This window comes from Paeniglutamicibacter sp. GQ140 (genome assembly GCF_059759235.1).
On record NZ_JCAXDW010000009.1, the window covers coordinates 1 to 173,596 of the forward strand.

The 173,596-nt window shown below is 66.7% G+C and carries 162 protein-coding genes, 4 tRNA genes, 1 other RNA gene and 3 pseudogenes; 97 read left to right on the plus strand and 73 right to left on the minus strand.

Features of this window, described 5'->3' with window-relative positions; translation table 11 throughout:
• Positions 1–439 (plus strand): annotated as a pseudogene (locus AC6CHY_RS13155) (hypothetical protein); the annotation flags it as partial.
• A gap of 50 nt (positions 440–489) precedes the next feature.
• On the opposite strand, the gene AC6CHY_RS13160 reads toward AC6CHY_RS13155, so the two are convergent.
• On the minus strand, positions 490–1,140 hold the full coding sequence (locus tag AC6CHY_RS13160) for a hypothetical protein (RefSeq protein WP_498227001.1): 651 nt from the start codon (positions 1,138–1,140) through the stop codon (positions 490–492).
• A gap of 12 nt (positions 1,141–1,152) precedes the next feature.
• Entirely contained in the window at positions 1,153–1,893 is a 741-nt protein-coding gene (locus AC6CHY_RS13165; RefSeq protein ID WP_498227003.1) for a TRADD-N-associated membrane domain-containing protein, read from the minus strand.
• Between the two features lie 256 nt (positions 1,894–2,149).
• Between AC6CHY_RS13165 and AC6CHY_RS13170 the strand changes: the two genes are divergently transcribed.
• Complete coding sequence (locus tag AC6CHY_RS13170; protein WP_498227005.1) at positions 2,150–2,656, plus strand: hypothetical protein; 507 nt, start codon at positions 2,150–2,152, stop codon at positions 2,654–2,656.
• Positions 2,657–2,844: 188 nt separating this feature from the next.
• Here AC6CHY_RS13170 and AC6CHY_RS13175 read toward each other — a convergent pair whose 3' ends face one another.
• The 4 genes from AC6CHY_RS13175 to AC6CHY_RS13190 form a co-directional block, all read right to left on the minus strand.
• Positions 2,845–3,507 (minus strand): ABC transporter permease, encoded by a 663-nt coding sequence (locus tag AC6CHY_RS13175; protein ID WP_498227007.1) that lies wholly within the window; start codon positions 3,505–3,507, stop codon positions 2,845–2,847.
• Positions 3,504–4,241, minus strand: coding sequence for an ABC transporter permease (locus AC6CHY_RS13180; protein ID WP_498227008.1), 738 nt, complete (start codon positions 4,239–4,241; stop codon positions 3,504–3,506). Before AC6CHY_RS13180 ends, AC6CHY_RS13175 begins: the two co-directional genes overlap by 4 nt.
• Positions 4,238–5,305, minus strand: a complete 1,068-nt coding sequence (locus AC6CHY_RS13185) for an ABC transporter ATP-binding protein (RefSeq protein ID WP_498227010.1) — start codon at positions 5,303–5,305, stop codon at positions 4,238–4,240. The genes AC6CHY_RS13180 and AC6CHY_RS13185 overlap by 4 nt, the downstream gene beginning before the upstream one ends.
• Positions 5,306–5,446: 141 nt before the next feature.
• Positions 5,447–6,382 (minus strand): ABC transporter substrate-binding protein, encoded by a 936-nt coding sequence (locus AC6CHY_RS13190; protein WP_217388109.1) that lies wholly within the window; start codon positions 6,380–6,382, stop codon positions 5,447–5,449.
• A gap of 414 nt (positions 6,383–6,796) precedes the next feature.
• Here AC6CHY_RS13190 and AC6CHY_RS13195 point away from each other — a divergent pair, with 414 nt between their 5' ends.
• The 3 genes from AC6CHY_RS13195 to AC6CHY_RS13205 all read left to right on the plus strand — a co-directional run bounded on the left by AC6CHY_RS13195 (position 6,797) and on the right by AC6CHY_RS13205 (position 9,785).
• Positions 6,797–8,095 carry a DNA-processing protein DprA gene (locus AC6CHY_RS13195; RefSeq protein WP_498227012.1) on the plus strand — a complete coding sequence of 433 codons (1,299 nt, stop codon included), beginning with the start codon at positions 6,797–6,799 and terminating at the stop codon, positions 8,093–8,095.
• Positions 8,096–8,204: 109 nt separating this feature from the next.
• On the plus strand, positions 8,205–9,149 hold the full coding sequence (locus AC6CHY_RS13200; RefSeq protein ID WP_498227014.1) for a tyrosine recombinase XerC: 945 nt from the start codon (positions 8,205–8,207) through the stop codon (positions 9,147–9,149).
• A gap of 132 nt (positions 9,150–9,281) precedes the next feature.
• Positions 9,282–9,785 (plus strand): DUF3145 domain-containing protein, encoded by a 504-nt coding sequence (locus AC6CHY_RS13205; RefSeq protein ID WP_217388106.1) that lies wholly within the window; start codon positions 9,282–9,284, stop codon positions 9,783–9,785.
• Positions 9,786–10,028: 243 nt separating this feature from the next.
• Here AC6CHY_RS13205 and fabF read toward each other — a convergent pair whose 3' ends face one another.
• The 6 genes from fabF to aceE form a co-directional block, all read right to left on the minus strand.
• Positions 10,029–11,267, minus strand: coding sequence for a beta-ketoacyl-ACP synthase II (fabF, locus tag AC6CHY_RS13210; RefSeq protein ID WP_498227016.1), 1,239 nt, complete (start codon positions 11,265–11,267; stop codon positions 10,029–10,031).
• A gap of 248 nt (positions 11,268–11,515) precedes the next feature.
• Complete coding sequence (locus AC6CHY_RS13215) at positions 11,516–11,761, minus strand: acyl carrier protein (protein WP_217388104.1); 246 nt, start codon at positions 11,759–11,761, stop codon at positions 11,516–11,518.
• 98 nt (positions 11,762–11,859) lie between these two features.
• Positions 11,860–12,915, minus strand: a complete 1,056-nt coding sequence (locus tag AC6CHY_RS13220; RefSeq protein WP_217388103.1) for a beta-ketoacyl-ACP synthase III — start codon at positions 12,913–12,915, stop codon at positions 11,860–11,862.
• Between the two features lie 14 nt (positions 12,916–12,929).
• Complete coding sequence (locus AC6CHY_RS13225; RefSeq protein ID WP_498227018.1) at positions 12,930–13,853, minus strand: ACP S-malonyltransferase; 924 nt, start codon at positions 13,851–13,853, stop codon at positions 12,930–12,932.
• A gap of 77 nt (positions 13,854–13,930) precedes the next feature.
• Positions 13,931–15,196 carry a PucR family transcriptional regulator gene (locus AC6CHY_RS13230; RefSeq protein ID WP_217388101.1) on the minus strand — a complete coding sequence of 422 codons (1,266 nt, stop codon included), beginning with the start codon at positions 15,194–15,196 and terminating at the stop codon, positions 13,931–13,933.
• Positions 15,197–15,406: 210 nt separating this feature from the next.
• A complete protein-coding gene (gene aceE, locus AC6CHY_RS13235; RefSeq protein ID WP_498227019.1) occupies positions 15,407–18,154 on the minus strand; it encodes a pyruvate dehydrogenase (acetyl-transferring), homodimeric type in 2,748 nt (915 codons plus the stop codon).
• 332 nt (positions 18,155–18,486) lie between these two features.
• Here aceE and AC6CHY_RS13240 point away from each other — a divergent pair, with 332 nt between their 5' ends.
• The 6 genes from AC6CHY_RS13240 to AC6CHY_RS13265 all read left to right on the plus strand — a co-directional run bounded on the left by AC6CHY_RS13240 (position 18,487) and on the right by AC6CHY_RS13265 (position 22,834).
• Positions 18,487–18,903: a DUF3052 domain-containing protein gene (locus AC6CHY_RS13240; protein WP_372342892.1), complete on the plus strand. Its 417-nt coding sequence runs from the start codon at positions 18,487–18,489 to the stop codon at positions 18,901–18,903.
• A gap of 42 nt (positions 18,904–18,945) precedes the next feature.
• On the plus strand, positions 18,946–19,401 hold the full coding sequence (locus AC6CHY_RS13245; protein ID WP_217388300.1) for a redoxin domain-containing protein: 456 nt from the start codon (positions 18,946–18,948) through the stop codon (positions 19,399–19,401).
• 115 nt (positions 19,402–19,516) lie between these two features.
• Positions 19,517–19,592 (plus strand) — tRNA-Val (locus AC6CHY_RS13250).
• A gap of 522 nt (positions 19,593–20,114) precedes the next feature.
• Entirely contained in the window at positions 20,115–21,287 is a 1,173-nt protein-coding gene (gene argE, locus AC6CHY_RS13255) for an acetylornithine deacetylase (RefSeq protein WP_254455857.1), read from the plus strand.
• Between the two features lie 51 nt (positions 21,288–21,338).
• On the plus strand, positions 21,339–22,613 hold the full coding sequence (locus AC6CHY_RS13260; RefSeq protein ID WP_498227021.1) for an MFS transporter: 1,275 nt from the start codon (positions 21,339–21,341) through the stop codon (positions 22,611–22,613).
• 148 nt (positions 22,614–22,761) lie between these two features.
• Positions 22,762–22,834, plus strand: a tRNA-Val gene (locus tag AC6CHY_RS13265).
• Positions 22,835–22,949: 115 nt separating this feature from the next.
• Here AC6CHY_RS13265 and AC6CHY_RS13270 read toward each other — a convergent pair.
• Positions 22,950–23,135: a CsbD family protein gene (locus AC6CHY_RS13270; protein ID WP_217388098.1), complete on the minus strand. Its 186-nt coding sequence runs from the start codon at positions 23,133–23,135 to the stop codon at positions 22,950–22,952.
• Positions 23,136–23,431: 296 nt separating this feature from the next.
• Here AC6CHY_RS13270 and AC6CHY_RS13275 point away from each other — a divergent pair, with 296 nt between their 5' ends.
• The 4 genes from AC6CHY_RS13275 to AC6CHY_RS13290 all read left to right on the plus strand — a co-directional run bounded on the left by AC6CHY_RS13275 (position 23,432) and on the right by AC6CHY_RS13290 (position 27,257).
• Positions 23,432–23,947 carry a gluconokinase gene (locus AC6CHY_RS13275; RefSeq protein ID WP_498227022.1) on the plus strand — a complete coding sequence of 172 codons (516 nt, stop codon included), beginning with the start codon at positions 23,432–23,434 and terminating at the stop codon, positions 23,945–23,947.
• Between the two features lie 62 nt (positions 23,948–24,009).
• Positions 24,010–25,413: a GntP family permease gene (locus tag AC6CHY_RS13280; protein WP_217388096.1), complete on the plus strand. Its 1,404-nt coding sequence runs from the start codon at positions 24,010–24,012 to the stop codon at positions 25,411–25,413.
• Between the two features lie 40 nt (positions 25,414–25,453).
• On the plus strand, positions 25,454–26,227 hold the full coding sequence (locus tag AC6CHY_RS13285) for an SDR family oxidoreductase (protein ID WP_498227024.1): 774 nt from the start codon (positions 25,454–25,456) through the stop codon (positions 26,225–26,227).
• The gene (locus AC6CHY_RS13290; protein ID WP_498227025.1) at positions 26,217–27,257 is read left to right on the plus strand and encodes an L-idonate 5-dehydrogenase; all 1,041 of its coding nucleotides are present in this window, start codon (positions 26,217–26,219) and stop codon (positions 27,255–27,257) included. Before AC6CHY_RS13285 ends, AC6CHY_RS13290 begins: the two co-directional genes overlap by 11 nt.
• Before the next feature lie 150 nt (positions 27,258–27,407).
• On the opposite strand, the gene AC6CHY_RS13295 is transcribed toward AC6CHY_RS13290, so the two are convergent.
• The 3 genes from AC6CHY_RS13295 to AC6CHY_RS13305 form a co-directional block, all read right to left on the minus strand.
• On the minus strand, positions 27,408–27,689 hold the full coding sequence (locus tag AC6CHY_RS13295; RefSeq protein ID WP_498227027.1) for a hypothetical protein: 282 nt from the start codon (positions 27,687–27,689) through the stop codon (positions 27,408–27,410).
• Between the two features lie 72 nt (positions 27,690–27,761).
• On the minus strand, positions 27,762–27,983 hold the full coding sequence (locus tag AC6CHY_RS13300) for a hypothetical protein (RefSeq protein WP_498227028.1): 222 nt from the start codon (positions 27,981–27,983) through the stop codon (positions 27,762–27,764).
• A gap of 78 nt (positions 27,984–28,061) precedes the next feature.
• Positions 28,062–28,787: a FadR/GntR family transcriptional regulator gene (locus AC6CHY_RS13305; protein WP_498227029.1), complete on the minus strand. Its 726-nt coding sequence runs from the start codon at positions 28,785–28,787 to the stop codon at positions 28,062–28,064.
• A 212-nt stretch (positions 28,788–28,999) separates the two neighbouring features.
• Between AC6CHY_RS13305 and gnd the strand changes: the two genes are divergently transcribed.
• From gnd to AC6CHY_RS13325, 4 genes are all read left to right on the plus strand, one after another.
• Positions 29,000–30,439 (plus strand): NADP-dependent phosphogluconate dehydrogenase, encoded by a 1,440-nt coding sequence (gene gnd, locus AC6CHY_RS13310; protein ID WP_498227031.1) that lies wholly within the window; start codon positions 29,000–29,002, stop codon positions 30,437–30,439.
• Positions 30,440–30,643: 204 nt separating this feature from the next.
• The gene (locus AC6CHY_RS13315) at positions 30,644–30,919 is read left to right on the plus strand and encodes a helix-turn-helix domain-containing protein (RefSeq protein WP_209911882.1); all 276 of its coding nucleotides are present in this window, start codon (positions 30,644–30,646) and stop codon (positions 30,917–30,919) included.
• On the plus strand, positions 30,919–32,325 hold the full coding sequence (locus tag AC6CHY_RS13320) for a type II toxin-antitoxin system HipA family toxin (RefSeq protein ID WP_498227033.1): 1,407 nt from the start codon (positions 30,919–30,921) through the stop codon (positions 32,323–32,325). The genes AC6CHY_RS13315 and AC6CHY_RS13320 overlap by 1 nt, the downstream gene beginning before the upstream one ends.
• A 424-nt stretch (positions 32,326–32,749) precedes the next feature.
• Positions 32,750–34,393, plus strand: a complete 1,644-nt coding sequence (locus tag AC6CHY_RS13325; protein ID WP_498227034.1) for an FAD-dependent oxidoreductase — start codon at positions 32,750–32,752, stop codon at positions 34,391–34,393.
• A 223-nt stretch (positions 34,394–34,616) separates the two neighbouring features.
• Here the strand turns inward: AC6CHY_RS13325 and AC6CHY_RS13330 are convergent, their stop codons facing one another.
• From AC6CHY_RS13330 to msrA, 5 genes and pseudogenes are all read right to left on the minus strand, one after another.
• Positions 34,617–35,327, minus strand: a complete 711-nt coding sequence (locus AC6CHY_RS13330) for a tetratricopeptide repeat protein (RefSeq protein WP_498227106.1) — start codon at positions 35,325–35,327, stop codon at positions 34,617–34,619.
• 159 nt (positions 35,328–35,486) lie between these two features.
• Positions 35,487–35,639: pseudogene (locus tag AC6CHY_RS13335) on the minus strand (DUF4236 domain-containing protein); the annotation flags it as partial.
• A gap of 222 nt (positions 35,640–35,861) precedes the next feature.
• A complete protein-coding gene (gene epsC / locus AC6CHY_RS13340; RefSeq protein WP_217388088.1) occupies positions 35,862–36,446 on the minus strand; it encodes a serine O-acetyltransferase EpsC in 585 nt (194 codons plus the stop codon).
• A 126-nt stretch (positions 36,447–36,572) separates the two neighbouring features.
• Positions 36,573–37,508: a cysteine synthase A gene (gene cysK / locus AC6CHY_RS13345; protein WP_217388086.1), complete on the minus strand. Its 936-nt coding sequence runs from the start codon at positions 37,506–37,508 to the stop codon at positions 36,573–36,575.
• A gap of 96 nt (positions 37,509–37,604) precedes the next feature.
• A complete protein-coding gene (msrA, locus tag AC6CHY_RS13350) occupies positions 37,605–38,147 on the minus strand; it encodes a peptide-methionine (S)-S-oxide reductase MsrA (protein WP_217388297.1) in 543 nt (180 codons plus the stop codon).
• 200 nt (positions 38,148–38,347) lie between these two features.
• On the opposite strand from msrA, the gene AC6CHY_RS13355 reads away from it, so the two are divergent.
• Positions 38,348–39,400 (plus strand): Nif3-like dinuclear metal center hexameric protein, encoded by a 1,053-nt coding sequence (locus AC6CHY_RS13355; protein ID WP_498227036.1) that lies wholly within the window; start codon positions 38,348–38,350, stop codon positions 39,398–39,400.
• A 20-nt stretch (positions 39,401–39,420) separates the two neighbouring features.
• On the opposite strand, the gene AC6CHY_RS13360 is transcribed toward AC6CHY_RS13355, so the two are convergent.
• Together AC6CHY_RS13360 and AC6CHY_RS13365 are read right to left on the minus strand one after the other, a co-directional pair.
• The gene (locus AC6CHY_RS13360) at positions 39,421–40,377 is read right to left on the minus strand and encodes a hypothetical protein (protein ID WP_498227038.1); all 957 of its coding nucleotides are present in this window, start codon (positions 40,375–40,377) and stop codon (positions 39,421–39,423) included.
• 134 nt (positions 40,378–40,511) lie between these two features.
• Complete coding sequence (locus tag AC6CHY_RS13365) at positions 40,512–40,745, minus strand: hypothetical protein (protein WP_498227039.1); 234 nt, start codon at positions 40,743–40,745, stop codon at positions 40,512–40,514.
• Between the two features lie 213 nt (positions 40,746–40,958).
• On the opposite strand from AC6CHY_RS13365, the gene AC6CHY_RS13370 reads away from it, so the two are divergent.
• The 3 genes from AC6CHY_RS13370 (at position 40,959) to AC6CHY_RS13380 (ending at position 42,593) form a co-directional block, all read left to right on the plus strand.
• Complete coding sequence (locus tag AC6CHY_RS13370; protein WP_498227041.1) at positions 40,959–41,192, plus strand: HNH endonuclease; 234 nt, start codon at positions 40,959–40,961, stop codon at positions 41,190–41,192.
• 193 nt (positions 41,193–41,385) lie between these two features.
• Entirely contained in the window at positions 41,386–42,126 is a 741-nt protein-coding gene (locus AC6CHY_RS13375) for a zinc ribbon domain-containing protein (RefSeq protein WP_498227043.1), read from the plus strand.
• Positions 42,114–42,593, plus strand: a complete 480-nt coding sequence (locus AC6CHY_RS13380) for a VOC family protein (RefSeq protein WP_498227045.1) — start codon at positions 42,114–42,116, stop codon at positions 42,591–42,593. The genes AC6CHY_RS13375 and AC6CHY_RS13380 overlap by 13 nt, the downstream gene beginning before the upstream one ends.
• Positions 42,594–42,668: 75 nt before the next feature.
• Here AC6CHY_RS13380 and AC6CHY_RS13385 read toward each other — a convergent pair whose 3' ends face one another.
• A complete protein-coding gene (locus tag AC6CHY_RS13385) occupies positions 42,669–43,457 on the minus strand; it encodes a YaaA family protein (RefSeq protein ID WP_498227046.1) in 789 nt (262 codons plus the stop codon).
• Between the two features lie 124 nt (positions 43,458–43,581).
• Here AC6CHY_RS13385 and rnpB point away from each other — a divergent pair.
• The 5 genes from rnpB (at position 43,582) to AC6CHY_RS13410 (ending at position 47,335) form a co-directional block, all read left to right on the plus strand.
• An RNA gene (rnpB, locus tag AC6CHY_RS13390) (RNase P RNA component class A) lies at positions 43,582–43,947 on the plus strand.
• Between the two features lie 146 nt (positions 43,948–44,093).
• Positions 44,094–44,324 carry a hypothetical protein gene (locus AC6CHY_RS13395; RefSeq protein WP_498227048.1) on the plus strand — a complete coding sequence of 77 codons (231 nt, stop codon included), beginning with the start codon at positions 44,094–44,096 and terminating at the stop codon, positions 44,322–44,324.
• Between the two features lie 65 nt (positions 44,325–44,389).
• Positions 44,390–44,704 carry a hypothetical protein gene (locus AC6CHY_RS13400; RefSeq protein WP_217388080.1) on the plus strand — a complete coding sequence of 105 codons (315 nt, stop codon included), beginning with the start codon at positions 44,390–44,392 and terminating at the stop codon, positions 44,702–44,704.
• Positions 44,689–45,696: an alpha/beta hydrolase family protein gene (locus AC6CHY_RS13405; protein ID WP_498227050.1), complete on the plus strand. Its 1,008-nt coding sequence runs from the start codon at positions 44,689–44,691 to the stop codon at positions 45,694–45,696. Before AC6CHY_RS13400 ends, AC6CHY_RS13405 begins: the two co-directional genes overlap by 16 nt.
• Positions 45,697–45,874: 178 nt before the next feature.
• A complete protein-coding gene (locus AC6CHY_RS13410; RefSeq protein ID WP_217388078.1) occupies positions 45,875–47,335 on the plus strand; it encodes a glyceraldehyde-3-phosphate dehydrogenase in 1,461 nt (486 codons plus the stop codon).
• A gap of 127 nt (positions 47,336–47,462) precedes the next feature.
• Here AC6CHY_RS13410 and def read toward each other — a convergent pair whose 3' ends face one another.
• From def to AC6CHY_RS13430, 4 genes are all read right to left on the minus strand, one after another.
• A complete protein-coding gene (gene def, locus AC6CHY_RS13415; RefSeq protein WP_217388077.1) occupies positions 47,463–48,035 on the minus strand; it encodes a peptide deformylase in 573 nt (190 codons plus the stop codon).
• Positions 48,036–48,408: 373 nt separating this feature from the next.
• Positions 48,409–48,484: transfer RNA gene (locus AC6CHY_RS13420), tRNA-His, on the minus strand.
• Between the two features lie 140 nt (positions 48,485–48,624).
• The gene (gene orn / locus AC6CHY_RS13425) at positions 48,625–49,242 is read right to left on the minus strand and encodes an oligoribonuclease (protein ID WP_217388076.1); all 618 of its coding nucleotides are present in this window, start codon (positions 49,240–49,242) and stop codon (positions 48,625–48,627) included.
• Between the two features lie 145 nt (positions 49,243–49,387).
• Entirely contained in the window at positions 49,388–49,561 is a 174-nt protein-coding gene (locus AC6CHY_RS13430) for a hypothetical protein (RefSeq protein ID WP_217388075.1), read from the minus strand.
• Between the two features lie 408 nt (positions 49,562–49,969).
• Between AC6CHY_RS13430 and mptB (AC6CHY_RS13435) the strand changes: the two genes are divergently transcribed.
• The 3 genes from mptB (AC6CHY_RS13435) to AC6CHY_RS13445 are packed head-to-tail and all read left to right on the plus strand — an operon-like array spanning position 49,970 to position 54,560.
• On the plus strand, positions 49,970–51,568 hold the full coding sequence (gene mptB, locus AC6CHY_RS13435; RefSeq protein WP_498227053.1) for a polyprenol phosphomannose-dependent alpha 1,6 mannosyltransferase MptB: 1,599 nt from the start codon (positions 49,970–49,972) through the stop codon (positions 51,566–51,568).
• Positions 51,565–53,175 (plus strand): polyprenol phosphomannose-dependent alpha 1,6 mannosyltransferase MptB, encoded by a 1,611-nt coding sequence (gene mptB, locus AC6CHY_RS13440; RefSeq protein ID WP_217388073.1) that lies wholly within the window; start codon positions 51,565–51,567, stop codon positions 53,173–53,175. The genes mptB (AC6CHY_RS13435) and mptB (AC6CHY_RS13440) overlap by 4 nt, the downstream gene beginning before the upstream one ends.
• 59 nt (positions 53,176–53,234) lie before the next feature.
• On the plus strand, positions 53,235–54,560 hold the full coding sequence (locus tag AC6CHY_RS13445) for a glycosyltransferase family 87 protein (protein WP_498227103.1): 1,326 nt from the start codon (positions 53,235–53,237) through the stop codon (positions 54,558–54,560).
• A 93-nt stretch (positions 54,561–54,653) separates the two neighbouring features.
• On the opposite strand, the gene AC6CHY_RS13450 is transcribed toward AC6CHY_RS13445, so the two are convergent.
• The 6 genes from AC6CHY_RS13450 to AC6CHY_RS13475 form a co-directional block, all read right to left on the minus strand.
• A complete protein-coding gene (locus AC6CHY_RS13450; protein WP_498227055.1) occupies positions 54,654–55,214 on the minus strand; it encodes a nucleoside/nucleotide kinase family protein in 561 nt (186 codons plus the stop codon).
• Positions 55,205–55,513, minus strand: coding sequence for an AbrB/MazE/SpoVT family DNA-binding domain-containing protein (locus AC6CHY_RS13455; protein WP_217388071.1), 309 nt, complete (start codon positions 55,511–55,513; stop codon positions 55,205–55,207). Before AC6CHY_RS13455 ends, AC6CHY_RS13450 begins: the two co-directional genes overlap by 10 nt.
• 2 nt (positions 55,514–55,515) lie before the next feature.
• The gene (locus AC6CHY_RS13460) at positions 55,516–56,526 is read right to left on the minus strand and encodes a phosphoribosylaminoimidazolesuccinocarboxamide synthase (RefSeq protein WP_217388070.1); all 1,011 of its coding nucleotides are present in this window, start codon (positions 56,524–56,526) and stop codon (positions 55,516–55,518) included.
• 15 nt (positions 56,527–56,541) lie between these two features.
• Positions 56,542–57,870 carry a hypothetical protein gene (locus AC6CHY_RS13465; RefSeq protein WP_498227057.1) on the minus strand — a complete coding sequence of 443 codons (1,329 nt, stop codon included), beginning with the start codon at positions 57,868–57,870 and terminating at the stop codon, positions 56,542–56,544.
• Positions 57,871–58,088: 218 nt separating this feature from the next.
• Positions 58,089–59,555, minus strand: a complete 1,467-nt coding sequence (locus tag AC6CHY_RS13470; RefSeq protein WP_498227059.1) for a DUF2079 domain-containing protein — start codon at positions 59,553–59,555, stop codon at positions 58,089–58,091.
• Positions 59,556–59,601: 46 nt separating this feature from the next.
• The gene (locus AC6CHY_RS13475; protein WP_217388294.1) at positions 59,602–60,234 is read right to left on the minus strand and encodes a uracil-DNA glycosylase family protein; all 633 of its coding nucleotides are present in this window, start codon (positions 60,232–60,234) and stop codon (positions 59,602–59,604) included.
• 605 nt (positions 60,235–60,839) lie between these two features.
• Here AC6CHY_RS13475 and AC6CHY_RS13480 point away from each other — a divergent pair.
• The 4 genes from AC6CHY_RS13480 (at position 60,840) to AC6CHY_RS13495 (ending at position 65,752) form a co-directional block, all read left to right on the plus strand.
• A complete protein-coding gene (locus tag AC6CHY_RS13480) occupies positions 60,840–61,652 on the plus strand; it encodes a DUF2637 domain-containing protein (RefSeq protein WP_498227061.1) in 813 nt (270 codons plus the stop codon).
• Positions 61,653–61,951: 299 nt separating this feature from the next.
• Positions 61,952–63,247, plus strand: a complete 1,296-nt coding sequence (locus AC6CHY_RS13485; RefSeq protein WP_498227062.1) for a GTP pyrophosphokinase — start codon at positions 61,952–61,954, stop codon at positions 63,245–63,247.
• A gap of 181 nt (positions 63,248–63,428) precedes the next feature.
• On the plus strand, positions 63,429–65,030 hold the full coding sequence (locus AC6CHY_RS13490; protein ID WP_217388066.1) for an ABC-F family ATP-binding cassette domain-containing protein: 1,602 nt from the start codon (positions 63,429–63,431) through the stop codon (positions 65,028–65,030).
• Positions 65,031–65,248: 218 nt separating this feature from the next.
• The gene (locus AC6CHY_RS13495; RefSeq protein WP_498227063.1) at positions 65,249–65,752 is read left to right on the plus strand and encodes a GNAT family N-acetyltransferase; all 504 of its coding nucleotides are present in this window, start codon (positions 65,249–65,251) and stop codon (positions 65,750–65,752) included.
• Here the strand turns inward: AC6CHY_RS13495 and AC6CHY_RS13500 are convergent, their stop codons facing one another.
• Genes AC6CHY_RS13500 through AC6CHY_RS13510 form a run of 3 tightly spaced genes read right to left on the minus strand, consistent with a single transcriptional unit; the run spans position 65,753 to position 67,599 of the window.
• Positions 65,753–66,682 carry an SURF1 family cytochrome oxidase biogenesis protein gene (locus AC6CHY_RS13500; protein WP_498227064.1) on the minus strand — a complete coding sequence of 310 codons (930 nt, stop codon included), beginning with the start codon at positions 66,680–66,682 and terminating at the stop codon, positions 65,753–65,755.
• Between the two features lie 6 nt (positions 66,683–66,688).
• Positions 66,689–66,952 carry an acetone carboxylase gene (locus AC6CHY_RS13505; protein WP_498227065.1) on the minus strand — a complete coding sequence of 88 codons (264 nt, stop codon included), beginning with the start codon at positions 66,950–66,952 and terminating at the stop codon, positions 66,689–66,691.
• Positions 66,949–67,599, minus strand: a complete 651-nt coding sequence (locus AC6CHY_RS13510) for a DUF3099 domain-containing protein (RefSeq protein WP_498227066.1) — start codon at positions 67,597–67,599, stop codon at positions 66,949–66,951. Before AC6CHY_RS13510 ends, AC6CHY_RS13505 begins: the two co-directional genes overlap by 4 nt.
• 291 nt (positions 67,600–67,890) lie before the next feature.
• Between AC6CHY_RS13510 and AC6CHY_RS13515 the strand changes: the two genes are divergently transcribed.
• From AC6CHY_RS13515 to AC6CHY_RS13530, 4 genes are all read left to right on the plus strand, one after another.
• Positions 67,891–68,610 (plus strand): beta-ketoacyl-ACP reductase, encoded by a 720-nt coding sequence (locus AC6CHY_RS13515; RefSeq protein WP_498227067.1) that lies wholly within the window; start codon positions 67,891–67,893, stop codon positions 68,608–68,610.
• Between the two features lie 512 nt (positions 68,611–69,122).
• Entirely contained in the window at positions 69,123–69,587 is a 465-nt protein-coding gene (locus AC6CHY_RS13520) for a GatB/YqeY domain-containing protein (protein WP_498227068.1), read from the plus strand.
• A gap of 147 nt (positions 69,588–69,734) precedes the next feature.
• Entirely contained in the window at positions 69,735–71,759 is a 2,025-nt protein-coding gene (locus AC6CHY_RS13525) for a hypothetical protein (protein ID WP_498227069.1), read from the plus strand.
• 148 nt (positions 71,760–71,907) lie between these two features.
• A complete protein-coding gene (locus AC6CHY_RS13530) occupies positions 71,908–72,654 on the plus strand; it encodes an SDR family oxidoreductase (protein ID WP_217388058.1) in 747 nt (248 codons plus the stop codon).
• Between the two features lie 110 nt (positions 72,655–72,764).
• Here AC6CHY_RS13530 and AC6CHY_RS13535 read toward each other — a convergent pair whose 3' ends face one another.
• From AC6CHY_RS13535 to serB, 3 genes are all read right to left on the minus strand, one after another.
• Positions 72,765–74,768, minus strand: a complete 2,004-nt coding sequence (locus tag AC6CHY_RS13535; protein ID WP_498227070.1) for an ABC1 kinase family protein — start codon at positions 74,766–74,768, stop codon at positions 72,765–72,767.
• A gap of 221 nt (positions 74,769–74,989) precedes the next feature.
• The gene (locus AC6CHY_RS13540) at positions 74,990–76,687 is read right to left on the minus strand and encodes a VanW family protein (protein ID WP_498227071.1); all 1,698 of its coding nucleotides are present in this window, start codon (positions 76,685–76,687) and stop codon (positions 74,990–74,992) included.
• A gap of 159 nt (positions 76,688–76,846) precedes the next feature.
• On the minus strand, positions 76,847–77,755 hold the full coding sequence (gene serB / locus AC6CHY_RS13545) for a phosphoserine phosphatase SerB (RefSeq protein ID WP_217388055.1): 909 nt from the start codon (positions 77,753–77,755) through the stop codon (positions 76,847–76,849).
• Positions 77,756–77,969: 214 nt separating this feature from the next.
• Between serB and AC6CHY_RS13550 the strand changes: the two genes are divergently transcribed.
• The 5 genes from AC6CHY_RS13550 to lplAB all read left to right on the plus strand — a co-directional run bounded on the left by AC6CHY_RS13550 (position 77,970) and on the right by lplAB (position 82,172).
• On the plus strand, positions 77,970–78,755 hold the full coding sequence (locus tag AC6CHY_RS13550) for an ABC transporter ATP-binding protein (RefSeq protein ID WP_217388054.1): 786 nt from the start codon (positions 77,970–77,972) through the stop codon (positions 78,753–78,755).
• 84 nt (positions 78,756–78,839) lie between these two features.
• A complete protein-coding gene (locus AC6CHY_RS13555) occupies positions 78,840–79,643 on the plus strand; it encodes a sulfite exporter TauE/SafE family protein (RefSeq protein WP_217388053.1) in 804 nt (267 codons plus the stop codon).
• On the plus strand, positions 79,643–80,536 hold the full coding sequence (locus AC6CHY_RS13560; RefSeq protein WP_498227072.1) for a TrmH family RNA methyltransferase: 894 nt from the start codon (positions 79,643–79,645) through the stop codon (positions 80,534–80,536). Before AC6CHY_RS13555 ends, AC6CHY_RS13560 begins: the two co-directional genes overlap by 1 nt.
• Positions 80,537–80,671: 135 nt before the next feature.
• Positions 80,672–80,929 carry a type B 50S ribosomal protein L31 gene (locus tag AC6CHY_RS13565; protein ID WP_217388051.1) on the plus strand — a complete coding sequence of 86 codons (258 nt, stop codon included), beginning with the start codon at positions 80,672–80,674 and terminating at the stop codon, positions 80,927–80,929.
• 175 nt (positions 80,930–81,104) lie between these two features.
• On the plus strand, positions 81,105–82,172 hold the full coding sequence (gene lplAB, locus AC6CHY_RS13570; RefSeq protein WP_217388050.1) for a lipoate-protein ligase LplAB: 1,068 nt from the start codon (positions 81,105–81,107) through the stop codon (positions 82,170–82,172).
• A gap of 84 nt (positions 82,173–82,256) precedes the next feature.
• Here the strand turns inward: lplAB and mtnN are convergent, their stop codons facing one another.
• The 5 genes from mtnN to AC6CHY_RS13595 form a co-directional block, all read right to left on the minus strand.
• Positions 82,257–83,027 carry a 5'-methylthioadenosine/S-adenosylhomocysteine nucleosidase gene (gene mtnN / locus AC6CHY_RS13575; RefSeq protein ID WP_217388049.1) on the minus strand — a complete coding sequence of 257 codons (771 nt, stop codon included), beginning with the start codon at positions 83,025–83,027 and terminating at the stop codon, positions 82,257–82,259.
• On the minus strand, positions 83,024–83,491 hold the full coding sequence (locus AC6CHY_RS13580; protein WP_217388048.1) for an S-ribosylhomocysteine lyase: 468 nt from the start codon (positions 83,489–83,491) through the stop codon (positions 83,024–83,026). Before AC6CHY_RS13580 ends, mtnN begins: the two co-directional genes overlap by 4 nt.
• A gap of 196 nt (positions 83,492–83,687) precedes the next feature.
• Entirely contained in the window at positions 83,688–85,061 is a 1,374-nt protein-coding gene (locus AC6CHY_RS13585) for an NAD-dependent succinate-semialdehyde dehydrogenase (RefSeq protein ID WP_217388047.1), read from the minus strand.
• Between the two features lie 108 nt (positions 85,062–85,169).
• Positions 85,170–85,883, minus strand: a complete 714-nt coding sequence (locus AC6CHY_RS13590) for a VOC family protein (protein ID WP_498227073.1) — start codon at positions 85,881–85,883, stop codon at positions 85,170–85,172.
• A gap of 56 nt (positions 85,884–85,939) precedes the next feature.
• On the minus strand, positions 85,940–86,602 hold the full coding sequence (locus AC6CHY_RS13595) for a dihydrofolate reductase family protein (RefSeq protein ID WP_498227074.1): 663 nt from the start codon (positions 86,600–86,602) through the stop codon (positions 85,940–85,942).
• A gap of 247 nt (positions 86,603–86,849) precedes the next feature.
• On the opposite strand from AC6CHY_RS13595, the gene AC6CHY_RS13600 reads away from it, so the two are divergent.
• The gene (locus AC6CHY_RS13600) at positions 86,850–87,281 is read left to right on the plus strand and encodes a VOC family protein (RefSeq protein WP_217388044.1); all 432 of its coding nucleotides are present in this window, start codon (positions 86,850–86,852) and stop codon (positions 87,279–87,281) included.
• 105 nt (positions 87,282–87,386) lie between these two features.
• On the opposite strand, the gene pepN is transcribed toward AC6CHY_RS13600, so the two are convergent.
• On the minus strand, positions 87,387–90,026 hold the full coding sequence (pepN, locus tag AC6CHY_RS13605) for an aminopeptidase N (protein ID WP_498227075.1): 2,640 nt from the start codon (positions 90,024–90,026) through the stop codon (positions 87,387–87,389).
• Between the two features lie 277 nt (positions 90,027–90,303).
• On the opposite strand from pepN, the pseudogene AC6CHY_RS13610 reads away from it, so the two are divergent.
• Positions 90,304–90,441: pseudogene (locus AC6CHY_RS13610) on the plus strand (PEP-utilizing enzyme); the annotation flags it as partial.
• Between the two features lie 67 nt (positions 90,442–90,508).
• Here the strand turns inward: AC6CHY_RS13610 and AC6CHY_RS13615 are convergent.
• On the minus strand, positions 90,509–92,023 hold the full coding sequence (locus AC6CHY_RS13615; protein ID WP_498227076.1) for an SDR family NAD(P)-dependent oxidoreductase: 1,515 nt from the start codon (positions 92,021–92,023) through the stop codon (positions 90,509–90,511).
• A gap of 296 nt (positions 92,024–92,319) precedes the next feature.
• Here AC6CHY_RS13615 and trpS point away from each other — a divergent pair, with 296 nt between their 5' ends.
• A complete protein-coding gene (trpS, locus tag AC6CHY_RS13620; protein WP_498227077.1) occupies positions 92,320–93,402 on the plus strand; it encodes a tryptophan--tRNA ligase in 1,083 nt (360 codons plus the stop codon).
• 220 nt (positions 93,403–93,622) lie between these two features.
• Here trpS and AC6CHY_RS13625 read toward each other — a convergent pair whose 3' ends face one another.
• Positions 93,623–94,435 (minus strand): PspA/IM30 family protein, encoded by an 813-nt coding sequence (locus AC6CHY_RS13625; protein WP_217388039.1) that lies wholly within the window; start codon positions 94,433–94,435, stop codon positions 93,623–93,625.
• Positions 94,436–94,654: 219 nt separating this feature from the next.
• On the opposite strand from AC6CHY_RS13625, the gene AC6CHY_RS13630 reads away from it, so the two are divergent.
• Positions 94,655–95,299, plus strand: coding sequence for a maleylpyruvate isomerase family mycothiol-dependent enzyme (locus AC6CHY_RS13630; RefSeq protein ID WP_498227078.1), 645 nt, complete (start codon positions 94,655–94,657; stop codon positions 95,297–95,299).
• A 96-nt stretch (positions 95,300–95,395) separates the two neighbouring features.
• Here AC6CHY_RS13630 and AC6CHY_RS13635 read toward each other — a convergent pair whose 3' ends face one another.
• Together AC6CHY_RS13635 and AC6CHY_RS13640 are read right to left on the minus strand one after the other, a co-directional pair.
• The gene (locus AC6CHY_RS13635; RefSeq protein ID WP_498227079.1) at positions 95,396–97,477 is read right to left on the minus strand and encodes an acyl-CoA dehydrogenase family protein; all 2,082 of its coding nucleotides are present in this window, start codon (positions 97,475–97,477) and stop codon (positions 95,396–95,398) included.
• Complete coding sequence (locus AC6CHY_RS13640; protein ID WP_336245041.1) at positions 97,474–98,250, minus strand: TetR/AcrR family transcriptional regulator; 777 nt, start codon at positions 98,248–98,250, stop codon at positions 97,474–97,476. The genes AC6CHY_RS13635 and AC6CHY_RS13640 overlap by 4 nt, the downstream gene beginning before the upstream one ends.
• Before the next feature lie 69 nt (positions 98,251–98,319).
• Between AC6CHY_RS13640 and AC6CHY_RS13645 the strand changes: the two genes are divergently transcribed.
• Genes AC6CHY_RS13645 through AC6CHY_RS13655 form a run of 3 tightly spaced genes read left to right on the plus strand, consistent with a single transcriptional unit; the run spans position 98,320 to position 101,839 of the window.
• The gene (locus AC6CHY_RS13645) at positions 98,320–99,618 is read left to right on the plus strand and encodes an acetyl-CoA C-acetyltransferase (RefSeq protein ID WP_498227080.1); all 1,299 of its coding nucleotides are present in this window, start codon (positions 98,320–98,322) and stop codon (positions 99,616–99,618) included.
• 2 nt (positions 99,619–99,620) lie between these two features.
• Positions 99,621–100,958: a 3-oxoacyl-ACP reductase gene (locus AC6CHY_RS13650; RefSeq protein WP_498227081.1), complete on the plus strand. Its 1,338-nt coding sequence runs from the start codon at positions 99,621–99,623 to the stop codon at positions 100,956–100,958.
• On the plus strand, positions 100,955–101,839 hold the full coding sequence (locus tag AC6CHY_RS13655) for a MaoC family dehydratase (RefSeq protein ID WP_498227082.1): 885 nt from the start codon (positions 100,955–100,957) through the stop codon (positions 101,837–101,839). Before AC6CHY_RS13650 ends, AC6CHY_RS13655 begins: the two co-directional genes overlap by 4 nt.
• Positions 101,840–101,940: 101 nt before the next feature.
• On the opposite strand, the gene AC6CHY_RS13660 is transcribed toward AC6CHY_RS13655, so the two are convergent.
• Positions 101,941–103,182, minus strand: coding sequence for a glycosyltransferase (locus tag AC6CHY_RS13660; RefSeq protein ID WP_498227083.1), 1,242 nt, complete (start codon positions 103,180–103,182; stop codon positions 101,941–101,943).
• 354 nt (positions 103,183–103,536) lie between these two features.
• Here AC6CHY_RS13660 and AC6CHY_RS13665 point away from each other — a divergent pair.
• From AC6CHY_RS13665 to AC6CHY_RS13675, 3 genes are all read left to right on the plus strand, one after another.
• A tRNA-Leu gene (locus AC6CHY_RS13665) sits at positions 103,537–103,619 on the plus strand.
• 163 nt (positions 103,620–103,782) lie between these two features.
• Complete coding sequence (locus tag AC6CHY_RS13670; protein WP_498227084.1) at positions 103,783–105,108, plus strand: M20/M25/M40 family metallo-hydrolase; 1,326 nt, start codon at positions 103,783–103,785, stop codon at positions 105,106–105,108.
• A gap of 67 nt (positions 105,109–105,175) precedes the next feature.
• Positions 105,176–106,333 carry an acyl-CoA dehydrogenase family protein gene (locus tag AC6CHY_RS13675; protein WP_217388032.1) on the plus strand — a complete coding sequence of 386 codons (1,158 nt, stop codon included), beginning with the start codon at positions 105,176–105,178 and terminating at the stop codon, positions 106,331–106,333.
• A 21-nt stretch (positions 106,334–106,354) separates the two neighbouring features.
• On the opposite strand, the gene AC6CHY_RS13680 is transcribed toward AC6CHY_RS13675, so the two are convergent.
• Entirely contained in the window at positions 106,355–106,567 is a 213-nt protein-coding gene (locus tag AC6CHY_RS13680; RefSeq protein ID WP_217388291.1) for a DUF5703 family protein, read from the minus strand.
• An 84-nt stretch (positions 106,568–106,651) separates the two neighbouring features.
• Here AC6CHY_RS13680 and AC6CHY_RS13685 point away from each other — a divergent pair, with 84 nt between their 5' ends.
• From AC6CHY_RS13685 to mshC, 3 genes are all read left to right on the plus strand, one after another.
• Positions 106,652–106,909, plus strand: coding sequence for a hypothetical protein (locus AC6CHY_RS13685; protein ID WP_217388031.1), 258 nt, complete (start codon positions 106,652–106,654; stop codon positions 106,907–106,909).
• Positions 106,910–107,049: 140 nt separating this feature from the next.
• Positions 107,050–107,874 (plus strand): undecaprenyl-diphosphate phosphatase, encoded by an 825-nt coding sequence (locus tag AC6CHY_RS13690; protein WP_498227085.1) that lies wholly within the window; start codon positions 107,050–107,052, stop codon positions 107,872–107,874.
• 111 nt (positions 107,875–107,985) lie between these two features.
• A complete protein-coding gene (gene mshC, locus AC6CHY_RS13695) occupies positions 107,986–109,263 on the plus strand; it encodes a cysteine--1-D-myo-inosityl 2-amino-2-deoxy-alpha-D-glucopyranoside ligase (protein WP_217388029.1) in 1,278 nt (425 codons plus the stop codon).
• 96 nt (positions 109,264–109,359) lie between these two features.
• Here the strand turns inward: mshC and AC6CHY_RS13700 are convergent, their stop codons facing one another.
• The gene (locus AC6CHY_RS13700) at positions 109,360–110,343 is read right to left on the minus strand and encodes a PAC2 family protein (RefSeq protein ID WP_217388290.1); all 984 of its coding nucleotides are present in this window, start codon (positions 110,341–110,343) and stop codon (positions 109,360–109,362) included.
• 73 nt (positions 110,344–110,416) lie between these two features.
• On the opposite strand from AC6CHY_RS13700, the gene AC6CHY_RS13705 reads away from it, so the two are divergent.
• The 18 genes from AC6CHY_RS13705 to AC6CHY_RS13790 all read left to right on the plus strand — a co-directional run bounded on the left by AC6CHY_RS13705 (position 110,417) and on the right by AC6CHY_RS13790 (position 130,952).
• Complete coding sequence (locus AC6CHY_RS13705) at positions 110,417–111,136, plus strand: HAD family hydrolase (RefSeq protein ID WP_217388028.1); 720 nt, start codon at positions 110,417–110,419, stop codon at positions 111,134–111,136.
• Positions 111,133–112,260 carry a site-2 protease family protein gene (locus tag AC6CHY_RS13710; RefSeq protein WP_217388027.1) on the plus strand — a complete coding sequence of 376 codons (1,128 nt, stop codon included), beginning with the start codon at positions 111,133–111,135 and terminating at the stop codon, positions 112,258–112,260. Before AC6CHY_RS13705 ends, AC6CHY_RS13710 begins: the two co-directional genes overlap by 4 nt.
• A gap of 83 nt (positions 112,261–112,343) precedes the next feature.
• Positions 112,344–113,426 (plus strand): tRNA (adenine-N1)-methyltransferase, encoded by a 1,083-nt coding sequence (locus AC6CHY_RS13715; protein WP_217388026.1) that lies wholly within the window; start codon positions 112,344–112,346, stop codon positions 113,424–113,426.
• Between the two features lie 135 nt (positions 113,427–113,561).
• On the plus strand, positions 113,562–115,295 hold the full coding sequence (gene arc, locus AC6CHY_RS13720; RefSeq protein WP_217388025.1) for a proteasome ATPase: 1,734 nt from the start codon (positions 113,562–113,564) through the stop codon (positions 115,293–115,295).
• 14 nt (positions 115,296–115,309) lie between these two features.
• The gene (gene dop, locus AC6CHY_RS13725) at positions 115,310–116,890 is read left to right on the plus strand and encodes a depupylase/deamidase Dop (RefSeq protein ID WP_498227104.1); all 1,581 of its coding nucleotides are present in this window, start codon (positions 115,310–115,312) and stop codon (positions 116,888–116,890) included.
• Positions 116,891–116,992: 102 nt separating this feature from the next.
• Positions 116,993–117,178 (plus strand): ubiquitin-like protein Pup, encoded by a 186-nt coding sequence (locus AC6CHY_RS13730; protein WP_217388024.1) that lies wholly within the window; start codon positions 116,993–116,995, stop codon positions 117,176–117,178.
• 26 nt (positions 117,179–117,204) lie between these two features.
• Positions 117,205–117,966: a proteasome subunit beta gene (prcB, locus tag AC6CHY_RS13735; protein WP_498227105.1), complete on the plus strand. Its 762-nt coding sequence runs from the start codon at positions 117,205–117,207 to the stop codon at positions 117,964–117,966.
• Positions 117,967–118,677, plus strand: a complete 711-nt coding sequence (gene prcA / locus AC6CHY_RS13740) for a proteasome subunit alpha (protein WP_498227086.1) — start codon at positions 117,967–117,969, stop codon at positions 118,675–118,677.
• 6 nt (positions 118,678–118,683) lie between these two features.
• A complete protein-coding gene (gene pafA / locus AC6CHY_RS13745; protein WP_498227087.1) occupies positions 118,684–120,057 on the plus strand; it encodes a Pup--protein ligase in 1,374 nt (457 codons plus the stop codon).
• A 143-nt stretch (positions 120,058–120,200) separates the two neighbouring features.
• Positions 120,201–121,139: an FKBP-type peptidyl-prolyl cis-trans isomerase gene (locus tag AC6CHY_RS13750; RefSeq protein ID WP_498227088.1), complete on the plus strand. Its 939-nt coding sequence runs from the start codon at positions 120,201–120,203 to the stop codon at positions 121,137–121,139.
• Between the two features lie 37 nt (positions 121,140–121,176).
• A complete protein-coding gene (locus AC6CHY_RS13755; protein ID WP_217388020.1) occupies positions 121,177–121,572 on the plus strand; it encodes an FKBP-type peptidyl-prolyl cis-trans isomerase in 396 nt (131 codons plus the stop codon).
• A 118-nt stretch (positions 121,573–121,690) separates the two neighbouring features.
• On the plus strand, positions 121,691–123,646 hold the full coding sequence (locus AC6CHY_RS13760) for a helix-turn-helix transcriptional regulator (protein WP_217388019.1): 1,956 nt from the start codon (positions 121,691–121,693) through the stop codon (positions 123,644–123,646).
• A 2-nt stretch (positions 123,647–123,648) separates the two neighbouring features.
• Positions 123,649–124,008, plus strand: a complete 360-nt coding sequence (locus tag AC6CHY_RS13765; protein ID WP_217388018.1) for a hypothetical protein — start codon at positions 123,649–123,651, stop codon at positions 124,006–124,008.
• A 35-nt stretch (positions 124,009–124,043) separates the two neighbouring features.
• Positions 124,044–124,268: a Sec-independent protein translocase subunit TatA gene (gene tatA, locus AC6CHY_RS13770; RefSeq protein ID WP_217388017.1), complete on the plus strand. Its 225-nt coding sequence runs from the start codon at positions 124,044–124,046 to the stop codon at positions 124,266–124,268.
• 6 nt (positions 124,269–124,274) lie between these two features.
• Positions 124,275–125,111, plus strand: coding sequence for a twin-arginine translocase subunit TatC (gene tatC / locus AC6CHY_RS13775; protein WP_498227089.1), 837 nt, complete (start codon positions 124,275–124,277; stop codon positions 125,109–125,111).
• A gap of 69 nt (positions 125,112–125,180) precedes the next feature.
• On the plus strand, positions 125,181–127,982 hold the full coding sequence (locus AC6CHY_RS13780) for a DEAD/DEAH box helicase (RefSeq protein ID WP_217388286.1): 2,802 nt from the start codon (positions 125,181–125,183) through the stop codon (positions 127,980–127,982).
• 90 nt (positions 127,983–128,072) lie between these two features.
• Positions 128,073–129,692 (plus strand): amidohydrolase, encoded by a 1,620-nt coding sequence (locus AC6CHY_RS13785; RefSeq protein WP_498227090.1) that lies wholly within the window; start codon positions 128,073–128,075, stop codon positions 129,690–129,692.
• Positions 129,693–130,223: 531 nt separating this feature from the next.
• Positions 130,224–130,952, plus strand: a complete 729-nt coding sequence (locus AC6CHY_RS13790; RefSeq protein ID WP_498227091.1) for a polyprenol monophosphomannose synthase — start codon at positions 130,224–130,226, stop codon at positions 130,950–130,952.
• 92 nt (positions 130,953–131,044) lie between these two features.
• Here the strand turns inward: AC6CHY_RS13790 and AC6CHY_RS13795 are convergent, their stop codons facing one another.
• The 9 genes from AC6CHY_RS13795 to AC6CHY_RS13835 all read right to left on the minus strand — a co-directional run bounded on the left by AC6CHY_RS13795 (position 131,045) and on the right by AC6CHY_RS13835 (position 139,556).
• Positions 131,045–131,404 carry an RNA polymerase-binding protein RbpA gene (locus AC6CHY_RS13795; RefSeq protein ID WP_217388015.1) on the minus strand — a complete coding sequence of 120 codons (360 nt, stop codon included), beginning with the start codon at positions 131,402–131,404 and terminating at the stop codon, positions 131,045–131,047.
• A gap of 180 nt (positions 131,405–131,584) precedes the next feature.
• Positions 131,585–132,517, minus strand: coding sequence for an SPFH domain-containing protein (locus AC6CHY_RS13800; protein WP_217388014.1), 933 nt, complete (start codon positions 132,515–132,517; stop codon positions 131,585–131,587).
• Between the two features lie 59 nt (positions 132,518–132,576).
• Positions 132,577–133,014 carry an NfeD family protein gene (locus tag AC6CHY_RS13805; protein WP_418888829.1) on the minus strand — a complete coding sequence of 146 codons (438 nt, stop codon included), beginning with the start codon at positions 133,012–133,014 and terminating at the stop codon, positions 132,577–132,579.
• Between the two features lie 190 nt (positions 133,015–133,204).
• Complete coding sequence (locus AC6CHY_RS13810; RefSeq protein ID WP_498227092.1) at positions 133,205–134,065, minus strand: methyltransferase domain-containing protein; 861 nt, start codon at positions 134,063–134,065, stop codon at positions 133,205–133,207.
• 178 nt (positions 134,066–134,243) lie between these two features.
• Entirely contained in the window at positions 134,244–134,909 is a 666-nt protein-coding gene (locus AC6CHY_RS13815; protein WP_498227093.1) for a peptide deformylase, read from the minus strand.
• The gene (gene zapE, locus AC6CHY_RS13820; protein ID WP_498227094.1) at positions 134,906–136,114 is read right to left on the minus strand and encodes a cell division protein ZapE; all 1,209 of its coding nucleotides are present in this window, start codon (positions 136,112–136,114) and stop codon (positions 134,906–134,908) included. The genes AC6CHY_RS13815 and zapE overlap by 4 nt, the downstream gene beginning before the upstream one ends.
• Before the next feature lie 1,121 nt (positions 136,115–137,235).
• On the minus strand, positions 137,236–137,397 hold the full coding sequence (locus AC6CHY_RS13825) for a hypothetical protein (protein WP_217388009.1): 162 nt from the start codon (positions 137,395–137,397) through the stop codon (positions 137,236–137,238).
• A gap of 664 nt (positions 137,398–138,061) precedes the next feature.
• Positions 138,062–138,625: a GNAT family N-acetyltransferase gene (locus tag AC6CHY_RS13830; RefSeq protein ID WP_217388008.1), complete on the minus strand. Its 564-nt coding sequence runs from the start codon at positions 138,623–138,625 to the stop codon at positions 138,062–138,064.
• 124 nt (positions 138,626–138,749) lie between these two features.
• On the minus strand, positions 138,750–139,556 hold the full coding sequence (locus AC6CHY_RS13835) for an NAD(P)H-binding protein (RefSeq protein ID WP_217388007.1): 807 nt from the start codon (positions 139,554–139,556) through the stop codon (positions 138,750–138,752).
• A gap of 96 nt (positions 139,557–139,652) precedes the next feature.
• On the opposite strand from AC6CHY_RS13835, the gene AC6CHY_RS13840 reads away from it, so the two are divergent.
• The gene (locus AC6CHY_RS13840) at positions 139,653–140,051 is read left to right on the plus strand and encodes a winged helix-turn-helix transcriptional regulator (RefSeq protein ID WP_217388284.1); all 399 of its coding nucleotides are present in this window, start codon (positions 139,653–139,655) and stop codon (positions 140,049–140,051) included.
• 339 nt (positions 140,052–140,390) lie between these two features.
• Here the strand turns inward: AC6CHY_RS13840 and AC6CHY_RS13845 are convergent, their stop codons facing one another.
• From AC6CHY_RS13845 to merA, 3 genes are all read right to left on the minus strand, one after another.
• A complete protein-coding gene (locus tag AC6CHY_RS13845; RefSeq protein ID WP_217388006.1) occupies positions 140,391–140,963 on the minus strand; it encodes a hypothetical protein in 573 nt (190 codons plus the stop codon).
• A 250-nt stretch (positions 140,964–141,213) separates the two neighbouring features.
• On the minus strand, positions 141,214–141,807 hold the full coding sequence (locus AC6CHY_RS13850) for a recombinase family protein (protein ID WP_047118360.1): 594 nt from the start codon (positions 141,805–141,807) through the stop codon (positions 141,214–141,216).
• Between the two features lie 256 nt (positions 141,808–142,063).
• Positions 142,064–143,494, minus strand: coding sequence for a mercury(II) reductase (merA, locus tag AC6CHY_RS13855; RefSeq protein WP_217388005.1), 1,431 nt, complete (start codon positions 143,492–143,494; stop codon positions 142,064–142,066).
• Between the two features lie 106 nt (positions 143,495–143,600).
• On the opposite strand from merA, the gene AC6CHY_RS13860 reads away from it, so the two are divergent.
• The 6 genes from AC6CHY_RS13860 to AC6CHY_RS13885 all read left to right on the plus strand — a co-directional run bounded on the left by AC6CHY_RS13860 (position 143,601) and on the right by AC6CHY_RS13885 (position 149,783).
• Positions 143,601–143,990 carry a heavy metal-responsive transcriptional regulator gene (locus AC6CHY_RS13860; RefSeq protein ID WP_047118362.1) on the plus strand — a complete coding sequence of 130 codons (390 nt, stop codon included), beginning with the start codon at positions 143,601–143,603 and terminating at the stop codon, positions 143,988–143,990.
• 674 nt (positions 143,991–144,664) lie between these two features.
• Positions 144,665–146,803 carry a heavy metal translocating P-type ATPase gene (locus AC6CHY_RS13865; protein ID WP_254455849.1) on the plus strand — a complete coding sequence of 713 codons (2,139 nt, stop codon included), beginning with the start codon at positions 144,665–144,667 and terminating at the stop codon, positions 146,801–146,803.
• Positions 146,804–146,892: 89 nt separating this feature from the next.
• Positions 146,893–147,351, plus strand: a complete 459-nt coding sequence (locus AC6CHY_RS13870) for a hypothetical protein (protein WP_217388004.1) — start codon at positions 146,893–146,895, stop codon at positions 147,349–147,351.
• 98 nt (positions 147,352–147,449) lie between these two features.
• Positions 147,450–148,058 carry a DUF305 domain-containing protein gene (locus AC6CHY_RS13875; protein WP_217388003.1) on the plus strand — a complete coding sequence of 203 codons (609 nt, stop codon included), beginning with the start codon at positions 147,450–147,452 and terminating at the stop codon, positions 148,056–148,058.
• Between the two features lie 94 nt (positions 148,059–148,152).
• The gene (locus tag AC6CHY_RS13880; RefSeq protein WP_217388002.1) at positions 148,153–149,016 is read left to right on the plus strand and encodes a F510_1955 family glycosylhydrolase; all 864 of its coding nucleotides are present in this window, start codon (positions 148,153–148,155) and stop codon (positions 149,014–149,016) included.
• A 38-nt stretch (positions 149,017–149,054) separates the two neighbouring features.
• Positions 149,055–149,783, plus strand: coding sequence for a GNAT family N-acetyltransferase (locus AC6CHY_RS13885; RefSeq protein ID WP_217388001.1), 729 nt, complete (start codon positions 149,055–149,057; stop codon positions 149,781–149,783).
• 434 nt (positions 149,784–150,217) lie between these two features.
• Here the strand turns inward: AC6CHY_RS13885 and AC6CHY_RS13890 are convergent, their stop codons facing one another.
• From AC6CHY_RS13890 to AC6CHY_RS13905, 4 genes are all read right to left on the minus strand, one after another.
• Positions 150,218–153,232, minus strand: a complete 3,015-nt coding sequence (locus AC6CHY_RS13890) for a Tn3 family transposase (protein ID WP_217388000.1) — start codon at positions 153,230–153,232, stop codon at positions 150,218–150,220.
• Positions 153,233–153,515: 283 nt separating this feature from the next.
• Entirely contained in the window at positions 153,516–153,917 is a 402-nt protein-coding gene (locus AC6CHY_RS13895; protein ID WP_217387999.1) for a hypothetical protein, read from the minus strand.
• Positions 153,918–153,983: 66 nt separating this feature from the next.
• Complete coding sequence (locus tag AC6CHY_RS13900; protein WP_217387998.1) at positions 153,984–154,667, minus strand: hypothetical protein; 684 nt, start codon at positions 154,665–154,667, stop codon at positions 153,984–153,986.
• Positions 154,668–155,202: 535 nt separating this feature from the next.
• Positions 155,203–156,546: a DUF4240 domain-containing protein gene (locus tag AC6CHY_RS13905; protein WP_217387997.1), complete on the minus strand. Its 1,344-nt coding sequence runs from the start codon at positions 156,544–156,546 to the stop codon at positions 155,203–155,205.
• 263 nt (positions 156,547–156,809) lie between these two features.
• Here AC6CHY_RS13905 and AC6CHY_RS13910 point away from each other — a divergent pair, with 263 nt between their 5' ends.
• On the plus strand, positions 156,810–157,394 hold the full coding sequence (locus AC6CHY_RS13910; RefSeq protein ID WP_498227095.1) for a hypothetical protein: 585 nt from the start codon (positions 156,810–156,812) through the stop codon (positions 157,392–157,394).
• A 182-nt stretch (positions 157,395–157,576) separates the two neighbouring features.
• Here AC6CHY_RS13910 and AC6CHY_RS13915 read toward each other — a convergent pair whose 3' ends face one another.
• The 3 genes from AC6CHY_RS13915 to AC6CHY_RS13925 form a co-directional block, all read right to left on the minus strand.
• Positions 157,577–157,915, minus strand: a complete 339-nt coding sequence (locus AC6CHY_RS13915; RefSeq protein ID WP_498227096.1) for a hypothetical protein — start codon at positions 157,913–157,915, stop codon at positions 157,577–157,579.
• Positions 157,916–158,108: 193 nt separating this feature from the next.
• A complete protein-coding gene (locus AC6CHY_RS13920; protein ID WP_498227097.1) occupies positions 158,109–158,465 on the minus strand; it encodes a hypothetical protein in 357 nt (118 codons plus the stop codon).
• 160 nt (positions 158,466–158,625) lie between these two features.
• Complete coding sequence (locus AC6CHY_RS13925) at positions 158,626–159,036, minus strand: hypothetical protein (protein WP_498227098.1); 411 nt, start codon at positions 159,034–159,036, stop codon at positions 158,626–158,628.
• A 223-nt stretch (positions 159,037–159,259) separates the two neighbouring features.
• On the opposite strand from AC6CHY_RS13925, the gene AC6CHY_RS13930 reads away from it, so the two are divergent.
• From AC6CHY_RS13930 to AC6CHY_RS13955, 6 genes are all read left to right on the plus strand, one after another.
• Entirely contained in the window at positions 159,260–159,781 is a 522-nt protein-coding gene (locus AC6CHY_RS13930) for a tetratricopeptide repeat protein (RefSeq protein WP_498227099.1), read from the plus strand.
• 180 nt (positions 159,782–159,961) lie between these two features.
• Positions 159,962–160,648 (plus strand): alpha/beta fold hydrolase, encoded by a 687-nt coding sequence (locus AC6CHY_RS13935; RefSeq protein ID WP_498227100.1) that lies wholly within the window; start codon positions 159,962–159,964, stop codon positions 160,646–160,648.
• A gap of 289 nt (positions 160,649–160,937) precedes the next feature.
• Positions 160,938–161,537, plus strand: coding sequence for a class I SAM-dependent methyltransferase (locus tag AC6CHY_RS13940; RefSeq protein ID WP_217387996.1), 600 nt, complete (start codon positions 160,938–160,940; stop codon positions 161,535–161,537).
• A gap of 393 nt (positions 161,538–161,930) precedes the next feature.
• Positions 161,931–162,293, plus strand: a complete 363-nt coding sequence (locus tag AC6CHY_RS13945; protein ID WP_217387995.1) for an iron chaperone — start codon at positions 161,931–161,933, stop codon at positions 162,291–162,293.
• Between the two features lie 145 nt (positions 162,294–162,438).
• Complete coding sequence (locus AC6CHY_RS13950) at positions 162,439–163,584, plus strand: glycosyltransferase family 4 protein (protein WP_217387994.1); 1,146 nt, start codon at positions 162,439–162,441, stop codon at positions 163,582–163,584.
• A gap of 368 nt (positions 163,585–163,952) precedes the next feature.
• Positions 163,953–164,750, plus strand: a complete 798-nt coding sequence (locus tag AC6CHY_RS13955; RefSeq protein ID WP_498227101.1) for an SGNH/GDSL hydrolase family protein — start codon at positions 163,953–163,955, stop codon at positions 164,748–164,750.
• A 179-nt stretch (positions 164,751–164,929) separates the two neighbouring features.
• On the opposite strand, the gene AC6CHY_RS13960 is transcribed toward AC6CHY_RS13955, so the two are convergent.
• Entirely contained in the window at positions 164,930–165,448 is a 519-nt protein-coding gene (locus AC6CHY_RS13960) for a GNAT family N-acetyltransferase (protein ID WP_498227102.1), read from the minus strand.
• A 518-nt stretch (positions 165,449–165,966) separates the two neighbouring features.
• On the opposite strand from AC6CHY_RS13960, the gene AC6CHY_RS13965 reads away from it, so the two are divergent.
• The 8 genes from AC6CHY_RS13965 to AC6CHY_RS14000 form a co-directional block, all read left to right on the plus strand.
• Positions 165,967–166,596 (plus strand): biotin transporter BioY, encoded by a 630-nt coding sequence (locus AC6CHY_RS13965; RefSeq protein ID WP_217387991.1) that lies wholly within the window; start codon positions 165,967–165,969, stop codon positions 166,594–166,596.
• On the plus strand, positions 166,593–167,678 hold the full coding sequence (locus AC6CHY_RS13970; RefSeq protein ID WP_217387990.1) for a class I adenylate-forming enzyme family protein: 1,086 nt from the start codon (positions 166,593–166,595) through the stop codon (positions 167,676–167,678). The genes AC6CHY_RS13965 and AC6CHY_RS13970 overlap by 4 nt, the downstream gene beginning before the upstream one ends.
• Positions 167,668–168,792 (plus strand): thiolase family protein, encoded by a 1,125-nt coding sequence (locus tag AC6CHY_RS13975; protein ID WP_254455848.1) that lies wholly within the window; start codon positions 167,668–167,670, stop codon positions 168,790–168,792. The genes AC6CHY_RS13970 and AC6CHY_RS13975 overlap by 11 nt, the downstream gene beginning before the upstream one ends.
• Positions 168,789–169,481: an energy-coupling factor ABC transporter ATP-binding protein gene (locus tag AC6CHY_RS13980; RefSeq protein ID WP_217387989.1), complete on the plus strand. Its 693-nt coding sequence runs from the start codon at positions 168,789–168,791 to the stop codon at positions 169,479–169,481. The genes AC6CHY_RS13975 and AC6CHY_RS13980 overlap by 4 nt, the downstream gene beginning before the upstream one ends.
• Positions 169,475–170,086 carry an energy-coupling factor transporter transmembrane component T family protein gene (locus AC6CHY_RS13985; RefSeq protein WP_217387988.1) on the plus strand — a complete coding sequence of 204 codons (612 nt, stop codon included), beginning with the start codon at positions 169,475–169,477 and terminating at the stop codon, positions 170,084–170,086. The genes AC6CHY_RS13980 and AC6CHY_RS13985 overlap by 7 nt, the downstream gene beginning before the upstream one ends.
• Positions 170,083–170,409, plus strand: a complete 327-nt coding sequence (locus tag AC6CHY_RS13990) for a CHY zinc finger protein (protein ID WP_217387987.1) — start codon at positions 170,083–170,085, stop codon at positions 170,407–170,409. The genes AC6CHY_RS13985 and AC6CHY_RS13990 overlap by 4 nt, the downstream gene beginning before the upstream one ends.
• A 99-nt stretch (positions 170,410–170,508) precedes the next feature.
• Complete coding sequence (locus tag AC6CHY_RS13995; RefSeq protein ID WP_217387986.1) at positions 170,509–171,066, plus strand: dihydrofolate reductase family protein; 558 nt, start codon at positions 170,509–170,511, stop codon at positions 171,064–171,066.
• Positions 171,067–171,245: 179 nt separating this feature from the next.
• On the plus strand, positions 171,246–173,596 hold a 2,351-nt coding region (locus tag AC6CHY_RS14000), incomplete at its 3' end, for a hypothetical protein (RefSeq protein WP_217387985.1).

Sequence of the window (173,596 nt, forward strand, 5' to 3'; positions counted from 1 at the left end):
CAACGGCGTGCTCTACAAGAAGGGCGAATGCCTGGAAGCTCCTAAGGAAACGATTGCTCGATTGATTCGCGTCGGTGTTGTCCAGGATCCAGCAGTAAAGGCAGCAGCTGATAAAGAAGCGAACGCCGGAACTGCCGCAGCTGAAGCGAAAGCTCAGACGATCATCGACGCGGCTAAAGTCGAAGCAGCGCAAATGGCTGATGACGCGAAGTCAGCAGCCGACAAGGTAGCCGAAGAAGCTGCCGTGAAAGCTAAGGAAGTCACAGAGACTGCCGCAGCTAAAGCGGAGGGGAAAGTCAAGACGGTTACTGAAGAAGCAATCGCGGAAGCCGACAAGCTAGTTGACGACGCTAAAGCGGAAGCAGCGAAGATCGTCAAAGACGCGCAGGACGCCGCTAAAGCGCCACAAACAACCAAGACAGCTACTACATCAAAGTAGAAGCTGCAACGCAACACAGCTAATGAGAGCGCCTACGACGGGCGCTCTTACTATTTGTTGGAGCCCGGACCGTAGTTCTTAGTGATGTCATTTACGACGCCGTCAATTATTTTTTCTCCATCAGCCTTCAGCTTCGCCAAGGTTTCGGGATCGGGTTGATCAAGATTGATCTCACCGACGCCGCTAGCTACTCGGATTGTATTCATGAATGTGTATTTGGCCCGTTCAAATTCTCGGAGACTCTCGGCTGGATATTCTTTGCGAAAAGCCATCATCGCAAGAACTGAGGATGCAACACTGAGTTGCTTACCCGTGGCTAATGCATCGTCGTGGGCAAAGAGCTCGAACTTCCCCCACTTTGCGTTTGCCGTGATTAGCGCCGATTGTATGGCTGGTGGGTAATCCGTCACAGACAGTGCTCTACTGGGATCAAGCTGAGTTCTAATCCGATCAGCTAGTGCATTTGCGGCATCGAGATACTCCAAGCCCACGGACCGCGTGTCGATCATGATGCGTTCGTCTCTATCGCGCGACGCTTTCCTGGAATCAGCGTGCCAAGTTGAGAAATAGGCAATGCCAGCACCGAGAAGCACAAACAGACCTGGTAGTAAGACATCGACCCATGAAGTGCCACCTGGTTCGGGCAGGTTGACGACTACCTCTGGATGCGTCGGCGAGGGCAGCGGGAGCATCGAAAACATGGGCAGTTCCGCCTACTTGGATTCTGGAGGCGTTGGTGACTGCATCGATGACGTGATGATGGCCTTGATTGCTTCCGATTTTTGTTCGGGTTCAAGGTGCTCTAACAGTCGTTCAGCGCCCAGTAACTGGGAAAACGCCACGGGCTGCATGAAGAAACTTCCAAGTTGCTTGGTGGCCTCAGACTGGGACTTCATGAATGTGGCCCCAATGTACGCACTGAGTCCTCCACCGACTACGCCAACTGATCCAGTGGCAATAGCTGCGGCGGTAGTGTCGGCACTGGCTGCTACGAATCCCATGACCACAACCAGGATGAAGCCAGCAACAGTCGCGATCTGTGTACTAATAAAACTTCGACGTGCCTGCTTTGTCGCGATTGAGTGATAGTAGTCTATTCGCTTCTGAGTGACCGCCCAGAGTGATCCAAAATCAGTATTTTTGTCCAGCGACTCAGAAAGCGTGCTTTCTTCCGATTGGAGATTTATGAGAATCGTATGATTTTGACTATCGTCTCTTTTCGCTCTGAAACTCGAATATGAGAACAGTCCGATGATCGTCGCAATTAGTGCTCCAAAAGTGCTGGCTAACGCGCTCAGGGCATCAGGATCCAGGATACTTGTAGATAAACTCTCAATTACTATCGGGCCGAAGATAAAGACTGCCATAAGTATCAATACTGCCGGAGTGAGGAATTTATTGAACGTTTGAAGTGTCGCCTTGATCCATAGCTTGGCGTCTTGTCTGTCCGACATATATTCCCTCGTCCATTAATTGGTTGATATAACTTGAAGTTTGTTACATACTCAAGATATATGGCAGTAACACTTATGATCGATTCGTTTAGCGAAGCAAACCTAGAAGAGCGCAGTGAGCTCAGCTTTGACTATATCGCTGAGTCTCTGATGCTAAAGGTACGCAGCACCGAAGGTTACTCGGACGGCCAGACGATCTACGTTGGCCAACTATCACGCAAAGGCTGTGAGAGCGCAGTCATTGCGTCCGTCGTCGATGAGACGACCATCAACCTGGTTTCTCCACTCAAGCTGCCACGCGCGCTATGAGCCTTTCACAGCAGTATTTGGCGGCTCGATTCATATCTACCGAGCGCCAAACACGACGGGCAATGTTCCGTCCGACGATCAGTTCACGGTCCTGACTACTCGAACCATCGACCCAGACCTGCTGTCCACCTATTACCGGGATTCAACCGGCTCTAGTGACTTCTGGTATTCGTATGCTTACTTCAATCCAGTGACGAAGGAAGAGACGGAACGCTCCACGCCATTCCGCGGTGACGACTTCGAACACTATGCATCCATTACCGAGATCCGAAAAGCAGCTGGCTTTGAAAAGGACTACAACCTTCCAGATAGCGACATCGAGCTGCAGCGACGCATGGCGGAGTCTGAGATCAACGCATCCTTGAGCGGCGCCTATACCGTGCCCTTCAATCCCGTCCTCGTTCCGCAAAGTCTGCAGTATACGAATCCGGTCAGCTGGTGCTTGCGTGCATAGGTGCGCTTGCCATGGAGGGAGTGCCCACGCTTGATAGCCACATACAGTGCCTCCCACGTCTCCCTGCTGATAAGCGGCGGCCATTGGGCCGGGTATTCATCGTTGTTGTGAACACGGGAGGCGCCATCCAGCTGCGCCAGCACGGCAAGGGGGACGTGGGCTGATTGCGCTCGCCGACGGGTGGGTGCCTACCTCGCGATGGCACGCCTGGCCGGGGAGAGCGCCTTGACCAGCAGGGCCAGCAGGCCGTCGAGCACCAGTGCAAGGGCAGTGACCAGGGCGGCGCCAACCAGCACCTCGCCATAGTCGTAGAGGGCAAGCCCGTCGAAGATGTAGCGGCCCAGCCCGCCCAGGTTCACGTAGGCGGCAATCGTCGCGGTGGCCACGACCTGCAGGATCGCCCCGCGCAGCCCGCCCAGAATCAACGGCAGCGCCAGCGGAAGCTCGACCTGCAGGATGATGCGCGAGTCCTTCATGCCGATCGCCCGGGCTGCATCCACCACCGAGGGCTCGACATTGGCAACGCCCGCATACACCCCGGCCAGGATCGGCGGGATCGCGATCAGCACCAAGGCCGCCAGCGGCGGCAACAGGCCGATTCCCATCAGGAGCACCAGCAACGTCATGATGCCCAGTGAGGGCAGTGCCCGCAGGACGTTGGAGGCCGACACCAGGAACACCCTGCCGGTGCCGGTGTGGCCGATGAACACGCCCACCGGGAAGGCGATCACAGCCGCTGCCAGCACCGCAAGCAGCGAATACCAGAGGTGTTCGCCCAGCCGGGCCGGGATCCCCGCGGATCCGCTCCAATTGGCCGCGTCGGCAAAGTAGGCGAGCATCTCGTTGATCACTTGGGCTCCTCCCGGTTCGCGGTGTCCTGCACTGGAATGGTGGCGACCTTGGCGCGCCCGATCGCGGGGCGCCGCCTGCCGGGCGCTTGGGTCGGGGCTGCCCCGTGGTGCAGCCAGGGTGTCAGTACGCGGGCGGCGCCGGCAATGAGCCGGTCAAGGACCAGGGCGAGGACCAGGATGACGATGATGCCCGCTAGGATCTGGTCGGGGTAGTTGCGCTGGTAGCCGGCCACGAAGAGTTGGCCCAGGCCACCTACCCCGATCACGGCGCCCACCGACACCAGCGACACGTTGGTGACCGCCGCGACCCGGGTTCCGGCCGCAAGCGGCGCCACGGCCAGCGGCAGGTCAACGAACACCCTGCGCCGGGCGCGGGAGTAGCCCAGCGCCTCGGCGGCGTTCAGCACCTCGGGCGCCACGGCATCCAGCGCGTCAAACACCGTGCGCACCAGCAGCGAGGTCGCATACAGGCTCAGCGCGATGACCACGTTCAGCGGGTCAAGGATCTGCGTGCCGATGATCGAGGGAATCACCACGAACAGTGCCAGCGAGGGGATGGTGAAGATCGCGCTGGCCACCCCGGTGATCACGGCCCGCGCGCGCGGCCGGTTGCCGAAAACCAGGCCGAGCACCAGCGCCAGCACCACGCCCACCACGGTGGGGACGATGCTGAGGAACAGGTGTTCGAGTGTCAGGGCCCAGGCCTGCCCGGGATTGTCCAGCAGCCACCTCATGCCGGGTCCCGGACGCCGTGGCGCAGGTAGGGCGCCAGGTCGTCGATGGTGACGCAGGCGCTTGGCACGGAGTCACCGTTCAGCAATAGCGCCGCCGAGACCGGGGAGGCCAACACGGCATCGAGAGCCGAGCGCACCGTGTCCCCGCGCCGGACCGCGGGCCCGGCCGCAAACTCCACGCCGGAGGGGTCCAGCCACACCGCCCTGAGGTCCGCGGGGTCAAGCCGAAGCTTCCAGCCAGGTGCCAGCGCCCCCAGCTCGATCAGCCCGTCGGCGCCGGGGGCGGGAAGGGCGGTGGCCCGGACGTCCTCAAGGGTGGCGAAGGAGAGCTGGCGGAAGCCACGGTCCTTGGACACCATGGAGGTGACGAACTCGGTGGCCGGGCGGGTGAGGATCTCCAGCGGCGATGCATATTGGTGCAGCACGCCGCCGGGGGCCAGCACGGCGATCCTGTCGCCCAGGGTGAGCGCCTCGTCGATGTCGTGGGTGACCATCACGATGGTCTTCTTGATCACGGATTGCAGGTGCTGGACTTCCTGCTGCAGCTCGAGGCGCACGATCGGGTCAACCGCGGAAAAGGGCTCGTCCATGAGCAGGATTGGCGGATCGGCGGCCAGGGCGCGGGCGACACCGACGCGTTGCTGCTGCCCGCCGGAAAGCTGTGCCGGATACCGCGTGGCCATGGAGGCATCGAGTCCCACCCGTTCCATCGCCTCGTACGCCTTGGTGCGCGCCTGCGCCTTGGAAAGGCCCAGCAGGCGCTGGACGGTGGCGACGTTGTCCAGCACCGTGCGGTGCGGGAACAGGCCGGCGTTTTGCAGCACGTAGCCGATGCCCAGGCGCAGGGTGACCGCACGGATGTCGGCGACGTCCTGCCCGTCGATGCGGACGCAACCGCTGCTGGGGGCAACCATGCGGTTGATCATGCGCATCGAGGTGGTCTTGCCGCAACCGCTGGGCCCGACCAGGACGGTGAATGAGCCGGTGGGGATCTCCAGGTCAAGGTCGGTGACCGCCCGGGTGCCGCCTGGATATGACTTGGACACTGATTCGAAGGTGATCATCGCGGGTTCTTGGGTCCTATCGGTGGCGGTTCGGGGGGAAAAGCGAGCGGAAAATGGGTGGCTCCCACCGGCGGGTGAGAGCACGCGCCCCCGAATCGAACAAGTTTTCTAATCTTGTCGATCCGGGGGCGGAATCCTGCGCTAGTTGCCCAGCAGGCCCTGCTCCGTGAGCCAGGTGATCGCCGCCTGTTTCGGTTCGACCTTGGCGCTGCCGGAGACCTGCTCGTTGAGCTTGATCAGCTCCTCGGTGCTCAACTTCGCGGAAATGGCATCAAGAGCCTGTACTGCATTCGCGTCGAGCTTGTCGGCGGCGGCCACCGGAACCACCTGTTGCGCCGGGAAATTGTTCTTGGGATCCTCCAGCACCACCAGGTCGTTGGCGGGGATGGCCGTGCTCGTGGTGAAGATGTTCGCGGCGGTGACCTTGCCGTCCAGCAGCGCCTTCACGGTTGCAGGGCCGCCGCCATCGGAAATTGGCTCGAATTTGGAGGGCACGAATCCGTAGTTCTTCTCCAACCCCGGCAGGCCCACCGGGCGCTTGTTGAATTCGGGGGGACCGGCCATGACCACCTCGTCGTTGTGTGCCGCCAGATCCTCGATGGACTTCAGCGACCACTTGTCCGCGGTGGCCCGGGTGACCACCACCGCATCCTTGTCCTCGGCCGCGGCCGGGGTGAGCATGGTCAACTTCTTGGACTCCAGCGCCGCCGGCAGCGCCGAGACGATTGATTCGGGCGAGCTGACATCGGCTTTCGCGTCCAGGGCCAGCAGCAGGTTGCCGGTGTAGTCGGGGATCAGGTCGATGGACCCGTCCGCCAGCGCCGGAATGTAGGCCTCGCGACTGCCAATGCGGAACTTCGTCTCAACCGTGTACCCCTTGTCCTTCAACGCCTCGGCGTAGAGGTTGCCGATGATCTCGGATTCGGTGAAATCCGCCGAAGATACGGTCACGGTTCCGCCGGCCGCGGACGATGCACCAGGCGCCGGAGCCGCTGTGGGGTTGGAGCATCCGCTCAGGATCAACGAACCGGCCACCACGGAGAGGGCTGCGATAAAAGGAAGCTTCATTTTATTCATGTGTGATGCCTAGTTTCGTGTCAGTTGTTCCCACCGGCGAAACGCTCCGGATGCTCGTTGCCGTCGGCAGGCGGGCTGAATCCATCGTTGCCTATTTGGAGCCCCACAAGCAACATACATAAGCGCCCGACATGCGGTGTTGCACCCGAGGAGTTCCCGCAAGGTCCACGCGCCGACCGTTTCCACCGGCATCGGCACCACTTGCCCACACAACAGAACCCGCAGGGCCCACGTTTGCCGCGGGTGTCCCCAGCGCGTGGATCCGCTCCTTCCGGCGTCGTGGGCGAAAGGCACGATGAGGGGAGCATCAGGAGCACTCCCACCGGTACCGGCACAACTTACGCAGGCGCGGCACCGGGGAACCGACCCAAGCGCCGGTACCACGGAACCAAACCAGCCGGAAGCGACAGACACATGAGCAACGCAGACCCCGAGGTCCTGGCACGCGCAGGCCTCACCCACATCATCGAACCCAACGACCAAACCGGGTCTGCACTCGTGAAGGTCGCCGGGGCGGTGGAAGCCTACCGCCTTATCCGCGAGCACAACGGACCAGCGCCGGCACACGAACAGCAACAGGTCGCCGAACTGCTCGATGCCCTCGGCGCCAGCCGCGCGAGCCTGCGCCTGGACGCCGGACTTGAACGCTGGCGCCCCCGGGCGGCGCTCGCCGACCCGGAATCCGACCTCAAGCTCATGGCAGCACTCGGGGGAGGGGTCATCCACCCGGCAGACCGGAACTGGCCGCAGGGCTTCGACGCCCTCGGGCTGGCCGCACCCCTCGCCCTCTGGTACCGCGGCACCGCCGACCGGGGCATCCTGCGCGACCCGGCAAACCTCGCAGCCATCGTCGGATCACGCGACGCCACCGAATACGGGCGCACCATAACCGCCGAACTGGTTCACGGCCTGCGGGCACGGGGAATCTGCATCGTCTCCGGGGGAGCCTACGGCATTGACGCCCAGGCCCACCAGGCCGCGCTCGCCGAAGACCCGCCCACCGGCGGCCGCCCGGGAGTACCCCCGCCGCCTGCCACAATTGCCGTCATGGCAGGGGGACTAAACCGCTTCTACCCCGTCGGCAACGACGACCTGCTCAAGGCCGTCCACCGACAGGGACTCCTCATCGCCGAAGTAGCCCCCGGGGCGACGCCCACCCGATGGCGCTTCCTCCAACGCAACAGGTTGATAGCCGCCCTATGTGCAGCAACCATCGTCGCCGAGGCGCGCTGGCGCTCCGGCGCCCTGAGCACCGCACGCCACGCCGCGGAAATAGGCCGTGAGGTAGGCGCGGTCCCGGGGTCAGTCTTCTCCGCCAACTCCGCGGGCTGCCATCGGCTCATCCGTGAGGGAGCGGCAACACTCGTGACCGATGCCCCCGAGGTGCTCGAACTGCTCAAGATCACCGAACACCCGCCCGGAGCCCCCTCTGGCCCGCAACCCGCACAGGCCGACACTGCCGAGAAGGCGGAAGAACCACGCGACTACGATGGACTGGCTATCCAGGACCTGTTGCTCCTCGACGCCCTCCCCGTGCGCTCCCCGCGGACCCCGGACCAACTTGCCGCGCTCGCGGGACTGGGCATGGGCTCCATCCTCGGCGGACTCTCGCGCCTGGCCGCCCGGGGACTTGCCGAACGCACGGGCAACGGATGGATACGCCGTTTCCCCAACGGCAGGGAACAGCAGCGCGGTGCCCCAAACCTGCACTGAAGGACGCCGGGTGCGCATCAACCGGCGTGGCACCGTTGCCCCAAGCCGCGACACGGGAGACAGTAGAGACGTGTCAGCGCCAATCGAACAAAGAACCGAACCCCCGTCCGTGCCCGTCGAGCTACAAAAAGCCCACGACGGCTTCCTGCGATACATGGGGCTGGAACGCGAACGCAGTGAACACACCCTGCGCGCCTACGGCAGCGACATCACGAACCTGTATGCCTACGCCATCCCGCGCGGCGCCACCACCCTTGCAGGACTCGACCTCACCCTCCTGCGCGCCTGGCTCATGACCCTGCAGGAATCGGGACTCGCCCGCGCCACCCTGGCGCGCCGATCTGCAACCATACGCAGTTTCTTGACGTGGGCGGTACGCGAAAACCTCATCGCCGCCAATCCCGCCATCCGGCTAAAGTCTCCCAAGCGCGAACAACGCCTCCCGCACATCCTGCAAAACAACCAAATCGAACGAATCTTCCAACCCCTGCCCGCCCCCGCGGGAACGCCCGATGCCAAGACACCCGAGCCGACCCGCGAACAGCTCGCGCTCGCCGACCGCGACAGGCTCATCCTGGAATTGCTGTACGCCACCGCCATCCGCGTTGGGGAGCTGGTGTCGCTGGACATCAACGACATTGACCTGGACCGGCGCACCCTTCGGGTCATCGGCAAGGGCAACAAGGAGCGCACGGTGCCATTCGGCCAGCCCGCACTGAACGCGGTCGATGACTGGCTGCGCCGTGCGCGTCCGGTATTGCGCACCGACGACTCCGGACGGGCTCTGCTCCTGGGCCGCCGCGGGAAGAGACTCGATGCCCGCCAGGCGCGCCAGGTCGTCTCAGACGCCCTGGCGGCTCTGGGGGACACCGCGGCCCGCGGGCCCCACGCGCTGCGCCACAGTGCGGCGACCCACCTGCTGGACCGCGGCGCAGACTTGCGCGCCGTGCAGGAGATCCTGGGGCATTCCTCCCTGGCGACCACGCAGCTCTACACCCACGTCTCGGTCGAACGGCTCAAGGACAGCTACCAAAATGCCCATCCCCGCGCATAATCCGAGGTCATGGTCGAAAGACGCTGGCCGAACGCCGTATAATCGTGCACAATACTAATCAGGACCTACTGGACTTCGAATCAGGGCTGTTGACGTTGGGGAAGACGTTCCAACAGCACATCGGAGGAAAGCATGTCTGACGCACTGACGAGGGGCGTACTTTTCGTACACTCAGCCCCTTCAGCGCTGTGCCCGCACATCGAGTGGGCGATCGGTTCCGTTGTCGACCAGCGGACCGAATTGCACTGGACCGAACAGAGCGCCGCCCCGGGCATGTCCCGGGCCGAAGTGAACTGGACCGGCAAGCCCGGCACCGGTGCTCTTTTGGCGTCCGCTCTTCGCGGCTGGGCGCACCTGCGCTACGAGGTCACCGAGGAAGCCAGCCCCGGTGTCGACTCGAGCCGCTGGTCCCACACCCCGGAACTGGGTATCTTCCACGCCACCACGGATGCCGCCGGCAACATCATGGTCAGCGAGGAACGCATCCGCTGGGCATACGAAAAGGGTGCCGGCGATCCTGCCATCGTGTACCAGGAACTCTCCATCGCGCTGGGCGAAGCCTGGGACGAGGAACTCGAACCCTTCCGCTACGCCGCCGAGGGTGCCCCCGTGCGCTGGCTGCACCAAGTCATCTAACCGCTGCCGGCGCCTCTTGCGCGATGGCAGCGTCTCGTGTGGGCCGGTTGGCTGACCATTCCTCCTGGTCGATGAGCCGACCGGTGCACACTTCAACCTGTAGAGAAAACAACTCGTAGGAGTGTCGACCGGCTGCGTACCCTCCGCGGAACATTGACGCAGACATGACACCAAAGAGCCCGGGCCCGAAGTTTCACTTCGGGCCCGGGCTCTTTGGTGCTGCAGGCGGCGCCTGCCGGCAGACTAGACGCTGCGAATGGCAACCACGGCGTTGTGCCCGCCGAAGCCGAACGAGTTGTTCAGCGCAACGATGGAGCCCTCGGGAAGTTCGCGGGGGCTGCCAACAACGACATCCAGCGGAATTTCCGGATCCTGGTTCTCCAGGTTGATCGTCACCGGTGCCTTGCGGTGGTAGACCGCCAGCACCGAGAGCACCGACTCGACGGCGCCCGAGGCACCCAGCAGGTGGCCCATCTGCGACTTGGTGGCGGATACGCAGACATTGTCCAGGTGGTTTCCCAGGGCCGCGCGCAGTGCCGTGTACTCCGGCTTGTCGCCGACGGGGGTCGACGTTGCGTGGGCGTTGACGTGGACAACGTCCTCGGGCTGGATGCGGCCGTCGAACATGGCAGCCTTCAACGCACGGGTGGCGCCGAGGCCTTCCGGGTCCGGAGCCGTGATGTGGTAAGCATCCGCGGTGACCGACGTTCCGGCAAGCTCGGCGTAGATCGTGGCCCCGCGGGCAATGGCGTGCTCCTCGGCCTCGAGGACCAGGGCGCCTGCGCCCTCTCCCATGACGAAGCCGTCACGGTCGACATCGTACGGACGCGATGCGTGCTCAGGGTCGTCGTTGCGCTTGGACAGCGCCTGCATGGCGGCAAAGGAGGCCATCGGCATCGGGTGGATTGCGGCTTCGGCACCGCCACACACCACGACGTCCGCCTTGCCCGAACGAATCAGCTCCAGGCCGATGTGCATGGCCTCGGTGCCCGAGGCGCAGGCCGACACGGGGGTGTGGGCACCGGCGCGGGCGCCAAGGTCCAGGGAGACTGCGGCGGCCGGGCCATTGGGCATCAGCATGGGAACGGTCATCGGCAGCACGCGGCGCGGACCCTTTTCCTTCAGCGTGTCCCAGGCGTCAAGCAGGGTCCACACGCCGCCGATGCCGGTGGCGAAGGCGACGGCAAGGCGGTCGTGATCGACCGTTTCAATTTCGGAGTCCTTCCAGGCTTCGCGCGCGGCAACCACGGCGAACTGGGTGGAGGGGTCCATGCGCTTCATTTCGATGCGGGAGAGGACCTCGGAGGCCGGGGTGGAGGCCTTGGCGGCAAACTTCACCGGCAGGTTGTAGGTTTCAACCCACTCGTCGGTCAGGGTATGTGCCCCGGAGACGCCCTTGAGGGCATTGGCCCACAGGGTCGGGACGTCGCCGCCGATGGGGGTGGTGGCACCAAGGCCGGTGATAACAACTTTGCGAGCCATGTTGAAACTCTCTACTGGTTGGGGCGAAACGGCTAGCGAAGCTAGCACGCGATCCAAGCGTCGGGCCGTGGCCAAATGGACGGGATCCGGATTGAATCGAAAATCTGGGGATCGGTTACGAAACCGGCAAAGCGGGTCGGCTGGCGCGTGGGTGACAGCCGGTAAACATGAAAGGGGGGGAATCGATGCTCCCCTTGAAACGCGAACCCGTGAGGGAACCCGCTTCAAGGGGATGCATCATTGCCAGGCTAGACCTGTGCGCCGGCGATGAAGTTCACTGCATCGGCAACGGTCTTGAGGTTCTTGACCTCTTCGTCCGGGATCTTCACGTCGAACTTCTCTTCGGCGTTGACGACAATGGTCATCATCGAGATGGAGTCGATGTCCAGGTCCTCGGTGAAGGACTTGTCCATTTCGACTGCCTCGGTCTCCAGGCCGGTCTCTTCGTTGACGATCTCGGCCAAGCCGGCCAGAATCTCTTCGTTGCTAGCCATGATGGCTCCTTTTCTGTGTTTGCCGGTATCAAGCCCGACGACTATGCAGACCACAGGTGTGCGGTCCGAATGATGGGTTGTATCCCTGGGAGTAAAGCCTAGGGCAGGACAACGACCTGTGCGCCAAAGACAAGCCCGGCGCCAAACCCAATTTGCAGCGCGAGGCCGCCGGAAAGCTCGGGGTTGTCCTTGAGCATCCGGTCCATGGCCATCGGGATCGAGGCCGCGGAGGTGTTTCCGGCATTGGCGATGTCGCGGGCGACGACCACGGTTTCCGGAAGCTTGAGCTGCTTGACCATCTCGTCGATGATTCGCATGTTGGCCTGGTGGGGAATGAACGCGACCAAATCCTCCGAGGTGATCCCTGCCTTCTCCAGCGCGAGCTTGGCCATCTTGGCCATTTCCCAGACGGCCCAGCGGAAAACGGTCTGGCCGTCCTGGCGCAGGGTCGGCCACAGCTGTGCCTCGGTGGCTGCCATCAACGAGGCGCCTTCGGGGGAGGACTCGGCCTGCAGGACCGCATCGCGCAGGTCAAGCTGGGAGTGGGTCATGCTGATGGCGCCCCACTTCGAGCCGTCCGAACCCCAGACCGAGGGAGAAATGCCGGGGATGTCGCTCGGGCCGATGACCACGGCGCCGGCGCCGTCGCCCAGCAGGAAGGAGATCGTGCGCTCGTGGTTGTCGATGTAGTCCGACAGCTTCTCGGCACCGATGACCAACACGTACTCGGCCATGCCGGAGCGAACCAGTGCGTCGCCCTGGGCCACGCCGTAGCAGTAGCCGGCGCAGGCGGCGGAAATGTCAAACGCCGGGGCCGGGGTGGCGCCGATGCGGTCGGCCAACGCGGCGGCTGCCGACGGGGTGGCATGCGGGAAGGTCACGGTGGAGACGATGACCGCGCCAAGCTGGCTGGCCTCGATGCCTGCCGACTTCAGGGCTTCGCGCGCAGCCCCTTCGGCCATGTCCAGCAGCGAGGTGTCCGCTCCGGCGCGGGCGCGGGTCACGATGCCGGTGCGCTGCTGGATCCACTCGTCCGAGGAGTCGATCCACTGGCAGACATCTTCGTTGGTGACGATGACGTCGGGGCGGAATGAGCCCACGCCATGGATGCGGCTGAATTCGCGCGCGGTGGTTTGGTTCATCACTGCAGTCATGATTCGGGAACTTCCTATGCTTGGGTGTGTTCAAGTACGAAGGCGCGTGCCGCTTCGAGGTCTTCGGGGGACCTCAATGCCAGGGTCGGGATGCCCTTGAGGCCACGGCGGGCCAGGCCCACCAGCGTTCCCGCCGGCGGAAGCTCGATGATCCCGGTGACTCCCTGCGCGGCAAGCTGCTCCATGCACAGGTCCCAGCGAACCGGGCGGGAAACCTGGGCAACCAGCGAGGCCAGGTTCTCTTCGCCTCCGGCCACGGACTGGCCGTCGTAGTTGGACAACAGCGGGGTGGCCGGGTCCTTGGCTTCCAGCGTCGCGGAGAGCTCCTGGAGCACGTTCACGGCCGGGGCCATGTGGTGGGTGTGGAAGGCTCCGGCGACCTTGAGCGGAATCACGCGGGCCTTGGCCGGGGGATTGGCGGCGAAGCCCTCGATCTGCTCCAGGGTGCCCGCGGCAACGATCTGGCCGCCGCCGTTGGCGTTGGCCGGGCTCAGCCCGGCGGCGAGGATTGCGGCGTTGACTTCGTCGGCGTCCCCGCCCAGGACAGCGGCCATGCCGGTCGGGGTGGCCGCGGCCGCCAGTGCCATGGCGTTTGCGCGCTCACGCACGAAAACCATGGCGTCCTGCTCCGAGAGGGCACCCGCCAGCGCGGTGGCGGTGATTTCGCCGACGGAGTGCCCGGCCAGGATCGCGTTCGCCGGGAGCGTGTCGCCGAAGAGCGCGCGTGCGGCAATGAGGCCGGCCGCCACGATCAGCGGCTGGGCCACCGCGGTGTCCTTGATGGTTTCTTCGTCCGACACCGTCCCGTGGGCGGTGAGGTCGCGTTCCGTGATGGCTGAAAGTTCGGCGAGGTGTTCGGAAACACCCGGAACCTCGAGCCACGGGGAAAGGAATCCGGGGGTCTGGGAGCCCTGTCCAGGGCACACGATTGCTAGCACTACTCCAGCTTTCCAAAGAAGTCGATCACGACGGCTGTTTTCGCACACCGACTTGTCGGCATGCTTTTGTATGAATCCTACAAGGCCGCAGGGCCCTTGCGCGGCACCGGTTGCCGTGTTTCGGGCAAGTTTTCCGTAGTTTCGGCGTCCAGCCTACCCACCACCAGCGCGGTTTGCAGCACGAACGCCTCGCGGGGAACCAGCGGATCCCACCCCGTCACGTCGCACACCCTTTTAAGTCTATAGCGCACCGTGTTTGCATGAACGAACAGCTCCCGGGCCGTTCCTTCCAGCGAATGCCCCAGCGAGAGGTAGCTCGATAGCGTCTCAATCAGCCCGTTTCCTGCCTTAATCAGCGGGTTGTAGATCCCGGACACCAGCGCCTCGCGGGCCTCGGAGTCGTTGTTCATGACCCGCTCTGGCCACAGGTCATCGGCGTCCACCGGCCGCGGGGCCAACGGCCAGGCGCGGGCCGCGGCGATGGCTGCAAAGGCGGCCTTGGCGCTGGCTGACGCCTCCTTGAGCGTGGGGGCCAGGGGGCTGTAGACCACCGGGCCGTCGCCGAAGAAGGAGGCCAGCCGGTCCAGTCCGGTTCGATCGGCCTCAACGCCCCCGAGCATCAGGATAGCCCGTTCCCCGTGGACGCCGACCAGCGAGTCGCGGGCGTAGCGGGCGGCCGCACGCCGGAGTTCGCTGACGAACCCGACCTGGGAGGATTCAGGGGTCGCGCCGATCATCACCAAGATGTTCTCGTGCGATTTCCATCCCACCGCGGCAATCCTGGAGCGGAGGGAGTCCTGGGACTCCCCGCGCATCACCGCGTCCACGACCAGGGCCTCGAGCCGCGAATCCCAGGCACCGCGGGTCTCCGCCGCCCGGGCGTACACGTCGGCCGCGGCGAAGGCGACCTCCCGCGAATAGCGCAGGACCGCCTCGCGCAATTGGGTATGTTCGGATTCCGGGGCAATGTCCGGCACCTGGGACTCGACGACCTCCACGATGGTGCGGATCAGTTGGAGGGCCTTTTGCAGGCTGATGGATCGCGTCAATTCGGTGGGTGCCGCGCCAAAGACGTCGTTGAGCACCCACTGGGGCGAGGTGGTGGGCCGCTCATACCAGGAGACGAAGGAGGCGATGCCCTTTTGCGCAACCAGGCCCAGGGCCGCACGTTCCTCGGGACGCAGGCCGCGATACCAGGGAAGAGATTGGTCAAGGTGCTTCAGTGCCACGGTGGACAGCACGCCCAGGTGCTGCTTGAGCCGTTTGAGGGTTTCCGGGCTGGCCTTGGCTTGCCGGAAGGGCCGGATCCGCTGCGCCGGATTCGACGTTTGCTCATCACTCATAGAACGAGCATACGCATCATCATGCCCGTGAACTATTTTGTATGTTTCTCACAACGACATCCGCTGTGCGCGGCAGGGCGACGATCCGCAGCGGAGGGCGAGGTGCGGCACCCGTGGCGATCACAATTCGAGCCGCCCAACGCAAAACAGCGGTGGCGCGGACCCCCTGGGGGGAATCCGCGCCACCGCTGTCAGCCGGTGCTCAACCGGTTAGGCGTCTCCACCTGCGTTGCCGCTGGTGCCGGCGGTGACGTCGTCGAGCTTGTACTTGGCGAAGGCGGCGGCCGGTGCCGAGGCGTCGACCTCTCCGCGCTTTGCCAGCATCTGCAGGGTGCGGACCACCACCGAGTGCGCGTCGATCTTGTAGAAGCGACGTGCGGCGGCGCGGGTGTCGGAGAACCCGAACCCGTCGGCGCCCAGGGTGGCGAACTCGTTGGGCACGAACTGGCGGATCTGGTCCGGCACGGCCTTCATGTAGTCGGTCACCGCAACGATCGGGCCGGTGGCACCGGCCAGCTGCTGGGCAACGAACGGTACGCGCGGCTCGGCGGTCGGATCGAGGAACGTCTGCTCCTCGCACTCCAGGCCGTCGCGTCGCAGCTCATTCCAGGAAGTCACCGACCAGACGTCGGCCGACACCCCCCAGTCCTCGGCAAGGATGCGCTGGGCATCGATGGCCCACGGCACCGCGACGCCGGAAGCGAGCAGCTGGGCCCGCGGTCCGTCGACGGTGGCCGGGGAGACCTGGTAGATGCCGCCGAGGATGCCGGGAACATCGAGGTTCTCCGGCTCCTTGGGCTGCTGGTACGGCTCGTTGTAGATCGTGATGTAGTACATCACGTTCGGGTCCTCGTGCTTGCCGCCGTACATGCGCTCCAGGCCGGCCTTCATGATGTGGCCGATCTCGTATCCGTAGGCCGGGTCATAGGTGATGACCGCCGGATTGGTGGAGGCGAGGATCGGGGAGTGCCCGTCGGCGTGCTGCAGGCCCTCGCCGGTCAGCGTGGTGCGACCTGCCGTGGCGCCCATGATGAACCCGCGGGCCATCTGGTCACCTGCCGCCCAGAAGGCGTCGCCGGTGCGCTGGAAGCCGAACATCGAGTAGAACACGTAGATCGGGATCAACGGTTCGTCGTGCGTGGCGTAAGAGGTTCCCGCGGCGGTGAATGCCGCAACGGCGCCGGCCTCATTGATGCCCGGGTGGATCAGCTGTCCAACCGGGGACTCCTTGTAGGCAAGGACCAGTTCGCGGTCCACCGACAGGTAGTTCTGGCCATCCGGGTTGTAGATCTTCGCGGTCGGGAAGAACGAGTCCATGCCGAAGGTGCGGGACTCGTCGGGAACGATCGGGACCACGCGCTTGCCGAAGTCCTTGTCGCGCATCAGGTCCTTGAGCAGGCGGACGAAGGCCATTGTGGTGGCCGCCTGCTGCTTGCCCGAGCCGCGGGCAGCGACCTCGTAGGCCTTGTCCTCCGGCAGATGGATTTCCTTGGATTCGGTCCGGCGCGAAGGCACCGCACCGCCCAGGGCCTCGCGGCGCTCCATCATGTACTTGTACTCGGCGGAGTCCTGCTCCGGACGGTAGTACGGCGGCAGGTACGGATCGGCTTCGAGCTGCTCGTCGGTGATCGGGATGCGCAGGTGGTCGCGGAAGGCCTTGAGGTCCCCGAGCGTCATCTTCTTCATCTGGTGCGTGGCGTTGCGCGCCTCGAAGTGCGGGCCCAGTCCGTAGCCCTTGACGGTCTTGGTCAGGATGACCGTCGGCTTGCCCTTGAACTCGGTGGCTGCCTTGTAGGCCGCATAGACCTTGTGGTAATCGTGGCCACCTCGCTTGAGGTTCCAGATTTCCTCGTCCGTCAGGTTGGCAACCAGTTCCTTGGTCTGCGGGGACTTTCCGAAGAAGTGCTCGCGGACGAAGGCGCCGTTTTCGGCCTTGTAGGTCTGGTAGTCGCCGTCCGGGGTCTGGTTCATGATGTCGACCAGCGAGTTGTCGGTATCGGAATCGAGCAGGGCATCCCACTCGCGGCCCCAAACGACCTTGATGACGTTCCAGCCCGCGCCGCGGAAGAATGCCTCAAGTTCCTGCATGATCTTGCCGTTGCCGCGAACCGGGCCGTCGAGGCGCTGCAGGTTGCAGTTGACCACGAAGGTGAGGTTGTCGAGCTTCTCGTTGGCAGCAAGCTGCAACAGGCCGCGCGATTCCGGCTCATCCATTTCGCCGTCGCCGAGGAATGCCCACACGTGCTGGTCCGAGGTGTCCTTGATGCCGCGGTTCTGCAGGTAGCGGTTTGACTGCGCCTGGTAGATCGCGTTCATCGGGCCGATGCCCATGGACACCGTCGGGAATTCCCAGAAGTCCGGCAGCGAGCGCGGGTGCGGGTAGGACGGAAGTGCGTGTCCCTCGCGGGACTTTTCCTGGCGGAAGCCGTCCATGTCATCTTCGCTCAAGCGGCCCTCGAGGAAGGCGCGAGCGTACATGCCGGGGGAGGCGTGGCCCTGGAAAAAGACCTGGTCTCCGCCACCCGGGTGGGACTTGCCGCGGAAGAAGTGGTTGAAGCCCACTTCATAAAGGGTCGCTGCGCCGGCGTAGGTGGAAATGTGTCCACCGACTCCGACTCCGGGGCGTTGGCCGCGGTGCACCATGACCGCCGCGTTCCAGCGCATGTAGGCACGGTAACGACGTTCAACCTGCTCGTCGCCCGGGAATTCTGGTTCCTGATCCACCGGAATGGTGTTCACGTAGTCGGTCGTGGTGACCATGGGGACGCCCACGCTCTTGGCGCCGGCGCGCTGGAGCAATGAACGAACAATGTACTGGGCACGCTCGGTGCCCTGGGTTTCGACCAGATCATCGAAGGACTCAATCCATTCGGCGGTCTCCTCCGGATCCCGGTCCGGCAACTGGCTAGTCAAGCCGCTACGGATGTGAGAAATGTGTTCCTCTACAGCCACGTCCATCTTCTCCTCGTTATGGGGTACAGCGGGGACTGCGGGGCGAGCGCTATTTTGCATGCCTCGAACCGCAGTGGCGGTGCAAGCGCCAAAGTTGTGGCCCGTTCCCCAAGGGTGGTTGGTCGCGGACCGCCGATTACACTCTAATGCGCATGGGGACCCAAAACGTATCTGGGCCCTACACATGCAATGATTTGGAGTTAACAGGCAATGCGCCGAGAGCCGAAAGTAGGTCGAAGTCGTCACTATTTCGGCGTGTTGGAGCCTCTGCGCTTGATGGGAGCGCAAAAAGGGTGTTTGGTTGTAACCAGACGCTTTACAGCAGCAGGAGGAGTGACGTGAGCGACGCCGCACCGGCAAAGCACGAAGCCGCACACAAAATGGGCTTCAAAGACGGGGACCTGATCCAGGAACTCGGGTACGACGACGATGTGGACTTTGATCTGCGCGATTCCCTTGAGGAAGCAGTGGGTTCCGAACTATTGACAGAGGAAGACCACGAGGTTGTGGACGGAATCGTCTATTGGTGGCGCGCCGACGACGGGGATCTCATTGATGCCCTGGTCGATTCGCTGGTTAATCTGGATGAAAAGGGGGTCGTATGGCTATTGACCCCGAAACCGGGACGAGACGGCCATGTGTCGCCCGCCTCAATCCAGGCCGATGCGCCCACCGCAGGCCTCCATGTCACAAACACCGAGGGTGTTTCGGAGGATTGGTCGGCCACTCGACTTGTTGCGCGCCGCAAGAACTAGCGCGTGGAATCATCACATTCGGCAGCGGGGAGCACATCCCCGGTGCCTCGGGCCGGTCAAACGGCTCCGGGCTTCGCCCTTCCCAACCAGCACGGTGAACTCATTGAGTCCCGGGCCTTGGGGGAGCAGGCCTACTTCCTGGTTTTCTACCCGTTCGCGTTTTCCGCGGTCTGCGGGTCGGAGCTTGAAGAGTTGGAAAAGGTTCGCGAGGAATTTGCAGCACTGGATACCCGCATCATGGGTGTTTCGGTGGATCACAAATACGCACTGCGCACCTACGCGGACCAGGCCCATTTCGGGTTTGATCTGCTGGCCGATTTCTGGCCGCACGGTGCCGTAGCGAAGAGCTATGGCGCATTCAATAGCGAGTCCGGCGCGGCAACGCGGCACACGTTCCTCATCCAAAAGGGACATGTGGTGGATTCGTTTAGTTCACCCATCCATCAGGCGCGCGCCATCGCGCGCTACCGAGAGGCGATGGACCTACTCACTTCATAGCTGTCGAAGAATCTTTGCGTCTATTCGACAGCTCGGGCGGGTACGTTGCCACAGCCACATTCTTGTCACGAACACTTCCGGCGGATTTCCAACCAAACGAATTCAGTAGTGCCAAGGGCCTTTAGCTCAGCTGGTAGAGCGTCACGTTTACACCGTGAATGTCATCGGTTCGATCCCGGTAGGGCCCACCAACACCTCATCAGGCCGCGCACGCCTGGTGCCCGGTCCGCCAAATCGCGGATCACCTGTACCGACGGCGCCGTCCGCAGTCCCCGGCGCCAACGCCCGGGTCCCTTCGCGTGGCTTCGGCAAGCCGCGAGCCCCGACAGGGCACTAGGCCGTGCGCCGCATCGCGGCCGAAGTGAATTCGCGATCAAGTGATGGCTTCCCACACGCAGTTCCCCCTGCCCGTCAAGCGCGCGCCCATCGCCCGTGGAAATGGCCGAGTCAAGGACGGTCCCCATCACCCCGGCGCCGCACTGCCGGACGGTGCCGTCGGCGTTCTTGCCGCCATGGGCCTGCACCGAACCCCCCGGGTGGACTCCCAGTGATGCACGTAACAAATTTTTGCAGATTCCCGTCAAATCGGGCCGCTGTGTTACGAGATCCATTCATCCTCGGTGCCACCGGACCCCGGCGATGAGAGACTCATCGCGGCCCTTTTCAGATTTGATAGTGGGAATACGGCCGCCCCATGACCACGAGGAGTAGCAATGTCACACGCCCCCAGCGAAGCGACCATGGCTGAAATCACGAAGCTGATTGGCTTCGACACCACAAGCCGGGACAGCAACCTGCCCTTGATTGACTACGTCGTTGGCAGGGTGGAGGCACTCGGCATTGCATCGACCCTGATCCACAACGCCGAGGGAACCAAGGCCAACCTCTTGGCAACGATCCCGGCCGCCGACGGCACGCGCACCGGCGGCATTGTGCTGTCCGGACATACCGACGTGGTCCCGGTTGACGGCCAGGTGTGGAGCAGCGACCCGTTCATCCCCGAGATCCGCGACGGGAAGCTGTACGCCCGCGGCACCAGCGACATGAAGTCCTTCATTGCCGTGATCATGGCCAAGCTGGAGACGATCGCCGAGGCCAAGCTGGGCGAACCGATCCACCTGGCGTTCTCCTACGACGAGGAAGTCGGGTGCATTGGCGCCGTGGACCTCGTCACTGCCATCACCGAGGCGGGACTGGAGCCGCGCGGCTGCATCGTGGGGGAGCCCACCAGCATGCGCGTCGTGCGCGGACACAAGTCGGTCAACGTCATCCGCGTCGACTTCCACGGGGTTGCCGCCCACTCGTCGCTGACCACGCAGGGCGTCAACGCGATCTCGGCCGCGGCCGAGTTCACCGCATTCGTCGACTCCGCGGCCCGCGGGTTCACCCAGGACGGCCCGTTCGACGAGGCGTTCATTGTTCCGCACACCACCACCACGGTGAACAAGATCGAGGGCGGGATCGCGGTCAACACGATCCCGGCCGACTGCACCTTGCACTTCGAGTTCCGCTCGATCGCCGAAGACGATCCGGCGGCCCTGATTGAACGCTTCCGCGCCGAGGCACAGCGCATTGAATCCCTGATGAAGCAGCGCAATGCCGACGCCCAGGTCACGTTCGAGGTCCTGGCCAAGACGCCGGGCCTGGACACCCCCGAAGACGCCGGCATCGTGGCACTGGCCGCGGAACTGGGCGGCACTCCCAGCCCGGACAAGGCCACCTACGGCACCGAGGCGGGGCTGTTCTTCAATGCGGGAATCCCCACCGTGGTCTGCGGCCCCGGCGACATCGCGCAGGCCCACGCACCCGACGAGTTCATCGAGCTGGACCAGATCGTCCAGTGCGAGGACTTCATCGACAACCTGATCGCGGCCCTGCGCGCCTGAGTGCGCCGCAGCACCACGACCCACCCATCCACCTTCCCCAAGGAGAGAATCATGGCCAGCACCCAAGCGGTCACCCCGGCGCAGCTCTTGGCCGCCAGAAAGGCAGTGGTCAGTAGCTCGATCGGTGCCGCCCTGGAGTGGTTCGACATCATCGTCTACGCCACCTTCGCGGTGGTCATCGCCGAGAACTTCTACCCGGAGTCAAACGGCACCTTCGGTCTCGTGCTCACCTTCGCGACCTTCGCGCTTTCCTACGTGATCCGTCCGCTCGGCGGAGTGATCCTGGGCAGCTACGCCGACCGCAAGGGCCGGAAGAACGCCCTGACCCTGACCCTGATGCTGATGATGGTCGGTACGCTCATCATGGCGTTGGCGCCGACCTATGCCCAGGTCGGCGTCTGGGGAGCGGTGATCATCCTGCTCTCGCGCTTGATCCAGGGGTTCTCCGCCGGCGGCGAGTTCGGCACCGCGACGGCCTTCCTGATCGAGACCGCGCCGCACAAGAAGGCCTTCTACTCCTCGTGGCAGGTTGCCAGCCAGGGTGCGTCCATGCTGCTGGCCTCGGCCTTCGGCTACGGGCTGACCCAGTGGCTCTCCGAGGAGGACCTGTACAGCTGGGGTTGGCGCGTGCCGTTCTTTGTCGGCCTGCTCATCGGCCCGGTCGGCCTGTACATCCGTGCCAAGCTCGACGAGACCGAGGAGTTCATCCAGAGCGAGAAGGAGAAGGCGCCGCTGAAGGCCTTGGTGGTCCACCACTACGGGCGGCTGCTGGCTGGCGCGGCGGTCATCGGCGTTGCCACCATCTCGGTCTACATGATCCTGTACATGCCGACCTTTGCCGTGACGAACCTGGGCATCCCGGCGACCGCGGCATTCCTCGGCGGCGTCGTTGCAGGCTTGATCGTGCTGGTCGGTGTTCCGTTCGTCGGCCACCTGGCCGACCGCGTCGGCCCGGCCAAGGTCATGACCTATGCGGCCGTCGGCGCCTTGCTCTTGGCCTGGCCGTTGTTCCAGCTCATGGTGAGCACGCCGACGGTGCCGGTGATGGTGGTCGTCATTGCGCTGCTCGGCGTCATCATGGCGTTCTACTTCGGCCCGATGCCCGCACTGCTCTCGTCCCTGTTCCCGGCCGCCATCCGCGGGACCGGACTTGCCGTCACCTACAACGTCGGCGTCACCCTGCTTGGCGGCATCGCCCCGCTGGTACTGACGTGGCTCCTGAGCGTTACCGGGTCGTTGAACGCGCCCAGCCTGTACTACATGGCCATCGCGGTCATCTCGCTGGTGGGACTGTACTTCGTGCGGAAGCGCTACCTGCTGCCCTAGGAAGTATCTCGGCCCTCGAGGGCGGTGTGGACCGGATCGGACGGACCGCCCTCGAGGGCGATTTGCCAAGTCAGTGAAGTCTGTATTAGATTATCTTCTTGTTGCAACGCACTGGATCGGAATTCTTCCAGGAAAGACGTTGTTTCAGGGGCCTTTAGCTCAGCTGGTAGAGCGTCACGTTTACACCGTGAATGTCATCGGTTCGATCCCGGTAGGGCCCACATGCAAGATCCCTCGGGATAGTCGACAAAAGTCGATTATCCCGAGGGATCTTTTCGTTAAGCCGTGGGCCGCGAACGGGGGCCGGAGCGCTGAGCGGTCCTTTGGCGGTGGCGGCTAGTTGCCGGTAATGTCCTTGGCCGCGTCCTTCACGTGTTCACCGGCCTGCTTCGCCTTTGCCTCCGCCTGCTCCTTGAGGCCCTCGGCCTGAAGTTGTTCGTTGTTCGTGGCGTCGCCGAGCCTTTCCTTGGCCTCGCCGGATACTTCCTGTGCCTTGTTGCTGATCTTGTCTCCGAGTCCCATGGCGGGTTTTCCCTTCGTTGATCTTGCATGAACGATTCCCACGCTAGGAACAGAACCTTGGCACTAGCTGGGAGCCGCGGCAAAACCGCCGGAGGGGCCGCTGGGATTTCCGCAAGGGAGGCGGCTGGATCCGCATGCCGACGGCGATCCCGACGTTGCCGAACCCGTCCAAAAGATCCTGGTGAAAGGTCGTGTTGACACTTCGTCTGCGCAGATCTAGTCTGTATAAATCAGATTTATGTTGGACATCACGTTGTTATGTCGGACATTACTTTCGGATCCACGATGGAGTGACGATGAACAGCCTTGCCAACCCGCCTATGGTCGTTATGGGCGTTTCCGGATGCGGGAAATCCACGGTGGGCAATATGCTGGCCCTGGAGCTGGGCTCGACGTTCATCGACGGCGACGATCTCCATCCGGTGTCCAACAAGGAAAAGATGGCAGCCGGCCAGCCGCTGGACGACACCGACCGCGAGCCATGGCTGGCCACCATTGGAGAGGCGCTGCACAGGAGCACGGAAAGCGGCACTCCGGCGGTCATCGCGTGTTCCGCACTCAAGCGCAATTACCGTGACGCGCTGCGCGCGCACGAACCGGCGACCCTCTTCATTCACCTCCGCGGTGCTGCAGACCTCATCCAGCACCGCCTCGACGAGCGCAACCACGAATACATGCCCTCGACCCTGCTCGCCTCGCAGCTGAACACGCTCGAGGCCATCGAGGAGGACGAACCCGCCATCGAGGTGGACGTCAGCCAGAGCCCCGCAGACATTGTGGCCATCGTGGCCACGACCCTGAAAAACCGCTAGCACCCGGAACCATCAGGTTCCATCCCCACCACCCGACATCCTTACACCTCCGAAGGACAATGATGACCGAAGAGCTAGTCATGAACTGGACGCTGGGCACACCCGCGCTCCTTTCCATTGCCGTGGGCGCGATCCTGCTGCTGCTCCTGTTCATAATCAAATGGCGCATCCACGCATTCGTGGCCCTGGTCGTCATCTCCCTGCTGACCGCGGTCGCCACGGGCATTCCGGTGGCGTCGGTGATCCCGACCCTCACCGGCGGCTTCGGCGGCACGCTGGCCTCCGTTGCTCTGCTGGTCGGCCTGGGCGCCATGCTCGGGCGCATGCTCGAAACCAGTGGCGGGGCAGAGGTGCTCACCAATGCGTTGATCAACAAGTTCGGCGAGAAGCGCGCACCGCTGGCGCTGTCCATCGCGTCGCTGCTCTTCGGCTTCCCGATCTTCTTCGACGCAGGCCTGGTCGTCATGCTGCCGATCATCTTCACCGTCGCACGCCGCCTGGGCGGATCGTTCCTGGGCTACGCCTTCCCGGCGGCCACCGCCTTCTCCGTCATGCACATCTTTGTCCCGCCGCACCCCGGACCGGTTGCCGCCTCCGGCCTGCTCGAGGCGAACGTCGGCCTGGTCCTGCTGCTGGGCCTCGTCGTGGCCCTTCCGACCTGGTTCTTCGCCGGCCACCTCTACGGCAAGTACGTGGGCCGCAAGTTCAACATCGCCATCCCCGACATCCTGGCCGGCACCGAGGCCGAAAAGCACGACTTCGCCTCCAAGCCCAAGCTGGGCACCGTCGTGACGCTGCTGCTGCTGCCGCTGGTCCTGATCTTCATGAACACCGGCCTGAACACCCTGGCCTCCGCCGGGATCGTTGACAAGCAGGCCCAGTGGGTCCAGATCCTGCGCCTGGTCGGGGAAACCCCCGTCGCCCTGCTGATCACCGTGCTGCTGGGCATGTACCTGCTGGGCTACAAGCAGAACAAGGACAAGACGCTCATCGAGACAGTGGTCGACTCGGCCCTGGGCCCGGTCTGCTCGATCATCCTGATCACCGGCGCCGGCGGAATGTTCGGTGCGGTGCTGCGCGCCAGCGGCATCGGCGACGCCGTGGCCGACTCCCTGGACACCCTCGGCCTGCCGGTCATCGTCGCGGGCTTCATCATCGCCGCCGTGGTGCGCGTCGCCCAGGGTTCGGCCACCGTCGCCCTGACCACCGCGGCCGCCATCATCCAGCCCGTCGTGGTGGGCAACGCCGACCTGAACCAGATCGAGGTCGTGGCCATCGTGCTCGCCCTGGCCGCCGGCTCCGTCTTCGCCGGCCACGTCAACGACTCCGGCTTCTGGCTGGTCAGCCGGTTCTTCGGCATGGACGTCAAGACCACGCTGAAGGTCTGGACCGTGGGACAGGCACTGGTCGGCGTCATCGGCTTCGCCATCGCGTACCTGATCTACGCCGTCGCCGCGGCGTTCTAGCCAGCAACCCCCACGAACAACACCAAGGTTAGGACAGCCCATGGGCAGCAACCTCTTTGACCTCACCGGGCGCATTGCGCTGGTCACCGGATCCTCGCGCGGCATCGGGCGGGAACTTGCCGCCGGCCTGGCCGACGCCGGGGCCACGATCGTGCTCCACGGCCGCAATGCCGAGACCCTGGCGGCCACGGCCGCCGAGTTCGAGGCCCGCTACGGGGCGGAGCGCATTTTCTCCTACGCGTTCGACGTGACCGACGCGGACGCGGTGGCCGGAAACATCGCCGCCATCGAGGCCGAGGTCGGCCCGCTGCGCATCCTGGTGAACAACGCCGGGATCCAGCACCGCGTCCCCTTGCTGGAACTGGAGGTCGCGGACTGGCAGCGCGTGCTGGACACCAACCTGACCAGCGCCTTCCTGATGGGCCGCGAGGCCGCCAGGGGCATGCTGGAGCGCGGGGAAGGCAAGATCATCAACATCTGCTCCGTGCAGACCGACCTGGCCCGGCCCACCATCGCCGCCTACACCGCGGCCAAAGGCGGGTTGCGCAACCTGACCCGGGCCATGACCGCCGAGTGGGCCTCCGGCGGGCTGCAGGTCAACGGCATCGCCCCGGGCTACATCCACACCGAAATGACCCAGAACCTGGTGGACGACCAGAAGTTCAACTCCTGGATCCTGGGCCGGACCCCGGCCGGGCGCTGGGGCACCGTGGCCGACCTGGCCGGACCTGCAGTCTGGCTGGCCTCCGACGGCTCGAACTACGTCAACGGCCAGACCATCTTCATCGACGGGGGAATGACAGTTGTCGTCTAACACCAGCACCGCGACCGCCGTCGTCGCCCACGCGGCAAACGACCTGCGCGTAGAGACCATCCCGGTGGCCGCCCCGGCTTCGGACGAGGCCCAGGTCGCCATCGCCTACGGCGGCATCTGCGGTTCGGACCTGCACTACTGGAGCCACGGCGCCGCGGGGGAGTCAATCCTCAAGGCACCCATGGTGCTGGGCCACGAGATCGTCGGCACCGTCACGGTGGCCGCGGCCGATGGCAGCGGCCCGGCGGCCGGCACCTCCGTCGCCGTGCACCCGGCCACCCCCGGCGGCACCGGCGCACGCTACCCGCAGGACCGGCCCAACCTGTCCCCGGGCTGCACCTACCTGGGCTCGGCGGCGCGCTTCCCGCACACCGAGGGCGCATTTGCCAGCACCGTGAACCTGCCGGGGCGCATGCTGCGCGAGCTGCCCGAGGGACTCTCGCTGCGCGATGCGGCCCTGGCCGAACCCGCGGCTGTCGCCTGGCACGCGGTCTCCCGGGCCGGCGAGGTCGCCGGCAAGCGCGTCATGGTCATCGGCGCCGGCCCCATCGGCGCCCTGGCGGTCGCCGTGCTCAGGCGCGCCGGCGCCGCCGAGATCATCGCGGTCGACATGTTCGACCGTCCGCTGGAAATCGCCGCGGCCGCCGGGGCGACCGAGACCCTGAAGGCCGACGACGTGGAGGCCATCGCCGCCGTCGAGGCCGACGTGGTCATCGAGGCCAGCGGCAATTACCGAGGCCTGGCCTCGGCGGTCCGCGGCGCGGTGCGCGGCGGGCGCATCGTCATGGTCGGGCTCTTGCCCTCGGGCGAGCAGCCCGCGCTGATCTCCCTGGCGATCACCCGGGAACTGGAGCTGGTCGGTTCCTTCCGCTTCAACGACGAGATCGATGACGTGCTCTGGGCCCTCGCCGACGGCACGCTCGATGTCTCGGCCATCGTCACCCACGAATTCGGCGTCGATGATGCGCTGGAGGCCTTCGCCGTGGCGAAGAACTCCGCGGAATCGGGCAAGGTCCTGCTGAGGTTCTAGGCGCAGGAATCCGGGCGACAAGAAATCGCACAACACCCGCAAGAAGCCAAGGCGCTGCCCAGGTCCCCGAAAGGGGGTCCGGGGCAGCGCCTTGGCTTTTCCCCTCGTGATGTCCGGGCCCGGCGGGTGCCGGCCCGGGCCGTTCGACGCCTACTGCCAGAGACCGCGCAGATACGGGATGGTTCGTACATTGCCGGCCACGAAGCGCGACCCGAAGTAGCCCAACTCCATGACCACGCCAAGCTCCAAGTCGATCAGTGCATGCCCACGCTGGCTGGCCTCGCGCGGTGCATCCTTGTTGCCGAATTCCAGGCGGATCACCCCGGCCGAGGCAGCTGCGGATTCAGTAACCCGTGCCCCGTCGTACTGTCCGCCCCAAATCGGCAGGTCCAACGGGCTGAGCATGCCCAGCACCGGAGGACTCGAGGGCAAGCGGAAGACATTCCTGCGGCGGTGCGGTGCGCCCATTGCCTCGGTGACGACCAACGTTGACTCGCCAGGGGATTATACAAAGGAAAACTTGTCCGAGGGGCGCCGGCCAGTACAGTCGAACTCGTGGGTGCCGCGCTCGGTCCTGGCCCTCACCTCGTAGCTGCGCATGCTGCGGCCTTCGGCATCAAGCTCCTCCACCGTTGCGTGCAGGCTTGAATCCGTCCTGGTTGAGCGCAAGGCACCTATCAAATCGACAAGATGCGCGAGCCCATCCCCTTCCGGGGAGTTCTGCATGGTTCCCTCCACGACATTGCCTCCGCGATGAGTCGGACCCTTGAGACCCGGATCCTATCGGTCGATGGCACGCTTCGGCTAGGGGCGCGGCGGCGGGAAGAGCCGCGGCCGATCGGCCCAGACGCCGCAGATTTCCTGGTTGGTGCGGCGCATGATCAGTTCCATGGATTCCCGCGCCCGGTGTGGCTCGTGGGCGGAAATCGCGTCGGCGACGGCCTGGTGCCAGGTGAGCGCCTCCTCGTGGGGGTGCTCGGGCATCAAGCCGAGTTCGGTGCGGCCGCGCAGCGTCTCGCCGATCGGGTTGGCCAGGTTCGCAAACATCTCGTTGCCCGAGGCGGCAAGCACCAGGGCGTGGAAGCGGATGTCCAGTTCCAGGAACGCCTCCAGGTCCCCGGAGCGGCCGGCATGGCGCATCCGGGCGGCCACATTCAGCAGCTCTCCGCAGAATTCCGGCGGCGCGTGCTCGGCCGCCAGTTCGGCGGCCATGGGCTCGACGGCGACGCGCAGCTCGGTGAGGGAACGCAATTGCGCGCCCTGCCCGTCGCCGGCCAGGCGCCAGCGGATCACCAGGGGGTCAAAGGGGTTCCAATGCTCCGCGGCCAACACCCGGATCCCGACGCGCTTGGTGGATACCACCAGTCCGGCCGAGGCCAGCACCCGGACGGCCTCGCGGACCACCGAGCGGGAGACACCCAGTTCGCCCTCCAGCTCGGAGGCCAGGATCACTTCCCCGGCGGGCAGGGATCCGTCGACAATCCGGCTTCCGAGATGGTCGACGGCTTGTTGGTGCAGGCTATTGGGCATGAGGCAATCCTATCGGCAATCGAGTGCGCAAATTCCCCAGTGAACACGCAAAAAGGCACGTGTTTCCGGGGCAACTTATGGCAACGAAGCGTGTTCTTCTGGCAATGGGCACGCCTGACAAACTAAAGTGGGTAGAAGTCACGGAGCCGTGCCCGGCGCTCCTTCGTGCCGGTATCCGCCCGGCCCAGCAAAATCGCAACGATGGAGACTTCATGCCTGCACAGATTGGCGTCACCGGCCTAGCCGTCATGGGCGCAAACCTCGCCCGGAACTTCGCCCGCAACGGATACACCGTCGCGCTGCACAACCGCTCGGTTGCCAAGACCGACGCACTGCTGGCGGCGCACGGCGAGGAAGGCGACTTCATCCGGACCGAGACCCTGGAAGAACTGGTCCAGAACCTTGAGACCCCGCGCCGCGTGCTGATCATGGTCAAGGCCGGCGACCCCGTCGACTCGGTCATCGACTCCTTGGTCCCGCTGCTCGATGAGGGCGACATCATCATCGACGGCGGCAACTCGAACTTCGTTGACACCCGCCGCCGCGAGGCGGACCTGGCGGCCAAGGGCCTGCACTTCGTGGGCGTCGGCGTTTCCGGCGGCGAGGAGGGCGCACTGCTCGGCCCCTCGATCATGCCCGGCGGCTCCAGGGAGTCCTACGACGCCCTGGGCCCGATGCTCGAGAAGATCTCCGCCAAGGCCATCGACGGCGCGCCCTGCTGTGCCTGGATCTCCACCGACGGTGCCGGCCACTTCGTGAAGATGGTCCACAACGGCATCGAGTACGCGGACATGCAGGTCATCGGCGAGGCCTACGACCTGCTGCGCACCGGCGCCGGCATCGAGCCGGCCGCCCAGGCGCAGATCTTCGAGGAATGGAACAAGGGCGAGCTCGCCTCCTTCCTCATCGAGATCACCGCCGAGGTGCTGGCACACGTTGACGCGAAGACCGGCAAGCCGCTGGTCGATGTCATCGTCGACTCCGCTGGCCAGAAGGGCACCGGCCGCTGGACCGTGCAGTCCGCCCTTGACCTCGGATCCCCGACCTCGGCCATCGCCGAGTCCGTCTTCGCCCGCGGCCTGTCCTCGCAGCGCGATCAGCGTGCCATCGGCCAGGAGGTCCTGGCCGGCCACGAGGTCGCCGTCGAGCTCGGCGAGAACTTCGTCGAGGACGTGCGCCAGGCGCTCTTCGCCTCCAAGCTGGTCTCCTACGCCCAGGGCCTGGACATGCTCACCAGCGCCGGCAAGGAATACAACTGGGAGCTGAAGCTCGACGAGATCGCCTCGCTGTGGCGCGAGGGCTGCATCATCCGCGCCGCGCTGCTGGCCGACATCACCAAGGCCTACGCGGCCGAGGAAAAGCCGGCCAACCTGCTCTTCGCCCCGGCATTCTCCGAGGCCATCGCCGCCGCGCTTCCGGCCTGGCGCCGCGTGGTCTCCACCGCCGTCCAGCTCGGCGTGCCGGTTCCGGTGTTCTCCTCCTCGCTGGCTTACTACGACGGCCTGCGCCGCAAGCGCCTGCCGGCAGCGCTGACCCAGGGCCTGCGCGACCTCTTCGGTGCGCACACCTACAACCGCGTTGACACCGAGGGCTCGTTCCACACCCAGTGGAGCGGCGACAAGACCGAAATCGAAGCCGAAGACACCCACTAGTCTTCGGTTCCCATCCCACAGGGGCGGCGCCTCCGGTATTTCCGGAAGCTCCGCCCCTTCTGGTTTCCCAGTCCGCACGGCGTCTTGAAGGAAACACGGTTCTGCACTGCATCCCTGTAGGGCAGTTGAATTGACGCAATAATGTAGCTATATGTAGACGCTATCAATGCTAGAGTTGGTAAATAGCTACGTTAGGTGGACAAGATGATGGAAATGGAACGGCTCGGTGTGCATCTGCGCGATTGGCGCATCATCCTTGGTCTTTCCCAGGAGCTGGTCGCCGAACGGGCCAACATCTCCCGCTCCACCTTGATCAAGCTGGAGCAGGGCACGGGCGGCAAGTTGGAAAACTTTCTGACGGTGGCCAAGGTGCTTGGTGTCAATGACCGGATCGATGCGGCGGTCGACCCGCTGAATACGGATCTGGGCCGCGCGCGGGCCTACATGCTCAGCCGTCAACGAGCTCCTAGGAGAAACTGATGGCCAGTCGTTCCCGAAGGGAAATCCGAACCATCGATGTCCTTGTCAACGACACCAAGGCCGGCTCCATGGTGGTGGAATCCGATCTCCATTCGCCGCTGGAACACATAGCGTTCAGCTACGCCGATGCATGGCTCGGAGAGGGGTCCTCCTTCGAAATCTCTCCGGAATTGCCGTTGCTCCGAGGCGAACAGCGGCCCACCATGGGGCGGGAGATCTTTGGTTCGTTCATGGACGCCGCCCCGGATGCATGGGGGCAGCGGCTACTCCATGAACAGGCCAGGCTTCGGGCAAGAGCCACGAAAACCCCCATGCCAAGCAACACCGCGGTCTCAAGGCTGCTCATGGTCAACGACAAGACCAGACAGGGGGCACTGCGGTTTCGCGAGAACGGAAAGTTCCTTTCCACCTGGGGTGAATCGGCGGGGATCCGTGATGTCACGGAATTGGCTGCCGAAGCAACAACCTACGAAGAGACCGGCGTCATTGACGAGCGAAACAGTTTGCTCATCGGTGCCGGTTCCTCTCCTGGAGGTGCCCAGCCAAAGGCCTGGATTCGTGATGATGACGGAACGATGCTGCTGGCCAAGTTTCCCAAGACATCGGACCGTGGCAATGTCCAACTCTGGGAAATGGTTGCCATGGTGCTGCAGCAACGAGCCGGCATCCGGGTACAGCCATCCCGGCTGATGCGGCTGAATTCCCACAGCCAGATATTCCTCACCGAGCGGTTCGACCGAGTGGGGGAAACCAGGATCCCCTACATGAGTGCCAGGACAGCGCTTCAACTGGATACCTATGAGCACCCCAACTATGTCAAGCTGGCACGGGAAATCACCCTGATATCCGCGTCGCCGACCGAGGATGCCAACGAAATGTTCAGCAGGGCCGCATTCGGGGCCATGGTGAACAACATCGACGACCACATGCGCAACCATGGCCTGCTGCGGCACAAGAGCGGTTGGCGCCTGTCTCCCTCATTCGACGTCAACCCCACCAGAAGCGGGACATCGGAAACGCCGTTGGTTCCCGACGGGGATGTGTCTGACCGAAATGTCCTGGAGCTCCTTGATCACCTGGACTCTTTTCGGCTCACGCGTGCCGCGGCCGTGGACCGGCTTCGTGCAATCAACGCAGCCGTTTCACACTGGGCACAGGACGCATTGGAGCTCGGCGCCGAACCGGATGAGATCGAATCGATGAAGCTGGCGTTCGAAGGCGCAAACCGGGGACGGGTCCATGAGCTTGAGGCTGGTGCGGAACCGACCGTGATCGACCTCGCCCCGGGGAAAGGGACTCGGTCCGTGACGGGCCCGACCACCGGCGAGCGAATCTGGATTGGCCCGCACTACCGGGGCGAAAGACTCGTGCCCGGTCACTTCCGCACCAAGCCCCAACGGAGCTGACCCTTCATCCCGCTGATCGCGATTCGACCGTCACCGGCCAACCGTCCTCGGTGGGCGCTTCTTCCGCTTCGATGTGGCTTCAGCGCGGTGTGCCTGCGGAGAACCGCCCGGGGCACATTTGCCAACCCCGATATCAGGCCAGTCGCCGGTCTGCCGAAATTCCCGGCATCCACGGCACGACACAATGCTCGCGGCCACGTTTCGATTGCCGACGATCCCCGACTCGGGGGATGTATCCCTCTGCCGCACCTAGGACCGGGCCCCCCCGCACGCAGGCAGCTGGTCTCCAAGGGTGGATCGGGTGCTAAAGGCACCCGGCAGGAAGCGACGCCCACCCATTCATTGACCCCGCTCCTCGGCGGGCATAGATTCGGGGCATGCGCCGAAGCCGGCAACACGCAACACCCGCAATGACCGCACCCGCATGCGTTCCCTGGGCCGGTTCCCGATGATCGGCATCGAGGAGCTGCGCACCGTCAAGACCTTTGCCGCGCTGGGCCCCGAGGTGCTCGGGTACCTGGCTGGCGCCGTGGAGGACATCCACCTGCTGGACGGTGAATACTTCCTGCACGAGGGCGACGAACGCGCCCTGATCGTGGTCATCGAGGGCCTGGTGGAAGTCACCAAGGTCGTCGCCGGCATCGAACGGGTCATCGGCACCCGCAAGCCCGGCCAGTTCTTCGGCGAAGTCCCGCTGACCCTGAGCACCAACTTCCCTGCCAGCGGTCGCGCCGCGGGGCCCACGCGCATTATCAGGCTCGACGTGGCCGGCTACTACACCCTGGCCGCGATGGCACCGGCGGTCCCGGAGAAGATCGGCTCGCTGGCCCGGCGTTACCTCGACTCGCTGCAGCAGCTGGCCGCCGAGAAACCCGATGCGGTGGCCCGCGTGATTGGCCCGCGGCGCCATGCAAAGGTGCGCGAGCTGTCCACGTTCCTGACCCGCAACCACGTCGCCTACGAGACCACCACGCTCGAGGCGCCCGAGGACGGGCAGGCCTATCCGGTGCTCGAGCTGCGCGACGGCACCAGCTACGTGGATCCGGCGATGCGCGTCGCGGCCCGGGCGGTCGGGCTTGACGTGGTTCCTGCGGCGAGCGACTACGACGTGGTGATCCTCGGCGGGGGTCCGGCGGGGCTGACCGCCGCCGTCAACGCCGCGGCCGAGGGCCTGCGAACCGTGGTGATTGAGCAGCTGGCCCCCGGCGGTCAGGCCGGGACCTCCACCCGGATCGAGAACTACACCGGCTTCCCCTACGGGATCTCCGGGGACGACCTGGCCTCGCGCGCGCTGACCCAGGCCACCCGGCTGGGTGCCGAGATCGTGGTCACCCGCACCGCCTGCGGCATCGACGCGGAGTCCCGCCGGGTCGAGCTCGACGGGGGCGACGTGCTGGCCGCCCGGGCGCTCATCGTCGCCACCGGCGTGGCCTGGCGGACCCTGGAGCTTCCCGGTGCCGAGCGCTTCCTGGGCAACGGGCTGTACTACGGGGCCGCGCACAGCGATGCGCCGCTGGCCCAGGGGCAGGACATCTGCATCGTCGGGGCGGGAAACTCGGCCGGGCAGGCGGCGATCTTCTTCTCCCGGTACGCCCGCACCGTCACCATGCTGCTGCGCGGTCCCTCGCTGGCCGCCCGGATGTCCAGCTATCTGATCGAGCAGATTGAGGTCACCGCCGCCATCCACGTTCAGCCCAATTGCCGGATCACCGCGCTGCAGGGGGAGAAGTCCCTGCATTCGATCGTGGTCTTGGATTCCGCCACCGGCACCAGCACGATGCGCCAGGCCCCGGCGGTGTTCGTGATGATCGGGGCCGACGCCGTGACCGGGTGGATGCCGGCGCGCCTCGCGCGCGACCGCCACGGCTTCCTACTCACCGGTCCCGACGCCGCCGACGCCCCGGGCTGGGATCAGGCGCGGCGCCCGTTCGCGCTGGAGACCAGCGTTCCGGGGATCTTCGCGATCGGCGATGTGCGTTCCGGCTCCGTGAAGCGCGTGACCGCAGGGGTCGGGGAGGGCGGCATGGCCATCGCCTACACCCACCAGTACCTTGCCCTGGCCGGCTGATCATTCGGTGCCGCGGATCCATGGAAGTCCGAGCCACGATGTATTGGCCCGTGGGACCCAGGGGCACAACAACACCGGTGGCTCGCAAGCATAATCTGGAAGACGCCAAGGGCGTGCTTCGGCACCTGCAATTGGACTCTGTCGGCCCTGCCCGGTGATCGGACGCCGGCTGCAGGAATTGATGCCGGGATGGAGGCTCCTTGCCTTCTCCCTTGTGGCTGAATCAGCTGTCCAGCTCCGCCAACCGCTCAACCAGTCCCGGGTATCTGCTGTCCTCGGCAAGAACGCGTTCCAGGTCCTTGCGGGCCATGGCGCGTTTGCCCGCTGTGAGCTGCAATTGGGCACGTTCAACCAAGGCCCTGTGCCGCAGACCCGCCGGACGTGAACGCATGCGTAGCGCCTCCTTGAATGCCTCACGGGATGCATCCACATACCCCAGATGGCGCAAGGCAATTCCGCGCTGGATCAGTAGATAGGTGGATGCCTCGTCAAGATTGGTCACGCCGTCAGTCAGCTCGACTACTTGGTCCCAGCTTCCCAACTCAATGTACAACTCGGCGAGCGAGACCGCTGCGATGGTGCTTGGAACGAGTCCTTCGACAACGTTGACGGCCCGCTGGAGCATACCTTGCAGCTGTAGTGTCTCGGCGAGCAACAGTCCGATGAACTCCGAATTGGTGGGCAGTTCAACAGTGATGCCTTCTGCGATCGCGATCTCGGAGTGGGTCCTCCCCGGAAGGTACTTGGTAATGAACGGGTCGGACGTGGCATCGTAGTTTCCGGCCAGCAGCAGTCCGAGAAGTTCCGAAGAGCGCTCAATGTCGCCAGCAGGCCAAGCCAAGTCGAGCACTTCAAAGAATGCGGCAGTGTGGCGGGCCCGCTCGAATTCGGTGCCGATGTCTGGAAGACGGCCAGGATCCGGCCGCGAAGCCACGGCCCTGAAAAGCAGCTTCTCCCATTTAGGTGCGAAGAGCCCAGGTGCTGGAGGACGGGCGGGCTCGGGCGAGGTGTTGCTGCGGCCTGACGTAGAGCCCGGTGCGGCGCGCCTACGACCTGCGGCGGTCGAAGAAGAGCTCACATGAGAAAGCCCGGATCCGGGGATCCCCACTGTGCGAGTGACACGCCCCGAGGAGTTCGCGGAGATTCGAGCCCCTCGCACCCCAGCACTGAGCCCGAGACTCTTGGGCGTGACGGTCATCCTGACCCCTGGCGCAATCTTGAACGATTTGCGCATCCTGAAACCCATCGTGCTTCCTTCCCCCCAAGGCCCGTAGAGCGATCTTCCGGAACCGACTAGTCACTTGTTGTTTTGGCCCAGTATAGGCACAGGCGACTGGGACGGCAGACTTGCCTCTTCCTGAACAAATCTCCGGAAGCGGAAACACGTCGGGGCCTTCCACGAAAAGCGTCGGTCCTGTCCCCGCAATCGGGAACGGGACCGACGCCGCAAGCTGCTGGTCGGAACGACCTAGATCCACATGGCCGGGTCGATGTACTCGGCCGGGTCCACCGCGGGCTTGTGCTCCTCGGCGGTGCGCGGGCGGTTCTTCGCCGGGATCCCGGTGATGATCGAATCCGCCGGCGCGTCCTTGACCACCACGGCGTTCGCGCCGATGGCCGAGTCGGCACCGATCACGATCGGGCCCAGCACCTTCGCCCCAGCACCGATGACCACGCGGTCACCGATGGTCGGGTGTCGCTTGACCTTGGCCAGCGAGCGCCCGCCCAGGGTCACCCCGTGGTAGATCATCACGTCGTCGCCGATCTCGGCGGTTTCCCCGATGACCACGCCCATGCCGTGGTCGATGAAGAAGCGCCGGCCGATGGTCGCCCCCGGGTGGATTTCGATCCCGGTCAGGAAACGCCCGGCCTGGGAGATCAGGCGCGCCGGGAAGCGCGTCCTGGGGTTCTGCCAGAGCCGGTGGGTCAGCCGGTGGATCCAGATCGCATGCAGGCCGGAGTACGCCAGAAAGTTCTCGGCCTGGCCGCGGGCTGCGGGGTCATGTGCACTGGCCCCGCGCAGGTCTTCGGCTAGTCGGGAAAGGAATCTCAAACCTTGGCCTTTGTTTGTGCGGCATTCCGGCGCCTGGCCGGTGTGCCGCGGGTGAAGCCCGCCTCGGTGCCGGCGGGCGGGGCGGTTTCCCGCGCGCCGCGCCCGGCACCGAACGGATCTGCTGTCTTAGCCACGGATGTCGTCGAAGAGCAGCGTGGAGATGTAGCGTTCGCCGAAGTCGGGGATCACGGCGACGATGAGCTTGCCGGCGTTCTCCTCGCGCTTGGCGACTTCCAGCGCGCCCCAGACGGCGGCGCCGCCGGAGATGCCGCCGAGGATGCCTTCCTGCGTCCCCAGCGCGCGGGCGATGGCGACCGAGTCGTCGATCGAGGCGTCAAGCACCTCGTCGTAGAGCTCGGTGTCCAGCACCTCGGGGATGAAGTTCGCACCCAGGCCCTGGATCTTGTGCGGGCCGGGCTTGCCGCCGTTGAGGATCGCCGAGTCCTTCGGCTCCACCGCGATGACCTGCAGGCCCGCCTTCTGCTCCTTGAGGTAGCGGCCGGCGCCGGTGATGGTGCCGCCGGTGCCGATGCCGGCGACGAAGATGTCGATCTCGCCCTCGGTGTCGTTCCAGATCTCCGGGCCGGTGGTCGCGGCGTGCACCTCGGGGTTCGCGACGTTGGCGAACTGCTGGGCCCAGATGGCGTTGTCGGTGGTGGCGACGATTTCCTTGGCCTTCTCCACCGCGCCGCGCATGCCCTCGGAGCCCGGGGTCAGCACGATCTCGGCGCCGAAGGCGCGCAGCATCACGCGGCGCTCGGTGCTCATGGTCTCTGGCATGGTCAGCACGACCTTGTAGCCGCGCGCGGCCCCCACCATGGCCAGCGCGATGCCGGTGTTGCCGGAGGTGCCCTCGACGATGGTGCCGCCCGGACGCAGGTCCCCGGAGGCCTCGGCGGCGTCAACGATGGCCACGCCGATGCGGTCCTTGACCGAATTGGCCGGGTTGTAGAACTCCAGCTTCACCGCGATGTTGCCCGGCAGTCCGGCACCCAGTCGGTTCAGGCGCACCAGCGGGGTGCGGCCAACAATTTGCGTGACGTCGTTGTAGATCTTCGACATGGTGTCCTTTGTCCTTGGGTGTGGGAGCGGGATGGGGCCGTTTCGGCGCTCTCCCGGCAGGCCATGGCGCGCCGGAAGCTTCGTGTACAAGCCTAGTCAGGACCGCTCGGCGGCGGGTTCCTCGAGCCATGTTGCGTAATATTTCCTGGCCTTGGCCAGTTTCGGGTCGATGATGACCCGGCAGTAGCCCTCGTCCGGGAAGCGGTTGTAGTAGTCCTGGTGGATTCCCTCGGCCACGAAGAAGTCGCCCGGGGCCTCGAAGGAGGTCACCAGCGGATCGGGGTACAGCTCGCCGAACTTCCGCGCGCTTTCGCGGAAAAGCGCCTCCTGCGCGGCATCCAGGGGGAAGAACGCGGAGCGGTACTGGGTGCCCACGTCGTAGCCCTGGCGGTTGAGCGTGGTGGGGTCGTGGGTGGTGAAGAACATGTCGAGTATGACCTCGGCCGGGACGACTGCGGGGTCGAATGTTACGGCAACCGCCTCGGCATGTCCGGTATTGCCGCCGCACACGCTGCGGTAGTTCGGTGCCGGATCTGTGCCGCCGGTGTAGCCCGAGACCACCGCATGGACCCCGCGCGTGCGCTGGTAGACCGCATCAAGGCACCAAAAACAGCCGCCGGCCAGCACAAACGTGCTCAGCTCCTGGCCCTCGGGCCCCTGGGCGGTGGGCGAAAAGCGGATCGGGGTGCTGGAAATTGAGAAGTCGTTCACATCTACACTCAAGCACGCCCGCCTCCATTTCATTCCCGCGCGCCGCGCCGGACCTGCCGGCGGCACGCGCGCGCAATCCATCTCCCGCGCATGCGGGCATTCCCCGCCGCTGCGGATACGGTAGATGCATGCAGAGCAACAAGCAGCAGCCCCACGGCATGCGTATCGTCTCCGGGCCGGGCTCGGCCGACCAGGACTCCGCCGACACAGCAACCGCGGCGGCAACCCCCGCCGCACCTGACGCGGGGGCCGCTTCCGGCGCCCCGGGCGCGGCCGCCGACACCGCCTCGCTAGCTGTCCCGTCCGGTTCCGTGGATCCCGAAGCGGACCAGGCCGATGCCGCGCTTTCGACTCCCACCCTCGGCCAGGTGCTGGTTGCCGTCGAGGAACTCTGGCCCGCCTCGCTGGCCGAGGAATGGGACACCGTGGGACCGGTGGTCGGCCGGCCCCAGCGCGAGGTCAAGCGCATCATGTTCGCCGTCGACCCCACCCTGGAGGTGGTCGCCGACGCCGTGGCCCGCGGCACCGACCTGCTGATCACCCACCACCCGCTGCTGCTGCGACCGGTGAACTCCGTGGCAGCCACCGGATTCAAGGGCGAGGCCGTGCACCTGCTCATCGAATCCGGCTGCGCGCTGGTCACCGCCCACACCAACGCCGACTCGGCCATCGGCGGGGTCTCCGACGTGCTGGCGGACATCTTCGGGCTCACCGAGACGCAGCCGCTTGCCCCCTCGCGGGACGGGCTGCCCGAGGAAGGCATCGGCCGGGTCGGCATGCTGCCCGAGCCGCTGCAGCTGCACGAGTTCGCCTCCCGCGTCTTCTCCGCAATGCCCGCCGTGGCCGGGGGAGTGCGCGTGGCGGGGGACCGCGCCGGGATCGTGCGCAAGGTCGCCGTCTGCGGCGGGGCAGGGGATTCGCTCTTCGACGCGGTCCGCGCCTCCGAGGCCGACGTCTATGTCACCGCCGACCTGCGCCACCATCCCGCCTCCGAGGCCCGCGAGGCGGCGCTGAACGGCAAGCCGTACCTCATTGACGTCTCCCACTTCGCCTCCGAGTGGCTGTGGCTGCCCACCGCCGCCGATGCGCTGAAGAACGTGCTGCATGATCTGGGGCACGACGTCGAGGTCGCCGTCTCGGCGATCAACACCGACCCCTGGGACTTCATTCTCACCCCCTAGTTCCGCCGGCGCCAGGCCAATCAAACGCGGTGCGTGCAGCTTCTCCCCGATCCACCGGGGCGGGGGCCGCGCACCGCGTTTTTTGTCTGTCCCGGCGTTGTCCACAGGTATGCGGCAGAAGGTCGCGGGCCGGGTCCGGTTCGGCGCACCATGGTGGCATGGACACGGCAGAGGGCATCATCGACACGGTTCTCCGCGCGGTTGGCGGGACACCGGCGGAAGCTTCCGGGGGCACCCCGGGCAGGCAACCGCATGTTGATCCGCTGCGCCTGCTGGCCGCCCTGGAAATGGCCACGCGGAAGGCGGTCGACGATGCCGCGGCCTCGGTGGGCAATTCCCCGGTGCGCGCCGCCGCGTTGGCGCACCTCTCCGAACGGATTTACCGCACCGGTTCCTACGCCCAGGTCCTGGCGGCCGGTTCCTGCGTGGACACCGAGGCCCACACCCTTACCGAGGCGCCGCTGGCCGCACTCAACCAGCTGCTGGCGGATCCCGGGGACTTTGCCGCGGGCGCCGCAAACCTGCCTGCCGACCAGGTCACCGGACCGGACCGCAAGCCCCTGCACCACGATCCGGCTGAATTCCTGAAGTCCCAGCTGCACCTGGGCTATTTCCAGGCCCGGCACCGCATCACCACCAACCAACGGCTCATGGACCACCGAGGGCCCGACGGAACCGCGCTCCCGCCCCGTTTCCCGCATCTTGCCGCCGTCCTGACCGGTGGCACCGCGGATCCCCGGCTGCTGGCCAACGCGGCGGCCAAGCTTGAGGCCCTGCAACCTGATTTGGACGCCCTGCCGGACCCCAAGGCTGCACGCGAACTGCTGGAAGAGCGGGTCGCCCAAACCTCGCAGACGGGCGACGAGGCCACGCTGGGCAAGTTCCTCAAGCAGGCCGCCATCGAGTTGGAGGCCACCGTCGTCGAGCGCGAGGAGGCCGAGACGGCCCGGTACATGGGCCTGCGCTTCCAGGGCCACAAGCCCAAGGGCTATGTGTGGGAGTTGACCACCGATGCCGAGGGCCACGAAATGCTCAGCACCCTGGCCGATGACCTGAACAATCCCCGCACATCCGCCGGTAGCCCCGCGATATCGGCCATCGGCAATCCCGTTCAATCGCCCGAGGACACGTCGGCCGGATACGAGGCGCCGCCGATCCCCGACTGGGCGGTCAGCCCGGACACGCCGCCGGAGCAGCGCCCGCGGGCCGGGTTCACGGATCCGAGGATCGAAGCCGACGGAATCGACTTCGGGTTCCCAGGCGTCCAGTACCCGGGGGAGTCCGTCTCCGAAGCCAACGCCCGTCGCCGCGCGCAGCGGCTGTCCCAGGCACTGATGGATGCCATCCGCATCTGGCAGGATCCCGCGGCCCCGGCAGGCCCGGACATGCCGATGGCCTCGCGCATCGAACTGCTGGTGATGATCGACTACGCATCGCTCACCGGAGCTGTGGCAAGGGCCAGCCCCTGGACCTGGGCCGGAGGCGCCGTTTCTTCACGAAGGGGCAGAAGCGTGCCATCGCGGCACGCGACCGCGGGTGCGCCAACCCTGGCTGTTCAATGCCCACCCACCGCTGCGAGGTCCACCACGTGGTGCCGTTTTCCCTCGGCGGAAAGACCGACGTCAGCCAGGGGCTGCTGCTCTGCGTTCGCTGCCACACCGCCCTGCACGCGGGTCACTTCACCATTCGCGTCTTGGACGGGATTCCACAGGTTGTGCTACCCAAGTCACGTGATCCACTGCAAAGACCCAGGCGGAACTGGGTCTTCCATCCGGAAGCCGCAGCCGCGTAGCACCAGAAACTGCATCCCGCCTGGCACCCGTGACGCTGCGGGAGGCGTGGCCTTTCCGCAGCGCCGGCCGATTCCGGCGGGTCACATTCACCGCACCGTTCCGCCACTGACTACTGTTGTGGCTAGGCGATCACTGATCGCCGAAAATGACATTGGGAACGGCCGCGCCACGGCGCGCACAGCGGAGGTCAGCATGGCAAAGGCAGCACCGGCGGAACAACTTCGACTCTTGGAATTGGCCGCGCTCGATTCGGAGATCACCAAACTCACCCGCCAGGTCTCCGAGGCCACCGCCGACGCCCAGCTTGCCGCCGCCGAGGCCGCCCTGCAGGAGGCCCGTGCGGCGCAGGCCCAGATCCAGCAGGAGGTCGAGGCTGCCGCCGCGGCGCTGAAGGAATCGGAACTCGCCGTGGAAAAGGTCGCCGCCCACATCGCCAAGGACCAGGCCCGCATCAACGCCAATGCCGGCACGGCCAGCGACATGATGGCCTTGTCCCACGAGATCGATTCGCTCACCGTGCGACGCAACGGCCTCGAAGACGCCGAGCTGGAGCTGATGGGCACGCTGGAGGAACTCCAGACCCAGGCCGAAGCCGCCGGGGAGCTCACAGCCACCCGAACCGGGGAACACGGCGAGCACCTGGCCCGGCGCGATGCCGCGGTCGCCGAGCTCCAGGAGCAACTGGCCGGCACCCGCAGCGCCCGCGCCGAACTGGCCGCGACATTCGACGAACCGCTCATCTCCACCTACGAGCGCCTGCGCACGCGCCACGGCATCGGTGCCGCCCGCCTCTTCCACGGCACCTCGGAAGCCAGCGGCATGGCACTGGCAGCCGGGGACCTCGCTGAAATAAAGGCGGCCCCGGCCGATGAAATCGTCTTCTGCCCCGATACCGGCGCCATCCTGGTGCGCAGCGCCGAATGGGGATCCTAGTCCCCGAGAGCGTTCCCGACGTGGTGACAGACCCGCGTTCCGGCCGCCTTCACCATGTGGAGATCTGGGTTCGGGACCTTGCCGCATCCAGGGAGACGCTCGGCTGGCTGTTCCAGGAACTTGGCTACACGGCGGGTGAATCCTGGCCGCAGGGCACCAGCTACGTCGGGGCACACGACTACATCGTCATCGAGTCCGGTCCGGACGTACTCGCCGTTGCGCACCGGCGCCGCGCACCGGGAATGAATCATCTGGCGTTCGTCGCGGGTTCGCGAACACGCGTCGATGAGCTCACGGCCGCCGCCGTGGACCGTGGCTTCACCCTGCTCTTCACCGATGCCCACCCCCATGCCGGGGGCCCGGATCACTACGCCTACTACCTCGAGGACGACGCCGGGTTTGAAATCGAGCTGGTGGCGGACGACGCTGGGCACTCCGACGAGGGGGCGCCCAGCGCCCCCGTCTAGGCAGCGCGGGTCAACCGCCCACGGTCCATCCGCGGCCCGTGGGACCCCATGCGCCCGGCAAGTGCCGGTAACGGGCTAGCTGCCCACGGCCCGGAACGCGTGGTCCTCGGGCAGGATAATGTTCAACTGGTGCGGCTTCTTCGCGGTGCCCGCCACCAGCTCGGCTTCCCAACGTTCCCGTGCAGCCTCGAGCAGTTCGGCAGGTGTCGCCACCGCGGAACCACGGGTCAGCAGGTGCGCTGCCAACTCCCCGCGGGTGTGCTTGGCAAAGTGCGAAACAACCTTGCGCACGCCGCCGCGCAGCTGGAACACCGAGACACTGACCGTGTTCGTGGCAGGTGGGACCCAGGCCGCGGCATAGGTGCTGGAACGGCAGTCCACCACCAATGCATCACCGGCCCGCGCATTGAGCACCGGCGTCAGCTTCGGCTTCCACCAGCTGGCAAGTTTTCCGATCGCGGGCAATTTCACCGACATGGACAGTCGGTATGCGGGGATCCTATCGGCAAAGCCCACGGCCCCCCACAGCGCGGAGATCACCAGGATGCTTGCATCCGCGCGCACACGGGCAGCGGCACCTAGTCGTTCATAGCCCAGCGCCTCAAAAAGCACGCCGGTGTAGACGGTGTGCGCGGCGGCCGCGGGTTCCGTATGCAATTCGATATTGCGCGTCACCTCGGCAACCAATGACTTGCCCACGCCGAGCACCTCGAGCGCGTCCTCGCCGCTGGAAACTTGCGCCAGCGTCTCCAGCAATTGGTGGCGATGCACATTCAGCTCAGGGAACTGCAGCGCGTCGGCGTCGAAGGGGTCGCCATTGCCGGCGGGTTCTTTGCCCTCGGAGGGCGGAAGCAAAATCAGCACCGGTTTAGCCTAGTCTTCCTGCGGGCCATTCCGTGATTCGACTACGCCACCGTCCATCAGCCGGCACTTCACTGCCTGTCAGGTGCAAAGCACGGTTCAATAGCGACTAGACTTGAATGCTGGACGGGATGGCCAGACGATCGCGTGCCACGCAAGTGGCCCGAGGAACGTCCGGGCTCCACAGAACAGGGTGGTGGGTAACGCCCACTCGGGGTAACCCGCAGGCCAGTGCCACAGAAAATAGACCGCCCGCACTTGTGCGGGTAAGGGTGAAACGGTGGTGTAAGAGACCACCAGCGCTCCGGGTGACCGGAGCGGCTAGGTAAACCCCACCCGGAGCAAGGTCAGACAGACTACTGGGTTGTTCGCTCAATGTAGTCGGGTGGACCGCTTGAGGGTGTCGGCAACGGCACTCCTAGATAGATGATCGTCACCGCGATTCGGGTAACCGACCGCGGCACAAAACCCGGCGTACCGGCTGTCCCGTCCTCCACAAGCCGCAGCTTCCCTTGCCACCACAGGGAACTAGCGGCTTTTTCGCGTCGTGCCCCCAGCTGTAAAAGGGCCATGTCACCCGCCTGTCGGGTTGATCGCGAGAAACGGGCTGGGTACACTCATTCCTGCAGAATTCGACGCGTGCGAAAGGAAACCGCCATGCACCAGCTGGACTTGATTCGTGCCGCCGCAGAAGATGTGGCTTCGGCCCGCATTCTCTTGAAGGAGCGAATCGAGGCGCTCGACGCCATCGTCGCAACCGCACTGGACCATGACATCCCCGCTGCCAAGGTGGCCGAGGCAGCCGAGGCTGCAATGCCGTCCGAAACCGAGGAAGCGACGGTGTCGGCCGGCGGACTGCTCGTCGCCTGACCAGCCCGTAGTTGCGTGGGTCCTCGCGTCGCCGCGAGGATGGCCCCCACGGCTAGACTGTGGGCATGGAGTGGCTTTTCTGGCTGATCGGGATTCCGGTGTTGGGCATCGGCTTGCTGTGGGCCGCCTCGAAGTTCAGCTTCCCCACCGAAGGCGGCGGCGGAGCCTCGGGAGTCTTTGACGCCTTGAACTCCTTCTACCAGCCATCCGGCACGGCCGCCCAACAGGCCCGGGAGGAACAAAAACGTCAGGTCCACGAATCCGCCCAGGGTCAAGACGAGGATCCGCTCGCAGGATTCCCACACCACGCGCCCGACCCCCGTACCGAAGCGCCCGACGGATCCGATGACGCGCCCGAGGAACCATGGACCCCGCGCTAGAACCGGGCCGGAATCGAACGTCGACGTCGCCGGTCACCCCCATCCAGTTCACCTGCAGTGACGGGCAGGTGCTGCACGGAAACCTATTCGAAGCGAACGAGCCCCTCGATGGCACGCCCAAGGCCATGGTGGTCATTGCCTGCGCCACGGGTGTTCGCGCGAGCTACTATCGGCGATACGCCGCATTTCTGGCCGGGCACGGTTTGAACGCCGTCACCTTTGACTACCGCGGCATCGGCGCCTCCGCCCCCGAGTCGCTGCGGGGCTTTCGGGCACGGTGGCACGACTGGGGCCAGCTGGATATCGAGGCGGCGCTGGCCTGGGCACGCGAACGCCACGCCGACCTCCCGCTGCACTTCGTCGGCCACAGCTTCGGCGGATTCGGCGTTGGCCTTGCCGCCGAATCCCGCCACCTCACCCGCATCCTGACCGTCGGTGCGCAGCATGCGCATTGGCGCGACTACGCGAAGGGCCACCGCACCCGGTTCGTTGCCCGATGGCATGTGGCCATGCCCCTGCTGACGCTGGGCCGCGGATTCTTCGCGGGCAAGACCCGGCGCTGGCTTGAGGACTTGCCCCGGGGCGTCGCCCTTGATTGGGCGCGCGGTCGCAAGGACTTCACGATGAACGCCCCGCCATCCCAACGGGACCAGATGCGCGCCGCGCAGCGCGGATTGCGGGCGCCCATCCTAGCGGTAGCGCCGACCGACGACCCCTTTGCCTCCCCGCGGGCGGTTGCCCGGTCCCTGGCCTACACGCCGAATGCGCCGATGACCGTCCGTTTCCTGGAACCCCATACCTACGGGAAAATAGGCATCGGCCATTTCGGCCTCTTTCACGAGAGGCACCGGGACGACTTCTGGCGGCAGACCCTGACGTGGCTCGAACATGGCGTTGACCCCTGGGATGGTGGCGCGAGGCCCTTTGAAGGCAATACAAGCGTGCCGGCAGCGTCCCCGGTCCCCGATGGGGCGCCGGGCGGCGGGGTGTGAGGGACCTCACCGGCCTGCGCCGCGGATCCCAGCGGACGCATACTAGAATGGGATGCGGGCACTAGTGCTCCACGGGGGAAAGATCCTGGTACCCCCTGAACAACCGTTTCTGCAAAGGTGCTTTTACGGTAACAACCGGCTTGAGGATCACCAGCCGGCTGATTTGGAAGGATTTTCAGTGACCCAGCAGTCTGTCGAAGCCCTACAGGAATGGAGCGGGCGCGAAGAGCTCGCCGAGGCCATGATCCCGTTGATCGGGCGCCTGTACCGCAACAACAACGTGGTGACCTCCATCTATGGCCGCAAGCTGATCAACCAGTCGGCCATCAACATCCTCAAGGCCCACCGCGTGGTGCGCCGCATTGAGGGCGCGGAGCTGCCGCTGGAGCAGACCATGCCGCTGCTTCAGGCCATTGAGGCCCTGGACCTCGGGGCCGTCGCCATCGACCTGGGCCGCCTGAACAAGAAGTTCACCGAATCCGGCTCCACCGACCTCACCGCCTTCCTCACCGGGGAACTGGGCGAGAAGGTCGGCAAGGCCGGCGCCACCGACGCGGAGCCGACCGACGTGGTCCTCTACGGTTTCGGTCGCATCGGACGCCTGTTGGCCCGCATCCTCATCGAACGCGGCGGCTACGGCCTGCGCCTGCGCGCCATCGTTGTCCGCAAGGGCTCTGACGACGACATCGTCAAGCGCGCCTCCCTGTTGCGCCGAGACTCGGTCCACGGCAAGTTCGACGGCTCGATCACCGTCGACGAGGAAAACAACACGATCCTCGCCAATGGCACGCTGATCCAGGTCATCTACTCCAACGACCCGACCACCGTCGACTACACCGCCTTCGGCATCAACAACGCCATCGTGGTGGACAACACCGGCCGCTGGCGCGACGAGGCAGGGCTGTCCCAGCACCTGCAGGCCAAGGGCGTCTCCCGCGTGCTGCTCACCGCACCGGGCAAGGGCGACCTGAAGAACGTGGTTCACGGCATCAACCACAAGGACATCACGGCCGAGGACAAGATCGTCACCGCCGCATCCTGCACCACCAACGCCATCACCCCGGTGCTCAAGGCCCTGAACGACCGCTTCGGCGTCATCCACGGCCACGTCGAGACGGTCCACTCGTTCACCAACGACCAGAACCTCATCGACAACTTCCACAAGGGAGAGCGCCGCGGGCGTTCGGCTGCGCTGAACATGGTCATCACCGAGACCGGTGCCGCCAAGGCAGTCGCCAAGGCGCTCCCGGAACTCGAGGGCAAGCTGACCGGCAACGCCATCCGCGTTCCAACCCCGGACGTCTCCATGGCGATCCTGAACCTGAACCTGGAAACGGCGACCACCAAGGAAGAGCTGAACGACTTCCTGCGTGAGACCTCGCTGGGTTCGGAACTGCACAAGCAGATCGACTACATCGATTCGCCCGAGGTGGTCTCGTCCGACTTCGTCGGCTCGCGCCGTGCCGGCATCGTTGACGGCCTGGCCACCATCGTCACGGGCAAGAACGCCGTCGTCTACGTTTGGTACGACAACGAATTCGGCTACTCCTGCCAGGTGGTGCGTGTCATCGAAACCATGGCCGGCACCCACCCGCTGGCAGTTCCGGCGATCGCCGTGACCGAGCCTGCCTCCGTCTAATACGGAACCCCCGCCAGGGGAACCACAATGCGTGCCCTGCCCTCCGGATTTCCGGAAGGCAGGGCACGCTTTTTTGGTGCGTGGCTCCCGCTTCCCCGGGTGCGCCGAGGAAGCGGGAGCCGGCGCGTCAGTGGCCGAACGGGTCTTCGTCGGTGCCGGGCATCCAGGTCAGCCCCGGGACTCCCCATTCGAGGGACTTCTTGGCCTTCTTCCAGCGCCTGGCCCACTTGTCGTTGAGCTTGTCGACGTAGAGGTAGCCGTCCAGGTGGTCGTATTCGTGCTGCATGATCCGCGCGAACCAGCCGGTCGCGTCGAAGGAGACGGCGTTTCCGTCACCGTCGAAACCGTCTACTCGGGCGAACTCGGCGCGCTTGAGCGGGAAGTTCAGGGCGGGGGCCGAGAGGCAGCCCTCGATGTCATCGTCCGGGTCCGGATTGGACTGCGACACCTTGGACAGCGTCAGGCGCGGGTTGACGACGACCCCGCGTGGCGCCACGCCGTCCTCATTCTCGTACTCGTACGTGAAGATGCGCAGGCCCACGCCTATCTGCGGGGCAGCCAGCCCCACGCCGTGGGCGGCATCCATGGTGTCGTACATGTCGGCGATCAGTTCGCGCAACTCGTCGTTGAACTCGGTGACTTCCTTCGCGCGAGTATGCAGCACGGGTTCGCCGTATATGGTGACCGGACGAATGCTCAAGACTTCTCCTAGGGCTTTCAGGTGGGAGTTGTTGGGTGGGGGAGCGGGACGGCCCGGGAGGGGCCCTGTCAGGCGCTGGCCGGCAGCGACGAGGTGATGCCTTCACATCTGGTCCAGCCGGTTCCGCCGAAGACCGGCGGGGGATGCGTGGCCGGGATCGGCTGCGCAACTCCATGCTCCAAAATGTAGCCGCACCCGCCGTGGATTTGCAGTGCCCGGTCGCCGAAATCCACGGCCGTTTTGCGGAAATGACCGTGTTCTGCGTCCGGGATCCTGCGCTCCATCCGCCGGTACGGTCCTCTCTGCGTGCAACGACGTGGTCTGTCGTGGAATGACAAAAGCCGCTCCGGAATCTCTTCCGGAGCGGCTTCATTGGGGTGAGTAACGGGGATTGAACCCGCGACCTTCTGGACCACAACCAGACGCTCTGCCGACTGAGCTATACCCACCAAGTTCGCCCTAAGGCTAGCTGTCCCGCCGCTCCGAATCACTTCCGAACTGCTGGGCAACGAGAACTATCTTACACATACTTTGAGGTCCAACGCCAACTCGAAAGCGTCCCTTTTGCATGTGTTGTGCACCACAGTGCCTAATCAGCTGGCCTTTGCGCGACGATTCGGGCCGCGGTGGCCTTCGCTGATGCGGAATCCGGGCCCGGGGCGGGGACCATGACGGTGGCCCGGTAGTACTTCAGTTCGTCGATGGAATCGCGGATGTCTCCCAGCGCGCGGTGGTTGCCGGTCTTCGCGGGGGCCTGGAAGAAGGCGCGCGGGTACCAGCGGCGGGCCAGCTCCTTGATGGTGGACACGTCCAGGATGCGGTAGTGCAGGTGCTCGGTGACCTCGGGCATGTCCCGGGCCAGGAAGTTCTTGTCGGTGCCCACGGAGTTTCCGGCGAGCAGCGCCTTGTTGGGTTCCGGGGCGTGGGAGCGGATGTAGTCCATGACGAGCTTTTGCGCGTCGGCCATCTCCAGCCCGGCGTCAAGCTCGGTGATCAGCCCGCTGGCGGTGTGCATGGTGCGCACGAAGTCGCCCATTTGCTCCAGGGCGGCGGCCGGCGGCTTGATCACCACGTCGACCCCGTCGCCCAGGATGTTGAGCTCGGCGTCCGTCACCAGGACCGCAACTTCGATCAACGCGTCGTGTTCCAGGCTCAGGCCCGTCATCTCGCAGTCGATCCACACAATTTTTTCAGCTGAAATAGGCACGGACCCCAATTTACCCGATGGCGCCCGGCCCGACCGCGGCTCCGCCGCCGGGCACGGCCCAATGCAGCGCCTGGAGACCGCGGGAATTGTTCTCGGGTTCACCGCGTCGTGCGGTGCGACGCCAGGGGGCGACGGGTGGGGCGGATCAGGTCCGGGAGGAGTCCCGGGACGAGCTGAGCAGCCACAACATCACGAAGACGACCAGCCCGGTCCCGGCCAAGGCGACCGAGGCGACGGTGCTCATGCCCATTAACGGGCAGGCCACCCCCAACAGGAGGGAAAGGAACACGCCCCAGCCCAGCAGGGAATGGTTGCGCACCGGATTCCGGACACTTTTTGCACGCCTGCCCACGGGTGTTGCCTCACTTCTGGATTCGTTCGATGTACCGGCTCCCAGCCTATGCAAGTTCCGGGCGCGGCGACCCGTTAGCCACGCCCGGTGCGAAGGCGGCTACAGCGTCCTGCCCCATGGTGCCGGCTCGCGGCACGCGGCATGTCCGGGGGGACCGGTCTCCCGGTTGGGGCCTGCCTTGCATGTGAGCTCGCGCGCACCAGGGCCCGCCTCCCGGGCAAACCCAGCGTGCGGTGTTAGGATCGGACTTGATTTTTACGCGCATGGCCGCGCCTGCGGGCGCCGCCGGTGCGCGGCCGCACGGCCGGCGCAGATGCCGAAAACACACACCTGGTGGATCCAGCCAAGGTACGACGAATCAGGAGCGGGGCGCAGATGAAAGCAGTGCGATCCTCGGCCGGAGCCACAAGCCGGGCGGGCCGCGGGCCGCACCTGTCCCCGTTGATCCAGGGCACCGTCGGATCGATCATGATCCTGCTGGGATCCTTTGGCGTCGGCTGGCTTGCCAGCGTCTCCCCGCTGAACCGGTACCCGCTGCTGATCGCCATCCGCACCGACTACTGGGGCGTGGTTGCCGGGACCGTGGTGCTGACCCTGGGCTGCTGGATCCTGTTCCGCGCCTGGCTGCGCCTGGGCCAGCAGCTGGCCGGCTGGCCCGAGGGATCGCTGCGGACGGTAAAGAAGGCAGTGTGGGCCTGGAGCGTCCCGATGCTGCTGGCCCTGCCGATCTTCTCCCGCGACGTCTTCGCCTACATCGGGCAGGGCCGGCTGGTGGCCGCCGGGCAGGATCCCTATGTCGACGGCATCTCCACCCTGAACAACTGGTTCCAGCTGGGGGCCGACATCACCTGGGCCGAATCCGAGACGCCCTACGGCCCGCTCTACCTGAACGTCGAGTACTGGGTGAACCGGCTGGTGGGCACCAGCCCCGATGCCTCGGTGCTGCTCTTCCGCCTGGTCGCGTTCGCCGGAGTGATCCTGTGCATGGTCTACGTGCCGAAGCTCGCCGCGCTGCACAAGGTCTCCGGCGCCAAGGCCACCTGGATCTCGGTGGCGAACCCGCTGTTCCTGATCAGCTTCGTGGCCTCCGCACACAACGACTCGCTGATGATCGGCCTGGCCCTGGCCGGCACCTACTACGCGGCCACGCGCCGTGGCGTGCTCGGCGTGGTGCTGATTGCCGCGTCCATCGGCGTCAAGCCCATCACCATTGTCCTGCTGCCGTTCATCGGCCTGCTCTGGGCGGGGCCGGATGCCGGCTGGGGACGCAAGATCCGCTACTGGGCGTACACGGCCTCGCTGGTCGCCGTCATCATGGCGATCATCGGCTGGGCCAACGGTTATGGTTTCGGCTGGCTCTCGGTCATGCTGGGCACCGGCACCGGCGCCGTCATCTTCGCGCCGGTGGGGGCGCTGAACGCCCTGCTTTCCGGGGCATTGTCGACCATCGGGCTGCCCACGGACTGGCTGCTGCCGGCCCTCAAGCTCATCGGCCGGCTCTCCTCGGTGGCGCTGGTGCTGCTGTTGATCTTCAAGGGCAAGCCCTCGCACCTGATCCAGCGCATGGCCCTTGCCTTCTCCGCGCTGGTGGTGCTCTCGCCGATCATCCAGCCCTGGTACATCCTGTGGCTGCTGCCCTTCTTCGCCATCACCGGCATCCGGGACGACTGGCAGCTGTTGTGGGTGTACGTGACCACGGCCTTCTTCATCGCCTTCGGGGCCGCGGACCAGATCTTCATCTGGCAGTTCCTCTCCGACCTGGACCCGTGGGTCAAGCACCTGTCCACCGGGATCTCCTGGGTGGCGATGGCCTATCTGGCGTTCCTTGACCCGCGGACCAGGAAACTCTTCGTCGCGACGCTGCCGACGCGGCTGGGAGGCGGCGCCGGTCCGCTGCGGACCAGGCCCGGCACCCCTGGCAAGCCGAGGCCCAAGCCCGGTCAGCGGGCCGACCCCGAGGTGCCCGGCCCGTGAGCAACGCCCCCGGACACCCGGATTCCCCCGACGCCGCGGTGGGCCGCCGCTTTGCCGGCACCACCCGCGCACTGGAGGCCCTGCGCCAGCGCGGCGCCCGCGTCCCGTTCCTGCGCCACCTCACCGGCGGCGGGGAGAACACCCCCGACATCGCCATCGCCCAGGGGCTGATGGCCTCGCTGATGGTCATGGCCGGGTCCTGGGGGGTGGGGTGGATCCCCAGTTCGCAGGAATCACTGCTGGCCCGCTCGAAGTACCTGCTGCCGCTGCGCGTGGAGATGCTCGGGGTGATCATCTGCACGCTCCTGCTGGCCCTGGGCTCGATGCTGCTCTTCCGCGCCTGGCTTCGGCTGCGCCAGCGCACCGCGGAGCCGGGCACCGACCCGGTGGCCTCGATCGCCAAGGCCATCTGGGTCTGGTCCATCCCGCTGCTCTTTTCCTTCCCGATCCTCTCCAAGGACGTCTACTCCTACCTGGGCCAGGGCCGGCTGATGCATGCGGGGCTCTCGCCCTACACCGACTGGGTCTCCCAGCTCCCGGGATGGTTCGCGCAGGGCTCGGACTCCCTGTGGGCCGAATCCACCTCCCCCTACGGCCCGCTCTTCCTGATGTACGCGCGGTTCGTCTACTTCGTCTCCGGCGGCGTGCCCGAATACGGGGTCATGCTCATGCGCCTGGTGGCGGTGGCCGGGGTCGCGCTGTGCGCCTACGCGGTGGTGGCCCTGGCCAGGCTCGGCGGTCGGGATGCGGCGTGGCCGCTGTGGATCTCCGTGGCCAACCCGTTGTTCCTGCTGAACATGGTGGGCGGGGTGCACAACGACGGGCTGATGGTCGGCGGGGTCCTGCTGGCCTTCGTGCTGGTGGCCCGCAAGCGCCACCTGGCCGGCATCCTCGCGGCCACCGCGGCCATCGCCATCAAGCCCATCGTGGTGCTGGTCCTGCCCTTCCTGGGCCTGGCGATGGTGGCGCGCAACGCGCGGACGGGCAGCAAGATCCGCGCCTGGGCCTACACCGGGGCCGTGGCCACCGCGGTGATGGCGCTGCTGGGGGCGGCCTCCGGGCTCTGGTTCGGCTGGATCCCGGCGATGGCCGGCGCCGGATCAGCGGCGTTCCCCTACGCCCCGGTCGGGTTGCTGGGCATGCTCGCCGGCTGGCTCGGCTCGCTGGTGGGCGGGGACCTGGACTTCATTGCCGGCATCGTGTTCTCGGTCTTCCGCCTCGCCTCCCTGGCCATCGTGTTCTGGCTGGCGGTCCGCCGCCCGGCCGGGCCCCCGCTGCTCTACGCCGGCTACGGGCTGGGCGCCGCCGTCGTGCTCGCGCCCATCATCCAGCCCTGGTACCTGCTCTGGTTGATTCCGTTCTTCGCCCTGAGCCGGCGCTACCCGGTGAACTGGGAACGGGCCCTGTACATCCTGTGCCTGCTGGTGCTGCTCTCCGGGGTGGTGGACCAGCTGTCCATCGGCCAGTGGTTCTCCCTGCTCTGGGTGCGGCTCTTCGCCGCGGCCATCGGCCTGGCCTACATGGGCTACCTGGTGTTCATCGACCCCAAGACCGCGTCGATCTTCGGCGCTGACCGCCGCCGGCCGCTGCTGCCGGGCAAGAAATAGCCCCCCCTCCTCCCTCCAAGACCCCCGAAGACCCCTAGAAATGAGGCAACCGGATCGTGATGCAACCGGTCAAGAACCTGTTCAACGCCCGTGAGGCCACGCGCCCGATCATCATCGGGCTGCTGGTGCTGACCGCGATCGGCGCATCCATCGCCGTGCTGACCAAGCAGTGGTGCAGGAGCAATGGGTGGCCCGACGCCGAACAGCACCTGCACCTGTGCTATTCGGACTTCACCCAGCTCTTCGGCACCCGCGGGATGGCCGACAAGCTCTTCCCGTACTTCACCGGTCTGCCGGCCGAGCAGGCGCTGGAATACCCCGTGCTGCTGGCCATCATGGCGGGGCTCACCGCCCTGGTGATCCCCGGCATCGGCTTTTCCCCCGAGCGCCAGCTGGCCTACTTCGACGTGAACTCGGCGGTGTCCTTCGTCTGCTGGGCGGCCGTGGTGGTGGCCGTGGCCTATGCGGCGCGGCACCGCAGCCGGGACGCGATCATGGTGGCGCTGGCCCCGGGCATCATCCTCACCAGCCAGCTGAACTGGGACCTGCTGGCGGTGATGCTGGCAATGACCGGTCTGCTGGCCTTCTCCCGCAAGCACATCGTGCTGGCCGGGGTGCTGCTGGGCCTGGGAGCCGCCGCGAAGCTCTACCCGTTCTTCCTCTTCGGGGCGATCCTGGTGCTGTGCCTGCGCACCGGGCGCATGCGCCACTTTTGGGTGTCGCTGGCCTCCGGCGCAGCGGCCTGGCTGGCCGTCAACGTTCCCTTCATGCTCACCGCGTTCGACGAGTGGAGCCGTTTCTACACCTTCTCCGGGGACCGCCCGGCAGGCAACTCCTCGATGTGGCTGGCGTTCGTGTGGACCGGGATGGATGGCTCGACCATGTCCTACCTGTCCAACGGCCTCTTCGGGTTGGCCTGCCTGGGCATCGCCTGGCTGGGGCTCACCTCCACGCGCCGCCCGCGCATGGCGCAGCTCGCGTTCCTGATCGTCGCCGCGTTCCTGCTGCTGGGCAAGGTCTACTCGCCGCAGTTCGTGATGTGGCTGATCCCGCTCTATGTGCTGGCCCGCCCGAAGTGGCGCGAGTTCCTCATCTGGCAGGGCATCGAGGTGTTCCACTGGGTGTTCGTGTGGCTCTGGAGTGCCAAGTGGGTCTCCGGGCTGAAGTACTTCGGGGACAGCTGGGCGATCGAGATCCTCTACGGGATCGGCATCGTCGCGCACATGGGCATGCTTGTCTACCTTTGCGTGAGGATCATCGGGGACATCCGGAACCCGGATCGCGACGTGGTGCGCGCCGAGGGGGTCGACGACCCGCTGGCCGGGCCGCTGGAGGGTCTGGGGGATTCCTTCGTGCTGGGGAACAACGCCAGGACCAAGTCCTAGCTGCGGCGGCGCAGGCCGGGGACTGACACCTCAACGGCCGGATGGGGCGCCGGGAAACCGGGTTCCATCCGGCCGTTGCGCGTCAGGCGGCCGCTAGCTTCCGGGCAGGCCGAGCATTTCGAGCACCAGGCGTTCCGTCTGGTCCGTCGAGGCATCCTCGCCCTGGCGGGAGGTGTCAACGACGGGGCATCCGAGCAGCTGGGCAATGTCCCTGTACCTCTGGATGTAATGGAGATGGTATCCGGTCGACTCCTCCGGCTCGTCGCGCTGTCCCAGCCGGTCCAGCGTCGTGGGGAGGTCTGCCCAGCACAGGATCGTCGGGATCCACAGGGTCCAGTGCTCGCGGAATTCCTCGTCGTCCAGTAGCGAGGCAACCGTCATCCAGGACCTGTCCAAAACGATCGGGGCGTTCTTCCCTGCGCCCTCCATCGCCTGGGCCAGGAACCGGGCACCTAGCCCGAGCACCAGTTCCGTGTTCCCTGATGCGGCCGCCCGCGCCAGCTCCGGGCCTCGTTCCGCGCCGAACGGGCGCCGGTAGGCGTATCCCAGGCGCAGGGCGACGTTCTTGGCGATGGTGGTCTTTCCGGTTCCGTCGTGGCCGTCGATGCCCACGACGTGGGGCACCGACGACCACAGGCCTGCATTCAGTCCCATGGACGCAGAATCACGGTCTGCTTCTCGTCATCGATTTCCATGAAGAAGTGCCGGGACTTACCCGCCTCGAGAACGCGCAGCGCGTCGCCGCGGACCTCCATTTGGCCTTGTGCCGAAACCCGGAACCCGCCGTCCTTGGATGCCGGGTGCAAGGCGACTGCCTTTCCCTCGATGGCCACGGTGACGCGGGCGCCGGCTTTCGGCTTCATGCCAAGGGCCCTGCGCGCGGATACGGGCAGGGTGATGACGCCGCCGGGGGATACCTTGGTTCGAGTGTTCTTTACGGTCAACGTGCCCATGATCATTTCTCCTTTGCGATGTGGGCGGGTTGGGTTTGGTGCTGATCAAATAGCGTGGAGTACAACCTGGCGTAACGTTCCAGGACATCGTCCGGACCGCCGCCGCTGCGCCATTGGTCCTTGTCCAGGGCGTCCGCGTCATCGGATGCCTCGGTCCTCACGCGCATGCAGTCGGGGCTGATTTCGCCGAAAACCGTTCCTCCGCCTTGATCGATGAAGAAGCAGATGTCGATCAGCTTCAGACTGCCGGTCCGGAAAAAGTCCTCCAACCAGCCAAAGGTCTCGCGGGCCAGGTACTTTGCCCGCTGCACATCGGCAATCCACAATGCCGCATAGTCGTCCGGCAGGGGTTCGTCCGCCAGCCGGTTTCCCTCCCGGTCGGTGAGAGGGTGCCGCCAGTCGAAGCAGACGACCGGTTCGGCAAACCGTTCCCAGCGCTGCAGCGCCGGGCCGGCAACCGTCGGATGCTCCTCGGTGAAAAGGTACCTGTGGATGGGCGAACCGATGTGGTAGCGCTTGACCCTGGTCTCCAGGTTGCAGACGTCGACGCGGCGTTCGGCCAACAGCGGCCCTTCGGGCGACTCCACCAGGCCCAGAAAGGCCGACGAGAGGCGGTAGGGGCCCGGCGAGAGGGCCATCCTCCGGAAGATCTCCGCTGAGAACCGCGCACGAATTTCCTCCGTGCCCTTGACCTCTCCATATCTGTTGTACGTGAAGGAGTACAACGTCGGGAGCAGCCGCGCGAGGGCGATCTTGGGGGTCAGGAGACGAATCTCCTTGCTGTCCCCCAGGACCAGCAGCGGCAGCCGCTTGAAATCGAACTCGACCTGTCGCAGTACCTGCTCTACGAACGAATAGCGGGGGTGCGCGAGGTCGACGACGATGTCTTCCCCGTGCTGTCCCTTCAAGACGACGTGGCTTGGCGTTGTTGCCACCAGTTCCACCTCGAGTTCCACGTCCAGGCACTGGTCGAGGATCAGGCTTGCTGCGGTGCTGCGGGTTGTTGCTGTCATGGTTGGAGAGGTCTCCTAACTGGATGCCCGGAGCGGGCGGACTATGTTGAAGCGCTCGTTCAGGGCACGGAGCACCGCACCCGTCGCGACCGCGGATTCGGCCAGCGCACGTCCGGGTTCACCCGTGCCCGCCAGCTGTTGCATTCGAGGGGTCTGGAAACCGCAGACCGACTCGATCCATTGGTGGGCCTCTTCCTTGGTAAGGCGCTGGCCCGCGGCACCGAAGGTTCCCTTGGCGATGTTGGCCGGAATCTTCGCGAAGTACTCGTACAGGTTCCGGCGGTCGTCCGCCGGATCCGGGGTGTCGCCCAGTGCGGCGGCGATCATTCCCAATTGCTGGCGCTGGCGCACGATCCCGAAACTCAGGTTCCGCAAGAGCAGGTCGTCCACGGGCTTGGCCGGAACGCGGGCTTCCCCGTAGATGCACAGCCCGTAGCCGGCCAGGTTGTCGCCCGAGAGGCACTGCATCCGCCACAGCTCGTCGGGCGAATAGACCCCGACGTTCAGTTCCTTGCCGCGGAAAACTGGCGAGGACGCGTACAGCCTGCGCAGGACGGCTTCCGGATCCTCGACCACGAGCACCAGGTCGTAGTCGGCAAAGTGGCGGCTGTTGACGCTGGATCCGTAGACGATGACGCACACCAGCTTGCCGCCGATGCGCTCCTTCAGCTCATCGACGAAGGCGAAGCGGGCTCGCATCCCGGCCGGCAGCGCGGTCTGCGCCATGTTGACCCCGGTCACCGGGGCCGGATGCTCAAAACAGGCAATGACCTCTTCGAAGCGCCGCCGGATGGCCAGCAGTCGCTCGAGGTCCGGGATTCCGGGGGCGCTGGCCATCGCCTCCACGTCCTGCATCAGGCGTTCGCCCTGCAGGCCGGGAACCAGCCCCCGCGTTGCCAGCCTCCCGGCCTGCCACAGCCTGTCGTACTTGCTGGCCAGGGTGCCCTCGCTGAACCTGGATTGGACGATGGCTGCCGAGAGGGTGACAGCCGAGAGAAAGAGCACGGATTCCAGCCAGAGACGCTGCAGTCCGGCGTCCCGGGCGTTGACCGCCACCGGTTCCCAGGCTCCCTGCGCGGCTAGGCCCGCCTGGGCGGCGGCGCGGTAGAAACGCGGGTGGAAGACCGACGACCATTCAAGGGTGAAGGGTGAGATGACCCGGGGGTTCTCCAGTTTGGCCCGGGAGGCCCAGCGATGGATCTCCAGCAGCTCGGTTCCCGACACCTCGCGATCGAGGTGGACATAGGAGAGTGAAAAAGGTGTTCCCCGCCATGTCGGCGGCCGCTCAACGACCGTGACCTCACGGACCATGCCCGGTGCCACGTCAGTAACACGCGCCGACATCGTTTCCCCCCTGTCAGGCCGAGTCGCACGAGGGGTGGTGGCCCGCGGAGCGGCTCATTGCTCCCCAGTTTCCGCTCCCCAAGGGGTGCTGTCAACGCCAAGCGGGTCAGTTTCTGCGCAGCGGACCCCGGGGCCCGCATCCGGCGGCCGGGCAGGTGGCTTCCGGGTCGTTGCCGGGCAGCGTCGGCGGCTGCGGCGGCCTTGGGCGGAGGCGCCAGCTAGCGCTGCAGGTAGCCGGAGCAGACGGGGTCGACGGGTATGTCGCGGTGCAGCACCAGGATGCCGTCGTCGATCGGCGCCACCTCATCGAAGCCCAGGGCGTGGGCGCGTTCCAGCGCCTGCGGCGGGTTCAGCGGATCCCAGCCGCCGAGCTCCTGCTCGTTGAAGTCGATGACCATCCAGCTGGACAGCTCGGTGCCGATGTCGCCGTGCAGGCCCACGTAGGTCCGCTTGGTCAGGTGCGGCACCAGGGTGTCGGCAGCCTCGACGCACACGCCGTCGGGGATCATCGCCACGGCCCGCTCCTTGGCGGCGACCAGCGTGCCGGGCGCCCAATTCGCCCCGGTGAGCGTGCGCCCCAGCGGGAACACCGAATGGAAGAACAGTGTGCCGATGAGTGCGAATGCCAGCAGCCAGGCCGGGCCGATGATGCGGATTTTTTCCCAGCCGAAGCGGTCCATCAGCTTGCCCAGCACGTGCACGGCGGAGAGAATGAGGATCGGGGCCATGATGGCGTCGTACTGGTAGACCGGTGCCCAAGTGTTCAGCCGGTCGTTGAAGAGCCGGCTCAGCAGCATCGGCGCGCCGAGGATCATGTACGGCGAGGCCAGCGGCAGCAGCGCCAGCGGCACGAAGCTCAGCAGCCACAGTGCCACCTTGAGCTGGTGGTCGAAGAGGATCGCGATCGACTGGAACGGGTGGGTGAGCAGGAAGACGATGGCCGCCCCCGCACTTGCGCCCAGGGCGGTGTACTGCCAATAGGTGAATTCGCCGGCGGGGGAGAAGAGCGGGATCAGGTAGCTGGTGACCACGACGTAGCCGCCCAGGCCCAGGGCCGCCAGCAGCGCGGCCTTGGCCCACTGCCTGTGGAAGAGCATCACGATGCCCACCGCCACGAGGGTGATGCCCATGTCCTCGCGGACCAGCAGGAGCACCGCCGAGAGCCCGACGACCAGCCAGTGGCGGGAGCGGTCAAACGCCCAGATGATCCACGCCATGATCGGCACGCCGAAGGCCACCTCGTGGAATTCCCAGTTGACGATCGCCTGGAAGGGCCACCACAGCAGCATCGCGCCGGCGGTGAGCAGGGCGCCGAGGTGCCCGAAGCGCGTGCGGGTGAACAGGTAGACGGGGATCGCGGCGGACACCAGCAGCAGCGTCAGGACGATGCCCAGCATCCGCGGGTCGTTCCAGATCCAGTAGAACGGGGCCAGCAACACCAGGATGGGGTGGAAGTGGTCGCCCAGCAGGTTGAAGTCCACGCCCTTGATCGGCACGATCGGCGCCTTGAACATGGCGTACTGCCGGGCCGCCTGGTCGAAGATCCCCAGGTCGTAGCCGCGGGATTCGAAGTTGGCGAAGCGCAGGAAGGAGTGCGCAACGTACAACACCCCCGCCAGGGCCATTGCCAGTCCCAGTTGGAGTTTCTGGGCGCGGCTCACGGGAGCGGGGGTGTTGTGGGGCATGGACTCGAGTTTATCCGCAAGTCGCTGCGTGGAAAATTCGATGGTGTTACTTGGCGGGGGCCAGACCGGTGCGGGCCATCGCGTCGGCGTATGCCGCGTAGATTTCCTCGAGGTGGGCCTGCTGGCGTTCCGGGGAACCGGCGAAGGCGCGTCCGTCGAGCGACTTGACCTTGTAGGTCTTGAACCCACGGCGCCACAGCAGCGGGTTCTGGGTCTTGACCAGTTGCTCGGAGAGGCGGTGCGCCTCGGTGCCGTGGGCGATCAGGACCGAGGCGCGCGGCACGACCTTGAGCAGTCGCAGCAGCGGCTTGAGGCCCGAGGTGATTTGCGGCGGGGTGAACTTGCCGTTGGCCTCGCCCGGGGTGTGCCACGGGTGCACGTTCCACGGCAGGATGTACTCGGGGCGCAGCCCCAGCTGCCATTGCATGCCCAGCATGCGGGTCGCGGCTTCCTGCGAGCCGGCGTCGATGAATCCGCTCTCATGGGCCACACCGATGTTGGAGTACAACGAGATGATCCGCGCCTCCTCGATGTTGTGCATCGGGTCCACGTAGGAAACGGAGGTGGCGGGTCGAAGCGCGCGGGTCTCGTCCAGAAGACGGTTCACGGGTTCGATCTGCTCCTCGTAGCGGCGTTCCATGAGGGAGTGTTCGACGTGGTCCGGGGCAATGGCTGTCATGAAGGTGAGGTTCTCCTGCTGGTGGTACGGAGACATGGGGCGTCGTTGCGGGCGCGCGTCATCCAAGTGGCGACGCACGTCCATAACCATGTCAATGCTGCTAGAGCGGGGGGAGTGGGATCGAAGTGGTTCCGGTGGCTGTCATGCCCCAAGGTGAACGCAGGGTTGATCCACGCTTAACAATAGCCGCTCCGGGCCCGTTTGGGCAGGCGCGCCCGCCACCAACCGGTGGTGATGATTGGCACAGCAGCCCGCGAAGGACGAACAATTGATGGGCTTAACCGATGCTGTGCCCGCCCGCAGCGCCGGGCGCCGCCCGCCCCGGGATCTCGCGCCCACGGCCGCGTCGAGGCTGCTCGCCGGTGCGGCCGGCGGGCAGCGAAGCGTCGGCCACACCGGCACGCGGCACCGGCGGTTCGGCGCCGGCAGGGTGCGCCAAACGCCACGGCGCGCCTGTCGGGGAGGGGATGGAGCGGTCCGGCGGGCCGTGGAGCAGCGCATAGAATTGTCGACGGACCGCCGTTGGGGGACCATGCCACGCGCATGTCCGGCGGGCCACCGTTAGCGCAACACCAGACCCACAAATGATTGAGGCATCCAGCCAAATGACTGAAAAGATCCCGAACGAGCCCCACAAGGCCGTCTTGCGCACCGCGGTGGCCGCCACCGTCCTGATCGCCGTCGGCGCCTTCGTGCTTTCCTTCGCCGCCCTGACCGACCTCGCCCAGCGCTCGGGCATCGACGCGAACCTTGCCTGGATCTGGCCGATCATCGTCGACGGCATGATCGTTGCCTCCACTGTCGCCATCGTCGCGCTGAACGGACACAGCCGCCGCGCGATGATCTACCCCTGGACGCTGCTCTTCTTCGGCGCCTTCGTCTCCACCGCGGCGAACTCCGTGCACGCGATCCTGACCGTGGGCGCCATGCAGTCGGACATTCCCCCGGTGGTCTCGGCGCTGGTCGCCGCCATGCCGCCGGTGGTCCTGCTGGCCATCACCCACCTGACGGTGCACATGTACCAAAAGAAGTCGGAGGCCGCAGAGCGTCGCGCGGCGGCGGAGTACGACGAGCAGGCCGTGGAGAACGAGAAGTACGGACTGGCCTACGACGATGGTTTCCAGGCGGCGATGAGCGACGCGCAGGCAGCCGAGGCCGAACGCCTGGTGGCGGCCAAGGACCAGCTGGCCGAGGCCACCGCAAGGGCACGGGCCGAGGGCCGCGCCGACGCCATCAAGTCCGAGCCCGGGGCGAAGGGGACCGCCGGCACCGCGAAGCCGGCTGCCGCCAAGGACCCGGCGGCCGGGAACCCCAAGGGTGCCAAGGCCTTTCCCGCGGGCAAGGTCCAGCTCATGGATCCCAACGCACCCTCCCCGCTTTACGACGAGGTAGCCCAGTCGCTGGACTCCAAGAACTGACCCGGGCGCCATCCGGGGCAACCCCGGAGCAACGCGCTCACCCGTACGCCCGGCCAGGCGGCCGGGCGTGCACGCCCCGAACCCCGCGGTGAACGGCGGCAGGGAGATCCTCCCCGCCGCGGCGCACCGCGGGGTTTGTCGTCCGCTACCGAGGCGAACCGCCCGTGCGATGCCGGCCGCGATCCTTGCAGGGACAAACTTCCCGCCCGCTTTCCGCGCCGCCCCATTCGGTGGCATCTGGCAGTTGATAAGCTGGGCAAAGAGCACCCCAACCAGCCATTTGTTCGTAGGAGGCACGTGTGGGCACCCCTTGGGAAACCCTTGATGAATCGTTGCGCGACCAGGTTCGCGCCAGCGTTGAGCGCTATGCCGCGGCCCGCCCGATGCTGGAACACGTTGCCGAAGCCATGCGCACCCGCATCGAGTCGCTTTTCGACGAAACCGAGAACACGCCGCTGTTCGTCGTCAGCCGGGTCAAGACCGTCGAGTCCTTCAGGGACAAGGCCTCCCGCATGCTGGTGGGGGAGGAGGGGGAGGACGCAGCCGTGGAGTTCCCCAATCCCCTGCGCGAGATCCACGACCTGGTGGGCGTGCGGGTGATCGTGAAGCTGCCCCACGAGATCCGCGAGGCGGCGAACCTGATCAAGCGCCGGCGGTCCGACTTCGACTGCCGCTCGGACCGGGAGAAGGACATCGGCTCGGTGGAGTCGGGGACCTACGGCTATTCCTCCCGCCACCTGATCCTCAAGACCCGCGGCGAGGAGGTCGTCCGGGACTTCCAGGCCAAGCTGGGCGGGGACGTGAAGATCACCGGGAACTTCGTCTTCGAGGTGCAGATCCGCACGATCCTGTCCCACGCGTGGAGCGAGATCGAGCACGACATCCGCTTCAAGAACGCCGAGCCGCGCGCCTGGAGCCCGCACATTGACCGGCAGTTCACCGCCACCGCCGCGATGCTCGAGGCCGTGGAGGACCAGTTCTCCGAGCTGCACGAACGCTTCGAGACCGTCACCGGCTTCTGGGATGCCGAGGGCGAGGGAGCGGTGCCGCTGGGCGCGGCGCGCATCCAGTTCATCTGGCAGACCCTGCTGCCGCACGTGGACAGGAAATCCGACGACGACTGGGGGTGGGCCGCTGAACTCCTCGCCGCCCACGGACTCTCCCGCACCCGCGAATTCGCCGCCCTGCTGCAGCCCAACGTGATCACCTCGGTGCGCGCCGCCCTTGACCACCGCTACTCCCCGGGCCCCGACCGCCTGTTGGACGACGTGCTGCTGTGGCACTTCGGCACCGCCCACATCGAGGCCACCAGCGGCGGGGATGCCCACCGGGCCGATTCGCTGCGCCGCCGCCTGGTCCAGATGGATTCCTACCGGACCAAGCAGGCCCAGGACAAGCCGGTGCCCGCACCCGCCGCGGGACCCCAGGCCGCCGCCGCGGCCGCCGTGACCGGCCCCGCGGCGGCGGGCAACGCGGCCGGTTCCCCGGGGGACGGGCCCAAGCCGGATCCGAAGGCGGACGGCAAGGGTCAGGCACGGTCCGCAGGGGCGAAGGCCGACGCACAACCGGCCAAGGGCGCAAACGCCAAGCCCTGACCGCCGGACGCCCCGCCGCCGGGTACATCGTGCGTCGTCGGGCGCGGAAACGGCCCGGCCCGGGCACCTTCACCCGGGCCGGCGTGAGATTGAACGCATCATCATGCCAAAGGGCTTCCGACCCGCGTAGACTGGGTAGGTTGCCCAGCAGGGCCCCAAAACTTTACCGAAAGGTCTCACCGTGATTTCCGTTGCCGATTTGGAGCTGCGCGCCGGCGCACGCCTTCTCATGGAGGGCGTCTCGTTCCGCATCGACAAGGGCGACAAGATCGGCCTGGTCGGGCGCAATGGCGCCGGCAAGACCACCATGACGCGCGTGCTGGCCGGGGAGTCGCTGCCCGCCGGCGGCTCGGTCACCACCACGGGAACCATCGGCTACCTGCCGCAGGACCCGCGCACCCCCAACATGGAGCAGCTGGCACGGGACCGCATCCTCTCGGCCCGCGGCCTGGACGAGATCGTCGGCAAGCTCAAGAAGTGCCAGGACGACATGGCCTCGGAAGACGAGGCGGTGGCGGCCAAGGCGATGCGCCAATACGACCGCATCGAGGCCGAGTTCATCGCCGGCGGCGGCTATGCAGCCGAGTCCGAGGCCGCGGCGATCTCCAACAACCTGGCCCTGCCCGAGCGCCTGCTCAACCAGCCGCTTTCCACCCTCTCCGGCGGCCAGCGCCGCCGCGTCGAGTTGGCCCGGATCCTGTACGCCGACGCGGAGACGCTGCTGCTCGATGAGCCCACCAACCACCTCGATGCCGACTCGGTCACCTGGCTGCGCGGCTTCCTGGCCAACCACCAGGGCGGGCTGCTGGTGATCTCGCACGACACCTCGCTGCTCGAGGCCACCGTGAACAAGGTCATCCACCTGGACGCCAACCGCGCCACCATGGACGTCTACAACCTGGGCTGGAAGCGCTACCTGGCCCAGCGCGAGACCGACGAGCGTGCCCGCAAGCGCGAGCGCGCCAACACCGAGAAGAAGGCCACCACGCTGCTGGCCCAGGCCAACAAGATGAAGGCGCGCGCCTCGGGCGCCTCCGCCGCACAGTCCATGCTCAAGCGCGTGGACCGGCTCATGGGCGGGCTGGACGATGTCCGCGTGGCCGACCGCGTCGCCGCCCTGCGCTTCCCGGATCCGGCCCCCTGCGGCAAGACCCCGCTGATGGCCGAGGGGCTCTCCAAGTCCTACGGCTCGCTGGAGATCTTCACCGATGTCTCCCTCGCCATCGACCGCGGCTCCAAGGTCGTCATCCTGGGCCTGAACGGCGCCGGCAAGACCACGCTGCTGCGCATGCTCGCCGGCGTGTCCAACCCCGACACCGGGGACCTGATCGCGGGCCACGGCCTGAAGATCGGCTACTTCGCCCAGGAGCACGACACCCTGGACGTGGACCGCTCGGTGCTGGAAAACATGCGCTCGGCGGCCCCGAGCCACATGGGAGACGCGGAGGTGCGCGGCATCCTGGGTTCCTTCATGTTCTCCGGCGACGACGTCTCCAAGCCGGCCGGCGTGCTTTCGGGTGGCGAGAAGACCCGTCTGGCCCTGGCCACCATCGTGGCCTCCAGCGCGAACGTGCTGCTGCTCGATGAGCCCACCAACAACCTGGACCCGGCCTCGCGGGCCGAGATCCTCTCCGCGCTGTCCAACTTCTCCGGCGCAGTGGTCATGGTCTCGCACGACGAGGGCGCGGTTGCAGCGTTGAACCCCGACCGCGTGGTGCTGCTGCCCGACGGCGACGAGGACCTCTGGAACGATTCCTACCTGGAACTGGTCACCCTGGCCTAGCAACGACCCGGCCCGTCCTCCGCGCTGCACTGCCCCCGGCAGGGCGACGCAGGAGGGCGGGCCTTTTCGTGCCCCGGGGACGCCCGGGCCCCGGCGCTCGTGTGTCCGCCGGCAGGCGGTGCCTTGTGCGCGGCACGCTCCGGCGGTAGCTTCATCCGTACCCGCACCGGGCGACCGGGCGGGCACGGACGGGACCCCGCGACGGGAGGGAGCCAGGGATGGACGCCACGGAATGGAACATCGGCCCGGCGGCCTCGGCTGCCGAGCTGGTCGCCGCCTCGGAGCTCTTCGACTCTCCCGTCACCCCGGACGGCGCCCGGGCATTCCTGGCCATGCCGGGGCACCACCTGCTGCTGGCGCGCGGCCACGACGGCACCGCGGTCGGCTTCGTGTCGGAGGTGCTGATGCGGCACCCGGACAAGGAACCGGAGATGTTCGTCTACGAACTGGGCGTCGGGGAGGCCCACAGGCGCCGTGGCATCGCCGCCGCGTTGTTGCGCGCCCTGGCGCGGACCGCCCTGTCACTGGGCTGCACGGGCATGTGGACGGGGACCGAGGGCGCAAACGTCGCGGCCCTGGCCGCCTACAGGTCCCTGGGCGCGACGGTTGACACCGACTCGGTGTTCATCGTGTGGGAAGAACTGGCCCGGGAGTTCGGCCCGGAAGCAGGGCACGGATCGCGCGGTGACGGCGATTCCGGCCCGGCGCATCGGGGTCCGTGATCAGTTCGCCCCGGGGACCCCGGCATCCCGTGCGGCGGCGGCCTTGCGCTCCAGCTCGTCGAGATATGCGTCCTCGGTGGCCTCGTCGGTGGGGCTGCCGTCGCGCCGGACCAACTTCTTGGGCCTCTTGCGCAGCCGGTGCGCCTGGTGCAGCACCGGCTCCTCGCCGCGCAGCGCCGCCGCCGCCCGCTCCTCGCGGTCCTCGCGGTTGATGCGCGCCTGCTGCCTGGCCGCGTAGCCGAAGCCGATGAACACCAGCACGCCGAAGGCGAACCACTGGAAGGAGTAGGACAGGTGCGGCCCCTCGTCCTCCTCGGGACGTTGCAGCTGCGTCGGTGCCGTGGCCGGTGCCGGGTCCTCCAGGTACATCAGCCCGTAGCTGCCGGTGGACACCGGGTAGCCCAGCTGCTGCGCATAGGTGGACAGGTCGATGGAGGCCAGCTGGCCCTCCGGTGCCCCGCGGTCCAGCTTCGGCTCTGCGGCCTTGAGCCGGACCTCGACCTCGACGGTCCCGGTGGGAGGCGCGGGGACGGCATCAGGGCGCCCGGCGTTGTCGTTGCCGATCGGCAGGAAGCCGCGGTCAACGATGACGGTGGCCCCCTCGAGGGTGCGGAAGGGAACCAACACCTCGTAGCCGGGGCGCGACCCGGAAATGCGGTTGCGCACCACGACCTGGTCCTCGGCCACGTAGCTGCCGCGCAGCCGAACCGGCGTCCACTTGCCCTCGGTGGGCAGTTCCTCGAAGAGGCGTTCCGCCTGGGCGAAGGGGATGGGCTCGGCGTCGTAGTTGCGCTGCACATGGGAGATCTCGGTCAGGGCGCCTTCACGGCGGTCCATCTGCCATTTGCCCAGGAAGGTGAAGGCGGTGGCGAAGAGGCACACCAGGAGCAACCAGCCGATCCAGCGGGTGCTGGCGAGGAATCGATACACGCTTCTTTATTCTCCTTGGGCGCCGGCGGCCGCGTCCCGAAGCGGCAGGCGCTCCTTGAACAGCAGGCGCTCGGACAGGTAGTTCTCGAGCCAGTCGGCGTGGTCGGCACAGGCCAACCAGGTTTTTCGTCGTTCTGGGGTGTGGATCTTCGGGTTGTTCCACAGCAGGGCCACGCTGGCGTCGTCCCGGCAGCCCTTCCGCGAACATTTGGGCGGCCCGGTGGGCCCCTGCGGTCCGGTGCCGCCGCCGAGCGAGTCGAAGATGCTCATCGGTTGCCCCCGTGCCGGTGGTGTCCGCCGGCGGGCTGCCCGGGTTCCCCGGGCTCCTCCACGAAGGAACCGTCGATGGTGCTCGGCGCCTCGGCGGCGTAGGTGGACGCCGGGTCAACCCAGTACTCCCTGGACGCATCCTGCGGGGTGCGTCCAGAGTGGGCCTGCGTGGCGGCGGGCTCGGTGACGGTTTCGTCGAACTCTTCGAACACGTAGCTTTCTCCTCCTACCCAGGAATCGGTGGCGCGTGCTTCCGCGCCCGGTTGCCCCGCTTCGGTGTGGTTGCCGTCGGGTTCCGGCACCGCGGATGCGGGTGCGGTGCCCGTGGTGCCGCCCGAGGCGAGCGGGCGCGGGCCGTCGCCGGCGAAGTATTCGGCCGGTGGCTGGCGCTTGGTCACATCTGCACCGCCGTTGGCGATGACGACGGCAACGTAGGGCAGCACGATGGCCGCAGCAAGGAATGTCCACTGCAGCCAGCCGTGCACGAAGAAGGCGGCGATGAAACAGGCCAGGCGCACCGACATCGAGATGGTGTATTTGAGCACACGGGAGTGCTGCTCCACGGTGTGGGACTCTTGCGCCTCGGTGATCCGGTGGACCGGTTGACCCTGGTCATGGTGGTGATGGGTGTTGTTTGGCTCGCTCATGGTTCTTCCGTCGATCCGTCACCTACCATTCTCTCACCGACCCGCACCGCGATACGAATCCGTTCGATGTGCGTGCGGCGAAATGCCGGCGGGGTCGCCGGTCCGGGATTCCCGCAGGTCATCGGGATCCCTCAGGCACGCCGGATCCACCTACGCGGCGGCCCTGTACAGGCCCGCCGCGTGGCGCGGAAGGGCGCGCCGACCAGTGGCGCAGGATCCGGCCGGCGGCGCTCGGGCTAGAATTGGATCCGCAGACCCCCACCCACCCCAGAACTTCTTTATGGAGGATCCATGTCCGAAACCCCCACCGGCCGCAGCGTACTGGTCACCGGAGGCAACCGCGGAATCGGCCTGGCCATTGCCCGCGCCTTCGAAGCCAACGGCGACAAGGTCGCCATCACCTACCGCAGCGGGGAGGTTCCGGAGGGGTTGTTCGGCGTGAAGGCCGATGTCACCGACACCTCGTCGATCGATGCCGCATTCACCGAGGTCGAGGCCGCCCACGGACCCGTCGAGGTGCTCGTGGCCAACGCCGGGGTCACCCGCGACATGCTGCTGCTGCGCATGAACGAGGAAGATTTCACTTCCGTGATCGACACCAACCTCACCGGTGCGTTCCGCGTCATCAAGCGCGCCTCCAAGGGCATGATCAAGATGCGCAAGGGCCGTGTGGTGCTGATTTCCTCGGTCGTGGGCCTCTACGGCTCCCCGGGCCAGATCAACTATGCGGCCTCCAAGGCCGGTCTGGTCGGCATCGCCCGCTCGCTCACCCGCGAACTGGGGTCGCGCGGCATCACCGCCAACGTCGTGGCCCCCGGATTCATCAACACCGACATGACCGGGGCCCTGCCCGAGGCCACGCAGAAGGATTACCTGGCCTCCATCCCGGCGAACCGCTTCGCCGAGCCCGAGGAAGTGGCCAACGTGGTCCGCTGGGTAGCCAGCGACGAGGCCGCCTACATCTCCGGTGCCGTCATCCCGGTCGATGGCGGCCTGGGCATGGGGCACTAGGTCCTCCCGGCGCCACCTGGACTCACATAATCGGGACCACGCACGCCGGGGGAGTGGGGCATGCACCTGTGCCCCACTCCCGCCTGCCCGTTTGGGCGCCTCTCCCTCAACCCACGCCGCGGGGAGGCGAGGCGCCCCAAAGGCGGACCCCGTACGACGCGCAGGCCGCGACAGCCGGGCCGCCTTGGCCGCGTGGGTAGGGCGGCCAAGGCAACACAACCGAGGATTGGTCCAGTTCGCTCCTCGGTTGGGGAAATCCATGGGTATTTTATTTATCTAGATAAATTTTTGACTTAGTCCGACTCTTACCGCGGCAACCTCTCGCGCGGACCCGGCCCCCAAAACAAGCCCAGACACCCCCGGAGCCGGCACCCGGGGGACGGCAAGGCCCACGGACCGGCCCGATGCGACGTGATCCCCGGCCACGCAATAAACTGGTGGTGAAACCGGCAACGGTACGGGTGCAGCCGCACAGCGTATCTGCCGGGCTACGACGGGAAGAAGACGCCATCATGGAAACCCTTAAGGACCGCCTTCGCGCGGACATGACCGCCCACCTCAAGGCCGGTAACAAGGTGGAGCTCACCACCGTGCGCAACCTGCTCGGAGAAATCAACACCCGCGAAAAGGGCGGCAAGACCCCGCTTGAACTCGACGATGCAGCGGTGATTTCGCTCCTCCAGAAGGAAGCCGCGCGCCGCCGCGAAACCGCGACCACCTACACCGAGGCCGGCCAAGCAGATCGGGCCGCCGCCGAGGAGCAGGAAGCCGCCATCATCGAGGCCTACCTGCCGGCAGCCCTGACCGAGGACGAGGCGAAGGCCATCGTCGCCGAGGTCGTGGCCGAGTTGCGGGCCGACGGCTCGGAACTGGGCATGCGACAGATGGGCACCGTCATGAAGCAGGTCACCGAAAAGGTAGCCGGCCGCTTTGACGGCAAGGCCCTGAGCAACATGGTGCGGGCGGAATTGGCCTAGGCGGCTTCCCGGAAGCCGGGTTTCCGGTCGGCGGCGGTTCGCACCTCCGGCGGCGTGCCGGAGGCACCGGGCCCACCGTGTCGATAGCATGGTGTTGCCGTTGCGGTCCACGCGGCGGGCGCCAACGCGAGACGATGTGGGATCTGGATGACTGGCTGGGCCGGAATCAACTGGCAGTTTTTTGACGACGAGGACTCCCAGACCAGGATCGGTGTCACCTTCGGCCTCGGGCTGCTCGACGAGGAACTTGCGGCCACCGGTTCCCTGTCGATTGCCCTGGCGGCGCTGCGCGCCGAATTGGCCCGGCCGGTGGAGCTGGGTGCCGGACGCACCGGCTTTCCCGAGGTGCTCGTCGAACTCGGCAGCGACACATCGACCGTGACGATCCGCGGTGCCACCGATACCGTCGGGGCGGCCTGGCGTCGGCTGCCGGGGCTTTTCGCCGGTTGGATAGTCACCGACCAGATAGACCCTGCCCGCCCGGAACATCCGGTCTGGCCCGCCGACCTGGTGCAGCGAACCGGCCGCAACGCGGCCGCGCTGGCCGGGTTCCAGGTCTCGGCGACCGACGCGCGTGAACGGGCCCGTGTGTTGCTGTCACGGCTGGACCCGGCCTCCGGACGCACCAGAGCCGTCTTCTTCACCACCGCCGAATCCCTGATCGGGTCGGGCTTCGCGGTCCAGGAAGCAGACAAGGGTCCCGCACCCGAACTCCAGTGGGCCGACGGCACCCACAGGCGGACGGCCACCGGGGCCGACGGCGTCCTTCCCGAGGGCCTCGATGCGCTTGCGAAGCCCGCCACGGGCAATGGACCCGGGTCGCTCCCCGTGAGCGAGGAGACGATCTTGCTCTCCACGCTGGTGCCCCGCTCGGCGTCCGGATTGGCCGCCGCCGAATTGCTCCGCGCGAAGCTGGCGGAAACCGCAACCCATGCGGGGCTTGACCCTGATGCCATCGGCATCGGCATGCTCGGGCTTGGCGCTGAATTCTGCGTCTTCCTGCGCACCGAAGGCAAACTGGCGCAGGCCACCCGGCAGCGCGTGCTCAAGGACTTCGGCCGGAGCATGGCACTGGTTCCCGATCCGTGGGTGGAGGATGCGGTGCGGCACACCGACCACCGACTCTCCCCGCGCCTCGCACGGGAACGCAGGGTACTGGGGCTCGTGGACGATGCCGGTGCGGACACCGGCCGGGTGCGCCAGGTACTCATCGAGGCAACCCGGTTCCTGCACCTGGCATTGGATCCGGGCACCCATGACCCGCGGTCCGCGGACCGGCCGAAGCGCTCCGGGAGCGAGGCCTCGGGGCGCGAACGCACCTTCCGTTCCCTTCCCACCGGAGACGTGTCCACGGGACGACCCGTGACCCTGGTCGTGGGGCAGGGCGCGCTGGCCCTCCGCACCAGGGTGGCGGAACATGGCGGAGGCACGATGCTCGAGACCCGCATCGCTGTCCGTGACGCCCTGGCGGTTCTCGAAGACCCGGCCGGAACGCTCGCGGTAGTCGACCGGAACCAGCAGGTGCTCACCTTCCACCCCCGGCTCTTCAAGCACCACCGGTCACTGCAGCAGCTCCTGGACCCGCTGCTCGACGGGCTGCCCCGGCTGGGGATCAACAACGACGCCGACCCCGCGGGTATTGCCCTCCGCCTGCGGCGGGCAAAGCGGCCACCTGCCTGGCTGCTGGCCGGTGCCGTGGCACTTGCCGGATTCCTGGTGATCCCCATGGTGGCGTCCAGCCTCGATGAACCGCAGGTCACGGCGCGGATCACGATCGGCGAGACGGCGCAGCTGGGCAACGGGACGACCATCACCGCCACCGGCTTCGACAGGATCCCGGCGGCCGCGGGGGAGCGCGAGACGCAGGTGGCGGTGCAGGTGCGCTTCTGCGCGGGCGGCGACACCGGGACCGGGGAGTTTCCGCCGGAAACCCAGCGGAGCGTGGCGCCCGCGGACTTCGTGATGCTCAACGAGCAATATGTCTCCGCGCGGCTCGTGGACAGCGATTCGCAGCTGCGCCGCGACACCCTGCAGGAGGGCCAATGCGCCGTCGGGGACCTGGTCTTCCAGGGTGAGGGCCTCTCGGTTCCGCGCCTGGCCTACAAGAACCCCTTCGGCGACGACGTCGTCTGGTATACCCACGGGAAGGTCCCGCCGGCCCCGGTGGACTAGACTCGTTTGGAGGATTCCTACAAGTCTCCTCCCCATGGAATGCTGGCAGGATTGATACCAGCGTCCGGTATTTTGTACGGACACCCCAAGTTCCCCAGCACCGTCGGGGGACCGAAACCTTTCAAGCAGTGCTGCACAAGGAGTGTAAATGACCGATCTCACGGGCAAGTCCGCGATCGTCACCGGGTCGTCCCGGGGCATCGGCGCCGAAGTTGCAAAGATCCTCGCCGCGCAGGGTGCCGGCGTCGTAATCAACTACCGCCAGAAGGCGCCGCGCGCCAACAAGATCGTTGCCGGCATCACCGAGGCCGGCGGCCGCGCCGTGGCCGTGGGCGCCGACCTGACCACCCCCGAGGGACCTGCCGCACTGGTGGATGCGGCCACCGAGAACTTCGGCTCGGTCGACGTGCTGGTGCTCAACGCCTCCGGCGGCATGGAATCGGGCCTCGGCGAGGACTACGCGCTGCGCCTGAACCGCGACGCCCAGGTCGCCATGCTCGAGGCGGCCACCGCGAAGATGGCCCCGGGCTCCCGCGTCGTCTTTGTCACCAGCCACCAGGCACACTTCATCGACCAGGTCGAGACCATGGACGCCTACGAGCCGGTGGCCCGCTCCAAGCGCGCCGGCGAACTGGCACTGCGCGAATTCATCCCGGCACTCGAGGCCAAGGGCATCGGCTTCGTGGTCGTCTCCGGCGACATGATCGAGGGCACCATCACCGCGACGCTGCTGGACCGCGCCGAGCCCGGCGCCATCGAGGCCCGCCGCGCCGCCGCCGGCAAGCTCTACTCCGTTCAGGAGTTCGGCGCCGAGGTCGCGGCCATGGTCACCGCCGACGTCCCCACCGGGCACACCGAGTACGTGGGCGGGGCGGGCGACTTCCTGAAGAAGTAGCCGGGCCTCCCGGATCCGGGCACCTTGCAGGCAACCGTGCATTTCCACCTTCCCTGGGGGAGGCGCGAAATGCACGGTTTTCCTGTACCCGGGACCTGGTCCTGCACGGCTCATTTCCGCGGTATCAGGATGCGCAGCAGCGAGCGCAGCCCGAACACGAATCCGCCCAGGGCCAGCGTGTAGCCGAGGAACTCGTAGAGGCGCAGGTTTTGCGCCAGCATGGGCCCGGAGTCGGAAACCATCAACAGGATGCTGCCGATGATGGCGGCAATGGAGATCCCGGCGATGATGCCCTCGTGGACCAGCCCCGTGAGGAAGCCGCGGTCCGTGGGGGAGGCGAATTGCCGGACATTGACCTGCAGGTTCCCGCTCTCGATCTTTTCGTTCAGCATGGACAGGTTCCGCGGCATGCGCTGCAGCGTCGAGACGAAGCCGATGGCGTTGGAGGCCAGCAGGTTCCTGAGGGCCTCGGGCGTGGTCGTGGCGGAGATCCAGGCCAGGGACCGCTGCTGGGCCTCGCCGATGACGTCGAACCCCGGATCCAGCAGCCTGATGGTCCCTTCAAGGGAACCAATGGCGCGCAGGGCGCCGGCAAGTTGCGGCGGGACGCCGAGTCCATGGCGTTGGAGCAGTTGGAAGAGCTTGGTGAAGAGCACCTGCGGGGAGCCGTCCAGGTGCGTGAGCAGGATCCCCATGCCGCGCTCCAGGGCCCGCCGGTCCAGTGCGGGAGCCCGGTCCACCATTTCCAGCAGGCGGTCGGTGGCCGCGACGTTGTCGTCGGCCTGCACGGCCACGAGGAACCCGGCCAGCGACATCCGGGTGTCGCGCCCGAGGCGTCCCACGGAGCCGAAGTCCAGCAGCGCCAGGGCGGGGCCCGCGGGCGCGCCGGCTCCGGTTCCGGCGCCGCGCAGCACCAGGATGTTTCCGGGATGCAGGTCGGAGTGGAAGACGCCCGAGACGATCACCTGCTGCAGGATCCCGTCGAAGAGTTCCACCGCCAGCGTCCTGCGCAATTCGGGGGTCGCGGCGTCCAGGCAGGCCTCGCCCAGCGGATCGCCGTCCAGGTGTTCCATGACCAGCACCTTGTTCGAGGAGAACTCCGGATACACCCGCGGGATCTTCAGCGCGGGGTTCCCCGCCGCCACGGCACGCATGTTCGCCATTTCGACGGTGTAGTCCAATTCCTCGCGCAGCGAGGCCCCGAATCCCGCCGCGAGCGACTCGAGGCCGAGTGCCCGGCCCCACGCGGTGCGGCGCTCGAGCATTCCGGCGAACCGCTCGATGATGTCCAGGTCGACCTTGACCTGCGTGCGGGCCGTCGGCCGCTGGATCTTCACCACCACCGCCTGCCCGGTTTTCAGCACCGCCGCGTGCACCTGGGCCACCGATGCGGAGGCCAGCGGCTCGGTGTCGATCGAGGAGAACACCTCGTCCAGCTCCCGGCCCAGCGCGGCCTCCAGCATCGGGCGCAGGGCGCTGAATGGTTCCGGCTCGGCGCGCGTCTGGAGCAGGGAAAGCTCGGAAATGTACTCCGCGGGCAGCGTGTCGGCCCTGGTGGAAAGCATCTGCCCGAGCTTGATGAAAGTGACCCCGGACTTGCCCAGCGTGGCGGCCAGGGAGCGCGCCGTCCGGGCGGCCTCGGTGGTTCCGCCCTGCATGGAGCGTGCACTGACCGGACGCAGCAGTCCCTCACGGAAGGCGGTGCGGGTGACCTGCAGGTAGCGCCTGCGCCGCGCGCCGGAGGCCCGCAGCGAGCGCAGCACGCCCCACGGCGTGCCCAGGCTGCCGGTGGGCCACAGCACCTCCACCGCCACCAGCAACCCGGTGCCCAGCGCGAAGGCCCAGGCAATCGAGAGAGCGAAGAGCAGCAGCGTGGGGACCACCGCCAGCGCGGCGTCCTCGGCGTCGTGGATCCCGGAATTGGCCAGGAACACCGTGGTCAGCGGGGTGCCGCCGAAACAGACGACGAGGCCGACCGCGAACGAGCGCGGCCACCCGACCGGGACCCCCAGGATGCGTCGCACCGCGAAGGCCGCGGCCAGCGCGAAGAGCGCGGTCAGGACGACGGAAAGCAGCAGGAGGGGGAGAAACGCTGGGGTGCCGGTCGGATCCAATCTCGGGCTCCAGGTGGGTAGGGAACAGGAATAGAACCGGGCCTGGCAGGTTCACTCGTGCGGCCCACGGCTCCAGACTACGTGAAAGGACCCCCGGCCGACATGGGAGGGCGTGAACGCGACTGCGCTTGGGCGGGGCGGGGGCCGACGCGACGGAGGCGCCGTCCCTCCCGGTGTCGGGTGGGGCGGCGCCTCCGTCGGCGTGCTGCGGGGGTCCGAACCTAGGGCTTCTTCCCGCAGATGACCTTGTTCCAGGGCTGGTAGGTCCAGGACTTCGTCTCGGCCGGCAGGGTCTTGTCCGCCGAGGTGCGGGTGCGGGTGACGTTGATCGAGAAACCCTTCTTGCCGCCGCTTTCGGGCTTGCAGTTCTTGGCCGGGTTGTACTCGGTGCCGGGGTTGGTGAGGTTGTACTTGGCCGAGGACTTGCTGCCGACCGTCCAGTAGTCGGTGCTCCACAGGCGGGTGTTGACCTTCCCGCCGCCAACCCAGGCCTCGATCATCACGCCGTAGGGGGTGTTGTTCTTCCACGCCATGTCGACCTGGCCCTCCCAGAGGGTGGCCTCACGGCCGGCGGGGTAGCGCTCGAACCAGCGGCTGTGCGGCTTGTGGGTGATGTCGTCGTAGCCGGCCAGGAAGCCGACGTTGTACAACTGGGTGGAGATCTGCGACAGGCCGCCGCCGACGGCCTCGGTGGCGAAGCCGTTGACGACCACGCCGGAGCCGTAGTAGCCGTTGGCCGTGGTGATCGGGCCGAGCGCCTTCTCCAGCGAGAAGGTCTCTCCGGGCATGACCAGCACTCCGGTGAGACGCTTGGTGCCGGCATAGAGGTTCTTGGTGCGCACGGTGTCGGCGGCCGGGTACGGGGTGGAGAAGGTCACGATGGCTTCCTTCACGCCAAGCTTCTTCGCCTCCGCGGTGGTCAGCTCCGGGACCGTCGTGGTGAGGGCGACCTTGGCGGTCCGCTGGGGATCCTGGGAAGCCGCCAGCACCAGCTTGTCCAGGTCCTTCGAGTCGATGGACGTGCCGTTTTCGGAGGGGATGACCTTCGGGGCACCGCCGGAAAGGACGATCCGCGCGTCCTTCGCGGTGGACTTGAACCCGTCGGAGCCCTGGGCGGCGGCCTCGACCAGCTTGTTGGCGTCCAGCGACATGGTCACGGCGTCGTCGGCGACCTTGAAGGAGGCCGCATCCGCCAGCTGCTCCGGGGTCAGCGAGGCGCTGGACTTCCCGTCGGTGAGCTTGATGGGGCCGGCAACCAGCGGCTTGGCCGTCTCTTCCAGGGCGGTCTCCAACGTCTTCGCGGAGGTCTTGGGCTCGCTCAGTGTGGCAGGAAGCTCCAGCGGTTCGGCAGCGTCGAACCAGGACTCCGAGACGACGGCCACGGATTCGTCGACTTCCAGCGCCACGCCGGTGACCGGCTTGGTCAGCACCGGCGTGGCGCCGTCGAAGGCCAGCTTGCCCTCGGCGGTCTTGGCCGCGACCCTTGTCGCCAGGGCATCGAGCTCGGCGCGCAGCTTGGCCTCGTCGACGTGGCTGGACGGTTCGATGTGCAGCTGGCCGGTGAAGCGCTCCAGCAGCGTGGCGGGGTTCAGGTCGAAGCCCGTGAGCCCGTCCAGGGTCCCCTCGATGTCGATCGCCAGTCCGGCGGCCACCGGGTCGATGGCTTCCTGCTTGCCGTTGACCTGCACGGCGACTTCCTGCGTGGTTGCCGGGGTGAGCTTTTGCTCAAGGACCTGGCGCGCCGCCTCCGTGGACAGCGAGCCGACGTTCACCCCGTGGACGGTGGTGTTAGCGGGAATCTGCGAGCCGGCATAGGCGGCGGCACCTGAATACAGTCCGCCGGCAAGTACGACACAGGCCCCGCCGATGAGCCAACCACGGCGTGACTTGCGTTCCGGGGCGCGATGTTTGCGACCCAATTCTTCACTCTGCAAAACGATTCGTTCTCTTCCATCGGGGGCACGCCGGCGTACCGTGTTTGGGATTGCGGCACCCCGCGAAAGGGTTGGGCCGCCTCCTGCATCCTACCGGTGGCATCCAAACGAGGGACTAAATATCAGGTGATTAGGAGCAAATCGTTATGAGATCCCCACCAAGTTGGCGATGATGTCCAGGCGCGGCTGGTCGATCCGTGCGTCGGCGGCATCGCGCAGCAGCGGCTTTGCGTTGAATGCCACCCCGAGTCCGGCGGCGCCGACCATGTCCAGGTCGTTGGCCCCGTCGCCGGCGGCGATGGTGTGCTCCATGTCGATGCCCAATTCGCGGGCCCAGGTGCGCAACATGGTCTCCTTGTAGGCCCGGTCCACCACCTGCCCGTTCACCGTGCCGCTGAGTTGCCCGTCGACGACGACCAGGTCGTTGGCGCGGGCAAAGTCCAGGCCCAGCTCGGCCGCCAGCGGGTCAAGGATCTGGGCGAAGCCGCCGGAGACGACCCCCACGTGGTGCCCCGCCGCCTTGAAGGCGGCGATGAGCTCTGCCGCACCGTCGCTGAGCTCCAGGCGCGAGCGCACCGCATCGATCACCCCCGCATCAAGTCCGGCCAGGGTGGCCACCCGGGCGTGGAGCGAGGCGGCGAAATCCAGTTCGCCGCGCATGGCGGCCTCGGTGACAGCCGCGACCTCCGCTTCCCGTCCGGCGTGGGCCGCCAACAGCTCGATGACCTCCTGCTTGATGAGCGTGGAGTCCACGTCCATGACAAGCAGCATCTTTTTCGCGCGCACGAGCCCGGCCGGAACCACGGCGATGGCTGAGGCGCGCAGCGCGGGGTCCTCGGAACGGGCCAACAGGTTGTCAAGCGGGTTCACCAGGGCGCGCAGCTGGCGCACCGTCCCGGTGACCTCCCAGCGCGCCCCGCTGCGGCCGGCACCGTCGAACGCCTGCTCGTCGATCACCTCGTGGCCGGCGGCGGCCAGGGTGCGGCGCAGGCCGGCGGGTTCGGCACACGGCGTGGCGGCGGAATGGAACACGATGAAGGCAGTGGAATGCATTCGTTTATTCTCCCGCGGCCGCGGGCGCCCGCCCAAAACGTCGCACGCTTTGTTGCGCGGCTTCTTGTTCGACATCACACCCCCGGTTCCGGTCCCGGGGCGCCGCGCGTGCTTCGGGCGAGCGGGGCTCCGGGGCGCGCCCGGGGGCGTTCCCACGGCATGTCTGGCGCGGCCGGTTGGGTCAAAGGCGGTTCACTGGCCTAGTGTTTTACCCATGAATGAAGTGCTGGGCCTCGCCGACGTCTCCGTGGTACGCGGACGCAAAGATCTATTGACTGACATCAACTGGCAGGTAAAGGAGGGCGAGCGTTGGGTGGTCCTGGGACCCAACGGCGCCGGAAAGACCACGTTGCTGCAGATCGCCGGTGCCCGGATGCACCCCACCCGCGGCGTGGCGGGCGTGCTGGGCGAGGTGCTCGGCGCCGTCGACGTCTTTGAGCTGCGCCCCCGCATCGGCCTGTCCTCCGCGGCCCTGGCCAACCACATCCCCGAGGGCGAGAACGTGCTGAACGTCGTGCTGACCGCATCGTACGGAATGACCGGACGCTGGCGCGAGGCCTATGAGAAGCTCGACGAGCGCCGGGCATTCACCCTGCTGCACGACTGGGGCATGTCCACCATGATCAACCGCCCCTTCGCCACCCTCTCCGAGGGAGAGCGCAAGCGCGTGCAGATCGCCCGTGCGCTGATGACCGATCCCGAGCTGTTGCTGCTCGACGAGCCGGGCGCCGGTCTTGACCTGGCCGGCCGCGAGGACCTGGTGGCACGGCTGAGCGAGCTGGCCAACGACGAGGAGGCCCCGGCGATGGTGCTGGTTACCCACCACCTCGAGGAGGTGCCGCCGGGCTTCACCCACGCCCTGCTGCTGCGCGACGGCCACGTGGTCGCCGCCGGCCCCATCGCCGAGACGCTGACCGAGGACAACCTTTCGGAGACCTTCGGCACGCCGCTGAGCCTGCGCGCCGAGCGCGGGCGCTTCAGCGCCGTCGCCAAGCACTAGCCGAGCACCGCGGCATCGCCGCCGCCACCGCCCTGCGGGTCGTGGCCCACAGCAACAATCATCAACAGGGGAGCGGTTTCCGGCGTGGACTTGTGGCGCGACATCATCATCTTCTTCGCGGGCCTCTGGGCCGGGACCATCAACACCATCGTCGGATCTGGCACCCTGGTGACCTTCCCGGTGCTGGTGGCCCTCGGGTTCGCACCGGTCAACGCGGTGGTCTCCAACGCGATGGGCCTGGTCGCCGGGGGATTCTCCGGCGCCTGGGGCTACCGGCGGGAGGCCGCCAGCGTCTGGCGGACGATGCTCAAGCTCGTCCCGGTCTCGCTGGTCGGCGGGCTCATCGGCGCCTGGCTGCTGCTGCACCTGCCCGACACAGTCTTCGGGTACGTGGCCCCGGTGCTGATCGTGCTGGCCCTGCTGCTGGTGATCTTCCAGCCCCGGCTCTCGGCCTGGGCCAAGACGCGGCAGGCAACCAGCGTCGGGATCAACCCCGACGAGGCCGACCGCACGCGCATCGGGCCCACCCTGTACATCCTGGTGTTCCTCATCGGCATCTACGGCGGCTACTTCACCGCCGCCCAGGGCATCTTGCTGATGGCCGTGTTCGGGATCTTCCTGCATGCCTCGCTGCAGCAGTCCAACGCCATCAAGGTGATCCTGTCCCTGGTGGTCAACCTGGTCGCGGCAATCTCCTACCTGGTCTTCGCCCCCGAGCGCATCCACTGGCCCGTGGTGCTGCTGATCGCCGTGGGCTCGCTCATCGGCGGGTTCATCGGCGCAAAGGTGGGGCGTAGGCTCTCCCCGGGCTGGCTGCGCGCCGTCATCGTGGCGCTGGGCCTGGTGGCGCTGGCCAACATGGTCGCCAAGCTCCTCACGGGGTCCTGATGCCCGCGCCCGGACAAGCCCCCGGATTCGATGCGGGGCACGAAGCCGAGGCCGCGGTGCGCGCGGCGGCCGGCGCAGACCTCGCCCGACGCCTGGTCTTCCTGCACTCGGGGAAGGACCCGCGGGCCCATGACTACGTGGGTCTGTCGGACGCCGCGCTGCGCCAGGTCGCGGACCCGGCCAACGGGCGCTACATCGCCGAAAGCTCCAAGGTCCTGCGCCGGGCGCTGGCCGCTGGGCACAGCCCGCGTTCCTTCTTCATGGCGCCGAAGTGGCTGGATTCACTGCGCGACGTGTTTGCCGCCCACCCCCAGGCACCGATCTATGTGGGCTCCGACGCGGTGCTCGAATCCATCACCGGCTTCCACCTGCACCGCGGTGCGCTGGCGGCCATGGACCGCCCCGCCCCGTTGGCGCTGGACCAGGTGCTCTCCGGGGCCAAGCGGATCGCGATCCTCGAGGACATCGTCGACCACACCAACCTCGGCGCGATCTTCCGATCCGCGGCGGCACTGGGCATCGATGCGGTGTTGATCACCCCGCGCTGCGCCGACCCGCTGTACCGCCGGTCCATCCGGGTCTCCATGGGCGCGGTGTTCCAGGTGCCGTGGGTGCGCCTGGAGGCGTGGCCCGATGACCTGCGCGCCGTGGCCGCGGCCGGGTTCACCATCGCCGCCATGGAATTGACGGCCCATGCCCAGGGCATCGACGAGGTTGCCGCGGGCAACCACGAGCGGCTCGCACTGGTCCTGGGCACCGAGGGGGCCGGGGTCAGCGAGGCGGTGCTGCAACGGGCGGACCTGCACGTCATGGTCCCGATGCGCCCCGGCGTCGACTCGCTGAACGTCGCGGCTGCCTCGGCCGTGGCCTTCTGGGAGCTGCGCGCACGCTAGCGGCAGCAACCCGCGCCTGAATTGGAAAATCCTTGTCCCGTTCCGCTACACTGGAACGTCGGCTTCGTGATCCCACGGGCCGGTTTGGCACATTTGGTTGCTGGCAAAATCCAGTGACGTGAGCAAAGGTTTAGCATGAAGGCTGATATTCACCCGCAGTACAACACCATGGTGTTCCATGACCTCGCCTCGGGCGAGAAGTTCCTGACCCGTTCGACGGCCACGAGCAAGAAGACCATCGAGTGGGAAGACGGCAACACCTACCCGGTCATCGACGTCGAAATCTCCGCCGCCTCGCACCCGTTCTACACGGGCAAGCAGCGCATCATGGACTCGGCCGGCCGCGTCGAGCGCTTCAACGCCCGCTTCAAGGGCTTCGGCGGCAAGAAGTAATTCCGCCTTCACGCCTGCACACGGGATCCTCCTTTTTGGGAGGGTCCCGTTGTTGCTTAACCCCGCCGCGACCCGGGCGCCCGCGACCCGGGCGCCCGCGACCCGGGCGCCCGCCAGCCGGCGGGGCCCGCCCCCGCTTGGCGGGGTGCGGTGCCCGGTGACTAGGATGGAGTCCATGACTCAGGGCTACACGCATCACGGTGAATACAAGGTTGTCGGCGGGAAGCTGGTCGTCGCCGACCTGCTGGTCCAGGACGGGGCGATCACCGCCGCCTCCATCAACGGGGACTTCTTCCTGGAGCCCGACGAGGCCCTCTACGACCTGAACGACGCGTTGGTCGGCCTGCCGGCGACAGTGGAACACTCAGCGGTCCGCGACGCGGTCAACGCGGGGCTGCGCGAGGGCGCGGTGATGTTCGGCTTCGACGCCGATGCCGTGGCCCGCGTGGTGCGCCGGGCACTGGGGCACGCCACGACCTGGGCCGACCATGCCTGGGAGGTCCTGGGCCCGGACACCATGCCCATCGTCGAAAACGTTGCCCTCGACGAGGTGCTGGCCCGGCAGGTCGCCGCCGGCACGCGCGGCCCGACGCTGCGACTCTGGGACTGGAACGACTCGGCGGTGATCATCGGCTCCTTCCAGTCGGTGCAGAACGAGGTCGACGCGCAGTCAGCGGCCGAGCACGGCATCCAGGTGGTCCGGCGGATCAGCGGCGGCGGGGCGATGTTCATGGAGGCGGGAAACTGCATCACCTACTCGCTCTACCTGCCCTCCTCGCTGGTTGACGGCATGAGCTTCGCCGATTCCTACCCGTTCCTGGACGCCTGGGTCATGGAGGCGCTGGCCTCGATCGGCGTGAAGGCGCACTACAAGCCGCTGAACGACATCGCCACCGAGGCCGGGAAGATCGGCGGGGCGGCGCAAAAGCGGCTGGCCGGCGGCGTGGTGCTGCACCACGTGACCATGAGCTATGACATCGACGCGGAAAAGATGCTGCAGGTGCTGCGCATCGGCCGGGAGAAGATCTCCGACAAGGGCATCGCCTCCGCGGTCAAGCGCGTGGACCCGCTCAAGAGCCAGGCGAAGATGGGCCGCGCGGAGATCATTTCGGCGATGATTGACACGTTCACGCGCCGCTACGCGGCCACCGCCGGCACCGTCGACGAGGCCACGCGGCAAACCGCACGGGAACTGGCGGCCACCAAGTTCTCCACCCCCGAATGGACCGCGCGCGTCCCGTAGACGACGCTGCCCGGGCCCGCTGCTGCGCGGGTCCGGGCAGGGTGCCGGGGAACTGCGGCCGCGATGGCGCCGCAGGCCGCCGGATCAGGCGAGGGCCAACTCGTTTTCCGCACGCGGGGATCCGGCATCCTGCCAGGACCGCAGGACCGCAGCGGTGATCACGGCCGAGCGCTCGGCGGCGTCGTCGACGTGGACCAGGAAATCGGCATCCGAGGCCGGCCCGCAGAGGTCCGAGATCCCGCGGATGGCCAGGAACGGTGCCCCGAACGAGGCGCAGGTCTGGGCGATCGCCGAGGATTCCATGTCGGTGGCCAGCACTCCGTCGAACTGCCCCTTGATGACGGGGGCGCGGTCGTGGCCGACGAACGAATAGCTGGAGACAAGCAGCCCGTGGTGCACGGTGGCCACGATGCCGAGCCCGGGGTTCCCGACGTTGCCGGCCTCGAGCAGGACCTCGGGTGCAGCGTAGGAGGCGGGCATGCCCGGCACCTGGCCGAGCTCGTAGCCGAAGGCGCGCGCATCCGCGTCGGCGTTGATGACCACCGAGCCGATGACAACGTCTCCCACCCGCACCGTGTCACCCAGCCCGCCGGCGCTGCCGGCGCTGATGACCAGCGGTGCGGGGGCCTCGGGGTCCTCGGCCGCGGCCCGCAGCAGGGCAGCAGTGGCGGCCCCGGTGGCGTTGACCAGGCCGATGCCGCCCTGGACGAAGAGCGCGCCCAGCCCGTCAAGGGTGCCGGTGCGCTGCACCGAGTTGCCCACGCGCACCGGGTCCCCGACCGCGGAGGCGCGCTGGAGGAAGGGGGTGGATTCCTCTCCCATGGCGGTGATGACCACGACGTCGATCCGGCTCACGCGGTGACCTGCTCCCAGACGGCGCGCTGGGCCAGGAACGCGCGGGCGGCGTCCTGGGCGTCGGCGAGGGAGTGGTTTTCTCCCCAGCCGCACTGGATCTCATTGGCGGCGGGCACCTCGGTGGCCTGCAGCACGTCGGTCAGGGCCGCCTCGATCAGGTTCGCCGCGGCGGCCACGTCCGGTTCGCCCTGCAGGATCAGGTAGTAGCCGGTCTGGCAGCCCATGGGGGAGAAGTCGATGACCGAGGCCGAGTGGTTGCGGGAGGCCTCGGCGAAGAGGTGCTCCAGGGAATGGATCGCCCGCATCTCGAGGTGGGCGACGTTTGGCTGGGTGAAGCGCACGTCATATTTGGTAATCACGTCCCCGAGCGGCAGCTGCTTGCGGTCCGCGACGCGCACATAGGGTGCGGCAACGGTGCGGTGGTCGAGGTTGAAGGACTCAACGTTCATGCGTTCAGGGTTCATGGTTGTGCTTTCCTGCCGGGGTTTCAACGCCGGGCCAGCTCGGGCGCGGTACTTGCTGCCCCAATTCTATCCGCCGTGCGCGGTGTGGCGGTTGCCGATTGCCTCACATCCGCCGGCATCGCGCGGCGCGGGGCCCGTATGCCCCGGTGTGCAGGAGCCACACCGGGGCACGCGCGGACCGGCCGGGGGACCGGCGCTAGCCGCGGAAGGTGACCAGCTTGCGGTTCACGAATTCCTCCATGCCGTACTTGCCCAGCTCGCGCCCGACACCCGAGCGCTTCACGCCGCCGAAGGGAAGTTCCGCGGCGGACCCGCTGGTCTGGTTGATCGAGACCATGCCGACCTCCAGCTGCCGGGCGATGGAGTGCGCCCGGTCCATGTCCTCGGTCTGGATTGAGGCCCCCAGGCCGTAGGCCGAGGCGTTGGCCAGGGCCACCGCCTCCGCGTCGCCGGAGACCTTGTAGAGCACGGCCACCGGGCCGAAGAGCTCCTCGGTGTAGGCGCGCATGTCTTCGGTGACATCGGCCAGCACCGTGGGAGCGAAGAAGGACCCGTCGCCCTGAAGCGCGGCACCGCCGGCGAGCACGGTGGCACCCTTGTCGATGGCGTCCTGCACCTGGGCGGCCAGCCCGTCCCGGGCCGCGGCGGAGGACAGCGGGCCGAGGAAGGTCTCCGGGTGTGCCGGGTCCCCGACCTTGATGCCCGCGACGGCGCCGGTGAAGTTTTCGACGAACTCGTCGTAGACCGATGCGTCGACGATGATGCGCTTGGCGGCGTTGCAGGCCTGGCCGGTGTTGCCGAAGCGGCCCACCATCGCCTGCTTGGCCGCACGCTTCACGTTGGCGTCCTCCAGCACCAGGAAGGGATCGGAGCCGCCGAGTTCAAGGACGACCTTCTTCAGGTTGCGCCCGGCGATTTCCGCGACCGCGGAGCCCGCGCGCTCGGAGCCGGTAAGCGAGACGCCCTGCACGCGGGGATCGGCGATGATCCCGGCGACCTGGTCGTTGGTGGCGAAAATGTTCACGTAGGCGCCCTCCGGCGCCCCGGCGTCGGCAAAAATCTGCTCCATGGCCAGCGCGGATTCGGGGCACTGCGGGGCGTGCTTGAGCAGGATGGTGTTCCCGTTCATCAGGTTCGGCGCGGCGAAGCGGGCCACCTGGTAGTAGGGGAAGTTCCACGGCATGATGCCCAGCAGCGCGCCCACGCCCTCCTTGCGGATCAGTGCGGTGCCGCCGGCTGCGACCTCCAGCTCCTCGTCGGCCAGGAACTTCGCCCCGTTGGCCGCGTAGTAGCGGTAGATCGACACGGTGATGTCGATTTCCTTGCCGGACTGGAAGATCGGCTTGCCCATCTCGCGGGTGATGATCGCGGAGAGTTCGTCGCGGCGCTCCTCGTAGAGGTCCGCGACGCGGTTCAGCAGGGCAGCGCGCACGGCGATCTCCGTGGTGTTCCAGGACCCGAAGGCGCCGTGGGCGAGGCCCAGGGCCGCCTGGATGTCGGCATCGGTGGCCGTGGGGTAGGTCGCCTCGACGACGCCGGTGGCGGGATTGGTGACAGCGTAAACACTCATGGGCACTCCTTGGAACGGCAGAACATGGATACATGCCACCGTATGCCAGATGTGCGCCCGATCACCAACCGGCGGCGGGCCGGCCGTTGCCCCTTGGCAGGGTGAAGGCTAGCCGGCCGGCAGCACGCAGAATTCGTTGCCCGAGGGGTCCTGGTAGATGCGCCAGGGTAGCTCGCCCCAGTCCGGGTGCATTTCCCTGCCGCCGCGGGCGAGAATGCCGGCGGCGACCTCGTCGGCATCGTCGCCCGACTCCAGCCGCAGATCCAGGTGCATCCGGTTCTTCGCGCCGGCCTTGGCCGCGGGCTCGGGGCACAGCACCAGCAGCGGGCCGCGGCCCGAGGGGTGGCGCAACGTGCGGGCACCGGCCGGGAGCGCGGCCCAGCCGGTCAGCCAGGACCAGAAGACGGCGTCGGCGTCCGGGTCGGCGCTGTCCAGCGGGAGCGCGGCGATCGGCCCGGTGTCGGAGTAGGCGGCACGGTCCTCCATCACGCAGAAGGCGTTGGCTTCCGGATCGCCCAGCACGACCCACGGGACCTCCCCCTGGCCGATGTCCAGGCGCACCGCCCCCAGTTCCAGCGCCGCGGCAACGACCGCGTCCCGCCCGGGCCCGCCGCGCAGGTCCAGGTGCAGCCGCACCGGATCCCGCGGGGCCTCGGGGACCGGCTGGAAGCACAGGTCAAGGGCCGGGCCGCCGTCGATCGCCAGCCGGGTCTCGAATCCCTCCGCGGAGTCGCTCAGCTGCACGCAGCCCAAGAGCTCCTGCCAGAACCTGCCAACGCGCCGCGGGTCAACGGCGTCGAAAACGATGTTTTCCAAATACATGTGAACCAGATTAGCTTGCGTCGCCGGCGCGATCCGGCGCCGGCGGCAAGAGCGGATCAGGAGCGCGCCAGGCGCACGTGCATGGCCCCTTCGCCCTGCTCCGAGGCGGCCAGCCGGTAGCCGTCCTCGGCCCAGTTGCCGGTGAAGAGCCGTTCGCCGCCGCCGAGCAGCACCGGCGCGATGGCCACGTGCAGCTCGTCCACCAGCCCCGTGGCGACGGCCTCGCGCACCGTGTGCACGCCCCCGCCGATGCGGATGTCCGCTCCGTTCGCGGCGCCCCGGGCGGCCTCGAGCGCCGCACGGATCCCGTCGGTGACGAAGTGGAAGGTGGTGCCGCCCTCCATCACCTCCGGGTCCCGGGCATGGTGGGTGAGCACGAAGACCTCGTGCCCGAAGGGCGGGCGCTCGCCCCACCAGCCGCGCCACGGCCCGGCGTCGCCCGCGGCATCCCACGCCTCCCAGGGTCCGCGCACGGGCCCGAACATGTTCCTGCCCATGACGGTGGCCCCGATGCCCTCGTCCCCTGCCCGCAGCCACGCGTCGTCCCGCCCGGTGCTCCCGCCGGGCTCCCCGCTCCGCTCGTGCCAGTAGGCGGTGGGGAAGATCCAGCCGTGCAGCTCCTCGCCGCCCGCGCCGAGCGGCTCGGCGAGGAGCTGCCCGGGGCCGGCGCCGTAGCCGTCGATCGAGAGGCTGAAGTTGTGGACCCTCACCCGTGACATGGTTTGCTCGCTTTCAAGGCCGTGTCGGCAGGCCGGCGCATTGCCGCACCGCCATTCCACGGCCCAGAGTACGGCCGGCGGGCATGGGAGGCAATGGGCACGGCGGGCATGGCGCCGCGGCTCGGAGGCGAGGAAGAGGTCGCAGCAACCGGTTCCACGCCACCTTCGGCACGCCCTGTCGCCCCGAAGCGCGCCACGTTGGGCACGGGCCCTTGAATCGGGCGGTTCGGCGGCATAACGTGTGGTCATGGACCACCCACTGCAGATCACCATCGACAGCATCAACCCCCACAGGCAGGCGGTGTGGTGGGCGGAAACCCTCGGCTGGACGGTGGAACCCAGCGACCCGGACTTCATCCAGAAGATGATCGACGAGGGGCACGCCAGCGAGGACGAGACCCTGATCTTCGACGGCGAGCTGGCCTGGAGGAGCGGGGCGGGAATCTGCCCGCTGGACCAGCTTGGCAAGCAGCAGCGCCAGCGGATCCTCTTTCAGCTGGTTCACCTGCCCAAGACCGTGAAGAACCGCCTGCACCTTGACCTGAATCTGGGGGACCGCGACGAGGTGCGCGACAGGCTTGTGGAACGTGGTGCGACATTCCTGCATGCGGCCGCACAGGGCCCCTTCGCCTGGTACACGCTGGCCGATCCAGAGGGCAACGAGTTCTGCATCCGATGACCCCGCGCCGCCGGGCCCGCCTGCGCGTTTCCGGCGAGGCCGGGGCCACGCGTGAATTCGTGGCCGGCCGAACCTGGCCAAGTCGCCAGCTTCGGCACCGGCTCGCTAGCCGGCGCTGAGGCGCTGGGCGGCCAGTGAGCGGGAAAGGTAGTCGCGTTCCTCGAGCAGGATCCGGCGCAGCGCCGCGGGGGCGTCCGGGTGCTCCAGGAGCCAGGAATCGACCCGGGCCATGACCGGGTGGACGGGTTCCTCGCCGAGGTCCTGGGCCGCGGGGAAGAGCCCCGAGATGACGCGGGTGGCCATGCCGATGCTCATCGATTCCCAGATGGCCTCGAGTGCCGGCCAGTACTCGGAGTAGTGCCCGTCGAGCAGTTTGTGGGTGCCGAGCAGGAAACCTGCCGCGGTGGCGGAGACGGCCTCGTTGGACAGGGCCGAACCGTCGGCATCGCGTCCGGTGAGCACGGCGGTGAACGCCGCCTTCTTCACGGCGGCATCCGGTCGTGCGGCCAGGGCCAGCAGCCGGCCGGAGACTGCCACCGCCGAGGGGTGTGCCGCGGCGTCGGCCTCGAGCCGGGCCAGCGCCGCCGCATCGAGGGTGCCGGAGGCGGCCTTGGCCTGCCACAGCGCCCAGCGCAGGTCCTCGTCCAGCTCCAGCCCGTCGAAGGGCTGCCCGCCGGCCAGCAGGGAGTCGACCAGCTCCCCGGCGACCCGGCCGCGGGCCAGCACGGCCAGGGCGCGCGCGGCGGCAACCTGCTTGTCGCCGCCGGGTTCCGCCCGGCCCAGCCAGTCGGTGAGCGCCTCGGCCAGGGCGGCGCGTTCGGCATCGCGCAGCGCCGGGGGAAGGTAGCGGTTGACGGCGGTCGTGGCCTGGGCGAGCAGCTGCGCGAAGACCCCGACCTCGGTCACCGATTCGGCGTGCGCGCGCACCGCCTCCAGGAATTCGGGGGCCGGCAGCTTCGCGTCGCGGACCATGTTCCACAGCGCCGCCCAGCAGGTCGCGCGGGCCAGCGGATCGGAGAGCGTGCCCAGGTGCGCCAGCAGCGTCGCCAGCGAAACCTCGTCGAAATCCACCATCGCGTAGGTGTCGTCGCCGTCGTTGGGCAGGATCAGGTCGGGGCGGGCTTCCCCGAGCAGGAAGGGGAGCTGCACGGAGCTTCCGGCCAGCTCCACGCGGTGTGAAGCGGTGCGGGCCAGCGTCCCGTCGACCACGTTGAACAGCCCGACGTTGAGCACGTGCGGGTGGGTGATGCCCGTTCCGGTTCTCGGGTCGGTTCCCGCCTGCGTGAGCGTCGCGGCGGTGATCTTCGCATCGGTGAGCGAGAGCTCCACGCCCAGGCGCGGGACGCCGGCGGTCTTCAGCCAGGCGTCGGCCCAGGAGCCCATGTCCCTGCCCGAGGCCGTGCCCAGCGCGTCGAGGAAGTCGGCCAGCGTGGTGTTCGCGTATTCGTGGGTGCGGAAGTAGGCGCGGGACGCGTCGCGGAAGGCCTCGGCGCCCACGTAGGCGGCGAGCTGCTTGAGCACCGAGGCGCCCTTGGCGTAGGTGATGCCGTCGAAGTTCTGTTTGGCGGCCTCCAGGTCGGTGATGTCCGCGACGATCGGGTGGGTGGTGGGCAGCTGGTCGGCCACGTAGGCCCACCCCTTGCGGCGGTTGGCGAAGGCAACCCAGGCGGTGTCGAACCCGGTGGCCTCGGCGTTGGCCAGCGTGCCGATGTAGTCGGCGAAGGACTCCTTGAGCCACAGGTCGTCCCACCAGGCCATGGTCACCAGGTCGCCGAACCACATGTGCACCATCTCGTGCATGATGGTGTTGGCGCGGGCCTCGTGCTGGGCCTCGGTGGCGCGCGAGGTGAAGACGTAGTGCTCGGTGAAGGTGACCAGGCCGGGGTTTTCCATGGCGCCGAGGTTGTATTCGGGCACGAACGCCGAGTCGTACTTGCCCCACGGGTAGGGGTAGTCGAAGAGCTCGTGGAAGTAGTCAAGCCCGGCCCGGGTCAGTGCCAGGATGTTCTCCGCGTCGAAGTGCCCGGCCAGCGAGGCGCGGCAGGTGGCATTGAGCGGAATCACCAGCTCGGTCCCGTCGGGCAGGGCGCGGGTGTAGGTGTCGGTGGCCACGAAATAAGGCCCGGCGAGCACCGTGGTGATGTAGGTGGAGATCGGCAGGGTGGGGGCGAAGCGCGTGGTGGCGGTTCCGTCGCCGTGGTGGTCAACCCGGGCCGCTGACTGGTTGGAGGCCACGTGCCAGTCCTGCGGGGCGCGCACGCTGAAGGTGAACGGCGCCTTCAGGTCCGGCTGCTCGAAATTTGCGTAGACCCGGCGGGCGTCGGCCGGTTCGAACTGCGTGTAGCAATAGGTCTGGCCATCGGCCGGATCGACGTAGCGGTGCAGGCCCTCGCCGCTGCGCGAGTATTTCGCGTAACCGTCGATGACCACGGTGTTCACCGCTTCGTCGCCCTCGGTGAGCCCGGTCAGGTAGATGCGCGAGCCGGCGACCGCGTCGGCGGGGTCGACCGGGGAGCCGTTGAGCGTGATCGACCCGATGGATTCGTGGATGAAGTCGATGAACGTGCCGGTGGTGCCGGTGGCCCTGAAGGCCAGCGTGGTGACGGAACGGTACCCGGTCACCGCGGGGTCCAGCGCCTGCGAAAGGTCCAGGTCCACCTCGCAGGAAACCACCTGAAGGGTGGCGGCGCGCCAGGCGGCCTCGTCGCGTGAGAGGTTTTCGTTCGGGCCCGGGTTTCTGCGCATGTGATCCACCAGACCATTCAAACATGAAACGAGCATTTGACAATCCCTGCGCCGGCCCAGCTGCAGCTGTCGCACGCGGCATCGTGCGTGCCCGGGCCGCCAAGCGCGACCGGCTTGCCGGTGTCCCCCTGCTGGACCTGGATGCAGCCTTCGCCCCGCGTGCCTCGGACGGCAGCGCATTGCCGACCGGCACGCCGGCCAGCCGGGGCACGGCCACGGGTACGGTGCGCGTGATCATGGGGCCCGAAGGCTTCGGGAGCTCCGCGCCGGGGAGATCATGGTCTGCCCCTACACGAGTCCGTCCTGGACGCCGCTGTTCCAGCGCGCGGCCGCCGTGGTGGTCGACACCGGCGGCATGGGCTCGCACACCGCCATCGTGGCCCGCGAATATGGCATCCCCGCGGTGATGGGCACCCGTACCGGCACCAGCGTGCCGGCCGACGGGGACCGGGTCACCGTGGATGGCGGCGCAGGCGCAGTTCCTACCAGGGGGAGGGCTCGTAGTCCTTCAGGAAGCAGCCGTAGAGGTCGATGCCGCGTTCCCCGTCGACGATCGGCTGGTAGACCCGGGCCGCGCCGTCGATCAGGTCAAGCGGCGCGTGCCAGCCCTCGGCGACCATGCGGACCTTGGAGTCGTGCGGGCGCTCGTCGGTGATCCATCCGGTGTCCACCGCGGACATCAGGATCCGGTCCGTGGCCAGCATTTCCTCGGCGCTGGTGCGCGTGAGCATGTTCAGCGAGGCCTTGGCCATGTTGGTGTGCGGGTGCCCGGCGCCCTTGTAGCGGCGGGAGAACTGGCCCTCCATGGCGGAGACGTTCACGATGTACTTGCGGTGCGCATCGGACGCGGCCAGCGCCGGGCGCAGGCGCGAGGCCAGCAGGAAGGGAGCGGTGACGTTGCACAGCTGCACCTCGAGCATTTCCAGTGCGTCCACGTCGCCCAGGATCTGCGTCCAGGAATTTTCCGTGACCACGTCGGGCACCAGCCCGCCGGCGTCGATTGCGGTGCCGGCGGCAATGCGCTCCAGCGACGCGGAGCCCGCGGTCATCGCCAGGTCGGCCACGGCCTGCGCGTCGTAGGTGGTGGGAGTGGCGGGGACCAGCAGCGCCGAGTCCTCCAGCCGGAAGGCGCTGGCCAGCGCGCGCGGGTGCTCGGAGGGGGGATTGGCCTCGCCCCAGACCTCGGGGCCGCCGGCCGCGTATTCGAGCTCGGCAGGAAGCGGCTGGGACTCGGACTCGACCAGGTGCAGGTAGGAGTTCGAGGTGCGGCGCACGGTCTGCGCGGCGTTGTTGATCAAGATGTCCAGCGGGCCCTCGGCGGCGACGCGGTCGGCCAGCGAGATCACCTGGGAGGGATCGCGCAGGTCGATGCCGACGATGCGCAGGCGGTGGATCCAGTCGGCGGAGTCCTCCAGCGCTGCAAAGCGGCGGGCCGCGTCGCGCGGGAAGCGCGTGGTGATGGTGGTGTGGGCGCCGTCGCGCAGCAGCCGCAGGGCGATGTGCATGCCGATCTTGGCGCGTCCCCCGGTGAGCAGCGCGCGCTTGCCGGTCAAGTCGGCGCGGGCGTCGCGGCGTTCGCGCCCGGCAGCGGCGCACTCCGGGCACAGGTAGTGGTGGAAGGCGTCGACCGTGGTGTAGCGCTGCTTGCAGATGTAGCAGCCGCGCGGCTTGATGTATTCCCCGGCGGTGTGCTCCTCGGTCGGAGTGCTCAGGTCAAGGCCGAGGGTCTCGTCGTCCAGGCGCTGCGGGGAGCCGGTGGCGGTGCGTTCCACGACCGCGCGGTCCGCGGCGTTGATGGCCGAGCGCTTCTCGTTCTTGCGGTGCCTCTTGGCAGCCTTGAACATCTTTCCCGTGGCCCGGCGCACGGCAACGTGGCGCTCGTCCTCGGCGTCCAGGCGGTGCACCTGGCCCAGCACCTTGAGCGCCGCCTGGAGCTCGGCGTCGGTAAAGATTTCGTCGTTGCCGGCCGCATCGGCCGCAGAATAATTCTCAGTCATGTCGCCATCAAGTCTACCGGCCGGCACCCGGCGGGCGGATAATCGTTCGGCGCATGCGACCAACGGCACTTTCCGGCCGGATCGGCACGCACCGAACGGGACCGCCGCGTCGCGGGCTTAGGATGGGTCCATGATCAATTCACGGAGTCTTGCGTGGTGGCGTTCCCCCTAGGAACAGCCGCGTTTCGTGATTGACACCAGGCCGTTCGCAAGGACGGCCATTGTTGTGCCCCCTGGAGGGGGTTCTGTGTCCGGCCGGGCGAACGGCGACAAGAACCAGTCCCAGGGAGCACCAGTTGCAACAGCACCAGCAAGCCACCACGACCTCGTCCGTCGGTACCTCCGCCGCCGGGGGCAGATCCCCGATCGAGCAAGGCCTGCACGCCGACCCGGGCCGCTACCGGGTGTTGACCGGAGACCGTCCCACGGGGCGACTGCACCTGGGCCACTACTTCGGCACGCTGCAGAACCGGGTGCGGTTGCAGGATCTCGGCGTCGAGTCCTTCATCCTCGTCGCGGACTACCAGGTCCTGACGGACCGGGACGTGGCGGAGAACCTCGACGCCGCGGTCCAGGGCCTGGTGCTTGACTACCTCGCCGTGGGCATCGACCCGGCCCGTGCGACGATCTTCACGCACAGCGCCGTCGCTGCCCTGAACCAGCTGCTCCTGCCCTTCCTCTCCCTGGTGTCCGTGGCGGAACTGGGCAGGAACCCCACCGTCAAGGACGAGATCGCGCATTCAAGGCAGTCCTCGGTCAGCGGGCTGATGTTCACCTATCCGGTGCACCAGGCCGCTGACATCCTGTTTTGCAAGGCCAACGTCGTGCCGGTGGGCCAGGACCAGTTGCCGCACCTCGAACTCACGCGCACGATCGCGCGGCGCTTCAACGCCCGGTATTCCCCGCGGGCGGACATCTTCCCGGAACCCGCGGCACTTCTGTCGGCCGCCCCGCTGCTGCTGGGCACAGATGGCGGGAAGATGAGCAAGAGCCGCGGCAACGCCATCGCCCTGGCCGACGACGCCGATGCAACGGCACGGCTGATTCGCGGCGCAAGGACCGATTCGATCCGGCGCATCTCCTACGACCCGGCGGCCCGGCCCGAGGTTTCCAGCCTGGTGCTGCTGGCCGCGCTGTGCCTGGACAGGGATCCCCACGCGGTCGCCGAGGACATCGGCGACGGGGGATCCGGAGCCCTCAAGACAGTGGTGACCGAGGCCGTGAATGAGTTCCTGGCGCCGATCAGGGCACGGCGGATGGACTATGCGCAGGATCCGGGCATCATTCGCAGCGTGCTCCGCAAGGGGAACGAACACGCCAACGCCGTGGCGGAGGCAACCTTGGAAGAGGTCAGGAAGGCCATGAAGACTTCCTATTGAAGCGGCCCACGGGGTGCCGGGCACCTGATGAAGGGGAGCAGGGCCCCCGGCGCCGCAACCGGACGGCGAGGCAGCGACGAGGCCACTGCCGTTCGGGCCGGCTGCACACAGATCTCTGGGCGGGCCGTCTTCGGGGCACGCAAAAGGTGGCGGACGCGAGTCGTTCGCATCCGCCACCTTTGGTGCCGGTAGCGGGGCCGTTTCCGCTCCGGGCCGGGCGCTACTGGTTCTTGGCCTTCAGTGCGGCCAGGCGGGCCTCGATTTCCGAGGGAGCCGCGGCTTCCTCGAGCTGGGGCGCGGCAGAGCCCTGCTCCAGGATGTTGCTTTCGCCCTTCAGGGCGGCCAGGCGGGCCTCGACCTCGGTGGCCTCGCCCAGGTCCTCGAGGGAAGCGAATTGTGCATCGAGGGAGGATGCGGCGAGTTCCGCCGCGCCGCGCACGCGCGACTCGTCGGCACGGATCTTGGATTCAAACCGGTTGATTTCCGAGGTCGGGTCGTTCATGTCCAGGGCCTTGACCGCGTCCATCATCTGGCCTTGGGTCTTGGCGTTGCGGGCGCGTGCCACCAGCTCGTCGCGCTTGGCAACCAGTTCCTGGCGCTTGGTGCCCATGGTGTTCAGCCCGGTCTTGAGCTTCTCCACGATCTCGCGCTGCGAGGCGATATTCGGTTCGGCGTTGCTGGCCTGCTTCTCGCTGGCCATTTGGCGCTGGATGGCCAGGGTGGCCAGCTTGTTGAACTTCTCGGCGTTGACGCTGTCGCCGGCGGCCGTGTATTCCTCGGCCTTGTTGGAGGCGGCCAACGCCTTCTGGCCCCATTCGCGCGCATCGTTTACGGCGATCTTGTAGTCGTCCTCGAGCATGCGCAGGTTGCCGATGGTCTGCGCCACCGCGGTCTCCGCCTGCGAAATGTTGTTGGAGTAGTCGCGAACCTGCTGGTCCAGCATCTTCTGCGGATCCTCCAGCGCATCCAGCGCAGCGTTGGCGTTGGACTTTCCAATTCGGAACAGTCGAGCAAAAATTGAGTTCTTCTTCATGGGGGAGTATCGCCCTTTCATAAGCCGCGTTGCATCAATTCTATGCGACGGCGCACTCCGGCTGAACCGGAATCCACGGATTTAGGGCACCTCGGAGCCGGGCGTATCCCGAGGTGGCAGCCGAAAAGCGGGAATCGCGGCGTGCCGTATCCGCCGCGGGGCCCAGCGGCCATGACCGGTCTTCTTGCCAACACGCTGCGCCGCTGCTTGGGTGGTTCCATGACCCCTCGACGCAACTTTGATGTCTGGCCCGTGGTGCACGCCGAAAGGCTGGCGTTGCTCAAGGACCTCGAAAGCCTGGAACCAGGCCAATGGAAGACACCGTCGCTGTGCCCCGGCTGGGATGTCCATGACGTGCTGGCCCATCTGACGGACACCGCCAAGACCACGAGGTTGGGCTTCATGCGCCGCCTGGTCCTTGCCGGATTCGATTTCGACAAGGACAACGCCGCCGGCGTCACCGCGCAGCGTCGCCAGGACCCCGCGGAAACCCTGGCCGGGTTCCGCGACGTGCTCACGCGCACCAGCACCCCGCCGGCCGCCCCTGCCACGCGGCTGGTAGAGGCCTTCGTGCACGGGGAGGACATTCGTCGTCCGCTGGGCATGCAGGGTGATTACCCGGCCGCCCAGGTCGCCACGGCGTTGGCCCACCAGGTGCGCACCAGCGTGAAGATGGGCGGCGGGAAGGAGCTGGCCGCGGGGTTCACGTTGGTTGCCACCGATGCGGCATTCGAACATGGTGCCGGGAACGACGTTCGCGGCCCTGCGATCACGCTGCTGCTGGCGGTCTCGGGCCGTCCCGTGGGCGAGGGTGAGCTCGCGGGTCCGGGCGCCGCGACCTTCATCCAACGGGCGCGCTGCTAGGCGCCACCCAGCACGGACGGGGAGGGCGGGGCCGGCCCGCGTGCAGTTGCCTGCCGCTTGGCCCGCGCCGCCCTCCCCGAAAGGGTGCCCGGCCGGCTACCTGTTTTTCGCCGCCTGGTGCGCCGCCTTCTTGGCGGCCTTTTCGCGGGCGATCAGCACCTTCTCGTCGATGGGCGCGTCGGCGCTGGCGCGCAGCCGGCGGTGGTATTCCGCGGCTTCGTCCTGGCGCTCCTGCTCCGACCCGTCGGCGATGTCCGCGCGCAGGTGCTCGGGCCCGTAGCCGAAGGCGTCGACCAGGTCCTGGGCGTGTGGGCGCAGGCGGGCGAGCAGGATGTTGATGTAGCCGGTGAGGGTGCGTGCGCGCTGCATCGACAGCCGCCCGTTCATCAGGTACCAGCCGAGGTTCTCCTCGATCAGGGACAGGGCGTACACGTCGCGCAGCCAGGTCAGCACCGTGCGGGTTCCGGCATCGGCGGTGTTGCCCAGTGCGGCGGTGAAGGCCTCCCAGCGCAGCAGCTCGCCGTGGGCGCGGGCGGCGGAAATCAGCGCGTCCTGGTTCACGTTGAAGGCGGCCGCCGCGGCGGCACGGTCCTTGGTGTCGACCCCGCGCAGCGAATCGGCGATCTCCCCGACCATGGAACCGATCCGGTCGGTGAGCAGGGCGCGCTGGTTGGCCTCGTCCTTGAAGAAGTTCGCGCTCTTGCGCTCGTCCCCGGTGTCGGCGAAGGCCTGGCCGACCGAGCGCAGCCCGGTGCGGTGCAGCGCCACGTTCTCGGCCTGCTTGACGACGTAGCGGGCGAGCACCCCGGCGTTGAGCTGGCGGAACTCCTGGCCGTAGTCGGTGAGCAGGCGTTTGCCCACCAGCTGCAGCAACACGTTGTTGTCGCCCTCGAAGGTGACGTAGATGTCCAGGTCGGCACGCAGCGCGGCGAAGCGGTTTGCCGCGATGAACCCGGCGCCGCCGCAGGCCTCGCGGGCCTCCTGCAGGGTGTCAAGCGCGTCCCAGGTGCTCAGCGGCTTCAGGGCCGCGGCCAGGGTCTCCAGGTCCTGGCGGTCCGCATCGGTGTCCGTGGCCCCGGAGAACACGCCGTCGAACTTCTCCAGCAATTCCTCGTGCGCGAAGGACGCGGCATAGGTGCGGGCCAGGCGCGGGATCAGCCGGCGCTGGTGGCGCTGGTAGTCCATGATCGTTTCCTCCTGCACGTCCGAGGAGGCGTTGAACTGGCGGCGCTGGTTGCCGTAGGTCACCGCGATCTGCAGGGCGATCTTCGAGGCGGCGGTGGCGGCCCCGTCCAGCGAGACCCGGCCCTGTACCAGGGTGCCGAGCATGGTGAAGAAGCGGCGGCCCGGGGAGTGGATGGGCGAGGAATAGGTCCCGTCGGCCGTGACGTCCCCGTAGCGGTTGAGCAGGTTGGTGCGCGGGATGCGCACGTTGGTGAAGTGCAGCCGGCCGTTGTCGATGCCGTTCAGCCCGCCCTTGAGCCCGTCGTCCTGCCCGCCGATTCCGGGCAGGAAGCCGTTCTCGTCCCGGATGTCCATGTAGAAGGCGTGCACGCCGTGGTTCACGCCATTGGTGATGAGCTGCGCGAAGACCACCGCGGCCTTGCCGTGGACCCCGGCATTGCCCAGGAATTCCTTCCAGGCGGCCTTGAACGGCGTGTTGACAACGAATTCCTGCGCGTCGGGGTCGTAGGTGGCGGTGGTGCCGATCGAGGCGACGTCGGAGCCGTGGCCGATCTCCGTCATCGCAAACGCGCCGGGGATCTCCAGGCTCATGATGCCCGGCAGCCATTTGTTGTGGTGCTCCTCGGTGCCCAGGTGCAGCACCGCGCAGCCGAACAGGCCCCACTGGACCCCCGCCTTGATCTGCAGCGACGGGTCGGCGGTGACCAGTTCCTCGAAACTGGCGACGGAGCCGCCGTGGTTGTCCTGCCCGCCCAGGCGCGTGGGGAAGGCGCGGTGCACGCTACCGGCATTGACCAGCTCGTGCAGCTGGGTGAAAACGCGTTCGCGGTGCTCGTCCATGCCCAGGCCCGGGATGCCGCGCACTGCCTCGGTGCCGGCCAGGGCGCGGGCTTCCTTGCGGATGGACGCCCAGCGGCCCAGCAGCTGCTCGCCAAGGGCCGCCACGTCAACGGCGGTATCGGTGGCCTGGGGGGAAATTTGTTCGGTTGTCACGGGCGTGTCTGCCTTTCGGTGGGGCTTGCCTGGTTGTGGGGTGACGCTGGTGGTGCCGGGGCAAACCCGCGGTCGACCTGTGGGGCGACGCCGCGGGTGAGCCACGAGGTGATGGATGCGGCGAGCTCCTCGATGCCGGGGCGCTCGGGCGTGTCGGGGGCGCGCAGCCAGAGTTCGCCGGCGGCGCGGACCATGCCGATGGAGGCGCGCGGCCACAGCTCCAGGGCTGCCGAGGCGTGTTGCCCCTCCGGGATGCCCATATAGGAGTGCATGCGGGTGCGCATCATGGAGGTGAGCTCGTCGAAGAAGCCGTTCAGCGCGCCGCTGCCGCTGTTTGGGTCAGGTTCGGCCGCCGGGTCGGTGAGCAGGTCGGTGACCGGGTTGGCGGTGACAAAGAAGTAGATGTTCGGCGAGGTGGAGGCCATCTGCAGGTAGGCGAGCACCATGGCGTGCAGCGCTTCGCCCTCGCCGGTGCTCTGGCGGGCGGCGGCGATCACCTGGGCGCGGAAATTCGTGATGACATAGGCTCCCAGGGCTTGGCGCAGGCCCTCCTTGTCGCCGAAGTACCGGTAGAACACCGACTTGGAGGTGTTGGCCCGCGCGGCAATGTCCTCCATGGAGGCGCCGGGGCCCTGCCGGTGGATGGTGTGCCGTGCAAGCTTGATCAATTCGAGGCGGCGGGCGGCGCGATGGGTGTCCCAGCGCGCCGAGCGGCCGTCGCCGGCTGTCTCGGACTGCGCATCCGCCGTGTCCATGGGTTGGGGGTTGTTCACGATACCCAGCGTATCAGGTACGCTGGGTATCAGTAATCCACCTCACATCTGCCCCGGGAGCACCACAGCATGTCCGAACCATTGCAAGCCATCCGTCCGGCCGTCGTCATCGGCGGAAACCGCATCCCCTTTGCCCGATCCAACGGCGCCTACTCCAAGGCCAGCAACCAGGACATGCTCACCGCAGCCCTTGACGGGCTCATCGCCCGCTTCGGCCTGCAGGGCCAGCGCCTGGGAGCCGTCGCCGCAGGCGCCGTGCTCAAGCACTCCAAGGACTTCAACCTGGTGCGTGAATCCGTGCTGGGGACCTCGCTGTCCGCGCAGACCCCCGCCTACGACGTGCAGATGGCCTGTGCCACCGGCATGGAGGCCATCGGGTCGCTGGCCAACAAGATCAAGCTGGGCCAGATCGACTCGGCCATCGGCGGCGGCGTTGACACCACCTCGGATGCCCCGATCGCCGTTTCCGAGGGCCTGCGGGCGGTGCTCATGGACCTGTCCCGCGCCCGTTCCACCAGCGCCAAGCTCAAGGCGCTGTCCAAGTTCCGCCCCCGCGACCTCGCCCCCCACGCCCCGGGCACCGGCGAGCCGCGGACCGGCCTGTCGATGGGCGACCACCAGGCGATCACCACCAAGGCCTGGAACGTGAGCCGCGAGGCCCAGGACGAGCTCGCCCTGGCCAGCCACAAGAACCTGGCGGCGGCCTACGAGCGGAACTTCTTCGACGACCTCATCACCCCGTTTGCCGGGGTCTCAAGGGACACGAACCTGCGCGCCGACTCCACGCTGGAGAAGCTCGCCACCCTGAAGCCCGCCTTCGGCAGGAACCTGGGGGCCGATGCCACCATGACGGCGGGCAACTCCACCCCGCTGACCGACGGCGCCTCCGCGGTGCTGCTGGGCTCCGAGGAGTACGCCCGCGAAAACGACCTGCCGATGCTGGCCAACTTCGTGGACTTCGAGGCCGCCGCCGTGGACTTCGTGCACGGCGCCGAGGGTCTGCTGATGGCCCCGGCCTACGCGGTGGCCCGGATCCTGGAGCGCAACAACCTCACGCTGCAGGACTTCGACTTCTACGAGATCCACGAGGCCTTCGCCGGCACCGTGCTCTCCACGCTGGCAGCCTGGGAAAGCGAGGACTTCTGCAGGAACAAGCTGGGCCTGGACGCCCCGCTGGGGTCCATCGACCGCAGCAAGCTCAACGTCAACGGCTCCTCGCTGGCCGCCGGCCACCCCTTCGCCGCCACCGGCGGACGCATCGTGGCCACCCTGGCGAAGATGCTCCACGAAAAGGGTTCGGGCCGCGGCCTGATCTCGGTGTGCGCCGCCGGCGGGCAGGGCGTCGTGGCGATCCTGGAGGCACGCTGATCATGGCCGACAAGTACCTGGAGCTCGTGAACTCCGGCTTCACCAAGAACCTCGCCAAGTCCCTGGGCCTGCCGCGCCCCTCGATCCTGCGCCGCCACACACCCGGCGCGCCGCTGGTCCCCGGCCCACTGTTGCTGCTGGGGGATTCCTCCGGCGCGCAGGAACTCGCCGACACGCTGCTGGCCTGGGGGCTTGACGTGCGCCGGCACGCCGTCGGGGTGGCAAGGCTCGGCGGGATCGTGCTGCTGCTCGACGAGCTTGCCGACCCGGGCGAACTGTCGGCGCCGATGCTTGCGGCGGGAGCGGCGCTGCGCCAGCTGGCGCCGGGCGGACGCGTGGTGGGCATCAGCCGCCCGGCCTTGCCCGCCGACGCCCCCGCGGTTGCCGCCGTGCGCCAGGGCATCGACGGTGCCCTGCGCTCGGTCGGCCGCGAACTGCGCGGCGGGGCCACCGCCAACGGCATCGTCCTCGCCGAGGGCGTTCCCGCCACCGCCCCCTCCGCGCTTGCCGCACTGCACTTCCTGCTCTCGGGCCGCAGCGCCTACGTCAGCGGGCAGTTCCTTGCCGTCGACTCGGCCGAGGGAAAGCTGCCGGAGGACTTCGGCAGGCCGCTGGCCGGGAAGGTCGCCGTGGTCACCGGCGCCGCCCGCGGCATCGGGGCCTCCATCGCCGCCACGCTGCACCGCGACGGAGCCACCGTGGTGGTGGTCGATGTCCCGGCGGCCGGGGACGCGCTGGCGAAGGTCGCCAACCAGGTCTCCGGCACCGCCCTGCAACTTGACATCACCCGCCCGGACGCCGGCGAGAAGATCATCGAGCACGCCCTGGCGCGCCACGGGCACCTGGACATCGTCATCCACAACGCCGGGATCACCCGCGACAAGCTGCTGGCCAACATGGATGCGGCCCGCTGGGACTCGGTCATCGCGGTGAACATCTCCTCGCAGCTGGCCATGAACGAGGCATTCCTCGCCGCGAACCTGCCGGGGCTGCGCATCGTGTCGCTGGCCTCGACCTCCGGCATCGCCGGGAACCGAGGACAGACCAACTACGCCGCCTCCAAGGGCGGGGTCATCGGCATGGTGCGGGCCTCCGCGGCGGCCTTCGCGGCCAAGGGCGGCGGCATCAACGCGGTGGCACCCGGTTTCATCGAGACCGACATGACCGCCAAGATCCCGGTGGCAACGCGGGCCGTGGCCCGGATGCTGATGCCCTCGCTGATGCAGGGCGGGCTGCCGGTCGACGTCGCGGAGGCCATCGGCTTCCTGGCCTCCGACGCGGCAGCGGGCATCAACGGGCGCACCCTGCGGGTGTGCGGGCAGTCCCTGGTGGGGGCATGAGCGCGCGCACCCGGATGGTGCTCGCCGCCGCCCCCTCGCTGGCCACGCTCTATGCCCGGGCCGCCGGCGCGCGGCTTACCGCCCTGTTTCCCGGTGCCAAACCCGCCGGCGGAGCGCTGCCGCAGGTCGAACACCACCTGGACAGCCTGCGGGTCGATGCCGCAAAGCTGGTTGACTACCAGCGGATGATGGGCGACACCCTGCGCGATACGCTGCCCAGCGTTTTCGTGCACGGGATGGTGTTCCCGCTGGCCATGTCGGTGATGGTGCGCGAGGACTTCCCGCTGCCGCTGCTGGGCATGGTGCATCTGGCCAACAAGGCCACCCACGTCCGGCCGATCTCGCCGGCAGCCACGCTCTCGGCCACCGCACACGCCGAGAACCTGCGCGGGCACCGCGCCGGCACCCAGCTCGACCTGGTGGTCGAGGTTAGCGAGGGCTCCGAGGTGGTCTGGCGCGGGGTTTCCACCTACCTGGCCCGCGGGGTCTGGCCCGGGGCCGGGCCGGGCGCACCGGCCGAACCGCATGCGGCCTTCGCCGCCCCGGGGCGCACCGCCTCGTGGAAGCTGGCGGCCGACACCGGGCGCGCCTATGCGGCGGTGCTGGGTGACTACAACCCGATCCACCTCTCGGCCGCCTCGGCCAGGGCGCTGGGCATGAAGCGGGCGATTGCGCACGGCATGTACCTGGCCGGGCGCGCGCTGGCCGCGGCCGCGCCGCACGGCACCGGCTACGACTGGGAGATCGAGTTCGCCACCCCGGTGTTCCTGCCCTCCACCGTGGACGTGGCGTTCGACGTCGGCGCGGGCCGCACCACCTTCAGCGGGTGGGGGGCGCGCAGCGGCAAGCCGCACTTCAGCGGCTCGATCACCGCGCTTTAGGGAACGCGCACGCACGCCGGTGCCTCCGGCCCGCGGACGGTGCCCCGCAGGCCTCTTGGGTCCGCGGGGCGCCGCAATTCCGGCCCGCGGCACCTGACTCGCTATCCGGCGTGGGAGGCGCCCGCCCCGCGCGTGGTCTTGCGCAGGATCGCGCCGGCATAGGAGGACAAGGCAGCCACGGCGGTTTGTTCCCACCCGTGCCCCGCGGCGAATTCGGCCGCCTGCCGCCCCAGGATGCGGCGCAGCGGCTCGTCGGCCGCGAGCTTCGCCAGGGCCACGGCCCAGGCGGCTGGCTCGGAACCGTCGACCAGGATGCCGGTTTGCCCGTCCTGCACCGCATAGGGCAGCCCGCCGACGCGGCTGGCCAGCACCGGGGTTCCGCAGGCCTGTGCCTCGAGGGCCACCAAGCCGAAGGACTCGCTGTAGGAGGGGACCGCCACCACGTCGGCAAGGCGGAAGGCCCTGGCCAGGTGCGCGGCGGGCATCGGCAGCGAGAAACGCACCAGGTGCTCCACCGACTCTTCCTCGACAAGTTTTTGCAGGTTCAGCTCCTTGGACCCCGAACGCGCCCCGATGACCGAGAGCTTCACATCGAGCTCGGGCCGTTCGCGGGCGAGGATCGCCAGGGCCCGCACCAGGATCTGCGGGCCCTTGAGCTTCTGGATGCGCCCGGCGAAGACCACGCGCAGCGAATTTGGTACGCCTTCGCGTTTCGCGCACACTCCGGGGCTGAAGACGCCGAGGTCCACGCCGGGCTCAACGACGTCCAGTGCCGCCGCGTCGGCGCCGTAGAGGTGGACCAGTTCCTCGACCTCGGCGGGGGTGTTGGCCGTGAGCCGGTCGGCCTGTTTGGCCAGGAGCATTTCACCGCGGATGCGGGCACCGGATTCCTCGGTGTGGGCGGAGAGTTTCTTGACCTTACCCATGGTGTGCATGGTGTGCACCAGCGGAACCTGCCACGCGTCACGCAGGTGCAGCCCCACGATCCCGGAAAGCCAGTAGTGCGAGTGGATCGCGTCGTAGGGGGCGAGGCCTGCCGCATATCGCCGGATCGCCAGGGCCGCCTCGTCCAGGTGCTCGGCCAACTCCTCCTTGCCCAGCTTGCCGGCGGGGCCGGAGCGCACCTCGTGGCAGGTGACCCCCGGGGCCATTTCCACTGCCCTGGTGTCGCCGGCGGCCCGGACGAAGACATCGACGCACACGCCACGCTCGGCCAAGGCGAGCGCCAGGTGGCGGATGTAGACGTTCATCCCGCCCGCGTCCCCGGCTCCCGGCTGTTCCAGCGGGGAGGTGTGCAGGGAAATCATCGCGATGCGCGTGGGAAGGGTGCTGGAATCTGACATCGGTGCTCGGCCGCCTACAAACGAGAATGTGGAATCTGGGTTCCCGTGTGCCGTCCGATCTGTCATCGGGCGAGGGAACACGACCATCCTATGCAACGCCGCGGGCCCGGCGTCGTGTTGCCCGGAACGCGGGAAAACCCGTTTTGGCGGCACGCGGATATGACCCTGCTCACAAATTCCCGGGCGGGGCGGGGTTTTCCGCCGATTTGAGCGCAAATAGCCTTGTAAACCCGGGGTTTTTGGGCGCGGGAGACCCCGAATTGAAGTGCGCCCCAAACCCGTGCTAGAGTCTTATCTCGCCGCGGACAACGGAAACAAAGTTCTTCACGAACTGCTCCGGTGCAGCGGCCACCAGCGAGGGTGGCGGAATGGTAGACGCGCTAGCTTGAGGTGCTAGTCCACGTAAGTGGGTGGGGGTTCAAGTCCCCTCCTTCGCACGGATCAACCCCCGACCAGACGAAAGTCAGGTCGGGGGTTTTCTCGTGTCCGGGGGAGCCCGCCCCGCGACCCGCGCCGTGATACCCCTCGCGCGGTGAACGCATACCTCGATAGGGTGGAGGCAGTTCGACCTCCCACCCCGAGAGACAGAAGGATTCCCCCATGTCAGCTGCGCAGAACGCCCCGGCCACCGTTGTCGCCGAGGATGAGGTCGCCGGCATCTGCCAGGCGCTGATCCGGATCGACACCACCAACTACGGCAACAACGAAGGCTCGGGGGAGCGCAAGGCCGCCGAATACGTGGCCGAATTGATCGCCGAGGTCGGGCTCGAGGCAAAGGTGCTGGAATCCGCCCAGGGCCGCGCCAACGTCGTCACCCGGATCGAGGGCACCGACAAGTCCCTGCCTGCCCTGATCGTGCACGGCCACCTGGACGTGGTGCCGGCGTTCAAGGACGAGTGGTCGGTGGATCCCTTCGGCGCGGAGATCAAGGACGGGATGATTTGGGGCCGCGGCGCGGTGGACATGAAGGACATGGACGCGATGATCCTGGCCGTCATGCGCGAGATGCGGCGCAGCGGCACCCGGCCGCGCCGCGACCTGGTCTTCGCCTTCTTTGCCGACGAGGAGGCAGGGGGCGACTACGGGGCACGCTGGATGGTGGAGAACCACCCCGAGCTCTTCGAGGGCGCCACCGAGGCCATCAGCGAGGTCGGCGGGTTCTCCGCCACCATCGACGGCAGGCGCGCCTACCTGCTGCAGACCGCGGAGAAGGGCATCGCCTGGCTCAAGCTCACCGCCGCCGGGCGCGCCGGGCACGGTTCGCAGATCAACGAGGAGAACGCGGTGACCCGGCTGGCCGCGGCCATCACCCGCATCGGCGAACACGACTGGCCGATCTCCTACACCGACACCACGCGCGCCTTCCTTCAGGGTGTCTCGGAGATGACCGGCATCGCGTTCACCGACGACAACCCGCAGGTGCTGCTGGCGGAGCTGGGCAACGTCGCCCGCTTCGTCGGCGCCACCTTGCAGAACACCGCCAACCCCACGGTGCTCTCCGCCGGCTACAAGCACAACGTGATCCCCGGGGCCGCCGAGGCGCTGCTGGATGTCCGCACGCTGCCGGGACAACACGAGCAGGTCATGGAAACGCTGCGCGCCCTGGCCGGGGCGGATGTGGAGCTGTCCGCGCTGCACCTGGACCGCGCGCTGGAGGTTCCCTTTGCCGGGAACCTGGTCGATTCCATGGTCGCCGCGCTGAATCGTGAGGACCCGGAGGCGGTGGTGCTGCCCTACATGCTCTCCGGCGGCACCGACAACAAGGCACTGTCCCGGCTGGGCATCACCGGCTACGGATTTGCGCCGCTGCGCCTGCCGGCCGAACTGGACTTCACCGGCATGTTCCACGGCGTCGACGAGCGCGTCCCCGTCGATTCGCTGAAGTTCGGCACCCGCGTGCTGCGCGACCTGCTGACCACCTACTGACGGCTCCCCGGGCCCGCCGCCCGGAAAGCGCCGACCTCCACCCCAGCCGAAAGTGAAGTCCACACGCATGAAAACCATCAACGAGGTCCTCGTACCCGAAATGCTCGAGCGGTTCCGGGGCCGGGCGCCGCACTACGACGCCGAGAACACCTTCTGCGCCGAGGACTTTGCCGAACTCACGGAGGCCGGCTACCTGCGCGCGATGCTGCCGGAGTCGCGCGGCGGCCTGGGCTGGGGGATGGAAAGCATGACGGCCGCCCAGCGCCTGCTCGGAGCCCACGCCCCGGCCACGGCGCTGGCGGTGAACATGCACCTGGTGTGGACCGGGGTCGCCACTTTGCTGGCCGCCCGCGGGGACGACCGCCTGGAGATGGTGCTGGATTGGGTGCAGGCGGGGGAGGTCATGGCCTTCGGCGTGTCGGAGGCCGGCAACGACGAGGTCCTTTTTGACTCGGTGACCCGCGCGGTGCCCGCCGCCGACGGCTCCTACGCCTTCACCGGCACCAAGGTCTTCACCTCGCTGGCCCCGGTGTGGACCCGGCTCGGGGTCTTCGGCAAGGACGATAGCACCGCCGACGGGCAGCTGGTCCACGGCTTCCTGCACCGCGACGCGCCCGGCATCGAGATCCCGCAGAACTGGAACACCCTGGGCATGCGCGCCACCCAGTCGAACTCCACCGTTCTCACCGACGCCCGCGTGCCGGCCGAGCACATCCATACCAGGCTGCCCGTCGGGCCGGTGCCCGATCCGCTCGTCTTCGGCATCTTCGCCTCGTTCCTCTCGCTGACGGCCTCCGTCTACGTGGGGCTGGCCGAGCGCGGCATGGAGCTGGCCGCGGCGAACCCCGCCAGGCGCAGCTCGCTGAAGTTCGGGGGGCGCACCTACGACCAGGACCCGGACATCCGGTGGCAGGTGGCCAATGCGGGGATGGAGGTCCTGAGGCTCGATTCGATGCTGCGGATGACCACCCGGGACCTCGACGAGTTGGTTGACCACGGGGCATCCTGGTTCCCGCGGCTGGTCACGCTGCGCACCGCGGCCGGGGACGCGGCCCGGTCCTGTATCGACATCGCCGCCAAGGTCTCCGGCGGCGGGCAGTACTTCCGCGGCTCGGAGCTCGAGCGCCTCTACCGCGACGCGCTGGCCAGCCTGTACCACCCCTCGGACGCCGAATCGGCCCACTCCACTGTGGCCTCATGGCTTTTGGGCCCGCCCAGCGCGTAGCCGCCGCGGGCGTGGCGGGGCTCAGGCGCTGAGGTTCATGGTCGGCTTGACCCGCATGACGCGCCTGCGCATCCAGTGCTTCTGGCCGCCGCCCTCGTAGAGGCAGGTGCGCACCAATTCCCATTTTCCGTACTCGGAATGCTCACGCAGCGCGGCGCGGGCGACCGAGCGGTGCTCGCCCGGGCGGGCGGTGATGACCAGGTATTCGAAGAGGTGCCCGGGGTCCCCGGGCATCTGGTCACCGGGGCGTGCTACGGGGATTTTCTTTTCAATCATGACCCTGTCCATAGTGTGGCTTGTGCCTGTAACGTCGAACACATGAGTACAGACCCGCGTGTTGCCCTCAGTGTATTGACCAGCTGCCTCGAAGAACACCTTTCGGCGGTTGCCGCAAAACGCGGCGCCCAGGACGCCTCGATCAGCTCGGCGTTCCTGGCCGTTGCCGACGCATTTGAGGAGTACGAGGACGCACTCTACGAGGCCTACGAGGAATTCCTGCCCCTGAGCGTGGTGGAGGAAAGCGACGACGACGATCCGTACGACGGGGACGACCAGGTCGAACCCCGCACCCGGTAGGCGGGCAAACCGGCCCCCGGGGAGCACCGGCGCGGCCGACCCGCCGGAGCCGTCCGCGCGGCTGCGACCACGGTATTAAGTTCGGCTCCGCGTGGAGTGCCAATGGGCGTTGCCGCGCCTTGGTGAAGTAGTGTCGGTACGTGAATTGGTTTGAAGCGGCATTCCTGGGGCTCATCCAGGGTTTGACAGAATTTCTCCCCATCTCTTCCAGCGCCCACCTGCGCATCGTCGGGGAGTTGTTGCCCAACGCGGCCGACCCCGGCGCCGCGTTCACCGCGATCACGCAGCTGGGCACCGAGAGCGCGGTGCTGGTGTTCTTCTGGAAGGACATCGTGCGGATCATCGGCGCCTGGTTCAACGCGCTGCGCGGCCGGGTGCCGCACAGCGACCCCGACGCCAGGATGGGCTGGCTGATCATCGTCGGTTCCATCCCCATCGCGGTGCTGGGACTGCTCTTCGAGGAGCAGATCGACACCTCGTTCCGCTCGCTGTGGATCGTGGCGACCACCCTGGTGGTCTTCGGCCTGATCCTGGCGGTTGCCGACTACTACGGCAAGCAGGAACGCGAGCTGACCTCGCTGACCACCAGGCACGGCATCCTCTTCGGCCTCGCCCAGGCCCTCGCCCTGATTCCCGGGGTCTCGCGCTCCGGCGGCACCATCACCGCCGGGCTGTTCATGGGCTACACCCGCGGAGCGGCGGCCCGCTACTCGTTCCTGCTGGCCATCCCCGCGGTCTTCGCCTCCGGGCTGTACAAGCTGGCCAAGTCCTTTGACGAGCCCGGCGTGTACTCGCTGCCGCAGACCGGCCTGGCCACGCTCATCGCCTTCGTCGTCGGCTTCGTGATCGTCGGCTGGTTCCTGAAGTACGTTTCCTCGCACAGCTACCGCATCTTTGTCTGGTACCGCGTGGCCCTTGGCCTGGCCCTGTACCTGCTGCTGGGCTTCGGTGTGATCAACGCCTAGCAAAACCGGATCCCCCAATGCGGAATAACCGCGGGGTCCTTTGGACTTGTTCCAAGTAACTGCACTGCGCCCGGCCACGTTCGGGCAATCACCTAAGAGAAAGGACGCCCCGTGCTTGCATGGTCCGCGCCCACCGTCCCGCATGTCCCGGGAAACGCACCGATCCTCCAGGTGCACGACACCTCCGCCGGACGGCTGAAGGACACCGCCCCGGCCGAAGCGTCCAACGCGCCGGCGAGCATCTACGTCTGCGGCATCACCCCCTACGACGCCACCCACATGGGGCACGCCGCCACCTACGTCGCCTTCGACCTGCTGCAGCGCACCTGGCGCGACGCCGGCCGAAAGGTCACCTACGTGCAGAACGTCACCGACATCGACGACCCGCTGCTGGAGCGCGCCGCCGCCACCGGGGTGGACTGGCAGGTGCTGGCCAAGGAGCAGACCGACCTGTTCCGCGCCGACATGGAGGCACTGAACGTCATCCCGCCGGAGCACTACATCGGCGCCGTGGAATCCATCACCTGGCTGGTCCCGCTCGTCGAGGAGCTCGTCGCCAAGGACCTGGCCTACGCCGTCCCGGGGGAGAACGGGGAACCCGACGGGGACATCTACTTCGACGCCGCCGCCGCGGCATCCGAGGCTTGGGAACTGGGCACCGTGAGCGGATATGACCGCGAAACCATGCTCGGCTTCTTCGCCGAGCGCGGGGGAGACCCGGCGCGCCCGGGCAAGCGCGACGCCCTTGACCCGCTGCTGTGGCGCGTGGCCCGCGCCGGGGAACCGGAATGGGACGGCGCGACGCTGGGCTCCGGGCGCCCGGGCTGGCACATCGAGTGTTCGGTCATCGCCCGCCGCTTCCTGCCCGCCCCCTTCACCGTGCAGGGCGGCGGATCGGACCTGATCTTCCCGCACCACGAATTCTCCGCCGGACACGCCGCGGCCCTTGACGGCAAGGCGCTGGCCGAAGCCTACGTGCACACCGGCATGGTCGGCCTGCACGGGGAGAAGATGAGCAAGTCCCTGGGCAACCTGGTGCTGGTTTCCAAGCTCCGCGCCGCCGGGGTGGAGCCGGTGGCGATCCGCACGGTGCTGCTGGGCCAGCACTACCGCAGCGACTGGTTCTGGACCGACGAGCTGCTCGCCCAGGCGCAGGTGCGCGTGGCCCGCTGGCGCCGGCGCATCGGCTCCGCCACCCTGGCCGAGGCCACCGCGGTCGTCACCCGCATCCGCTCCAAGCTGGCCAACGACCTGGACGCCCCGGCGGCCCTGGCGGTGCTCGATGCCTTCTCCGCGCAGGAAGCGGCGGAGGACGACGGATCGCTGGAAGCCGGCGGGCAGCTGCTCGCCGACGCGCTTGACGCGCTGCTGGGCCTCAAGCTCTCCTAGCCGCAACCGGACACCGGGCCACGCCCCAAGACGCGTCCCCCGTCCCCGGACCCCTCGCGGGGCAGGGGACGGGGGACGCGTTTGCGTGGGCGGCCGCTAGTCGCCGGGCCGCGGCCCATCCGGGCCGTCGGGCGAATCCGGGCTGTTTGCCGGGCCGCCCGGCCCCGGGGATTCCGGGGCACCCGGGCCTTGTCCCCCCGCCGCGCCCGGGCGGTGCCGGCGCTTGAGGTAGCGCTCGAACTCCCGGGCGATCGCCTCGCCGGTGGCCTCCGGCAGCTCGGTCTCGTCCTGCGCCTGCTCCAGCTGCTGCACGTAGGCGGCGATGTCGGCGTCCCCGGTGGCCAGCGCATCGACCCCGCGCTCCCACGCCAGGGCGTCCTCGCCGAGCTCGTGCAGGTCCAGGGCCAGCGGCAGCAGCTCCTCCACCCGGTGCAGCAGTGCCAGCTGCGCCTTGGGGGAGGGGGCCTGGGCCACGTAGTGGGGCACCGCCGCCCAGATCGAGAGCGTGGGCAGGCCCGCGGCCTCGGAGAACTGGGCCAGCACCCCCAGGATCCCGGTGGGTCCCTCGTAGGTGGCGGGCAGCGCGCCCAGGGCCTCGCGCACCGCCGCGTCGTCGGAGGAGACCGCTGCCTGGATCGGCCGGGTGTGCGGCACATCGGCCAGCAGCGAACCGAGCGCCATCACGCCCTGCACGTTTTCCTCCTCGGCGCGGGTGAGGATCTCGGTGATGAAGGCCTTCCAGCGGTAGGTGGGCTCCACGCCGCGCACCAGCAACAAATCGACCGGCCCGTCGGGCAGCGACGCGCGGTAGATCCGCGTCGTCGGCCACTTGATGATCCGCTTGCCGGCGGCATTGCGGCGCACCTGCGGGCGGGAGAACTGGTAGTCGTAGTAGTCGTCGTCGCCGATGCCCGCGACCCTCACGGCGCCGGTGGCGGCCTTGATGTCCTTGAGGGCCGAGCTGGCGGCGTCCCCGGCGTCGTTCCAGCCCTCGAAGGCCACCACCATGATCGCCGGGCGCACGGGCCCGGGAGTCGTGGATGCGGCCACCAGGGAGGAAAGTGTCACTGGATCATTCATATCTTCGCTCACATCCTCACCCTAGCGCGCGCACCGGTCGCCGGGGCAAGTGCGCACCGACTAGAATTGGGACATGCCAACCCAGAATTGCGACCCCATGCCCGCGCGCCCCCGGAACACCGGGATCCAGGGCGTGCTGTGGGACATGGACGGAACCCTGCTTGACACCGAACCCCACTGGATGGCCGCCGAGGGGCGGCTCGTGGCCGAATTCGGCGGCAAGTGGAGCCACGCCCAGGCCCTGTCGCTGGTCGGCAACGCATTGCCCGACGCCGCCGCCGCGCTCCAGCGCGCCGGGGTCCGGCTGCCCGAGCGCGAGATCATCGACCGGCTCACCGGCGAGGTCCTGGCCGGGGTCCGGCGCCACGTCGACTGGCGCCCCGGTGCGCTGGAACTGCTGGAGGCGCTGCGCGCCGCGTCCATCCCCTGCGGACTCGTGACCATGTCCGAGGAGCCGCTGGCGGCCGCCGTGCTCGAGGCGCTGCCCAAGGACTATTTCGCCTTCCGCGTCACCGGGGACATGGTCGCCCACGGCAAGCCGCACCCCGACCCGTACCTGCTGGGCCTGGAACTGCTCGGCGGGCACGTGCCCGACCTGGAGCCCTCCCGCGTCATCGGGATCGAGGATTCGGCCCCGGGCATCGCCTCGGCGGCGGCCAGCGGCATCACCGCGCTGCTCGTCGAGCACATCGCCCCGGTGCCCGACTCCGCCGCCTGGCACCGCGCCGACTCGCTGCTGGACCTGGACATCAACGCCCTCGACGCCCTGGCGTCCACCGGGGTGCGCGCATGAGCGAACCGGCCACCAAGCGCGACGGGATTCCGCTGGGTTCCGTCTTCGGGGTCCCCGTGTCCCTGGCCTGGTCCTGGTTCGTCATCACCGGGCTCATCGTGATGGTCTTCGGGCCCACCGTGGCCCGCTCCCGGCCGGACCTGGGGGCCGGAGCCTACCTGGTCGCCTTCACCTACGCGGTGCTGCTGGCCTTCTCGGTGCTCATCCACGAACTCGCGCACGCCCTGACGGCAAAGTCCTTCGGCTGGCCCGGGGCCCGGATCACGCTGAACCTCTGGGGCGGGCACACCCAGTTCTCCTCCTTCAACGCCACCCCGGGCCGCTCGCTGGCCGTGGCCATGGCCGGCCCGGCCGCCAACTTCGTGATCGCCGGCGCCGGGTACCTGCTGCTGCTGCTCGTGCAGCCGGCCGGCGTGGTGTTCCTGCTCTGGGACATCCTCATCTGGGCGAACCTGCTGGTCGCGATCTTCAACGTGCTTCCCGGCCTTCCGCTGGACGGCGGGCGCCTGGTCGAATCGGCCGTCTGGCGCTACACCGGCTCGCAGGACCGCGGCACCATTGCCGCCGGCTGGGCCGGGCGGGTGCTGGTGGTGCTGGTCGTGGGCTGGTTCGTCATCGTCCCGCTGACCCGCAACGAACCCCTCAATTTCCAGGTCCTCGTCGTGGCGATCCTGGTCGGCGGGTTCATGTGGGTCGGGGCCTCCCAGGGCATCGCGCACGCCAAGCTGCGCCTGCGCCTGCCGCTGGTCTCCGTGCGCGCGCTGATGGAGCCCGCCACCGCCATCCGCCAGGACTCCACCCTCGCGGAGGTCACCGGCCGGCTGGCCAGCCGCGGCGGACGGGTCATCCTCATCGACACGGCGGGCAACCCCGTCGCCGTGATCGACGAGGCGACGCTGCACGGCATCGACCCCGCGGTGCTCGCCGAAACCCCCGCGCTCTCCGCCGCCCGCGCCCTTGACCCCGGTGCCGTGGTCGACGCGAACGCCGACGGCCGCGCCCTGATCGGCTACCTGGCCACGCTGCACGGCAGCGAATACGCGGTCATCGACGACTCCCACCGGGTCATCGGGCTGCTGTCCCAGGCGCGCATCGTCTCCGCCATCACCGGCAAGCCGCACTAGCGCGGCATCCCGCACGGCCCCGGCCAGCGGGAACACCACCGAACTTCACCACCAGCACAGGACCTAAGGACACAGAACCGAGTATGAGCGACATGCCAGCCACCCCCCACGGGGCCACCAGCCGCCGCGGCCCCTTCCGCCCCGGAGACCGGGTCCAGCTCACCGACCAGAAGCGCCGGATCAACACCATCACGCTGACCCCGGGCGGGGAGTTCCACACGCACAAGGGCGTGCTCTTCCACGACGACCTGATCGGCCTGGCCGAGGGCTCGGTCGTCGAGAACACCGCCGAGGTCCGCTACCAGGCGCTGCGCCCGCTGCTGAAGGACTTCGTGCTCTCGATGCCGCGCGGCGCCACCGTGGTCTACCCCAAGGACGCCGCCCAGATCATCCAGATGGGCGACATCTATCCCGGCGCCCGCGTCGTGGAGGCCGGCGTCGGCTCCGGCGCCCTGTCGATGTCGCTGCTGCGCGCCGTGGGGGACGGCGGCTACCTGCACTCCTTCGAGCGCCGCGAGGAATTCGCCGAGATCGCCCGCGGCAACGTGGACACCGTCTTCGGCGGCCCGCACCCGGCCTGGCAGATCTCCATCGGCGACTTCCAGGAAAAGGTGCTGGAAACCGAGGAGCCCGGCTCCGTGGACCGCGTGGTCCTTGACATGCTCTCGCCCTGGGAATGCGTCGACGCGGTCTCCACCGTGCTGGCCCCCGGCGGGGTGTGGGTCAACTACGTGGCCACCGTGACGCAGATGTCGCGCACCGTCGAGGCGATCCGCGCCACCGGGCTGTACACCGAGCCCGAATCCTTCGAGACCATGGTCCGCGGCTGGCACGTCGAGGGCCTGGCGGTGCGCCCGGACCACCGCATGGTCGCGCACACCGCCTTCCTGATCACCTGCCGCCGGCTGGCCGACGGCGCCGTGGGCATCCCCGGCGCCAAGCGCGTGAAGGAACACACCTACTCCGCCGAGGACCTGGCGACCTGGACCCGCTCGGATGAGCCCGAGGCCTGGCACCACGAGGCGCTGGGGGAGCGCGGCGTCTCGGCCCGCAAGCTGCGCCGCGCCGCGAAGGACGCCAAGTCGATGACCCAGCGCGGCTCGCTGCCCGAGGCGGCCGAAACCGGCACCGACGCCGAATCCGGCCCCCAGGCCCCCGGGGCATAGCCCGCCCGCCGCGGGGAGGCGGCGGTCACATTTCCGCCTTTGGGCGGCGCCCGTGCATAGGATGGGAACAGCAGTGGCGTGTGCCGGTTCACCCCGGCACACGCGTTCTCGGAATATTTGCGAAACGGGTGGAACATGGGCGACGAAACTGACCGCACACGGCTGGAGGGCCAGATCGCGGCCGCCGAACGGCAGTTGAACGTGGTGCGGGACAAGAACCGCCTGCTCGACAGGCAGCTCGCCTCCGCGGGGGCCAACAACTCCCGCCTGGTCGCCATGCTCGAGCGCACCCGCGAGGAGATCCTGGCCCTGAAGTCGGGGCTGGAGAAGGACGGGGACACCCCCTTCAGCCACGGCACCATCGTCGAGCTGCACCCGCGCAGCCATCCCGCCGCGGGCACCGCGATCTCCTCGACCGGGGTGCAGTCCGCCGACATCGTCCAGGGCGGCCGCAAGCTGCGGGTGGGCATCTCCCCGCTGCTTGACTTCGAGAAGCTGGCGATCGGCCAGGACGTGCTGCTCAACGAATCCCTGGTCATCGTCGCCGGCCTGGGCTACGAGCAGTCCGGGGAACTTGTCACCGTCAAGGAGGTCCTCGGGGACCACCGGGTGGTGGCCATGGGACGGGCCGATGACCAGCGCGTCATCCGCCTGGCCCACCCGCTGGCCAAGGACGTGGTGCGCGTGGGCGACGTGCTGACCCTTGACGCCCGCACCGGCCTGGCCCTGGAAAAGGTGCACCTGAGCGACATGCAGTCGCTGGTCCTCGAAGAGGTCCCGGACATCTCCTACGCGGACATCGGCGGGCTGTCCGACCAGATCGAGGCCATCCGCGACGCCGTCGAGCTGCCCTTCCTGCACCCGGACCTCTACCGCGAGCACGGGCTCACCGCCCCCAAGGGCATCCTGCTCTACGGCCCCCCGGGCTGCGGCAAGACGCTGATCGCCAAGGCCGTCGCGCACTCGCTCTCCGAGCGCACCAACGAGCGCAACGGCGACACCGGCACCGCCAAGAGCTACTTCCTGAACATCAAGGGCCCCGAGCTTTTGGACAAGTACGTCGGGGAGACCGAGCGCCACATCCGGCTGATCTTCTCCCGGGCCCGGGAAAAGGCCGCCGGCGGCAACCCCGTGGTGGTGTTCTTCGACGAGATGGACTCGCTCTTCCGCACCCGCGGCACCGGGGTGTCCTCCGACGTGGAGACCACCATCGTCCCGCAATTGCTGGCCGAGATCGACGGGGTGGAACGGCTGGACAACGTCATCGTCATCGGCGCCTCCAACCGCGAGGACATGATCGACCCGGCGATCCTGCGCCCGGGACGCCTGGACGTGAAGATCAAGATCCGCCGCCCCGACGCCCAGGGCGCGGCGGAGATCTTCGCCAAGTACCTCACCGCGGACTTGCCGCTGCACCCGGACGACCTGGCCGAGCACGGCAACGACCCCGCGGCCTGCGTGCGCGCCATGATCCAGGCGACGGTCGATGCCATGTACTCCACCGGGGAGCAGAACCAGTTCCTCGAGGTCACCTACGCCAACACCGAGACCGAGATCCTCTACTTCAAGGACTTCGCCTCCGGCGCGGTGATCCGCAACGTGGTGGACCGGGCCAAGAAGTCGGCCATCAAGGCGCTGCTCACCGGTCAGGAGCGCGGGTTGCGCATGGAGCACCTGCTGGCGGCGGTGGTGGAGGAATTCCACGAGCACGAGGACATGCCCAACACCACCAACCCGGACGACTGGGCGCGGATCTCCGGGCGCAAGGGCGAGCGCATCACCTTCATCCGCACCATCGTGGCGGACAAGAACGGGCGCGGGAAGACGCTGCAGGCCCCGGGGGCCGACGAGACGGGGCAGTACCTGTGAGCGTGCACCGCGTGATGGGGCTGGAGACCGAGTACGGGGTGCTGGCCCCGGCCATGCCCGGGGCCAATGCGACGATGCTCTCGGCCCAGGTCATCAACGCCTACGCGGCGACCATCCGCGAGGCCCGCGGAAGGATCGCCGGCACCCACTGGGACTACACCGACGAGACCCCGCTGAACGACGCCCGCGGCTTCGTCCAGCCGCGCGCGCAGGCGGACCCCTCCCAGCTCACGGACGTGGAACCGGAGCTTGACGCCGAGCAGGTGGCGCTGGCCGGCGGCGACGTGACCATCGGCTCCACCCTGTACGATGCCGGCGAGTACGACCACGAGGTGCTGATGAACATGGTGCTGGGCAACGGCGCCCGGCTCTACGTCGACCACGCCCACCCGGAGTACTCCTCCCCGGAAACCACCAACCCGTTCGACGCGGTGCTCTGGGACCAGGCCGGGGACCACGTGGCGCTGGCCGCGGTGCGCCGCATCGAGTCGCTGGCCGGGCTGCCGGACGTGCACCTGTACAAGAACAACACCGACAACAAGTCGGTCTCCTACGGGGCGCACGAGAACTACCTGATGCCCCGCTCGGTGCCCTTCGAGAAGATCGCCGCCGGGCTCATCCCGTTCTTCGCCACCCGCCAGGTCATCTGCGCCTCCGGGCGGGTGGGCCGCGGCATGCTCGGATCGCACCCGGGCTTCCAGGTCTCCCAGCGGGCCGACTTCTTCGAGGCGCAGATCGGCCTGGAGACCACCATCCGCCGCCCGATCATCAACACCCGCGACGAGCCGCACGCGCACTGGGAGAAGTACCGCCGGCTGCACGTGATCATCGGGGACGCGAACCTCGGGCAGGTCTCCACGCTGCTGCGCACCGGCACCACGGCGCTGGTGCTGTCCATGATCGAGGCGGGCACCGCCCCGGAGCTCGAGCTGCGCGATCCGGTCGCCGCCCTGCAGGCGATCAGCCACGACCCCACGCTGAAGACCAAGGTCGAGCTCGCCGACGGGCGCAGGCTCACCGCCCTGGAGATCCAGTGGATCTATGCCCGGGCGGCGGCCGAGCACAGCGGGGCGACCGACGCGACCGACGAGGCCACCGTGGAGATCCAGCGGCGCTGGGAGGAAACGCTGCAGCTGCTGGAAACCGACATCATGGCCGCCGCCTCCACCGTGGACTGGGTGGCCAAGTACAAGCTCATGACCTCCTACGCCCAGCGCCATGGCCTGGACTTCAGCGATCCGCGGATCGCGGCGATGGACCTGCAATGGGCGGACATCCGCCCGGAAAAGGGCCTGTACCACCGCCTGGCGGCACGCGGGCTGATGGAAACGCTCTACTCCCCGGAACAGATCGCCCGGGCGGCGCTGAACCCCCCGACCGACACCCGCGCGTACTTCCGCGGGCGGGTGCTGAGCCAGTACCCGGAGCACGTGGTCGCGGCCAGCTGGGATTCGGTGTCCTTCACGGTGCCCGGGGCGCGCCGGCTCGAGCGCATCGCCACCCTGGAGCCGCTGCGCGGCACCAAGGCCCTGGTCGGGGACCTCTTGGACCAACAATTGTCGATTCACGAGTTCATTGCCACGCTGCGGAGCTAAAAGCCCTACCCAGTGGCAAGATGGAAATACCAGCGAAAACAGTGCCGGGCACCGCAGGCAATGCGGCCGGGCACGCAAGAGACGGAAAAGAGCGGGACGGCAATGACACAGGAACAGCACTCGGGACAGCGCCGCGAGGAAGCCCAGGCCCAGGAGACCGAGCAGGAAGTCACGGCCGCGGCCGGCCAGGACGCCGGGGTCGATGACCTGCTCGACGAGATCGACGGCGTGCTGGAGCGCAACGCCGAGGAATTCGTGCGCGGGTTCGTGCAAAAGGGCGGTCAGTGATCGAGCTCGGTCCCGGCCCCTCCTTCATGGAGTACCTGAACCGGGACCGTCCCGACCTGCTGCCCGGGGCCCCGGCCCAGGCACCCGCGGGTGCCGCGGGGCAGGTTCCGCACGGAACCACCATCGTCGCGCTTTCCTACACCGACGGCATCGTGATGGCGGGGGACCGGCGCGCGACCATGGGCAACGTCATTGCCAGCCGTCGCATCGAGAAGGTCTTCGAGACCGACAGGTTCTCGGTGGTCGGCATCGCCGGCGCCGCCGGGGTCGCCATCGACATCGCCAAGCTCTTCCGCGTCGAGCTCGAGCACTACGAGAAGATCGAGGGCACCCGGCTCTCGCTCGACGGCAAGGCCAACCGGCTGGCCTCGATGATCCGCGCCAACCTGACCCTGGCCATGCAGGGCATGAGCGTCGTCCCGCTCTTTGCCGGCTTCGACACCCTGGCCGAGACTGGGCGGATCTTCTCCTTCGACATCACCGGCGGGCTCTACGAGGAAGTGGAGCACCACTCGATCGGCTCCGGCTCCCCGTACGCCCGGGGCGCACTGAAGAAGCTCTGGCAACCGGACATGGATGCCACCGCCGCGGTGCGCGTCGCCGTGGAGGCGCTCTACGACGCCGCGGACGACGACACGGCCACCGGGGGACCGGATGCCGTGCGCCAGCTGTGGCCGGTGGTCTACACCGTTGACGCCGCCGGAGCGCACCGCGTCGAGGAGCCCATCCTCGCCGGGATGGCGACCGAGATCATTGCCGCACGGACCGCCAGCGGGAAGGAAGCCTAGATGAGCGCGCAATACTACGTTTCGCCCGAGCAACTCATGAAGGACCGGGCGGATTTCGCCCGGAAGGGCATTGCCCGGGGCCGGGCGGTCATCGTGGCCTCCTGCGCCGACGGGATCGCGCTGATCGCGGAGAACCCCTCGGGATCGCTGCACAAGATCGGGGAGATCTACGACCGGATCGCGTTCGCCGCGGTGGGCAAGTACAACGAGTTCGAGTCGCTGCGGCAGGCCGGGGTGCGCTACGCCGACACCCGGGGCTACTCCTATTCCCGCCACGACGTGACCGGCCGCGGCCTGGCCAGCGTCTACGCCCAGTCCCTGGGGGCGGTGTTCACCGCCGAGGCCAAGCCCTTCGAGGTGGAACTGGCGGTCCTGGAACTGGGCGCGACCCCCGCCGACGACACGCTGTTCTCGCTGAACTTCGACGGCTCGATTGCCGAACAGCCCGGATACATCATCATGGGCGGCGACACCCCGGTGCTGCGCGAGGCCTGGAACGGGTACTGGGCCGACAAGGACCTGGCCGCCGCCGGGACCGACGAGGTCATCCGCGCCGCGGCCCTGGTGCTGCCCGGCGTCGGGGAAAGCCCCGAAGACGCCCGGCTGCTGGAGGTCGCGGTGCTCGAGCGCGTCACCGCATCCGGCTCGCACCGCCATTTCCGCCGTCTCGACACCCCCACCATTGCCCGGTTCCTGGGCGCAGGGAAGTAGGCCCGCATGGACCGCAGGATCTACGGCATCGAAACCGAATACGGAATCACCTACTCGGACCCCGGGGGACGCCCGCTCACCCCGGAGGAATCCGCCCGCTACCTCTTCCGCCGCGTGGTGGCGTGGGGCCGCAGCTCCAACGTCTTCCTGACCAACGGCTCCAGGCTCTACCTCGACGTCGGCTCACACCCCGAGTACGCCACGGCCGAGTGCGACGAGCTCACCCAGCTGATCGCCCACGACCGGGCGGGGGAGTCGATCCTCAACGACCTGGTGGCCAGCGCGGAGGAGCGGATGGCGGCCGACGGGTTCACCGGCCGGCTCTACCTGTTCAAGAACAACACCGACACCGCCGGGAACTCCTACGGCTGCCACGAGAACTTCCTGATCCCGCGCAAGCTCGAGTTCGCCCGGCTGGCGGAGATCCTGATTCCGTTCCTGGTCACCCGGCAGCTGATCGCCGGGGCCGGCAAGATCGTGACCGTCGACGGCGAGCCGCTGTACGCCTTTTCCCAGCGCGCCGACCATGTGTGGGAGGGCGTCTCCTCGGCCACCACCCGCTCCCGGCCCATCATCAACACCCGCGACGAGCCGCACGCCGACGCCGAGTACTTCCGCCGCCTGCACGTGATCGTGGGGGACTCGAACATGTCCGAGACCACCCAGCTGGTGAAGCTGGGTGCCACGGACCTGATGCTGCGGATCATCGAGTCGGGGAAGATCATGGAGGATTTGCGGCTGGAGAACCCCATCCGGTCCATCCGCGAGATCTCCCACGACTTCAACGGCACCACCCTGGTCAAGCTGGCCAACGGCAAGCACCTCACCGCGCTCGCGCTCCAGCGCCGCTTCCTCGCCCTGGCCACCGACTTCGTCGCCCGCGAGGGGGCCCACCACGAGCAGGTCCCGGCGGTGCTGGATCTGTGGACCCGAACCCTGGACGCCGTGGAGTCGGGCAACTTCTCGGGGATCGACACGGAGATCGACTGGGCCATCAAGCACAAGCTGATCAATTCCTACGCAAACCGGCACCGGCTGGACCTGGGCGCGCAGCGCCTGGCACAACTGGATTTGACGTACCACGACATCGACACGCAGCGCGGGCTCTTCCACCTTCTGGCATCCCGGGGCAGGGTCGCCTCGGTGGTGGATCCCGCCGACATCGCCTTCGCCGTTGACAACCCGCCGCAAAGCACGCGGGCCAAGCTGCGCGGCGACTTCGTCCGGGCAGCGAAGAATGCGGAGCGTGACTTCACCGTTGACTGGGTGCACCTCAAGCTCAATGACCACCCGGGGCAGACGGTGCTGTGCAAGGATCCCTTCGCCAATACGGATTCGCGGGTCGATGCGCTGATTTCGGCCATGGGCGGGCAGCCTTAAAGCGGCATATTTCCACCCACAATAAGGTGATTCACAGTTTCGGCCTTTAAGCTGGCTGAAGACAGTCTCGAAAGCCCAACAATCACTGTGGGTGTTTCCAGTCCCATAATCCCCAACTGAAAGTTGATTTCGTGCACAAAGTAATGGCACTCGTTGCAACGGCTTCGTTGCTGCTGGTGACGGCCTGTGGCTCAACCACCACGGCGTCAAGCGGTGAAGTTGCCCCCCTGGAATCGATCAAGGTCACCCCCGGCGCGGATGACTCCAGCGATCCGACCGTCACCTTCGACGCCCCGCTGGTTGCCACGGCAACCGGTGCCAAGGTCATCGTCGAGGGCAAGGGCGATGAAATCAAGGAAAACCAGAACATCAAGTTCAAGTCCATTGCCTACAAGGCCGAGGATGCCAGCCTGCTCGGCTCCGGCTTTGCCGGGGAACCGGTGACATTGCCGACCAATGAGGAATTCAAGGCACAGCTGCCGGCACTCTACGAGACGCTCATGCAGGCGAAGGTCGGATCGTGGGTGGCCATGGTCGAGCCCGCTGCCGAGGCGGCACCCGCCGAAGGCGCCACTCCCTCGGCAAGCCCCAGCGCGGCAAAGGCCGAGACCGTGGTCGTGCTGAAGGTCGTGGCCTCGGAGCCGATCCCGGAGGCATCCAAGAAGCTCGGGGCCGACGAGGTCAAGAAGCTCAAGGACGAAGGCTCGCTGCCCACCTTCGAAATGAAGGATTCCAAGCCCGCCATCACCATCCCGAAGGACAAGGATGTCCCGGCCGGCCTGGTCGTTGACATCGTCAAGGAAGGCACCGGCAAGGCAGCCACCGCCACCTCTGACGTCTCTGCCCACTACACCGGCGTCCGCTGGGAAGACGGCAAGCAGTTCGATTCCAGCTTTGACCGCGGCGAGCCGTCGGACTTCAACCTCGCGGGCGTCATTCCCGGATGGACACAGGGCCTGGATGGCCTGAAGGCCGGCACCCAGGTCATGCTGACCATTCCGACCGACCTTGCCTACGGCGGGGCCGCGGGAGCCCCGGCGGGCCCCTTGGTCTTCTTTGTTGAGCTCAAAGAAGTAAAGTAGCTAGAAGCTTTTAGCAACCAACCGAAAGGATTCCACCATGTCTTTTGGACAGCGTGAATACGACCGCACCAAGCCCGAGATTGAATTCCCGGGAAGCGACGCCCCAACGGAGCTGAAGATCGAGGACATCGTCGTCGGCGACGGCGCCGAGGTCGTTCCGGGCTCCACCGTCTCGACCCACTACGTCGGCGTGGCCTGGTCCACCGGCGAGGAGTTCGACGCCTCGTGGAACCGCGGCACCCCGCTGGACTTCCGCGCCGGAGTCGGCCAGGTCATCCAGGGCTGGGACCAGGGCCTGATCGGCATGAAGGTCGGCGGCCGCCGCCGCCTGGAAATCCCCTCGGAGCTGGCCTACGGCTCGCGTGGCGCCGGCGGGGCCATCGGCCCGAACGAGGCACTGATCTTCGTGGTCGACCTGGTGGCCGTGCGCTAAGCACTGCACTACGCCTTTGGCCGTGTTTTCCCAAGTTAAACAGGGAGAACGCGGCCAAAGCCTGTTAACGCGGCGTTGCATTGGCCCGGCCTTGGCGCCACGGGGTAATCTTGCGAGCGTGGCTCAAAATAACCCCGGTGGTCCTTCCCGTGCCGAGAAACTCGTCAGTCTCACCTATGCGTTGATCAACACCCCGCATGGATATTCCAAGCGTGAACTGCGCAAGATCGTCGATGACTACCAGTCGCTGAGCGACGCCGCCTTCGACCGGAAGTTCGACAGGGACAAGAAGGACCTGCGTGAAATGGGCGTCCCGGTCAAGACCCTTGGCACAGGCTCCGAGGAACGCTACCTGATCGCCCCGGACAGCTACCGGCTGCCCGAAGTGAGCTTCACGACCGAGGAAGCCGCGGTGCTGGGACTCGCGGCGCAGCTGTGGAAGGACACCGACCTGGAATCCTCCGCCACCCGGGCCACCGGCCGGCTCTCGGCCGGACTGGAGGACACCGGCCGCGGGGTGAGGTTCACCGAGTACGTCCCGCGCCTGCATGCCGCCGGCCCGGCGTTCGCTGCCTGCCTCGAGGCGGTCTGGGCACACCAGGTGCTCACCTTCGACTACCTCGACGCCCAGGGCCGCGCCAGCGCGCGGACCGTGGACGCCTGGGGGATCGGTTCGCGCTTCGGCAACTGGTACCTGGTGGGCCTCGACCATGATCGCAACGACGTGCGGATGTTCCGCCTGACCCGCATCCTTAGCGACATCCGCACCGGCCAGCCCCACTCCTCGCGTCCTGCCGGGTTCTCCATGGCGGAGACCCTGGGCCGGCTGGATCCGGACATTGCCGGAGAGCAAGCACGGATCTCGGTGGCCAAGGATTCGGGATGGGCACTGCGCTCCCGGGCCGAATCCATTACCCCGGGCGATGACCACGACGTACTCGTGCTGCAATTCCACGACCTGATGGGGCTGGCGGCCGATGTGGCGAAACTGGGGGCGGCGGCCCGCGTGCTGGAGCCGGCACCCCTGGCAACGGCGGTGCGCCACCGCCTGGAGGGCGCATTGGCGGCGCAACAGGCCACTGTTCCCGACTTCAAACTCAGCAAGCGCCGCAATGCAGGGCGCCCGCCGTCCACCGAGGCCGTGGCCCGAAACCTCGACATCATTTCCTACGTGGCCAAGTTCGGTTCACCCACCGTTGACCAAACGGCCACCCACTTCGGGTTGACTGAAAAGCAGCTTTTGGCCCACCTGCAGACGATCATGATGTGCGGGGTGCCAAACGGGCTGCCGGATGAACTGATCGACGTGGAATGGGAGGCGGGAACCATCAGCATCAACAACGCCGAGGCCCTGAATTCCCCCATCCGTCTCAGCCTGACGGAGGCCGCCACGATGCTGGCTGGCCTGGCATCGCTGCGCGGGCTCCCGGACTTTGAACATGCGGCGGCGGTCGACTCGGCCTACGGCAAGCTGCAGGCCGCTGCGGTGGGCTTCGAGGGCCTCGAATCGGTGCTGTCCATCTCGCTGCGCTCAACCGAGGAAAACGACATCTACTCAACCCTGGTGCGGGCGATCCGCGAGCACCAGGTGGTCGAGCTGGACTACTACAGCGCCTCCAGCGACGCGGTGGGCGTCAGGCAGGTCGAGCCCATCCGGCTCGTCGAGAATGCCGGCCGACAGTATCTGCGTGCGTTCTCGGTGCCCAACAACGAAATCCGGAGTTTCCGCATCGACCGAATCCAGGCGGCGGCCCTCAGCGGGCATGGCTTCACCCTCGATCCGCACCGGCACGATGACCATGAAGATATTCTGTTCACCCCCAGCGCCACCGACGAGCTCGTTGTCCTGGGGTTCGGGCCGCGCTTGGCTTCGCTGGTGGATGAATATGCCCCGGAACAGTGGGCCAAGGGCTCCGAGGAGAACATCGCCGAGATCCGGATGACCTCCACGGCCACCCTTCCGGGGATGGTCGCGTACCACGGCGGCGACCTGCGGGTCATCGCACCTGACTCCTTGCGCAGCGACGTCGAGTCCTGGCTCCGTGCGGCAGTGACGACCCGGGAGGTGAAGTAGCGATGTTGCCTTGGTGGTTTTGGCTGTTGCTGTGGGTGGTGCTCGCGCTGGGCGCGCTATTGTTCCTTGTCCTGGCCGGAATTCGGCTCTTCCGCGGCTTCATGGCCTTGGCCAGCGAAGCCGGCGATGCCATGGACCGGGTGGGTTCCTCGATGGATGCGGATCCCGAGCCGCGCACGTACCCCGAGATCTTGGAACGGACCCCCTCGGGGGTCGCAGCACTGTTCCAGGACCCGGAGGATGCCCGTGCGGCGCGTGATGCAGGGAAATTGCGTCGTTCGGCCGCCAGGCGCGAGGCGCGTATTGAACGCAAAACGCGTCGCGGACAAGCGCAACGCGTGGGCGACCTCGAACTGTTCTAACTGTAGACTTAACACGATTGAAAGGTAGGTTCCCCATGGGTGGAATCCAAGGATGGCATCTGGTCATCATCGTAATTTTGGCACTGCTTCTCTTCGGTGCCCCGAAGCTTCCCGGTCTGGCGCGCTCCGTGGGCCAGTCACTGCGTATCTTCAAGTCCGAGGTCCGTCAGATGAAGGACGATGAGAAGGCTCCCGCGGCAGGCGATGAAACCGTCGAGGGCAACATCGTTGATCCCGACCGTCGTGAGAACAACGCCTAGTCCTTCGTGAGCGAACAAGTAGTGAACTCCAAAAAGGGGCGGAAGGACAATCCCGAGGGCCGCATGGCCTTGAAGGCACACCTGGTGGAGGCCAGGAACCGTCTCTTCATTTCGCTGATCGCCCTGGTCTTGGGAACGGTCGGGGGATTCTTCCTCTACGACGAGGTCCTTGGCCTGATCATCGCCCCGGTGCGCGCATACGGTGGAGAAGTCAACTTCACCTCCGTCATGGCGCCCTTCGACATCATGCTCAAGACCTCGTTGCTCTTGGGGCTGGTGTTCTCGGCGCCGATCTGGATCTATCAGCTATGGGCCTTCATAGTCCCGGGGTTGAAGAAGAAGGAACGCAATACGGCCATCGGGTTCGCCGCGGCGGCGGCCCCGCTCTTCATTCTGGGCGTCGGCATGGCCTACTGGGTATTGCCGCATGCCTTGAAGTTCTTTATCTCGCTGACCCCGGAAAACGCCCAGTCCTGGCTGACGACCGACACGTACCTGCCGTTCGTGTTCCGGCTTCTGATCGCCTTCGGGCTGGCCATGCTGGCACCGGTCCTGATGGTCGGGTTGAATTTGGTCGGTGTGCTGAAGGCCAGGTTGATCCTGCGCCATTGGCGCATCACGGTCTTCCTGATTGCCCTCGTGGCCGCCATGGCGGCCCCGGGCGGCGATGCAATCACCATGTTTGCCCTGGCCGGACCGTTGTTCGTGACCTTTGCGACGGCAACACTTATTTGCCACCTGAATGACCGCAAGCGCGACAAGAAGCGGGCCCAGCTTGAGGCCGAGAACGCCGCCACTGCCGGCGAGGGATCCGAGCTTCCCGATTCGCCGGATCTTCCATAGGATGCCCCGTGTCCGGTGTACGGACACGGGCGCACCTACAACCCTCCTGAAAGGGGTCGCAGCGTGAGCATGCCGGCCGAGCGATTTGACGCAGCCAAGGAACAAGACCAGGAGAGCGAATCCGGGCTTGCCGAGTTCCGTGCCAGCCTGGGTTTCGACCTTGATCCGTTCCAGGAGGAAGCATGCCGGGCCGTGGCGTCCGGTTCCGGGGTTCTAGTGGCAGCCCCCACCGGTGCAGGCAAGACGGTGGTGGGCGAGTTCGCCATTTTCCAGGCGCTCCGCTCCGGCCGCAAGGCCTTCTACACCACCCCCATCAAGGCGCTGAGCAACCAAAAATACAGCGACCTTGTGGCCACCTACGGCGCCGAACGCGTGGGGCTGCTCACCGGCGACATGACCATCAACGGCGAGGCCGAGATCGTGGTGATGACCACCGAGGTCCTGCGCAACATGCTGTACGCAGACTCGGACACGCTGGATTCACTGGGCTACGTCGTGATGGACGAGGTCCACTACCTGGCGGACAAGTTCCGCGGCGCGGTGTGGGAAGAGGTCATCATCCACCTGCGCGAGGATGTCCAGGTCATCTCGCTTTCCGCCACGGTCTCCAACGCCGAGGAATTCGGCGGCTGGCTCGACGCCGTGCGGGGGGATACCCGCATCATCGTTTCCGAGCACCGTCCCATCCCGCTCTACCAGCACGTCATGGTCGGCGGCCGGCTCCTTGACCTGTTCGCCGAGGACGTGTCCTTCGACCAGGTCGCGGACGCCCCGGAGCGCGTGGCCGAGGTCAACCCCGAGCTCTCCAAGATGGCCCACCGCAGCCTGACCGGTTCCCGGGGTCGCGTCCAGCGCGGACGTGGACGCCGCGGGGGAGGCGGAGGGACCTGGGGGGAGAAGCGCGAGCAACTGGGCACCCGCGTCTCCCGGCCGGACATGATCATGGCGCTTGACCATGCCGGATTGCTGCCTTCCCTGGTGTTCGTCTTCTCGCGCAACGGCTGCGACGCCGCCGTTGCCCAGTGCGTTCGTTCGGGCCTCGCCCTGACCACCATTGCCGAGGCCACGGAAATCGAACAGACCATCGACATGGTCGCCCACAAGCTGCCGCCGGACGACCTGGAGGTGCTGGGCTTCTGGCCGTGGCGCGAGGGACTCATGCGCGGGTTCGCCGCCCACCATGCCGGGCTGCTGCCGATCTTCAAGGAAGTCGTCGAGGACCTCTTTGTCCGCGGACTGGTCAAGGCCGTCTTCGCGACCGAGACGCTGGCCCTGGGCGTCAACATGCCGGCCAGGTCTGTCGTCATGGAAAAGCTGGAGAAGTTCAACGGCGAATCGCACGTGTCGGTCACGGCGGGGGAGTACACCCAGCTGACCGGACGTGCGGGACGCCGGGGAATCGACGTCGAGGGCCACGCGGTGGTGTTGTGGCAACAGGACACCGACCCCGCGGCGATTGCCGGGCTGGCCTCCAAGCGGACCTACCCGTTGAATTCCAGTTTCCGCCCCACCTACAACATGTCCCTCAACCTGACCTCGCAATTCGGCCGGGAACGGGCACGCGGCATCCTGGAAACCTCCTTCGCCCAGTTCCAGGCCGACCGTTCCGTGGTCGGCATGGCACGCCAGGTGCGCTCCCGCGAGGAGTCGCTTGCCGGCTACGCCAAATCGATGACCTGCCACCTGGGGGACTTCGGCGAATACGCCTCCTTGCGCGAGCAGCTGTCTGCGGCGGAAAAGGACGCGTCAAAAACCGTGTCGCGGCTGCGCCGCTCGGCGGCGACCGAATCCCTGGAAACCCTGGCGCGCGGGGACATCATCGAAATCCACGGCGCCCGCAAGCTGGGCCGCTGCGTGGTCATCGAGCTGGACAATTCGTGGCACGACCCGCGCCCCACGGTGCTGACCGAGGACAAGCACATCCGGCGCGTCGGCGTCCAGGACCTCAACGGCCCCGTCGAGGTCATTTCCCGGATCCGGATCCCCAAGGGGTTCACGGGCCGCAGCCCCAAGGAGCGCAGGGACCTGGCAGCATCGCTGCACAACGCGCTGGCCGAGTCCCGCCCGCCCCGGGACGATGTCCCCGGTTTCAACTTCACCGGCAGCGACGAGCAGGAAGCACGCATCACGGCGTTGCGCGCCGCGCTCAAGGCCCACCCCTGCCACGGGTGCCCCGAACGCGAGGACCATGCGCGCTGGGGCGAGCGCCATGCGAAGCTGCTGCGCGACACCAACAAGCTGCGGTCCCAGATCAGCGGCCGCACCAACACCATTTCGAAGACCTTCGACAAGGTCGCCAAGGTGCTCGAGGACTTCGAGTACCTCGTGCCCGCCTCGAACGACATGGGCCAGGCCCAAATCACCGAGGCGGGGCAGCGGCTGCGGCGCATCTACGGCGAACGCGACCTGCTGACCTCCCTGGTCATGGAAACCGGGGCCATGAACGAGATGACCGCCGAGGAGCTTGCCGGATTCATCTCTGCCCTCGTGTTCCAGGCGCGCCGCGAGGACCACGGTCCGGATCCGCGCATGCCCACCGCGAAGGTTCAGATCGCCTGGGAAACCTCGGTGAACCTGTGGTCGCGCCTCTCGGACGCGGAGGCCAACGCCGGCCTGCCCGAGACCGCGGCACCTGACTCCGGGCTGATCTGGCCGATCTACAAGTGGGCCCGGGGTTCGGACCTGCGCGAGTGCCTCCGCGGCACCGACCTGGCCGGCGGCGATTTTGTCCGCTGGGCCAAACAGGTCATCGACGTGCTGGACCAACTGGCCAAGATCCCTGACCTGAACACCGGACTGGCCCGTTCCTGCAACCAGGCGGTGCAAAGGATCCGCCGCGGGGTTGTCGCTTATTCAAACGTTGTCGACTGATTCCCGCCACGGCGGGACCCGGCCCGGCACCGGCAGGATTGAAGGACGCCGACACCTGCGGCGTGCTTGAGAAAAAGTAAAGGTAAACAATTGTCTCTTGAGATGTACCGCAACGGCTCCGTCTATTCCCCGGCCGACCCCTTTGCCACCGCAATGCTCGTCGAAGACGGCACGGTGGCCTGGATCGGCACCGAGGCCGCGGCAGGCGCCTTGCTTGACGCACGAATGACCGAGATCGATTTGCAAGGTGCGCTCATCACCCCGGCATTCGTCGACTCGCATGTGCACCTGTCCTCGCTCGGTGCCCGGCTCAAGGGCCTGGACCTGAGTGCGGCCCGCAGCGCCGCGGAGCTGCTCGAGGCAGTTGCGGCGGCCGCGGCAACCACCGGCGGGGCCATTCTGGGAGCCGGGTGGGACGAGTCCGCCTTCGGCACCGGCACCGTGCCCACCGCCGAACAGCTGCAACAGGCCGCCCCCGACCGCGAGGTCTACCTGGCGCGAGTCGACGTCCACTCGGCCCTCATCAGCCCCCGGCTCGCCCAGCGGGTCGGCATCGCGGAAGGCCCCGAATACTCCGATGGCCTCGTCCGCGGGAGTGCACATGCACGTGTCAGGGCAGCGGTCCTCGCCGGCGATCCGGCAGCGGACACCGAAAACCGCGATCTCGCGCTGCAGCACCTGGCGGCCACCGGCCACGGGACCGTGGTGGAGATGGCCGCCGAGCACATCTCCGGGCGCGCGGACCTCGAGTCGCTGCTGGCCCGCACGGACGAAGAGAAGGCCACCACTCCGGAGGTCTACGCCTACTGGGGCCAGGCCGTGGGCACCGAGGACGAGGCCAGGGCACTCCTGGCCTCCTTCAACTCCTCCGCGGTGGTGGGGCTGGGCGGGGACCTGAACATCGACGGGTCCATCGGTTCCCGCACCGCCTTGCTGCGCGGCGACTACGCCGACGCCGCGGGGGAGCGGGGCACTGCCTACCTGGACGTGGAGACCATTGGCGCCCACGTCGCCGCCTGTTCGCTGGCCGGCATCCAGGCCTCCTTCCATGTCATCGGGGACGCCGGGCTGGACTTGGCGCTTGAGGGCTTTGCCCGGGCCGCCGAATCCGTGGGCCTGGCAAAGGTCCAGGCCGGCAGGCACCGCCTGGAACACGTGGAGATGGTCGACGAGGCGGCTCGGGCCCAAATGCTGGCCTTCGGGCTGACCGCCTCGATGCAACCCGGCTTCGATGCCGCCTGGGGTGGAGTAGGCGGTCTCTACGAGCGCCGGCTGGGAGGCTCCCGCGCCGCAGCGATGAATGGCGTGGGACAGTTCCTGGCTGCGGGCGTGCCAGTCGTGGTGGGTTCCGATGCGCCGGTCACCTCGGTGAGCCCGTGGAGCACCGTCAAGGCTTGCCTGGAGCTCAGCGATCCACAGGCACGCGTTTCGGCCAGGGCCGCCTTCATGGCGCACACCCGTTCGGGCTTCCGCGCCCTTGGCGCACCGAACCCGATGGCCGGCCAACTGGTCAACGGGGCCGAAGCCACGTTCGCGATCTGGGACGCCGCCGAACTGTCGGTGCAGACACCGGATCTCCGTGTTTCCTCCTGGAGCACCGACGCCCGTGCCGGCACCCCCATGCTGCCGGTCCTGGAAGACGAATTGCCCAAATGCCTGCGAACGGTGCGTGCCGGGCACGTACTCTTCGATGCGCTCGGCGTTTCCTAGAATCATCTTTGCCGCTGGCTGGGGATCAGACGATTCCGGTTTTTGCAAGGGTTAAAACGAAGTATTGCCAGTTGATTTGTTTATTTTCCGGCAAAGTGCGCCAGCCCGCGATTTATCGGTTGACTTGAGTAGTTTGATGAAGCCGGTGGTCCGGAAACGGTTGACAGTTAAAAACTGGACGGTAGGCTGGAACCAATGTCTGATCCTTCGATCCGGCTTACCGGCATTCCGGTGCGCATGAACAAATCGACCCCGTAGGCACTAGATAACACCCTTCCCGCCGCATGCCGTTGGGAGGGGACGGACCGAAGCCCGCGGGGTCGATCTGTGCCCGCGGGCAATGCGAAATGGTCTTGCGCATCACACGGCGAGGGTCCGGGTTTCGCGAGGGCGGTTGCGTATAATTGAGCACTGACCCCCACCCGATCCCTGAAACCAGTCGCAGCGGGTTCCCGCCTAGCGGCACGTTGGTACTCGGCCCCTTGCGGCCCTCTTCCGCGGATCATTCCATCAGCAGAAAGGGACTGCCGCGTGCGCGTAGTCACGATCATTCCGACTTACAACGAGCTTGAATCGCTTCCCATCACCGTGGGCCGTTTGCGTGCCGCAGTGCCCGATTCGGATGTCTTGATTGTTGACGACAATTCCCCCGACGGCACCGGCGACCTTGCCGAAAAGATGGCGGCAGACGACAAGGCCATCCACGTCATGCACCGCACCGGCAAGGCCGGCCTGGGCGCCGCCTACCTGGCGGGCTTCCGCTGGGCCCTGGACGCCGGCTACGACGTGCTCGTGGAAATGGATGCGGACGGATCCCACAAGCCCGAACAGCTTCCACTGCTGCTTGCCGAGATCCCCAAGGGCGCGGACCTGGTCATCGGTTCCCGCTGGGTCAAGGGCGGCTCGGTCGTCAACTGGCCGCTGCACCGCAAGATGATTTCGCGCGTGGGCAGCTTCTACTCGCGCACCATGCTCGGGGTGAACCTGCGAGACATCACCGCCGGCTACCGCGCCTTCCGCCGCGAAACCCTCGAAGCCCTGGATTTCAACGCCGTCGAATCCGTGGGCTACGGCTTCCAGGTCGACATGACCTTCCGCGTGGCCCAAATGGGCAAGAAGATCGTGGAGGTTCCGATCACGTTCGTGGAACGCGAACTTGGCGTCTCGAAGATGAGCGGAAACATCGTCGTCGAGGCCATGCTCAACGTGACCAAGTGGGGCCTGAGCGCCCGCTGGAAGAAGCTCACGAACCGCAAGTAGCCTCCCGGATGCCGTGATGGGCATCCCCAAATGGCGAGGGCCCGAATGGAATAATCCATTCGGGCCCTCGCCATCTGTGAATCCAGGGGTCGTTATCCCTTGAGTGCCGCCTGGGCCGCACCACGGGTGGTGCGCAACTTGTCCAGGCGGTCCTTCAGGATCGTTTCCAGCTCATCAACGGAGCGGCGCTCGAGGAGCATGTCCCAGTGGGTACGCACCGGCTTCTCGTTGGATTCCTCCGGCTCTGCCTCGCCATTGACCAGCTTGGCAAGCTTGCCGGTCTTGGAGGTCCAGGTCGCCGGGATATCTGCCTCGGCGGCAAAAATCACGAACACCTGCTCGCCGTCTTCGCAACGATATTCAACGCGCTGGCGCGCTGCTGGCTCGACGCCAGCCTCAGTTTCCATGCTCTGTGCGCCAAGGCGCATTCCTCGCAGGCTGCGATCGCTCATATTGTCTCCCTACTGCGATTACATACGGGTTCGGCTACCGATTTAAACGTCCCGGTCCAGCTTATAATTCCCGCGGGGCGCAAGTCTCGAAGTATCCATTATACGGCCCCGACGCGGCTTCGGGCGGGCGCCCTCGGTTGTGAGGTCGCCCGCCCGAGGATTCCCGGCCCGGATGGCTCGTTACATCAGGGTGCTGCTCGTGCTTTCGGGCTTGTCGTCGCCCGCGCCCTCGGTGAAGTTGCCCAGCGCTCCGCCGATGCCCTTCAGCGCCTCGCCGACCTCGCTGGGGATGATCCACAGCTTGTTGGAGGAGCCTTCGGCAATCTTCGGCAGGGTCTGGAGGTACTGGTAGGCCAGCAGCTTCTGGTCGGGCTTTCCGGCGTGGATCGCGTCGAAGACCTTCTGGATAGCCTGTGCCTCGCCGTCGGCGCGCAGGATCGATGCCTTGGCATCGCCCTCGGCCTTCAGGATGGAGGCCTGGCGCTGGCCCTCCGCGGTCAGGATGGCGGACTGCTTGGTGCCCTCGGCCGTGAGGATCGCGGCACGGCGGTCACGCTCGGCGCGCATCTGCTTCTCCATGGAATCCTGGATCGACAGCGGCGGATCGATGGCCTTGAGCTCCACGCGCGAAACACGGATGCCCCACTTGCCGGTGGCCTCGTCGAGGACCCCGCGCAGCTGGCCGTTGATCTGGTCGCGGCTGGTGAGCGCCTCCTCGAGGTTCAACCCGCCGACCACGTTACGCAGCGTGGTCGTGGTCAGCTGCTCCACGGCCTGGATGTAGTTGGCGATTTCATAGGTGGCCGCACGCGGCTCGGTGATCTGGAAGTACACCACGGTGTCGATGGAGACCACCAGGTTGTCCTCGGTGATCACCGGCTGCGGCGGGAAGCTCACAACCTGTTCGCGGAGGTCCAGCATGGGGAGCAAGCGATCGACAAACGGGATCAAGATCGTCAGCCCGGGAAGCAGGGTGCGGTGGTACTTGCCCAGCCGCTCCACGATTCCGGCCCGCGCCTGCGGCACGATGCGCACGGAGCGCAAGAGCACGATGATCACGAAGATTGCCAGTACTACCAGGACGACCGTAAGGCCAAGACCCGATGTTTGCATCTCTTCTCTCTTTCGTTGGGGCGCCCCGTCCGGAGCACCGAAAAACATTCCTAAGGTCCTTAGTCCAGGCCCAGCATCTTGGTACGCAACGTGATGTAGGCGGTCGCCCCGTCAATGCGGACCACGGAACCGTAGGTCCCCGGCTGGAGGGCCACCTCGTCCTCGGTGCGCGCCGACCAGGTTTCCCCGCCGATCTTGGCCCGCCCGTTCATCCTGGAAGTGGGTTCCAGCACCAGCGCGTCTTCGCCAATGAGCCGATCGACATTGGTGCGCAGCGCCTCCGGGTCCTTGCGCAGGTGCTGCAGCGCGATGGGTCGGACCAACATGATCATGAGCAGGGAGACGACGGAGAAGACCACGACCTGCAACCAGAATTCGCCACCCAGCAGGGCGACCCCCACGCCACCGAGGGCGCCGACGCCCAGCATGATGAAGTACAGGTCAAGGGAGATCATTTCGATGATGGCCAACAAGAGGAAGAGCGCGAGCCAGACCACCCAAGCATTGTCTAAAAGCCACACATACATGTTTACCCCTCAAGTCCGGATGCGTTGGATGCAAACCAACCTCGTAGCTTCCATTTTGCCTGATCGGGGGGCCAAATTGAATCAGCACAAGGGAGGATGTTCACTCGCCGGACACTCATCATTGCGATGCCGGCCCACATGCCCTCGGCCCTTGCGCGGGCTACCGGTTCCGGCGGAATTCCTGGATGCGGAATGCCGCGGTGATAAGCATGGTGCCTCCCGCTGCGGCCAGCCGGCCGCGCAGCTCCCCGGGATCCAGGTGGTGGCCGGCCGGGCCCATCATTGCCAATTCGAAGGCCGCGGCCGCATCAAGCACCAACGGTATCCGCACCTCCTCAGTGGCGCTGAGCGTGAAGCCGTCGCCCATGGAGGCCACGACACCGGCCGCCTTGTCCGGGGCGATGGCCAGCAGCCCCAACAGCTCGGCGCCCTCGGCCAGGTGCCCGGGCAGCGGGGTAACGACCAGCGCCGTGCCGCCCGGGCGCAGCACGCGGGCAAATTCCGAGCCGTTGTGCGGGGAGAAGATGTTCAGCAGCACGTCAAACGATTCGTCTTCCAGGGGGAGCTCGCGCCACAGGTCCCATACCAGCGCCAGGGTCCGAGGAACCTTTGCCGCTCGTCGCATGGCATACCGGGAAATGTCCAGGGCGACGGCGCTGGCCGCGGCGTACTCGGGCAGGGCCTGCAGTACCTGGTTGAGGTAGTAGCCGGTCCCGGCGCCGGCATCGAGAATCCGCGGGTCTTCGTTTCCACGCAAGGCCGCGCGGGCCCGGTGGCCCAGGGCCTCGGCCAGTGACTCGTAGTGTCCGGCGTCCAGGAAGGCGGCCCGGGCCGCGACCATCTGGGCACCGTCTTCCCGGAAGTTTGTGCCTTTGCCCGCGAGCAGGTTGAAGTAGCCTTGCTTCGCGGCGTCAAAGGCGTGCCCGGCATCGCAGCCCAGCCGCGATGGCCTGCCCGGCTGGGCCTGCAGGTGCAACGCCAGCCGGCATACGGGACAGCGAAGGCCGTCGTCCGGATTCATGTACTGCTCCAATGGTGTCGTTGCTGCGGTGGGTGGCGGTGTGCCGTGGCCTGCTGACCACTGTAGCGGCGCCGGGGTCCTGCCCTGCCATGCCGGCGATCCCCGCCACCGGGCCTGAGCCAGCATTGCGCGTCGGCCGGGGGATCTGCGGCCCGGGCGTGGCGGGTAAGCTTCCTGCCTAGAACCCGAGACCCGCCCGGGCACCGGCGATCCCCGGGTTGGCCCAGCGCGGGTATTCGTGGTTGGCGCACAACGACCGGGTCAGGGCCTTGTCGATGTACACGATGCCGTCAAGGTGGTCGGTCTCGTGCTGGAAGATCCGGGCCTGCCACCCGGAGAAGTGGCGTTCGACGGCCGCGCCGTGGGCGTCACGGAAGGAGGTGGCGATGTCGGCGGGACGATCCACCACCCCCTGGTAGCCGTTGAAGGACAGGCAGCCCTCATAGAAGCTTGCCATCCGATCGCCGGCGGGACGATAGCGGGGGTTGATGATTTCCAGATATTCCAGCGGCTCGCGTTCGCGCGCTGCGGCGATCTCAGGGGCGGATTCGTAGAGGTCCTGCAGCACGGCGATGCGCAGGGGGATGCCCAGCTGCGGGGCGGCGAGGCCGACGCCCGGGGCATCGATCATCACGGCGCGCATGGTGTCCAGGAAGGCGCGCAGCGCCGCGGGGTCCAGCTGGTCGGTGAACTCGGCGGCCGGCATGCGCAACACCGGGTGTCCCAGCTGCACGATGGAGGGCAGCTGACCCGACTCATGCAGCCGGACGATCCGGTTCACCTCGGTCCGGATCGTTTCGGGGGACCAGGCACCGGGAAATGTCGATTCGTCGTGCGGGCTCATGCGTTTGCACCTTCCAGGTACGTGGTTCGTCCCGCGGATTCTCCGGTGCCGGAGTCCAGGGCATTGATCCGGCTGCGCAGCCGGGCTGCCTCGAGTTCGGGCAGGTGGCCGAAGGAATCGGTGAAGCCCTCTTCGACGAACAGGTCCAGGCGGATCTGGTGTTCGTAGAGCACATCGATGACGTTGGCCAGGCGGCGCAATCCGAAGGGGGACATCCGCCCGGAACCTGGGACGCCGGAAATGATCCAGTGGTCGTACTCGCGCACCAGCACTAGGTAGTCCAGGGTGGAGGTCAGGGATTCGCAAAGGTCCGCGAAGCCGAACCAGATCTGCCGGCCGGAGATGCGAAGGGCCTGGATCTCCTGGCTGGTCGGCCTCAGCCGCACGGCGTCGCCGGAGCGCGGCTCCGTAAGCCCCAGACGAAGCAGCTGGACGGAGTCCGGTGATCGCAGCAGTTTTCCGCTGCTGAAGCCGGAACGCCCGCCCTCCTGGCGTTCGATGGTCCTGTAGTCGCGGTTTGCATCGAGCTCGTGCACGGTCATCTGCTCTCGGATGGTGGTGATTGTCGGCAGGACCAGGTGGTGATAGTACTCGTCCGACAGCAGTTCCTCGGGCGGGTAGTTTGAGGTGGTAACCAGCAGGATTCCGCGGTCCATGACGTATTTGACGGTTCGCGCCAACAACATGGCGTCGCCGGGATCATTGCAGTGGAATTCGTCGAAACACAGCACCTGCACGTCTCCGAGCATCGTTTCGATCGATTCCTCGATGGCACTGGTGCGGGCCTCCACGCGATCGGCGCGGCCGCGAGTTTCCCCGACGGAATCGGGGTCGTCGATTTGCGCCAGGGCAAGGGTGGTGGCCTTGTGGGCCGTGGCGTGCAGGTCTCGGAAGAAATCGTGGAAATGGACCCGCAGCTTGCGCTCGGCGGGAAGCGCATCAAAGAAGGCTCCAAGCAGCCAGGTCTTGCCGCGGCCCGGCGGCCCCCAGAGGTAGACGTGGTTTTTCCCGGGGGAGCGGTGCAGGGGAGCCAAGTGAGCACCGGCACTGCTGGTTAGCAGGTCGATGGTCTCGAGCTGCATGGCATCGAGTTCCAGGTGCTCGCTGGTCGCGCGTGCGCCGACGGCGTGCTGCATGGCGTCACGCATGTGAAGGGCTGCGCCGCGCAGGTTTGAACGCCGGGTTGGCGACTTTGGGTATGGCATACCATCGAGTTTCCCTGAATAACTATGCAAGTGCCAAAACGTGCCGCCGGGTAGTTATGTCAAGTGTTTAGTATCCTGAGCCAAAGCCGTCGGGAGATCGGCCGTTGTGGGAAAACGCGCAGATACCTCAGGGTTACTCCGGTATTTTTCGGGAACTCCGCGGCGGCGCCTGCGTCGTGGAAGCCCGAGCCGCCAGGCCGCGCCGAGACGAGCCGACAGCCAGGCGCCCGCGGGTGTAGCCGCTGGCCAATTCGGGTGTGCGCATGCATGATTGTGGGCAACATCGGATGGTCAGGAAAACCCGAGATTTCTCCACTTCCCCGACCATGGATAAACCGCCGATAATCTACATTATGTCAACTAGTGTTTCGAGAGCCCCTCTCGGACCGGTGCAACTCACAGCAGTGCCGATTCATCCCGGCTCATCTACGCTGAACACATCCCACGGCAAAATTGGGAGCCTGGCACCAGCGCACACTGTGTGGCTGCGAGCAAATACGGCTCGGATACGCCCACACTTCAAGCGTTGACAACAGCCTGGCCGTTTTCAGTTACGACCAGCTCACGTCATGTCTGTTCAGAAGGAACCGCTGCGGTGAGCGACCAACTTGGGCGACGCCGGATGGCAATCGCGGCGCAAACGCGAGCGACTCCTCATCTTCGACCACCGTCGGGAAGTAGTCGGCTTCTTTCTCGCAACCGCTCCAACACGATTCCAAAATCAAAGGAACCCTCTTTCTACGTTCCCGTCAACCTCACGAAATCCGCCGGCAGCCCCTGCATCGCGGTTAACGTTCGTCCCGACAACAACATCGACGATCACTACCAGAAAGTATTTTCCACCACGCAACAATCTGCGAATCTGGCTGCTGTGGCTGTGGCTGTCATAGAGTCGGGCCCCTCCCCCGCCCCCTCGTCGTCAACCTGTACTGGCTCGACAACTACAAGCCGTAAAGAAGACGGAATAGTTCATCGAGCTGATGCGCGACTGACCGTGTTGACTCCACATCGCGGCCCGAGATTCATGTCAACTGATCGCTCTCCACTTGACGGCCAGCCCTCGGATAGGATCCAGATCCCGACCTGCCCCATGGCACGATGGCCCATGGATGTGATCTGGATCATTTAAGCCAAAACCGGAAAACCAACCACTTCAGCGAGGTCGTGACTGTTCGGAAATCGGCATTACCTGGTGCCACCACACCAGCGTCATCACCCGTCGTGGACACAGGAAGCTTCATATGGTCTTCGAAGCCGCCAATCTCAGCAATTGAAGGTGGCATGAATATTTCCTGAACCACCGCTCAGTCGCGGGCGCATTTGTCGATCTGGCTGCAGCACTCCCCCAGCAGGCGAGCGGCCAAGCGCTCGTGGCCGCGGCACCGTATCCGTCAATGGGTTTGTCTCACAGCCGCGATCGCATCACCGTATTAGCATGCGTGTCGCATACTCGGCTGCTTTGGAATTCTTCCCTGGGGCGGGTTGGCCCCGAAATCACCGGTGGCTGAAAATCGCAAGGCGGCTTCCACCCACCTTGGCACTGAATGGAACAGGGTCGGGTTTCACGAAGCCCCGGATCCAACACAATTCTTCCGACCAAACCACGTGGATCGATGCTCCGCCGAAAAGCTAGAACCGTCTGCATTTCGTGCCCCGTTTAGCGCCCGCTCACCGGACATTTCACCGGACGGGGGTTACGGGACGGTCGACTTTCCTGTGAATCTAAGAAACTTCTAAAATCCAAGTCAGCCATGAGTGCGTTCCGGTAGCCCACCCCCTTGCGGAACGCTACAGAAGCCTTATCCGGACAGACCCCTTGCGGGACGATGCGACGGATTCGGTTACAAAGCAAAACTCGGCCTTGTTCCCTTTGCGAAACAGTGTGAACCGAGAGCCAATGCGTTTGGAGTTACGACATTTAGCGTTGAAAGCCACACGCTTGGATGACTAGGCCGTCCATGGAAGTTTGTGATGCAAGGTATGTAGGGTCACGGCTCCGCCGTAAATGGGAGAGGTGCCGAGCTCCGCAAAACCCCAGTGTCTATAAATCTCTCGGACCTGGGATGCCTGGCCGAAAACACCTAAGACAGCATCCTGTTCGATTCGGCTCGAGAGGAGTTCACGGATGCACTGTTTGGCTATCCCTCGACCTCGAAAGTTCTCGTCAACAGCTAGTTCCTGGACAATAACGGTTCTCGAAGGCGAAATTCCCGCGTCTATCGCTGGCAGCATCGTGTCTAGTCGTCGCAGCCAGGCATTGTCTTGGTCAAGCCTCTGAGATAACGCAAAGCCGACCAGATGTCCATTGTGTCTAGCCGCAACAAGTCGCCCACCAGGGCTAGCAAGTTTGTCGGGGCCCCATTGATCGATGCTTTGTAGTTCGTCTGGTGGTTCGTTGTAGGGAGGGGCTGCGAAACTCAAGACGAAGAGACTCGCGACCTCGGCCCAAACTTCGTCCGGGGCAACATGCTCGAACCGGAGGTAAGTAACTTCATCGTCGATCTCTTTCATAGTGGCTCAGTCTATGTCTTGTTTCCTCGGAAGCATGCTGGGCGAGGCGGTCCGGTGAGCGTTCCCCCAACGAACAAGACTCTCTCAATAGTTCGCTGTATTGGGAGAGTCTTCCCGTCTGTTCCTAATGCTGTTGAAGCATTGCTCCTGCAACCTGGACCGGGTCCGTCAGGGGCCGTGCAAGAAGCCCCTCCAGATCGTTGCCCGTCGTGGCCAGGAACCCGTTCGCGGCGGAGGAATAGATCGAGAGCAGCATGCTCGGCTGGAACGGCAGCAGTCCGCTGGTGTTAAGGGTTTTTCGTCGTGCCTCGAAGGATTCGGGTTGGTAGCGAAGGTCCTCATGCCGGGCAATTTCCTCGGCCGTGACTGCGCGGGAGCCCACCAAGTCATAGACCTGTCCGGCGTGGGCATCGGGGTTGCCAGCCACGACGGCGGCTGCCTCAGCAAGATCCTCCCGGGCCACGGCGGCGATACCACCGTGGCCAAGCGGGGCCGTGATGATTCCGCCGTCCGGTGCCATCAACGCCCCAAGGAGTTCGGCGTAGATCCCATTTCGCAGGATCGTCCAGCGCATTTCACTGCCCTGGATGCGGCGCTCGGTCCAACGATGTGCCAGCGCAAAGCCCAGGTGGTCACCCTCCGTGGCCACGCTCGTGTAAATGAGGTGCTGCACTCCGTCCCGCTCCGCAGCGGCCACAACACGTTCGTGGCGGGCAATCACCACGTCATCCTCGGCGTAGCCGGCAGACACCAACACCAGCGTGTCGATGCCGGCGAAGTCCAGGGTGCCGGGATCGTCAAAATCGACCAGCCGATCACTACCGCCTACAACAGGGCTGCGTGTGGCGCGAGTCACCGGCACATTGGCTGCTTTCAGGGATTCAACAATGGCACTGCTCAGCTGGCCTGAGGCCCCGGTAACTAAGATCATGAAACATTCCCGCCTATGGTTATGAAAAGTAACTATGATCATCATCAGTAACCAATGGGAAGCGCACAAGGAGGCACTTTGATGTCACAGGGGCACATGGAAGTAACCGCATCGCTGGAGCCATGCGGCAAGGCGGACTATCCGGACTGCGGCATCAGGGACGTGCTCACCCGTGTTGGGGACAAATGGTCAGTCCTGGTGATCGTCGAACTGGCCTCGGGTGTCCGTCGTTTCAGGGAACTGCAGCGCGCCATCGACGGTATCTCCCAACGCATGCTCACCCTCACCGTCCGGCGTCTGGAACGCGACGGGCTGGTAACCCGCACCGTCTACCCCACGGTGCCCGCGCAAGTCACCTACGAACTCACCGATCTGGGAGCGAGCCTCACCCACCTGGTCAAGCAGCTTGCGGACTGGTCCCTCACCCATCGGAGCGACATCGCAGCATCGCGGATCATCTACGACGCGACGAATCCGGACCATACAATCCACTAGCCTCCATCACGGGCTAACGGCAGGTAGCCCACACGCCCTACAACTGGGAGAACTACACCAGGATCATTCAGGCTTAAATCAATGCCATGCGGTAGCACATGAGATCGCTGCACCCTTAGATTTTCTAAGGATGCACCGATGTTTTGCGTTTGAGTTTGTCGGTTAGGGGCGTGTACCGGCTTCCATAGCGCGGCCCTTTTCCAGGTCGGCCACTTGGCATGATCGGCTCCCACTGCATGTGTCTTCAGGATCAATGGTTGCCGCCCGTGTTGATTCGCGCATGCTTTCAAAGCCGCGCACGGGACTGGTTCGGCCCCAGTGTTCACAAGGGTGCTCAGACTAGCAATTGCTGTTCGACGTGAGGTCCAGATTCCCTTGGGCCTCAAGATCCTCGCGTGTCACCGTTTCCTTTCGTCCGCCCCCGTCTGTAATGGCGACTACCTTCGAAAGATCCGGCCTATCCCGGTACAGCTCACAAATGAACCCGAAAGCGACCCATTCAAGATTGCTGAAATGCTCATTGAGTTCAATTGTGTCGATGGCACGGTCAACGATGAGGGTGATTTCCCCAGGCGCACTGGGCTTCCACGACTCGACATAGTAGCCAGGAAGAGTGATTCCGTCCGGGCACTTCGCTTTCTTGGCCTCGAGCCATGCTCCGCCGATTTCGTTGGCCCATGCTTCGGGCTCTGTAGTGGCCTCGGGCGATTTCCAGACTTCGCAGTTCCTGTCGAAGGCAGCTTCAGGGCGGCCTGCCGCCATGGCAGAGGCCTTCACGTCCTCCGGTGTCCGGGCCGTTACCGCCTCGGTCGGTGCGGGCGTGCTTGCTTCGGCATTAGTTGCCTCCGGGGTTGAATGAGAAGGTTCAACTGCGGCGGTGGTGCATCCAGCCAGGCCAATTATGCTGATCAATAATGCGGTGGAGAGCGCAGTCTTGGGGTCTGGGGAAGATCCTTACGGAAATTCACGCTAAGGACGGACCGGTATTGATTTCGTATGTGGATGTTGAAATTTGGCCTGTAGGACCATCGTTACAGCGGTTGGCGCTAAGCGTATGATCCTGGTCCCCAGCTGAGGGTGAAGTTAATGACGCTCGCGGAGGTTTTTCTCTTCGGACATGTGCCGTTCAGAATTTGACCGCACTCCGCAGAGAAATCAGCGATCACTGGCCCTTGACGGATCCGGAGTCTTGCCCGAGATGGCGGTAGAGCGTCGCGCGGCTCCACCCGACCAAGCGTGCTGCGTCCTCTGCGGTGCGTCCCCTCGCGCGGGCGTCCTTCGCGATCGCGAGCTTGTCCGCGATCACGGCCGGGTCCGAGAGCGGCCGGCCGAAACGGGTGCCCGATTGCCGGGCCGCGGCGATCCCTGCGTTGACGCGCTCAACGATCAGCTCACGCTCATACTCAGCCAAGGAAGCCAGCAGGTTCAGCATTATCCGCCCGGTCGAGGTCGCCGGGTCGATCCCGTCCGAAATAGACCGGACCTGCACACCGCGTTCGCGCAGCAGGTTCACGGTGTTCAGCACATCGATCAAGGAACGGCCGAGCCGGTCGACCCGCCAGACCACCACGGTGTCCCCGGCCTCGGCGTATTCCAGCAGCTTCTTCATCCCGGGCCGCTCGATCGCCGTCCTGCTGCCGGAGGTGACATCGGCGAACACATCCCGCTTTTGCACCCCGTCCTTGAGAAGCGCGTCGAGCTGCAACTGCGCATCCTGGCTCGAAGTACTCACACGCGTGTATCCCAAATGTCTCACATGGCCATTTTGTCTCAAAAACTCTTGGATGCCAACCTCGTAAGACGTTTTACGGCAAGACGACTTTTTGGAACAAACTGCCTCCCGGGACTTCAATGCGACCGATTGCCAAAGTTGGTGCAGTTCTTATGTCTCAAGACGCCTCGCGACCGTCAGCGGTTGGTCTGACCGCTTTCCCCTGTCGGTAGGTGCGCCACTGCGGTTGTAGTGCAGCGGACACCTGAGATTGAAGTCCTCTGCTTCAGGTGGGTTTCGCTTAGGCGCAGCAGGACAGTTTGGCGACGTCGGTGGTGAAGGCCTTGGCGACGATCCTGATGCCCTCGGCCATCGTCAGGTAGGGGCTCCAGGCGGCGGCGACCTGTGCGACTGTCATCCCCGCTTCGAGGATGTAGACGCCGGCGGCGGCCAGTTCCCCGGCGTCCCTGGCGACGGCGGAAATGCCCAGGATCCGTCCGGTGCCGAGCTCGGCGACGACCTTGATGAAGCCGCGGGTGTCGCGGTTGACCACGGCTCGCGGCACGTACTCCAGGGGCAGGACCCGGCACTCGCAGCGGATCCCGGCAGCGACGGCTTCCTTCTCCGTCATGCCGACCGACCCGATGGCGGGACTGGTGAAGGTGACCCGGGGCAGGTGCCGGTAGTCAACCTCGGCGACGGCGTCGGTGAACGCATTGTCCACGGCCAGGGCGCCGTGGGCCGCGGCGACGTAAACGAACTCCCGGTGTCCGGCCACGTCCCCGGCAGCCCAAATGCGCGGGTTGGACGTGGCCAGGCGGGAATCAATCACGATCTCGCCCGTGGCGCCGGTCTTCACGGCGACGGCGTCAAGATTCAACCCGTCGATGACGGGGCGTCGGCCTGTGGCCACCAGGAGCCGGGATGCCCGGAACGTTTCCCTGCCGCCGGCCACGGATGCCGAGACCAGGACCCCTCCGTTGGCGTGATCGCGCTCCACAGTCTCCGCGGAGGCCCGCCGGACCACCCGGATCCCCTCGTCGGCAAAAACTTCGGCCAATGCCTTGGATGCCTCCGGTTCCTCCTGCGAGGCCAGCCGGGAACGGACCAGCATGGTCACCCGGGAACCGAGCCGGGAGAAAAGCTGCGCCATTTCCAGGGCAACATAGCCCCCGCCCATGATCAGCATTGATTCGGGGACCTCGTCCAGTTCCATCGCCGTCGTCGAGGTCAGGTACCCTGTCTCGTCCAGTCCAGGGACGGGAGGCGTCCAGGGGGCGGAGCCGGTGGCCACGAGATAGTGGTCGGCCTCGATCGTTTTTTCGGCACCGTCCGGGGAGGCGACCCGGAGTCGGGGTTCGTCCTGGGTTCCGGTGAACGAGGCCTCCCCTTCGAGCATGGTCCACCCGTGGTCGGCGGCCAGTTCAATGTACTTTTCCGTTCGCATGCTTTCCACCAGCGCGGCCTTGCCCCGGATCAGGGCCGGCATGTCCACCGGGCCCGCCGAGGCCGCCACCCCGGGGAAGCGGGCCGCGTCCAACGCCACGTGACGTGCCTCCGCGGCGGCCAGGAGCGCCTTTGAGGGCACGCACCCGGTGTTCACGCACGTCCCGCCCACGGTGCCGCGCTCCACCATCACGACCCGCTTGCCCAGTCCGGTGGCCCGGATCGCGGCCGCAAACGCGCCGCCCCCGGAACCAACAATCGCCAAATCGAACTGTTCGTTGCTCATCAAGATACCTCTTCACTGTCGTTCAAGACTTCCCATGAACCATCATGAACCTTCCAGTACAATGGAAGGTCAAGTTGGGTGGCCACCGAAGGAGGAATCGGGGAACATGAGGATCGGACAGCTCGCGGAAGCAACAGGCACGACGACCAAGACCCTGCGGTTCTACGAGGAGTCGAGGCTACTCCCTCCCGCCGAGCGCCTGGCATCCGGCTATCGGGACTACGCCGAGGATGCCGTGGGGCAGGTCGCGTTCATCCACCGCGGACAGGCCGCCGGGCTGACCCTCGGCCAGATCCGCCAGATCCTGAAGATCCGCGAGCACGGCCAGACACCGTGCTCGCACGTCCAGGGCCTGCTCGGGCAGCGCCTCGGGGAACTCGATGCCCAGATCGCCGAACTCCTGGCCCTCCGGGAAACCATTTTCCAGCTCCACGAAAAGGCAAGCAAGCCGGAGCCGGATTCCTGCTCCGCCGACCAGGTCTGCCGCTACATCTGATCGATGTCCCACCCCGCTGGTTGCGGGTCGCGCGGCCGGGAATACCTGCCAGGCGTTAAAGGTGGGCGCCCATGGACCGCGCATCCCCACGAGGGCTTGGCGGCTTCATGGTCGCCCGTTGGACTGGCGCCGGGGCGGGCCGAAGCACCTTCCGAGGTTTGTGGCTACGACATTTAGCGTTGAAAACCACACGTTTCATCAGGCTTACGTCTGTTTGGGGTTTACCCTAACAAGTCATTTGAGGCCTAGCGCGCAATTTCACGTCGTTACTCCCGAAACCCCATACAGGGACCATCCGGAGGGACCTGACCTCGGCGGAACTGGCTGGTTACTGCCTGCACGCAACCGCTGCCGCCGCCGAAATGCCCTCCGAAGAAGCCGTGTGCCGGCTCGTCGGGGTCATCCTGGCGGGAATCCGGGACCCTTCCGGCGGATAGGCGCCCATCAGCCATCCAGCGGGCGGGCCGCCGCCCCATATTGCAGCCAGTGTCGGATATCGGCGAAACGGCCACCGTCACGGATATTGGCTCCGCGCGAGCCCCATACCCGGGTGCGCTCGACCTCTTGACACATACCCCATTGGGGTATAACTTCGGGGTATCGGATTCCGGTGCCCGGAGGATCCACTTCCGCCGAATCCCCGGACGCGGCGCCGCCGGGATTGAAGGAGAATCATGAACACCGGTCACCATCGCATGGACCCCGGGCCCATGCCCGTCGATCAGCAACAAGACCACCATCCTTTTGCCGGGCAGCCAGCGGGGGAACAACGCCCGCATGGGCATGCCCGCTCGAGTGCCGAGGATGACCATGTCGTCCACAACCATGGGCAGCATGCCGGGCACAGCACCGCCATGTTCAGGAGCAAGTTCTGGCTCAGCCTGGCCTTGAGCCTCCCCGTGGTCTATTTCAGCCCCATGGTCGGACACCTGCTGAGCTACCACATCCCCGTGTTCCCCGGCTCGTCCCTGATCCCCCCGGTGCTCGGCACCGTCATCTTCCTCTACGGGGGCGCCCCGTTCCTCAAGGGCGGCGCCAGCGAACTGAAAAACCGGCAGCCGGGAATGATGCTGCTGATCTCCCTGGCCATCACCGTCGCCTTCGCCGCCTCATGGACCACCACCCTGGGCATCGGCGGCTTCAACCTGGACTTCTGGTGGGAACTGTCGCTGCTGGTGGTCATCATGCTGCTGGGGCACTGGATCGAGATGCGCGCCCTGGGATCGGCCCGGGGCGCCCTGGATGCCCTGGCCGAACTGCTCCCGGACGAGGCCGAACGCATCACCGACACCGGCACCCAAACCGTGGCCCTGTCCGAACTGGCCGCCGGGGACATCCTGCTGGTCCGCTCCGGGGCGCGCCTTCCGGCCGACGGCGAAATCACCGAGGGCCGGGCGGAGCTGGATGAATCCATGATCACCGGTGAATCCCGGACCGTTCCCCGGGGCCCCGGCGACACCGTCATCGCCGGCACCGTGTCCACCGACAGCGCCCTGCGGGTGCGGGTCACCGCCATCGGTGCCGATACCGCGCTGGCCGGCATCCAACGGTTGGTCGCAGAAGCCCAGGCATCATCCTCCCGCGCCCAGGCCCTGGCCGACAGGGCCGCCGCGTTCCTGTTCTATTTCGCGCTCGGTGCCGGCATCCTCACCTTCATCATCTGGATGCTGCTGGGGAACCCCGACGAAGCGGTCATCCGCACGGTGACCGTGCTGGTCATCGCCTGCCCGCACGCCCTGGGACTGGCCATTCCGCTGGTCATCGCCATCTCCACCGAACAGGCGGCCCGCGCCGGGGTATTGATCAAGAACCGCATCGCCCTGGAGCGGATGCGCACCATCGACGTCGTGCTCTTCGACAAGACCGGCACCCTGACCAAGGGCCGGCCCGCCGTGACCGGATTCGCCGGCACCGAGAACGTGGAGGATCACCAGGTGCTGGCGCTGGCCGCCGCCGTCGAGGCCGACAGCGAGCACCCCTCCGCCCGGGCCATCGTCGAAGCGGCACGGTCCGGGGCCATGGCGGTGCCTCAGGCCACCGGGTTCGCATCACTGACCGGGCGCGGGGTCACCGCCGAGGTCGAGGACTCCACGATGGCCGTCGGCGGGCCGAACCTGATCGCCGAGGAACACCACGAAATCCCCGCGGCCCTGGCCGCACGCACCAAGCAGTGGGCCGACCGCGGCGCCTCGGTGCTCCACGTCATCCGGGACGGAGAGGTCATCGGCGCCATCGCACTGGAGGACGAGGTGCGCGAGGAGTCGCTCCAGGCGATCCGCGCCCTGCAGCACCGCGGCATCAAGGTCGCCATGATCACCGGCGACGCGGCACAGGTCGCCGAGGCCGTGGCCGCACAGCTGGGCATCGACGAGGTCTTCGCCCAGGTCCTGCCGCAGGACAAGGACAAGAAGGTCGCCGAGCTCCAGGGCCGGGGACTAAAGGTCGCCATGGTCGGCGACGGGGTCAACGACTCCCCCGCACTGGCACGGGCCGAGGTCGGCATCGCCATCGGCGCCGGCACCGACGTCGCGGTGGAATCGGCCGGGGTGGTCCTGGCCGGCAACGACCCGCGCGCAGTGCTCTCCATGGTCGATCTGTCCCGGGCCAGCTACCGCAAGATGATCCAGAACCTGGCTTGGGCCACGGGCTACAACATCATCGCCGTTCCCCTGGCCGCCGGGGCCCTGGCCTTCGCCGGAGTCGCCATCTCCCCGGCGGTGGCCGCGATCCTGATGTCCGTATCCACCATTGTGGTCGCCCTGAACGCGCAGCTGCTGCGCCGGCTCAGGCTCGACCCGACCACCAACCACTAAGCCCGACCACCATCCACCCACCCGGGACGCCGGGCCCCGGAACGCCCCGGTAAGCTGGAGGGCAGGCAATCGAGCGAAAGGCGGGAGACATGGGCATCGGCACACCGCTGCGTCGTCGTCCCGCTGCGTCTTTCCTCCCGCTGCCGGCCCTGCTGGGGCTGGTCCTGCTCATCCTGGGCCTGATGGGAATGCACACCATCACCGGCGCCCACGCCGGAACCTCCACGGCCGGCTCCGCGGTGGCGGCTACTGCGACCGGCGGGGACCACCACCATGCCGGTCCCGCGGACCACACCCACGATTCCTTGGTGTCATCCCCGGCGACTGTCTGGGCGGAGATGGAATGCCCCAGCTGCTGCGGGGACATACCGCAGGCCGCGGGCTGTGACCTGGCACCAGTGGCCGGCAGCATCTCCTGGCTTTTCCTCCCGGTGCTCCTGGTGCTTCCCGGCAGCCTGGGGTTGCGTGGCCCGCCGCCGGTCACCGGCGCCACCGATCACATCCCACCGACTCCTTCACTGATCGAACTGTCCATCAGTCGCACGTAAAACCTTGTCCCCGCCACATTGGTGCGGGCCAGTTTTCGCGCGCCCGCACCCCTGCGGGCCGATCGACAGCATCCAAATGACTTGTGAAGGAAAACTCCATGAAACGCCTGACCCTTATTTCGGTGACCGCTCTTGCAGCCGCCCTGGCACTGACCGGCTGCGCCACCGACACCGGAACGGACACCACCACCACGCCCGGCATGGACCACGGCACCATGACCGCCTCCCCGTCCGCCCAAACCCCCGCGGCCGCCGACCACAACGGCGCCGATGCGACGTTCGCCCAGATGATGATCCCGCACCACGAGCAAGCCGTGGAGATGAGCGAGGTGGTGCTCGCCAAGGACGGCATCGACCCGGAGATCACCGACCTGGCCCAGGAGATCAAGGCCGCCCAGGGACCGGAAATCAAGACCATGAACGGATGGCTCAGCGCGTGGGGTGAATCGGCCACCATGTCCGGTGACCACGGGATGGAGGGCATGATGAGCCAGGACGACATGTCCACGCTGGAAGCCGCCCAGGGAACCGAGGCCGCCAAGCTCTTTTTGACCCAGATGATCAAGCACCACGAGGGTGCCGTCACCATGGCCGAGGAAGAGGCCGCCAACGGGTCCAACCCGGACGCCGTAGCCCAGGCCGAAAAGATGGCCCGGGACCAGAGCGGGGAAATCGAGAAGATGAAGGAACTGCTGGCAGGCCTCTAAACCGCCTTGCCAACTGGTTGCGGGGCGCACGATGCGCCCCGCAACACCCTCGTCATGGCTTCCCCCCCATTTTTCTGTTCTGGAGAACTCCCTCATGATCAACCCTTCCCTTCCCGCTGCCCGCACCAGGGGCCGCATGGCCGCCGCCACCGCCCTCCTGCTCTTGCTGACCTCCTGCACACCGGCGTCCTCCCCAGGCCCGCAACCAGAAGTTGCACCGGTCCAGCCCTTCGCCCACATCCATGGCATGTCCGTGGATTCCGAAACCGGGGAGGTGATGCTGGCCACCCACGACGGGCTCTTTGGCCTTGGCTCCGGAACACCGGAAAAGATTGGCCCCACCATCGACCTGATGGGCTTCGCGGCAGCAGGCAACGACCACTACTACGCCTCCGGACACCCGGCGCCGGAGACCGGCCTGCCTGAACCGGCAGGGCTGCTCCGGTCCCAGGACGGCGGGGAAACCTGGCAAGAAGTTTCCCAGGGTGGTATCTCCGACTTCCACGCCTTGGCGGTCACCCGCAGCGGGATCATTGGTTTCGACGGAACCCTGAAGACCACCGCAGACCTGGAAACCTGGACGACCCGCGATGCCGGATTCGCCCCCTACCACTTGTCCGGGACTCCGACCGGTGACGTCGTCCTGGCCACCACGGAGGCAGGCGTGCACCGTTCCACCGACGGCGGCAAAACCTGGACCTCTCCTTCGGACCGGCCGGTCCTGCTGCTCACGGCCTTTGCCACTGCTTCAACGGTCGTTGGCATCGAACCGAACGGGGCCGTGCACCTGAGCTCGGATGCGGGCAGGACCTGGCGGGCGACCGGGGCGGTCATCGCACAGCCCTCGGCCCTCGTCGCCGCCGGCCCGGACGAGAGCCCTCACATCTGGGTTGCCACTCCCACCGGCGTTGAACGCTCCACCGATGGCGGAACAACCTTCAGCGCGGACGGCAAATGATCCCCCTCGGTTTCCGCCCCCACTCCCGAGAAAACACCATGCCAAAAACCCTGCATTCGGGCGTCACGATACGCCCCGTCGCACCCGCGGACCTCCCCTTGACGGCCGACTGGCAATGCAGGTTCCTGCGCGACGGGCTCTTTCCCCGGTTGGGGCACAGGTTCGTGAGTCACTGGCACGCGACCTTCCTCGAGGCCCCCTGGGGGGTCGCGTTCATTGCCGAGGCCCAGGGCCCGGGAGGGCCGGTGCCGCTGGGTTTCCTGCTTGGCTCCAGCGACCAATTGCGGCACGTCGATGACGTTCTGCAATGGCACCGCACCCGACTGGGCCTCCACGGAGTTCTCGCTCTGGCTCGACGGCCACGGTTGTGCCTCGGGTTCCTGCGCACCCGTGGAAGATCCTACCTTCGCCGACTGTTCAAACGCCCTGCCACTGCGGCGGCCGACGCCGGCACGATGCCGGCACTCTTGCCCCGCATTGCCGTCATCACCGCTCTCGTGGTGGACCCTGCATCCCGGCACCACGGCATAGGTGGACAACTGGTCAACCATTTTCTCGCCCGGGCTGCGGAGGCGGGGGCGCCCCTGGCCGAGCTGGTGACCAAGACCGGTCCGGGCGGTGCCGGGAGATTCTACGAACGGCTCGGCTGGACTCCCGTGCACGAGCACACCACCAAGGACGGAGAGACCGCCAAGACCTACCGCTTCCGATTGACTCCAGGGACACCCGGATTCGACCATCCCCTCGTGCAGGAATTTCCGGAGTAGGCACCCCCAAGGGCACAAATGACTCTATGACCGAGGCTTCCCTCGATGCCCAAGGATGAGGCAGATGCGCGGGGACTTGGACATGCCGAGTCCCACCAACGATCCACGGGTTTTCCCTTGCAGACCCGGGCAGGGCGGTTGCCGGGATCTCCGACACTCGGACCCGCAGCAGAGGTCACGAAATCGGGCTGGAACGAATCTCAGGATTCGAGTTGCAGCGAAGGCATCGAACCATGAAATCAAATATCAGGAAGGTCAGCGAGGGAAGGCAACTTTGGCGCGGGACTTGCAAGCCCTACGGTGTGACCTGCATGGGGACGACCTGCTAGCTGTTTTCCCGCAAGGTCTTCCCACGCGCCGGACTGGTGCCATGGGCTTTTGTCCGGTAAAGGTTGCCCCGCGGGCCGGTAGCGGTCAACAAAGTACTGCTTCGTTCAGGCCTCCCGATCCTCCTCGGGGTTCCGGAAGGGTCGAAGCTGCGTGCCGGTGGAGTCCGTGGCGAACGAGTAGCGGCCCAGCATGTTGATGTGTTCCGAGACCAGCGGCGAAAGCCGCCTCACATCCTCATCGGCAACACCGGTTCCCCGGTGGCGGAGCTCGGTGAGCGCGGCGTCCAAGTAGCGGGTGTTCCACAGGATGACGGCGTTCAGGACCAGGCCGAGTGCGCCAAGTTGGTCTTCCTGGCCCTCCCGGTAGGACTGGCGTATCTGTCCCCTCCTGCCATGGAAGATGAGCCTGGCCAGCGCATGCCGGGATTCCTGCACAGTCAACTGGGTGTGGATTTGCCGACGATAACCCTCGTCGGCATCGATGAAGTCCAGCAGATGCTCGGTCTTGGCGATCCTGCCGTACTCCGCCAACGCCTTTCCGAGCAGGGTCGGTGTCCCACCGCCCTGGGTGACCCGCAGGACTTCCGAGGCGCGCACCGTCCCGGCGGTCAAGGACCCGGCAAGGCGAAGCATGTCCGGCCAGTTCGCCGTAATGAGCTCCATGTTGATTCGGTTGCGGCCGGCCACCGCGTTCAGCTTCCCATAGTCCGCCGTGGCGTCGACGCGCCAGAACCGCTGGTCCGGCAACCCTGCCAGGCGGGGTGAGAACCGGTATCCGAGCAGGGTGAAGAGCCCGAAAACCTGGTCCGAGTAGGAGGCCGTATCGGTGGCGACCATCTCGGGGCGTTGGCCGCCATCAAGATCGAGCAGCCCATCCAAAATATGCAGGGAATCGCGGACCGTCCCCGGGACCACGACGGCACCCAGCCCGGAGACCTGGTCGTTGAGATAGTTCAGCCAGGTCAGGCCGCGGCCCTGGCCGAAGTAGCGCGGATTCGCCCCGGCATTGACGGTGGACACCGGCACCACGAAGCGCATCCCGTCAACGGACGCCAACAAGCCTGTGCCCCAGCGTTGCGCGAGTCCCAGACCGGACTGCGCCTGGATCAGCCGGGCGTTGGCCGCGCGAAGCGTATCGGCGCGCACATAGTTCTGATCTACGTGCGTCAGGCGGCCGCGGGACAGTGCGGGGTGGCCGTCCTTGACCACCGGTGTCAGCCCGACGTTGCACGCCTCGGCAACCAGGATGGCGGCGACCGAGACATCGAGCTGGCCCATCCTTGCGGAGGCCTCCGAGACGTGGCTGAATTCCGAGAGGAACCCCGTCCAGGAATGCACTTCCAGCAGCACATCGGGCAGGTCCACCCGCGGCAGCATCCCAGCAACCAGCCCCCGCAACTGTGCCAGGGACTCCGGTATCGTCTTGGCCTCCAAAGGTGAGAGGTGGACTTTGCCGGAATCATCAATGCGTATCGCGGGATTGTCGGCCAGTTGCTCGGCCGCCGCAAGATAACGGGCATCAAGGCGGTGGCGAACATCGGCCAGGTGGTCCGCTGGCTCTTCCGGCAGCTGGAGCGCCCTCAAGGTCTCGTCCTTGGTTGCTTGCCATGCCGGGTCGGTCAGCAACCGCGCCCGGGGATCTCCCCAGCGACGCCCACCCACCACGAAAATGTCCCTACGCCGCAGCGCCTTATGGACGGCCTCCATCACCGCCACCGTATAGGCCTTGCGATTGATGTCTTCCGAAGCCGTGACGAGGCGTTGCCACGCCGGCGAGAGCACGGACAGGTCAACCTCGCCCGGGTCCTTCCTGCGGCCATCCAGAATCTCCGGCAGCGCTGCCAGCGCCGCCAACGTTGGCGCCCCGCCCGCGGTGGACCCGAAGGGTGCCGCGGCTGCCAACGCCGGCAGGAACGACCGCACGGTGGTGAACCGGCGCATCATCTCCGCCGCGGTGTCGCCCTCGGTGCCTTCGGGGTTCACCAATTCGTTCACCACGTCCACCGCGGCGCGTAGCTCGGGCAGGGAAACCTGCTCGGCCAGCGCCGAGGCGGCCTCTGCGCTGGAATATTCCGTACTGCCCAGGACCTCGACCAGTGTTTTCGCGGCCTTTGCCAGCTGCAGTGACGCCCTCGACAGGCGCGGCAGGGATTTCAACCGGGCGGCGGTGGATTCCCTGGCCGCCTTGCGCAGAACGCGTTCTGTGACAATGGCGTCCATGGCATCGCACAAATCATCGGCGACCTCGGCCGTCAAGGCGCGCACGGCGCAGAGCAGGGTTGCGCCGCGGCGCGGGCCGGATAGTCCTCGAAGCGATGAGGCCTTGCCCGCCAACCCGTATCGGGCCAGGGCGTTCATCCGGCCCTCGGGGATCGTCTCCAGATCGATGGTCCCGGCACCCAGGGCCCGCAGGCGTGCCAGTCGGTCCAGCTGCCGCAGCAATTCCGGCACCGATACCCTCGAGGGTCCGGTCCGCAGCAGCTCCCACGCGGTCAGCCTGGAGCCCTGCCCGACGTGCAGCAGGCCTTCAAGTTCCAGGATCAAGGCGGGTCCGGCCGCGTCGACCAGCATGGAATGGAGGCGGTCATTTGATCCGGCACGAACCTCCGAGACCAGGCGTGTCAACGTGGAGACGCCGGGGAGGAGGACCTTGTGCTCGCGTAGCCAGAGCGCCGCCCGTTCAAAAAGGCGCACCGGTCCCTCCGTCGAGGTCCACGTCCGGGCCGAAAGGAACAGCCTCAGCTCCTCGTGCCTGGCCGGATCGGCGAATTCCACATACCCGTACACGGCGGAAATTTCCGCGGCGTGCTCGTAACCGGTCTGTCCCCGTTGCGCGTACAACTTGAGAACCGAGGCATCGGCGATGCCCAGCTGCCCGGCGAGGGATTCCACCACCGGCCACGGGACGGCCAGCGGATCCGTCAGAAACCGTCCCACCGCCCGCACCGTGATCAGTTGGACGGCAAATCCCAGACGATTGTGCATTCCCCGGCGGCGACCAACCACTGACAGGTCGGCATCGTCCAACCAACAGAAGCGTTCCAAGTCCTCCGCCGATACCTCGTCGGGGAATCTGCCGAACCCCGCGGCCTGCTCATCACTTAGAAAATCGACCGCCATGCCCCCATTCAACAGGCAGCGGACTCCTTAGCGTGAATTTCCGTACCGATCTTCCCCAGACCCCGTCTTCTTCATGTCGTTCCTAGCTTTGATGGGTTTACTGCTGAGCCTATGCGGACGTTCCGCCGGGCGCCACTTGGGGCTGGCCCATGTGAGATCAAGCATGACTGCGGCTGCCGGACCCCGTGACCCATTTCGAATGAGAAGACCTCAAGATCTAGAATTCCGTCCCACAGAAGGTTCCTGTTACGGGATTGTATCGGCGCTGCCACAGGCACAATGGTTAGTCCGGCCGCGGGTAGGTGGAGATGCTGCCGGGGTTCGTGATGCCGAGCCCGGCGCCGTTGACCGCCTCGACGGACAGCAAGTCGTCGTCCATGTGGCGGACGCTGCGCACGATGTTGTTGGAGACCATGTTGAGGTCGACCACGCCGTTTTCGTTGAAATCGACGTAGACCACCAGTTTGCCTTCCTCCGGGGATTCCCAGGACTTGACCAAGTCAAAGGGATCGCCCATCTGGTCCAGGTTTTGCGAGTTGTTCGCACTGAGCCACTGGTTGATCTTCTGGTCGGCCCATGCCTGACGCTTGGCCGTGTCGGGATCGGGCGTCGGCTCCGCAGTGGTGCAGCCTGCAAGCCCCAGTGCCCCGATAAGCAACGAGGCGGCAAGGGTCATCTTCTTCATGGGGTTCCTGTCCTGGTGGGGTTACGTGCACGGGAAGCAAAACGATGTCGGTCCTGGGAGTGTTCTTCACTCCGGTGCGGGCGGCACGCGGATGGTGTACTCGTCGCAGCTCAAGACAAGGTCCGGTCCCTGGGAGGCCAGGGTGCAGTGCTGCGTCGGGAACTCGCGTTCGCCCGAGTCGCCGCTGAGGCTCGCCCCGTAGATGAACGGGGAAATCTGGCGGTATATTCTGTAGCCGGGATGTCGCACGCCCTGCTGGGCGACGATGACGCTTTGTCCGTCCTCGGCTGTGACCTTGGATGAATTGAACGAGAACGCGACGAGGAACAGCATCAAGAAATAGAGCGCCCACAACGCCGCAGCGGCCAAGATCGCCACATAGACCATCGATCCCATAACCACCCTCACCCATCCGACGGGGATCAGCCCCACGAGCGGGGGAACCAAGGGAAACAAGCCGATGGCCGCGCTCGGCCCGCCGACAGTGAGCGCGATGAACATCAGTTGCGTTTGTTCCAGCCCGGCATGGAATATCTGCCCCGGCGGGAGACTCGAACCATATGCCCCCAAGACGGCAAAGCACGCAGCCGATGCGGCCGAGATAAGAGCAAATGCAACGCCCCACTGGAAGGTCCGTTGGGTCAGCAATTTGGGGAGTGCAGCCCGAGCAGTTTGGGCAGGCATCGGATACCACCTGATCTTCCAGTAAAGATTCCAAGGATTCCAAGCGCCCATGTGAATGGCAAGCATTGTGCAAGTCAAGGAAACGTTGAATCCCTCCAATGCTCTCACGACGGTTTTGTTGGCTTGGATTGCCAACCTGGCGTGGCGGTCCCCGTAGTTTCCCAAGGGCGGGCACCACCGAGCCCGAGCCGTCCTGACCGCGATCGGCTCAGGGCCAGCGGGGATGCATTCGGGCTCGCGGTCCGTCCGGCTGATGCCCGACGGGGAGAACCGGGCCAAAGCACTCTTGTCAGCCGCCCGCCGTCCGGCTGTAATGCTGGCCTAGATCTCTGCCGCCTGAGTGACGTCCCGCTGAGGGTTCCGCTTGCGGACCGGCCACACGTTGAACTTCATACGTTCGCCTACCCAGTCTGGCCACCGGTCATCGACCCCCTTACGGAACGGTCCGAAATGCCAAACCGGACAAGCCCCTTGCGGGACGACGCCACTGATTCGGCAGCAAAGACCTGTGTCATCTGGCTCGGCTTTCGGGACGCCGGAGCCGCCATCCCAAGAAGGAGATCGGTCTGCCTGCTGGACCAACAGGCACGAGTCGCTACGTTCAAAGCGCCTGGACCTGGGGGAAGCGAGCTTCCAGCCTGTCTGGATAGTCGTCCCACGGCACCCCGGCCGGGGCCTGTCCGGCCATCGATGCCGATGGCTGGTCGGGATACTGTTCCTCGATCGAGGTGCCGGTCATTTCCATGAAGATCTCATCGGGGACGTACCGGACCTCTTCGGCGTCCATCACCTCGGTGGGGTCCTTGAGTTGTCCGTTGGCCAGCATGGTGGGGTCCTTGCGGCAGGAGAGGTAGAAGTCCCGGCCCTGTGCCACGATCCAGGTGCGCAGGTCCGTGAACTCATCGTCGCTGCACCCGCCTAGCAGCAGGTACGCCACGCCCCACAGCTCCCATGAGTACAGGGCTTGGGTCTTGAGGGCGTACAGCTGGTCGAAGGCCACGACTTCCTGTTGGTCGGACTGACGCAGTCCTTCGCGTAGGGCCTCGGCGAACTCTTCGGCACCTCCGTCGCAGGATTCATGCGCCTGGTCGATGATCTGCCAGAACCTTGGCTCGGTGATCGATGTGCGGGGCATGGGCTCAACGTCGAATTCGAGTGCCCCGAACCATGGTTCCTCCTCGTCGAGGTCTGGATGGTAATTGTAGCCCTCGAAGGGATCCTCGATGTTTCCCTGGGGGTACAGGTCATCTGCCAGGCACCCGGTGATGCGGAAGCGCTCGAACCAGTTGTCCGGGCGATCGGGCCAGATGTCGTAGAACCACTGGACGTTCGCGTGGTTGATGCCATGGACGACGACGCGCGTGGCCTGGATGTCCCAGAAGGTCTCGGGGTCAAGGACCTTGGTGTCCTGGAGGAACAGGACTTCCAGGTGGCCTTGCCGGGACAGCTGCGCCAAGTTGCGCACCGCCGCGACGTCCGAGAATGAGAGATGTCCAATGGAGGTGAACGGTCCGGCGCTGGCGAAATCGGCTACGGCGCAGGTGTCGATGGTGACGCGCTCGGCCTCGAACCTGGGCATGAACCAGGCATCGTCCGCGGACAGCGATGGCCTTTCCAGGTGTGCCCCTCCTTCATACCTTTCGTGGGTGAGCTTCCGGTCCAATTGGGACAATGCCTGCTGGGTGGCGTGTGAAATCCAGATGTCCCCGACCTGCTGCTGTTGAAGCACCGGTGCCCAACATCCATGCCATCGAATGCCCACCGATGTGACGGTTGACCAGTCGTACCCTGCGGGCAAGCTGGTGACTTTGGCATGCGGCGCACTGACGGCCCACAGGGGACCCAACTCGGCCAGATGGCTCAGATCCAGAGGCCCGGATTCGTCAAAATCCCAAAACCCTTTGTCCTCGTCGTCCAGGTAGATGGCTAGCTTGGATGCTTTCATTTGTCCTCGTCTTCTCGCCGTGCCGGGCCGTGCCTGGTTCCAATGTAGGCCGTGCGGACCCACAATTGGCCATGATCACCGCACCGGGAACGAGGAGCCGGGATAGAAGCAGGAAAGTGTCCGATGAAGGTTCCGCTTTCGGGATCATTTCAATCGTGAAAAACTACCAGCCCCACACGCGCAGGGCCTCATGCGGAAGCGCACCCACAGGTGCGATATCGTCTCTCAACGGTGGTGGAGCAGCTCTCCGGTAGGGTCAAAACATGACGCTCAGCCCCTGCACAGAAGCATCCGCCGCGGAATGGATCACGGCCAGTGATCTGCCGTGGCAACAGTTGGTCAGTTTCGGCCCGGCTGACTTCCAGGCGTATGGCAGACTGCGGTTCATACCCGACCCCACATCCGCTGGCGAGAGCGAAAATGATGCTGCGACCCCAGATGGCCGGCTCTCGGAAACAGAGCAACTCCAATTGGTCCTGACCGTATTGAAAATCCATAGTCGCACCCCGCAGGAACTTTACTTCTGCTTCTGGGAGGGGGTGTGGGACGCTGCTTTTGCAGGATCGAAAGTGGACGTGCCGAATCGCTCATGTCTTCTGTTCCAGGGCCATGCGTCGGAACTCGGCGAATGGAGCACCTCCACGGACGAAACGTCCGGCGGTCAACCAGAGTCCCCCGACCCTGCGTTCGTCTGGCCAGCCGATCGCGCTTGGTGTGTTGCCAACGATATCGACCCTCATTGGGCCGGGATCGGAGCGAGCACCGAGGCCCTACGCCAGCTCATGGCAGACCCGCGCCTGGACATCGTATTGACTGACCCGGCCCTGGATCAGCCTTACTACCGGTAGCAATCCGGTTTGATGCACCACTTGGACGCCCGTCATCGGCACCGTTTTACGCATCCACCAGAGTTCAATCTCTAGTACGAGGGATTCTCACTGTTGACACCGTCCCGTAGAGCGTTCGCCTTCCGCTTTGGGGCACGGTGTTTCGAAGTCCGGGCCGGCAATCCGAACCAAGCAGGCGCGAGTCAGGGCTGCGGTATCAGGAAGTGCGTGGCGACTGTCAGGATCAGGATTATCGGCACGGCGATGACGGCGCATCGGGATATGTTGCCCAGCCACGGGTTTGCTCTGGGCCGAAGCAACAGCCCGACGATGAGGGTCGCGAGCAGCACGGAGAGGATTCCTGCGCCAATCAGCGATGCACGAACAGGCAACAACTGCGGAGGGCACGCCGCCGGAAGACTGGCCGCACAAGCCCAACCTGGCAGGAGCGGCTGCGCCATCCAAAGTGCGAGCAAGCCCAGAAGGACAACACAGGTTGCGACTACGGGTGAGCGCGTGGCGCCGGGTGTCTCGATGGGCATGTCCCAAGACTATCGATCAGGCACGCCCGTTGCGCGAGGACCGCGACGTCGCCGTCAAGGAGCAATACGTTCAGGGGCGCACTCGTTGTGTCTCGTGCACTTTCGCATTGCGCATGCCTAGGGAACTGTCCCGCAGAAGGTTCCTCTATTGGGACCGCTGCTTACCACCCACAGTCAGCAGCAATCTTCACCCTTAGCAAAGATCCATCGCATTCATGAACGATGAACGACAACCTTGCTCCACATCCAGGATGGCGATGCCAAGCGTAAGAGCGAGGAGGAAGATAAATGAGACCAGCATGTACCAGCTCTTAGGAATCCCGGACGGAGCGTAGCTGTACTCCGAATCGAAGTCCGCGCCGCCGTACACGAAGTCACGCCACAGCCACGTGGAGAGCATGAAATGCAGCAACGCAGCCGCGAAGCCGACGGGCAAGGCATAGGATCGCAGGCCCACCGATAAAATGCTGGAAGCAAGCATCACAACGCTGATTCCGGTGGTGAGAAGAATTGTTTTCCAGCTAAAAAACGCACGAACAAATCTATACAAGAACGATCCTTACCCTCGTATGGCTGGATTATCCCAACTCTCCAACCTTAATAGGGAACGAAGCAAACTGCCCCGTGCCCCGGTCCAGAGAACTCCATCCCGGCAAGGCCAGTTATGTCCGGTCAAGGTTCGTCCTACGGAATATGGCAACCTCCATTCCCTAGCGCACTGTCCAACTATTCCGGCCGAGACGCCACTCTTGACCATCCACCTCGATGCTCACAATGGGGAAAGTACCCCGACGGAACAATCGCCGTCGTTGTTCAATACGTGCCTCGCCCCGGAGATAGGCGCGCATAACGAGGCAAACCCGTCGAAGCGCGGCTTCCTTCTCATGCTCCACGTCGTCCTCGTCAAGCACACCGGTCTGCACGTTCAGTTCCGGGATGAAACCATCCATCCACGTGTAAGAGGCCCGAATGATTGCCGTGCGGTCGTGCTCGGGTTCACTGATCACACGAACAGCTTGTCGAAAAGGGTCGTCGCCGGAAGTCGCATCTTCCACGGTGAAGGTCTGGTCAAACACCTCAGCGACGGCCCGCTGGAGCATAGCTTTGATGTCGATGGTCACCGTGTCAGTCTTTCACGTCCGGTCAGGCACAACTGTCGCAAATGGTCGACCGAGGGCTCGCCCGGCAAGGCGTTTCCCCGCTTAAAACCGACGAACTCCTGTCCGTATAAGGTTCCGCTTGCGGGCCAGCCAGACGTTGAGCTTCATGGGTCCGTCCATCCCAGAATCTGGTCTCCGGTCGTCAACCGGCTTGTCCGACGTTGCCTATGGAAGACTGAGCGGCATGACTTTAGACGAGGAGCTTGACCGGATCTTCGCCGCCAGAGACCGGGACAATATGCAGCCAACCATCAACGCGTTGCTTCCCATCCATGCCTCCCATCCCGAGAATGCACGAGTGCTCTACGAAGTAGGCGGGGCATACGACACGGCCGGCCAGGAAGAAGCGGCTCGGGGATTCTACGAGCGTGCTCTCGCTGCTGGGTTGGAGGGCGATATGCTCCGCCGTTGCTATGTTCAGTACGGCTCAACGTTGAGGAACGTGGGCGAATTTGAGAAGTCCCGCGAGGTCTTCGCGACGGCTCGAAACCTATTTCCAGAGTCTCCGGCCCTGGGCGCTTTTGAAGCAATTACACTCCACGCCGCAGGCCAACCCGATGCGGCCGTTGCAGCGCTGCTTGACCTGCTGGTGGAGTTCGTTCGCACTCCGGACATTGACAGGTACAAACCAGCGATCAGCGGGAACGCGGCATATATCCGCTCGATGGACAGGCATGACCCAGACTTCTCGCCCCCGTCCCACTGAACTTTCCCTCTATGGGCTTGTCGTGCGCCGTTCAGAGGATCTCGGAAACGACAGTTGCGGCCGTTCCATTAGGTGTTCTGCTGGTTCTCAGCAGTCAGCATTTCCGGGCGCCAGGCACTTCCGCGCGACGACGTGAGCTGGGTGTAGCGTTGGCTGCGCTAGGTTTTTTCGAGTAAGTCTTTGATCTGGGGTGGCATTTTGGCGGTATTCGTACTGATTCATGGTGGCGGTTCCACTGCATGGGACTGGCATCTTGTCAGACCACTGCTTGAGGCATCGGGGCATGACGTCATCGCTGTCGATTTACCCATCGAAGACGAGAATGCAGGGCTTGAGGACTACGTTCATGTAGTAGCTGCAGCGGTGGGCGATGCCCGGCACACGATCGTGGTCGGCCACTCGCTGGGAGGCTTCACCGCGCCCTTGGTCTGCGACGAGCTCAAAGCGGACGGACTCGTGTATCTCGCAGGAATGATCCCGCTACCGGGCGAGACATTCACTGACTGGTGGTCCAACACGGGTCATGATCGCGAGACGATAGAACCGGACACCCTGGCGTCGTTTTTCAACGGCGTCCCTGAGGAATTGATACACCAGGCACTCAACAAGGGCCGCGACCAGCAAGGTGAATGGATGGCCCGGCCCTGGCCTGGTCAGCGGCATCCAGCCGTCCCCACCGGGGCAATATTGTGCCGCGACGACCAGTTCTTTCCCACGTCATTCATGAAACGCCAGGTACGCCAGCGGCTAGGAATCGAGCCTGTGGAAATTCCAGGGGGCCACTACGCCACCTTGAGCAATCCAGACGCCGTGGCTACGGCGCTGAACGACTTCGCCCAAAAGATCGCTGATACGCGAGTCGACTAGATCGGGTTCAGGAGCGCAGCTCTGCACTCTTCGATCCGCAGGATGTCCGGTGAAGTGTCAATTGGCCTACCGTGCAGGAAGCCGTTGGCAGACCGTCCCAGTCGAGGTTCCTCTTTTGGAATGGAGCATGTTCCGAGTTTCGGGCTACGGAACGCAATGAATCTGCCATCCGGTCAGCGAACCACTTACGGGACTGTGCCTCTGCTACCTATACGGGCCCCGCCTTTCGGGACGACGCTTGAGCATGTCGCGCCAACGGTCGCGCTAGCGAGTCTCTAGGCTTATTTACATGACTGACTCCCAAGTTCAGCAGGCTTACGCCGCTCGAGCGTCCGAGTACACGGCCATCCTTGGGGCAATCGATGACATGCCTGAGCCGGATCGGAACCGCATTGAGCATTGGGCTCAGCAGATTAGCGGCCGTATCATCGACGCCGGATGCGGACCAGGACATTGGACTGACTTTCTGCATAAACGGGGTGCAGACATCTCAGGCATTGATCTCGTACCCGAATTCGTTGAAAGTGCCCGTCTTCGCTTCCCCGAGGTGCCATTCCAGGTATCCTCGCTGCGCGCCCTCGACGAAGCCGATGGAAGCCTGAACGGAGTGCTCGCCTGGTATTCACTCATTCACCTGCCCCCAGCGGACTTGCCGCCCGTTCTCTCCGAGTTCGCGCGCGTTCTTTCGCCTCAAGGGCACCTGCTCGTAGGCTTTTTCGATGGCGGGCCCGCAGAACCGCTCGACCATGCTGTTACCCCGGCGTACTACTGGTCGGTAGATCAGATGAGTAGCCTGCTGCATGACGCCGGGTTCGAAGTGACACATACCGAAGCACGCCAGGATCCAGGCGACCGGCCCCACGCGGCAATCTCCGCGATTGCCCGGTAAGCATGCGGTTTGCGGGACGCGGACACCGCGCATCGCACCGGCCGATCAAACGCCATTCGTGGCCCACACCGCCATTCACGGCCCCTCGAGCGCCCGGTGGCGGGGATAACGGGCCTCGAGCCCACCGGGGTAGCGCCTCCGAGTTCGTGATTGACGCATTCAGATTTGTCTGGTGCGGAATCCCTCCGGTAGCGACTTTCGGGGTGTAAGAGACTTTGGATTTCTGTGCCGGGCCGAGCCGGAGAGGATCGAAACGCAGACCAAGAACGACGCTACCCGCCCCTCCGATCGGCGAGCCGGTTTGTCGGCCATTTTTCTACCTACCCGACGGCACAGTTCTGATGAACCGGTGGCCGAGCGAAGCGGGACGGTGGCCGGCGATACACTCGTGCCATGGGTGAAAAAGCGAAGAGCGTCGAAGAGTATCTCAATGCGCTCGACCACGCGTATCGGGCAGAACTCGACCGGATCCGCGCGCTCGTAACACAGCTCGTGCCGGACACCGAAGAGACCATAAGTTATGGGATGCCGACTCTCAAATACAGGAACCGGGCACTCGTGTACTTCACCGCATCCAAGAAGCACATGAGTTTCTACCCCTCGTCATGGGCGATCGAGGAGCTGAAGGACCAGCTCAAGGACTACAAGACCACCGAACACTCGATCCAGTTCACGCTGGACAAGACCCTGCCCGGTCGCCTGGTCGCAGATCTTGTTCGCGTACATATGCGAGAAATCGACGCCAACAGGCAATAGGGCGCTGGCGTCCTGCGCCAACCGACCGCGTGGTAAGCCCAAGAAGTGAGTCAGTGAAGCTCTGCACGCAGCCGTTAACCCACTCTTCACCGCCGTGTTCCTGAAGTTGCGCCCTGCGGCAACCTTCGGCGGCCATGGTTGAGGCGTGAAGGTTGCCATAGTTGCTGAATCGTTCTTTCCCGAGATGAACGGAGTCACCCATTCGCTGCTGAAAGTCTTGCAGCATCTGGATGCGCGCGGGGACCAGGTCTTGGTCATCGCCCCGTCGACGCTGGAGAATGCGCCTCCTACGATGGAAGGTGCAACCGTCAGGCGGCTGCCCGCCGTCCCCCTGGCCGGTTACCGGAACATCCGGGTTGCCATCGGTGGGGTGGTTCGGGTGAAGACGCTGCTGGCTGAGTTCAATCCCGACGTTGTCCACTTGGCATCGCCCTTTGTCCTGGGCTGGCGAGCCGTCCGGGCCGCGGCGGCCTTGGGCATTCCCACGGTAGCTGTCTACCAAACAGACGTTCCCGGATATGCAGCTCGCTACGGCATGCCATTCCTGGAAAATTGGGCATGGCAGAGGGTGAAACGGATTCACGTGGCAGCGACGAAAACACTCGTTCCCTCGAGCGACTCACTGCAGAAACTGCAGGGCCACGGCATTCCGAGGTTGGAGTTGTGGCGCCGTGGTGTGGATACCGACCGCTTCCACCCTGACAAGCGCAGCCCCGGCTTCCGTGACACGGTCGCGCCCCAGGGACAAAAAATCATTGGCTACGTAGGGCGCCTGGCCCTCGAAAAGCAGGTGGAGGACCTGGCTGTCCTGGCCGGGATCCCCAACACCCGGCTGGTCATCGTCGGCGACGGACCGCAGCGGGAAACGCTCGAATCCCTTCTTCCGGACGCATACTTCACCGGATTCCTTGGCGGTGAGGAGCTGGCCGCCGCCATGGCCTCCTTTGACCTGTTTGTGCATCCGGGCGAACTCGAAACCTTTTGCCAGACAATCCAGGAGGCCATGGCATCGGGCGTCCCCGTCGTGGCCACCGGGCGCGGCGGCCCCGTGGATCTCGTGGATTCCTCCCGCACGGGCTGGCTTTACGCACCGGGAAATCTGGCCCAGTTGCGTGATTACGCGATGGACCTCATCGGCGACGACGCCAAACGTGCGGCCTTCGCGGCCTCGGCCTTCCAGCAAGTACAAGGCCGCAGCTGGCAGGTTGTGTGTGAGCAGCTGATGAATCTCTACACCCAGGCCATTGAAGAGCACCCGCGGATTCCGGCGGGCGCGCGAGGAAGCCGATGACAATTTCGGTTACCGGCGCGCGCAATCCTGGCCCAGCGCTTGTGCTCAGGCTGGCACAAATGCGCCATGAGGTGGGTGGTTTCGACACGGAGGCAGCTCCGAGGGCCTGCCTGGCCAATTGCCCGGTCCCGTCCTACTCCCCCGGGCCTGATATTGCCGGGCCGCTTCGAGGTTGGCACAACGGCGGGCAACCCCTTTTTGCGACCAATCTGGCGGAGCCGGCCGTAGCCCAGTCGAGGGTCCCGTTCATAGGGACGCCACAATCGGAAGTTGCTCACGAGCCGAACTCTTCGGTTCCGGTGCGCGCGGACGAGCCCCTCCTGCCGCCCCATGCCTCGCAATCGAGACGGGAAGCCATTTAGTTTCTCATGATTGATCGTGGACCGGGCCGCTATGTTGCTGTGGGAGATTCCTTCACGGAGGGAGTCGGAGATGGCAGCAAACGGCGGCCCAATGGCGTCCGGGGCTGGGCCGACAGGCTAGCCGAGGTTCTCGCCTGCGACAGTCCGGGTTGGGAGTATGCGAATCTCGCCATCCGCAGCAAGAGGCTTCGGCACATCATCGCGGAGCAGCTGGAGCCAGCCATCGCGATGGAGCCAACGCTCATCACGCTGTATGCCGGCGGCAACGACGTCATGGACCTTGGGACGAAGATCGCCGACATCTTGGCCGAGTACGAATTCTTGGTCAGTCGGCTGGCGCAGACGGGCGCAACGCTGGTGCTCTTTACCGGTTACGACGTGGAGGTCTCGCCCATTTTGGGGCCCTTGCGCCGCAAGAACCATGCCTACAACGACGGCGTCCGGCTCATCGCCGCGAAGTACGGCGCCGTATTGGTTGATTACGCCTCGTTCACGGCCTATGCGAATTCCCGCATGTGGGGGCCCGACCGGCTGCACATGTCCAAGGCCGGGCACAAATACATGGCAGCGAGGGTCCTGGATGTCCTCGAGGTGCCGCACGGCATCACGCATCGGGACAAACGCAAGGCACCGCGCGGCGTGCGGCAACGGGCACGGGAACACCGGGTGTGGGTCACCGAGTGGGTACTGCCCATGTTCGGACGCAAGCTTCGGGGCACCACTCTGGGCGATACCCTGAGCCCCCGTTGGCCCCATCCTGTGCGGGTGCCGCCGAAGAAGGGCCTGAAGAAACTGACCCGATAAAGCGGTGCCGGGACGGCGAACCCTTGCCGCCGGTGCCCAACCTGCACTCCGATCCTGTGGTGCCGGGTTCCCATGACAGGATCGTGCCCGCCGCGACGTAGCGAGGGTTCGGAAAGGTTTCGCGCGGCGACGCTCAGCCCCGGAGGGGGGTGGCGAACCTCTCCCGGATTGTGAAATCGCTACGCCGAGCGTAGCAACCCCATAATGACGATATCCTCGTACTTTCCGCGAACCCAGGCGTGCTGGCGCTGACGACCCTCGATCACGAATCCCGCCTTCTCATAGGCACGGATCGCGCCAAGGTTGGACTCGATCACTTGCAGGTGGACTCGGCGCAGGTTGCAGCGCACGAAGGCAAACTCAACGATTTGTGAGATGGCGGCGCTCCCGATGCCTTTTCCGCGAGCTTCTGGAACCAACGCGATTCCGACTTCTGCGTGGCGGGCGAGCTCGTCGAACTCGAAAAGCGAAACACTGCCGACGGCGGCGCCGTCCACATCGATCACGAAACGCACGTCCTTGCCTGCGTCGTCGGCTTCGCCCTGCTTCAGCCGGCTCCTGAAGGCTTCCCTAGTCAGCGGCGCAGGCGATGCCGCGCTCCGTTCCTCCCAAGTGGCCAGATCGTCGGCAATTCGGAATAAGACGTCAATGTCGTCCTCAGAACGGGAACGAAGCCTGACGGCGGGCGGGCTGGACATGCTCAGGATCCTATCAATCAACGCCGGCGGCGCGACAGCAATGGGCCTTCAACGCCTTCACCGGGACCATCTGCCGTCCGTCGGGTAGTGATGGTTGTCGGCCATGTTCTTTGGAGTTGTCCTGAAACAATGACCTTCCTGATGCCCGCCGGAAGGGCAACGGGCCGAGCCGCTCGTGTCGGAGCCACCATGAATGACAAGTAATCGACAGTGAGCGCTTGACCCCGATTCCTTTGCCCTGGCCTCGGACGGGTGGGGGCCACTCCCCCACAGCCAACGGACACCGGCCTGACGCGGACAACAGTCCCTGACTTCTGGCGACGCCGGGCCCACTGCATTTGCTGCGGCCCCGCGCGGGAGTATCCGACCGCCAGAGGCCGCCAACGGTGGGCACGGCCGGTGGAATGGCGGTTTCACGAAATGTGACTTCGAGTGCTTTGGCTTTGGCGACGGCATCACTATAGTGAACACTGTTCAATTGAACGCCGTTCAAACATGCTGCGCGTAAGGAATCTCCCATGACCAATCCTTCTCCCCTCTCGATACGAGGCGGCACCCGGCAGCTTGACGCCACCGGCCTTGCGCGGGTCGCAGTCTTCGCCGCGGTGGTCGCCGTGCTGGGGCTGCCGGGCGGCTTCAGCGTCGCCGGCGGCGTCCCGATCACCGTCCAGACGCTCGGCGTGATGCTCGCCGGCGCCATTCTCGGACCGCGGCTCGGCGCCCTGTCGATGGCCGTGCTGATGGCGCTGGTCGCGATCGGCCTGCCCCTGCTGGCAGGCGGCCGCGGCGGCATCGGCGTGTTCTTCGGCCCATCGGCCGGCTACCTGCTGGGCTGGATCGTTGGTGCCTTCGTCATCGGCCTGGTCGTGCATGCGGGAGGACGCAAGCCCGTGGGCTGGCGCACGCTTGCCGGCATGCTCACCGGCGGCATCCTGGTGATCTATGCGATCGGGATTCCCGTGCAGAGCATGGTGACACGCCTGCCGCTGGGCGAGACGGTGATGATGAGCCTCGCCTTCATCCCGGGCGACCTGATCAAGGCAGTGACCGCCACCGTCATCGTCATGACGCTGGTCCGGGCCTACCCGCGTGCCTTTGCCCGCGTGTGGGCCTCGACGCCGGCCCCGGCCCCGGAGCGGGTCCGGTGATCATCCCGGTGGACGGCGCGGAAGCCGGCCTGCTCGGGCGGCTCGCACGGATCCGCGAGGCAGGGGATGTCCCCCTCGTCGGTGATCCCCGGTGGCCCTCGGCGCACCGCGACGCCGTCAACGCGGCCGCCGCGGCCGCGGCGGTTCCCGAGGGAACGGCCTGGGCAACACTCACCTCCGGCAGCAGCGGCGCCCCGCGGATCGTGCTGCGCAGCGCGGCGTCGTGGGAGGATTCGTTCGCCGCGGTCGGCGCGTTCCTGGGCGCCGGAAGCGGGGACGCCGTGGCGCTCCCGGCCCCGCCCGCTTCCTCCCTCACCCTGTTCTCCCTCGCCCACGCGCTGTCCGGCGGCCCGCGCCCGGTGCCGGGCAACGCCCCGGATGCCGATGCCCTGCACTGCACCCCGCAGGCGCTGCGGGCCGTGCTCGATGCCGGGGCGCCGCCGCGGTTGCGCGCGGCACTGGTCGGCGGGTCCCACCTGGACCCGGAACTGCGCCGCCGCGCCGAGGCAGCCGGCATCCGCGTGACCGCCTACTACGGAGCGGCCGAGCTGTCCTTCGTCGCCTGCGACGAGGGCGACGGGCTGCGCCCCTTCCCCGGGGTCGAGGTGGAAATCCGCCAGGGCGAAGTCTGGGTCCGCTCCCCCTTCACCGCGTCCGGCTACGCCGGCTCCCCCGGTCCGCTGCGCCGCGAGGGGGCGTGGGCGACGGTCGGCGACCGCGCCGAACTCATCGACGGGCGCCTGCGCCTGCTGGGCAGGGCCGACGATGCGATCCTGAGCGCCTCGGCGACAATCGTTCCCGAAGAGGTCGAGGCGGCGCTGCGCTCGATCCCGGGGGTGCGCGATGCGCTCGTCTTCGGGCTGCCGCGCGGACCCGTCGGCGCCCTGGTCTCGGCGCTGCTGGAACTGGAGGCCGGGGCGCCGGTGGATGTGCGGGCCCTGGCCGCTGACCGCCTGGCGCCTGCACACCGGCCGCGGCGCTGGTTCACCGGGCTGATCCCGCGGACCGCCTCGGGCAAGCCCGCACGCGCCGAGGCCCCGGGCCTGGTCATGGCCGGGGAGGTGCAGCCCCTTGCTGCCTGAACACGATCCGGTCATCATCGCCGCCCGGCGCAGCCCCGTCGGCACGCGGGGCCGCGCCCTGGCACGTTTGCGCGTCGAGGAGCTGGCGGCACCGGTGATCCGGGCGGCGCTGGCCGACGCCGCGGCGGTGACGGGTTCGGCCCCCGAGGTGGCCGACGTGATCCTGGGCAATTGCATGGGACCGGGCGGGAACTCCGGGCGCATCGCCGCGCTGGCGGCGGGGCTGGGGCACGCTGTGCCCGGGGCAACGGTTGACCGGCAGTGCGGCAGCGGGCTCGCCGCGGTGATGGACGCCGCGGCCGCGATCCGCGCCGGGGACCGGCGCTTGCGCGTGGCCGGCGGCGTGGAGAGCGCGTCGACTGCACCGGTGCGCTCGGTGGACGGCGTGGCCTACGGCCGCGCGCCCTTTGCCCCGGAAGGCTTCAGCGACCCGGAGATGACCCGGGCCGCCCAGGACCTCGCGGCACACGACGGCATGTCGCGCGCCCGCCAGGACGCCCACGCCGCACGCAGCCACGCCCACGCCCGCGCGGCACGGGACGCCGGCCGCTTCGATGCCGAACTGGTGCCGCTGGCCGGGCTGCGGCACGACGACGCCATCGGCACCGCGGAGCGCCTGCTCCCCCGGCTGCCGGCACTCTTCCCCGGCGGCACACTCACCGCCGGCACCGCCACGCGCATCGGGGACGGCGCCGCGGCCCTGGTGCTCGCACCGGCCGGGTCCGGCCCGGGGCTCGCGATCCGGGCCTCCGCCATAACCGGATGCGATCCGGCACTGCCGGGCATCGGCGCCGCCGGGGCCATCCGGGCCGCCCTGGACTCGGCGGGCCGGGGGCTGGCGGAGATCGCGGCGCTGGAAATCGTGGAGGCGTTCGCCGCGCAGAGCCTGGCCGTGCTGGACCGGATCGGGCTCGCGGAGGACGACCCGCGGCTGTGTGCCGACGGCGGCGCGCTGGCCCTGGGACACCCGTGGGGGGCCAGCGGGGCGATCGCCGTGGTGCGCCTCTTCAGCCGCCTGGTGCGCGCCGGGGCACCGGCCGGGACCCTCGGCGTCGCCGCGGCGTCGATAGGCGGCGGCATGGGCATCGCCGCTGTGCTGGAGGTCATCCGGTGAGCGCGCCCGGAATCCACCTCAAGGGCGTCGGGGTGCGCCTGGGCGCCACCGACGTGCTGCACGATGTTTCCCTGGCCCTTGGCGCGCGCACCGTGGCCGTGATCGGGGAGAACGGCTCGGGCAAGTCAACCTTCGCGCGGCTGCTCGGCGGCCTGGTCCCGCGGACCTCGGGCGAGCTGGGCGTGCTGGGGATCGACCCGGCGCGCCGGGCCGCCGAGCTGCGCCGCCGCATCGCCATCGTGTTCAGCAACCCGGACGCACAGATCATCATGCCCACGGTCGCCGAGGACGTCGCCTTCTCGCTGCGCGCCGACCGGCTCCGTCCGGCCGAGCTCGAGGAACGGGTGGCCGCGGCGCTGGAACGCTTCGGCCTCGCGGCCTTGGCCCCGAGGCCTTCCCACGACCTCTCCGGCGGGCAAAAGCAGCTGCTGGCGCTGTGCGGCGCGTTCGTGCGCCGCCCGGAGCTGGTGATCGCCGACGAGCCGACGGCCTACCTGGATGCGCGCAACGCCCGGCGGGTCGCCGACCACCTGTTCGAGGACGCCGGCCACCGCCTGGTGCTCGTCACCCACGACCTCGCCCTGGCCGCACGGTGCGAGCAGGCGGTGCTGTTCGCCGGCGGTTCCGCGGTGGCCGTCGGGGAACCGGACGAGGTCATCGCCCGGTACGAGGCGGTGCTGGCATGCTGACGCTCTACCGGCCCGGGTCCGGCTGGCTGCACCGGCTGCCCGCGGGCCCGAAGCTGCTGCTGGTGCTCTTCACCGTGCTCGCCGTCTCGCTGCTGCCATCGCACTGGTGGACGGCGGCGGCCGCGGCGGCCGCCGCCGCCCTGGGCTACGCGCTGGCCGGGCTCGGCCCGGGAATGGCAGGGATCCGGGAACTGGGCCGCCAGGTGCACGCGCTGCGCTGGGTCATCGGCATCACCCTGGCCAGCCAGCTGGTCTTCATGGGACCGGAGCCCGCGGTCGCCAACGCCGCCCGCGTCACCGCGGCGATAGCGCTCGCCTCGCTGCTGGCGCTCACCACGCGGGTGACAGAACTGCTTGACGCGATCGAGCGCGGACTGCGCCCCCTGCAGCGGCTGGGCCTGGACCCGCAGCGGATCGCGCTGTTGCTCACGGTGGCCATCGGCACCATCCCGGTGCTCGGCCGCCGGGCCAACGAGGTGCGCGAGGCGCAGCGGGCCCGCGGGGCGCGGAACAACCCGCGCACCTTCGTGGTCCCGTTCCTGATCGTGGCGCTCAAGCACGCCGACGAGCTCGGGGATGCACTGACCGCGCGGGGCGTGCGGTGAACCCCGGCCGGCCCAAGGTCCTGGGTCCCGTCGTCGACGGCCAGACGCGCTGCGTCCACTACCGGACCCCGCTGGACGTGATTGCGATCAGGTTCGTGTGCTGCGGCGAGTTCTACCCGTGCCACCTCTGCCACGCCGAGGCCGCGGGCCACGACGCGGCGCAGTGGCCCGCGGGCTCCGGCGACGAGCCGGCGGTGCTCTGCGGGGTCTGCGGCCGCGTCCTGGGAATCGCCGAGTACCTCGGCGTCGACTCGTGCCCGGGTTGCGCCGCGGCGTTCAATCCGGGATGCAAGCTGCACTCCGGGCTGTACTTCCGGGGGTGATGCGCTTGCGGGCCCGGCGGGGTTCCCTTCCCCGCGCCGGTCTGCGAACCTTGGTGCAACGGCAACCAGGCGACGGCAACGAGTCAAGGGAGCGCCCCCATGCGGCGGATCATCAACTCCACCTACGTCACGCTCGACGGCGTCATCACCAACCCGCAGCGCTGGCCGGTCCTGGAGGACCCCGGCGAGGAGCGGGCGGCGATCCAGCAGGAGCTCATTGAGCAGTGCGATGCCGTGCTGCTGGGCCGGGACACCTATCTTGCCTTTGCCGGGGTGTGGCAGGGCCGGGAGGGCGATCCCTACACCGACCGCATCAACTCGATGCGGAAATACGTGGTGTCCACGACCCTGCGCCAAGCCACCTGGAACAACAGCGTCCTCATCGGCGCCGACGCGGCGGCGGCCATCGCGCGCCTCAAGGACGAACCGGGGCGGGACATCGTGACCTACGGCTTCGGACGGCTCGCCGGCACGTTGCTGGAGCACGGGCTGCTCGATGAGATCCGGCTGTGGATCCACCCCTTCTTCCTGGGCAATGCGCCCGACGCCGGCCTCCTGGTCCACCACACGGCCGCCGCCCGGCTGCAGCTGGCAGGTTCGCTGCCCCTGGAAAACGGCACCGTGATACATACGTATGTTCTCGAGCACGGCCCGTAGCCCCCTGCGGCGCAGACGGCCCCGCGGGAATGTTGCCGCCGGGTGATCGCCGGGCCGAAGGGCGGAATCCCGCACATGCGCCTGTGAGATGCGCCATGTCCCGGCGTGCGCAACGGGCAAGCGTCCACGTGCGGCTGTTAGTCTCAAGGCCGTCAGAGCCATTTTGGGACCACCGGAAGATGACAGTGCACCACGACGCCCCGCAGGATCCGCATCCGCTGACCCGACGCGGGCTGCTCGCCCTCGCTGCCCTTGCCGCCGGCGGGGTGGCGCTCTCGCCCCCGGCATCCCCCGTCCGGGCCCCGGCAGGTCCCCCGCCGCCGGCACCGGGCCCCACCGCCGGGCCGACGCCCGCACCAACCCCCACCGCCAAGCCCGGGCCACCGCCGTGGCACCCGCGCGACCCGAGGCTGACCGCCCCGCTGAAGCGCGCCGCGAACACCCGCGGCGCCATCTCCCGCTTCGAGGGGGCATTCCCGGCACTGAACGTCAAGGCCGCGGTGCCGCTGCCCGGACTCACCTCCGCCCCCGCCCCCTGGCTCGCGGTCTCCATCGTCGGGCCGGTCAACCAGCTGCAGATCGTCAATCCGGAGGCCGGGGCGCCGGTGCATGTGGTCAGCATCGCCGGAAGCCACAACGGCGGCATCGAGTCCATGGCCTGGCACCGGGAAAGCAAGACGCTCTACCTCTGCACCGGCGGCGACCTGCTTAGCTGGAGCCCGGCCAGCCCCAAGCAGGCGCGCCGGATCGGCGCCGTCCCCGGCGCCACCACGCTGTACGAGCTGCAGCTGGATTCCTCCGGCAACCTCTGGGGCGGCACCTACCCGCTGGGAGCCACCTTCACCTACGCCGCCGCCACGAAGAAGATCCGCGTGCACAAACGGCTCGCCGCCGACAGCGACTACGTCAGGCGCCTGGCCATCGGCCCGGACGACACCGTCTGGGCCGGCACCGGATCGCGCAACCCGCGGATCTTCAGCTTCCCCGCCGACAACCCCGGGCGGCGCACCGAGATCCAGCTGCCGGACCCGATGCCCAACGGCTTCATCTCCTCCATCGACGTGATCGGGGACCGCGTCGCGGTCAGCGCCAGCGACATCCCCGCCCAGCTGCTGCTGGATCCCGCCACCGGCAAGTGGGCCGGGAAGGTCGAGCGCGTCTGGGCCGGACGCCGCACCTCCGGGGCAACCGGCGGCGCCCGCGCCTTCACCGTCTCAAAGGGCATCCTCTACGCCACCGACACCGCCACCTGGCGCGACGCGAAGCTGGGCGCCGTGGGCACCGATGCGCCCCTGGCGCTGGCATCCAACGGCAAACAGGTGCTCGTGGCCAGCCAGATCCCCACCGGCCTGCGCATCGAGTTCTTCACCCTGGCCACCGGCAAGGTCGAGAAGGTCCGCACCGTCTCACTGGCCGACGGCGAGTTCACCATCCAGTCGCTGCTGGGCCACTCCGACGGCAACGTCTACGTCGGCGGCTACATGGGCGACGGCCTGGCCGCGGTCAACCCCGACACCGGCGGCCGCTGGAACTCCCCCGACGACGAGCACCTGGTCAACCAGATCGAGGGCATGATCGAGTTCGACGCCACGCGCAGCTACATCGGCTCCTACGGATCGGCCGACATCATCAGCGTCGACAGCCGCAAGAAGGACGGGCCCGAGGGCTACGTGCGCCTGGAGCGGCTGAGCCGCAAGTACCACCAGTCCCGGCCCTTCGGCTGGGCAGCGAACTCGCGCAACGTGTTCTTCGGCACCGTCCCGGACTACGGGCGGGCCGGCGGCGTGCTGGGCATGATCGATCCGCGCACCAACAAGGTCGCCTGGGTGCTCGACGGCGGCGGCGCCGGTTTCGTCAAGGCCCACTCCGTCATCGGGCTGGCGGCCGACGACCGCTACGTCTACGGGACCTCCTCGGTGCGCAACGGCTACGGCATCCCGGACACCAAGGGACCTGCCAAGGTCTTCAAGCTGGAGATCGCCACGAGGAAGAAGGTCTGGGAAACCACCCCGGTGCGTTCCTCCGGCGCCCTCTACGCCCCCAAACTCATCGCCGGGTGGCTGGTGGTCGCCGACGTCGAGGGCATCAACATCATCGATCCGGCCAACGGCAAGCTCGTCCGGCGCCACCGCCTCACCGCCGCCCGCAACGCCGCCCACCGCCCCGGATGGGCCAATGCCGACATCGCCCAGGTGGGCGACGGCTCCAAGGTCGTGCACAGCGCGACGGGAACCACCACGGTCATCGACTTCCGCGCCGGCACCCAGGCCGTCATCGGCAGCCCGAAGGGCAGGCAGCGATTCGGCCCCCGGCTCGCCGCCACGCCCTCGGGGCGGGTCTTTGGCTACACCGACAAGACGGTGCTGGTGGAATTGGACCTGCTCCCCCGCCCTGCCGCGCCCAAGACCAAGACCCCGGTCCCCACGCCCGCGCCCACGCCCACGAAGGCAAGGCCACCCAAACCTGCACCGGCGCCCGCACCGACGCCATCCAAGTCCGCAGCTCCCACTCCGGCCAAGACCGGCGGTGC

Excerpts from the sequence above, each read along its gene's own strand:
- AC6CHY_RS13815 (WP_498227093.1), bottom strand. The coding sequence starts at position 134,909 with ATGAGCCCGCACGACGAATCGACATTTCCCGGTGCCTGGTCCCCCGAA.
- AC6CHY_RS13450 (WP_498227055.1), bottom strand. The coding sequence starts at position 55,214 with ATGGGACTGAATGCAGGCCTGTGGTCGTCGGTGCCCCACGTCGTGGGC.
- AC6CHY_RS13915 (WP_498227096.1), bottom strand. The coding sequence starts at position 157,915 with ATGCCCATCGAGACACCCGGCGCCACGCGCTCACCCGTAGTCGCAACC.
- AC6CHY_RS13215 (WP_217388104.1), bottom strand. The coding sequence starts at position 11,761 with ATGGCTAGCAACGAAGAGATTCTGGCCGGCTTGGCCGAGATCGTCAAC.
- AC6CHY_RS13285 (WP_498227024.1), top strand. The coding sequence starts at position 25,454 with ATGGGCAGCAACCTCTTTGACCTCACCGGGCGCATTGCGCTGGTCACC.
- AC6CHY_RS13195 (WP_498227012.1), top strand. The coding sequence starts at position 6,797 with ATGAGCAACGCAGACCCCGAGGTCCTGGCACGCGCAGGCCTCACCCAC.
- AC6CHY_RS13280 (WP_217388096.1), top strand. The coding sequence starts at position 24,010 with ATGACCGAAGAGCTAGTCATGAACTGGACGCTGGGCACACCCGCGCTC.
- AC6CHY_RS13710 (WP_217388027.1), top strand. The coding sequence starts at position 111,133 with ATGAGCGAACCGGCCACCAAGCGCGACGGGATTCCGCTGGGTTCCGTC.
- AC6CHY_RS13780 (WP_217388286.1), top strand. The coding sequence starts at position 125,181 with ATGCCGGCCGAGCGATTTGACGCAGCCAAGGAACAAGACCAGGAGAGC.
- pepN (WP_498227075.1), bottom strand. The coding sequence starts at position 90,026 with ATGCGCAGAAACCCGGGCCCGAACGAAAACCTCTCACGCGACGAGGCC.
- AC6CHY_RS13680 (WP_217388291.1), bottom strand. The coding sequence starts at position 106,567 with ATGCCCGGGGACCCCGGGCACCTCTTCGAATACCTGGTCATCACCGCC.
- AC6CHY_RS13380 (WP_498227045.1), top strand. The coding sequence starts at position 42,114 with ATGGGGATCCTAGTCCCCGAGAGCGTTCCCGACGTGGTGACAGACCCG.
- AC6CHY_RS13765 (WP_217388018.1), top strand. The coding sequence starts at position 123,649 with ATGTTGCCTTGGTGGTTTTGGCTGTTGCTGTGGGTGGTGCTCGCGCTG.
- AC6CHY_RS13170 (WP_498227005.1), top strand. The coding sequence starts at position 2,150 with ATGAGACGACCATCAACCTGGTTTCTCCACTCAAGCTGCCACGCGCGC.
- AC6CHY_RS13565 (WP_217388051.1), top strand. The coding sequence starts at position 80,672 with ATGAAGGCTGATATTCACCCGCAGTACAACACCATGGTGTTCCATGAC.
- AC6CHY_RS13305 (WP_498227029.1), bottom strand. The coding sequence starts at position 28,787 with ATGCCCAATAGCCTGCACCAACAAGCCGTCGACCATCTCGGAAGCCGG.
- AC6CHY_RS13940 (WP_217387996.1), top strand. The coding sequence starts at position 160,938 with ATGACTGACTCCCAAGTTCAGCAGGCTTACGCCGCTCGAGCGTCCGAG.
- AC6CHY_RS13230 (WP_217388101.1), bottom strand. The coding sequence starts at position 15,196 with ATGAGTGATGAGCAAACGTCGAATCCGGCGCAGCGGATCCGGCCCTTC.
- AC6CHY_RS13890 (WP_217388000.1), bottom strand. The coding sequence starts at position 153,232 with ATGGCGGTCGATTTTCTAAGTGATGAGCAGGCCGCGGGGTTCGGCAGA.
- AC6CHY_RS13660 (WP_498227083.1), bottom strand. The coding sequence starts at position 103,182 with ATGTCAGATTCCAGCACCCTTCCCACGCGCATCGCGATGATTTCCCTG.
- prcB (WP_498227105.1), top strand. The coding sequence starts at position 117,205 with ATGGAGTACCTGAACCGGGACCGTCCCGACCTGCTGCCCGGGGCCCCG.
- AC6CHY_RS13670 (WP_498227084.1), top strand. The coding sequence starts at position 103,783 with ATGTCAGCTGCGCAGAACGCCCCGGCCACCGTTGTCGCCGAGGATGAG.
- AC6CHY_RS13795 (WP_217388015.1), bottom strand. The coding sequence starts at position 131,404 with ATGAGCGATCGCAGCCTGCGAGGAATGCGCCTTGGCGCACAGAGCATG.
- pafA (WP_498227087.1), top strand. The coding sequence starts at position 118,684 with ATGGACCGCAGGATCTACGGCATCGAAACCGAATACGGAATCACCTAC.
- dop (WP_498227104.1), top strand. The coding sequence starts at position 115,310 with ATGGGGCTGGAGACCGAGTACGGGGTGCTGGCCCCGGCCATGCCCGGG.
- AC6CHY_RS13270 (WP_217388098.1), bottom strand. The coding sequence starts at position 23,135 with ATGGGACTCGGAGACAAGATCAGCAACAAGGCACAGGAAGTATCCGGC.
- argE (WP_254455857.1), top strand. The coding sequence starts at position 20,115 with ATGTCACACGCCCCCAGCGAAGCGACCATGGCTGAAATCACGAAGCTG.
- AC6CHY_RS13630 (WP_498227078.1), top strand. The coding sequence starts at position 94,655 with ATGACCCCTCGACGCAACTTTGATGTCTGGCCCGTGGTGCACGCCGAA.
- AC6CHY_RS13220 (WP_217388103.1), bottom strand. The coding sequence starts at position 12,915 with ATGACTGCAGTGATGAACCAAACCACCGCGCGCGAATTCAGCCGCATC.
- AC6CHY_RS13530 (WP_217388058.1), top strand. The coding sequence starts at position 71,908 with ATGACCGATCTCACGGGCAAGTCCGCGATCGTCACCGGGTCGTCCCGG.
- AC6CHY_RS13505 (WP_498227065.1), bottom strand. The coding sequence starts at position 66,952 with ATGAGCATCTTCGACTCGCTCGGCGGCGGCACCGGACCGCAGGGGCCC.
- AC6CHY_RS13180 (WP_498227008.1), bottom strand. The coding sequence starts at position 4,241 with ATGAGGTGGCTGCTGGACAATCCCGGGCAGGCCTGGGCCCTGACACTC.
- AC6CHY_RS13465 (WP_498227057.1), bottom strand. The coding sequence starts at position 57,870 with ATGTCGGCGCGTGTTACTGACGTGGCACCGGGCATGGTCCGTGAGGTC.
- cysK (WP_217388086.1), bottom strand. The coding sequence starts at position 37,508 with ATGTCGAAGATCTACAACGACGTCACGCAAATTGTTGGCCGCACCCCG.
- arc (WP_217388025.1), top strand. The coding sequence starts at position 113,562 with ATGGGCGACGAAACTGACCGCACACGGCTGGAGGGCCAGATCGCGGCC.
- AC6CHY_RS13895 (WP_217387999.1), bottom strand. The coding sequence starts at position 153,917 with ATGAAGAAGATGACCCTTGCCGCCTCGTTGCTTATCGGGGCACTGGGG.
- AC6CHY_RS13835 (WP_217388007.1), bottom strand. The coding sequence starts at position 139,556 with ATGATCTTAGTTACCGGGGCCTCAGGCCAGCTGAGCAGTGCCATTGTT.
- AC6CHY_RS13995 (WP_217387986.1), top strand. The coding sequence starts at position 170,509 with ATGCGGCGGATCATCAACTCCACCTACGTCACGCTCGACGGCGTCATC.
- AC6CHY_RS13825 (WP_217388009.1), bottom strand. The coding sequence starts at position 137,397 with ATGCCACCTTCAATTGCTGAGATTGGCGGCTTCGAAGACCATATGAAG.
- AC6CHY_RS13945 (WP_217387995.1), top strand. The coding sequence starts at position 161,931 with ATGGGTGAAAAAGCGAAGAGCGTCGAAGAGTATCTCAATGCGCTCGAC.
- AC6CHY_RS13755 (WP_217388020.1), top strand. The coding sequence starts at position 121,177 with ATGTCTTTTGGACAGCGTGAATACGACCGCACCAAGCCCGAGATTGAA.
- tatA (WP_217388017.1), top strand. The coding sequence starts at position 124,044 with ATGGGTGGAATCCAAGGATGGCATCTGGTCATCATCGTAATTTTGGCA.
- AC6CHY_RS13370 (WP_498227041.1), top strand. The coding sequence starts at position 40,959 with ATGCCCACCCACCGCTGCGAGGTCCACCACGTGGTGCCGTTTTCCCTC.
- AC6CHY_RS13455 (WP_217388071.1), bottom strand. The coding sequence starts at position 55,513 with ATGGGCACGTTGACCGTAAAGAACACTCGAACCAAGGTATCCCCCGGC.
- AC6CHY_RS13165 (WP_498227003.1), bottom strand. The coding sequence starts at position 1,893 with ATGTCGGACAGACAAGACGCCAAGCTATGGATCAAGGCGACACTTCAA.
- AC6CHY_RS13365 (WP_498227039.1), bottom strand. The coding sequence starts at position 40,745 with ATGGCATCCATCAGTGCCTGGGACAGCCGCTGCGCGCGGCGACGGGCG.
- AC6CHY_RS13675 (WP_217388032.1), top strand. The coding sequence starts at position 105,176 with ATGAAAACCATCAACGAGGTCCTCGTACCCGAAATGCTCGAGCGGTTC.
- AC6CHY_RS13830 (WP_217388008.1), bottom strand. The coding sequence starts at position 138,625 with ATGAAAGAGATCGACGATGAAGTTACTTACCTCCGGTTCGAGCATGTT.
- AC6CHY_RS13910 (WP_498227095.1), top strand. The coding sequence starts at position 156,810 with ATGACGCTCAGCCCCTGCACAGAAGCATCCGCCGCGGAATGGATCACG.
- AC6CHY_RS13625 (WP_217388039.1), bottom strand. The coding sequence starts at position 94,435 with ATGAAGAAGAACTCAATTTTTGCTCGACTGTTCCGAATTGGAAAGTCC.
- AC6CHY_RS13800 (WP_217388014.1), bottom strand. The coding sequence starts at position 132,517 with ATGCAAACATCGGGTCTTGGCCTTACGGTCGTCCTGGTAGTACTGGCA.
- AC6CHY_RS13325 (WP_498227034.1), top strand. The coding sequence starts at position 32,750 with ATGCGTTCCCTGGGCCGGTTCCCGATGATCGGCATCGAGGAGCTGCGC.
- AC6CHY_RS13405 (WP_498227050.1), top strand. The coding sequence starts at position 44,689 with ATGGACCCCGCGCTAGAACCGGGCCGGAATCGAACGTCGACGTCGCCG.
- AC6CHY_RS13475 (WP_217388294.1), bottom strand. The coding sequence starts at position 60,234 with ATGACAGCCATTGCCCCGGACCACGTCGAACACTCCCTCATGGAACGC.
- AC6CHY_RS13810 (WP_498227092.1), bottom strand. The coding sequence starts at position 134,065 with ATGAATCCGGACGACGGCCTTCGCTGTCCCGTATGCCGGCTGGCGTTG.
- AC6CHY_RS13655 (WP_498227082.1), top strand. The coding sequence starts at position 100,955 with ATGAGCGCGCGCACCCGGATGGTGCTCGCCGCCGCCCCCTCGCTGGCC.
- AC6CHY_RS13930 (WP_498227099.1), top strand. The coding sequence starts at position 159,260 with ATGACTTTAGACGAGGAGCTTGACCGGATCTTCGCCGCCAGAGACCGG.
- AC6CHY_RS13300 (WP_498227028.1), bottom strand. The coding sequence starts at position 27,983 with ATGCAGAACTCCCCGGAAGGGGATGGGCTCGCGCATCTTGTCGATTTG.
- AC6CHY_RS13985 (WP_217387988.1), top strand. The coding sequence starts at position 169,475 with ATGCTGACGCTCTACCGGCCCGGGTCCGGCTGGCTGCACCGGCTGCCC.
- AC6CHY_RS13585 (WP_217388047.1), bottom strand. The coding sequence starts at position 85,061 with ATGAGTGTTTACGCTGTCACCAATCCCGCCACCGGCGTCGTCGAGGCG.
- AC6CHY_RS13905 (WP_217387997.1), bottom strand. The coding sequence starts at position 156,546 with ATGAAAGCATCCAAGCTAGCCATCTACCTGGACGACGAGGACAAAGGG.
- AC6CHY_RS13705 (WP_217388028.1), top strand. The coding sequence starts at position 110,417 with ATGCCAACCCAGAATTGCGACCCCATGCCCGCGCGCCCCCGGAACACC.
- AC6CHY_RS13650 (WP_498227081.1), top strand. The coding sequence starts at position 99,621 with ATGGCCGACAAGTACCTGGAGCTCGTGAACTCCGGCTTCACCAAGAAC.
- AC6CHY_RS13510 (WP_498227066.1), bottom strand. The coding sequence starts at position 67,599 with ATGAGCGAGCCAAACAACACCCATCACCACCATGACCAGGGTCAACCG.
- mptB (WP_498227053.1), top strand. The coding sequence starts at position 49,970 with ATGAAAGCAGTGCGATCCTCGGCCGGAGCCACAAGCCGGGCGGGCCGC.
- AC6CHY_RS13525 (WP_498227069.1), top strand. The coding sequence starts at position 69,735 with ATGACTGGCTGGGCCGGAATCAACTGGCAGTTTTTTGACGACGAGGAC.
- AC6CHY_RS13875 (WP_217388003.1), top strand. The coding sequence starts at position 147,450 with ATGAAACGCCTGACCCTTATTTCGGTGACCGCTCTTGCAGCCGCCCTG.
- AC6CHY_RS13190 (WP_217388109.1), bottom strand. The coding sequence starts at position 6,382 with ATGAATAAAATGAAGCTTCCTTTTATCGCAGCCCTCTCCGTGGTGGCC.
- AC6CHY_RS13870 (WP_217388004.1), top strand. The coding sequence starts at position 146,893 with ATGGGCATCGGCACACCGCTGCGTCGTCGTCCCGCTGCGTCTTTCCTC.
- AC6CHY_RS13515 (WP_498227067.1), top strand. The coding sequence starts at position 67,891 with ATGTCCGAAACCCCCACCGGCCGCAGCGTACTGGTCACCGGAGGCAAC.
- zapE (WP_498227094.1), bottom strand. The coding sequence starts at position 136,114 with ATGCCATACCCAAAGTCGCCAACCCGGCGTTCAAACCTGCGCGGCGCA.
- AC6CHY_RS13715 (WP_217388026.1), top strand. The coding sequence starts at position 112,344 with ATGAGCGACATGCCAGCCACCCCCCACGGGGCCACCAGCCGCCGCGGC.
- AC6CHY_RS13885 (WP_217388001.1), top strand. The coding sequence starts at position 149,055 with ATGCCAAAAACCCTGCATTCGGGCGTCACGATACGCCCCGTCGCACCC.
- AC6CHY_RS13470 (WP_498227059.1), bottom strand. The coding sequence starts at position 59,555 with ATGCCCCACAACACCCCCGCTCCCGTGAGCCGCGCCCAGAAACTCCAA.
- AC6CHY_RS13185 (WP_498227010.1), bottom strand. The coding sequence starts at position 5,305 with ATGATCACCTTCGAATCAGTGTCCAAGTCATATCCAGGCGGCACCCGG.
- AC6CHY_RS13955 (WP_498227101.1), top strand. The coding sequence starts at position 163,953 with ATGATTGATCGTGGACCGGGCCGCTATGTTGCTGTGGGAGATTCCTTC.
- AC6CHY_RS13860 (WP_047118362.1), top strand. The coding sequence starts at position 143,601 with ATGAGGATCGGACAGCTCGCGGAAGCAACAGGCACGACGACCAAGACC.
- AC6CHY_RS13520 (WP_498227068.1), top strand. The coding sequence starts at position 69,123 with ATGGAAACCCTTAAGGACCGCCTTCGCGCGGACATGACCGCCCACCTC.
- AC6CHY_RS13580 (WP_217388048.1), bottom strand. The coding sequence starts at position 83,491 with ATGAACCCTGAACGCATGAACGTTGAGTCCTTCAACCTCGACCACCGC.
- gnd (WP_498227031.1), top strand. The coding sequence starts at position 29,000 with ATGCCTGCACAGATTGGCGTCACCGGCCTAGCCGTCATGGGCGCAAAC.
- AC6CHY_RS13685 (WP_217388031.1), top strand. The coding sequence starts at position 106,652 with ATGAGTACAGACCCGCGTGTTGCCCTCAGTGTATTGACCAGCTGCCTC.
- AC6CHY_RS13550 (WP_217388054.1), top strand. The coding sequence starts at position 77,970 with ATGAATGAAGTGCTGGGCCTCGCCGACGTCTCCGTGGTACGCGGACGC.
- AC6CHY_RS13865 (WP_254455849.1), top strand. The coding sequence starts at position 144,665 with ATGAACACCGGTCACCATCGCATGGACCCCGGGCCCATGCCCGTCGAT.
- AC6CHY_RS13445 (WP_498227103.1), top strand. The coding sequence starts at position 53,235 with ATGCAACCGGTCAAGAACCTGTTCAACGCCCGTGAGGCCACGCGCCCG.
- AC6CHY_RS13750 (WP_498227088.1), top strand. The coding sequence starts at position 120,201 with ATGGCACTCGTTGCAACGGCTTCGTTGCTGCTGGTGACGGCCTGTGGC.
- merA (WP_217388005.1), bottom strand. The coding sequence starts at position 143,494 with ATGAGCAACGAACAGTTCGATTTGGCGATTGTTGGTTCCGGGGGCGGC.
- AC6CHY_RS13495 (WP_498227063.1), top strand. The coding sequence starts at position 65,249 with ATGGACGCCACGGAATGGAACATCGGCCCGGCGGCCTCGGCTGCCGAG.
- AC6CHY_RS13320 (WP_498227033.1), top strand. The coding sequence starts at position 30,919 with ATGGCCAGTCGTTCCCGAAGGGAAATCCGAACCATCGATGTCCTTGTC.
- prcA (WP_498227086.1), top strand. The coding sequence starts at position 117,967 with ATGAGCGCGCAATACTACGTTTCGCCCGAGCAACTCATGAAGGACCGG.
- AC6CHY_RS13260 (WP_498227021.1), top strand. The coding sequence starts at position 21,339 with ATGGCCAGCACCCAAGCGGTCACCCCGGCGCAGCTCTTGGCCGCCAGA.
- AC6CHY_RS13275 (WP_498227022.1), top strand. The coding sequence starts at position 23,432 with ATGAACAGCCTTGCCAACCCGCCTATGGTCGTTATGGGCGTTTCCGGA.
- AC6CHY_RS13315 (WP_209911882.1), top strand. The coding sequence starts at position 30,644 with ATGATGGAAATGGAACGGCTCGGTGTGCATCTGCGCGATTGGCGCATC.
- AC6CHY_RS13900 (WP_217387998.1), bottom strand. The coding sequence starts at position 154,667 with ATGCTTGCCATTCACATGGGCGCTTGGAATCCTTGGAATCTTTACTGG.
- AC6CHY_RS13730 (WP_217388024.1), top strand. The coding sequence starts at position 116,993 with ATGACACAGGAACAGCACTCGGGACAGCGCCGCGAGGAAGCCCAGGCC.
- AC6CHY_RS13965 (WP_217387991.1), top strand. The coding sequence starts at position 165,967 with ATGACCAATCCTTCTCCCCTCTCGATACGAGGCGGCACCCGGCAGCTT.
- lplAB (WP_217388050.1), top strand. The coding sequence starts at position 81,105 with ATGACTCAGGGCTACACGCATCACGGTGAATACAAGGTTGTCGGCGGG.
- AC6CHY_RS13590 (WP_498227073.1), bottom strand. The coding sequence starts at position 85,883 with ATGTATTTGGAAAACATCGTTTTCGACGCCGTTGACCCGCGGCGCGTT.
- AC6CHY_RS13480 (WP_498227061.1), top strand. The coding sequence starts at position 60,840 with ATGACTGAAAAGATCCCGAACGAGCCCCACAAGGCCGTCTTGCGCACC.
- AC6CHY_RS13560 (WP_498227072.1), top strand. The coding sequence starts at position 79,643 with ATGCCCGCGCCCGGACAAGCCCCCGGATTCGATGCGGGGCACGAAGCC.
- fabF (WP_498227016.1), bottom strand. The coding sequence starts at position 11,267 with ATGGCTCGCAAAGTTGTTATCACCGGCCTTGGTGCCACCACCCCCATC.
- AC6CHY_RS13960 (WP_498227102.1), bottom strand. The coding sequence starts at position 165,448 with ATGTCCAGCCCGCCCGCCGTCAGGCTTCGTTCCCGTTCTGAGGACGAC.
- AC6CHY_RS13595 (WP_498227074.1), bottom strand. The coding sequence starts at position 86,602 with ATGTCACGGGTGAGGGTCCACAACTTCAGCCTCTCGATCGACGGCTAC.
- AC6CHY_RS13460 (WP_217388070.1), bottom strand. The coding sequence starts at position 56,526 with ATGACAGCAACAACCCGCAGCACCGCAGCAAGCCTGATCCTCGACCAG.
- AC6CHY_RS13615 (WP_498227076.1), bottom strand. The coding sequence starts at position 92,023 with ATGACTGAGAATTATTCTGCGGCCGATGCGGCCGGCAACGACGAAATC.
- AC6CHY_RS13880 (WP_217388002.1), top strand. The coding sequence starts at position 148,153 with ATGATCAACCCTTCCCTTCCCGCTGCCCGCACCAGGGGCCGCATGGCC.
- AC6CHY_RS13400 (WP_217388080.1), top strand. The coding sequence starts at position 44,390 with ATGGAGTGGCTTTTCTGGCTGATCGGGATTCCGGTGTTGGGCATCGGC.
- AC6CHY_RS13840 (WP_217388284.1), top strand. The coding sequence starts at position 139,653 with ATGGAAGTAACCGCATCGCTGGAGCCATGCGGCAAGGCGGACTATCCG.
- serB (WP_217388055.1), bottom strand. The coding sequence starts at position 77,755 with ATGCATTCCACTGCCTTCATCGTGTTCCATTCCGCCGCCACGCCGTGT.
- AC6CHY_RS13600 (WP_217388044.1), top strand. The coding sequence starts at position 86,850 with ATGGACCACCCACTGCAGATCACCATCGACAGCATCAACCCCCACAGG.
- AC6CHY_RS13375 (WP_498227043.1), top strand. The coding sequence starts at position 41,386 with ATGGCAAAGGCAGCACCGGCGGAACAACTTCGACTCTTGGAATTGGCC.
- AC6CHY_RS13700 (WP_217388290.1), bottom strand. The coding sequence starts at position 110,343 with ATGAATGATCCAGTGACACTTTCCTCCCTGGTGGCCGCATCCACGACT.
- aceE (WP_498227019.1), bottom strand. The coding sequence starts at position 18,154 with ATGGACGTGGCTGTAGAGGAACACATTTCTCACATCCGTAGCGGCTTG.
- AC6CHY_RS13205 (WP_217388106.1), top strand. The coding sequence starts at position 9,282 with ATGTCTGACGCACTGACGAGGGGCGTACTTTTCGTACACTCAGCCCCT.
- AC6CHY_RS13160 (WP_498227001.1), bottom strand. The coding sequence starts at position 1,140 with ATGTTTTCGATGCTCCCGCTGCCCTCGCCGACGCATCCAGAGGTAGTC.
- AC6CHY_RS13645 (WP_498227080.1), top strand. The coding sequence starts at position 98,320 with ATGTCCGAACCATTGCAAGCCATCCGTCCGGCCGTCGTCATCGGCGGA.
- AC6CHY_RS13355 (WP_498227036.1), top strand. The coding sequence starts at position 38,348 with ATGCAGAGCAACAAGCAGCAGCCCCACGGCATGCGTATCGTCTCCGGG.